Raw genomic sequence first — 226,159 nt, forward strand, 5'->3', positions numbered from 1 at the left:
CGCGCGGCCGGCGCCTGGACGCCTTCGTCGTGCGCAAGGCGGCCAAGGCGCACGGCATGCAGCGGCGCGTCGAGGGCCCCGACATCGCCGGGCGCCGGGTGCTGGTCGTCGAGGACACCTCCACCACCGGAGGCTCCCCGCTCACCGCGGTCGAGGCGGTGCGCGAGGCGGGCGCGGAGGTCGTCGCCGTCGCCACGATCGTGGACCGCGCGACGGGCGCCGCGGAGAAGATCGAACAGGGCGCGGGGGTGCCGTATCTCTTCGCGTACTCGAAGGACGAGCTGGGACTGGCCTGACCAGGGAGTGACCACGGGATGGACCATCCGGCCGAGTCTGGAAAGATGAGGCCGACGATGACGTCGAACCCCCACACAAGGTCTAGGTCAGGGCCGTAAGCACGCAGTACGCCAACCCGCAGATACAAGGAGCGGACACATGCCGATCGCAACCCCCGAGGTCTACAACGAGATGCTGGACCGGGCGAAGGCGGGCAAGTTCGCCTACCCGGCCATCAACGTGACCTCGACCCAGACCCTGCACGCTGCGCTGCGCGGCTTCGCTGAGGCCGAGAGCGACGGCATCATCCAGATCTCGACCGGTGGCGCCGAGTTCCTGGGCGGCCAGTACAGCAAGGAGATGGTCACGGGTTCCGTGGCCCTCGCCGAGTTCGCGCACATCGTCGCCGAGAAGTACCCGGTCACCGTCGCCCTGCACACCGACCACTGCCCCAAGGACAAGCTCGACGGGTACGTACGCCCGCTGCTCGCCGTGTCCGAGGAGCGCGTCAAGGCCGGCGGCAACCCGCTGTTCCAGTCGCACATGTGGGACGGCTCGGCGGAGACCCTCGCCGACAACCTCTCCATCGCCCAGGAGCTCCTGGAGCGCGCCCGCGCCGCCAAGATCATCCTCGAGGTCGAGATCACCCCGACCGGTGGCGAGGAGGACGGCGTCTCGCACGAGATCAACGACTCCCTGTACACGACCGTCGACGACGCCATCCGCACGGCGGAGGCGCTCGGCCTCGGCGAGAAGGGGCGCTACCTGCTGGCCGCCTCCTTCGGCAACGTCCACGGTGTCTACAAGCCGGGCAACGTCGTCCTCCGCCCCGACCTGCTGAAGGAGCTGAACGACGGGGTCGCCGCCAAGTTCGGCAAGCCGGCCGGGTCCCAGCCGTTCGACTTCGTCTTCCACGGCGGCTCCGGCTCCACGGAGGAGGAGATCCGCACCGCGCTGGAGAACGGCGTCGTCAAGATGAACATCGACACCGACACGCAGTACGCCTTCACGCGTCCGGTCGCCGACCACATGTTCCGCAACTACGACGGCGTCCTGAAGGTCGACGGCGAGGTCGGCTCCAAGAAGACCTACGACCCGCGCACCTGGGGCAAGCTGGCCGAGGCGTCGATGGCCGCCCGGGTCGTCGAGGCCACGCAGCACCTGCGCTCGGCGGGCACCCGCATCAAGTAACTCCCGCGTTTCCCGTGAGCCCGGTGCCTTCGTGCCGGGCTCACGGTATATGTGGGCCCATGTCCGACGTCAGGCTGGCCTCCCCGCAGGGCAAGTGGATCCTGCTCACCACCGTCCTCGGCTCCAGCATGGCGATGCTGGACTCGACCGTCGTCAACGTCGCCCTGCCGCGCATCGGCCGTGACCTGGACGCCGACCTCGCCGCCCTCCAGTGGACGGTCAACGCCTACATGCTGACGCTGGCCGGGCTGATCCTGCTCGGCGGCTCGCTCGGGGACCGCTACGGCCGCCGCAAGGTCTTCGTGGTGGGCGTCGTGTGGTTCGCGGCGGCCTCGCTGCTGTGCGGCCTGGCCCCGAACGCCGGGGTCCTCGTCGCCGCCCGCGCCCTCCAGGGAGTCGGCGGCGCCCTGCTCACGCCCGGTTCCCTGGCCCTGATCCAGGCCTCCTTCCATCCCGACGACCGGGGCCGGGCCGTCGGCCTGTGGTCCGGGTTCGGCGGCATCGGAGCGGCCGTCGGCCCCTTCGTGGGCGGCTGGCTGGTGGACGGTCCCGGCTGGCGCTGGGTGTTCCTGCTCAACGTGCCGCTGGCGCTGGTGTGCGCGCCGATCGCGGTACGGCACGTTCCCGAGTCGGCGGACGGACGCGCCGACCACGGACGCTTCGACGTGCTCGGCGCGGTCCTCGGCGCGCTGGCGCTCGCGCTGGTGACGTACGCGCTGATCGAGGCCCGCTCCGGGTCCCTGGTGGTCGCCGTGACGGCGGTTGCCGGAGTGGCCGCCGGGGCGGCCTTCGTGGCGGTGGAGAAGCGGCGGCCCGATCCGATGATGCCCCTCGGGATCTTCGCGTCCCGGCAGTTCACCGCGGTGAACCTGGTGACGCTGTGCGTGTACGCGGCCTTCGGCGGGTTCTTCTTCCTGGCCGCGCTCCAGCTTCAGGTGGCGGTGGGTTACTCGGCCCTCCAGGCCGGTACGGCCCTGCTGCCGACGACCGCCCTCATGCTGCTGTTCTCGGCCCGCTCGGGCGCCCTCGCCGACCGCATCGGACCGCGCATCCCGCTCACCGCCGGCCCGCTGCTGTGCGCGGCGGGGATGCTGCTGATGCTGCGGGTCGGGCCGGGGGCGTCGTACGGGGCGGATGTCCTGCCCGCGCTGCTGGTCCTCGGCACCGGCATGGTCACCCTGGTCGCGCCGCTGACGGCGACCGTGCTGGGGTCGGTGGACGCCTCCCGGGCGGGCCTGGCGAGCGGCATCAACAACGCGGCGGCCCGGGCGGCGGGCCTGATCGCGGTGGCCGCGCTGCCGCTGGTCGCGGGGATGGGGGAGGGGGCCTACCGGTCGCCGGGCGCCTTCGACGACGCCTTCGGGCGGGCGATGGTGGTGTGTGCGGGGGTGCTGGTGGTGGGGTCGGCGGTCGCTTTCGCGACGGTGCGGTCGCTGCCGGCGGGGTGCCGGAAGCCGGAGTGCCGGACCCACGGGGCAGTGCTGGCACCACCGCTGGAGGGGGAGCGGGCCCGGGGGAGGCTGTCGTAGTGCCTCTGCGGTCCGGTGGGGGCTGGTCGCGCAGTTCCCCGCGCCCCTGAGCAGTCGCAGTCACCGGCACCACGACGGACACCCCCCACCCCGGCACCGACCCACCCACCGAACCCAAGGCGCTGCACAAGCCCCCACCGGACAGCGGCAGGCCGCCGCAGGCATCAGGGGCGCGGGGAACTGCGCGACCAGCCACAACGCACCCGCAGACGAAACGCAGCCTTCCGCGAGGGAGACTGGACCCATGTCCATTCACGAGAACCTTCTCGGGGGCCCGCCCCCGACCCACCTCCCCGACGACCCGGAGCCCCGTGAGCTCCTGGCCAACGGCACCGCCCCCGCCGATGTCGCCGCGAAGTACCCGACCTCCTCGCTGGCCTGGGCCCAGCTCGCCGACGAGGCGTTCGAGCGGGGCAGCGTCGTGGAGTCGTACGCCTACGCCCGTACCGGCTACCACCGCGGCCTGGACGCGCTGCGCCGCAACGGCTGGAAGGGCCACGGCCCGGTCCCGTGGGAGCACGAGCCGAACCGCGGCTTCCTGCGCGCGCTGCACGCCCTCGCCCGTGCCGCCGGTGCCATCGGCGAGCAGGAGGAGTACGAGCGCTGCTCGCAGTTCCTGAAGGACTCCTCGCTCACGGCGGCGGAGACGCTGGGCTGATCCGTCACCGTTTTCCGGGCCCGCCCGCGTGACCGGGCGGGCCTTGCCATTTGCGCGGACGATGGAAGAAGATGCCCGGCGGGGACCGGGGCCCCGTGTCGGTAACGGCAGGGCGGACCGCTACCCGGAGTAATAACAGGAGACAGCGATGTCGTCCCATGAGGCTCAGGAAGCGCAGGAGCCCGAGACCCCGCATCTCGACTTCCAAGGCACGACGCCGTACGAGGACTACGTCAAGGCGGACGTGCTCACCCACCTCCAGCACACCCTCTCCGACGATCCCGGAGAGATGGTCTTCCTGGTCACGACCCAGGTCATGGAGCTGTGGTTCACCGTCATCGTGCACGAGTGGGAGACCGCGGCGGCCGCCCTGCGCTCCGACGACGTGCCCACGGCCGTCGCCGCGCTGAAACGATCCGTCCGTGAGCTGGAGGCCCTGAACGCCTCCTGGAAGCCGCTCGGCCAGCTCACGCCCGCGCAGTTCAACTCCTACCGCTCGGCGCTCGGCGAGGGCTCCGGCTTCCAGTCGGCGATGTACCGCCGCATGGAGTTCCTGCTCGGCGACAAGTCGGCGTCCATGCTCGTCCCGCACCGGGGCGCGCCCCGCGTCCACGCCGAGCTGGAGAAGGCGCTGCACGAGCCGAGCCTGTACGACGAGGTACTGCGGCTGCTCGCCCGGCGCGGACACGCCATCCCGGCCGCCGTCCTGGAGCGGGACGTCTCGCGCCGCTACGAGCCCTCGGAGGAGGTCGAGGCCGCCTGGACGGCCCTCTACTCCGGCCCCGAGCACGACGAACTCGCCCGCCTGGGCGAGGCGTTGACCGATGTCGCCGAGCTGGTGTGGCGATGGCGCAACGACCACCTCGTCGCCACCCGCCGCGCGATGGGCGCCAAGGCCGGCACGGGCGGCTCCGCCGGGGTGGCCTGGCTGGAGAAGCGCGCGCGGAAGAACGTGTTCCCGGAGCTGTGGACGGCGCGGTCCCATGTCTGAACTCGACTTCAAAGCACGGGAATTGGACGCCGGTGACGAACTCGCGGGCCTGCGCTCGCGGTTCGTCCTCGACGACGTCGTCTACCTGGACGGGAACTCGCTGGGCGCCCTCCCGGCCGCCGTCCCGGGGCGCGTCGAGGACGTCGTGCGCCGCCAGTGGGGGTCCCTGCGGATCCGGTCCTGGGACGAGAGCGGCTGGTGGACCGCCCCCGAGCGGATCGGCGACCGGATCGCCCCGCTGGTCGGGGCGGCGGCCGGGCAGATCGTGGTCGGCGACTCGACAAGTGTCAACGTGTTCAAAGCACTTGTGGGCGCGGTGCGGCTCGCCGGCGGCCCCGAGGCCGGACGGGACGAGGTGGTCGTCGACGCGACCACCTTCCCCACGGACGGGTACATCGCCGAGTCCGCGGCCCGGATGACGGGCTGCACCCTGCGGGCGGTGACCCCGGCGGAGGTGCCGGGCGCGCTCAGCGGCCGTACGGCGGTTGTGCTGCTCAACCACGTCGACTACCGCACCGGACGCCTGCACGACCTGCCCGGGCTCACGGCCGCCGTGCACGCGGCGGGCGCGGTCGCGGTGTGGGACCTGTGCCACAGCGCGGGCGCCCTGCCGGTCGGCCTCGACGCGCACGGCGTCGACCTCGCGGTCGGCTGCACCTACAAGTACCTGAACGGCGGCCCCGGTTCACCGGCGTACCTCTACGTCCGACGTGAGCACCAGGACCGCTTCGACTCCCCGCTGCCCGGGTGGAACTCCCATGCCGAGCCCTTCGGGATGCGGCCGTCGTACGCACCGGCGCCGGGCGCGCTGCGGGGCCGCGTCGGCACCCCCGACATCCTCTCCATGCTCGCCCTGGAGGCGGCCCTGGAGGTCTGGGACGGGGTGTCGGTCGAGGCGGTGCGCGCCAAGTCCCTCGCCCTGACGGACTTCTTCCTGGAGTGCGTCTCGTCGTACGTCGACGAGGGCCGCGTCGAGTGCGTGACCCCCCTGGCGCACGCCGAGCGCGGCAGCCAGGTCGCGCTGCGCTGCGAGGACGCGGGCGAGGTGATGAAGCGGCTCATCGAGCGGGGCGTGGTGGGCGACTTCCGGCACCCGGACGTGCTGCGATTCGGCTTCACGCCGTTGTACGTCGGGTTCGCGGACGTGGAGCGGGCGGCGCGGGTGCTGGGGGAGACGCTCGGCTGACGGGCTCCGCCGCCCTGCCGGTCCGGTGACCGGTGCCGCCCTGCTGGTCCGCCCTGCCGGTCCGGTGACCGGTCCGCGCTGTCGGTCCGGTTGACCGGCTTCGGCTTCGGCTTCGGCGCCCTCAGTCCTGCACGGCGTACACGCCCGCCTGTGCCGCCGCGACCGCCGCGTCCGCGGCGCGTTCGGCGGCGGCCGGATCGGGGACCGTGCCGGTGGTGAGGAGGCCGTAGTAGAGGGGTGCGGAGACCGCCCGTACGACGGTCGCCGGGTCGGTGCCGGCGGGGAGCTCGCCGCGCGTGACGCCCTCCGTGACACAGGGGGCCCACTCGGCGACCCGTACCGCGTAGAAGTGCCGCAGCGCCTCGGCGGTACGCGGGTCGCAGGCCGCCGCGGCGATGACCGCCCGGAACAGCGCGCCCTGCCGTGGGTCGGCGAGCGTGCGCTGGACCAGCAGGGCGTTGGCCCGCAGGTCGTCGCGGACCGAGCCGGTGCGGGCGCGGGGCAGCGACTGCTCGGCCATGTCGGCGAGCAGGTCGGCGACCAGCGCGGTGACCGTCCCCCACCGCCGGTACACGGTCGTCTTGCCGACCTCCGCGCGCCGGGCGACCTCGGCGAGGTCCAGGCGGTCGAAACCCTGCTCGACGAGCACGTCCCCGGCCGCCCGCAGCACGGCCGCACGGACCCGCGCGGTACGGCCGCCGGGACGGACGGTGCCGGGTTCGGCGGACATGTCGGCCTCCTCGGTGCGCTCACGCGGTGCGCTTCGGCGGTGTGCGTTGTCGGTGTGCTTTGTCGGTGTGCTCCGGATCCGTGGGGCGGACCGCCACCAGCGTAACGAAACGGCAGAACCGTTTAACCCTCACCGAGCGTGACATCCCCGGGTCCGCGCACGTCATGGGCCTGATACCGTCCCGGCCAACGGCCGGATTCCCTTCCAGGATGATTCACGGTCCGTCAGATCCGTTTCGTCGCTGAGAGGTTGGAGCATGCCGGACGACGCCGCAGCCCGTGCCGCCGCAGAAGCCCGTGTCGCGGCCGAGGAGGAGTCGGCCTTCTCGCACCCGGCGGTCGACCCCGACGCCACCGCGGCGTACGGCGACGACCCCGACCAGATGATCGACTTCTACGCCCCGCGCGTGGCGGTGTCCCCCGGGGGCGGCCTCGCGCCGCTGGTCGTCGTCCTGCACGGCGGAGCGTGGCGGGCGCCCTACGACCGGCGGCACGTGACACCGTTCGTGGACTTCCTGGCCCGGCGCGGATTCGCCGTGGCCAACGTGGAGTACCGGCGGGGTGGGGTCTCTCTGCCGGGGGAGGGTGCCGGTGGTGGGGGCGCTGTGGATGGCGTCGGTGCCGGTGGTGTCGGTGCGGGGGGCCTGGGCGCCGGCGGCGTCGGGTCGGTGGCCGGACGTTGGCCCGAGACCTTCGACGACGTGGCCGCCGCGGTGGACGCGCTGCCCGGGCTGGTACGGGAGCACCTCCCGCAGGCCGACCCGCGCCGCATGGTGGTCACCGGTCACTCCGCCGGCGGCCACCTCGCGCTGTGGGCCGCGGCCCGGCACCTGCTGCCGGCCGACGCCGCGTGGCGCATCGACCGTCCGGCGCCCCTGCGCGGGGTCGTCGCCCTCGCCCCGATCGCCGACTTCACGGTCGCCGACAAGCTGGACGTGTGCGGCGGCGCGTGCCGCCAACTCCTGGGCGGCGACGAGGGGTTCGCGGCGCGCGTGCCCTACGCCGACCCCGCGCTGCTGCTGCCCACGGGCATCGCGACCACCCTCGTCCAGGGCCGCACCGACACGGTCGTACCGCAGGCGGTCGCCGAGGCCTACGCGGACGCGGCGGCCAAGGCGGGCGAGGTGGTGGGCCTGACCCTGCTGGAGGACGTCGGCCACTTCCCGCTGATCGACCCGGCGGCGGACGCGTGCGCGGTGGTGGCGGAGGAGATCGCGCAGCTGGCGTGGTGAGGCGGGTCCGGGAGGGTCTTGGGATGCGGTCCGGAGTGCGTCTTGGAAGCGTCTTGGGATGTTTCCTGTGACCTCGTGCGGCCCCTCCCGGTGATACCCGTAATACCTGAGAGCTACGACCGCGAAGAGCTCCCTGGCGGGACGCGGACGACAGCTCCGGCTCCGTAACTTCCTTTCCTGACAAGCCCGATGGCCGGGCGGACGGGGAGGGACGACTGTGGGGACCAGGGGGAGGGGCCCGCGTGAGCGCGGCGGTGACGCGTGGCATCCGTGGGGTGTGGGCGGGACCGAGCCGGCCGACGGCCGCGACGAACCGGGCCGGCTGCGGGGCGTCCGGGACGACCTGTACGTGGGGGACGAGTCAGGCGAGCAGGACGAGCGGGCCGTCCACGGAAGGCCCGGACACCGCCGTGCCCGCGTGCACCGCCGTGTCCGCGCGTGGCGCCGGGCCGTTCTCGCCGCCCTGATCACCGCGGCGGTGGTGGCCCCGCTCTCCGCGGCCGCCCGCCCCGAGATCCCGTCACCGCCCCCCGCCACGCTTCCTCCGCTCACCCCCGCCACCCTCGACGAGATCTACGCGGCCAACAGCAGCAACGCCGCCGAGGCCGCCCGCGCGGCCGAGGACCACGGTTACACCCACCGCGCGGCGGCGGACCGGAGGCTGGCCGCCCCCGCCCGCCACCTCCTCGCCTTCGACGGCCGGGGCCCCGGAAGCGCGACAGAGGTCTTCGGCGACCTCGCCCACGCCGACCACGTGGCCGTCCTCGTCCCCGGCTCCGACACCTCCCTGGACACCTACGACCGCTTCCGGACGACGGCCGCGGCCCTGCACCGACAGCTCACCGCCACCGCCCCGCACGGCACCCGGACCGCGGTGGTCGCCTGGCTCGGCTACCGCACCCCGGACACCGTCAGCACCGCGGTCCTGACCACGGGCAGGGCCGAGGACGCGGCCCCTCACCTGCGTGCCTTCATACGCCGACTCCAGGGCGTCGTCGGCAGCACCGGCACCCTCTCCCTGGTCTGCCACTCCTACGGCTCGGTGGTCTGCGCAAGGGCGGCCGCCCACCTCGACGTCGACGACCTGGCGCTCATCGGCAGCCCCGGCACCGGCGCCGACACCGCCACGGCCCTGGGCACCCCCGCCCGGGTCTGGGCGGCCAGGGGGGAGGACGACTGGGTCGGCGAGGTCCCGCACGTGAGGGCCGGCCTCTTCGGCGTCACCGTCGGATTCGGCACCGACCCGGTCTCCCCGGCCTTCGGCGCCCACGTCTTCGCCGCCGGACGGGGCGGCCACAGCGACTACTTCAGCCCGGGCTCGGTCTCCCTGACCAACCTCGCCCGGATCGTCCTCGGAGACGCCGCGGAGGTGACCCGTGCCTGAGAACCACGACCCCCGGCACGGCTTCGGCATACGCCGGGGCGCGGACGGCATACGCCGGGCCGCCCACCGGATCGACGCGGCGACACCCCACGGCCGGGACCGTGCCGTCGACGCCCTGCGCGCCTTCGCGATCCTCGGCGTCGTCCTCGGCCACTGGCTGGTGACCGCCCTGGTCGCCGACGGAGGCGCCCTGCACACCGCGAGCCCGCTTCAGCACATGCCGTGGCTGGCCCCGATCTCCTGGGCCTTCCAGACCCTGGCCGTGTTCTTCCTGGTCGGCGGCCATGTGGCGACCCGCGGCTACACCTCGGCCCGTGCCCGCGGGACGACGTACCGGCAGTGGCTGACGGGCCGTCTCGCGCGGCTGTTCAAGCCGGTGGCGGCCGTCCTCGCCCTGTGGACGGTCACCGCGACGGCCCTGCTGCTGACCGGCGCCCCGTACGGGACGGTCCGCACCCTGGTCAGGCTCGCCCTGTCCCCGATGTGGTTCCTCCTGGTCTTCGGCGCCCTCACGGCCGCCACCCCGCTCCTGCTGAGGCTGCACCCGCTGTGGCCGCTGGCCGTCGTCCTGCACGTGGACCTCGTGCGCTTCGGGCTGGGCGGCCCGGACTGGCTGGGCTGGGTGAACCTGGCGGCCGGCTGGCTGGTCCCCTACACCCTGGGCGCGGCCTGGACCCGGGGCGAACTGGAGAGGCGGCGCGCGGGGTGGCTCCTGCTCGGGGGCGGTGCGACGGCGACCGCGGTGCTCGTCGTGTGGGCGGGGTATCCGGCGTCGATGGTCGGGGTGCCGGGCGCCCCGGTGTCCAACCTGAACCCGCCGACGCTGGCCGCCGTCGCCTTCGGCCTGGCCCAGTGCGGGCTCGCCCTGCTGCTGCGCGACCGGTTGCGCGCCGGGATGCGACGCCCCCTGGTCTGGGCGGCGGTGGCACTCGTCAACCTCTCCGCCATGACGATCTTCCTGTGGCACCAGACGGCGCTGATGGCCACCACGGCCACCGGCCTCGCGCTCGGCCGGCTGCCCGGTCTGCACACCGTGCCCGACGGCCTGGACTGGGTGGGCGCCCGGCTGGCCTGGCTGCCGGTGTTCGTCCTCGTCCTCGCCGTCTGCCGGTCGGCCTTCCGGTCGTTCGAGCAGGGGCCGCGCCGGGTCGGGGGCCGTCCGTCACGGGTGGTGCGGGTGCACCGCGGGACCGATCCCGCGGCAGCGGAGGAGGCGCGTCGTGCCTAGGGTGGTCGACGTGCGGGAGACGGGGGTCGGACAGGTGGTCAGGGACCGTGTGCTGGGCTGGCTGCGGGTGCTGCGCGCGGACCTGTGCACGCTGCGGGTCGACCCGCTGCCCCCGTCCGTCTGGCTGCGCTGGCTGCCGCACGGCCTGGTCTGCATGGTCGCCCTCGGGGTCACCATCGGCGTTGCGGCCCAGCTCGAGGACAACGGCGGGGTGGGCGTCAGCCTCGCCCTCGCGATCGGTCTCGCCCAGGGCGCCGCCGTCGTGTTCGCGCTGTGGCGGCCCGTCCCTGCGTGGTGGTTCTCGACCGCGGCCATGGTGGTCGGCGCCGTCGAGGTGCGCCGGCACCTGCTGGCCGGCGGCGCGCACGGCTTCACCTGGCCCTGGTCCTCCGGCGGACTCATCGGACACATGGTCGTCCTCCTGCTGCTCGCCCTGCGGGTGCCCACACGCGTGGCCGCCGAGGCGCTGGCGGTGACCCTGCTTCTCACGTACCTCGTGGAGGGCGTGCTGGGGGCGGCCGACTTCCAGCCCACCGGGATTCTCGCGGTCACCCTGTTCACCGTGGTGGTGGTGCTCGGCACCGCCCTGCGGGGCCGCCGGGAGGCCAGCAGGGCGCTCGTCGAGCAGACCACGCTCACCGCCGAGGAGCGGGCCCGCCGCACCCTGCTGGAGGAGCGCAGCCGGATCGCGCGCGAACTCCACGACGTCGTCGCCCACCACATGTCCGTCATCTCGATCCAGGCGCAGGTCGCCCCGCACCTCGTCGAGAACCCCTCCGCGGAACTGCGCGAGAACCTCGACGGCATCCGGCAGAACGCGCTGGAGGCGCTGACCGAGCTGCGCCGGGTCCTGGGCGTGCTGCGGGCCGAACACCCCGACACCGCGCAGGAGTCCGCCGACCCCGTCACCGGCACCGCCCCGCACGCCCCGCAGCCCACCCTGGACCGGCTGGACGCGCTGGTGGAGAACACCCGGGCGGCCGGACTGAGCGTCCAGGTCGACGTGCGGGGCGTCCGGCGGCCCCTGCCGTCCGGCGTGGAGCTGTCGGCGTACCGCATCGTGCAGGAGGCGCTGAGCAACGCCTTGCGCCACGCGCCCGGCGCGACCGCCTCCGTCTCGCTCGTCCACTACCTGCACGGGGTGGACGTGCGGATCGTCAACTCCCGCCCCACCCGGGCCGTGGCCGCGTCACCGGGCGCGGGACACGGGCTGCTCGGCATGCGGGAGCGGGCCGCGATGCTGGGCGGGACACTGCGCGCCGGCCCCCGCCCCGACGGCGGCTACGAGGTGGCCGCGTATCTTCCGACGGCGCCCCCGGGCGCGCCCGAGCAGGCCATCGACTCCGAGGACGGCAGCGCATGACGACCGGCACGAGCGGAGACATCCGCGTACTCATCGCCGACGACCAGCAGATGGTCCGGCAGGGCTTCAGCGTGCTGCTGAGCGCCCAGCCCGGCATCGAGGTGATCGGGCAGGCGGTGGACGGCCTCGACGCCGTCGCCCAGGTCGCCGAACTCGTCCCGGACGTCGTCCTGATGGACATCCGCATGCCCGAGCTGGGCGGCATCGAGGCCACCCGCCGCATCACCGGCGAGCGCCCGGAGATCAGGGTCCTGGTGCTGACCACCTTCGACCTCGACGAGTACGTCTACGAGGCGCTGCGGGCCGGCGCGTCCGGGTTCCTCCTCAAGGACGCCTCCGCGGAGCAGCTCGCCGAGGCGGTGCGCGTGGTGGCGGCCGGGGACGCGCTGCTCGCGCCCGGTATCACCCGGCGGCTGATCGCCGAGTTCTCCCGCCTCGACGAGCGGCCCCGCTCCCCCCTCAAGAGCCGGGTCGGGGAGCTGACCGAGCGGGAGACGGAGGTCCTCGCGCTGATCGCGCAGGGTCTGTCGAACGCCGAGATCGCCGAGCGGCTCGTGGTCGCCGAGCAGACCGTGAAGACGCACGTGGGCCGCATCCTGGTGAAGCTGGGCCTCAGGGACCGCACCCAGGCCGCGGTGTTCGCGTACGAGTCGGGGCTGGTCAGACCGTCCGGCTACTGATCGGCCCGCTCCGGTGCCCGTAGTACCTGAGAGGGACGCCGAAGGACCCGTCTCGCTGGTGACGACGGGGACCCCGGCCCCGGCCTACCGTTCTGAACGTGACCGATACGACCGAGACGCAGATGACACCGCCGCACGGCGGCAGCGGCGGATACCACGCGTACGCGTTCCGCAGCCCCGAGTTCAGAGCCGCCGTGAACGCCCTGCGCGGCCTGCGGCACGACCTGATCAGCGACGTCTTCGCCTACCGTCCGCTGCCTCCGACCCCCGCCGGCAAGGGCCTTCCGCGTCTGCTGCGCGGCCGCCTGCGGGAGTACGCGGTCTGGACGCCGCACGCGCTGATCACCACGGCCGGTCTGTTCGCGATGCTCATCGGGGCGGAGAGCAGCGGCCGCGGTGCGACCACCAGCCTCTTCGTCGGCCTGTGCGCCCTGGTCCCGGTCCTGCTGACCATGGTGCGGCCGGTCATGGCCTTCTGGCTGTCGCTGGCCGCGACCGCGGTCACCTATCCGGTGGCCTTCGTCAACTCCTGGCAGCAGGACTGGCCGTGGCTGCCCGGCGGCTTCGCCTGCCACCTCGTGGTGCTCACCGTGGTGGCGATACGCACCAGGCCGCGCACGGCGGCCTGGATGTGGCTGCTGACCGGGGTCTACGGGGTGCTGTGGCAGGGCGCCCTCGGCGCCGGTCACTACTACCGCTCCAACACCGTGGAGATGCTCTTCGTCTCCGCCCTGTCCCTGCTCGCCGTGACCGTCTGGCACATACGCCGGGACGCCCAGCGGACGGTGACCGCCCAGCAGACGGTGACCGCCCACGAGCGCTCCCGCCGCACCCTCCTTGAGGAGCGCACGACGATCGCCCGCGAGCTGCACGACGTGGTCGCCCACCACATGTCGGTCGTCGCCATCCAGGCGGAGGCGGCCCCCTACCGGGTGGAGAACCCGCCGCCGGAGCTGGAGAAGGCGTTCGCCACCATCCGGGAGAACGCGGTGGCGGCCCTCACCGAGCTGCGCCGGGTCCTGGGCGTGGTCCGCGCCGAGGACTACGAGGCGCCGGACGCCCCGCAGCCCACCCTCGCCGACCTCGACGCCCTCCTCGACAACGTGCGGGGAGCGGGCCTGAGCGTCGACAAGGCGGTCACCGGAGCGGTCCGCGAACTCCCGCAGGGCGTGGAGCTGTCGGCGTACCGGATCGTCCAGGAGGCGCTGAGCAACACCCTGCGGCACGCCCCGGGGGCGAGCGCGCGGGTCGAGATCGGATACGTCCTGGGCGGCCTGGGCCTGCGCGTGGTCAACGGCCCGCGCCCCGAGCTGTCGCTGCTGAAGCCCTCGCCCGGAGCCGGCCACGGCATCACCGGCATGCGGGAGCGGGTCTCCATGCTGAACGGCGAGATGACGGCGGGCGCCACGGACGACGGCGGGTACGAGGTGGCGGTGTTCCTGCCGGTGCCGCTGAAGGACGAGGGTGAGGCATGACGATCCGGGTGCTGGTCGCGGACGACCAGATGATGGTCCGTGAGGGCTTCTCGGTGCTGCTGAACGCGATGCCGGACATCGAGGTGGTCGGCGAGGCCGTCAACGGCCGCGAGGCGGTGGACCGGGTCCGTGAACTCGCCCCGGACGTGGTCCTGATGGACATCCGGATGCCGGAGCTGAACGGCATCGAGGCGACCCGGGAGATCGTCGCGGCCGACGGCACGGCGAAGGTCCTGGTCCTGACGACCTTCGACCTCGACGAGTACGTGTACCAGGCGCTGCGCGCGGGTGCCTCCGGCTTCCTCCTCAAGGACGCCTCCGCCCGTCAGCTCGCCGAGGGGGTGCGGGTGGTGGCGTCCGGCGAGGCACTCCTTGCGCCCTCGGTCACCCGGCGCCTGATCAAGGAGTTCTCCAAGCTGTCCGAGTCCCCGAGGCTCATGGCCTCGGCCCACACGGCCTACGGCGACCTCACCGACCGCGAGACGGAGGTGCTGGTCCTCATCGCCCAGGGCCTGTCCAACTCGGAGATGGCCGAGCGCCTGGTGGTGGCCGAGTCGACGATCAAGACCCACGTCAGCCGCATCCTGGTGAAGCTGGGTCTCAGGGACCGCACCCAGGCGGCGGTCTTCGCGTACGAGGCCCGGCTGGTGACGCCGGGGTAGGGGGCGTACGGTCCACCTGGTCATGCGGTGCAAAGCGGTGTCGTGCCGGGCCACGCGAGAACCCCCCTGGTCAGAAGGTCGCCTCCCGGGCTAGCGTCCCCGCATGGCAGCCTTCGATCCCTGGGACCCGGCGTTTCTCGCCGACCCGTACCCCGCCTACGCCGAGCTCCGCGCCAAGGGCCGTGTGCAGTACTTCGAGCCCACGGACCAGTGGCTCGTCCCGCACCACGCTGACGTCTCCGCGCTGCTCAGGGACCGCAGGCTCGGGCGGACCTACCAGCACCGGTTCACGCACGAGGAGTTCGGGCGGACGGCACCGCCGGCGGAGCACGAGCCGTTCCACACGCTCAACGACCACGGGATGCTCGACCTGGAGCCGCCGGACCACACCCGGATCCGGCGCCTGGTGTCCAAGGCGTTCACCCCGCGTACGGTCGAGCGGCTGAAGCCGTATGTGACCGGTCTGGCCGGTGAGCTGGTGGACCGCCTGGTCGCGGCGGGCGGCGGGGATCTGCTGACCGATGTCGCCGAGCCGCTCCCGGTCGCCGTGATCGCCGAGATGCTGGGCATCCCGGAGGCGGACCGGGCGCCGCTGCGGCCCTGGTCGGCGGACATCTGCGGGATGTACGAGCTGAACCCGTCCGAGGACGTGGCGGCGCGGGCGGTCCGGGCCTCGGTCGAGTTCTCCGACTACCTCCGCGACCTGATCGCCGAGCGCCGCAAGGAGCCCGGGGACGACCTGATCTCGGGGCTCATCGCCGCGCACGACGAGGGCGACCGGCTCACCGAGCAGGAGATGATCTCCACGGCCGTACTGCTGCTCAACGCCGGTCACGAAGCCACCGTGAACTCCACGGTCAACGGCTGGTACGCCCTGTTCCGCAACCCCAGCCAGCTGGAAGCACTGCGCGCCGACCACTCCCTCGTCCCCCGTGCCGTCGAAGAGCTCATGCGCTACGACACCCCGCTCCAGCTCTTCGAACGCTGGGTCCTGGACGACATCGAGATCGACGGCACGACCATCCCGCGCGGCGCCGAGATCGCCCTCCTCTTCGGCTCCGCCAACCACGACCCCGAGGTGTTCCACGACCCCGAGCGCCTCGACCTCACCCGCGCCGACAACCCGCACATCTCCTTCAGCGCCGGCATCCACTACTGCATCGGCGCCCCCCTGGCCCGTATCGAACTGGCCGCCTCCATGACGGCCCTGCTGGAGAAGGCCCCGACACTCGCCCTGGCGGCCGAGCCGGAGCGCAAGCCGAACTTCGTGATCCGAGGGTTGGAGGGGCTGCGCGTCCACGTCCTCCCGTAGGTAGGTGCGAGGACGCAACGGCCGTTACTCAGGCTTCAGTTGAGTACGCGTGCTCATACCCGGCGCTCGCCGCGCGGACAGTATGGACGCACGGCGCCGATGAGAGCGCCGGTGGGATGCAACTGAGCCTTCAGGAGAACCTGTCATGTCGCGTCGTATCGCTGTGTCCGTCGCCGCCGGTGTCGTCGTCCTCGGCGGTGCCGGCGCCTTCGCCCTCGCCTACGCCGGTGACCAGTCGCCGGCGCCGGCGCACAGCACGGCCCGCTACACCGCTCCCGCCGCCGACCGCGACGGCTCGCTGACCTTCACGACCGACGTCACGGCGTCCTCCGACGTCAAGAGCGTGAAGGTGCTGGCCTGGCCGGAGAAGTCGTCCTTCGCCAAGAAGGGGCTGACGGCCAAGGACATGGCCGCCGTCGAGTCGGCCACCTGCAAGCCCTCGGGCGGGGACACCCAGCGGTGCACCTACAAGGTCGCCGTCACCCGCGCCGACGCCGAGGGCTCCCCGCGGGGCCTGTGGCACGTGGCGGTCCTGGTCACCGCCGAGGACGGCGACACGACCCTCGACACCAAGGCGGCCGACTTCACGGTGGCCTGACCCCGCCCGGTCACTCCGGCCGGGGCCGCCGCCGGCCCACCACCCGCATCACCAGAGTGAGGGCCAGGAGGGGCAGCAAAGCTCCTCCCACCACCACCATCGGCAGCTCCGCGAGCAGGACCGTCCAGTCCATGCCCTCGTTCTCGAACCCTCCGCCCAGGTGACGCCGGGTGCGGGGCAGGGACAGCCACAGCGAGTTTGCCCCGATCGCACCCGTCGCGGAGAGCGCACAGCCGCCGCAGGTCACTCCGTCCGCTCTCCGTTTCACGGACACAGGGACGCGCGTGACCGGCCCCCCGGTTCAGGTCGTCAGATCCCGGCGCCGCAGTCCCGCCAGGCCTCCCGCCACCAGCACCCCCGCGAGCGCGAGCAGGACCAGGACCGGCGCCCACTCCATCTGCCCGCCCGGCAGCTTCGGCAGGTGGCCGAAGGGGGAGAGGTCGAGGACGACCTGCGGGACGTCCAGCGCCGGGCCCACCCAGCCGATCAGCAGCACCGCTCCGGCGACTCCCCAGGCCAGGGGAGCAAGGCGCGGGGCGAGCCCGTACAGGAGGACGGTGAGCCCCCCGATCACCCACACCGCCGGGACCTGGACGAGGCACGCGCCCAGGACCGGGCCGGTCTCCTTGCCGTAGCCGACGGCGAGACCGAGGCCGGCGAGCAGCATCACGAGTGCCGAGCCGCCGAAGGCGATCACCAGGTGGCCCGCGGCCCACCGCAGTCGGCCCACCGCGTTCGCCAGCACCGGTTCCGCCCGCATCGAGGTCTCCTCGCCGTGCAGCCGCAGCACCGACGCGACGACGTACAGCGCGGCCACCAGACCGAGCATCCCGGTCATCGAGGCGAGGAACGCGTCCGTGATCCCGGACTGTCCGCCCATCCGCTCGAAGATCTCGCGGGCCTTGGCGTTGTCGCCGACCAGGTCGGCCACGCCGTCGGTCAGACCGCCGTAGACCACCCCGGCGAGGAGGAAGCCGACCGACCAGCCGAGCAGTGCGCCCCGCTGGAGCCGCCAGGCCAGCGCGGCCGCCGTGCCCAGGCGGCCGGACGCGGGGCCGGGGCGCGTCGGCACGAAGCTCATGCCCACGTCCCTGCGGCCCGCCAGGACGTAGGCGAGCGCGCCCTGGCCGGCCACCGCCGCCGCGAACAGCAGCAGCACCCACCAGCGTTCGCCGGCGAAGGGGCGCAGCTGCGACAGCCAGCCGAGCGGCGACAGCCAGGTGAGGACGGAGGACCCGTCGGTGGACACCGAGTCCCCCGACGCCCGCAGCACGAACGCCGCGCCCAGCACCCCCGCCGTCACGCCCCGGGCCAGCCGTGCGCTCTCGGTCACCTGCGCGACGATCGCGGCCGTGGTGGCGAACAGCATGCCGACCGCGCCGAGCCCCAGGCCGAAGGCCAGTGCTCCCGCGACGCCGCGGCCCGCGAGTCCGGCCGTCACCAGCAGGGCCAGCACGCCGTTCGCCACGGCCGCCGCGAGCAGTGCGGCCGTCAGCGAGGCCCGCCGGCCCACCACGCCCGAGGAGAGCATCTCCTGCCGGCCGCTCTCCTCCTCGTCGCGGGTGTGGCGTACGACGACGAGGAGTCCGGTCGCGGCGGCGAGTGCTCCGGCGTAGACGCCGACGCGCCAGGCGGTGAGGGCGCCGAGGGAGTCGTCGAAGACGGGGCCGATCAGCGCGCGGAGGGAGGAGTTGGCGGCCACCTGGTGCAGCAGGTCGGCGCGCTCGGCCGGAGTGCCGTACAGGCTCTCCAGGGTGTTCGGCATGGAGAGGACCATCAGGGCGTTCACCGCCACCCATGCCGGGATCATCAGCCGGTCGCGGCGCAGGTTGAAACGCAGGAGCACGCCGGTGCCCGTCAGGGAGGTCATGAGGCCGCGACCTCGTCCTGGTAGTGCCGCAGGAACAGCTCCTCCAGCGTCGGCGGGGTCGACGTCAGCGAGCGCACGCCCGTCTCGCTCAACTGCCGCAGCACCGCGTCCAGTCGGTCGGTGTCCACCTGGAGCCGCACCCGGCGGCCCTGGACGTCGAGGTCGTGGACGCCGGGCAGGTGGGCCAACCCGTTGGGGGCGCCCGCGAGTTCGGCGGTGACGCTGGTGCGGGTCAGGTGGCGCAGGTCGGCCAGTGAACCCGACTCCACGGTCCGGCCGCGCCGGATGATGCTGACCCGGTCGCAGAGTTCCTCGACCTCGCTGAGGATGTGCGAGGAGAGCAGGACCGTACGGCCGCGCTCGCGTTCCTCCTCGACGCAGCGCTGGAAGACCGCCTCCATCAGCGGGTCCAGTCCGGAGGTCGGCTCGTCCAGGATCAGCAGGTCCACGTCCGAGGCGAACGCGGCGACCAGGGCGACCTTCTGGCGGTTGCCCTTCGAGTAGGTGCGGCCCTTCTTGGTGGGGTCCAGCTCGAAGCGCTCGATGAGCTCGGCACGCCTGGCCGGATCGAGTCCGCCGCGCAGCCGGCCGTAGAGGTCGATGACCTCGCCGCCGGAGAGGTTGCGCCACAGGGTCACGTCGCCGGGGACGTAGGCGATGCGGCGGTGCACCTCGACTGCGTCGGCCCACGGGTCGCGGCCCAGGATCTGGGCGGCGCCGGAGTCGGCGCGCAGCAGGCCGAGCAGGACGCGGATGGCGGTGGACTTGCCGGCGCCGTTGGGGCCGAGGAAGCCGTGCACCTCGCCGGTCTCGACGTCCAGGTCGAGGCCGTCGAGCGCGTGGGTCCTGCCGAACGACTTGTGCAGTCCGGAGACGGTGATGGCCTTGGTCATGCAGAGGAACGTACGCTTCTTTCAGAAATTTGTGAAGTTACAGAAACAGGTGAAGCCCGTTAGGGTGGTGGCATGACGGAGTCGAAGGCGGTGGAGCGGGACCCGGAGGCGGTCTCACGGTTCGTGGAGCGGTTCGCGGCCCAACTGGTCGAGGCGGGGCTCCAGAGGATGCCGGCCCGGGTCTTCTCGGCCCTGCTCGCCTCCGACAGCGGCACCCTGACCTCCGCCGAACTGAGCGAGCAGTTGCAGATCAGCCCGGCGGCCGTCTCCGGGGCCGTGCGCTACCTGGCGCAGGTCCACATGCTGTCGCGCGAGCGGGAGCCCGGCTCGCGGCGGGAGCGCTACCGGGTCCACTCCGACCAGTGGTACCACGCGCTCACCAACCGCGAGACGATCATCAAGCGGTGGGAGGAGGCCCTGCGCGAGGGGGTGGCCAGCCTGGGCGCCGGGACACCGGCCGGGCAACGGCTGGCCGAGACGCTGGCGTTCTTCGAGTTCATCGAGAAGGACGTGGCGCAGATGATGGAGCGCTGGAAGGCCCACCGCGCCAGGCTGTTCGGGGCCTAGCGCTCCCTGGTCTCCACCGGCCCGTCCGGCCGGCAGCGGACACCTGCCGGCCGTACCTCCGGGGCCGCAGGGGCGGCACGGGCGCGGGGGTCACGAGGGGAGCACGAGCCCCACGGCCCGCTCCCGCACCGTCCAGGTCCGTCTGCGCACCGGTCCGGCCACCCCGGCGTCCGCCCGGTAGCGGAAGTCCGCCCCGGTGACGGTCACCGTCCTGCCGGTGGCGAACAGGGGGGAGGCCTCCGCCCCCACCGACAGCGGGCGCACCTCGACCGCGGCCAGGCCGCCGCCCGAGCCCGGGGTCACCGAGACCGCCTCCAGGGGCTGGTCCAGGTCCACCAGGGTCTCCCCGTCGACCTCCACCCGCAGCCGCGTGGGCGCGGGTACGGCGGGCGCGGTCTCCCGCGCGGGGCGGGGCGGCACCAGGGTCCGTACGAGGGACTGGCAGGTCCGCAGCCAGGGCCGCGCCACCTCCGGCGGCTCCGCGCGCGCGGCCGGCGCGGGGATCCGCAGGGCTCCGAGGACCACGCCGTCGCTGTCGTCCACCAGCATGTCCAGGCGCCGCTCGGCCCCCTCCAGGACCGCCCGCGCGGCCGCGACCGCCCCCGAGGGCACCCCCAGCGCGTGGGCGACGCCCAGGACCGGGCCCACCGGCACCACCGACAGCACGCATCCGGCCAGCTCCCGCTGCCGGTGCAGCAGCACCACCGTCCGCATCAGCGCGCGGTCGTCCCCGACCACCACCGGGCGCCGCGAGCCGCGCCGGGCCAGTGCCCGGGCGAACTCCTCGGGCCCGTCCGGCAGGCACACCTTCGTCGCGGCACCCGCGCTGAGCACGTCTTTCACGATCCGTACGGACTCGCCGTCCGTCTGCCGGGCGACCGGGTCGATGACCACCAACAGCTGATCGGACGTCGCGGAAGTCGCCACCTCGGCCATGCCTCGCTTCCTCGGGTAGCATCTTTGTGCAAGAGCCCCTTGCGCTATTGCGCCAGGGGCTTCGTCTATTCCGGGGCATCCGGGTCCGACGGGCAGCGGCCGACGACGGCCGTGGTGCACGCGACGGAGTGAACCGTACGCGTACGCCCCCGACCTTGGACATGCCCCGCCCGGAAGGGGTGTACGCGCGTGCCCGCACTTGTGCTGCTCGGTGCTCAGTGGGGTGACGAAGGCAAGGGAAAGGCGACCGACCTGCTCGGTGGCTCGGTGGACTATGTGGTGCGCTACCAGGGCGGCAACAACGCCGGCCACACGGTAGTCGTGGGCGATCAGAAGTACGCCCTCCACCTCCTCCCTTCCGGAATCCTGTCTCCGGGGTGCACCCCGGTCATCGGCAACGGTGTCGTCGTCGATCCGTCGGTCCTGTTCTCCGAGCTGAACGGACTGAACGACCGCGGCGTCGACACCTCCAAGCTCCTGATCAGCGGCAACGCCCACATCATCACGCCGTACAACGTCACCGTGGACAAGGTGACGGAACGCTTCCTCGGAAAGCGCAAGATCGGCACCACCGGTCGCGGCATCGGACCGACCTACGCGGACAAGATCAACCGCGTGGGCATCCGCATCCAGGACCTGTACGACGAGTCGATCCTGACCCAGAAGGTCGAGGCGGCCCTCGACGGCAAGAACCAGCTCCTCACCAAGGTCTTCAACCGCCGGGCCATCGAGGTCGGCCAGGTCGTCGAGGAACTGCTGGGCTACGCCGACAAGCTGAAGCCCTACGTCGCCGACACGGTCCTCGTCCTCAACCAGGCCCTGGAGCAGGACAAGGTCGTCCTGTTCGAGGGCGGCCAGGGCACCCTCCTGGACATCGACCACGGCACGTACCCCTTCGTCACCTCGTCGAACCCGACCGCGGGCGGCGCCTGCACCGGCGCCGGCGTGGGCCCGACGAAGATCAGCCGGGTCATCGGCATCCTGAAGGCGTACACGACCCGGGTGGGCTCCGGCCCCTTCCCCACCGAACTCTTCGACGAGGACGGCGAGGCGCTGCGCCGCATCGGCGGTGAGCGGGGTGTCACCACCGGCCGTGACCGTCGCTGCGGCTGGTTCGACGCGGTGATCGCCCGTTACGCGACCCGGGTCAACGGCCTCACCGACTTCTTCCTCACCAAGCTCGACGTGCTCACCGGCTGGGAGCAGATCCCGGTCTGTGTCGCGTACGAGATCGACGGTCAGCGGGTCGAGGAACTGCCGTACTCCCAGACCGACTTCCACCACGCGAAGCCCGTCTACGAGTACCTGCCCGGCTGGAGCGAGGACATCACGAAGGCCAAGACCTTCGCGGACCTCCCGAAGAACGCCCAGGGCTACGTGAAGGCGCTGGAGGAGATGTCCGGCGCCCCGATCTCCGCGATCGGCGTGGGCCCGGGCCGGGACGAGACGATCGAGATCAACTCGTTCCTGTAGATCCCTCCTGCTGGACAGCCATCGGGCCGGTCAAGGACTTCCTCGACCGGCCCGATGGCCTTTTCGAGCGCGGATCTCGTCACCGGGGCCGCCGCCGGCCCGTCCGACCGCGGGACCGGCCGCCAGTCGTCGCCGGTTCCTTCGGCCGCGGCCGGTTCAGCAGCCGGTGGCCCAGATGTGGGAGTCCCCGCGGTCGTTGGCCACGCCGTTGTAGCCGGCCTCCTGGCCGGGCGCGAGACAGATGGTCATCGGGCCGGACTGGCCGGCGGAGGCGTACACCTTGACGTGGTCCTTGATGCCGGGGCCCGAGATGCCGTGGTTGGCCCAGGACGAGTCCTGGTCGGCGATGTTGCCCTCCCACCAGCCGTCGTCGCCGGTCCACTCGATCTTCTGGCCCTGGTAGTTCGCGTCCGTCCACGCGCAGAAGTTCCCGCTGCCGCAGGCCGCCGCCTGGGCCGAGGCCGAGGTGGCGAGGACGGCTCCGGTGGCGAGCAGTCCGGCGGACAGGACGGCGATGAAGCGCTTCACTGGTTTCCCTTCGGGTGGGGGGTGCCGCCCTTCAGCAGGGCGGTCGCTGTGGTGAGGGCGTGGGCCCGCAGCCGACGCCACTCCGCGATCTCCGCGCGGTGCGCGGCCCGGACCTCGGAGAGCGGGCGGCCGGTCCGCACGGCCTCGGGCCGGAGGTTGTTGACGACGACCGAGGTGCGGAACCAGCGGACCTGGTCGCCGTAGAGCCGCTCCTGCGCCGCCGCGAGGCAGCCGTCGGTGTGGGAGCGGACCACATGGCCGGTGGACAGCCGGAGCGACAACTCCGCCCGGCCGGTGCCGAACAGTGCGTTGGACACGCGCTGCCGGTCCGACTCCGGGGTGAGGCCCCGCCGGGTCAGACAGGCGTCGGTGAGCGCGCGGGTGGCCGCCTTGATCACGTCGTCGGCTGGGGGCTCCTGCCGGGCGGCCCCCGCCGTGCAGGCGGACGCGGTGAGGAGGGTCAGGAGGGTGAGGACGGCCAGGGCCGTCGCCGTACGGGCACGCATGGGCGGGTCAGCCTGCCTGGCAGCCCAGGGGGGAGTCGCTGACCCCGTCGAACTTCGTGGCCCAGTCCCAGTTGTCGGAGTAGTCGTCCGGCCGGATCGCCCGGTACAGGCAGGCGCCGCCGCCCTGGAAGCTGATCGCGTACACGGTCACCGGCGCGTGCGAGTCGAAGGAGTACGCGTGCCGCTTCACCCGCGGCGCCGCCTCCTTGTACCCCGGAGGCGCGTAGTCCCAGGCGCCGCCCGGCCCCATCTGCCCCGGCTCGGCCCAGAAGTGGACATGCCCCGGCGGTACGGCAGCGGCGGCACGAGCGGGTGCGGCGACGAGGGGCGACAGGGCGGCGAGCAGCACGGACGTGATCAAGGCAGAGCGCATGCGCGCTGCATGCCCAGCCCTTTTTGGGCGTATGCGGACATTCACCCGTTCAGTGGATCATCGTCGGCCGGCGTTCCAGGACGCCCGCCGGAGGAGGGCCGGCGGGGGACGAGAGGTGCGGGCGGCGGACCCGAAGTGGCGCCTGCGCAGGGGCGGTTGGGGGTGACGGCGAGCGCTCAGGCCGTGGGCCGCGGGCGGCGGCCGCCGAGGCCCCGGTACGCCGCCTCCAGCACCGCCGCGTTCACCACGGCACCCGTGACGATCCCGGCCCATGCCGGCACCCCCGGCACCATTACGAACAGCAGCGAGGCCGGGGCCGTGACCGCGAACGCCCAGACCCCGGCGAAGCTCGCGTCGGCGTGCTCGACGAACAGGGCGTCCACGCAGACCCAGCCGAGGACCGCGGTCACGAGGAGCAGGTAGCCGAGCGCGAGCGGGTTGCGGAGGTGGTGCGAGCCGTTCATCGGGATCCCCCAGGAAGTCTTCGCGGAGCTGCGGGCTCCGTCCGTGCCCTCCACGATGCGGGGGCACCGGCGGCTCCCGCCTGAGTAGCGGTACTCAACCTCCCTGAGGGGCCGGGCGGACCCGCGGGCCGGTCCGGCTGCTCCCACCGCAGTCGCCAGGGATAAACGCCCCATTCAGGCATATTCTGGGGTGCACAGAGGCGTGTCGATCCGGAGAAGGTGAGTGCGATGCGCGTACTGCTCAAGGTTTCCATGGACACGGAGAAGGCGAACGAGGCCATCAGCAACGGCACCCTGCCGAAGCTGATCGAGGCGTCGCTGGAACAGATCAAGCCCGAGGCGGCCTACTTCACCTCCGAGAACGGTCAGCGCACCGCTTTCCTGTTCTTCGACATGGAGGACAGCTCACAGATGCCGGTGATCAGTGAGCCGTTCTTCATGCACCTGGGCGCCAAGGTCAGCTACACCCCGGTGATGAACCGCGACGACCTGCAGAAGGGGCTCGCCCAGCTCGGACGCTGAACTCCGGCGGTCCTCAGCTGAAGATGATCATCGAGCCCTGGGCGAGGCTCCGGGTCGCCGCCGCGTGCAGCCCCAGCCAGACATGGCGTTCGCGGGCGAAGGGGCTGGGGTCGTACGGTGCGGCGACGGCCGGCTCCTCCAGCTCGGTGGGGGCGCGCGGCGGCTCCGGGGGCGCCGGCGGGTTGGCCGGATCGATGCCGATCACCGGGGCCACGAACTCCAGTTCCCGCAGCAGGGCCTGCGAGGAGCCCAACGGGCCGCCGCCCGCGAGCAGTTCGTCGTCGGCCAGCGGGTGCGGGAAGTCGACGGGGACGTACGCGCCCGCGTGGTCGTAGTGCCAGACCAGGTGGGACTGCTGGGCCGTCGTCTCGAACATCTCCAGCAACTGCTCGTAGTCGCCGCCGAGTTCGTCCACGGGGGTGACCGGGAGCCCGCAGACCTGGAGCAGGTAGGCGCGGCGCAGGAAGTGCAGGGCGTCGTAGTCGAAACCGGCCACCGGGGCGACCTCGCCGGACAGTCCCGGCATGTACTGGTACACCGGCACCGGCGGCAACCCGGCCTCGGCGAGCACCTTGTTGTATTGCGCGAGTTCCTCGGCGAACGGGTTGTCCGGGGTGTGGCACAACACATCGACGAGCGGGACCAGCCACAGGTCACAGGCCAAAAGACAGCTCCTCGGATACGCGCGGTGCGCGGATGTCGTCACACGGTGGTCAGGGAAGGGTAGTCGCTGGGGTCCCCGGGCGGGGCCCCTTGTACGGGTCGTGGTGGTCCCTTACCCGTGCCGGGGGCCGTCAGTCGGCGGTGAGGCCCTCGATGAGGGTCAAGTAGTGGCCGTTGTAGGCGGCCAGGAGCTCGCGGGCGGTCCCGGTGTCCCGCCGGTACAGGGCGTCGGCGACCTCGGGGTGCCCGGACCACAGGCTGCCGCGCAGATCGGTGAGCCGGCGCAGGTGCTGGACCGTGCACACCCAGGTCTGCACGCGCAGCCGGTGCAGGAAGTCGGCCAGGTAGGGGTTGCCGAACAGGACGCTCAGTTCCCGCCAGAAGCGCAGGTCGTAGCCGATCAGTACGGTCAGGTCGCCCGCGCTGGCGGCCCGCTGGGCCTCCTCACCGCGTCGCCGTACGCCCGCCACGGCCGCGGCGGTACGGGGCTCCTCCAGCTCCTGGAGGACGGGGTGACCGGCGTCGAGCGCCTGGAACATGCCGTCCGTGACCAGGCTGCGGGCCTCGGTCATGCTCCGCAGGTCGTCGAGGGAGTACTCGTGGACATGGAAGCCGCGGTGCTGGTCGGCCTCCAGGAGCCCTTGCGCGGACAGGTCGACGAGGGCCTCGCGGACCGGGGTGGCGGAGACGCCGTACTGCTCGGCGATCTCCTTGACGGTGAACTCCTGCCCCGGCTGGAGCCGTCCGGCCAGTACCTCGTCGCGCAGCGCGTCCGCGATCTGCTGCCGCAGCGTGCTGCGGGTGACGGCACCGTTGCCGCTGCTGCCGGGCATCGTCGGGGCGCCTCCCTCGCGCAGGTGCAGATGGCGTGCTCGTACATATGTCTACGAGCACGCCACCTTACGCGTTCGACGGCGCCGGGGGTTTACTCCGTGTACTCGTCCGCCACGGAGAGCGCGGTGTCCAGAGCGGCGAGCCCTTCCTTGAGTTCGGCCTCGCTGACGTTGCAGGGCGGGACCACGTGCGTCCGGTTCATGTTGACGAACGGCCACAGGCCCCGCTGCTTCGCGGCGGCCGCGAACGCGGCCATCGGGGCGTTCGCCTCGCCCGCCGCGTTGTAGGGCACGAGCGGCTCGCGGGTCTCCTTGTTCCGCACGAGCTCCAGGGCCCAGAACATGCCCGTGCCCCGCACCTCGCCGACGCTCGGGTGCCGCTCGGCGAGCTCCGCGAGCGCCGGCTCCAGGACGGCCGTACCGAGGTGCCTGGCGTTGTCGACGACGCCCTCGTCCGCCATGACATTGATGGTGGCGACGGCGGCGGCGCAGGCGAGCGGGTGCCCGGAGTAGGTGAGCCCGCCGGGGTAGGGCCGCTTGCCGAAGGTCTCGGCGACGGCCCCGGAGATGGCGACCCCGCCGAGCGGCACGTACCCGCTGTTGACGCCCTTGGCGAAGGTCATGAGGTCGGGTACGACCCCGAAGAGATCGGCGGCGAACCACTCACCGGTGCGTCCGAACCCGGCCATGACCTCGTCCAGGACGAAGACGATCCCGTACTTGTCGCAGATCTCGCGGACGCCGGCGAGGTAGCCGGGCGGCGGCACCATGATCCCGGCGGTGCCGGGGACGGTCTCCAGGATGATCGCGGCGACGGTGGCGGGCCCCTCGAAGGCGATCGTCGTCTCCAGGTGCTCAAGGGCGCGCGCGGTCTCCTGCTCCTCCGTCTCGGCGTAGAAGCGGGACCGGTACAGGAAGGGCGCCCAGAAGTGCACGACCCCGGCCGAGCCGCTGTCGGAGGCCCAGCGGCGGGGGTCACCGGTGAGGTTGACGGCCTGCTGCGTACCGCCGTGGTAGGAGCGGTAGGCGGACAGCACCTTGGGCCGCCCGGTGTGCAGCCGGGCCATCCGCACGGCGTGCTCCACCGCGTCCGCGCCGCCGTTGGTGAAGAAGATCTTGTCCAGGTCCCCGGGCGTCCGCTCGGCGATCAGCCGGGCCGCCTCCGAGCGCGCCTCGATCGCGAAGGCGGGCGCGAACGTCGTCATCGTCGCGGCCTGCTCCTGGATCGCGGCGACGACCTTCGGGTGCTGGTACCCGATGTTGGTGTAGACGAGCCCGCTGGTGAAGTCGAGGTAGCGGTTCCCGTCGTAGTCCCAGAAGTACGAGCCCTCCGCACCGGCGACGGCGAGCGGGTCGATGAGCTCCTGTGCGGACCAGGAGTGGAACACATGAGCACGGTCCGCGGCCTTCACGGCGACGCCGACCTCGGGGTGTGGCTGAGGGGTCATGCGAGCGAGCGTAAATGTCCGCGATACGGAAGCGGTATCGGCGTCCTGTCTGTGGACGAGGGCTTTCCGCGACAGGTTGTCCAGGTCCCACGATTGACAGTCTACTGTCCAAATGACAGTATACTGTCATGACTCGGAAGCCTGTGCACCACGCCGTGTACGACACCTACGCCGACTGGGAGACGGGCCACGCCACGGCCTACCTCGCCCGGGCCGGGTACGGGATCCGGACGGTCGGGCCCTCGCGTGAGCCGGTGACGTCCATCGGAGGGCTGCGGGTCCGGCCCGCGTGCGCCCTGGAGGACGTACGGCCCGCCGACAGCTCCCTGCTGATCCTCCCGGGCGCCGATCTCTGGGACGCCGGCGACGACCTCGCCCCCTTCGCCCGCAAGGCGCGCGAGTTCCTCGACGCCGGGGTCCCCGTCGCCGCGATCTGCGGCGCCACCGCCGGACTCGCGCGCGAGGGGCTGCTCGACGAGCGGGAGCACACCAGCGCCGTGTCCTTCTACCTGGCGGCCACGGGCTACGCCGGCGCCGAGCGGTACGTCGACGCGGACGCCGTGACCGACGGCGTCCTGGTCACCGCCGGACCCACCGAGCCCGTCGCGTTCGCCCGGGAGATCTTCCGGCTGCTCGGGGTGTACGAGGGCGAGGTGCTCGACGCCTGGTACCGCCTGTTCCACGACTCCGACCCCGAGGCGTACGCCGTGCTGGAGAGGGCGGCCGCGCAGTGAGCCGGGAGCGGCAGGAGCTGCTCAGCCGCGGCGCGCTCGGGGTGTTCCGGCTCAACGGCCAGTTCCTCGCGGTGGCCGACGAGCTGGCCGGACCCGCCGGGCTCACCGCCGCCTGGTGGCAGGTGCTCGGCGCGGTGCTCCGGCAGCCGCTCCCGGTCGCCGGGATCGCCCGGGAGATGGGCATCACCCGGCAGAGCGTGCAGCGGATCGCCGATCTGCTGGTGGAGCGGGGGCTGGCCGAGTACCGGCCCAACCCCGCCCACCGGCGCGCCAAGCTCCTCGCCCCGACCGAGGAGGGACTGGCCGCCGTGCGCCGGATCGACCCGGGGCACGCGGCCTTCGCCGACCAGCTCGCCGAGGCCTTCGGGGAGGACGAACTCGCCGGGGCCGTGGAGCTGCTGGAACGGCTGTCCAAGGTGCTCGACCAGCTCTCGACGGGCGGCGGACCGGCGTAGACACTGGTCTTCTGTCGCGCAGGTGTGCGGGCGCGCGGTCTCGGGGGAGGGCCTGCGATGGAGGAACACGGCGCCGCCGAACCGGCGGACGGCGAGGGGCGGGGCCATGCCCGGGGGCCGCGTACGCCCGGCGTCTATCTGACGCCGTACCCGCCGGAGCCCGGACCGGCGGCGGTGGAGCGCAGCCGGGCCGTCACGCTGGCACTCCTCGCGGTCGCGCTCGTGGTGGCGCTGGGCGCCGGCGGCACGGTCTACGCCGTCCTGGACGACGAGGGCCCCGCCGCCCCCGGCACCGCACCGACGGCCCCCGCGGTCTCGCCCTGAAACCCCTTTGCCCGTACGGCGGTTGAACGTCCGGCGAACTTCACCCCGCCGGCCCGCCGGGTCCGCTCGCACAGCCGTACGGTGGCCGGACGAGTGGACTGCGGGAGTTGCGGGGGCACCCACAGTGGAGTGGTTGAGCGCGGAGAACTTCGTGGCGGTGGGGACCGCCGTCCTCGGCGTCGTCGCGTCCGGGGTCATGGTCTGGTACGAGCGCCGGGTCCCGCGCCGCAAGCGCATCGGGTACCGGGTCCAGATGGACAACCCGATCGGCGACGACGTCCGAAGAGGCCGGACCAACGTGCGGCTCGGGCTCTTCGACGAGGCCCCGGACATGTCCGACGCCACCCTCGTCCTCCTGCGCATCGAGAACGACGGCTCGCAGGGCATCGACCGGGACGACTACACGGGCCCCGAACGGCACGGCCTGACCGCGGTGTTCAGCGACCGCACGGTCCGCGGGGTCTCGGTCACCCAGCCGATCGACACCGACCACCTCATGGACCACTTCACCCCAGAACGGGGTTTCGGCTACGAGGGCAACCGGCTGCACGTCCCCCGCGTCCCCCTCAACCGCGGCGAGCACTACAAGCTCCTCGTGCTGCTGTCCGGCGGTGACGTGGGCCGTCCGATCCGCATGACCGGCGGCCTCCGGGACGGCGAGGTGCACCCCAACCGCAGCGCCACCCCGGACGAGATCCCGCCCGTTTTCAGTCCGGCGGCACGCGTCTTCACCGGCCTGCTCACCCTCTCCGTCCTGGTCCTCGCCACGATCGTGGTCGCCCGCGACGACACCCCGCCCCCGCTCGGCTGCGAGAGGGGACACCTCACGGTGACCGGCTCCACCGCCTTCGCCCCGGTCATCGAGACGCTCGCGAAGGAGTACGAGAAGGACTGCGAGGGGGCCGACATCACGGTCAAGGCCCGTGGCAGCGAGGCCGGGGTGACCGGGCTCGCCGCCACCGGTGCCCGCTCGGCGAAGGAGGCGCGGTCCGTGATCGCCTTCTCGGACGGCCCGATGGGCGACCGGCTGGGCCTGCACGGCGAGAAGACCGCCCTGTCGGTCTTCACCCTCGTCGTCAACGACGGCATCGATCTCGGCGCGCGCGGGCTGAGCCGGGCCGAGGTGGAGCGCCTGTACCGGGGCGAGGTCAGGCGCTGGAGCGACCTGAACGCCTCCCGCCCCGCCGGACTCCCGCGCCTGCCCGGCCTGCCGGTCGTGCTGGTCAGCCGGGACGCCTACTCGGGGACACGGCAGATCTTCCAGGAACAGGTGCTGGCGGGCGCCTGGGAGATGACCCCCACGACATCCCTGGACTGCGACCCGCTGCGGGACAAGGCGGTGGCCGCGGCCGCCCGCCCGGCCGTCACCCGCTGCGAACTCGCCTCCACCGAGGACGTGCTGGACAAGGTGGCCGTCCAGCCCGGCGCCCTCGGCTACAGCGAACTCACCCTGGCCACCGGCCACAAGGGCGTACGCCGGGTGCCCCTGGACGGACGGCCGGCCTCCACCGACCACCCGGACCGGTACCCCTACCGGGGGGTCGAGTACGCGTACACCTACCGCCCCCCGGCACCCGGCTCCCTCGCCGCGGGCTTCCTGGCCTACCTCGACGAGGGCACGAGCCAGGACGTGATCCGGGAACAGGGGCATCTGCCGTGCGGGCGGGCGGCGGGGCTGTGCGACTGACGGGCCGTCCCGGGGACGGCCCCCAGCCGGGTCACCGGGGCTCCGGCGGACGCTGACGGGGCATGTTCGGGCGGGCCGGCGGTCCCGGCGGGAGCGGGAAGCGGCCCTGGGCGCCGCCGGGATCCTGGCGTCCCCCGGAGGTCACCGCGCCCTGGATGCCCATCGGCGCGGACCCGTTGCGGAACTCCACGATCCAGTCGGCCGTCTCCACCCGGATCAGCTCCGTCACGTCCTCCGAGAAGCGGCGCAGCACGCCCAGGCAGCGCTCCGTGGCCTCGGCGGCCGTGCCCTCCGTGGGGCCGAGCACCTCGCGGACGCTCTCCGAGGCCCAGTCGAACTGGAGGGCCTGGAGGCGGCGCTGCACGGCCTGCGCGGTGGCCACGTCCCTTATCCAGCCGGAGGTCACCCCGAAGTAGCGGTCGACGGCCACGCAGGCCACCGCGAGGAGCAGGGAGAGATAGCCCCAGGGCGCGATCCCGGCCCCCACCACCCCCGTCAGCCCCAGCAACGGCAGCACGGCCCCGGTCACCGCCCCCACCGCGGCCCCGGCCCGCAGCGCCCGGGCGCAGCGCCGCTTCCCCACCCGGTCCGCGAGATACCAGGACGCCGTCGCCAGCGCCCCGTGCTCCACCCACCGGTACAGCTCGTCCAGCCGTACGGCGGGCTCGCCCCAGTCGCCGAGCGGAAACGTCCGCCCGGCCAGATCGGCCCGTCCGTCCTGAGGCGGGCCCTCGGGCTGCATCTCCGGCTGACCCACCCGGCGCTCCCTACTGATCGGTCACCCTGCGTGACGCCTGATGCTGATGTGCGGGGATCCTTCCTACCGCCCAATGGGTGGCGAAGGGGGTGCTTTGGTCGCTTTTCCGCTCGGAAGAGGGCCTTGATCAGGTATAGGACTCCAGGCCGACTCACTCGAAAGAGTGCTGCGGCGACGCCCGTCCCGACCACGTAGGCTCGTGCCAGGGAGGAAAACCTCGCCCACGAAGCTGTACGGACACAGGAGCTGATCGTGATCCCCGGTGGTGGCCAGCCCAACATGCAGCAGTTGCTCCAGCAGGCCCAGAAGATGCAGCAGGACCTGGCGAACGCGCAGGAGGAACTCGCCAGGACCGAGGTCGACGGCCAGGCGGGCGGCGGTCTGGTGAAGGCCACCGTCACCGGCGCCGGCGAGCTGCGCGCGCTGAAGATCGACCCGAAGGCGGTGGACCCGGAGGACACCGAGACTCTCGCCGACCTGATCGTGGCGGCCGTCCAGGCGGCGAACGAGAACGCCCAGACCCTCCAGCAGCAGAAGCTCGGCCCGCTCGCCCAGGGCCTCGGCGGCGGCAGCGGCATCCCCGGCCTGCCCTTCTAGGGGCCCGTCTTCCGGAGTCGGGTGTCGGCCAACTAGCGTACGTATCGCAAGGAACCCCAGGAAGGACGGCAGTCCGTTGTACGAAGGCGTGGTCCAGGACCTCATCGACGAACTGGGGCGGCTGCCCGGCGTCGGTCCCAAGAGCGCCCAGCGGATCGCCTTCCACATCCTGCAGGCGGAGCCGACGGACGTACGGCGGCTCGCGCAGTGCCTGATGGAGGTCAAGGCCAAGGTCCGCTTCTGCGCGACCTGCGGCAACGTCGCGCAGGAAGAGCTGTGCAACATCTGCCGCGACACCCGCCGCGACCCCTCCGTCATCTGTGTGGTCGAGGAGCCGAAGGACGTGGTCGCGATCGAGCGCACCCGGGAGTTCCGTGGCAAGTACCACGTCCTGGGCGGGGCGATCAGCCCGATCGAGGGTGTAGGACCCGATGATCTGCGCATACGAGAACTGTTGGCCCGCCTGGCCGACGGGACGGTCACGGAGCTGATCCTGGCCACCGACCCGAACCTGGAGGGTGAGGCCACGGCGACGTACCTCGCCCGCATGATCAAGCCCATGGGCCTCAAGGTCACCCGCCTGGCCAGCGGCCTCCCTGTGGGTGGCGACCTGGAATACGCGGACGAGGTGACCCTCGGCCGCGCCTTCGAGGGGAGACGACTCCTAGATGTCTGACGCCACGCTGCACGCGACCGCCCCGGACCCCGACGACTTCGCGGTCCAGATCGCCGACCAGGTCGAGAGCTTCCTGGTGGCCGTCATGGAGGTGGCCAAGGGCGACGAACCCGACTCGGCCGTCCCCTTCCTGCTCCTGGAGGTCTCCCAGCTCCTGCTGGCCGGCGGCCGCCTCGGCGCCCACGAGGACATCGTCCCCGACGAGCGCTACGAGCCCGACACGGGCCCGGACGCCGACGTGGACGAACTCCGCGAGAACCTGGCCCGGCTGCTGGACCCGATCGACGTCTACTCCGAGGTCTTCGACCCCTACGAGCCCCGCAAGGCGCCGGTCCCGGCCCGGATCTCCGACGACCTGACCGACGTCATCACCGACCTGCGCCACGGCATGGCCCACTACCGGGCGGGCCGCACCACGGAGGCCCTGTGGTGGTGGCAGTTCTCGTACTTCTCCAACTGGGGCTCCACGGCGTCCGCGACCCTGCGCGCCCTCCAGTCGGTGGTGGCGCACGTGCGCCTGAACCAGCCGCTGGCCGAACTGGACGGCCTCGACACCGACCAGGCGATGGGCGACGAGACGCTGGAGTTCGAGGCGGGCAAGGTGATGGTGGAGGAGATCGCGGGCCCGCTGGGGCTGCGTCCCGCCCCGTGAGCGCTCCTGAGCAGGGGCTTCTCGGCTCCGTGTGACGCGAGTCATACACGGGTCCTTCAAGAACGGCGTAATGCGCGGGCATCCGGGGTGGTCTCACTGCACGACGGCCACACCCGGCCCGTGCCCCCGCCCCCTTGGAGCCCCTCATGCACGTCACCCTCCAGCAGCCGACAGGCGCCCGCCTGATCACGGCCGCGGGCCAGGAGCTCGCGATCCCCGCGACCCTGCGCTACACCTCCGCCGAGCCGCCGGCCGTGCACATCGACTTCCCGCCGCATGTCACCGTCGACGGCGAGGTCACGACGTGGACGTTCGCCCGCGTCCTGCTCGGCGAGGGGCTGCGCACCGCGGCCGGCATCGGCAACGTCCGCGTCCGCCCGGCCGGTCCGGCCCACACGTACGTCGAGTTCCACACCGAGCAGGGCGTCGCCGTCCTCAGCTTCACCACCGCGGACCTGACCCGCTTCCTGGCCCGCACGTACACGGTCGTCGCCCCGGACCAGGAGACGGTGGGCGCGGAACTGGACCAGGGGCTGCTGGTGCTGTTCGGGGGGCGGGTGTGACCGGCACGGCGAAGGGGACCGGGGGCGCCGGGTCGGTGTCCACGGGGGCGCGGTGCCCGCCTGTTCCCGGTCGGGCCGACGGGACGCGGCGACCGCCGGGCGCCGGCCTTGGCGCCGGGGTGCAGGGTCGACGGGCGCCGACCCGCCTGCCCGGGCCGGCCTGTCGGGGGTGCGGTGGCCGCCCGCCGCGGGTCTTGATGCCGGAGCGTGGCGAGGACCACCCCCGCGCCGGGCCGAGGAGGAGCACCAGTGCGGGCACGGAGACCAGGGCGAACCATCCCCGCGAACCACTGCACGCAGGAGCCGAGCAGCACGGTCCCGGCCAGCGGGAGCCCTGGCCCTGCCCTGTACAGCAGAGGGTCTGGAGTCACTCCACCGCACAGCCCAGACGTCCCACAGGGCCATGTGACGCGGTGCACTTTTCCCGAGCTGTGCGGTTGGGCATGCGCTGACCTGGGCGTGCGAATCTCACGATGCGATACCGCGGAGGTGGAATTCGGGCGCTCGGTAAACTGAGCCGACACACACGGACTGAGCGAGGAGCGCACGTGGGCCTTGTCGTGCAGAAGTACGGAGGCTCCTCCGTAGCCGATGCCGAGGGCATCAAGCGCGTCGCCAAGCGAATCGTCGAAGCGAAGAAGAACGGCCACCAGGTCGTCGTCGTCGTTTCCGCGATGGGCGACACGACGGACGAGCTGATCGATCTCGCCGAGCAGGTGTCTCCCATGCCTGCCGGGCGTGAGTTCGACATGCTGCTGACCGCCGGAGAGCGTATCTCCATGGCCCTGCTGGCCATGGCGATCAAAAACCTGGGCCACGAGGCCCAGTCCTTCACCGGCAGCCAGGCCGGCGTCATCACCGACTCGGTCCACAACAAAGCCCGGATCATCGACGTCACGCCGGGCCGTATCCGTACGGCCCTCGACGAGGGCAACATCGCCATCGTCGCCGGCTTCCAGGGCGTCAGCCAGGACAAGAAGGACATCACCACGCTCGGGCGCGGTGGCTCCGACACCACCGCCGTGGCGCTCGCCGCCGCCCTCGACGCCGAGGTCTGCGAGATCTACACCGACGTCGACGGCGTGTTCACCGCCGACCCGCGCGTGGTGAAGAAGGCGAAGAAGATCGACTGGATCTCCTTCGAGGACATGCTGGAGCTCGCCGCCTCCGGTTCGAAGGTGCTGCTCCACCGCTGTGTGGAGTACGCCCGCCGCTACAACATCCCGATCCACGTCCGGTCGTCCTTCAGTGGACTCCAGGGCACGTGGGTCAGCAGTGAGCCGATCGAGCAAGGGGACAAGAAGGTGGAGCAGGCCATCATCTCCGGTGTCGCGCACGACACCTCCGAGGCCAAGATCACGGTCGTCGGCGTGCCGGACAAGCCGGGTGAGGCCGCGGTGATCTTCCGCACGATCGCGGACGCCGAGATCAACATCGACATGATCGTGCAGAACGTCTCCGCCGCCTCCACCGGGCTGACCGACATCTCCTTCACGCTCCCCAAGGCCGAGGGCCGCAAGGCCATCGACGCCCTGGAGAAGAACAAGTCCGGCATCGGCTTCGACTCGCTGCGCTACGACGACCAGATCGGCAAGATCTCGCTCGTGGGCGCGGGCATGAAGACCAACCCGGGCGTCACGGCCGACTTCTTCACCGCCCTGTCCGAAGCCGGCGTGAACATCGAGCTGATCTCGACCTCCGAGATCCGCATCTCGGTCGTCACCCGCGCCGACGACGTGGCCGAGGCCGTCCGCGCCGTGCACAGCGCCTTCGGGCTCGACTCCGACAGCGACGAGGCGGTCGTCTACGGCGGCACCGGCCGATGACTGCCAGGCCGACGCTCGCGGTCGTAGGCGCGACCGGGGCCGTCGGCACGGTCATGCTCCAGATCCTGTCCCAGCACGCGGACATCTGGGGCGAGATCCGACTGATCGCCTCCCCCCGCTCGGCCGGCCGCAAGCTGGCCGTGCGCGGGGAGCAGGTCGAGGTCGTGGCCCTGTCGGAGGAGGCCTTCGACGGGGTCGACGTCGCCATGTTCGACGTGCCGGACGAGGTGGCCGCCCAGTGGGCGCCGGTCGCCGCGGCCCGGGGTGCCGTCGTCGTGGACAACTCCGGCGCCTTCCGGATGGACCCCGACGTGCCCCTCGTCGTCCCCGAGGTCAATCCGCACGCGGCCCGGATGCGGCCGCGCGGGATCATCGCCAACCCCAACTGCACGACCCTGTCCATGATCGTGGCCCTGGGTGCGCTGCACGCCGAGTTCGGGCTGCGCGAGCTGGTGGTGTCGAGCTACCAGGCGGTGAGCGGGGCCGGGCGCGCCGGTGTCGAGACCCTGCGCCAGCAGCTCTCCCTGGTCGCCGGCACCGAGCTCGGCACGCACCCCGGTGACGTGCGGCGGGCCGTCGGCGACAACACCGGGCCGTTCCCGGAGCCGGTCGCGCTGAACGTCGTGCCGTGGGCCGGTTCGCTGCGCGAGGACGGCTGGTCCTCGGAGGAGATGAAGGTACGGGACGAGTCCCGCAAGATCCTCGGCCTGCCCGCGCTGCCGGTCGCCGTGACCTGTGTGCGGGTCCCGGTGGTCACCGTGCACTCCCTCACCGTGCACGCCCGCTTCGAGGGCGAGGTCACCGTCCGCAAGGCGCGCGAGATCCTCGCGACCGCCCCCGGGGTCGTCCTCTTCGACGATCCGGCGGCCGGGGAGTTCCCCACCCCCGCCGACGTCGTGGGCACCGACCCCACCTGGGTCGGGCGGGTCCGGCGGGCCCTCGACGACCCGACCGCGCTCGAGCTCTTCGTGTGCGGCGACAACCTGCGCAAGGGTGCCGCGCTCAACACCGCGCAGATCGCGGAGCTCGTGGCGGCCGACTTCGCGTGATGCCCGAACCGCGGCGGATCTCCCGTACGCAGTTGTGCCTACCGGAAAAGTCCTGGCCATGGCCGGAACCCTTTGTAGGATCTGTGTGCGACATGTGGTGCGACTAATGGTCCGTACCACTTGATCCCGGCGCCCGGGCGTCCGAAGATTTCCTCCCCGCTCTCCGCAACCGCGCGAAGGGCGGGGAGCGTCTTTGCGAACGCCCTTTCAGGGGTGCGGGGATGCTTGCGAGGCGTGGGGACGCCTCGGCCATTCGGGACACAGGGGAAGAGCGGGTAGGCATGAGCGCGTTCGACGCACGGTCAGTTGTGCTGCCTGAGAGAAGATGGACGGCCGCGTACAACCCTCACCGGGGTGAGCGTGTCCAACTGTCGTGGCTCAGGTACTCGACTTCCCTGCCGCGCCGAGCGGCGCGGCCGTCCTCCGGCCCCGCAGGCCCGGGGCGTCCGGTGGCATGCCGGTGATCGCGCCCATGCCCGCAGCGCGGCCCGCCCGCATACCCAGTCAGCGTGACGGAGCCGAGTACGCCGAGGACACGGCGGCAGCCGGTACCACCGTCGACCACCTCACCGAGACCTACCGGGCGCACTACCGCTCCCTGCTGGGTCTCGCCGCCCTCCTGCTCGACGACACCGCCTCCTGCGAGGACGTCGTCCAGGAGGCGTTCATCCGCGTCCACTCGGCGCGCAAACGCGTCCGCGACCCGGAGAAGACCCTCGCGTACCTGCGCCAGACGGTCGTCAACCTGTCCCGCTCGGCCCTGCGCCGGCGCATCCTCGGACTCAAGCTGCTGTCCAAGCCGATGCCCGACATGGCCAGCGCCGAGGAGGGGGCGTACGACCAGCTCGAGCGCGACTCCCTCATCAAGGCCATGAAGGGCCTCCAGCGCCGCCAGCGCGAGGTCCTGGTCCTGCGCTACTTCGCGGACATGACCGAGGCCCAGGTCGCCGATACCCTCGGCATCTCGCTGGGCTCCGTGAAGGCGTACGGCTCGCGGGGGATCGCCGCGCTGCGGGTCGCGATGGAGGAACCGGTGTGAGCGGCGAGGGTGATTCCGATGGACGGCGCCACGAGCCTTACGCGTGGCATGAGCCGACCGGGGAAGGCGAGCACGAGCCGACCCGGACGGCGCGGCAAGAGCACAAGCAATCGCACGCTGGGAACGGAACTGTGAATCAGGGCCCCGATGATCTGAGCTCCACGGGGGAGTTCGACTCGGACGAGCTTGCACTGCGACGAATGCTGCACCAGGCGGTCCAGGAGATGGAACCGCGGGACGGCACCCTCGACCACCTGCGCAAGGCGGTGCCCGCCAGACGGGCGCGCAAGCGGCAGGCCCTCGTCGGCATGGCGGCCGCCGCCCTCTTCTTCGGCACCGCCATCCCCGCCGTCGTGCACGTCTCCTCCACCGGCACCAGCGCCAACACCTCCAACGCCGGGCACACGTCCCAGATGCAGGGCGGCGCGGGCCAGGGCAAGCAGCAGGACGGCGGCGAGTCCACCTCCGGCGGCTCCTCGAGCAAGACCGAGGACAAGGGCAAGGGCCATTCGAAGGGCGACGACAAGGGCAGGACGGCGGGCGCGGGCACCGGAGCCAGCAGCGGCAGCGACCCCTCCGCCACGACCTCCCAGAACGCCCAGGTCTGCACGGCCGCCCAGCTCGGCTCCCCCACGGCGAGCACCGCGGTGCCCGACGCCTCCGGGACGGTCTACGGCACCTTCCGCGTCACCAACAGCTCCTCCGCCGCCTGCACGGTCTCCGGCCCCGGCATCGTGACGCCGAGCGCCCAGGGCGCGGCCGACAGCAGCAAGATCGGGGCGCTGCGGCACACGTCCGGCGACGCGGCCTCCGCCGGGCTGCCCGACCCGTCCCAGGAGGTCGCCCAGCTCACGCTCCAGCCGGGGTCCTCCTACGACGTGAAGTTCGCCTGGGTGCCGTCCGAGACCTGTCCCACCTCGGAACCCTCGACCGACCCCACCCCCGACCCCTCGGCGTCCCCGGACACCTCCACCGGCGAGGGCTCCTCGACCGGCGGTGACACCGGCACCTCCACCCAGCTCCTCACGGAGGACGGCACGGCCGACGGCAGCGTCCTGGTGACGTACACGGCGGAGGGCGGCTCGGCCTCGGTGTCCACGACGGTGACCAACGCGTGCGCGGGCGTCGTGTACTGGACGGGTGTGCTCGCGACGGCGTGACGGCGTGACGGCGTGACGGCGTGGGGCGCCTGGCGGGGCGGGCGGGCGTCGGGGGACGCCCCCGCTCAGGCGGTCGCCTTTTCCTGCGGCTGCTCCGGTGACCGCTGCCCGCCCTCGTCCGGGACGATGCCCAGCTCCGCGTCCCGGACGAACTCCACCTCGCGGCGCAGCAGCCGGAACCACATGAAGACCACGAAGCCGGCGAAGACGAACCACTCGCCGGTGTAGCCGAGGTTCTGGAAGGCCTTCAGGTCCAGCCCGCTGTCGGCGGGCGCGGTCGCCGGCACGGCCTTCATCCCGGAGTCACCGGTGTTGAGGGTGACCCACGCGTCGTACACGTCGTACGGCACGAGGTTGATCAGCGAGGCCGCGCTGATCGCCGCCGTCTGCCCGGCCGGAAGGCCGCCCCGCGCGCTGACGCCGTTGTCCCCGGGGGTCTCCGACGCCTGGAGCGCACCGGTGACGGTGACCTCGCCCTTCGGCGCGGCCGGGACCTTCGCCGGGTCGGGGGTGCCCGGCAGCCAGCCCCGGACGACGGGCAGGGCCCTGCCGCCGTCGACGCGCAGCAGCGTCAGGACGTAGTAACCCTCGCGGTCGTCCAGCTGCCGGTCGGGGACCAGGAGCTGCTTGTCGTAGCGGCCGGTGGCGGTGACCTGCTTGCCGGAGGTCGCCTTGTCCACCGGCAGCAGCTCGGCGAGCGGCCGTGCGGCCTCCCGCCCGTCGGTGACGACCGACTGCTCGGCGTCCCGGCTCTCCGCCATCCGGTCCTCGAACCGGCTGAGCTGCCACGACCCCATGAACAGGCAGAACGGGATGGCGAGCAGCACGAAGACGTTGATGCCGAACCAGCGGGGTGTCAGCAGAAACCGGTACACACCCCCACGGTACGGGGCCGCACCGGGCGGGCGGGGAGCGGGGTCAGTACCGCTCGGTGAGGTGGTCGCGGCCCGCCGGGGGCTCGTACGGCTCCGGCCAGAAGTCGGTGACGGTGGCTATCCGGCCGCTGCCGTCCCCGGTGAAGAACGAGATGCCGTACATCTCCTCCAGGCCCACCGTGAAGTGGACCCAGGTGACGACCTGGTCCGGCTCGGCGACGATCCGCTCGGTCCGCAGGTGCCAGTCGCCCGGGTACTCACGGTTGAACTCGACGTACCGCTCCCGTCCGCTGACGCGCTCGCGGGTCTGCGGCAGGGTGTAGACGACGTCCTCGGCCAGGGTGCCGGCGAACGACGTCCAGTCGCGGGCCTCGGCGAAGGCCCAGAAACGCTCCACGGTCTCGCGCAGATCGGTCATGGGGACGAGTGTGCACCCCGCCACTGACAACGGCCGGGGACGGCCTTCCCGCCCTGGTCGCGGGGGTACGGGTAAGCACCCGGTAGAAGTTGTCCACAGGCTGGGGACCTCGTCTGCGGATTGTCTGTGAGGGCAGGCAGTATGGGGTCATGACTGAGAGCAACGGGTCCGCCGCGGCCGAGCGGAACAACGAGATGCCGGACTGGGAGAAGCGCTTCCGGGCGCCCCGGGTGTCGCTGCCCGACTGGGCGGAGGACGCCCCCGACCGCTCCCTGTTCGTGTCCAACGCCACGGGGACGTACGAGCTGTACGCCTGGGACCGGGCCACCGGCGCCCAGCGGCAGGTCACGGACCGGCCCAACGGCACCACGGACGGCGTGCTCTCCCCGGACGGCGCGTGGATCTGGTGGTTCGACGACAAGGACGGCGACGAGTTCGGCGTCTGGCGCCGCCAGCCCTTCGAGGGCGGCGCCGACGAGCTCGCCGCGCCGGGCCTGGACGCCTCCTACCCGGCGGGCGTGGCCCTGGGCCGGGACGGCAGGACCGCGGTCGTGGGCCGCTCGACCGACGACGAGGGCACCTCGATCCACCTCGTGCGCACCGGCGAGGAACCGGTGGAGATCTACCGGCACCGTGAGTCGGCGGGCGTCGGCGACCTCTCCCACGACGGCTCGCTGATCGCGATCGAGCACACCGAGCACGGCGACGCGATGCACTCGGCGCTGCGCGTGGTGCGCCCCGACGGCAGGGCGGTCGCCGAGCTCGACGACACCCGGGGCGGCACCGAGGAGCTGGGCCTGGAGGTGCTCGGCTTCGCCCCGGTGGACGGTGACACCCGGCTGCTCGTCGGCCACCAGCGGCGGGGCCGCTGGGAGCCGCTGGTGTGGGACGTGGCCACGGGCGAGGAGACCGACCTCGCCCTGGACCTGCCCGGTGACGTGGGCGCCGAGTGGTACCCGGACGGCACCGGACTGCTCATCGTGCACAGCTTCGAGGCCCGCAGCGAGATCTTCCGGTACGACCTGGAGAGCGGAAAGCTGGAGAAGGTCCCGACCCCGCCCGGCTCGGTCTCCGGGGCGACGGCCCGCCCCGACGGCAGCGTGGAGTACCTGTGGTCCTCGGCCGCCGAGCCGTCGGCGGTGCGCTCGACGACCGGCGGGGTCGTCCTGGACCCGCCGGGTCTCAAGTCCCCCGGTTCGGTGCCGGTGGAGGACGTGTGGGTGCAGGGGCCGGGCGGCCGGATCCACGCCCTGGTGCAGAAGCCGGCGGGGGCGACGGGACCGCTGCCGACGGTCTTCGACATCCACGGCGGCCCGACCTGGCACGACAGCGACTCCTTCGCGGCGGGCCCGGCGGCCTGGGTGGACCACGGGTACGCGGTCGTCCGGGTCAACTACCGCGGTTCCACGGGCTACGGCCGCGAGTGGACCGACGCGCTCAAGCACCGGGTCGGCCTGATCGAGCTGGAGGACATCGCGGCGGTCAGGGAGTGGGCGATCGCGTCCGGTCTCGCCGACCCCGGCCGGCTGATCCTCACGGGTGGCTCCTGGGGCGGCTACCTCACCCTGCTCGGCCTGGGCACCCAGCCGGAGGCCTGGGCGCTCGGGATCGCGGCGGTGCCGGTCGCCGACTACGTCACGGCGTATCACGACGAGATGGAGGCGCTGAAGGCGATGGACCGGACGCTGCTGGGCGGCACGCCGGAGGAGGTGCCGGAGCGCTTCGAGGCGTCGTCGCCCCTGACGTACGTCGACGAGGTCAAGGCTCCGGTGTACATCTCGGCGGGTGTCAACGACCCCCGGTGCCCGATCCGTCAGATCGACAACTACGTGAAGCGGCTGGAGTCGAGGGGGGCGGTGCACGAGGTGTACCGGTACGACGCCGGTCACGGCTCGCTGGTGGTGGACGAGCGGATCAAGCAGGTGAAGCTGGAACTGGACTTCGCGGCGAGGCACTTGGGGTAGGCGGGAGCGCAGTTTCCCTCGTCCTCAGGTGGGTGCGGTCGAAGCCGGCCGGGCTGTACCCACCCGAGGGGCGCGGGGAACTGTGCGATCAGCTCCCACCCGCCCGCAGCCGCACCACCACCCGACCCGGCACGACCTGCGCGTACGGCTACGCTGCCGCCCGCCCCCTGCGCCCCAGCAACTCCGCGAGCCCCCGCCGCGTGGCCGCCAGCACCACCCGGTCCGAGGCATGGAGCACATACGTGTCCGGCAGGTCCCACATCAGCCCCGGGGAGTCCCCCGACTCCTCCCGGGCCAGCACCCGCCAGGACCCCGCCCGGAACGCCTCGCCCACCGTCCTCCCCTCCAGTTGGGGATGGCCGGCCACGTCCACCGCCGCGAACAGCAGCACCCGCCGCTCCACCGGGAACGCCCCGAGGATCTGCCGTCCCATCATCGCCCCGGCGAAGGCGGGAGCCGCCAGGTGGGAGACGCTCCGGCTGCGGGTGGAGGCGCGGGGGTGCGCGGCCCTGAGGGTGCGGTACACGGCGGTCGCGAAGTCGTCGTCGTACAGCCGCAGCACCACCCGCAGATCGGGCCGTACGGCCCGTGCGTACAGCACGGCCTCGAGGTTCGTGGTGTCCGCGCTGGTCACCGCGAGCAGGGCGTGCGCGCGGTGGATCTTGGCGGCCTCCAGGACGCCCTCCTGGGTGACGTCCCCGAGCACCACCGGCACCCGCAGCCGCCGCGCGGTGGCCAGTCCGCGTGCCTCGGGGTCGGACTCGACGCACACCACGGGGATGTTCAGCTCCCGCAGCCGGGTGAGCACCCGGGTGCCGATCTTGCCGAGTCCGAGGAGCACGACGTGTCCGCCGAGGCCCCGGGGCGGCTTGCGCAGGGAGGACGCGGTGCGGAAGGTGCCGAGGGCCTCCAGGACCGCCGCGAGGAGCACCGGGAGGAGCAGCAGTCCGGCGAGTCCGGACAGGAGCTGGAGGATCTGCCGTCCGACGGACTCACCGATCGCCGGGTCGTCGATCGCGAACAGGTCGAGCAGGGTCAGGTAGAAGGCGCGCAGCGGATGGATACCGGTCACCAGCCACAGTGCGACGGCGAGCGCGACCACGCACCCCACCATCCCGGCCAGCGACCAGCGCAGCCGCCGCGAGAACAGCGACGCGAACCAGGGCATCACCCCGCGCCCGTCGGGCAGCGGGGGCCCGGCGTACGACACCTGCTCCAGCACGACGGTCGCGCGGGCGCCGCCCTCCCGTACCGCGGCCGCGTCCGGCAGCAGCGTCGGGCCCTGGTCGCCGCCGGGTCCGGAGGCGTCGGTCGGCGAGAGCAGGGCGAGCGTGGCGAGGCTCGGATCGGCGCTCGCCCCGGCCCCGGCGGGCGGGCGTTCGACCGCCCGCAGCAGCAGGCCGCCGGTCTGGAGGACCTTGCTGGTGCCGGTGAGGGCGGTGGCGGCCAGCGCGGGCGCGGCGGTGTCGGCGTCGGAGAGCACGGTCGTGGAGGCGTCGAAGCCGGTCCCGTCGGCCGCAGCGCCGGCGGCCAACGCGGCGGCCTGGTCGAGGAGTTCCTCGATGTGCTGGCCGAGGCGCCGGTTGTAGAGCCGCAGGACGAGCCGCAGCCGGGGGTTGAGGCGGCGGGCGGTGAGGGCGGCGCGGATGTTGGTCTCGTCGTCGTCGTACACGAGGGCGAGCGCGTCCGCCCGTTCCACGCCGGCCCCGGCGAGGGCCGCCTCGTTCGGTTCGGCGGCCTCCATCAGCCGTATGCCGCCCGGGGGTTCGCCGGCCGCGGGGACGGCGGCGGCGCTGTTGCCGTTGCCGGTCAGGCCGGCCGCGGCGGTCACCACCCGGTCGAGCAGTGCGGAGGCGGCGCGGGCCCGTACCACCACCGGTGGCCGCACGGACCGTTCGGAGGCCGGGACGACCAGGGTGACCTGTTCGCCGTAGACGCCTCTGAGCTCGGCCGCCAGCCGGTGCGCGAGCCCGTCGTCCCCGCACACCACCATGTGCGCTGCTGCCGTGTCGCCCGGCAGTCCGGGACCCTGGTTCGGAACGCTCCCCACGAGGGAGAAGACTGCCGCACCGGGACGCATGTCGCCACGTGCGGCAGGTGAGGAACTCCTCTGCCAAGAATTCCCCAAACCGCCGCGCACGCTGAGCAATCGGGCCTTCCCTGTCGTACGCACTGACAGGGAAACCAGCACCCCACCCCGGAGGGACCCCGGCCGTGGCCGTCACCAAAGCACCCCCGCCCACGCGGGAGACCGGCGAGGACCGCCCGCCGGCGGCGCGGGGCGCGGCCGAGCGGCGCCTGAACTCCCCCTTGGTGCTGACCCTGTTGATGCTGCTGGTGGTGCTGTGCCAGGGGCCGATCCGCGGGGTGCTGGGCGCACCGGTCATGCAGAGCTGGATGACGGTGTTCGTCGCTGTGCTCGTGCAGGCGCTGCCCTTCCTGGTGCTCGGGGTGCTGCTGTCGGCGGCGATCGCGGTGTTCGTGCCGCCTTCGTTCTTCGCCCGCGCCCTGCCGAAGAACCCCGCTCTCGCGGTGCCGGTGGCCGGGGTGGCGGGTGCGGTGCTGCCGGGCTGCGAGTGCGCTTCGGTGCCGGTGGCGGGCGCGCTGGTGCGCCGCGGTGTCACCCCGGCCGCGGCCCTGGCCTTCCTGCTGTCCGCCCCGGCGATCAACCCGATCGTGCTGACCGCGACCGCGGTGGCCTTCCCGCGCGACCCCGGGATGGTGGTGGCCCGGCTGGTCGCGAGCCTGCTGGTGGCGTGCGCGATGGGCTGGCTGTGGCTGCGCCTCGGCCGCACGGACCTGCTGAGACCGCCGGCCCGGCACGCGTACGAGGGGCAGGGCAGGGGTGCCGCCTTCTGGGGTTCGGTCCGGCACGACGTGGTGCACGCGGGCGGCTTCCTGGTCGTGGGCGCGATGGCGGCGGCGACCCTGAAGGCGGTCGTGCCGCAGACGTGGCTGCGTACGGCGGCGGAGAACCCGGTGATCGCGGTGCTGGCCCTCGCCGCCCTCGCGGTGGTGCTGTCGATCTGCTCGGAGGCGGACGCGTTCGTGGCCGCCTCGCTGACCCAGTTCTCGCTGACCGCGCGGCTGACCTTCCTGGTCGTCGGCCCGATGATCGACCTGAAGCTGTTCGCGATGCAGACGGGCACCTTCGGGCGCGCCTTCGCCCTGCGCTTCGCGCCCGCGACCCTCGCCCTGGCGATCGTGGTCTCGGTGCTGACCGGGTGGGTGATGCTGTGAACCGGCAGGCTCAGTCGGCGGTCCTGTTCGTCCTCGGCGCGGCCCTTCTGCACGCGGGCCTGACCGACCTCTACCTCCGCTACGTCAAGGCCGGCCTGCGGCCGCTGGTCCTCGCGGCCGGTGCGGTCCTCGTCGTGACGGCGCTCGCGACGGCCTGGTACGAGTGGCGGGCCGGCCCCGAGGAGCAGGAGCACGCCCATCGCGAGCCCCGGGTCTCGTGGCTCCTCGTCCTGCCCCTGTTCGCCCTGATCCTGGTGGCCCCGCCCGCCCTCGGCTCCTACAGCGCGATGCGCACGGGCACGGCCCTGCAACAGTCGTACGGCTATGCGCGGCTGCCGGAGAGCGGGCCGCTGCGGCTGGGCCTCGCCGACTACGCGGGCCGGGCCGTCTACGAGCACGGCCGGGGCCTGTCCGGGCGGCGGATCACCGTCACCGGGTTCGTCGCCCTGGACCGCTCCGGCGCGCCCTACCTGGTCCGGATGGCCCTCAACTGCTGCGCGGCGGACGCCCAGCCGGTCAAGGTCGGGCTGACCGGGCGGATCCCGCCGGTCCTGAAACCGGACGGCTGGCTGCGGGTCACCGGCACGTACACGGCGAAGCGGACCAAGGACGCCGTGAACGGCGGGCCGATCCCGTACCTCGAGGTCACGGAGGCCGAACCGGTCGCGGCGCCGACCGATCCGTACGACGAGACCTGGAACAACTGACGTCCGGCCCTGCGGCCGTGCCGTCCCGACCCGTCCGGCCCTTGCCGATGCCGGTGGCTCCCCCTAGCCTTCGATCTGACGATCCATCAGATACCGGCTAGGGGGCAGGCAATGGCCGTCACCACCGAGAGCGGAACCGGAACGGGACCGGGCGTCAGGGAGATCCCCAGAGTCATCAGCGTCGACGATCACGTGATCGAGCCCGCGCACCTCTTCGAGACCTGGCTTCCGGCGAAGTACCGGGACAGGGGGCCGAAGCCGCTGACCGCCGGCATCGGGGACCTCGCGTACGTCGGCGGCAGGTACCGGTTCACCACCGATCCGGAAGGCCAGCTCACGGACTGGTGGGAGTACGAGGGCGAGCTCTTCCCGTACAAGCGGATCATCGCGGCCGTCGGCTTCTCGCGGGACGAGATGACCCTGGACGGGATCACCCGGGAGCAGATGCGGCGGGGCTGCTGGGACCCCAAGGCCCGGGTGGAGGACATGGAGATGAACCATGTCGAGGCATCCCTGTGCTTCCCCACCTTCCCGCGGTTCTGCGGACAGACCTTCGCCGAGGCCAAGGACAAGGAGGTCGGGCTCGCCTGCGTGCGCGCCTACAACGACTGGATGGTCGAGGAGTGGTGCGGGGACAGCGGCGGCCGGCTGATCCCGCTGTGCCTGATCCCGCTGTGGGACGTCGAGCTGGCGGTCGCGGAGATCCGGCGCAACGCCGAACGGGGCGTCAGGGCCGTCACGTTCAGTGAGATCCCCACCCATCTGGGGCTGCCGTCGATCCACTCCGGCTACTGGGACCCGTTCTTCGCGGCCTGCGAGGACACCGGGACCGTCGTCAACATGCACATCGGCAGCAGCTCCCAGATGCCGGCCGCGTCCCCCGACGCCCCGCCCGCCGTCCAGGCCTCCCTGTCCTTCAACAACGCCATGGCCTCGATGATGGACTTCCTGTTCAGCGGGGTTCTGGTGAGGTTCCCGCGGCTCAGGCTGGCGTACAGCGAGGGCCAGATGGGCTGGATCCCGTACGCCCTGGAACGCGCCGACGACGTGTGGGAGGAGCACCGGGCCTGGGGCGGGGTCAAGGACCTGATCCCGGAGCCGCCGTCGACGTACTACTACCGGCAGATCTTCTGCTGCTTCTTCCGCGACCGGCACGGCATCGAGGCCATCGAGACCGTCGGCGTGGACAACGCGACCTTCGAGACCGACTACCCGCATGTCGACTCGACCTGGCCGCACACCAAGGAGGTCGCCTGGGAGCACGTGGCCGGGCTGTCCGAGGGCGTGACGTACAAGCTGCTGCGGGGGAACGCGATCCGCATGCTGCAACTCGACCTCGACCTCGACCGGTAGGCCGACGGGCCGGGCCGGCCCTGTTCGCACCGGCGGGCGTGGCCGGTCACGGACGAAAAGACCCGACCGCTGGCGACGGGGGATGCACCAGCGGTCGGGCTGTGGCCAACACTAACAAGGCCGCAGGAACAGTGGGAGCGGACTGCTCGGCTGCGAGGAGAAGTTGTGATCGGGATCACGTAATGCGCTTCAGTCGCACGGAGGATCGTACGAGAGCCGCGGCAGGTACTCCTCCCAGGCCTGGCGGGTCAGCACGTTCTCGGTAGTGGCGCAGACGCGGTCGATGGCGTTGTCGACGTCCAGGTCCCACAGCCGGATGGTGTCCGCGCCGCTGGAGACCCCGAGCATGCGCCGGTCCGGGCTGAAGGAGAGGAAGCTGCCGGTCCTGGCGCTGGGGCTCATCGACTGTCCGATGGGGCCGGCCGCGGACGGGTCGGCCACGTCCCAGAGCCGGACCGTGTTGTCGTGGCCGCCGCTGGCCAGCGTGGCGCCGTCACGGCTGTAGGTCAGCGACACGACCGCCTCGCTGTGCCCGGTCAGCGCCGCCCCCGTCCGCTCGGCGCGCCGGGGGTCCGTCACGTCCCACAGCCGGACCGTGTCGTCGTCGCCGCCGCTGGCCAGGGTGTGCCCGTCCGGGCTGAAGACGAGCACGTTGACGGGCCCGGTGTGCCCGGTGAGCGGCTTGCGGAGCGGGGCCGGCCGGGCCGGGTCCGTCACCCTCCACAGCCGGATGGTGCCGTCCGCGCTGCCGCTGGCCAGGGTCCGGCCGTCCGGGCTGAAGACGAGGCTGTCGATGTACCCCCGGTGGCCGGCGATCGGGCCGTGCGAGACCGGGCGGGCCGGGTCGGTGATGTCCCACAGCTGGAGGCTGCGGCTGTCGTAGGCGGTGGCCAGGGTGCGTCCGTCCGGGCTGAACGCCAGGGCGTCCGGACCCATGAACCGGGAGTGCAGGACGAGCGCCGGGCCGTGGGGCACGGGGTGGGCCAGGTCGGTGACGTTCCACAACTGGACCCGGCCGGTGGTGAGCACCGCGAGCGTGCGGCCGTCGGGGGAGAACAGCACCTGGGAGAACGGGTCGCGCACCACGGGGGTGAACGGCCTGCCCAGGGCCACGGGCCGGTCCGGGTCCGTCACGTCCCACAGCCGGATCCGCCCGTCCCGCCCGGCCGTGGCGAGCACGTCGCCGTCCCGTCGGAACGCCCCGCTGCTGCCCACCAGGTCCCCCGCCGGGATCGACCACAGGCGCACCTTGCTGTCACCGCTGCCGGTCGCGAGCGTACGGCCGTCGGGGCTGAACCCCAGCGCGTACATCTCCCCGCTGCTCCCGGCGAGGGGCTCGCCGACCTGTGAGGGGTAGGCGGGGTCGGTCACGTTCCACAGGCTCGCCGTGCTGTCGGCGCTGGCGGCGGCGAGCTTGCTCCCGTCGGGGCTGAAGGCCACGGACCAGATGGGGCCGGTGTGACCGGTGAGCGGCGAGCCGACCGGACCCGGGTCGGCGGGATCGCGCACGTCCCACAGCCGGACGGTGTCGTCCGCGCTGCCGCTGGCCAGCTCGGTCCCGTCCGGGCTGAAGGCGACCGAGTGCACCAGACCGGTGTGCCCCTGGAGCACCCTGTCGTACGCCCGGGGGTGCCGGGGATCGGTGGTGTCCCACAGCCGGACCGTGTTGTCGTCACCCCCGGCGGCGAGCGTGTGCCCGTCGGGGCTCCAGGCCACGGACCGCTCGGCGGCACCGGCCCCGGTCAGGACGACCGGCGGCTCCTGCGCGCCGCTCGTGTTCCACAGCCGTACGGTGCGGTCCTCGCCGGCGGAGGCCAGGGTGCGGCCGTCCGGGCTGAACGCGATCAGGTAGATGGTGCCGTCATGACCGGTCAGGGGAGCGCCCAGCGGTTTCGGGTGACGTGGGTCGGTCAGGTCCCAACGCCGGATCGTCCCGTCGTCGCCGGCACTGGCCAGGGTCCTGCCGTCCGGGCTGAAGACCGCGCTGCTCACCCAGCTCGTGCCGCCCACGAGGGGCTCGCCCAGGGGTCTGGGCCGGCGGCGGTCGCCGACGTCCCACAGCCGGACGGTCCGGTCGTAGCCGGCGGTGGCGAGGAGCTTTCCGTCCGGGCTGAACGAGGTCAGGTACACGGCACCGGTGTGACCGGTCAGCGGGGTGGCCAGCGGTGCGTTGACGATGGAGATCAGGCGGGTGTTGGTGCCCTCGTCGTCGGGCCGCAGACGGTGTGCGACCAGGTCGATGCGGGCGGACAGCGACGGGTCCGTGGACTGGACGCGGTCCGCCTCCGCGACGACCTGCTCGAACACGGCGTCGTTGCGCTGCTGCCAGGCCACCACCGCCGAACCGACGGCCACCAACGCGAGGACGACCAGCGCCGACACCGCGCCCCGGGCGATCAGGACGGTACGCCGGCGCAGCCGGACCGAGGCGGCCAGGAACTCCACCGCGCTGCGGGTCAGATAGGTGTCCCCGGCGGACTTCGCCCAGGCCCGCGCCTGTTCCAGCCGCGAGCCCCGGTACAGCAGTGAGGAGTCCCGGTTCGAGCCCTCCCAGGAGCGGCCGTCCTCCTCGATGCGCTGGCGCAGCAGATGGTCGCTGCGGTCCTCGTCGATCCAGTCGCGCAGCCGCGGCCACGCCGTCAGCAGTGCCTCGTGGGTGATCTCCACGGTCTCCGCGTCCAGCGTCACCAGGCGGGCCCGCACCAGGGCCTCCAGCGACTCCTCCGTCTTCCCGGGGTCGGCCGACTCCGCGGTGAGCCGGCGCCGGGTGCCGCGCCGGCGGGTGGCCTGGGTGTCCTCGCCGAGCCGCACCAGCCGCAGCAGCAGGAGCCGGGCCGCCGTGCGCGCCGCCGGGTCCAGCCGGGACCAGGCCCGCTCGGCGGTGGCCGCGACCGCGCCCTGGATACCGCCGGCCGCCCGGTAGCCGGCCACGGTCAGCCGCCCGGCCTTGCGGCGCTGCCAGGTCGCCAGCAGGGCGTGCGAGAGCAACGGCAGCACGCCCGCGTCGTGCGCCCCGCGCGGACCGTCGGCGCTCACCTCGCGCACGATCAGCTCAGCGAGCCCCGGCTCCAGCTCCAGGCCCACGGCCCGGGCCGGACCCGTCACGGCCTCGCGCAGTTCCCCGCCGGTGAGCGGACCGAGCACCATGTGCCGGTGCTGGAGCGCGTCGGCCAGCTCGGGATGGTCGAGGCAGCGCTCGTAGAAGTCGGCGCGGACACCCAGCAGGACCAGGGCGGGGGCCCGCGCGTCCGGGCCGGCGGGTGTGCACGCGGCGTGCAGCAGGCGGACGAAGGTGCGCCGGACCCATTCGTCGGAGCAGAGCGTGAACGCCTCCTCGAACTGGTCGACGATCACCACGGGCCGGGCGGTGGCGGCCTCGCGCTGAGCCCACGAGGCGACCGCTTCCCGGACGGCGTGCCCGAATTCGGGAGGGTGGTCGATGTCCGGTCCGCCGGTCCGCGCGGCCGAGACGACCGGTGCCAGCTCGGGTATCCGGCCGGTCAGTTCGGTGAGCGGATCGGCGCCCGGCACGAGTTGCAGGACCGGGCGGCCGCCGTCCTCGCCGGAACCGCCGAGCGCGCCCTTCTCCAGGGCGGTCACCAGACCCGCGTTGAGCAGCGAGGACTTGCCCGCGCCCGAGGCGCCCACGAGCATCACCAGGCCGCCGGTGCTCGTCCCGGCCGCCGAGCGGAGCAGCCGGACGAGGGCCTCCGTGCTCCGTTTCCGGCCGAAGAACCAGCGGGCGTCCTCCTGCCGGTAGGAGGCGAGGCCGCGGTACGGGCACACCCCGGCGGGGGGCTCGGGCTGCGGGCTCTCGTCCTCGTCCGGCGCCAGCGCGCGCTCCCACAGCCTCTGCCACTGGCCGAGGTCGTACAGACCGGCCGAGACGGGGGTGGGACTGATCCGCCGGGCCTCGGGAATGAGGATGTGCAGCACGGCCGCGAGGGCGGTGAACTGGGCGGGCACGTTCCGGGCCCGCCGCCAGTCGCTGATCCGCTGCGCGGACACCCGGACCGGGCGCCCGCGCTCGTCCACGCGCTGGAGCCGGGCGACTCCCTCGGACACGCGCTTGAGGGGCGGATTCCCTGCCTCCCTGTACAACAGTGCGAGACGCTCCGCGAAGGCCGTGCGTGCTCCTGAGTCGGAGCTCAAGGTCTTCCACCCCTTACTTGCCTCGCGGTTGAATCCGGACCGGAAAACTCACTTTATACGGCTGACCTGCGGTAACGCACTGTCTCCGGCGCTGGAACCTCCTCTGTCCGCCCCCCGGCTGGCAGGATCACGACCCTGCGGCCCAGCCATCGGGCGACGCCATGACAGGCCACCAGCCCAGCGCCCCGCACGCCACTCAGCGCGCCGCACGTTCTCGGCCACATTCCGCCCACGGTCACCCGCTTCCTCCGGTACCGGTCCCCACGAGGGGAGGGACCGGTACCGGACGAAGCGGGACGATCACTGCGCCGCCCCTACACTTGGTCCGGCGGTTGACCCGAGAGGACGGGCCCGAGAGGACGGGAGAGGGCGGTGGCGAAGATCGTCGGCGGTTTCCAGGACCCGTCGTCGGAGGTGCTCGCCGAGGCGGCGGCCGTGTTCGGACTGCTCGCCTCCTCCGCCCGGCTGCACATCATGTGGGCGCTGTCCCAGGGCGAGAGCGACGTCACCCACCTCGCCGACCGGGTCGGCGGCGCGCTGCCCGCGGTCAGCCAGCACCTCGCGAAACTGAAATTGGCCGGGCTCGTGCGCTCCCGCCGCGACGGCCGCCGGCAGATCTACTACGTCGACGACCCCGACATCGTGACCGTCGTCCGCGTCATGGTCGGCCAGCTGACGGCCCGCGAAACCTCCTCCGCGACCCCGGACCGCCTGCGCGAGGCCGGTGTCTGAGCGGTCGGGGGCGCGGGAGGAGAACGGGAGCGCCCCCTCTGCCGGGCCGGTCGGTCCGGGCGGGGGTGCGTCCGAGCGGGTTGCCGAGGCCGACGCTCCACAAGGGCCGACGGTGGCGGCGGGCCCTGCCGGGTCGGTGCGGTCGGGGTCCGGGGTCCTGGCCGCGGCTGCGTCGGTTCCTCCGGGCGGGGCCGGCGCCCCTTCGCCGCCCTCGCCGGGGACCGAGGCCGACGCCGGCACTCCTGACGGTTCCGGCACTCCTGAAGGGACCCGGCCTGCCGACGGGGCCGGCGCTGCTGACGCTGCCCCCACTCCGGGACCTCCCGTTCTGCGGATCGTTTCTTCCGTCGGCGCCGGAGCCGGGCGGGACGAGGGTCTGGGAGGCGGGTCGGACGGGAGTCTTCTCGAGGTCCTCCGGGGACTCGGGGCCGGACCGCGGGGGCTGACCGAGGCGCAGGCCGAGGAGCGGTCGGCGCGGTTCGGGGCGAACGTGGTGCCGGCCGGCCGCGATCCCTCCTGGCCCCGTCTCTTCGCCCGGAGTCTGCGGGACCCCTTCACCGCGGTGCTGCTGTGTCTGGGACTGGTGTCGGCCGCCGTCCTCGCCTGGGGCACCGCCGCGGTGATCCTCCTGCTGGTCGCCGTGAGCTGCGTGCTTCGGGCCTCCGGCGAACACCGTGCCGGCCGCTCCACGGCAGGGCTGCGCCGCCTGGTGGCGACCACCGCCACGGTCCAGCGCCGGGCCGGCGAGGACAGCGCCCCGGTCACCCGTGAGATCCCGGTGGCGGACCTCGTGCCCGGCGACGTCGTACGGCTCGGCCCCGGCGACCTGGTCCCCGCGGACGTACGACTGCTGCGGTCGACCGGGCTCACCGTCCACCAGGCCGCGCTCACCGGGGAGTCCGCGCCGGTGGAGAAGTCCGCGGACGGGGAGCCGGGGGAGGGCGGTGTCCTCCAGGACCCCCGGCTCTGCTTCCAGGGCAGCAGCGTCGCCTCCGGCAGCGCCACCGCCGTGGTCGTCGCGACCGGCGGCGACACCCGTTCCGGCGCCGCCCACCGCCGTGCCGGGAAACCCCCGGCGACCGCCTTCGAACGGTCCGTCCGGGGCGTCTCCTGGGTCCTGATCCGGTTCGCGCTGCTGACCCCGCCCCTGGTCCTCATGGCCAACGCCGCCCTGCGCGGCCGCGGCCTGGAGACCCTCCCCTTCGCCGTCGCGGTGGCGGTCGGGCTGACCCCGGAGATGCTGCCGGTCCTCGTCACCACCTGCCTCGCCCGCGGCGCCGCCCTGCTGGCCCGCACCCACGGCGTCATCGTGCGACGGCTGCCCGCCCTGCACGACATCGGCGCCATGGACGTCCTGTGCGTCGACAAGACCGGCACCCTCACCCAGGACCGCCCGGTCGTCCACCGCGCGCTGGACGCGGACGGCCACGACGACCCCGAGGTCCTGCGCCGGGCGGCGGCCGCGGCCTGGTGGTCGCTCCAGCTCGCCGAGCTCCCCGCCCCCGACGCCCTGGACGAGGCCCTGCTCGCCGCCGCCGACGAGGACGCCCTCACGGCGTACGACGGCGTCACCGCCCTCCCCTTCGACCCGGCCCGCCGCCTCGCCACCGTGGTCGTCCGCACCCCCGGCCGGCCCGGCACGCACACCCTGATCACCAAGGGCGCCGTGGAGGCCGTACTGGCACGTTGCGCGCTGTCCGGCGACGAGCGCTCCCGCCTGCGCGGGCTGGCCGACGCCCAGGCCGCGGACGGACTGCGCGTCCTCGCGGTCGCCACCGCCGAACGGCCCGCCGGGGACCGCCCCCGCGAACGCGGCCTCACCTTCCGCGGCCTGGTCACCCTCCGGGACGACCTCGCCCCCACCGCCGCCGAGGCCCTCGCCGGACTCGCCGCACGGGGCGTCACCGTCAAGGTCCTCACCGGCGACCACCCGGGCACCGCCGTCCGGGCCTGCCGTGATCTCGGGGTCCCGGTGGCCGGGGTCCTCGGCGCCGACCGCCTCGACACCCTCACCGACGCCGAACTCACCGAACTGGCCCGCCGTACGACCGTCTTCGCCCGCTGCACCCCCGAGCACAAGACCCGTGTCGTCCGGGCCCTGCGGTCCGCCGGCCACACGGTCGGCTTCCTCGGCGACGGCGTCAACGACCTGCCCGCGCTGCGCTCCGCCGACGTGGGCGTCGCCCCCCACGACGCGGCCGGCGTGACCCGCGAGAGCGCGGACCTCGTCCTCGCCGAGAAGGACCTCACCGCGATCGGCCACGCGGTCGCCGCCGGCCGGCACGCGGGCGGCAACATCGCCACGTACCTGCGCATCACGCTCTCCTCCAACCTCGGCAACGTGATCGCGATGCTCTCCGCGGGCCTCCTGCTGCCCTTCCTGCCGATGCTCCCGGCCCAGGTCCTCGTCCAGAACCTGTGCTTCGACGCGGCCCAACTGGCCTTCGCGCACGACCGTCCCGCCCCGTCCGCCCTGCGCCGGCCGAGCGTCCTGGACCCCCGGCGACTGCTGCGGTTCATCGTCGGGTTCGGCGCCCTGAACGCCGTGGCGGACCTGGCGACCTTCGGCGTCCTGGCCCTCGCGCTGCGCGGCCCGGGCGACGACGAGACGCTGTTCCACTCGGGGTGGTTCACGGAGAACCTGCTGACACAGGCCGTGGTGATGGTGCTGCTGTCCCTCGGCCCGGCGGGCCGGGGCGGCCGCCGGCCGGGCCCGGTGACCTGGGCCGCCGCCGCGCTGGCCGCGACCGGTCTGCTCCTGCCCATGTCCCCGCCCGGCGCGGCCCTGGGCATGAGCGCACTGCCCGGCGTGTACTACGGACTGCTCGCGGCCGTCCTCGCCCTGTACGCGCTGGGCCTGCTGGCGGCGAGGCGCCGCACGGACGACCGGTCCGGCGGCTGACCGCTCAGGGGCAGGCGATGTCGAAGCCGTACCGCAGGGGCTCGTCCGTCACCGCGTGGTCGAGCCGGTAGACGTAGACGCCGTCGACCCGCACCCCCGACGGGGCGCCCTCCGCGCGGCAGGGGTACGACACCTGCACGACCCGGGGCCGGTCGGCGACCTTGACCCGCATCCCGTGGGCCGGTCCGCCGTCGAGGACGGCGACCTCCCAGCCGGTCACGCCGGCCGTCTCCACTGTCTCCGCTGCGTCCACGGCGACAGTTTAGAGGTTGCGCAATCGTCCTGGGGGTCGATGTCCTGAGGCCGCTGTCCTGAGGTCGGGGCGGACCGTCGTCCCGGTCGGTGTGCCGGAGTCAGCCCGCGTTGTGCAGGGCCGGGTGACGCGGGGTGGACGGCGGGTCGGCGGGGGCGTGTTCCGCGGTCTCTCGCGCGCCGGTCCGCTCCGGGGCCGTGGCCGCCGTGTCCTCCGGCGTGGCCGCCCCGGCCTTGCGCCTGGTCAGTCCGACGCCCACCAGGACCACGGCCATGCCCAGCACGACCCGGACGCTCAGGCCCTCACCGAGGACGATCGCGCCGAGGAGCACGGAGACCACGGGCAGCAGGTAGCCGACCACGGCGGCGTTGGTGGCGCCCTCGTCGTTGATGATCCGGTAGGTGAGGTGGAAGGTGATCGCGGTGCAGAAGACGCCGAGGACCAGGGCCGCGACCACGACCGCCGGACCGGGGTCGACCGACTCCAGGCCGCCCACCGGCAGCGCCACGGCGGTCATCCCGCTCGCGGCGACGAGCTGCGCGGCGGACAGCGAGATGGTGGGGGTGCCGCGGCGGACCAGGGTGCGGCCCATGTAGGTGAAGGCGACGGCGTAGCTGGCGGCCGCGCCGAGGATGGCGAGGGCTCCCCAGCTCGTGGCCCCGGCCGACTGCCAGGGGGCGAGGATCAGGACCGTGCCGGCGAAGCCGAGGACCAGACCGGCCAGGCGGGCCGGGCACAGCCCGCGTTCGGAGCCCAGGGCCAGGCCGAGGGCGATCGACCACAGGGGGGTCGTGGCGTTCAGGACTCCCGCGAGGCCGGAGCCGACGGTCTGCTGGCCCAGGCTGAACAGGGCGAAGGGCAGCGCGTTGCAGAAGAAGGCCGCGACGGCGATGTGCCGCCAGACGGTCCGGCCGCGGGGCAGGCGCCTGCCCGACGCGTAGCAGGTGACGGTGAGGACGAGCGCCCCGACGAGGCAGCGGACGAACGTGACCTGGAGCGGGGAGAGACCGCGCAGCGCCAGTTCGATCCAGAGGAAGGTCGAGCCCCACAGCAGGGCGAGCACCGCCACTCGTATTCCGCCCCGCAGACTCCGTGCACCGCTGTTCACGATGGCTCCTCCATCCTGTCGGCCCGCTCTCGTCCTTCGACGATGCCCCAGTCGAACTGTGAGGACAAGCAAATGGTTCTACTCATTCTGTTAAGCTGTACTACATGCTCGATGTGAGGCGTCTCCAGGTCCTGCGCGCGGTGGTCACCAGCGGGACGGTCACCGCGGCCGCGGCCCACCTCGGCTACACCCCGTCCGCCGTCAGCCAGCAGGTCGCGGCGCTGGAGAAGCAGGCGGGCACGGCCCTGCTCGAACGGGTGGGGCGGGGGGTGCGGCCCACCCCGGCCGGCCTGCTGCTCACCGAGCACGCGGCACTCATCAGCTCGGCGGTCGCCCAGGCGGAGACCGCCCTCGCCGACCTGCGCGCCGGACGCATCGGCACCCTGTCCGTCCGCTACTTCGCCACGGCGGGCTCCACGCTGGTGGCGCCGGCCCTCGCCCGCCTCCGCGCGGAACACCCGGGCGTACGGGTCGACCTCGAACTGGCCGACCCGGAGGACCCGTTCGAGGAGGTGGCCCGGGGCCGGGCCGACCTGGCCGTCGTCGTGCAGGCCCGGGGCCGGGCGGGGGACGGGTTCCGCCTGGTCCATCTGCTCGACGACCCGTACGCCGCCGTCCTGCCCCTGGGGCATCCGCTGGCGGACCGGGAGGTCGTGGACCTGCACGAGCTGGCCGGGGAGCAGTGGGTCGGCAGCGAACCGCCCGGCCCCTGCCTGGAGCCGGTGATCGACTCCTGCGCGGCGGCCGGTTTCAGCCCCGACTTCGTCATCCGCAGCGAGGACTACGCCACCGCGCAGGGCTTCGTCGCGGCGGGCCTCGGTGTCGGCCTGATGCCGCGCCTGGGCCTGCGCGGCCGTCACCCGGGGGTAGTCGTCCGCCCGGTCCGCAACCCCGAACCGGTCCGCGTGATCTCGGCGGTGGCCCGGGAGACCGCCCTCGACCAGCCGGCCCTCCGCGACCTCCTGACGGCCCTCCGGGACGCGGCGACCAACGACCCCGCGACGCGGTGACCCCCGGCCCGGCCGGGCATGGTGAGGGCGACGCCCGCGCCGGGCGCTGATCCGCACCCGGGGGAGCCCGCAGCCCCACGGCCGCGACAGCCGGGCGGGCGGGGGTCGAGTGCGGCGGCCAAGCGGTGTCCGTCCCGGTCGGACCGACCGGGGGGCGGTGTCGACGGGGCCGGTCCGTGCCTGGTCGGGTTTCATCGCGGACCGGATGCCCTGCATCTACGCACCACCCACCCCGTCCGCACCCGGCCGGGCCCTCGTTCGGGTGGGTCAGGCGGCGAGGTCGCCGGGGGTGGCCGTGGTGGTGGGGGCCGGGGTGAGGGTGACGACGCTGGAGAAGATCTCGCGGTCGTGCTGGCGGGCGCCGACCCGGACGCGGCCGGGTTCCGTGAGGCGCTCGGCGTGGAGGAAGCAGGGGGCGTCCATCTCGGCGTACCGGACGAAGTCGGACTCCATGCCGGTGACGGCCGTCGGGCGGGGGTGCGCGGTGGCCAGCGCGGCCTGGCGGGCGGCCTCCAGGAGCAGCATGCCGGGGGCGTGGTCCACGACGTGGTCGAAGAGCACGGGGTGGGTGGTGTCCACCCTGAGCTGCCAGTGGTCGGGCCGGTCGGTCGCGGCGAGCACGACGTCCTCGAAACGGTCCCGGCCGAAGGGTGACAGACCGGCCGGCGGCGGCAGTGGCACGGCGCGCGCGGTGGCCGCCGCGGCGTCGGCGTACGACCCGCGCAGCCGGTTGTAGACCGTGCGGTCCTGGATGGTGAAGCGGGAGTGGGCGGTGGCCAGCGGACGTCCGCCCCGCTCGACCTCGACACCCAGGGATATCGCGGCGGCCCGGTCGCGCCGGTACGTCACGTCGTGGCACGTGATGTGCAGCTCCAGCTCGGCCGGCCCCCCGCCCCCGTCCACCCGTGCGGCCTCCGGGTCGAGGGTCCAGCCGAAGTCCTTCCACAGCAACTGGTGGCCGAACGGCACCCGGTAGGCGCCGTGGGACAGCAGCGGCAGCGTCTGGCGCACCGTCTCGCTGAGCAGGAGCGGGTCGTGCAGGCCCAGGCGGCTGACGTAGAAGCGGTGGCCGGCGGGCCAGGCGGCCGTCACCGTGAAGGTGTCGGGGCCGGTCCGCCGCCAGTTGCGCAGGAGCACTTCGTCCTGGTTGGTCTTGTGGGTGTAATCGGCTGAAACCATCTCAAAACGATGAGCAAGGCCGTGCTGAGCGAGATCGATGGTCATGGTGGTTCCCCCTGATGCGGTGTCGTCCGAGTTGGGCACGCGCAAGTGAATCGACGCCGCCGACGGTGACAGGGCGGCTTCGACGTGAATAAAATAGAGGTCGTTCTTTTTGTTTGTCTACAGGTACGAGGAGTCTGCCGATGGCACGACAACGGCAGGAGCGCGCGGAGCGCACCCGGGCGGCGCTCATCAGCGCGGCCGCGGAGATGTTCGACCAGGTCGGCTACCACGGAGCGGGTCTCAACGCGATCCTGCGGAAGGCCGGGACCACAACCGGAGCCATGTACTTCCACTTCAAGTCGAAGGAGGAACTGGCCCGGGCGGTCATCGTCGAACAGGCCGCCGAGCTGAAGTGGCCCAGCGGGAAGAAGGGCCTGCAACAGCTCATCGACGTGTGCCAGTACCTGGCTGTGGAGATGCGCTCCAACGTCCTGTTCCGGGCCGGCGTCCGGCTCGCCGTCGAGCAGAGCGAGGTGGACCTGCTCAACTACTCGATCTACGACTGGTGGGCCGAGCAGTTCGGCACCCACCTCGCCGAGGCCCGTGACCTGGGCCAGCTCCGGCCGGAGGTCGACGAGTCCGCGTTCGCCCAGGTGATCGTCGCCGCGTACACCGGCACGCAGATCATGTCGCGGCTCTCCAGCGCCCGCGGCGACCTGCCCGAACGCATAGAGAGCATGCTGCGCTGCCTGCTGCCGGCCCTCGCGCCGCCGGAGGTCGTCGCCACGCTGGAGTTCCCGGAGAACGGCGGTGCCCCCGAGGTGCCGCAGGACGCGGACGAAGCGGGGGAGACCGCTTCATGAGACCGCTGCGGGTCGTACTGACCGGCGCGACGGGCTTCGTGGGCGGGGCGGTGCTCGACCGACTGCTGCGCGACCGGGCGGACGGCCGTGACCTGGAGGTCCGCGCCCTCGTCCGCCGCGTCCCGGCCGAGGGCCGGGAGCAGCCGGGCGTGCAGTGGCGGCGCGCCGACCTGGCGGACCCCGGGTCGTTCGAGGGGGCGGCGAGCGGCGCGGACGTCCTCGTCCACCTCGCCGCCCGCGTCGACGGCACGGAGCAGGAGTGCGAGCGGACCAACATCGGCGGCACCCGTGCGGTCGTCGAGGAGGCCCGGCGGGCGGGCGTGCGACGCATCGTGCACCTGTCCACGGCGGCGGTCTACGGACCCGGCCCGCACCGCGGCATCCCCGTCGACGGGGTCACGCCCGCGCCCGTGTCCGCGGCCAGCCGTACCCGGCTGGCCGCCGAGGGGATCGCGCGCCAGGCGGGCGCCGTCGTCCTGCGCCCCGGACTCGTCCTCGGCGCCGGGGACCGCTGGGTGGTGCCCGGACTGCGCGAACTGCTCCGGCGGGTCCCGGCCCGCTGGGACGGCGGGCGCGGACAGCTCTCCCTGGTGGCCGTAGAGGACCTGGCACGGCTGGTCACGACCCTGGCCACCGCGCCCGACGCCGTGCCGTCCGGCACCTTCCACGCCGGCCACCCGGTGCCGGTGCGCAGCGGCGACCTCCTGGCGAGGCTCGCCGAACTGGACGTACTGCCGCCGGTCACCGGCGAGTTGACCTGGGAGCAGTGCCTGGAGCGGCTCCGGGAGGCGCCCGGCCGGATCAGCGAGCGGCAGTTCGCCCTGCTGGCGCTCGACCACTGGTACGAGAGCGAGGAGATCTGGCGGCTCGCCCGCTGCGCGCCGGGCCCCGGGCCGCTGGAGCGGCTGGCCGGGGCCGCGCCCTGGTACCGGGCCCACCTCGCGGCCGCCTGACCCGGCCTCTGCACCGGCCCGCACCGCTGCCGAAGTCCCGCGCGGACCGGCGCAGTTGTGCGGAAGCCGGGTGGAAACCGGGGAAGTCGCGTCCAACTTGGCCAAGTCGTCGCGGAGCCGGGCACGGGAGGTGTCCGCGCGATGAACCGGCGGTACGTTCGCAGGACCGGGGCCGACGGCCTCCCGTCATCCACAGCGGCGCGAGCGGACGGGAGGCCCCCATGACGGGCCCCCTCCTCCGGCACCTGGCGCGCAGCACCGCTGCCCGGGCGGCCCCTGGAGTCAGTTCCCGTGATGAATACCGAGGTCAGGCCCATGGTCAAGCAGGTGAGAGCGGAGCGCACCCGCCAGGCGCTGATCGCGGCGGCGGCCATAGAGTTCGACCGGCACGGATACGCCGGCACCTCGCTGTCCGCCGTGCACCGGGCCTGCGGGATGACGATGGGCGCGCTCACCTTCCACTTCCGCGCCAAGGCGGACCTGGCGAGCGCGGTGTGCCAGGAGGCCGAGGCCATCACCCGGGGGGCGCTGACCCGGCTCACACCGATGGGCGCCCTGCTGCCGGTCGTGGAGTTCACCCTCGTCGTGGCCCGGCTGCTGGACGAGGAGGTCACCGTCCGCGCGGCGGCCCGGCTGACCCAGGAGCGGGCCGTCCCCTCCCGGTGGCACACCGTCTGGCGAGCCGTCCTGCGCGACCTGGTGGCCCTCGCCCCCGAACCGCCGGGCCCCGGCTGCGGGCCCCGGCCCGAGGAACTGGAGCTGCTGGCCGTCTACCTGACGGCCGGTGCCGAGGCGGCGCTGCGGGAGGGCCGCACCGGCAAGGAGGTGCTCGCCCAACTGGAGTGCCTGTGGGCCCTGGTGCTCGTCACCGGCTCACCGCACGGCACCACCTCACCGCACGGCACCGCCGCCCCGCCCCCGCCGCCCGCCGACGAGTGTCCGGCGGCCGCCTCGCGCTCGCCCCTTCGCGGCCCGGCCTGACCCCGCACCCCCCTCATCCCCCTGTCCCTCCACGAAAAGGCTCGATCCATGACTCGACGCTGTGCGCTCGTCACCGGTGGCTCCCGGGGCATCGGGGCCGCCGTCGCGACCGAACTCGCCGCCGCGGGGCACCGCGTGGCCGTGCACTGCCGTGCCGACTCCGCGGCCGCGAGGGACGTGCTCGACGCCCTCCCCGGCACCGGGCACGTCCTGGTCACCGGTGACATCGGCGCCCCCGGCGCGGCCCGGGAGATCGTCGACGCCGCGGTCACCGGGCTCGGCACGGTCGACGTGCTCGTCAACAACGCGGGCGTGTACGCCGAGCAGCCCGTCGCCACCACCTCGTACGAGGACTGGCAGGCCGACTGGCGGCGCCTGGTCGACGTCAACCTGCTCGGCCCCGCCGACCTGATCTGGTGCCTGGTCGACCATCTGCGGCACCGCCTCCAGGGCCCGCAGGGCGCCTGCATCGTCAACGTCGGCTCGCGCGGCGCCTACCGGGGCGAACCCGACGCCCCCGCCTACGGGGCCACCAAGGCCGCCCTGCACGCGCTGACCCAGTCGCTCGCCCAGTCCCTGGGACCGCTCGGCATCGCGGTGACCGCCGTGGCGCCCGGGTTCGTGCGCACCGACCTCACCGAACCCGTGCTCGTCGGAGCCGTCGAGGAGGAGGTGCGCAGCCAGAGCCCGCTCGGCAGGATCGCCGTGCCCTCGGACATCGCGGCCGCGGTGGCCTGGCTGAGCAGTGCCCGGGCCGAGTGGTGCAGCGGCGCCGTGCTCGACGTCAACGGCGCCTCCCACCTGCGCTGACCCCCGCCCCCGTGCCCTGACGGCCACCCACCACGAAACGGAGATCCCGTGCGCGCCTCAGTCCTCCAGATCGCCGTACGCCCCGACGAACCGGCCGACGAGCGGCGTGCCCGCGTGTCCGGCCTGGTCCGCCGCCAGCACACCAGCGACCTGGTCGTGCTGCCGGAACTGTGGACGGTCGGGGCGTTCGCCTTCGACGCGTTCGCCGAGCACGCCGAGCCGCTGGACGGCCCCACCGCCCGGGAGATGAGCGCGGCCGCGGCCGCGGCACGGGTGTGGCTGCACGCCGGTTCCGTCATCGAACGCGGCCCGGCGGACGAGCTGTACAACACCTCCCTGCTGTTCGGCCCCGACGGCCGGCTCTCCCGTGCGTACCGCAAGATCCACCGCTTCGGCTTCGACCGGGGCGAGGCCGCCCTGCTGGCCCGGGGCGGCGAGACCGTCACCGCCAGGCTCGACGGCGACGCCACCGCGGGACTGACGGCGGGCCTCGCCACCTGCTACGACCTGCGCTTCCCCGAGCAGTTCCGGCTGCTGGTGGACGCCGGCGCCGAACTCCTCCTCGTCCCGGCCGGCTGGCCCGCCGCGCGCCGCGCCCACTGGTCGCTGCTGGCCCGCGCCCGCGCCGTGGAGTCACAGGCGTATGTCGTGGCCTGCGGTACGGCCGGCACGCACGCCGGTGTGGAGCAGGCCGGCCACAGCGTGGTCGTCGACCCGTGGGGCGAGGTCGTGGCCGAGGCTGGGCCCGGCGAGGAGACGCTCGTCGTCGACCTCGATCCGGCGCTCGTCGCGAAGACCCGGGCCGAGTTCCCCGTCCTGCGCGACCGGGTGCTCGGTGTGCCGGCGCCCCGCTGACATGAGCCCCGCGACGGCAGGTGCCGTCCTCGTCCTCCCGCGCCGCATCTCTTCCTCCAGCCCCTTGCGCCCGTCGCAGCAGCCGTGTAACACTCTTTCGCGAGGCAGTCTGCCTTCTTCCAGGAGTCCTCGCAGTGCCGTAGCGCCGCCATCGAGCGGCGCTTTTTTGTTGCCCGGGTTCTCCTGTTCGTCCTGTTTTCCTCCGGCTTCTTCCGGAACTCCCCGAAGGTGAGGCGACCATGGCCGACCCGACGTCCCGACGCTCCCTCCCGGCGCAGTGCGCGTCGAACCGCTGTCACCGCGCGGCCCGCTCCGGGGTCCTGCGGCGCAGGCCCGCCGAACCGGGCGCCCGGCTCTGCGGACCCTGCACGCGCGCCCTGGCCGCCGATCTGGCCGCCCTGCCCGCACTCCACCACGACAGCGAGCAGCACCTGGTGCTCCCCGCCCGGCAGGGCGGCCTCGCCCGGGTCACCGGCCACCGCCCGGACCCGCCGCCCGTGAGCGACGCGGCGCTGGAGGCCCGGCACGACGCCGTCGTACAACTGGCCTCCTGGGCCCGGCTGGTGCTGGACGCGACCGGGGACGGGCAGCCGCCGGAGCGGACCGTGCCCGCGCTGGCCGCCTTCCTCGGCCGGCACGTCGGCCTGCTGGCCGCCCACCCCGCCGCGGGCCCGGCGGCCGACGGGATCGCCCGCGTGGCCACCGCCCTGCGGCTCGTGGTCGCCCCGCCCAGGGCCGGCCTCGTCCCGCTCGGCACCTGCGTCGAACCGGGCTGCGAGGCCGAGGTGACGCTGCCCGAGCGGGGCGGCGAGGACCTGGTGCTGCGCGGCCCGATGTGCGGCGCCGGACACGTCCTGACGCCACGCCAGTGGCTCCTGCTGAACCGCCGCCAGTCGATGTCCGAGGCCAAGGAGACGGCATGAACAGCGCGCACCCCGCCCCCGGCAGACGCGTCCCCACCTCGCTGGCGGCACTCGCCCTCGACGTCCGCGAGGGCACGATCCGCCAGTGGGCCCGCCGCGGCAAGCTCACCCGGTACGGGACACGCCGCCAGGCCCTGTACGACCTGAACGAACTGGCCGCGCTCGTGGCCGGCGAGACCGCACCGGCGCACGACGCCTGACCGGCGGTCCTCCCGCACCAGCACCTCCTTCCACCCATCCGCCACCCCACCGTCCGGCCACCGCCGCGCGGTGCCGACCCATGCCCGGAAACGGGCCGTCGGCACGGTTTTCCGAGGAGAGACAGCAGTGGACACAGCCCAGACCCCCCAGCTCGCGCAGACGTCCCCGTGGCAGCAGCACTGGCAGACCCGGCGCGACCCCTTCGTCGACGAGTGCCTGCGGGCCCGGCAGAACCTGCTCGCCGACCTGAAGGACCCGGCAGGCGCCCAGGCCCGGGTCCTCGACGACCTCATCGACATCGGCGCCGCCTCGCTGCACTGGAAGGAGAAGGGGTACGACGTGATCGCCGCCGACCCGGCCCGCTTCCGGTCGGTCCTGCCGGTCATGCGCTACAACGACTTCGCCGAGGAGATCGACCGCGAGACCCGCACCAAGGGCGGCATCCTCTCGTGCAGCCCCGTGCTGCGCTGGCTGAAGACCAGCGGCACGACCGGCACCCCCAAGCGGGTCCCGTACACGCTGCACTGGCTGCTGACGTACCGGATCCCCGCGATGAAGGCCATGTGGGGCACCTGCCTGGAGCTCCACCCCGAGATCCTCGCGCACCCCTGGGCCACCCTGGACACCCAGACCGTCCGCGAGGACGTCTTCGACTTCGTGCACGGGGTCGAGCACCAGGCCATCAGCAACCGGCACCCGCAGCTCAACAGCCGGGACTGGAACCCGCCGTGGTACGAGTCCCCCTGGTTCGGCCCCGACGCGCCCACCAGTCACGCCGGGCGGATGTACCACCGGGTGCGCAACCTCGTCGGCAAGGACCTGCACTACATCTCGGCCATCAACCCCAGCACCCTGGTCTCGCTGCGCGACCTGATCGCGGAGCACGGCGCCGAGCTGGTGCGCGACCTGCGCGCGGGCACCCTGCACGGCAGGCTCTGGACCGATCCCGACGAGCGGGCCGCCGCCCACCTCGAGGACGTGCTGGCGAAGGACGACTTCAGCCTGGTCGACGTCTGGCCGTCCCTGACCCTGTACAGCTGCTGGCTGTCCGCCTCCGCCGAGCTGTACCGGCCGCGGCTGGACGCCGTCCTGCCCGGCGTCGCGAAGCTGCCGTTCATGAGCTGCGGGACCGAGGGCGTCACCACCGTCCCCGTGGACGACACCCTGGAGAGCCAGCCGCTCGCCGTCAGCCAGGCGTACTTCGAGTTCGTGCCCGCCGACGTGCCGCTGGGCGCCCTCCTGGACGCCGGCGAGAAGGTCGGGACACTGCTGTACGACGAGGTGGAGGCGGGCCGCGACTACCACCTGATCATGTCCCAGGGAAACGGCCTGTACCGCCTGTGGACCGGGGACATCTACCGCGTCGACCGGATCGTGGACGGCACGCCCTGGATCCACTTCACCCACCGCGACGGCGTCTTCCACTCCTTCACCGGCGAGAAGATCACCGAGGGCCAGGTCACCCAGGCCATCCGCCAGGGCCTCGCGGCGAGCGACCTGGAGACCGGCCTGTACATGTGCGGCCCGCGCTGGGACGAACTGCCGTCCTACACCGTCGTCGTCGAAGTACCGGAGCCCGGCGCGGAGCTGGACCGGGAGCTGTCCGGCGCGATCGACCGCGAGCTGTCCGTCATCAACATCGAGTACGCCTCGAAGCGGGACAGCGGACGCCTCGCCGGACTGCGGGTGCGCACCGTGGCGCAGGGCGCAATCGCCGCGTACGTCGAGTCCCGGCGCCAGCAGGGCAACGCCACCCAGTACAAGTACAAGCCCTTCCAGCAGGACGTCGACTTCGTCGGCGCCCTCGTTGACTGAGCCGTCAACCACCCTTCCAGCAAGGAGAGTTCGACCGTGATCGAGACCATCAGGCCCCCGCAGAACATCCGCCGCGAGATCGTCGACGTGCCGTGCGGCGACACCCGGCTCGCCCTGCACGTGTGGCGGCCGGAGCGGATCAAGGGAGCCGTCTTCTACTTCCACGGACTCCAGAGCCACGCCGGGTGGCTGTGGGAAGTGGGCCCGCGCTTCGCCGACAACGACATCGCGTTCTTCGTCCTCGACCGACGCGGCAGCGGCATCAGCCCCGGCCCGCGGGGTGTGATACCCGACGCCGACACCGTTCTCGGCGACTACGCGCAGGCCGTCGCGTCCGTCCGGGCGATGATCGGCGACACCGTACCCCTGTCCCTGTTCGGGCACTGCCTCGGCGGCTCCTTCATGGCGGCCCTGATGTGCCACGAGGGGTTCACCACCCCGTACGACGCGGCCGTGTTCTGCTCCTCCTGGCTCGGCCGGATGCACGCCACCCTCGACGCGGACACCCGGGAGGCGATCGCGGCCGACCGCGGCGAGCAGTTGTGGGACGCGGGGCTGCGGGCCGGGGACTTCACCGACGAGGTCAAGTACCAGCACTTCATCGACCACGACGACCTGGCCGTACGGCAGTTGACGCACCGGTCGCGGGCCGTGCTGCTCGACCTGGAGCGGCGCTACCTGGCCGGCGGGCCCACCACCTCGCCGGTGCCCGCCGCCACCTTCGTCTCCGGGATCACCGACCCGATCGTGGACCTCGACGCCGCCCAGTCCGTCTTCCAGGACCTGGTGGCCGGTCGGGGCGCGCTCATGCGGTTCCCCACCGACCGGCACTACCTCTTCTACACCGACGTCAGCGACGACCTGGTCGACTGGACGTCGACGTACACCCTGCTCCAGGGGGTGAACCGTGGCGTCTGAGGCCGGGCGGGCCCGGCTGTACCACGTCGAACTGCCGATGCGGACGCCGTTCGACCACCCCGCCGCCCGCCGCCGCACCTCCGACAGCCTGGTCCTGAGCCTCACGGCCGGGGGAGTGACGGGCCTCGGGGAGTGCGCGCCGCGCTCCTACGTCACCGGCGAGACCACCGCGAGCGTGCGCGGCGCGCTGGAACAGACCGACCTGGACGCCCTGTTCGCCCGGCTGACCGGTCGTCCGCCCGAGGAGACACTGGAGTTGCTGCACCGGCACGGCTTCGCCCGCACCTTCGGTGTCGACGGGGGCAACAACCTGCTCTGCCTGCTGGAGACCGCGGTCCTGGACTGGCTGGGCCGCAGGCTGGGGGCGGGCGCTCGGGACCTGCTGCCGCCCGGACCCGCCGCCCAAACGGGGTCCCCGTCGAGCCTTCCCGTCTCCCAGGTGCTCGATCTCAGCCTGGACGCCGAGGAGTTCCTCGCCACCCGCGGCCCCTTCCACTTCGTGAAGATCAAGGCCTCGGACGACGTCGAGCACGACGCCCGGACCGTACGCGCCCTGCGCGGCAAGCTCGGCGACGACGTCCCCGTCATGGTCGACGCCAACATGAGCTGGACCCCCGCGAACGCGGTCGGACACGCCCGCCGACTGCGCGAGGCGGGCGTCGACTACGTGGAGGAGCCGCTGCCCAAGGGCTCCTGGGAGGCACTGCGCGTGCTGCGCCGGGACGGCGGGGTGCGGGTCATGCTGGACGAGTCGGTGTGCACGGCCCGGGACGCCCGCAAGGCGGTCGAGTCCGGGGCCTGCGACGCGTTCAACATCCGGGTCTCCAAGAACGGGGGGCCGCTGCCGGCCGCCGGGCTCGTCGCGTACGCCCGGGAGAACGGGATCCGCTTCCAGTTCGGCGTCCAGGTCGCCGAGGTCGGTCCCCTCATCAACGCGGGCCGGGCCCTGGCCTTCGCCCACCCGGACGCGCTCACCGTCGAGGCCGGGCAGTCCGACCGCTTCTTCCCGCGGATGATCGTCGCCCCGCCCCCGGCCGTCGACCGGGACACCAACACCCTTCGCCCCGCGGGCGGCACCGGCTGGGGCATGGACCTCGCCCGGAACGCCGAGCGCTGGGCGGTACGGGACCTCTGACCGCGATCCGTGACCGCTTCCCCGCAGGCCGGAACGCCTCCCCTCATGCCGGAAAGGCAGGAACTCCCATGACCGTACTGTTCGAATGCACCTATCAGGGCCGCCGCCACATCGGGCTCGGCCTGCCCGGCGAGGGCGAGCCGCTGCGCCTCGTGCCGCTCGGCGACCGGAGCCTGGCGGACCTGCTGCTCGCCGGTGACGACCCCGCCGCCGGCGCCGAGGCGGTGACCGTCCCCGCCGGGGAGGTGACCCTCCGGCCGCCGCTGCTGCCCGACCACCCCGGCGGCGCGATGGTCGGCGGCTTCATGCAGACCCACAACGTCAAGGTGGACGCGGACACCCCGGCCCAGCCGAACTGGTTCCTCAAGGGCCTCGGTGACGTGCTGAGACTGCCCGGCCAGGACCTGCGCGCCCCGGACGGGTCCGTCGCGCTGACCGAGGAGGCGGAGGTCGTCCTCGTCCACGTCACCGACGCGGCGGGCCGGCCCCGCTACGTGGGCTACACCTTCGGCAACGACCTCACCGACATCGGCCGCTTCCGGCGCCACCGGGGCCACCTGTCCTACGCCAAGCTCTGCGACGCGGCCGTGGCTCCCTGGCTGTTCCTGGGCGAGCCCCCGCGGCACGTCACCGGGCAGGTGACGATCGAGCGGGACGGCGAGCCGTGCTGGCGGGGCGAGTTCACCACCGGCACCAAGGCCCTGCACTACGGCCTCGACGACATCATGTCCGAGCTGTTCTCCTACGACGCCCTGAGCGTCCCCGGCCGGGTGCACTACGTCTATCTCGGCGCCGACCGCAGCAGCTTCCACGACGGCTTCCGCATCGCCGACCGCGACCGCGTCACCCTGGACTTCGCGAGCCACGGGGTGACCCTGTCCAACACCGTGCGCTGCGAGGGAGCGTGAACGGGGGCGAGGGGGAGCGGCGACTGAGCGCCGCGGAGGCCAGGTTCGCCTACACCCACGCCCTCATGCGCGGGAGTGGGCGGCTCACCACCTCGTTCACCGTGCGGGGCACGTTCGCACCGGAACGGGTGGAGCGGGCCGTGCGGCGGTGGCTCGGCCGGCTGCCGTTGCTGTCGCTGCGGATCGACGGCGCGGACGGGGGGCTGTGCTTCCGGCAGGGAGCGCCGCTGGGCCGGGGCGACGAGGCGGCGGGGGAGCGGCTGTGGCGGCTGCGGGCCGCACCGGGCCCTGCCGGCACGACGCTCTTCCGCCTCACCGTGCACCCCGCGATCTGTGACGGGTACTCCGTCGGCCGTCTCGTACGGCCGCTGCTGGACGCCCTGTTCGACACCCCGGGCCCCGACGCCGCCGACCGCGCGGCGGAGGCGCTGCCGCCCGACACCGACGACCTCACCTACGAGGGCGGCGGCGGGTGTGGGTGCGGGCCGTGCGGGGCCGGGGCGGCGGTGCCGTACCGGGACGGTCGCCGGCACGCGCGCGGTGACGGCCGTACGCCCGGGGCCGTGGCGGCCGGGCCCACGACGCCCGGCGCCGTGGCGGCCGGGCCCACGACGCCCGGCGCCGTGACGCTCGCGCTGACGCCGTACGAGAGCCGTCGGCTGCGCGAGTGGTGCGGGGCGGGGCGGGTGACCGTCGGCGGGTTCCTCACCACCGTCGTGGCGGACGCGCTCGCCCGGGAGACCGGGCGGCCGGAGGTCACCGTGGTCACGGCGATGTCCCTGCGCAGGCGGTACGCCGAGCGGACGCTGATCGCCGAACCGGGCTGTGTGCTGGGGCTGGTGAGGGCCCGGCTGAGCGCCGGGGCGGCCGGTGACCCGCTGGACCGGGCGCGGGCGGACGCGGCGGTGCTCTGCTCGGCCGCGCGGGCCTGGCGGCCGGAGCGGCGGGCGCACACCGGGATCCGCCACGCGGTCGAGCGGGAGGCGAGGGCCCGCGGGCCGGAGGTGCGGGTCGTCGACGCCGGTTCGGTGGACACCGCGCTCGGCCCGCACGCGGCGAGGGTCACCGGGCTCTGTACGGTCGCGGCCCGCGGGGCCGGCGGCGGGCCCGGCGGCTCCCTGTACCTGTCCTCCTTCAAGGGCGCGCTGACCGTGGCCCTGGCCTCCCGGGGGCTGGGTGAGGGCTGGGCGGCGCGGGCGGGGCGGGAGCTGAGCGAGGCCGCACTGCTGCGGCCGGCCTTCGCACCCTTGTGAAACCCGCAGGTGGGAGCGGTGCGGCAGGTCGGACTCGGCAAAGTCGCACTCGGTGGGCCATCCCCGTCTTGAAAACAAAGAGTTCGTTCTCTATTTTTTTGGTGCGGGCTCCGAACCGGCGGAGCCCGCCCAGTCCAGAGAAAGGGGAACGCGACATGGTGAGGGCGTTTTCCACGGTGGCTCCCGGGCCTGCCGTCCCCCGGGTCCGGACCGGCTCCCCGGACCACCCCGCCCACGACGCCTTCGACGCCTTCGTCGCGGAGATCTTCGAGCGGCTGCCCCGCGCCGACCAGCGCCGCTGGGCCCACGTCTACACACGGGGCCTGCTGACGACCCAGGGCCGCAAGACGGTACGGCGGCTCGCGGCCTCCGTCTCCGACTCGGCCACGGCGGCCCAGGCCCTGCACCAGTTCGTCAACGCCAGCCCCTGGGACTGGGAACCGGTCCGCGCCCGGCTGGCCGGCTGGGTGGTCCGCAGGTCCGCCCCCCGCGCCCTGCTGCTCGGCACGGCGGTGCTGCCCAAGCGCGGTGACCGCTCCTGCGGAGTGCACCGCCGGTTCGTCCCGCAGGACGGCCGTACCGTCAACTGCCAGGTCGGCATCGGCGCGTTCCTCGCCGCGGACCGGCCCACGGTCCCCGTGGACTGGCGGCTGCTGCTGCCCGGAGCGTGGTCCGCGGACCCGCGGGTGCGTGACCGGGCCCGCGTCCCCGAGGACGCCGCCGGCACCCAGGACTCGGCCACCGCCCAGGCGCTGGACCTGGTCGACGGGTCCGGCCGGAGCCTGACCGCCGCGGGAGCCGGCCCCGATCGGCTGCCGGTCGTCGCCGACCTGGTCGGGTTCGCGGACACCGTGACGCTGGTGTCCGGGCTCGTGGCCCGACGGCGAGGCTTCGTCGTCGCCGCGCCCGCCGACCTCGCCGTCCACCCGGACCGTGCCGCGTCCGGTGCCCCCGGCGCCGTGCCCACCCTCCCGCGGCAGCGGACCGGCGGCAGCGGCCTGTCCCTCCGGGACCTCCTCGCCTCGCACCCCTGCCGGCCGGCGGCCGCGGTCCCGGTGCGCCTGCCCGGCATCCCCGTCCCCCTCAGGCTGCTGGGGGAACACCGCCCCGACGGGTCCGGCGGCGACCGGTTCTGGCTCACCGACCTCGTGGACCGGCCCGCCCGCGAGGCGCAGGCCCTCGCCGGACTGCACACCGGCGCCGCCGACACCGTGGAGCGGCTGGCCGACGACTTCGGACTGCGCGCCTTCGAGGGGCGCTCCTACCCCGGCTGGCACCACCACATGACCCTGGTCTCCGCCGCCTTCGCCTACGCCACCCTCGGCCGCACCGGCACACCCCCCACCCGCCCGTCCCGCGCCTCGCGCGGACCCCAGCCCGGCCGACCGCCACGCCGGGCGCGGACCCTGACGACTCCGACACGAACGGGATGCTCCTGATGGCCCTCCCCAAGGCGTTCTGGCTGCTGTGGTGCGGCCAGACCGTCAGCCGGCTCGGCACGCTCGCCCCCGCCTTCCTCGTCCTCTACCTGGAGCAGAACGGCCTCGTCGCCTCCGGCACGACCCCGCTCGTCGTCGGCCTCTTCGGCGCCGGAGTGGTGCTGTCCGGGCTGGTGGGGGGCGCGGTCGCCGATCTGATCGGACCGCGCCGGACCATCGTCGCGGCCCAGCCGTTCACCGCCGCGACGGCACTGCTGTTCGCGGTCGCCGACAACGTGGCCGCGCTGTGCGCGCTGTCACTGATCACCGGGTTCCTGTCGGCCGTCGACCGCCCCGCCGGGGCCGGACTGATCTCCGCGATCGTGCCGCCGGAGCAGTTCTCGAAGGCGTACAGCCTCTTCCTGGTCGGCTTCAACATCGGCATGTCGCTCAGCCCCGTGCTCTCCGGCTTCCTGCTCGAAGTCAGCCCCGGGGCCCTCTTCGTCGTCTGGGCGGTCTCCAGCCTGCTGTACGCGGCCCTGGTGTTCGCGGTGCCCGCCGACCCGCTGCCCCGGACCGCCGACCGGCCCGGTGGCCTCTCGGCGGCCCTCGGATCGGCCGCGCGCGGCATCGCCGAACCCTTCCGCACCCCGGTCCTGGTCGCCTTCCTGCTGCTGACCTTCCTGCTGGCCTGCATCTACCTCCAGGTCAACTCCGCGCTCCCGCTCGACATGCGGGACAGCGGACTGACCGCCGGCGGCATCGGGTTCGTCCTCGCCGTCAACGCGGTGCTGTCCGTCCTGCTGCTGCCGCTCGTGCCCCGGCTCGTCGGCGGGCTGCGGCCGCACGTCCCGCTCGTCCTGGCCGCCGCCTTCATGGCCGTCGGCTTCGGCGCCAACGTCCTGGCCGGCGGCATGGTCTCCTTCACCCTCGCCACCGTCGTGTGGACGCTCGGCGAGGTGCTGTGGGCCCCCATGTCCGCGACCTTCATCGCGGACCGGGCGCCCGCCGGACGCAGCGGCTCCTACCAGGGCTCCTACTTCTTCGCCTGGAACGCGGCCTTCGTCGTCGGCAGCCCCGCCGGGCTCGCCCTCGCCCACGCCCACGGCTACGGGGCGCTGTGGCTGTCCGTCCTCGGCCTCGGGTGCGCGGTGACGCTCGGCTTCGCCCTGCTGCCGCGGCTCGCGGGCTTCACGAAGGCTCCGGCTCCCCCGACCGACCGTCCCGACACCGCAGAAGAACTGACCCGAGAGACAAGGTGACCCGGCATGTCCGCACCCACCCCCCGCACCGCCCTGCTGATCGGCGCCGCCGGAGGCATCCTCGCGCAGACCTCCCGCGAACTCGCCGAACAGGGCCACACCCTCGTCCTGTTCGACCGCGACGCGGCGGCCGTGCACCGGCTCGCCGAGGAACTGGGCCGGATCACCAAGGTCGAGGCCGTCGTCGGCGACATCACCGACATCCCGGCAGCGGAACGCCAGTTGACCGACATCGTGGACCGGTTCGCCCCGTCGATCCTGGTCAACGGCGTCGGCGGCGACACCCGCGTGATCGGCTACGCCGCCCTGACCACGGACCACTTCGACCGGACGTTCCTGGAGAACGTCGTCAGCAGCTGGATCGCGGTCAAGGTGTGCGCCCCGCGGATGGCCGCCGACGGCTACGGCCGCATCGTCAACTTCGCCTCGGCGGGCGGCCGTACCTACAGCCACTTCAACAACGCCGCGTACGTCGCCGCCAAGGCCGCCGTGATCGGCATGACCAAGCAGATGGCGTACGAGCTGGCCGGCACCGGAGTGGTGGCCAACGTCGTCGCGCACGGCCCGATCGCGACCGACCGGGTGGCCGGTGCCTTCGAACGCCGTACCGAGGAGTCCAAGAAGGACGTCATGTCCCGGCTGCCCATGGGGCGTTACGGCACCGTCGCCGAGGCCGTCGGCAGCGTGCTGCACCTGTGCTCCGAGAGCGCCGGCTACTCGACCGGCTCCGTCATCGACATCAACGGCGGCCTCTACATGTGAGCTCGGCACGTGTGCGCCCGGCACAGCTGAGCCGGACCCCGATCCCCACCCCGCCCCAGGAGGCACCCATGGCGAAGTTCGTCGTCGAATTCGAGTACAACGTCGACCGCGCGGGCCGGGAGCCCCTGCACCGCGCCCACACCGACTACCTGCGCACCCTCACCGACAGCGGTGTGCTCCTGCTCGCCGGCCCGCTCCAGGACACCAACGGCGGCCTGCTGGTCTACGAGGCCGAGGACCGCGAGCGCCTCCAGGAGATCCTCGCCGCCGAGCCCTACGTCCAGGGCGGCATCGTCTGCCACGTCCGCGTCCGCCAGTGGGCCCCCGGCAAGGGCACCTGGATCGCCGCGCCCGAGCCCTCGGCGGCCTGACCCCACCTCCCGCCCGTGAACCCGGAAGGATCCAACTGACGTGTCCACTACGCCAGTCCGGCAAGCCACCGCCCTGCGCCGCGAAGAACTGCACGCCGGCATCGTCGACCCGGGCATGGACTCCATGCGCCTGCTCAGCGAGACGGCGATGCGGTTCCCCGAGGCCCTGTCGTTCTCCTCGGGAGCCCCCCACGACGGCACCCACGACCTCGCGAAACTCTCGTACTACGTCGACCGCTACATCACCCACCTGCGCCGGCGGGGCGTGCCCGAACAGCGCATCACCCGGCTGCACTTCCAGTACGGACCCGTCAACGGGTTCATCCAGGAAGAGGTCGCCCGCATGCTCGCCCGGGACGAGGACATCGATGTCGCGCCCGAGGCGATCATGATCACGCACGGCTTCCAGGAGGCCGCGCTCGTCGCCCTGCGCGGACTGTTCCGCTCGCCCGACGACGTGCTGCTGTCCGTGTCCCCGGCCTACGTCGGCATCCGGGGCGCCGCCCGCATGCTCGACATCCCGGTCAAGGGCGTCACCGAGGGCCCCGACGGCCTGGAGCCCGAGGCCGTGGCCGCCGCCGTACGGGCCGTGCGGGCCGAGGGCAAACGCCCCGCCGCGCTCTACCTGGTCCCCGACTTCTCCAACCCCTCGGGCACGGTCGTCCCGCTGGAGGCGCGCAGGCGACTGCTCGCGCTGGCCGCCGAGGAGGGCTTCACCATCCTGGAGGACAACCCGTACGGGCTGTTCGCGAGCGACGAGGAGCGGCTGCCGACCCTGAAGTCGCTGGACACCCGCGGCGACGTCGTCTACCTGGGCTCCTTCGCCAAGTCCGCGTTCCCCGGCGCCCGCCTCGGCTACCTGGTCGGCGACCGCGAGGTGGTCGGCGAGGACGGCGTGCGGCGCACCCTCGCCCAGGAACTCTCCAAGGCCAAGGCGATGTTCACGGTCGGCTCGTCCTCGCTGTCCCAGGCGGCGATCGGCGGCATCCTCGTCGACGCCGACCACGACCTGCGCTCCGCCACCCGCGACCTGGCCGCCGTCTACCAGGAACGGCTCGCCGCCACCCTCGACGCCCTCGCCGAGCACTTCCCGCCCGAGCGGTACGCCGAGCACGGGGTGCGCTGGAACCGCCCGCGCGGCGGGTTCTTCCTGGTCGTCGAGGTGCCCTTCGAGGCCGACCTGGTCGCCATGGAACGCTCCGCGCGCGACTACGCGGTCAGCTGGGCGCCGATGAGCATGTTCCACCTGGAGGGCGGCGGCGAACGCGCGCTGCGCCTCGGCTTCAGCAACCTCACCCCGGCCGCGATCCGCGAGGGCATCGCCCGCCTGGCCCGCTTCATCGGGGCCGAGTCCGCCGCCGGCCCGGTACTGGACGTCGAACCCGGCTCCCTCCCCGCGTCCCTGCCCGAGTTCGTGTCCGCATCGGAGGCCCACGCATGAGCACCGCGTCCCCCGCACACGGCCCGCGCCGCGTCGCCGTCGTCGTCGACGGCTACTCCGCCGGCAACTTCTACCCCGCCGCGTTCGCCGCGTACGACACCGCCGTCGTCCACGTCCAGAGCACCCCGGAGCTGATCCCGGCGATGGCCCCGCCGGACCTCACCGCGTACGACGACACCCTCGTCGGCACCGACGAGGCCGCACTCGTCGACGTCCTGCGCGCCCTCGCCCCGGTGTGCGTCATCGCCGGCCAGGAGTCGTCCGTGCCGCTCGCCGACCGGCTGAGCGAGGCGGTCGGCGTCCCGTCCAACGGCTCGGCGCTGTCCCCGGCCCGCCGGGACAAGTACGAGATGACCGAGACGCTGCGGCGGTCCGGGGTGCGCTGCGCCCGGCAGTTCAAGACCGACGACCCGGAAGCCGCCGTGAACTGGGCCGAGGAGCAGGGCAGTTACCCGGTGGTCGTCAAGCCGCTCAGCTCGGCCGCATCCGACGGCGTCGTCGTCTGCGCCGGACCCGACGAGGTCCGCGCCGCCGCCCGCAACATCCTCGACGCCCCGAACATGTTCGGCGTCACCAACACCGAGATCCTCGTGCAGTCCTACCTCAAGGGCACCGAGTACATCGTCGACACCGTCAGCAGTGGCGGCGAGCGCTATGTGTGCGGGGTCTGGGAGTACGAGAAGACGCTGCTGCCGTCCGGCAAGAACATCTACAACCGCGACCTGCTCGCCGACCCGGACTCCGACCCGGTCGTCGCCGAACTCACCGCGTACGTCGACGAGGTCCTCGCCGCTCTCAACGTCGCCTGGGGGCCGGCCCACGCCGAGGTCATCGTCACCGACGAGGGGCCCGTCCTGGTCGAGATCGGCACCCGCCTCAACGGCAACATCAGCGCCCCCTTCCACGACGTGTGCCTGGGCCACAACCAGGCGGCGCTCACCGCGCAGGCGTACACCCGCCCCGAGGAGTTCCGCGCCCGGTACGGCGGCCGGACGTACACCCGGCGCCGGCCGGCCGTCGTCTACAACGCCCCGACCGAGCTCGACGGGATCGTTCAGTCCGTCGACGAGACGGCGGTGGCGGAGATCCGCTCCCTGGAGAGCGTCTTCTCCGCGACGGTCAAACTCGCGCCCGGCTCCCGGATCAGCCCCACCGTCGACCTGCTGACCACTCCGCTGAGGGTCTACCTCACGGCACCGGACGAGACGACCCTCACGGCCGGCTACCAGAAGGTCCGCGCCCTCAAGGACGCGGTGTACCGCGTCGCGTAACGCCCCGCCCCCGCTTTCCCCCCTCTCTCGCTTCGCTCTCAGGAGGCTCATCGTGCACAGCCGTATCGGTCTGTTCCTGTCCCCCGTCCACGAGACCGGTCAGGACCCGAACCTGGCGATACGCCGGAACCTGGACCTCGTCGAGTACGTCGACGACCTCAACTTCGACGAGGCGTGGTTCGGCGAGCACCACACGCTGGGCTGGGGCCTGGTCGGCGCGCCCGAGACCCTGATCGCCGCCGCCTCGCAGCGCACCCGCCAGATCAAGCTGGCCCACGGTGTCGTACCCCTGTCAGGCCACCACCCCTTCCACGTGGCCAGCCGGGCCGTCCACCTCGACCACCTGACCCGCGGCCGGTACATCCTGGGCGTCGGCCCCGGAGTGCCCTTCGACGCGAAGATGTTCGGCCTGGAGCAGCCGGTGCAGCGCCGCCGCCTGGAGGAGGCGCTGCCGACGGTCCTGGAACTCGTCAACGGCGACGAGCGGATCACCCAGCAGACCGACTGGTTCGACCTGCGCGAGGCCAAGCTCCAGCTCCCGCGGTTCTCCCCACAGGGCATCGAGGTGGCCGTGGCGACCTCCGGCACCTCGCAGTCCAGCCCGCGCCTGATCGGCCAGTACGGCCTGAGCATGACCTCCTTCGCCCTCCCCTTCGCCCTGCTGACCCCGGGCGCACCGGCCCACATCAACCTCGCCCACCAGTGGAAGTACGCGGAGGAGGCGGCCGCCGAGCACGGGCAGACCCTGGACCGCGACAAGTGGCGCATCGCCCTGCCGGTGCACGTGGCCGAGACCCGCGAGGAGGCCTACGCGGACGTCCGCGAGGGCTACGACCGCTGGCTGTTCGAGTACTTCGGCAAGGCGGCGGGGCGCGAGGTCCTCAGCCCGGACGTCCCCCGGGAGCGGGCACTGGAGGCCCGGGTGGAGGCCGGGGGCGCGCTCGTCGGCTCCGTGGACGACGTGGTCGCCGGCATCGAGCGGCTGCACGAGATCACCGGCGGCTTCGGCACCCTGCTCGTCTACGTCGCCGACTGGACCTCGTGGGAGAAGACCAACCGCAGCATGGAACTGCTGGCCCGCTACGTCTCACCGCGCCTCACGGGTTCGGCGGCGCGGCCGCAGGAGGCGGTGGACTTCGCGATCGCGAGCCGTAAGGGCTAGGTGGAGGGTGCCGTTCGCGGGCGCGGAACCGGGGCGCCCGCGGGCCGCTCACGCCCCCTGCTCTGCCTGCCCTACCTCTTTCAGGTCTGCCACGCCGGGTCGGTGCGCCGACCCGGCCGGGCGTCCCCTCCGAACGGAAAGAACTCATGCTGGAGCAACGCTCGTTCCGCGACATACTCGGCCGGTTCACCACCGGAGTGGTGCTGATCACGGCCGACACCGCCGACGGTCCCAAGGGCATGGCGGTCAACTCCTTCACCTCCGTCTCCCTGACCCCGCCGCTGGTCGCCCTGTGCGCCGCGGACACCTCCTCCACCTGGCCGGCCATCCGCGAGACCGGACACTTCGCCGTGACGATCCTCGGCGACGGACACGCGGAGCTGTGCAAGCTGTTCAGCACCAAGGGCGCCGACCGCTTCGCAGGCGACGGCTGGTCGACGACCCGGGCCGGGCACCCGATCCCGGCCGACGGACTGGGCTGGCTGGACTGCCGTATCAGCACCCTGCACCGGGCGGGCGACCACGAACTGGTCATCGCCGAGGCGTTGGAGGGAGCCCTGACGGACCAGGCGGGACCGCTGGTCTTCCACGCGGGCCGCTTCACGGCGCTGGCGGCGGCCTGAGGAAGACCGAACGGGACCTCCCGGGTAACGGGACCTTCCAGGTAACGGGACCTCGCAGGCGAGGTGGGGCCGGGCGACGGAGCTCTGACAGACCCGGACCCGCCCGCCCCAGGCGCCCCGCCCCACTTCGCACCGCCCCACCTCGCACCGCCCACCTTCTTCCGCCGGCCGCCCCTCACACCGCCCGTCGCTGCTCGTAGCCGCCCGACGCCACCGGCCCCCGGCCCGCGGACCCGGCCGTCCTCGTCCGGCCCGGTCCGCCCGGCACCCGCACCGGTACCACCGCGCCCTCGCGTCGACGCCCATGAGAAAGGCAACCCGCGTGTCCCCCACCGACCCCGCCCCCATACCCACCCTTCCCCTCCCACCGGACGCCGGCGTCCGTTCCGAACTCGACGACGTGGGCCTGCACTTCGCCCGGACCGCCCCACGCCACCTGGTGGCCCGCAGCGCGGTGGCCGAGGTACTGATCACGGACTGGCGGCAGCTGGGCCCGGACACGTTCCGCCTGGGCGCACAGTGGCCACGCGGCCACCACTTCTACGCACCGGTCGCCGGCACCTGGTACGACCCTCTGCTCGCCGCGGAATCACTGCGCCAGGCGTCGGTCCTGGTGGGTCAGACGTACTACGGAGTCCCGGCGGCCAGCCACCTCACCCTCACCGAACTGGAGTTCGAGGTAGTGCCCGGTGCGCTGCTGCTGGGCGCCCGCCCGGCGGAGATGCGCCTGGAGTTCACGGCCACGGACGTACGGCGCAGGGGCGGCGAGGTCACCGCCCTCACGCTGGAGGCGGACCTGCTGCGCGGAGCGGACTTCGCCGGGGCGGGCCGCCTGACCGTAAGGGTGTCGGACCGCCGCGACCCCGCCGCAGGGGAGGGCGGCGGGTACCCGCCCCTGCCGGACCCCGTCCCGCCGGCGATCGTGGGCCGCCTGGACGAACACGACGTGGTACTCGGCGTCCCCGCCTCCCCGGCCGACCGCCGGGGCCTGAACTGGGACCTGCGGATCGACCCCGGCCACCCGGTGCTCTTCGACCACCCGACGACCGACGTCCCCGCCATGGTCCTCCTGGAGGCGGCCCGCCAGGCCGTCCAGGCGGCCTGCGCCCCCTACCGAGTCCTCCCCGTCGAACTGCGCACGGCCTTCCACCACCCCGTGGCTCTGTCCACCCCCTGCCACATCTCCGCGACCCGCCTCCCCACCCACGACGCGACGGAGGACCCGGCCCTCCGAGTCACAGCCTGGCAATCGGACCGCCTCACCTTCGACAGCCTGGTGGTGGCAACGGTGTGCGGCTGACGCTCCTCATCCACCCTCCAGGGGCCCGATCCCCAGCGGATCAGGCCCCTGAACCGAGCTCGCGCCGCCAATCAGGCGACGACGCCTGCCTTGCCGGCTCAATCCACCGCGTCGAGGGGGCGGTTCATGAACCCTGCTGGGCCCTGGACTTCGTCGAAGAGGTCCAGAAAGCCGAGGAGGAGTCGGAGCCGCCGCCGACCAAAGCGCGTCACATCAGCTTCTGCTGGCAGGCATCGAATACCCGTCAACGTGATCCGCGGCGAGGAGCAGTTCGCCGAGGACGAGGACTGGGGGTACGGGCCCCCGAGGTATTTACGACCTGAGCGGGTCCGGCTCGCGGCGGAAACCCTGAGAACCATCAGCTACGACGAGCTCATCAACAGTGTGGATCCCGCCGAAGGGACCGACGCCGAGGTCTATCCGCTCGGATGGAGCGAGCCCGGCGAACTGGACTGGGTGCGCCCCTGGTACGACGACCTCACCCAGTTCTTCGAGGCGGCTGCCGGGGCGAACGACGCGATGCTCGTCTGGTTGGACTGAACTGCACGACCGCGAGTTGCCGTGCCGCGCGCACGAGCGCGTTCCGCGTCGGCGAACCTCAACGCTTCTGGGCCCTGTAGCGCTTCATCAGCTCAGTGATTCTCGCGTGGTCCGCACAACCGTTGAGTTCGCTCACGAGATCGTCAGGGCACAACTCGCAGGGATAACCCCACCAGCTCCGCCCCCGTTTGTCGGTGCGGCCGGTGATTCCGACGCATGACGGTACTGGTAGATGCCTCACCTGGTCGCTCAAGAGCCGACGGCGGGATGTGCCACAGCGCTACCGCATCGCTTCGCCTGGCTGCCCGAAGGCACCACGCTGCGTCGGTCTAGCGGCCGTCGAAGTAGATCGCCACAGCAGCCAATAGAGGAAAGCCGAGAGTGCAGATCAGCGCGAGAGCCAGCCCCGTCAGACACCCCCACATAGTCAGACGGATGCTGGTTCTCTCGTAGTCCTCGCTCTGCGGCACGGCCTGATCCAACCGCATCCCTCCGACTTCGAACACTCGCCGAGAGCTCCAGCCCGACCCGCGGATGACGCACTTCCCCTGTTCCACTCACCGGTCACGCAGACGGCGGAGCCACGCGATGCAGGCGCACGCGAACTGGTGCCGTGCCTGTGGCGGAAGACCACCTAACCCCTAGCTCTGGGTCGATCGGCCAGGAGGCATGTTCCGTCGGCTCCTTCATCGACCGTGAGTAGCCGCACCTTCGGGTCCATCTGTGGCCCACCGGGCCGTCACCAGATACCCCGCGAAGCGAACGTCCGGCCTGGCCTTCGCCCACCCGTCCGCCTCCTCGGTCGGAACCAGCACGGTCGTGCCCGGAACGGGGTGGTGCACATGATCCGTAGCGCCCGCAGGTACCTCGTAACGACAGTGCACCTCGGCGATCGACACCACCTCAACCGAGGTCGGTACGTGCCCTTCCCCCTGCCCGTGATGCTCCTCACGGAAGTCGATCTCATCGGCACGTTGGCTGCCAACGACGTCACCGTAATCCTCCGGATCGACCTCCAGCAGCGTCCAGGAGACAACATCCCCTGGCGCGAAGCTCTGTCCGCAGCACTGGATCTGCCAGTCATCGACCCAAATCGTCAACGTCATGACCCCATCGTCCGCCGAGCGACCGGAGTTCCACAGGGACCCACGCATGATCTACGACACCCGCCTCCTGAGTGCGATCCGGAGCCGCTCCTGCTGATGCCCCCGCCCAGCGCTGTTGGTGTCAGAAGCCCTTGAGGCGCTCCACTGGAGGAGATCTCCCGACTCGTCGGGCACTCCGGTACGACGGTCACCGAGGAGGTCTACGGGAAGCAGAGAAGGCTCGTGATCCAGACCGGTGCCCTAGTCATGGACGGCATATTCAAGCGGGCCCGGAGCGCTGGTCGCGCAGATGGAGGCGCACGCAGAAACAGGTGAGGCACCTAGGAACGTTCCTAGGTGCCTCACCTGCTGTTTCAACTGTCGGGGTGGCGGGATTTGAACCCACGACCTCTTCGTCCCGAACGAAGCGCGCTGCCAAGCTGCGCTACACCCCGATCGTCGCTGCTCGTCGCGGCGACGTCGTTTACTTTAGCCCACCGGTGGCTGGAGACGAAATCCGGTTTTGGAGCGGTGGCGGGTGGGGTTCGGGCGGGCGTGGTCGAGGGCGACCAGGAGGATCGCGAGGGCGTAGAAGGAGAGGCCGAGGAGAAGGGCGTTTCCGAGGACGTTCTTGTAGCCGTGGAGGTCGACGTCCAGGAAGGGGTACAGGTAGCGGCCCGGTGTGCCCGGCGGGATCAGTTCGCCTCGGGTGAAGGAGAACAGCAGGTAGGCCAGGGGGTACAGGAGCCACGTGGCCGCCTGGCGCAGGTGCAGGCGGCCGGGGGGTGTCAGCAGGAGCCAGTCCGCCAGGGCCGCCGCGGGGATCGCCGTGTGCAGGAGGTGGGCGGTCACTGCGTGCCAGCCCGTCGGGTGCGCCGCCTCGCCCGTCAGGAGGAAGGGGCTCGCCGCGTTGGCCAGCAGTACGTGGTGCACCAGGGCCGTGATCACGACGTAGAGGAGTGCCGCGCCCGTCAGGGCGGACGGCAGGGGGCGGCGGGCCGTCCATGCCCTGCGGGCCGACAGCAGGAGCACCAGCGCCAGCAGGATCGTGCTCTGGACCGAGAAGTGGCTCAGGGTGCGGACCGCGCTGCTCAGGAGCAGTTCGACGGTCACGGTTCCCGCGGCCACCAGCGCCACCAGCACGCGGTAGGCGGCGGCCACGGGGTGGCGTACGGGGGCCACCACCGCCGTGGCGGGGACGGGCGAGGGCAGGAAGGCTGGCATGCCCGGGAGGGCGGGGAGGTCCGGGAGGTCCCTCGGTATCGGCGCGGTCATGCCCTCACGGTAGGCAAAACCGGCAAAAGGGGCGATAGGGGTGCGCTGTGTGGGTTAACGCGTCCCAGCCGCCACCCCGTGAAGGCCCCGTCCGCCCTTCCGCCCCTCCGCCCCTCCGCCCCTCAGTCCCGGGACACCAGCGTCAGCAGCGTCACCTCGGGCGGGCACGCGAACCGCACCGGCGTGTAGCGGTTGGTGCCGCAGCCCGCCGACACGTGCAGGTACGACGTCCTGCCCTCCGAGGTGTGCCGGGATAGGCCCTTGACCCGGTCGGTGTCCAGGTCGCAGTTGGTGACGAAGGCGCCGTAGAAGGGCAGGCAGAGCTGGCCGCCGTGGGTGTGGCCGGCGAGGATCAGCGGGTAGTCGTCGGCCGTGAAGGCGTCCAGGACGCGCAGATAAGGGGCGTGTACGACGCCCATGGCGAAGTCGGCCGCGCCCGACGGCCCCCCGGCCACCTCGGCGTAGCGGTCCCGCTTGATGTGGGGGTCGTCCAGGCCGGTCAGCTCCACCGACACGCCCTCGATCTTCAGCATGCCCCGCGTGTTGGTGAGGTTCTGCCAGCCCGCCGCGTCGAAGCCGTCCCGCAGGTTCTCCCACGGGTTGTGGATGACTCCCACGGCGGGGGCGTTGCCGTTCAGGCCGTGGCGGCCCTGGGCCTTCTCGTACAGGTAGCGGGCGGGGTTGCGGAACTTGGGGCCGTAGTAGTCGTTGGAGCCGAAGACGTACGCGCCCGGGAACTCCATCAGCGGGCCCAGCGCGTCCAGCACCTCCGGCACGCCCTCCGGGTCCGAGAGGTTGTCACCCGTGTTGATCACGAAATCGGGGCGCAGGCCCGCCAGCGAGCGCAGCCACCGCTGCTTCTTGCGCTGGCCGCCGACCATGTGGATGTCGGAGACCTGGAGCACCCGCAGGGGGCGCATGCCGGACGGCAGGACGGGGACCGTCACTCGTCGCAGCCGGAAGGAACGGGCTTCGAAACCCGCCGAGTAGACGAGGCCGGCGGCGCCAACCGCCGCGATTCCCAAGGGAACTCCGTATCGCGCGCGCATGCCTCCATCGTGTCAGATCACGAAGACCTCCTTGACCGGGCGCCCGACGCCACCGTGATTCCGGGGCCCTGCCCACCCGCACGGCCACCCCTCCCGCACGGCCACCCCTCCCGCACGGCCACCCCTCCCGCACGGCCACCCCTCCCACACGGCCACCCCTCCCACAAGGCCACCCCTCCCACAAGGCCACCCGCACAAATACGCGGGCACCCGTCCCCCCACACCTGCGACAATCATTTCCATGACCACGCTCAAGTCGAAGCTGCAGGAAGACCTCAACGCCGCGATCAAGGGGCGCGACGAGCTGCGCTCCTCGACGCTCCGTATGACGCTCGCCGCGATCACCAACGAGGAGGTCGCGGGCAAGGAGAAGCGGGAGCTCTCCGACGCCGAGGTGCTGAAGGTGATCGCCAAGGAGGCGAAGAAGCGCCGTGAGGCCGCGGACGCCTTCGCCCAGGGCGGTCGCGCGGAGTCCGCCGAGCGGGAGAAGGCGGAGGGCGGGGTCCTCGCCGAGTACCTGCCCAAGCAGCTCAGCGACGAGGAGCTGAACGACATCGTGGCGCAGGCCGTCGAGGAGGCCAAGGCGGCCGGTGCCGAGGGACCGCGGGCCATGGGTGCCGTCATGAAGATCGTGAACCCCAAGGTGGCCGGTCTGGCCGAGGGCGGCCGCGTCGCCGCCGCGGTGAAGAAGCGCCTGGCCGGCTGAGCCCGGACCCGTCAGTCGTACGAGAGCCCGGCCCCGCGTGTTCCGCGGGGCCGGGCTCTCCGCACTACGTGGGCCTGCCGGCGTCAGCCGCGCCCGCCGCCGCCTCCGTTGCCGTTCCCGTTGTCGGTGCCCTGGATGAAGCCTTCCGGGATCGAGAAGCTCGGCGCGGGGAAGGTGGTGTTGCCGTCGTCCCCGCCGTTGTTCCCACCGTTGTCGTTGCCGCCGTTGTTGTTGCCGCCGTTGTCGTTCCCGCGGTCGTCCCCGTTGTCGCCGTCGTCGTCGCCCTTGTCGTCGCCGTTCTCCTGCGGCCGGTTCGGGATGTAGACGAGGTTGAACTGGGGGGATTCCCTGCCCTCCAGCGCGCCGGTCATCATGTCGCGCCAGATCGGGCCGGGCACCTTGCCGCCGAAGACCTTCGCGTATCCGACGCCGCCGATGCTGATGTTCTGCATCTTGCGCTTGTGCGCGGGGTCGCCGACCCAGACCGCGCCGGCCATGTTCGGGGTGTAGCCCACGAACCAGGCCGCGTACCGCTCGTCGGTCGTACCCGTCTTGCCGGCGCTGGCCCGGCCGCCGCCGAGGCCCGCCTCCGAGCCCGTGCCGTCCTCGACCACGCCCTTCAGCAGGGTGTTGATGGTGTCCGCGGTGGTCTCCGACATCGCCCGCGAGCAGGTCGACTTCGGCACCCGCAGGGACTTCGACTTCTCACCGACCCGCTGGGTGATCGACTCGATGGCCACCGGGGTGCAGTACATCCCGCGCGAGGCGAAGGTCGCGTACGCGTTCGCCATGGTCAGCGGGGACATCTCCTGGGTGCCCAGGGCGATCGACGGGGCCTGCTGGATCTTGCCGCCGTCCGCGCGCTCTACGCCCATCTTCGCGGCCATCTCCGTCACCGGGCAGATGCCGATGTCGCTGATCAACGACACGTAATAGGTGTTGACCGACTTGGCGGTCGCCTCCCTCATGTCGTACGGGCCGACCTCGGTCTCGTTCTCGTTGGCGACCGGGACGCCCTTCTCGTTCCACACCTTGCCGTTGCAGGCCTGGACCGGAGCCGGGTAGTCCATCTCGTACGGCGAGGGGTACACCTTCGTCGCCGGCATCCCGCCCTCGATGGCGGCCGCGGCCACGATCGGCTTGAACGTCGAACCGGGCTGGTAGCCCGCTCCGCCGCCCATGGACTGGTTGACCGAGAGGTTGATCGTCGTCTCGTTCTTCTTGTTGTTGATGCCGTACGGCCGCGACTGGCCCATCGCCAGGATCTTGCCGGTGCCGGGCTGCACGATGGTGGCCGCGGTGGCCACGTCGTCGTCCTGGTAGACGTGCTCCTTGATGGACCGCTGGGCCGACCTCTGGGCCTGCGGGTCCATCGTGGTGCGGATCGTCAGACCGCCCTGGTTCCAGACCTTGGCCCGGGCCTCCTGGGTCTTGCCGAAGACCGGGTTGGTCAGGAAGACCTCACGGACGTAGTCGCAGAAGAAGCCGGCGCCCTTGACCGCGGTGATGCAGCCGTTCTTCGGCTTGCTGACCTTGAGGCCCAGCGGCTGCTCCTTGGCCTTGTCGGCGTCGGCCTGGGAGACGTCACCGACCTCGGCCATGCGCTGGAGCACGGTGTTGCGCCGCTTGGTCGCCTCGGCCTCGTCGTTGACCGGGTCGTAGCGGCTCGGGGACTGGACGATGCCCGCGAGCAGGGCCGACTGCTCCAGGTTGAGGTCCTTGGCGTGCCGGGAGAAGTAGCGCTGGGCGGCGGCCTCGACGCCGTACGCCTGCTGGCCGAAGAACGTGATGTTCAGGTAGTTCTCGAGGATCTTCTTCTTGCCGAGTTCCTCTTCGAGCTGGATCGCGTACTTCAGCTCGCGGATCTTGCGGCCGATGGTCTGCTGGGTGGCCTCGGCGACCTTCGTCGGGTCGTCACCGGCCTCCTCCACCGCGACGTTCTTCACGAGCTGCTGCGTCAGCGTGGAGGCGCCCTGGGCGACCCCGCCGCTCTGGGCGTTCTTGTTGAGCGCGCGCAGGACGCCCTTCAGGTCGACGGCGCCGTGCTGGTAGAAGCGCGAGTCCTCGATCGCGACGATCGCCTTCTGCATGTACGGCGAGATGTCCTTGAGGTCGACCACCGTACGGTCGCGGGAGTAGACCGTGGCGATGGTGCCGCCCTCGCTGTCGAGGATCGTGGTGCGCTGGCTCAGCGGCGGGGTCTTCAGGTTGGCCGGGAGTTCGTCGAAACTCTCCACCGACCCCTTGGCCGCGAGCCCCAGCGCGCCGGCCGCGGGCAGCGCGATGCCGGCCATCACCGCTCCCGCGAGAACACTGACACCGAGGAACTTGGCGGCCTGCTGCGTGGGCGACAGACCGCCGCCCGAGCGCTTCTTCGACATAGGGGGCAGCCTAATCCGTACTCATGAGCGTTCAGAGGGAGCCCGTGTCACGGCATGGCGACGGAAGGGGGCACGGCCGCGTCGGAGCGGGCATGGCGACAGGAGCGCCCTACCTTCTCATTCGCCGGACACGCGCACAGGCGTTGGCCTAAGCTGCTCTCAACTGTCACAGCAGTAGGGCCACGTATCAATACGTCCGGCGACCCCGAATCGTTCCGGAGGTTCCCCGACTTTTTTGGTGGGGACGTGTCCGAATCCGCCTCGTGTGTCATCAGGTGCCCGTTGTGACGCAAGACAAGTGTCCTGGTTTGCCGGGATAGTCATGTATGTCGCGGGCTCACTCCCCCGGGTGATCTGCCGCTTACGCATAGTCCGTTCGGGCCATTCAAGATTGGGCCCGAAGGGGGTGTTGCGCTGTGCCTGCCTTCCGTAACGTCCTCAACTGGCGGCGGTGAATATGCCGCTGCCGCCGTGGGGGAGCCTCGATTCGGGAGAGGACGGCGCCGGTATGGGCTGGGTAGTCGACTGGAGTGCGCAGGCGGCCTGCCGCACTACCGATCCGGATGAACTGTTCGTTCAGGGAGCAGCGCAGAACCGGGCGAAGGCGGTGTGCACCGGATGTCCGGTGCGCACGGAGTGCCTCGCCGACGCGCTGGACAACCGCGTCGAGTTCGGCGTGTGGGGAGGCATGACAGAGCGCGAGCGCCGCGCCCTGCTGCGCCGGCGGCCGACGGTCACGTCGTGGCGCAGGCTGCTGGAGACGGCGCGCGTCGAGTACGAGCGGGGGGTCGGCATCCTGCCCCTCGAGGACGACGAGATCTACGAGAACTACGCGGCGGTCAGCTGAGGGGACAGCCCTCGGAGCACGGCAGGGATCGGTTCGGCGCGGGTTCGGTCCGCGCCGGTCGTCGTGACGCGACGGCTGCGGCTCACGGTCCGGTCGGATCCACGCTGTGGTCGAGTCCACGGTCTGGTCCGCTCGGGTCCACGGTCTGGCCTGGTCGAATCCACGCTCCGGTCAGTCCACGCTCCGGTTGAGTCCACGGTCTGATCTGGTCGGGACCATGGTCCCGTTGCGTCCACAATCTGGTCAGAACCATGGTCGGGTTGGGTCCACGGTCTGGTCGGGCCGGTCCACGCCCCGGATCAGTCCACGGCAGCCTCGGGCAGCTCCGGCCGACCGGCCGCGAGCCGGTCGCCGATGTCCCGCAACCCCGCGAGGTCGTGAACGTCCCCGGGCAGCGCGGCCACTTCGGCCACCGCCACCTCGGGATGGAGCGCGGTGAAGCGGTCACGCGTGCGCTGCTCACGGGAGAGCAGTTGCATACGGTCGGCGTGCAGCCTCAGCAGGCCCGCGGTGAGCTGCTCGACGGACCGGTCGGCCGGGCGGTCGGACCGTTTCTTCTCCACGTGCTTCGAGTTCTCCGTGCGCTTCGAGCCTGCGTTCTCCGGGTCGGCGGGGGAGCCTTCGTCAGGAGCAGGGGCCTCGGAAGCGGGAGATTCTGAACTGCCGTACGTGTCGGGAGAGTTACGAAGTCCAGCTTTCCCACCCTCCTGATCGACAATGCGGGGCTCTTCAAGATTTTCCGCGGCGGCGAGCGCCCGCTCGGCCGAGAGCTGGTCGGCGCCGCTGCCGTGCACCCGGTTGAGCACCAGACCGGCGAGCGGCATGCGCTCGGCGGCCAGCCGCTCCACGAAGTACGCGGCCTCGCGCAGTGCGTCCCGCTCCGGGGCCGCGACCACCAGGAACGCCGTCCCGGGCGCCTGGAGCAGCTTGTAGGTGGCGTCCGCGCGGGTGCGGAACCCGCCGAAGGTGGTGTCCATCGCGGCCACGAACGTCTGGACGTCCTTGAGGAGTTGGCCGCCCAGCAGCTTGCCGAGGGTGCCGGTCATCATCGACATCCCGACGTTCAGGAACTTCATCCCGGCCCGTCCGCCGAGCTTGGCCGGGGCGGTGAGCAGCCGGATGAGCCGTCCGTCGAGGAAGGAGCCGAGCCGCTTCGGCGCGTCCAGGAAGTCGAGGGCGGAGCGCGAGGGGGGCGTGTCGACGACGATCAGGTCCCACTCGTCCCGGGCCCGCAACTGCCCGAGCTTCTCCATCGCCATGTACTCCTGCGTGCCCGCGAAGCCCGCCGAGAGCGACTGGTAGAAGGGGTTGTTCAGGATCGCGGCGGCCCGCTCGGCGTCCGCGTGCGCCTCGACGATCTCGTCGAAGGTGCGCTTCATGTCGAGCATCATCGCGTGCAGCTCGCCGCTCGCGGAGTCGTCGAGGCCCTTCACCCGGCGCGGGACGTTGTCCAGCGAGTCGATGCCCATGGACTGGGCGAGCCGGCGGGCCGGGTCGATGGTGAGGACGACGACCTTGCGGCCCCGCTCGGCGGCCCGCAGACCCAGGGCCGCCGCGGTCGTGGTCTTGCCGACGCCGCCCGAGCCGCAGCACACCACGATGCGGGTGCCCGGATCGTCGATCAGCGGATCGAGATCGAGCACGGGGGCGGGAGACAACCGGCGGTGCCGGTCCTGCCGGTCGGCGTCCGGGCTCATGACATCCCCTGCTTCCGCAGCTCGGTGGCCAGTTCGTACAGACCCGCCAGGTCCATGCCCTCGGTCAGCAAGGGCAGTTCGTGCAGCGGCAGCCCCAGTTCGCCGAGGACCGAGCGCTGTTCGTGCTCCAGGTCGTACCGCTCGGCGTACTCCTCGGCCTGCTGGATCAGCGGGTCGACCAGCTTCTCGGCGTTGCCCCCGCGGCGGGCGCCGCCGAGTCCGGCCGAGGACAGCGCCTTCGCCACCGCTGAACGCTGTGTGGTCCGTACGAGTTCCAGGTCGGTGCCGTCCAACACCTCCGGGCGCACCATGTTCACCACGATCCGGCCGACCGGGAGGCGGGCGGCCCGCAGTTCGGCGATGCCGTCCGCGGTCTCCTGGACCGGCATCTCCTCCAGGAGCGTCACCAGGTGGACGGCCGTCTCCTTGGACTTCAGCACCCGCATCACGGCCTGCGCCTGATTGTGTATCGGGCCGATCTTGGCGAGTCCCGCGACTTCGTCGTTGACGTTCAGGAAGCGGGTGATACGGCCGGTGGGGGGCGCGTCCATCACGACGTAGTCGTAGACGAAGCGGCCCGACCTGTCCTTGCGGCGGACCGCCTCGCACGCCTTGCCCGTCAGGAGGACGTCCCTGAGGCCGGGCGCGATGGTGGTCGCGAAGTCGATGGCGCCGAGCTTCTTCAGGGCGCGTCCCGCCCCGCCGAGTTTGTAGAACATCTGGAGGTAGTCCAGAAGGGCCAGTTCGGGGTCGATGGCCAGTGCGTACACCTCCCCGCCCCCCGGAGCGACGGCGATCTTCCGCTCCTCGTAGGGCAGCGCCTCCGTTTCGAAGAGCTGCGCGATTCCCTGGCGACCCTCCACCTCGACGAGAAGCGTCCGCTTCCCCTCGGTGGCGAGGGCCAGCGCGAGGGCTGCGGCGACCGTCGTCTTTCCGGTCCCGCCCTTACCGCTGACGACCTGGAGCCTGCTCACGTATTCGAGCGTAACCAGTCGACGGGGAACATAAGCAGGAGGCTGTGGACAACGCGGGCGCCGGCTGTGCGCGCAGCGGCTGAAAAGCCCGCGGTGAGCAGCGGCTAGAGTCGGCCGCATGACCAAGAAGTGGGAATACGCGACCGTGCCGCTGCTCGTCCACGCCACGAAGCAGATTCTGGACACCTGGGGCGAGGACGGCTGGGAGCTCGTGCAGGTCGTGCCCGGGCCGAACAACCCCGAGCAGCTCGTGGCGTACCTGAAGCGGGAGAAGACGGCGTGAGCGGGGCGGTCGAGGCGCGGCTCGCGGAGCTGGGACTGACACTGCCGGAGGTCGTGCCGCCGCTGGCCGCGTACCAGCCGGCCGTGCAGTCGGGGGTGTACGTGTACACCTCGGGGCAGCTCCCCATGGTCGAGGGCAAGCTTCCGGTCACCGGGAAGGTGGGCGCGGAGGTCACCGCCGAGGAGGCGAAGGCGCTGGCCCGCACGTGTGCGCTGAACGCGCTGGCGGCGGTGAAGTCGGTGGCCGGTGACCTGGACCGGATCGCCCGGGTGGTGAAGGTCGTGGGGTTCGTGGCGTCGGCCTCGGACTTCACGGGGCAGCCGGGTGTGATCAACGGCGCGAGCGAACTGCTGGGCGAGGTGCTCGGCGACAAGGGCGTGCACGCGCGCAGCGCGGTGGGCGTGGCGGTACTGCCGCTGGACGCACCGGTCGAGGTCGAGGTCCAGGTGGAGCTGGCTTCGACGTGATGCCTGCGGCGCTCGGACGGGAGGGGTTGTCGTTTGGCTGTGGGTCGGTGGGGGGCGGGCGTTCTGCGCAGTTCCCCGCGCCCCTGATGCCTGCGGCGCAGCTGCGGGCCCGGTGGGGGCTTGTGTAGCGCGTCGGGTGCGGTTTGGGGTCGGGGCCGGGGGGGGGGGTATCCGTCCTCGGTCCGGCGGCTCGGTCCCTTGAGCGGTGCTCTGTTACGGACGCCGGCCGCTGCGGGCGGACGCCCCCCACCCCGCCCCCTTCCCGTCGTACGCGGCTAACGGCCCGTCCTGGTGCGCGATCGGCGGCGAGCGGTCCCTCGTGGCGCGGGTGACTGCAACCCCACAGGGGCGCGGGGAACTGCGCGACCAGCCACAACGGACCCGCACCCGCCCGACGACAGCGCCCGGCACCCCTACAGGCGCCCCTCTCGAACATCCGCCCGCCACGAGTTAGCCTCCGGCCATGGCAAACGGGCAGTGGTACCCAGCGGAATGGCCGGACCGTATCCGCGCGCTCGCGGACGGCGCGCTCGTGCCGGCCGTGCCCAGGCGCGCCGCCACCGTGATGCTGCTGAAGGACGGCCCGGCCGGGACCGTCGTGCACATGTTGCGCAGGCGGGCCTCCATGGCGTTCGCCGGGGGCGCGTACGCCTACCCCGGCGGTGGCGTGGACCCCCGTGACGACGAGCACCAGATCCACTGGGCGGGCCCCACGCGCGCGTGGTGGGCGGCTCGGCTCGGGGTGGACGAGACGACGGCCCAGGCGATCGTCTGCGCGGCCGTGCGGGAGACGTACGAGGAGGCCGGCGTCCTGCTCGCCGGGCCGACGGCCGAGTCGGTGGTCGGTGACACCACGGGCGCGGACTGGGAGGCGGACCGGGCCGCCCTGGTGGCCCGGGAGCTGTCCTTCGCCGAGTTCCTGGAGCGCCGGGGGCTCGTGCTGCGGTCGGACCTCCTCGGGGCCTGGACACGCTGGATCACCCCCGAGTTCGAACCCCGTCGCTACGACACGTGGTTCTTCGTCGCCGCGCTCCCGGAGGGGCAGCGCACCCGCAACGCCTCGACCGAGGCCGACCGTACGGTGTGGATCCGTCCCCAGGACGCGGCCGACGGCTACGACAAGGGCGAGCTGCTGATGATGCCGCCCACCATCGCCACACTGCGGCAGCTCACCGGGTACGGCACCGCCGCCGACGCGCTCGCCGCCGCACCCGGCCGTGACCTGACCCCCGTGCTCGCGCAGGCCCGGCTGGTGGACGGCGAGATCGTGCTCTCGTGGCCGGGCCACGACGAGTTCACCAAGCACATCCCGACCGGTGGAGCCCCCGCATGACCGACGCCGCAGCCCTCCCCGGCCAGCCACGGGGCGGGGTCCTCTCGGGCCCCGCCACGGCACGAGCCGTCAACGTCCTCGCGCCCAACGCCTCCGCGATGACCCTGGACGGCACCAACACCTGGATCCTGTCGGAGCCGGACTCCGAGCTGGCGGTCGTGGTCGATCCCGGTCCCCTCGACGAGGGGCATCTGCGGGCCGTCGTCGGCACCGCCGAGGCCGCCGGCAAGCGCGTCGCGCTCACGCTGCTCACCCACGGCCACCCCGACCACGCCGAGGGCGCCGCCCGTTTCGCCGCCCTGACCGGGACCAAGGTGCGCGCCCTGGACCCGGGGCTGCGGCTGGGGGACGAGGGGCTCGCCGCGGGGGACGTGGTGGTGGTCGGCGGGCTGGAGCTGAGGGTGGTCCGGACGCCCGGGCACACCGCCGACTCGCTGTGCTTCCATCTCCCGGCCGATCAGGCCGTCGTGACCGGTGACACCATCCTGGGGCGCGGTACGACCGTCGTGGCCCACCCCGACGGCCGCCTGGGGGACTATCTGGACTCCCTGCGGCGGCTGAGGTCCCTGACGGTCGACGACGGCGTCCACACGGTCCTGCCGGGCCACGGGCCCGTCCTGGAGGACGCCCAGGGGGCCGTGGAGTTCTACCTCGCCCACCGGGCCCACCGGCTCGCCCAGGTCGAGACGGCCGTCGAGGACGGCTACCGGACGCCCGAAGCCGTCGTGGAGCACGTGTACGCGGACGTGGACCGGTCGCTGTGGCCGGCCGCCGAGCTGTCGGTGCGGGCCCAGCTCGAGTACCTGGAGGAGCACGGGCTCATCTAGGGGCCTTCACGCCGTGCACGCGCGCGTACTCGTCCGCCAGCCAGGGCCCCAGATCGTCGACGTACGCGCGCAGTACGGCCGGGTCGGCGGCCGGGGCACGCCCCAGGACGGCCGCCGCCCGTAGCTGCTCGGCGCGCTCGGGGTAGTACGCGGCGAAGACCTGCGCCATCTCCGCCAGATCGCTCGTCCAGCCGTTCCAGCGGGGCATGACCAGGGTGAACGCGGTGCGGACCAGGTGCCGGGACATGAAACGGACCAGGCGGGTCCGTGTCTCGTCCGAGTCCGCCGCCTCGATCCGTTCGCGCCAGCGGGGGAGCAGGAGGGCGAGGTCGCCGTTGGTCTCGCGGGCCAGCAGGGAGTCGGGGCGGTAGCGGGGGAGGTACTCCGCCAGGTCGTCGCCGAGCAGCGGGGTGCACAGACAGGCCACGAACCAGCCCAGGTCGTGGCGTTCCAGCTCGCTCAGCAGGAGATCCCGGCTGTACAGCAGCGTTCCGACGCCGTCGATCTGCGGGAACTCCGTGTCCAGCGCCCCTCCGAGCTCTCGTACGCCCTCCCGGTCCGCGTCGGTCGGTTCGTCCCGCAGGGCGAGCAGGAGGTCGAGGTCGCTGCGGCCCACGCGCGCGGTGCCGCGCGGAACCGAGCCGTAGAGGTACGCGCTGTGCAGCCTCGGCCCGAACAGGTCCAGCACCCGGTCGCGGGCGGCTGCGACGACCGGACGGAACGGCTCCGGGATCCGCCCGAGGGAGCCCTCGCGCTCGATGCAGCCCTGGGCGTCGAGCCCTTTGGGGGCCGGGGGGAGAACTGTTTCGGCGGCCATGCGATCACTGTGCCCGGTGGCGGGCCCGGGAACAGCTCATTTACGGCCCTGGGCGGCCCGTGTGGGGCCGAACGTGGCTGCCGCCGCGCAGGACGGCCTGGGGCGCAAGGTGCTGCGGGAGCGGCGGCTGTGGCGATCACCCGGCGCCGGTAACCGGTCACATCGGTCGGCACGGCGCCCGGCGACACGAGAAGGGCCCCGCCGTACGGCAGGGCCCTTCGACGTCGTACGGCGATAGGTGCTCAGCGCGAGCGCTTGGCGAGCCTCTCGACGTCCAGGAGGATCACCGCGCGGGCCTCCAGGCGCAGCCAGCCGCGCTGGGCGAAGTCGGCGAGGGCCTTGTTGACCGTCTCGCGGGAGGCGCCGACGAGCTGGGCCAGCTCCTCCTGCGTGAGGTCGTGGACGACGTGGATGCCCTCCTCGGACTGCACGCCGAAGCGGCGGGAGAGGTCGAGCAGCGCGCGGGCCACCCGGCCCGGCACGTCCGAGAACACCAGGTCGGACATCTGGTCGTTGGTCCTGCGCAGACGCCGGGCGATGGCGCGCAGCAGCGCCGAGGCCACCTCGGGGCGCGCGCTCAGCCAGGGCTGGAGGTCGCCGTGGCCGAGGCCGAGCAGCTTGACCTCGGTCAGCGCGGTGGCGGTCGCCGTGCGCGGACCCGGGTCGAAGAGGGACAGCTCGCCGATGAGTTCGCCGGGGCCGAGAACGGCCAGCATGTTCTCGCGGCCGTCGGGGGAGGTGCGGTGGAGCTTCACCTTGCCCTCGGTGACCGCGTAGAGCCGGTCACCCGGGTCGCCCTCATGGAACAGGGAGTCGCCACGCGCGAGAGTCACCTCACTCATGGAGGCGCGCAGTTCCGCGGACTGCTCGTCGTCGAGTGCCGCGAAGAGCGGGTTGCGCCGCAGAACGTCGTCCACGAGTTCTCTCCTTGTCGACCTGCTCAGGGGATCTTGTTCCCCCTTGGTACCAGGGGAACCCGGTGCCCATTTTGCCGGACGGTCCAAACAGTGTGATCTGTCACAAGGATGCCGCACACATGTCCCGGGGTAAGCGGCAGGGGTCCAATTGGGGGCCGGTCTCCTGGGTCCGGGGCGGATGTCAGTGCCGGGCTCTAGGCTGGCCGGGTGTCCAAAACGCCGGTGAGAGCACAGGCCGAGGGGGCTGGGCGGGTGGTTGCACGTCGCGATTCCGCTGTCGGCGAACAGGATGCCGGGGGTGGAAAGAAAACGGCAAAAGCGGCAGGGAAGGCTCCGGTGGAGAAGAGGGCTTCGGCGAAGAAGACGGCCAAGAAGGCCACTCCCGTGCGGAAGGCGGCCCCCGTGAAGGAGGCGGCCGCTGCCCCGAGAAAGGCGGCGGCCGCGGTGAAGAAGGCGTCGGCCACGAAGACGGTCGCCACGAAGCCGCCGGGGAACGAGTCGCGGACCGCCCTCGTCCGCCGCGCCCGGCGCATCAACCGCGAGCTCGCGGAGGTGTTCCCGTACGCCCACCCCGAGTTGGACTTCGAGAACCCCTTCCAGCTGATCGTGGCGACGGTCCTGTCCGCGCAGACCACCGACCTGAGGGTGAATCAGACGACCCCGGCGCTGTTCGCCAGGTACCCCACCCCCGAGGACCTGGCCGCGGCCAACCCCGAGGAGGTCGAGGAGATCCTCCGGCCGACCGGGTTCTTCCGGGCCAAGACCAAGTCGGTGATAGGGCTGTCCAAGGCCCTGGTGGAGAACTTCGGCGGCGAGGTGCCGGGACGGCTCGAGGATCTCGTCACGCTGCCCGGCGTCGGCCGCAAGACCGCCTTCGTCGTCCTGGGGAACGCCTTCGGGCGGCCCGGGATCACCGTCGACACGCACTTCATGCGGCTGGTCAGGCGCTGGCGGTGGACCGACGAGACCGACCCCGACAAGATCGAGGCCGCCGTCTCCGCCCTCTTCCCGAAGAGCGACTGGACGGACCTGTCGCACCACGTCATCTGGCACGGCCGCCGTATCTGCCACGCCCGCAAGCCCGCCTGCGGCGCCTGCCCCATCGCCCCGCTCTGCCCGGCCTACGGCGAGGGCGAGACGGACCCGGAGAAGGCGCGAAAGCTCCTCAAGTACGAGAAGGGCGGCTTCCCGGGCCAGCGGCTGAACCCCCCGCAGGCCTATCTGGACGCGGGCGGCAAGGCCGCGCCGCCCCTGGGGGCCACCGGGTGAGGGAAGGGACGGCGAGCCGGGCCTCGGCGCTGAGCCCCGGTGGCCGTGGTGCCCGGGAGGAACGATCCAGGGCCCGGCAGGCGTTGGGCAGGGCAGGACGACGGGGGTGGCGATGACACGGGCGAGTCATACGGAGGACGTGACGCTCAGCAAGGACGGCCTTCCGGGCTGGCTGGACCCGGTGGTGCACGCGGCGGAGACGGTCGAGCCGCTCCAGCTCAGCCGCTTCCTGCCGCCGGCGAACGGCGCGGGACGGCAGTCGGCCGTGCTGGTCCTGTTCGGCGAGGGCGAGCGCGGGCCCGAGCTGCTGCTCATGGAGCGGGCGAGTTCGCTCAGGTCGCACGCCGGGCAGCCGTCGTTCCCCGGTGGCGCGCTCGACCCGGAGGACGGTGACCCGAAGGGCGACGGGCCCCTCAGGGCCGCCCTGCGCGAGGCCGAGGAGGAGACCGGCCTTGACCCGTCGGGCGTCCAGCTCTTCGGCGTACTGCCCAAGCTGTACATCCCGGTCAGCGGCTTCGTGGTGACCCCGGTGCTGGGCTGGTGGCGCGAGCCGACCCCGGTCGGGGTCGTCGATCCGAACGAGACCGCCCGTGTCTTCACGGTCCCCGTGGCGGATCTCACGGATCCGGACAACCGTGCGACAACCGTCCACCCCAGCGGGCACCGAGGTCCGGCATTCCTGGTCGAATCGGCCCTGGTGTGGGGCTTCACCGCCGGAATCATCGACCGGATCCTGCACTACGCGGGCTGGGAGCGCCCCTGGGACCGCGAGAAGCAGGTCCCGCTCGACTGGCGCGCATGACAGGGTGGCGTCCGTGCTGTGTCTTCCCGGGGACAGCCCCCGGCGGCCGACCTGTGGTGAACGCGAAGTGATGAGGCGAGGCTCGAACCGGTGAACGTGCTGGACATCCTGTTGCTGGTCGCCGCCGTGTGGTTCGCGATCGTCGGCTACCGCCAGGGCTTCGTCGTGGGCATCCTGTCGGTGATCGGTTTCCTGGGCGGCGGCCTGGTCGCCGTCTACGTCCTTCCCGTCGTCTGGGACGCGCTGACCGACCACGCCGAGGTCGGCACGGTCGCCGCCGTCGTCGGCGTGGTCGTCGTCATCGTCTGCGCCTCCGTCGGCCAGGCCTTGACCACCCACCTCGGCAACAAGCTGCGCCGGTACATCACCTGGTCCCCGGCCCGCGCGGTCGACGCCACCGGCGGAGCCCTCGTCAACGTCCTCGCGATGCTCCTGGTCGCCTGGCTGATCGGCGCCATGCTCGCGCAGACCACGATGCCCACGGTCGGCAAGGAGGTCCGCGGCTCCAAGGTGCTCCTCGGCGTGCAGGAGGTGCTGCCCGCGGACGCCGACACCTGGTTCAAGGACTTCACCTCGGTCCTCGCGGACAACGGCTTCCCGCAGGTCTTCAGCCCGTTCTCCGACGAGCCGATCAAGGAGGTCCAGCCGCCCGACCCGAAGCTCGCCAACAGCGCGGTCGCCGTCCGTGCCCAGCGCTCCATCGTCAAGGTCATGGGCACCGCGCAGAGCTGCGGCAAGGTCCTGGAGGGCACCGGCTTCGTCTTCGGCGACCGGCGCGTGATGACCAACGCGCACGTCGTCGGCGGCGTCGACGAGCCCACGGTCCAGATAGGCGGCGAGGGCAGGAAGTACGACGCCACGGTCGTCCTCTACGACTGGCAGCGCGACATCGCCGTCCTGGACGTGCCCGACCTGGACGCGCCGGCCCTCCGGTTCACGTCCGAGGACGCCGGCAGCGGGGACAGCGCGATCGTCGCGGGCTTCCCGGAGAACGGCTCGTACGACGTCCGCTCCGCGCGCGTGCGCGGGCGCATCGACGCCCACGGACCGGACATCTACCACCGCGGCACCGTGAACCGCGACGTCTACTCCCTCTACGCGACCGTCCGCCAGGGCAACTCCGGCGGCCCGCTGCTCACCCCGGAGGGCAAGGTGTACGGCGTGGTCTTCGCGAAGTCGCTCGACGACGCCGACACCGGGTACGCGCTCACCGCGGACGAGATCCAGGAGGACATCGCCAAGGGGCGTACCGCGAACCAGCAGGTGGACAGCGACAGCTGCGCGCTCTGAGGGGCCTGGTGGGACGGGCGCGTCAGCCGCGGGGGTGACGCAGGCGTACCGAGACCCAGCGGGCCCGGCGGCGCAGGATGCGCGGAATGCCCACCCTCAGGTCGGTGCCGCCCGGCAGTTGCGGGGCACCGCCCTGATGATGGGAGCTCAGGGCAGCGCCCGAGCGTCGATTGCGTGCCGCGTCACTGTAGCCGTGCGTCCAGCCCATACCCGGACGTGTGCCCCCGCCCCAAGGTCGATAACCGCCCCCACGCCCCCCAATTGGCCTATGCGCGGGGCAAGTGGCCGTTCGTAGGACAGGCGTTCAGATCCGGATACCGGGCGCGCCCTTTCGGTCACCGATCGGGTTCGGGATCCTTAAGCCAGTTGATCAGTTCTGTCGAGAAGGCGACCGGGTCCTCCTCGTGCGGGAAGTGCCCGAGGCCGTCGAACAACCGCCAGCGGTACGGCGCTTCGACGTACTCCCCGGAGCCCGCCGCGCTCCTGGTCCGCATCACCGGGTCGAGCGAACCGTGCAGATGCAGGGTCGGCACGCGGACGGGCCGCTTCATGCGCCGGTTGAACTGGATCCCGTCGGGCCGCGCCAGTGAGCGCACCATCCAGCGGTACGGCTCGATCGCGCAGTGCGCCGTCGAGGGGATGCACATCGCGGCTCGGTACGTCTCCACCGCCTTGTCGTCCGGCAGCCGCGGGCCGGACCAGTCCCGGATCAGCTCGGCGACCAGCGCGCCGTCGTCCGCGGTGAGCCGCCGCTCCGGGACCCAGGGCCGCTGGAACCCCCAGATGTAGGAACCGGCGCGCGTCTGTCGGAGGTCCGAGAGCATCGCCGAGCGCCAGCGCCGGGGGTGCGGCATCGAGGCGACCGCGAGCCGTCGTACCAGCTTGGGACGCATCGCGGCCGCCGTCCACGCCAGGTAGCCGCCCAGGTCATGGCCGACCAGCGCGGCGTCCGGCTCGCCGAGGGAGCGGATCACGCCGGTGACGTCGAGGGCGAGGTTGGCGGGGTCGTAACCGCGCGGGGTGCGGTCGCTGCCGCCGACGCCGCGCAGGTCCATCGCCACGGCCCGGAAGCCGGCGTCGGCGAGCGCCTCCAGTTGGTGGCGCCAGGTCCACCAGAACTGGGGGAAGCCGTGCAGGAACATCACGAGCGGTCCGTCGCCCAGTTCGGCGATGTGGAAGCGCGCGCCGTTGGCCGCCACGTCCCGGTGCGTCCAGGGACCGTCGGGCCGTACGAGGGAGGCGGGCTGCTGCGCCGAAGGGGTGGCGGGGTCGGTCATGACGACGAGCGTGCCACAGCCTCGATGGCCTTCGTCTCCCGGACCCGCTCCTCCAGGGCCTTGTTGTCGTTGCCGGGACGCGGGTGCGGCTTGGCGTTCTGGAGCACGCCGGCCGTCTCCTTCACCGAGGCGGCGACCTTCTGCGGGCCCTTGCCCTTCTGCGCCTTCTTCGCGAAGACGACACCGATCAGCGCGAGGACCAGCGCGACGAGGACGTTGGCGGCGAAGGACAGCAGGAAGCAGACCGCGAGGTTCCAGTCGCTCCAGGTCCGGATGCCGTACGCCAGCGCGAAGTTGAGCATCGGCAGGGAGAACAGCAGCACCCCGCCGGCCACGCTGAACGCGCCGCCGCTCATCGCGCCCCGCTTGACGTCCTGCTTGAGCTGCGCCTTCGCCAGCGCGATCTCGTCGTGCACCAGCGCCGACATCTCGGTCGTCGCCGAGGCGAACAGTTGGCCGATGCTGCGTTCGGCGCCGACCGGGCTGCCGTCGGGTGCGCTCATCGCGATCTCCCTCTTCACTGACTCGGTGTGGGACGTGGCTCTGCATGTCCGTGTCTTTTGTACCGTCCCGTCAGATCATGCCCGACGGTCGTCCTCCTCGCCTGCCCCGCCCGTCACTTCGGCAAGCCGCTCGGCGGTCTGGCGCTCGGCGATCCGGCGGTGCTCGGCGGCCTTGCGCTCGTGGATCGCCGCCATCCGCAGGTGGTACGCCGGGTCGTCCTCCTCGTAGATGTCCGGAATGCCGTCGAGGTCCTCGTCGCGCTCCTCGGCCTCGTAGAGCCTGCGGTACTTGCTGTTGCGCAGCTTCAGCAGCACGGTCGCGAGAACGGCCGCGGTGAGCGAGCCGAGGAGTACGGCCGCCTTGACCTCGTCGGTGAGCGTCGCGTCGCCGTCGAAGGCGAGCTCGCCGATGAGCAGGGACACCGTGAAGCCGATACCGGCGAGCGTGGCCACCGCGAACACGTCGGCCCACTCGAGGTCGTCGCTGAGCGAGGCCCGGGTGAAGCGGGCCGTCAGCCAGGTCCCGCCGAAGATGCCGAGCGTCTTGCCGAGGACCAGCCCGAGCACCACGCCCAGCGTCTCCGGCCGGGTGAACACGTCGCCGAGCGTGCCGCCCGAGACGGAGACACCGGCGCTGAAGAGGGCGAACAGCGGGACGGCCAGGCCCGCCGACAGCGGCCGTACGAGATGCTCGATGTGCTCGCCGGGGGAGTGCTCCTCGTCCTCCCTCCTGGTGCAGCGCAGCATCAGGCCCATCGCGACGCCCGCGACCGTGGCGTGGATGCCGCTGTTGTACGTCAGCGCCCAGATCACCAGCGCGAGCGGGACGTAGACGTACCACCCGCGCACGCCCTTTCGCAGCAGCGCCCAGAAGACCAGGAGGCCGGCGGCCGCGCCGCCGAGCGCGGCGAAGTCGATGCCGGCGGTGAAGAAGACGGCGATGATCAGGATCGCGCAGAGGTCGTCGACGACGGCGAGGGTGAGCAGGAAGGCGCGCAGCGCGTTCGGCAGCCAGGTGCCGATGACGGCGAGCACGGCGAGCGCGAAGGCGATGTCGGTGGCGGTGGGCACGGCCCAGCCGGACAGGGAGCCGCCGCCGGTGAGGTTGGTGAGGGCGTAGACGAGGGCCGGTACGGCCATGCCGCACAGGGCCGCGACCACGGGCAGCGCGGCCGCCTTCGGGTCCTTCAGGTCACCGGCGACCAGCTCGCGCTTGAGTTCGATGCCGGCCACGAAGAAGAAGACCGCGAGGAGGCCGTCGGCGGCCCAGTGCTCGATCGACAGGTCGAGGCCGAGGGTCGCCGGACCCAGGTGGAAGTGGCTGACGCTCTCGTAACTGTCGTGCAGCGCCGGGATGTTCGCCCAGATCAGGGCGGTGACGGCGGCGACGAGCAGGAGCACACCACCGACCGTCTCGGTGCGCAGCGCGTCCGCGACGAAGGTGCGCTCGGGGAGGGAGAGGCGTCCGAGGACCTTACGAGTGGGCGCGGGCATCAGGGGGACCTCCGGTCGGTGGACAGGGCAGTGCTGCTCGCCGACCAGACTTCCCGGCACACCTTGAGGGTCACGCTCTTTTGTTTAGTTTACCTAAAAGGGGTGCCGGGCGCGCATCCGCGCCCGGCACCCCCGTGATCAAGAGCGCGGTCAGTCCTCGCTGGGCGAGGCCGGCAGCTTGGCCTGGATGAGGTCCATGACCGTGGAGTCGGTCAGCGTGGTGACGTCACCGAGCTGGCGGTTCTCGGCGACGTCCCGCAGCAGACGGCGCATGATCTTGCCGGAGCGGGTCTTGGGCAGCTCCGCCACCGGCAGGATCCGCTTGGGCTTGGCGATCGGGCCGAGGGTGGCGCCGACGTGGTTGCGCAGGTCGTTGACGAGGCCCTCGTCCTCGGCGTTCGCCGTGCCGCGCAGGATCACGAAGGCGACGATGGCCTGCCCGGTCGTCTCGTCGGCGGCACCGACCACGGCCGCCTCGGCGACCGAGGGGTGGGAGACGAGCGCCGACTCGACCTCGGTGGTCGAGATGTTGTGGCCGGAGACCAGCATGACGTCGTCGACCCGGCCCAGCAGCCAGATGTCGCCGTCGTCGTCCTTCTTGGCGCCGTCGCCGGCGAAGTACTTGCCCTCGAAGCGCGACCAGTAGGTGTCGAGGAAGCGCTGGTCGTCGCCCCAGATGGTGCGCAGCATCGACGGCCACGGCTCGGTGAGGACGAGGTAGCCGCCCCCGCCGTTCGGGACCTCGCCCGCCTCGTCGTCGACGACCGTCGCGGAGATGCCGGGCAGCGGGGTCTGCGCGGAACCGGGCTTGGTCGCGGTGACGCCCGGCAGCGGCGAGATCATCATCGCGCCGGTCTCGGTCTGCCACCAGGTGTCCACGATCGGCGTGCGGTCGGCGCCGATGTGCTTGCGGTACCAGATCCACGCCTCGGGGTTGATCGGCTCACCGACCGAGCCCAGCACCCGCAGGCTGCTGAGGTCGAACTTCGCGGGGATGTCGTCGCCCCACTTCATGAACGTACGGATCGCGGTGGGCGCCGTGTACAGGATGGTCACCCCGTACTTCTGGATGATCTCCCAGAAGCGGCCCTGGTGCGGGGTGTCCGGGGTGCCCTCGTACATGACCTGGGTGGCGCCGTTGGCGAGCGGGCCGTAGACGATGTACGAGTGCCCGGTGACCCAGCCGACGTCCGCCGTGCACCAGTAGACGTCGGTCTCCGGCTTGAGGTCGAAGACGGCGTGGTGGGTGTACGCCGTCTGGGTGAGGTAGCCGCCGGAGGTGTGCAGGATGCCCTTGGGCTTACCCGTGGTGCCGGAGGTGTAGAGGATGAACAGCGGCTGCTCGGCGTTGAACGCCTCCGGGGTGTGCTCGGCCGACTGCCGCTCGACGATCTCGTGCCACCACACGTCCCGGCTGTCGTCCCAGGCGACCTCCTGGCCGGTGCGGCGGACGACCAGCACGTGCTCGACGTTGCCGGCCTTGCCGACCGCCTCGTCGACGGCGGGCTTGAGCGCGGACGGCTTGCCGCGCCGGTAGCCGCCGTCGGAGGTGATGACGACCTTGGCGTCGGCGTCCTGGATGCGGGTGGCGAGGGCGTCCGCCGAGAAGCCGCCGAAGACCACGGAGTGCGCGGCGCCGATCCGCGCGCACGCGAGCATCGCGACGGCGGTCTCCGGGATCATCGGCATGTAGACGGCGACCCGGTCGCCCTTCTGGACGCCCAGCTCCAGCAGGGCGTTCGCGGCCCTGGAGACCTCGTCCTTGAGCTCGGCGTAGGTGATCGCGCGGCTGTCGCCCGGCTCGCCCTCGAAGTGGATGGCGACCCGGTCGCCATGACCCGCCTCGACATGCCGGTCGACGCAGTTGTACGCCACGTTGAGCTCGCCGTCCTGGAACCACTTGGCGAACGGCGGGTTCGACCAGTCCAGTGTCTCGGTGGGCTCCTTGGCCCAGCTCAGTCGGCGGGCCTGCGCGGCCCAGAAACCCAGCCGGTCAGCCTTGGCCTGCTCATACGCCTCCGCCGTGACGTTGGCGTTCGCGGCCAGGTCGGCGGGGGGCGCGAACCTGCGCTCTTCCTTGAGCAGGTTGGCCAGGCTTTCGTTGCTCACGGCATCTGCCTTTCCCAGGGTGTCCGTTGTGTCCCAGGCCACAGCTCATCAGACCGCGGATGCGATGACAAGGGTCGACCGACAATTGGTTTAGACCTGTGGACTCGTCGAGTCCGGCGGACCGGGTCATCCGTACCCACGGACGCCGACTGGGCGGAGTTCAGCAGGTGTAACGCCTTTCACACTCCTGCCCGAGTACGGCGGATGCGGCGTCGAGGTCCGACGGCGAGTGTCCGGGAGCCGGGAGCCGGGAGCCGGTAGCCGGTAGCCGGTAGCGGGGAGTCGGGAGTCGGGAGTCGGGAGCCGGGAGCCGGGAGCCGGGAGCCGGGAGCCGCGTGCCCGGACACCGGGCTGGCCGTCGGCCCGGGCTGCTGGCGGAGTCCCGTGGGCGCCGCGCCGCACCCCGCCGTGCGGACGCGGGGGCTTGGCGGGGTGCGGCCCCCTGGAGAGACCGCACCCCGAGGTGCTCACGCCGACAGGTCCGCCGCCTCCACGTGCTCGAACAGCCCGTCCCCGTCCCCGCCGGTGAGCAGATACGACTGCGCCTCGGCCACGTGGAAGTACATCCCGTGCAGCTCCAGCCTCCCCTCCCGCAGGGCCCGGGCGACCGAGTCGTGGGCCCGCAGGTGCTCCAACTGCTGGACCACGTTGGTCAGGCAGAGCTGCTCGACCGCGTCGGCGGGCGCCCGCCCGGCCAGCCTGGCCCAGGGCCGGTCGCCGTCGGCCATCCGCTCCAGGCTGGGCAGTCCGTGCCGCAGCCAGCGCTTCAGCGGGGTCCGGGCACCGCCCGGCTCGGAATTGAGCAGTGCCTGCATGGCCCCGCAGCCGGAGTGCCCGCACACCGTGATGGACCGCACCTTCAGCACGTCCACCGCGTACTCGATCGCGGCCGCCACCGAGTCGTCCCCGCTCTCCTCACCGGGCCGGGGGACGAGGTTGCCCACATTGCGCACCACGAACAGGTCGCCCGGACCGCTGGAGGTGATCATCGAGGTGACGAGCCGCGAGTCGGCGCAGGTGAGGAAGAGCTGGTCCGGCTGCTGGCCCTCGCGCGCCAGCCGGGCCAGCTCACCGCGCACGATCGGCGCGGTGTTGCGCTGGAACGCGCTGATGCCACGCGCCAGGTCGTGCCCGCTCGACTCCCGTGGCCCGCCCGGAGCCTGCGCGGCACCGGGTTCGCCGGACGTGCCGGCGTCCGCGGCGGCCTGCGCGGTGTACGGGCGCTCGCACTGGTGGTTGCGCCATGCCGTCCAGGGGCGGCAGCGGCAGTGGCCGTCGTCGGACGGCTCGGCGATGCGTGTCCCCGGTCTGCGGCCGGTCAGCTCGACGGAACCGCCCTGCGCGGTGTGCGTCTTCTGCCAGTCGTGCAGCGACTCGTACGCCGCGTGGTCCATGAACGACCCGTCCAGCTCCACGACGGCGTCCGCCCCCTGCGGGACCAGATGCAGGGCCCGGCTGAGCCGCGGCACCGCGAGGAACGTCAACTGCCCGCGTACGTGGACGTGATGGACTCCGTCCCTCTCGCAGTGCGTGATCCGGGTGCGGGTGAGACGGTGCAGGGCGACCGCGACGGCGACGGCGATGCCCAGCGTCACTCCCTCCAGGACGCCGAACACGACCACGCCGACGGTGGTGACGGCGTAGACCAGGACCTCCCGGTGCCGGGTCACCGTGCGGATGTGGTGCAGGGACACCATCTGGATGCCGACGGACATCACCAGGGCGGCGAGCGCGGCGAGCGGGATGAACTCGAGGACCGGGGCCATCAGCAGCGCGGCGATCACTACGAGAACGCCGTGCAGCATCGTGGAGTTCCGGCTGACGGCACCCGCCTGGACGTTCGCGGAACTGCGCACCGCCACACCGGCGACGGGCAGTCCGCCGAGGGAGCCGGAGACGATGTTGGCGGCTCCCTGGCCGAGCAGTTCGCGGTCCAGGTCGGAGCGGCCGACGCGGATCCCGCGGCCCGCACCGGTGTTCGCGGCGATCAGGTCGGGGCGTCCGGACGCCAGCTTGTCGACGGCCACCGCGCCCAGCAGTGACTGCACGCTGCACACGAGGGTGGTGGTCAGCACCGCCGCGACGAGCCCCAGCACGGGACCCTCGGGCAGTCCGGCCAGCGCGTGGCTGCTCCAGGAGGGCAGATCGACCTTCGGCACGGCCAGCCCGGCGAGGCAGGCGGCGGTGGTGGCTCCGGCGACGGCGACGAGCGCGGCCGGGATCCTGCGCAGAAGGTGCCCCGCCCGGCCCGGGATGCGCGGCCAGAGGAAGAGCAGCGCCAGGGTCAGCGCGCTCACCGAGACCGAGGCGGGCTGCAACCGCGCCAACTGGGCGGGCAGGGCGCGGAGGTTGTCGAGGACGGAGCTCTGCGGGGTGCCGCCCAGGACGATGTGCAACTGGGCGACGGCGATGGTGACGCCGATGCCGGCGAGCATGCCGTGCACGATCGCGGGGCTGACGGCGAGCGCGGTGCGGGCCACGCGCAGGCAGCCGAGGCCGAGTTGGGCCACTCCGGCCAGGACGGTGATGGCGCAGGTGGTCCGCCAGCCGTAACGGTGGATCAGGTCCGCGGTGACCACGGTGAGGCCGGCGGCGGGCCCGCTGACCTGGAGCGGGGAGCCGCCCAGCTTGCCGGCGACGATCCCTCCGACGGCGGCGGCCACGAGGCCGGCCTGGAGGGGTGCGCCGGTGGCGAGGGCGATGCCCAGGGACAGGGGCAGGGCGATCAGGAAGACCGCGATCGATGCCGACACGTCGGCGCCCGCGATGCGGAACCGGCGGGGCGGGGTCGGCGGGGGGCTGTGGGCGGGGTGGAGGCGCCTCGTGTGGTGCGAGTCGCTCGGGTCGGTGGGGCGAGTGGGAACACAGGCTGACATTTTTCCCGTCTCCTCCGGGGCAGCGCGGTCGCGGAACAGGTGGTCCCCCGCATGGGACGGGGGTCGGGTCGCGGCCGTGGGTCACGGCGTGCAGCGGCGGGATGAATCAACGCTCGGTAAATGGATCGTAATGCAGAGTAAAGGGCAGGCATAGACTTTCCGGGCAAATGGGTTAACTACCCACCTGAATGGGTGAAGTGGCAATTTCATCGGCTTGTCGTACTAATTCCTTCTCGGGCTCGTGCGAACTTGGCGGCGCTGTCGTTGCCCCGAGAGAAGGAAGAAGGTGGGCGGAACATGGCCGCCACCCACAGGATTGCCGCGGGAGCCGTGGTCGCCGCGGTCTGCGCCGCCTCGCTCGCCGGTTGCGCCACCGACGTCTCCGAGGGGGGAGCCGCGGGCCCGCAGAAGGCGAAGCCCGCCCAGGCCCCGCCCAAAAGGGTGTTCCGTCTGATCGGCGACGGCTCCACCGCCTACACCGGAGCGCAGCCGCACCTGCCCAGAGCCCAGCGCCTCAAGCCCGGCGAGAAGCCCCCGCAGTTCGTGGTGTTCTCCTGGGACGGGGCCGGCGAGGACAGCCAGAAGCTGTTCTCCCACTTCCGTGAGGTCGCCAAGGCGAACCACGCGACGATGACGTACTTCCTGAGCGGCGTGTACATGCTGCCGGAGGACAAGCGCGCCGAGTACCGGCCGCCGCAGCACTCCCCGGGCCGCTCCGACATCGGCTTCAACGACGAGCAGGGCATCGCCGACACCGTCAAGCAGCTCCGCCTCGCCTGGCTGGAGGGCAACGAGATCGGCACCCACTTCAACGGCCACTTCTGCGGCAGCGGCGGCGGGGTGGGCCAGTGGTCGGTCGAGGAGTGGAAGGACGAGATCGCCCAGGCGAAGAGGTTCGTGAAGTCCTGGAAGACCAACACCGGGATGACGAAGGCCGCCCCGCTGCCCTTCGACTACGACAAGGAACTCATCGGCGCCCGCACCCCCTGCCTGGAAGGGCAGAAGAACTTCATGCAGGCCGCCCGCGAGCTGGGCTTCCGCTACGACACCAGCGGGGTCAACGAACAGCTCTGGCCCAAGAAGAAGCAGGGCCTGTGGGACCTGTCGATGCAGCTCGTGCCCTTCCCCGGGCACTCCTACGAGCAGCTCACCATGGACTACAACTTCATGGTCAACCAGTCCGGCACCAAAACCCAGGGCGACCCGGGCAAGCACGAGTTCTGGGGCGACCAGATGCGCGACGGCCTCCTCAAGGGCTTCCAGCGGGCCTACGAAGGCAACCGCGCGCCCCTGATCATCGGCAACCACTTCGAGTCCTGGAACGGCGGCACGTACATGCGTGCCGTCGAGGAGACCGTCGAGCAGGTGTGCAACAAGCCCGACGTGCGCTGTGTCTCCTTCCGGCAGCTCGCTGACTGGCTGGACGCCCAGGACCCGAAGACGCTCGAGAGGCTGCGCACCCTGGGGGTCGGCGAGGCGCCCCGGCAGGGCTGGCCGGCCTTCCTGTCGGGGCGGCCGGCCCCGGCACCGAAGGGTGTACCGGGGGCACCGGCGGCCAAGCCGTAGCGGTCGGGCGGGACGGACGCGGTCGTCGGGCGGCGGGGACCGTCAGACGCCCGCGGCCGTCACCGCGTTCTCGCCGAGCACGAACGAGGGGTCGATCTGCGCCGCCAGGTCGACCCCTGTGCGCTCGTTGCCCCAGGACCGGGCGTTCTTCAGATGGAAGTGCACCATCTGCTGGGTGTAGCGCTCCGCGTCACGCAGGCCGTAGGTCGCGTCGACGGCCGTCCGCAGCCGGTGCAGGGCGCGCCGGTTGACGTCCTCCAGGAGCGCGAACCGGGGCGGCCGGCCCTTCTCCAGGGCGCGCACCCAGTCGGAGTGCCCGACGGTCACCAGCAGGTCGTCCCCGACCTCGGCGCGGAGGAAGTCGAGGTCGTCCTGGCCCTGCACCTTGTTGCCGACGACCTTCAGGACGACGCCGAAGTCGCGGGCGTACTCCTTGTACTGGCGATAGACGGAGACCCCCTTCCGGGTCGGCTCGGCGACGAGGAACGTGATGTCGAAGCGGGTGAACATGCCGGAGGCGAAGGAGTCCGAGCCCGCCGTCATGTCCACCACGACGTACTCGTCCGGCCCGTCCACCAGGTGGTTCAGGCACAGCTCCACCGCTCCCGTCTTGGAGTGGTAGCAGGCGACCCCCAGGTCGGCGTCCGTGAAGGGGCCGGTGACCATCAGACGGACGACGTCGCCGTCGAGTTCCACCGGCCGGGCGCAGGCGTCCCAGACCGGGTTGTCCTCGCGCACCCGCAGCAGCCGTGAGCCCTCGCCGGGCGGGGTGGTCTTGATCATCTCCGCGGCCGAGGCGATCCGCGGATTGGTGCCGCGCAGGTACTCCTTGATCAGCGGCAGCCGCTCGCCCAGGGCGGGCAGCGCGGCCGCCTCGCCCTCGTCCAGGCCGAGCGCCGGTCCCAGATGCTGGTTGATGTCGGCGTCGACGGCCATCACCGGTGCTCCGGTGGCCGCGAGATGGCGGATGAACAGGGAGGACAGGGTGGTCTTGCCGCTGCCGCCCTTCCCGACGAAAGCAATTTTCATGTTCACCAAGAGTAGTCGGGTGATAGCTGTACGTGTCAGACGTGCGTGAAGAAGACCACTCCATCGAGGGGCGCGGCTCCCGGTTGCGTAGTGTCGTACTCATGAGTACGACAGGCGCGAACGCCGATCCGCTCGCGGCCCTGGGCTCGCTGCCCGGTGTGGCCGAGTCCGTGGAGTCCGTGCGCAAGTCCGTGGACCGGGTCTACGGACACCGTGTCATGCGGCGCCGCAGCAACGAGATCACCTCCGAGGCCGCCCTGCGCGGGGCCCGTGGCTCGGCCGCGCTGTCCGGCGCGGACTGGGCCCTCGAAGAGGTGCGCCGGCGCTCCGACTTCGGCGTCGACGACGAGGCGCGCGTGATGGGCGCGGCGCTCAGGCTGACCGCCGAGGCCGGCCAACTGCTGTCGATCTGGCGGCAGTCGCCCCTGCGGGTGCTGGCCCGGCTGCACCTGGTCGCCGCGGCCACCGGCGAGGACGAGATCGGGCGCCCACGGCAGGCCGGCGAGAGCGTCGAGGAGCCGCTGATCGAGCTGCCCCTGCCGGACGCGGCCGAGGTCTCGGGCCGGCTGGAGGGCCTGTCCGAGCTGATCATCGCGGGCAGCTCGGCCCCCGCCCTGGTCACGGCCGCGGTCGTCCAGGGGGAGCTCCTCGCCCTCAGGCCCTTCGTCTCCCACAACGGTCTGGTCGCGCGCGCGGCCGCACGGATCGTCCTGGTCGGCAGCGGTCTCGACCCCAAGTCGGTCTGCCCCGCGGAGGTCGGTCACGCGGAACTGGGCCGCGCGGCCTATCTGGCGGCGCTCGACGGCTATGTCTCCGGCACCCCCGAGGGCATGGCCGCCTGGATCGCCCACTGCGGCAGCGCGATCGAACTGGGCGCGCGCGAGTCGACGGCGGTGTGCGAGGCGCTCCAGCGCGGGGCGGCGTAGGACCCCCTGAACAGGGTTGCGGCGGTACGAGGACTCGTACCGCCGCTGGCATGTTCACCGAGTTACCAAGCGTCCTCGATATGTTGCCCATCAGGTCGGGAACTTTGCCCGTCACCTGGTGCGGCTGGCCCGTAATCGACGGGTCGACGTCGCGTGGGTGCCCGGTGTTCATGCTCGGTCCGTGGGGCCATATGCGTTTTTGAGGTGATCCTCGCGGATGTCCTTGGTCTCGCGGGCCGTTAACCCATTTGTACTCCTGGACCGCGGCAAGCGGAACCCCCGGCCGCCGTTCTTTACTTTTGTCCTCAAATAGGTTTCAAGTAGCCGGAATCGCCTCAGGCGACCGTCGACCGCCGTCGATTCGCGTACCAGACGAGACCTGCCGTCGCTGCCGCCGCTCCTATCGCGGCGACCGCGACGAGTGCCGGGCGGGGCGGTACGGCGAATCCGGGCAGCCGCTGCTTGAGCCGGACCGGCCGGTGGAAATCGAGAATCGGCCACCCGCGCGCGAGGGCCTCGCGGCGCAGGGCCCGGTCCGGGTTGACGGCGTGCGGATGGCCCACGGCCCGGAGCATCGGCAGGTCGGTCGCCGAGTCGCTGTAGGCGTAGCAGCGCTCCAGGTCGTACCCCTCGGACTCGGCCAGCTCCTTGACGGCCTCGGCCTTCGTCGGGCCGTACGCGTAGTACTCCACCTCGCCGGTGAAGCAGCCGTCCTCGCCCACGACCATGCGGGTCGCCACCACCCGGTCGGCGCCCAGGAGTTCACCGATGGGCTCGACCACCTCGGCGCCGGACGTGGAGACGATGACGACGTCCCGCCCGGCGGTGTGGTGCTCCTCGATGAGGGAGGCGGCCTCGTCGTAGATGATCGGGTCGATCAGGTCGTGGAGGGTCTCGGCCACGATCTCCTTGACCTGCTGGACGTTCCAGCCGCGTACGAGCGCGGAGAGGTACTCGCGGGTGCGCTCCATCTGGTCGTGGTCCATACCGCCGACGAGGAAGACGAACTGGGCATATGCGGTCCGCAAGGCGGCCCGGCGGTTGATCAGGCCGCCTTGGTAGAACGACTTGCTGAACGTGAGCGTGCTCGACTTCGCAATGACCGTCTTGTCCAGGTCAAAGAAGGCGGCTGTGCGGGGCAAGGAGTGGTTTTCCACGACCCCGAGCATAGGCGCAGCCCATTCGGCGTAAGGTGAGGCGTGTGGGTTTGCCTGAGAGGGCTCTCGGGTACACCATGGAAGTCACGGATCGTTCGCGACCGTGCTAACCCGGTCCGGCTCCTCCCCCCCCGAGTCGGCCGTGGAGACGACCCCCACTCTCCCCCCCGGTGGGGGTCGTCGCATGTCCGGGTGGGTTTTTCTCTTCCGTACGCGGTTCCGCGCCTCCCGCGAGGCGGCTTCGGCCGCCCTTTCGGCATGCTCATGATTCGTCACTGTGTGTAGCCTTCGCGCTGCTCTGCGGAGGTCGTACACAGGCTGCACACCCTCACCGGTATGGGTGACGGCGATATTCACAGGCGTCGGGTTGTCCACAGTTATCCACCAAGATCCACACGATTTCCGGGTTCGCTGCACCGTGATTCCCACACGTCCCGCTCCGGCCGACTTCATGGCCGGTTCTGGTTTGTCGGGTGTGTTTGGCCGGTTCGTATCGGCCGTTCATATGGAGGCCGGTTGCCGGTTCTTCACATGTTTGGGAATCGCGGGGCCGAAGGGGCCCTGTGGGAGAGGCGCCGGGCGGGCCCCATGGAGGGGGCTCGCGCGCCGGGGTGAAGGGGGATGGAGCCGTGACCGCAGCCGTCACACACGAGGGACAGCCCACCGCCGGCGGGCGGCCGGGCCGGCCGTTGATCGTCACGGAGGACGAGGACCTGCTCGACGACCTGCTGCGGCTGTGCGCGGCGGCAGGCGCGACGGCCGAGGTCCATCACGGGATGCCGCAGCCCAGAGGAAGCTGGGAGGCCGCCCCACTCGTCCTGGTCGGCGACGACGCCGCCCGGCGGGTGCGAGGGGCCGCCCGCAGACGCGGAGTCGTGCTCGTCGGCCGGGACCAGGACGACTCCGGGGTGTGGAAGCGGGCCGTCGAGATCGGCGCCGATCACGTCCTGATGCTGCCCGACGGCGAGCAGTGGCTGGTCGACCGGATCGCCGACGTCACCGAGGGCGTCGGCCGTCCCGCCCTCACCGTCGGCGTCATCGGCGGCCGCGGCGGGGCCGGAGCCTCCACGCTCGCGTGCGCCCTGGCCGTCACCTCCGCGCGTGAGGGACTGCGCACGCTCCTCGTGGACGCCGATCCGCTGGGCGGCGGACTCGACGTACTCCTCGGCGGCGAGAGCACCGAGGGGCTGCGCTGGCCGGCGTTCGCCGCCTCGCGGGGGCGGGTCGGCGGCGGCGCCCTTGAGGAGTCGCTGCCGCGACTGCACTCACTGCGGGTCCTGAGCTGGGACCGCGGCGACCGCATCGCCGTCCCGCCGCAGGCCGTTCGGGCGGTGCTCGCCGCGGCCCGGCGCCGGGGCGGCACCGTCGTCGTCGACCTGCCCCGCCGCCTCGACGACGATGTCGCCGAAGCTCTCGCCCAGATCGACCTCGGGGTCCTCGTGGTCCCCGCCGAACTGCGCGCCGTGGCCGCGGCCGGCCGCGTGGCCTCAGGTGTCGGCATGGTCCTGCGCGACCTGCGGGTGGCGGTACGCGGCCCGTACGCACCCGGCCTCGACGACCGCGAGGTGGCCCGTCTGCTGGGCCTGCCCCTGGTGGGCGAGGTCCCGGTCGAGGCGGCGCTTCAGCGGCCCGAGGGGAGCGGATCACCGCCGGGCACGGCCGCGCGGGGGCCGCTGGCGCGGTTCTGCAAGGAGTTCTGGGAGCGCGCGCTGGCCGAGACGGGGACGGGGACGGCATGAGCGGGTTCTCGGGACTGACAGGGGCCGGACGAGCGGAGCCCGCGGCGGGCGGCTCCGCCGAGGGGCAGCGGGCGGTGCGTCCGGTGGCGGGTTCCGCCGGGCGACGGCGGCCGGGTGAGACGCCGGTCGGTGCTCCGGGGCGGCCGCGGACAGCCCCGACAGGTGTCCGCACGGTGCCCTCGGCGGCCGGCGCGGACGCGGCTCCGGGTCTGCTGGACGGTGTACGGCAGTGGCTGGCCGAGAGCGGGGCCGAACCGACGCCCGCCCGCGTGGCCCAGGCACTGCGCGAACAGGGCCGTGTTCTGGGCGACGCCGAAGTACTGGGCGCCGCCGAGCGGTTGCGGTCCGAACTGGTCGGCAGCGGACCGCTGGAACCCTTGCTCGCCGACCCGTCGGTGACGGACGTCCTCGTGTCGGCGCCGGACCGGGTCTGGGTGGACCGGGGCGGCGGACTCGAACTGACCGCCGTCTCCTTCCCCGACGCGGCCGCCGTACGACGGCTCGCGCAGCGGCTCGCCGCCGTCGCGGGACGGCGCCTCGACGACGCGCGGCCCTGGGCCGACGCCCGGCTGCCGGACGGCACGCGGCTGCACGCGGTCCTCCCTCCGGTCGCCGTCGGCTGCACGTGTCTGTCGCTGCGGGTGGTACGGCCGCGCGCGTTCACGCTGGACGAACTGGTCGCGGCCGGCACGGTGCCGCCGGGCGGGGACCGGGTGCTGCGGGCGCTGCTCGACGCACGGCTGTCCTTCCTCATCAGCGGGGGGACGGGCACCGGGAAGACGACGCTGCTGAGCGCACTGCTCGGGCTCGTCGGGCCGGGCGAGCGGATCGTGCTCGCGGAGGACTCGGCGGAGCTCAGGCCGGACCATCCGCACGTCGTCCGGCTGGAGACGAGACCCGCCAACCAGGAGGGCGCCGGACTGGTCACCCTCGAGGACCTGGTGCGCCAGGCCCTGCGGATGCGGCCGGACCGGCTCGTGGTGGGCGAGGTGCGCGGGCCCGAAGTGGTGCATCTGCTGGCCGCGTTGAACACCGGCCACGAGGGCGGCTGCGGGACCGTGCACGCCAACGCGGCGGCCGACGTACCGGCCCGCCTGGAGGCGCTGGGTACCGCCGCCGGGCTGGATCGGGCCGCGCTGCACAGCCAGTTGGCGGCCGCGCTGTCGGTCGTACTGCATCTGGTGCGCGACCGGTCGGGGCGGCGGCGGATCGCCGAGGTGCGGGTGCTGGAGCGGGATCCCACCGGGCTGGTGCGCACGGTGCCGGCGCTGCGCTGGGAAGCGGAGGCGTTCGCGTACGAGCGGGGGTGGGAGCGGTTGCGGGGGCTGCTCGGGGAGGCGATGTGCGGGGCGGGGGAGGGAGGTTGACCCGGATGGGTGCCGCGGTGGGGGACTCGGCGGGTGGCTCGGGTGGGTGGCCAGTGCGCGGACGGCGTCGAGAGGGCTCGGACGGTGAGAGGACGTGGTGATCGGGATGGGGGAGATGTCGGTGGGGTCGGCGGGACTGGCAGCGGGGTGCCTCGGGACGGCCGCGTGGCTGTGGGGCGGGCGGCGCTCCGCGCTGCGGCGGGCGCGGGCGCTGCTGGCCGGCGGCGGGGTGGTGGGAGCCGGGTCACCGCCTTGGCGGCGGCTGACGGGGGTGCTGCGGCGGGTTCGTGGGCGGCTGGGGTTCGAGTGGTGGGCGGTGGCCGCCGGGCTGGTGCTCGGTGTGCTCGGGGCCTCGGTGCTGCCGGTCGTCGCGGGGGTGGCCGGAGTGCCGTTGCTGCGGCGGGTGCGGCTGGCCGGGGAGGAGCGCTGGGTGCGTGAGCGGCGGGCGGGCGCGGTGATCGCGCTGTGCGCGGTGGTCGCCGGGGAGGTGCGTGCCGGGCGGCAGCCGGGGGAGGCGCTGGTGCGGGCGGTGCGGGAGCACCAGGGGCCGGGAGACGGCAGGGCCGGCTCGGGTGGAGCCGGTCCCGGGACACCGGAGTTCGGCGGGCTCGGCCGGACGCGGGCGGCTGTGCTGGCCGCGGCCCGGTTCGGCGGGGATGTGCCCGGGGCGCTCGCGACGGCGGCTCGACAGCCCGGTGCCGAGGGGCTGCTCGGACTTGCCGCGTGCTGGCGGGTGGCGGTGGACCAGGGCGCGGGGCTCGCGGCCGGGCTCGACCGGCTGGAAGGGGCGTTGCGGGCCGAGCGGGACCAACGGGCCGACCTGCGGGCCCAGTTGGCGGGAGCGCGGTCCACGGCCTGGATGCTCGCCGCGTTGCCGGTGCTGGGGCTGGGCCTCGGGGCCGCACTCGGCGCCGATCCCCTGCACGTCCTCCTGCACACCGGGACCGGGCTGGGCTGCCTGCTGGCCGGTGGCCTGCTGGAAGGGGTCGGGATGTGGTGGGCGACGCGGATCGTACGGGGAGCGGAGGAAGCGTGAGCGGGGAAGTCGTCCACAGGCTGTGGGCGGTGCTGGGAACCGCGCTGGTGGCCGCCTGGCTCGTCCGGTGGGCCGTGGCGGTGCGGCGCGAGCGCAGACTGCGGCGGCGGCTCGGAGAGCTGCTGGCCGTCGCCGAGGCCACGGTCGAGGGGCCGCGGCACGAGGGGCGGGAGTTCGCGCGGCGGTGGCTCCCCGTGCTCGGCGTCGGCTGTGCCGGATGGGTGCTGGTGGGTGGAGTCACCGGTGTCGTGGTCGGACTGGTCGTCGCGGCGGGGTTGTGGCGGTGGCGGCAGCGGCAGACGGCCGGCGTGGACGCCGGGGAGGCCGACGCGCGCGAGGCGGCCCGGCAGTTGCCGCTCGCCGCCGATCTGCTGGCCGCCTGTATCGCGGCGGGCGCCGGTCCGGTCATCGCGGCGCAGGCCGTGGGCGAGGCGCTGGGCGGGCCCGTGGGAGAGGGACTCGCGCGCGGGGCGGCGGAGGTACGGCTCGGCGGTGAGCCGGGCGAGGCCTGGCGAAGGCTCGCCTCGACACCGGGCGCCGGGGCGCTGGCCCGGCTGCTGGAACGCGCCGATGTGACCGGGCTGCCCGCGGCCGGGCCGGTGGCCGGGCTCGCCGCGGACGCCCGCGCCGACTGGGGGCGCGCCGCGACGGCCCGGGCACGGAGGGCAGCTGTGCTGGTCACCGCGCCGGTGGGGCTGTGTTTCCTGCCCGCGTTCATCGCCGTCGGCGTGCTGCCGATCGTGATCGGACTCGCGGGAGGAGTGCTGGGAGGAGGAGGTGGGTGATGACGGCCGGCAGCCGGTGAGCAGGCGGACGAGCGGTCGGAACGCGTAGCCGGGCCAGCAGTCGGGCGCGCGGTCGGACCAGCCGTCAGACGATCAATCGGGCGAGCAATCAGACGGTAATCAACAGGACTGAACCTTACGGGGGTTGAGATGTACAAGAAGGTACGGGCGCGGATGTGTGCCCTGGTGTGCAGGACGGTGTGCCGGGTGCGGTCGATGCGCGGGGACGAGGGCATGGTCACCTCCGAGTACGCGATGGGGATCGTGGCGGCGGTGGCGTTCGCGGTGGTGCTCTACAAGGTGGTCACGAGCGGAGCCGTCAGCGCGGAACTGCAGGCCATCGTGAAGCGGGCGCTCGATGCGAAGGCGTGAACGGGCGGGGGACCAGGGGTTCGTGACGGCGGAGTCGGCCATGGTGCTGCCCGTGCTGGTGATGTTCGCGATGGCACTGGTGTGGGGGCTCCTCGTGGTGGCCGCCCAGATCCAGTGCGTGGACGCCGCCAGGACGGGCGCCCGGGCGGCGGCCCGTGAGGACTCCGCCGAGTCGGTCGTCCGGGTCGCCCGGGACACGGCACCGCGCGAGGCGGAGGTGACGGTCTCCCGGGAGGGCGACCGGGTCCGTGTCGTGGTCGTGGCGAAGCCACCCGCACTGCATGGCTTGCCCTTCGAGGTGCGGGAGGAGGCCGTGGCGCTGGTGGAGGCGACGGTGGGGGAAGCGGGATGACCGGGGGAGTTCCGGAGCACGGGGGTGCCGCCGGGTGGTGCGTGGTTGCTCGGTCCGGTGGTGGGCGGTTCGCCGGTGCACGGGTGGCCGCCGTGCGGTTCGCCGACGGGCTGTTGGCCGCCGTGCGGGGCGCAGGCGCCGGGGTCACCGTCGGGCGGTTTGGGCAAGCCCGGTGTGTGAAGGCGCAGGTGGCCTCCGGCTCCCGGTTCGCCGAAGCCGGCCCGGTCCGCGCGCGGTTCCCGGCCACCCGCCTCGGCGACGCGCCGGCCGCCGACGCCTGCCGCCTGGCCGTTCGTTGGGCCCGCGCCCAGCTCTTCGCCGTCCGTTCGGACCGGGGTTCCGCCACTGTCTGGAGTGTCGGGGCCATCGCGGTGCTGTGCGTGGTGTTCGGGGGCGTGCTCGCGCTGGGGCAGGCTGTCGTCGTACGGCACCGGGCGGCCGGTGGGGCGGATCTCGCGGCGCTCGCGGCGGCAGACCACTGGGCGGACGGCCCTGAGACGGCCTGCGCCCGTGCGGAGGACGTGGCGCGGGAACAGGGGGCGCGGCTCGTGCGGTGCGCGATGGCCGGCGAGGTCTCCGACGTGACGGCAGCCTCGGGACGGGGGCCGTTCACGGCACAGGTCAGGGCGCGGGCGGGCCCTGCGGGGCCGGTGCTGCCGCCACCCCGGCAGGCCCCTCCTGCGGCGCCCCCCGGAGCAGCACCGTGAGGAGCCGTACCGCTCCCCTTTTGTGCAGGGGGTCGTTGCCGTTGCCGCACTTGGGGGACTGGATGCAGGACGGGCAGCCGGCGTCGCACTCGCACGAGGCGATGGCCTCACGGGTGGCGGTGAGCCAGGCGCGGGCGGTGTGGAAGGCGCGCTCCGCGAAGCCCGCGCCACCAGGGTGGCCGTCGTAGACGAAGACCGTGGGGAGCAGCGTGTCGGGGTGGAGGGGGATGGAGACCCCGCCGATGTCCCAGCGGTCGCAGGTCGCGAACAGGGGCAGGAGGCCGATGGAGGCGTGTTCGGCGGCGTGCAGGGCGCCGCCGAGGATCTCCGGGTCGATCCGGGCCTCGTCGAGCTGGTCCTCGGTGACCGTCCACCACACCGCGCGTGTGCGGAGCGTACGAGGAGGGAGGTCGAGTTTCGTCTCGCCCAGCACCTCACCGGTGATGAGACGTCGGCGGAGGAAGGAGACGACCTGGTTGGTGACTTCGACGGAGCCGTAGCACAGGCGGCCGTCGCCCCAGGGGATCTCGGTGTCCGTCTCCAGGACGGTGATGGAGGTCGTGTCGCGGGCGACCGTCGAGTAGGGCGGGTTCGCCTCCTGGACCAGGGCGACCGCGTCGTCCAGGTCCAGGGAGCGGACGAGATAGGTGCGGCCCTGGTGGAGGTGGACCGCGCCCTCGTGGACGGCGGTGTGGGCGGAGCCCGCGTCGACCGTGCCGAGGAGGCGGCCTGTGCCGGACTCGACGATCTGGACGGGCCGGCCGCCCTCCCCGCGGATGTCGGCCAGGTCGGCGGCCGACTCGCGGCGGGTCCAGTGCCAGGCCTTGGTGCGCCTGCGCAGCAGCTTCGCGGACTCCAACTGTCCGAGCAGGCTCTCGGTCTCCGGTCCGAACAACTCCATGTCCTCGTCGGTCAACGGCAGTTCGGCCGCCGCAGCACACAGGTGCGGGGCGAGGACGTAGGGGTTGTCGGGGTCGAGGACCGTGGACTCCACGGGCCGGTCGAACAGGGCTTCGGGGTGGTGGACGAGGAAGGTGTCCAGGGGGTCGTCGCGGGCCACCAGGACGGCCAGCGCGCCCTGGCCCGCCCGTCCTGCCCGGCCGGCCTGCTGCCACAGGGACGCGCGCGTGCCGGGGTAGCCGGAGATCAGCACGGCGTCCAGGCCCGACACGTCGATGCCGAGTTCCAGGGCGGTGGTGGCGGCCAGGCCCAGCAGTTCCCCCGAATGGAGGGCCTGTTCCAGGGCGCGGCGCTCCTCGGGGAGGTAGCCCCCGCGGTACGCGGCCACGCGGCGGGCCAGGGTGCGGTCGACCTCGGCCAGCCGCTCCTGGGCGATCACGGAGATCAGTTCGGCGCCGCGCCGGGAGCGGACGAAGGCGACCGAGCGCACACCCTGCACGGCGAGGTCGGTGAGGAGGTCGGCCGTCTCCGCCGTGGCGGTGCGGCGGACCGGGGCGCCCCTTCTCGCCCTGCATCTCGGTGAGCGGGGGCTCCCAGAGGGCGAAGACCAGTTCGCCGCGCGGGGAGGCGTCGTCGGCCACCTCGACCACCGGGAGGCCGGTGAGGCGGCGGGCGGCGACCGACGGCTCGGCGGCGGTCGCGGAGGCGAGCAGGAAGACGGGGGAGGCGCCGTAGCGGGCGCAGAGGCGGCGCAGACGGCGCAGCACCTGGGCGACGTGGGAGCCGAACACGCCCCGGTAGGTGTGGCACTCGTCGATGACGACGTACTTGAGCGCCTTCAGGAAGGAGGACCAGCGGGAGTGGGACGGGAGTATCCCGCGGTGCAGCATGTCCGGGTTGGTCAGCACGTAGTTGGCGTACTGGCGGATCCACTCGCGTTCCTCGAACGGCGTGTCGCCGTCGTAGACCGCGGGGCGCACGGAATTGCCGAGCGGTTGTGAAAGTTCCTTCACCGAACGGCACTGGTCCGCCGCCAGGGCCTTCGTGGGGGACAGGTAGAGCGTGGTGGCGCCGCGGCCGTTCGGGGCCTCGGAGCCCTCCAGGAGCGTGGAGAGGACCGGTACGAGGTACGCCAGGGACTTGCCGGAGGCGGTGCCGGTGGCGACCACGACCGACTCGCCGTCCAGCGCGTGCTCGGCGGCGCATGCCTGGTGGGCCCAGGGGTGCTCGATGCCGCAGGCCTGGACGGCCGCGATGACCTCCGAGCGGATCCGGTCGGGCCAGACTGCATGGCGACCCGCACGTGGGGGCAAGTGCTCCGTATGAGTGATGCGCGCAGCCCGGTTCGGCCCGGCGGCGAGCCGGTCCAGGACCGTGCTCGGCGTGGGGCGGGGACCGGCGTCCGTCGAGGGTCGATCGGATCGGAGATTCTTGGCCATCGGCACCGAGTGTGTCACTGGCGTGACGGACAATGGGACCAAGGCGTCGTGCACGCCTGCCGGTAAGTGATTGAATGCCATCGCGGCTGGCGAACCGTCCCGGGGGCTCTGCCGAGGTGTCCCGAGGGGCGACCGCTCGATAGCAAGGTGCTGGAGGATCCGTGGACCTGTCCCTGTCGACCGAGACCGTCGGCGATCGCACGATCGTCAGGGTCGGTGGCGAAATCGACGTATATACCGCGCCCAAGCTGCGCGAGCAGTTGGTCGAGCTGGTGAACGACGGCAGTTTCCACCTTGTCGTCGACATGGAGGGCGTGGACTTCCTCGACTCCACCGGGCTCGGCGTACTGGTCGGCGGACTGAAGCGGGTGCGCGCCCATGAGGGCTCGCTGCGCCTGGTCTGCAACCAGGAGCGCATTCTCAAGATCTTCCGTATCACCGGCCTCACCAAGGTGTTCCCGATCCACACCTCGGTCGAGGAAGCGGTGGCGGCGACCGACTGACCCGTTCCCGGGCCCGTGCCCGGAGCGCCAGTAGGACGTCGACAGAAGCAATGGAAGGGGTCCGGGCTTTCGGCGGCCCGGTCCCCCGACAGCACGCCCGTAGTTCCGAGGGGGATGCATGGCCACCGTTGAACTCCGTTTCAGCGCGCTGCCCGAGCACGTCAGGACCGCCCGACTGGTGGCGGCAGCGGTGGCGCGCAGGGCCGGAGTGGACGAGGCCGTCCTCGACGAGGTCAGGCTCGCCGTCGGCGAGGCATGCACCCGTGCCGTCGGACTGCACCAGAGCGGCGGCATCACCGCGCCGGTCCAGGTGCTGCTGATCGAGGAGGAGAAGCAGTTCTCCATCGAGGTCGGCGACGAGGCACCGCGTTCGGCACCGGGCCACCGGGCGCCGGGCGCACCGGGCGACGAGCCCGACGCGGAGACCGAGGAGGACGAGATGGGCCTCGCGGTCATCAGCGGCCTCGTCGACGACGTCGAGGTCACCGCAGGGGAGCACGGCGGACAGATCCGTATGACCTGGCCGACCACACCGCCGGCCGCGACGCTTCCCTGACGCGTACCCCGTTTTCCTGCACCGAAGGGCCCTACCCGTTAGGGCCCTTCGGCATGTCACGGGGCCATTTCTGTGTCTACAGTGGTCCATGGGTCCATTTCGTGAAGCAATTCACGATCAAGCGAATGGATCACAATGCCTTCAGGGCATTACTGCTTTCAGGTTCCGTAAAGGCGAATTCCGTTTACCGCGCCCTGTTTTGATCACGGCGGGGTACCTACAATCCGTCCACATCTTGAGCTCAGCCCAAGCGTCAAGGAGGACGAATGGCGGGGCTTTCTACCCCTGATCAGTTGGACCAGCCCACAACCACCCTCGCGGCCGCGGTGCTCACCGACGACAACCGGGTGCTGATCGCGGTCATCGCGGTCGTCGCCCTGGCGGCGCTCGTCGTGGCAGGCGTCCTGGTGCGCCAGGTGCTCGCGGCCGACGAGGGCACCGACAGCATGAAGAAGATCGCGGCGGCGGTCCAGGAAGGCGCGAACGCCTATCTGGCCCGCCAGTTGCGCACGCTCGGCGTATTCGCCGTCGTCGTGTTCTTCCTGCTCATGCTGCTGCCCGCGGACGACTGGAATCAGCGCGCAGGCCGATCCGTGTTCTTCTTGATCGGCGCGGCGTTCTCGGCAGCCACCGGCTATATCGGCATGTGGCTCGCCGTGCGCAGCAATGTGCGTGTGGCCGCGGCGGCGCGAGAAGCCACTCCGGCGGAAGGCGAGCCGGAAAAGGATCTCACCGCCGTCTCGCACAAAGCCATGAAGATCGCTTTCCGTACGGGCGGCGTCGTCGGCATGTTCACGGTGGGGCTCGGTCTGCTGGGAGCCTCCTGCGTGGTGCTGGTGTACGCGGCCGACGCGCCGAAGGTCCTGGAGGGCTTCGGTCTCGGCGCGGCGCTCATCGCGATGTTCATGAGGGTCGGCGGCGGCATCTTCACCAAGGCCGCCGACGTCGGCGCCGACCTGGTCGGCAAGGTCGAGCAGGGCATCCCGGAGGACGACCCGCGCAACGCCGCGACCATCGCCGACAACGTGGGCGACAACGTCGGCGACTGCGCGGGCATGGCGGCCGACCTCTTCGAGTCGTACGCCGTGACGCTGGTCGCCGCGCTGATCCTCGGCAAGGCGGCCTTCGGCGACTCCGGACTCGCCTTCCCGCTGCTCGTCCCGGCGATCGGCGTGATCACCGCGATGATCGGCATCTTCGCGGTGGCCCCGCGCCGCTCCGACCGCAGCGGCATGTCCGCGATCAACCGCGGGTTCTTCATCTCCGCGGTGATCTCGCTCGTGCTGGTGGCGGTCGCCGTCTTCGTCTACCTCCCGGGGAAGTACGCCGACCTCGACGGCGTCACCGACTCGGCGATCAGCGGCAAGGACGGGGACCCGCGGATCCTCGCGCTCGTCGCGGTGGCCATCGGCATCCTGCTCGCCGCCGTCATCCAGCAACTCACCGGCTACTTCACCGAGACCAACCGCCGCCCGGTCAGGGACATCGGCAAGACCTCGCTCACGGGGCCCGCCACCGTCGTCCTCGCCGGTATCTCCGTCGGTCTGGAATCGGCCGTCTACACCGCCCTGCTGATCGGCCTCGGTGTCTACGGGGCCTTCCTGCTCGGCGGCACCTCGATCATGCTGGCGCTGTTCGCGGTGGCGCTGGCCGGCACCGGCCTGCTCACCACGGTGGGTGTGATCGTCGCCATGGACACCTTCGGGCCGGTCTCCGACAACGCCCAGGGCATCGCCGAGATGTCCGGGGACGTCGAGGGCGCGGGCGCGCAGGTGCTCACCAACCTGGACGCCGTCGGCAACACCACCAAGGCCATCACCAAGGGCATCGCCATCGCCACGGCGGTCCTCGCGGCATCGGCGCTCTTCGGGTCGTACCGTGACGCGATCACGACCGGCGCGCAGGACGTCGGCGAGAAACTCAGCGGGGCGGGCGCGCCGATGAGCCTGATGATGGACATCTCGCAGCCCAACAACCTCGTGGGGCTCATCGCCGGCGCGGCGGTCGTCTTCCTCTTCTCGGGGCTGGCGATCAACGCGGTGTCGCGGTCGGCGGGCTCCGTGGTCTACGAGGTGCGGCGGCAGTTCCGCGAGCACCCCGGGATCATGGACTACAGCGAGGAGCCGGAGTACGGCAAGGTCGTCGACATCTGCACCAGGGACGCCCTGCGCGAGCTCGCCACGCCCGGACTGCTCGCCGTGACGGCGCCCATCTTCATCGGGTTCACGCTCGGGGTCGGCGCCCTCGGCGCGTTCCTGGCGGGCGCGATCGGGGCGGGCACCCTCATGGCGGTCTTCCTGGCGAACTCGGGCGGTGCCTGGGACAACGCCAAGAAGCTCGTCGAGGACGGTCATCACGGCGGCAAGGGCAGCGAGGCCCACGCCGCGACCGTGATCGGCGACACCGTCGGCGACCCCTTCAAGGACACCGCGGGCCCCGCGATCAACCCGCTGCTGAAGGTGATGAACCTGGTGGCGCTGCTGATCGCCCCCGCGGTGATCAAGTTCAGTTACGGCGACGACAAGAGCATCGGTGTGCGCATCTTCATCGCCGCGCTCGCGTTCCTCGTGATCGCTGGCGCGGTCTTCGTCTCCAAGCGGCGCGGCATCGCCGTGGGTGACGAAGACAACGAGAAGAAGGTGGCCAAGTCGGCGGACCCCGCGGTGGTTTCGTAGGTCCGGGCACGAGGCCCAGCTCAAGGGGCGGGCGTGCGGCGCGTGTTCTTGCGCCGCCCGCCCGCCCTGCGCGTGCGCGCCGCCCGGCCGTGAGGCTTCTCTCCCCTGGTGCAAAAGCCGCAGAAGTTCCCTATACGGGATTTTCGGTGTGTGAGTGTGGTGCGTGCGCTGTGTAAGGTCCGGGGGCTGAGAGGCCACGGAAGGGACCGATCCGGTGAACAAGAAGCTCGCGGCCGCACTGTCCGGCGGTGCGGTACTGGTACTGGCACTGACGGGATGCGGTGGCAGCGAGGACAACAAGGAACTCGACGCCTGGGCCAAGAAGGTCTGTGACCTGGTGCCGGCCCAGAACAAGAAGATCACGGCGGCCTACGACGCGATCACCAAGGCGGCCGAGGACACCGAGAGCACCCCGGCGGAGCTCCAGAAGGCCGACTCGCAGGCCTTCCAGGACCTGTCCGACGGCTACAAGGCGCGCGCCACGGTCATCAAGAACGCCGGGGCGCCTCCCGGGGCCGAGGACGGCGCGAAGAAGCTCCAGGAGGCCGTCAAGCAGCTCACGGCCCTCTCGGCGTCCTACGCCGACATGAAGACGCAGGTGGACGGGCTCGACACCAAGGACCAGGCGAAGTTCGCGACCGGCCTCAAGGACGTCTCCGCGGAGATGACGAAGGTGGAGACGCAGCGCCAGACCGCGCTCGCCGCGCTGAAGGACCTGGAGTCGGGCGACACCAAGAAGGCACTGTCCGAGCAGTCGGGCTGCAAGCCGGCGTCCACGTCACCGGAGGCGTCCGCTCCGGCGACGGACAGCTAGACGCGGACGGCGGCGGACGGCGGCATACGGCGGCGGACAGTCCGGCGTGTCCGGTGACGGACGGCCGGGCGTGTCCGGCTTCGAACCGGCCGGGCGTGGCCGGGCGGGCCGGTGTCAGGGCGGCTGAGCGCCTGCTCGGCCGCCGGTGGCCGAGTCGTGCCGTGCGGTCGGCGAGTCGCGCCGCGAGTCGCCCGTCGGGGCGTGTCGCGCGGCGGGCGCGGGCCACAATGGGGGCGTGAGTACCTCCAGTCTGCCTACGCTGCCCGCCGCCCCCGCTCCCGGCCGCCCCGATGTCACCGCACGGCTCCGGGACGCCCTGCTCGGGGCCTCCTTCACCGCCGACGGACTGCTGGAGCTGCTCGGCGCGCCCGCCTACGCGGCCCTCGCGCGCAGCGAGACCGTGCCCGCGCTCCGGGCCACCCGCGGGGACACCCCGCTGGAGGTACTCGTACGCCTGTTCCTCCTCCAGCAGCCGGTGCTCCACGCGCGCGTGGCGGACGTCCTGCCCGTCGACGCGTGTCTGGAGAGCGGCTGGCTGGTGCGCTCCGGCCCGGACGAGGTCGCCGCGACGGTGGACGTACGGCCGTACGGCGGACCGGACGGCGAGGACTGGTTCATCGTGTCGGACCTGGGCTGTGCCGTCGGCGGCGCGGGTGGCATCGGCAGCCGTGACGAAGGGGTCGTCCTCGGGGTCGGCGGTGCCTCCACGACCCTCGCCGGCATCACCGTGCGCAGGCCCGTCGGCTCCGCCCTCGACCTCGGCACCGGCTCCGGGATCCAGGCCCTGCACGCCGCGCAGCACGCCACGCGCGTGACGGCGACCGACCTCAACCCCCGCGCGCTGCACATCACCGCACTCACGCTGGCCCTGTCCGGCGCCCCGGCGGCCGACCTGCGGGAGGGCTCGCTGTTCGAGCCCGTAAGGCAGGGGGAGACGTACGACCTCATCGTGTCGAACCCGCCCTTCGTGATCTCGCCCGGCGCGCGGCTGACGTACCGGGACGGCGGGATGGGCGGGGACGATCTGTGCCGCTCGGTCGTCCAGGGGGCGGGTGAGCTGCTGAACGAGGGCGGGTTCGCGCAGTTCCTCGCCAACTGGCAGCACGTCGCGGGGGAGGACTGGCAGGACAGGCTCAGGTCGTGGGTGCCGCGCGGGTGCGACGCGTGGATCGTGCAGCGCGAGGTCCAGGACGTCACGCAGTACGCCGAGCTGTGGCTCAGGGACGCCGGCGACCACCGCGGCGACCCGGCCGAGTACCAGGCGCTGTACGACGCGTGGCTGGACGAGTTCGAGGCGCGCAAGGTGCGGGCCGTGGGCTTCGGCTGGATCACCCTGCGCAGGACCGGCTCGGCCGAGCCCTCGATCACCGTCGAGGAGTGGCCGCACCCGGTCGAGCAGCCGCTCGGGAACACCGTCCGGGCGCACTTCGAGCGCCTCGACTACCTGCGCGCCCACGACGACGCGGCCCTGCTGGAGTCGCACTTCAAGCTCGTGCCCGAGATCGTCCAGGAGCAGGTCGGGCTGCCCGGCGCGGAGGACCCCGAGCACGTGGTGCTGCGCCAGCACCGGGGGATGCGCCGGGCCACCAAGGTGGACACCGTCGGCGCGGGCTTCGCCGGCGTGTGCGACGGCTCGCTGAGCGCGGGCCGCATCCTCGACGCGATCGCCCAGCTCATGGACGAGGACCCGGTCCTGCTGCGCGACCGCACGCCGGCGCAGATCCGGCTGCTGGTGGAGCAGGGGTTCCTGGAACCCGCGTGAACCCGGCGGGGGGTGCCCCCTGGACCCGGCGGGGGTGCCGCCCGGACCCGGTGGGGCGTGCCGCGTGAACCCCGGCGGGGGTGCCGCCCGGACCCGGTGGGGCGTGCCGTTGAGGCGTCCCCGCACCCCTGAGACTCCTGTGCCCGGTCTGGCGGGATTGGCCCCGAAAAGGCCTCCTGTCAGTGGGGCGTGCGAAGCTACCTTCGAGAGACAGACCTGACGCGTTCTCGGGGGAGGCGCGCTGTCTCTGACCCGGTGCCCGGGTCTCGGGGGGAGGCGTGATGGCGGGGGATACGCCGGATCAGGGCGAAGGCAGGACGATCAACGGCCGCTACCGGCTGTCGCGCACACTCGGCGCGGGCGGCATGGGCCGCGTCTGGCTGGCCTACGACCAGGAGCTGGCCTGCGAGATCGCGATCAAGGAGATCGCGCTTGCGGACATGCCGATGGACGAGGGCGAGAGGGCCCGGCGGATCGACCGCGCGCGCGGCGAGGCCCGGCACGCGGCCCGGCTGCGCGGCCATCCGCACGTGGCGACGGTCCACGACGTGGTGGTCCACGAGGGCCTGCCGTGGATCGTCATGGAGTTCGTACCGGACGCGACCGACCTCCAGGCCCTGGTACGACGCTCCGGCCCGCTGTCGCCCGGTCAGACGGCCCGCGTCGGTCTCGCCGTCCTCGACGCCCTCACCGCGGGACATCGCGTCGGCATCCTCCACAGGGATGTGAAACCGGCCAACATCCTTCTGGCGCCGGACGCCTCGGGCGACCCCTACGCACGCGTGCTGCTCACCGACTACGGCATCGCCCTCCAGCCCGAGTCCCGCGAGCCCCGGCTCACCGCCACGGCCGGCATCCTCGGCACCCCGGGCTACCTGGCGCCGGAGCGCGTCCGGGGCGAACCGCCGACCCCGGCCGCCGACCTCTTCTCCCTGGGCGCCACGCTGTACGCCGCCGTCGAGGGGCGCGGCCCCTTCGACCGGCACGGCGAGTACGCCACGCTGACGGCCCTGCTGGGCGAGGAACCCACCCCGCCCGTCCGGGCCGGCGAGCTGACGCCGGTGCTCCAGGGGCTGCTGGTCAAGGACCCTGTGCGCAGGTTCGCCCCGGAGGCGGTGAAGCGGGGGCTGGAGCGGGTCGTGCAAGGGACGGTGGGCGCGGTCGCGTCGGGGCCGGAATACGGGGCTGCCGGTGGGGGGTTCGGGCCGCCGGCCGGGAGCTGGGAATCGGTTGCCGGTGGGCCACGAGCGCCGCGCACTCCGGGGACACCGGCACCGGGTACTCCGGAGGACGCGGCCGGGGCCGGTGCGCGGGGCCCGGTCGGCGGAGGTGCGCCCGACGCCGGCACCGGATCCGGGGGACCGGCCGCACCGGGTGCGAGGCCGGGCTCCGCACCGCCGTACAGCGCGTGGCCGCCTGCCGCCGGACAGGGGCCGGAACCGGGCAACCCGTATGCCCAGGAGGCGAGTTCGCCTTCGCAGGCGCCGCCCTACGGCGGGGGCGCTGCGGCCCCGTACGGGCTTGGAGCGGGCGGGCACGGATACGGCGGCGGGTCCCCGTTCACCCTGCCCGCCTCCCCGCCTCCGACTCCGCACCCGCCGTCACGCCCCACCCCCCGAAAGCGCCTCGCCGTCGTCGCCCTCGTCCTCGGGGTGCTCCTCGTCGCCGCGGGCGGTGTGTGGGGTGTCATCTCGCTGACGGGGGACGACGGCAGGAAGGACACCGCGACCAAGTCCTCGCCGAGCGCCGGCGCGAGTCGGTCGCAGGGGGCGTCGCCGACCGGGTCCGCGCTGCCGTACGGCGATGTGGTCGGGCTCGACGAACCCTTGGAGGCCGGTGACTGCGTGCAGGCGGTGTGGTCGGGGACGCCGTTCGCGTCGGCGCCGAACCTCGGGGTCGTGGACTGCGCGGACGACTGGCCGGACGGCCAGGTCGTGGCCGTCGACACGGCCGCCGACTTCGCCGACGCCCGGGCCCGGGGCGCTAAGCGCTGCGCGGACCTGAGCCGGCCCGTCGTGGACGCGCTGCCGGACGCGGCCGGGTACGCGGTCGTGCCGACCGAGGCGGGCTTCCGCGCGGCCGGCCGCGGTACGGCGTGTCTCGTGCTCGGCCGCCATGCCGCGATAGGCGGTGAGGTGGGCCGGTTCCGGGACCTGGGCACGGACCTGTGGGTCGGTCAGATGAGCGTCGGCGACTGCTGGGTCTACCAGCAGCTCGACGACGGCTACAGGGCTCCGCTGACCGACTGTTCGAAACCGCACACCGACCAGGTGATCGGCACCGTTCAGGCGCCCGCCGGAATGAGCCACAAGAAGGGCACCGACAACGCGACGAAGTTGTGCGGCAACAAATACGAGTCGGCCTGGGCGCCCGACCGGGAACGTCTTGTGTACGGCTGGGTGGCGGACGAGGACGACTGGAAGAAGGGATTCGACAAGATCGTGTGCACGGTCAGCCTGACCGACAACAAGAAGTCGAGCGGGAAGATACCCCCGCCGGGCGCGGTCTGAATCCGGTCGGTTTCCGTACCGAATCCGGTCCGGTCCCGGTCGCGGAAGTGCGGGAACCCGGTGAGAAGCGGGCGAGAACCGGACGGGTCCGTGGGCGTCCGGGACAGCCGCCGGGCCCCTCGGACGACCGGACCGGAGCCGGACGGGAGTCGGACGGGAGTCGGACGGGAGTCGGACGGAACCTTCAGACGGCCGGACGGGAACGTGACGAGAGGCCGGTCCGGGTGGGCACCGCGGCCGTGGCGGGGCGGCGTTCACCCGGGGTTCGTCTGTGCGCCGCCGGGGCGTGCCAGTCTCCACCGAAGGCGCACGCGCGGACGGAGAAAAGGGGCACGGGGAGCCATGGAGAGCGGACCGGCGATCTTCGCGGGAACGGTGTTCGCCCTGTTCGGTGGAGGGCTGCTGGTGTGGACCGCGGCTCGGGTACGGCATGGCGAGCCCGTCGCCCACGGTGTGAGACCCGTCGCATCCGCGACCCTCGCGACCGTCGCCGCGCTCCTCACGCTCGCCCTCGGCGCATGGTGCTTCACCGGCCTCTAGGACGGCACATGGGAGGTTGTCGCGAGCGGGCCGACCAGTAAAGGGGAGATCGCCCTCCGGATGAGCGGGAAAAGGCCGGTGGGTACTCCGGGCGGCAGGAATGGCGGTAGTCGGGTTACCGTTCGAGTGGCCGTTGCGGGCTTTTCCCGTTTGACACGGGGGCGGGATGTACCGTCACACTCCGCAAGCGTCCGTATGACCCGACCCCGGGAACCAGGCCTGGGGAGACCCCAGCGTCGACCGGAGAGAAGAGCGAAGTTGTCCCCGACCAGCGAGACCGCACAGGGCGGCCGCCGACTCGTCATCGTCGAGTCGCCTGCCAAGGCGAAGACGATCAAGGGCTATCTCGGCCCCGGATACGTCGTCGAGGCGAGCGTCGGGCACATCCGCGACCTCCCCAACGGCGCCGCGGAGGTGCCCGAGAAGTACACCGGCGAGGTCCGCCGCCTCGGCGTGGACGTCGAGCACGACTTCGAGCCCATCTATGTCGTCAACGCCGACAAGCGGGCCCAGGTCAAGAAGCTCAAGGACCTGCTGAAGGACTCCGACGAGCTCTTCCTCGCCACCGATGAGGACCGCGAGGGCGAGGCCATCGCGTGGCACCTCCAGGAAGTGCTCAAGCCCAAGGTCCCGGTCAAGCGGATGGTCTTCCACGAGATCACCAAGGCCGCGATCCAGGCCGCCGTCGCCAACCCGCGCGAGCTGAACCAGAAGCTGGTCGACGCCCAGGAGACCCGCCGCATCCTCGACCGCCTCTACGGCTACGAGGTCTCGCCGGTCCTGTGGAAGAAAGTCATGCCGCGCCTGTCGGCCGGCCGTGTCCAGTCGGTCGCGACCCGGCTCGTCGTCGAGCGGGAACGCGAGCGCATCGCGTTCCGTTCCGCCGAGTACTGGGACCTGACGGGCACCTTCGCGACCGGCCGCGCGGGAGACCCGTCGGACCCGTCGTCGCTGGTCGCACGCCTTCAGAGCGTCGACGGCAGGCGGGTCGCGCAGGGCCGCGACTTCGACTCCCTGGGACAGATCAAGAGCGCGAACACCCTCCACCTCGACGAGGCCGACGCCCGCGCGCTGGCCGCAGCCCTGGAGCAGACCCGGTTCGCGGTCCGCTCGGTCGAGTCCAAGCCGTACCGCCGCTCGCCCTACGCCCCGTTCCGTACGACGACCCTCCAGCAGGAGGCCTCGCGCAAGCTCGGCTTCGGCGCGAAGGCGACCATGCAGGTGGCCCAGAAGCTGTACGAGAACGGCTTCATCACCTACATGCGTACGGACTCCACGACCCTCAGCGACACCGCGGTCAACGCGGCCCGCGCCCAGGTCACCCAGCTGTACGGCGCCGACTACCTGCCCTCCGCGCCGCGCACCTACGCCGGGAAGGTCAAGAACGCGCAGGAGGCGCACGAGGCGATCCGTCCCTCGGGTGATCGTTTCCGCACCCCCGCCGAGACCGGTCTGACCGGCGACCAGTTCAAGCTCTACGAGCTGATCTGGAAGCGGACCGTCGCCTCGCAGATGAAGGACGCGACCGGAAACTCCGTCACGGTCAAGATCGGTGGCACCGCCGCCGACGGCAGGGACGTCGAGTTCAGCGCCTCCGGCAAGACGATCACCTTCCACGGCTTCCTCAAGGCCTATGTCGAGGGCGCCGACGACCCGAACGCCGAGCTGGACGACCGCGAGCGCCGGCTGCCCCAGGTCAACGAGGGCGACCCGCTGACTGCCGAGGAGATCACGGTCGACGGGCACGCCACCAAGCCCCCGGCCCGCTACACCGAGGCCAGCCTGGTCAAGGAGCTCGAAGAGCGGGAGATCGGCCGCCCGTCGACGTACGCGTCGATCATCGGCACGATCCTCGACCGCGGCTACGTCTTCAAGAAGGGCACGGCACTCGTGCCGTCCTTCCTGTCCTTCGCCGTGGTCAACCTCCTGGAGAAGCACTTCGGGCGGCTCGTCGACTACGACTTCACCGCCAAGATGGAGGACGACCTCGACCGCATCGCCCGCGGTGAGGCCCAGTCCGTGCCGTGGCTCAAGCGGTTCTACTTCGGCGAGGGCAACGGCATCGGCGGCGCGGCCGAGGCCGGCAACGGCGACGGGGACCACCTCGGCGGCCTCAAGGAGCTGGTGACCGACCTGGGCGCGATCGACGCGCGCGAGGTCTCCTCGTTCCCGGTGGGCAACGACATCGTGCTCAGGGTCGGCCGCTACGGCCCGTACATCGAGCGCGGCGAGAAGGACTCCGAGAACCACCAGCGCGCCGACGTGCCCGAGGACCTGGCACCCGACGAGCTGTCCGTCGAGCTCGCGGAGGAGCTGCTTGCCAAGCCCAGCGGCGACTTCGAGCTCGGGGCCGACCCGGTGACGGGCCACCAGATCATCGCCCGTGACGGCCGCTACGGCCCGTACGTCACCGAGGTGCTCCCCGAGGGCACCCCGAAGACCGGCAAGAACGCCGTGAAGCCGCGCACGGCCTCGCTGTTCAAGTCGATGTCGCTGGACACCGTGACGCTGGAGGACGCCCTCAAGCTGATGTCGCTGCCGCGGGTCGTCGGCGCGGACGCCGAGGGCCAGGAGATCACCGCGCAGAACGGCCGCTACGGCCCGTACCTGAAGAAGGGCACGGACTCGCGCTCGCTCACCTCCGAGGAGCAGCTCTTCACGATCACCCTCGAAGAGGCGCTCCAGATCTACTCGCAGCCCAAGCAGCGAGGCCGCGCGGCCGCCAAGCCGCCGCTGAAGGAGCTCGGCACCGACCCGGTCAGCGAGAAGCCGGTCGTGGTCAAGGACGGCCGCTTCGGACCGTACGTGACCGACGGGGAGACCAACGCGACCCTGCGCTCCGGCGACAGCGTCGAGACGATCACTCCCGAGCGCGGCTTCGAACTGCTCGCCGAGAAGCGGGCCAAGGGCCCCGCCAAGAAGACGGCGAAGAAGGCGCCCGCGAAGAAGGCCCCGGCCAAGAAGGCGACGGCCGCCAAGAAGACCGCGGCGAAGAAGACCACGACGGCCGCGAAGAAGACGACGGCGAAGAAGACCACCGCCACCGCGAAGAAGGCGGCGGCTTCGAAGGCGGCGTCGGAGGACTGAGTCCGGCGCTGCTCCTCCACGGAGGCTTCGCAATGCGAACGTCCCGGCATCACTTTGGTGTCGGGACGTGCGCACGTCAGGACGGGCCCTCCGGGCTGTCGGTGGCTCCCGATAGGCTGAACGCATGACCCGTGCCGAGCAGCCAACGGCCCTTCAGCCGGCCCCCGACGATGCCCTGGTCGCGGACTCCCGCGAGCGCGCCGTCCGCGCCCTGCTGCGCAGGCCCCAGCTCAAACGCCTGTGGAGCGCCCAGCTCGTGGGCGGGATCGGCGACACCCTCGCCCTCCTGGTGCTGGTCCTGCTGGCCCTCCAGGCGGCGATCGCCGAAGGCTCGTTCAGCGGCGGCTACCGCGGGGTGGCGTTCGCAGTGGCGACCGTCTTCGGCACGCGCATCCTGGCGACACTGCTCTTCGGCGCCGTCCTGCTCGGCCCGCTGACCTCGCTCACCGCGCAGGAAGGGCCGCTCGACCGCCGGTGGACCATGGTCGGCGCGGACGGGGTCAGGCTCGCCCTGCTCATCGTCGCGCCGCTGTGGATCGACTGGATGCCGGACGACGCCCTCGCGATGCTCCTGGTGACCGTCTTCGTGACCGGTGTCGCCGAGCGGTTCTGGACCGTGTGCCGCGAGAGCGCGGCGCCCGCCCTGCTGCCGGCCCCGCCGCCGGAGGGCGCGACGGTACGACCGCTGCCGGACCACCTGGACGCGCTGCGCCGCCTGTCGCTGCGGACGACCTTCGTGGCGATCCCCCTCGCCGGCGCCGTACTCGTCGTGGCGGCCCTGCTCAACAACGCGCTGGGCTCCGGCATCGACTGGTTCGGCCAGCACCAGGCGGCCCTCGCGTCGTACGTCGCGGCCGGACTGTTCGCCGCGTCCCTGTCCCTGCTGACCTTCCTGGAGCTGCCCGACACCCGCACCCCGCGCGCGCGTTCACCGCTGGAGGGGCTGCGCCGGCCCAAGACGGGCACCGGCGTCGACAAGGGCCGTACCGGTGCGATCCCGCTGCTGGTGCCGGCCTGCGCCGCCGTCGCAGGGGCGATCGCGGCCGCCGTGGCCGTGTCCGTGCTGCACGCCAAGGACCTGGGCGGCGGCCCGGTGCTGTACGGGCTGATGGTGCTCGCCCTGACCGGCGGTGTCGTCGTCGGTGTCCGTACGGCGCCCCGGGTGCTGGTCTCGCTGTCGCGGCGCCGGCTGCTCGCGCTGGCGATCGCCTTCACCGGTGTCGCCCTGCTGGCCGCCGGACTGGTCCCGGACGTCACCACCGTGCTGCTGATCGACGCGCTGGCCGGTGTCGGCGCGGGTGTCGCCGCCAACACCGGGCACACCCTGCTCGACCAGGAGACCGAGGAGTACCGGCGGGCGCGGACCACCGAGCACCTGCACGCGGTCGTGCGGGTCGGTGTGGCGTTCGGCGCGCTCGTCGCCCCCGTGGTGGCCGCGGCGATCGGACCGCACCGCCTGGAGAACGGCAAGTTCGTGTTCGCGCACGGCGGCGCCGCGTTCACCCTGATGCTGGTCGGCGCGCTGCTGCTGCCGGTGGCCGCGCTGGTGCTCGCCAAGGTCGACGACCGGTCCGGCGTCCCCCTGCGGCACGACCTGCGGGACGCGCTGCTCGGCGGCGACGACCCGGAGACGGTGCCCGCGGCCTCGGGTTTCTTCATCGCCCTGGAAGGCGGTGACGGGGCCGGGAAGTCCACCCAGGCCGAGGCGCTCGCCGAGTGGATACGCGCCAAGGGCCACGAGGTCGTGGTGACGCGCGAGCCGGGCGCGACCCCGGTGGGCAAGCGGCTGCGGTCGATCCTGCTGGACGTGTCGAGCGCCGGGCTCTCGCACCGCGCGGAGGCGCTGCTGTACGCCGCGGACCGCGCGGAGCACGTGGACACCGTGGTCAGGCCCGCCCTGGAGCGCGGCGCGGTCGTCATCTCCGACCGGTACATCGACTCCTCGGTGGCCTACCAGGGCGCCGGGCGCGACCTGTCCCCGACGGAGGTCGCCCGCATCAACCGCTGGGCGACCGACGGACTGGTGCCGCACCTGACCGTCCTGCTGGACGTGTCCCCGGAGATCGCCCGCGAGCGGTTCACCGAGGCGCCGGACCGGCTGGAGTCGGAGCCCGCGGAGTTCCACGCGCGCGTGCGGTCCGGATTCCTCACCCTGGCCGCCGCCGACCCCGGGCGGTACCTGGTCGTGGACGCCGGGCAGGAGCCCGAGGCCGTCACGACCGTCGTCCGCCACCGCCTCGACCAGATGCTCCCGCTGTCCGAGCAGGAGATCCGGGAGCAGGAGGAGGCCCGCCGCAAGGCCGAGGAGGAGCGCCTGGAGCGGGAGCGCCAGGAGCAGCTCGCCCGGCTGAAGGCCGAGGAGGAGGAGCGCAAGCGGCGCGAGCTGGAGGAGGCCCAGCGCCGCGAGGCCGAACGCCAGGCGGAGGAGGCCCGGCTGCGGGCCGAGGAAGCGCGCAGGCGGGCCGAGGAGGAGCGGGCGCGGCTGCTCGCCGAGGAGAAGGCACGCGCGGAGGAAGAGGCGCGGCGCAAGGCCGAGCAGGAGGCCGCCCGCAAGCGGGCCGAGGAGGAGGCGCGTCTGCGTGCCGAGGCCGAGGAGCGGCGGCTGGAGAAGCAGCGCAAGGCCGAGGAGGCGTTGCTGCGCGCCGAGGAGGCCCGGCGGCTCGCCGAGGCCGCTGCCGCGGCGGCGGAGGAGGGGCCCAAGCAGGCCGCCGCTCCCGCGGCGGGCACGGACGCGGCGACCGTGCCCACGCCCGTGGTGACACCGACGAACGCGTCGGGCGGTCCGGCGGACGAGACGGCGGTGCTGCCGCGCGTGTCCATGGAGAAGGAGGACGGGGATTCCTCCGCGAGCCGGAGCGGCAAGGGTGCCGGGGCCTCCGGTGCGTCCGCCTCCGACGCGGAGGTGACGGCCGAGCTGCCGCAGCCGCCGGTTCCTCCGGGTGCGGCGGACGAGACGGCGGTGCTGCCTCCCGTGCCGCCGGGTGCCGCCGACGAGACGGCGGTGCTGCCGCCGGTTCCTCCGGGTGCGGCGGACGAGACGGCCGTGTTGCCGCCCGTGCCTCCGGCGCCGGGGCAGGGGCCCTCGGACCGGGTGCCGCGGGGGTACTTCCGGGACGAGGAGCGCACGCGGGAGCTGCCGCAGGTCGACGCCGAGGGCACACCGCGGCGCAGGGGCCGGTCGGACTGGGCCGAGGAGACTCCGCTGGACGATCTGCCGACGTTGGCGGACGAGTTGCTCGGGCCGCATGACGACGAGTACGGGGACGATCGAGGCGGGCGTCGGGGGCGGTAGCGGTCTGCTTTCCGGTGCGGGTGCGTGGTGGCTGGTCGCGCAGTTCCCCGCGCCCCTGAGTGGGTGCGGCGAAGGCGCGTCGAGCTGCAACCACCTGTCGGTGGGCGCGGGGAACTGCGCGACCAGCCCCCGCCGGCCCGCGGCCGACGACCGTCCGTCGACCCGTTGTCAGTGCCCACCCGCACAATGGACCCGGAGCATTGAGCACAACGAAGGGGCGGCGTGACCCATGACCGTATGGGACGACCTGGTCGGCCAGGAGCGGGTGAGCGAGCAGCTCGCGGCCGCCGCTCGGGACGCCGACGCCCTGGTCACCGCTGTCGCCACCGACGCCCCGCCGCCCGAGGCGTCGAAGATGACGCACGCCTGGCTGTTCACGGGCCCCCCGGGGGCCGGCCGCAACCAGGCGGCGCGGGCCTTCGCCGCCGCCCTGCAATGCGTCAGCCCGGACCGGGCCCTCGGCGGAGCGCCGGGCTGCGGCTTCTGCGAGGGGTGTCACACGGCGCTCATCGGCACCCACGCCGACGTCAGCTCGGTGGCCGCCGTCGGCACCCAGATCCTCGCCGACGACATGCGGGACACCGTCCGCAAGTCCTTCACCTCGCCGGCGAACGGCCGCTGGCAGGTCATCCTCGTCGAGGACGCCGAGCGGCTGAACGAGAAGTCGGCCAACGCGGTCCTCAAGGCCGTCGAGGAGCCCGCCCCCCGCACCGTCTGGCTGCTGTGCGCGCCGTCCGTCGAGGACGTCCTGCCGACGATCCGCTCCCGCTGCCGCCACCTGAACCTGAGCACTCCCTCCGTGGAGGCCGTCGCCGACATGCTGGTGCGCCGGGAGGGCGTCGAGCCGGCCGCCGCGATGGCCGCCGCCCGGGCCACCCAGGGCCATGTCGACCGGGCCCGCCGCCTGGCCACCGACCCGGCCGCCCGCGCGCGCCGGGCCGCCGTGCTGAAGCTGCCCCTGCGGATCGACGACATCGGGGGCTGTCTCAAGGCGGCCCAGGAGCTCGTCGACGCGGCGGCCGACGACGCCAAGCAGCTCGCCGAGGAGACGGACGGCAAGGAGACCGAGGAGCTGAAGGCGGCGATGGGTGCCTCGCAGGGCGGCCGCATGCCCCGCGGCACGGCGGGCGTCATGAAGGACCTGGAGGACCGGCAGAAGCGCCGCCGCACCCGGACCCAGCGCGACAGCCTCGACCTGGCCCTGACCGACCTCACCGCGTTCTACCGGGACGTCCTCGCGATCCAGCTCGGCTCCCGGGTGGCGATCGCCAACGCGGACGCCGAGGACGCCCTGGAGCGGCTCGCCCGCGCCAGCTCCCCGGAGACCACGCTCCGCCGTATCGAGGCCATCGGCGCCTGCCGGGACGCCCTCGACCGCAATGTGGCCCCGCTGCTCGCGGTGGAGGCGATGACGATGGCGCTCCGAGCGGGCTGAGGACCGGGACCGGCGGGTGATCATGCGTTTGACCGGGTCACTCGTACGGGCCGCATTGTTCACTCAGGGCATGCGTGTCGGTGCGGAGAGTTACGCTCGCTCGATGCACATCAGGCGCAATCACCGCCACACCAGCCCGACGCCTCTCCCCGGCCGGGCGCTGACGTCGGCGCGCACGCCCCGCACCGGCGGCGCCCTCCTGGCCGTCGCCGCCCTGCTCGTCTCCGCCTGCTCCGCGGGCGCCTCGACGACCTCGGCCACCTCGGCCGCCGACGTGGCCCTCGGCGCGCTGCCGCGGTCGACACCGGCCGCCCTCGCGCCGTACTACGGACAGAAGGCCCGCTGGCGCGACTGCGGGGTCCCCGGTTTCCAGTGCGCCACGCTGCGGGCGCCGCTCGACTACGACAGGCCGGCCGGCGGGGACGTCCGGCTCGCCGTCACCCGCAAGAAGGCCACCGGGCCGGGCGAGCGCCTGGGGTCGCTGTTCGTGAACCCGGGCGGACCGGGCGGCTCGGCGGTCGGCTACGCCCAGGCGTACGCCGGGATCGGCTACCCGGCGGAGGTGCGGGCCCGTTACGACGTGGTCGCGGTGGACCCGCGTGGGGTCGCCCGCAGCGAGCCTGTCACATGCCTCGACGGGCCGGACATGGACACGTACACCCAGACGGACACCACTCCCGACGACGCGCGCGAGACCGCCGAACTGGTCGACGCCTACAAGGAGTTCGCGGAGGAGTGCGGTGCGCGCTCGGCGCGACTGCTGCGGCACGTGTCGACCGTCGAGACGGCACGGGACATGGACATCGTGCGGGCGGCGCTGGGCGACGCGAAGCTGAACTACGTGGGGGCGTCGTACGGCACGTTCCTCGGGGCGACGTACGCGGGGCTGTTCCCCGGCCGCTCGGGGCGGCTCGTGCTGGACGGCGCGATGGACCCCTCGCTGCCCGCGCGCCGGCTGAACCTCGACCAGACGGCCGGTTTCGAGACGGCGTTCCAGTCGTTCGCGAAGGACTGTGTGCAGCAGCCCGACTGCCCACTCGGGACGAAGGGCACGCCGAGCGCGCGGGTCGGCCGGAACCTCAAGGCGTTCTTCCGCAAGCTCGACGCCCACCCGATCCCCACCGGTGACGCGGCCGGCCGCACCCTCGGCGAGGCCCTCGCCACCACCGGAGTGATCGCGGCGATGTACGACGAGAGCTCCTGGGCGCAACTGCGGGAGGCGCTGGGCTCGGCGATGAAGGACAACGACGGCGCCGGTCTGCTGGTCCTCGCCGACAGCTACTACGAGCGGGACGCCGACGGCGGCTACAGCAACCTGATGTCCGCCAACGCGGCGGTGAACTGCCTCGACCTCCCGCCCGCCTACGACAGCCCGGAGGAGGTCGAGAAGGCCGTCCCCACCTTCGAGAAGGCGTCCCCGGTCTTCGGCAAGGGGCTCGCCTGGGCCTCCCTCGGCTGCGCGTACTGGCCGGTCGCCCCCACGGGCGAGCCGCACCGGATCGAGGCGCGGGGCGCCGGCCCGATCGTCGTGGTCGGCACCACCCGCGACCCCGCCACCCCCTACCGCTGGGCCCGCGCCCTGGCCGGTCAGCTCACCTCGTCCCGCCTGCTCACCTACGAGGGCGACGGCCACACCGCCTACGGCCGCGGCAGCGCCTGCGTCGACTCGGCGATCAACGCCTACCTGCTCCGCGGCACCCCTCCCGCGCCCGGAAAACGCTGCTCCTAGGCCGGCCGCCGGAGCCCTCGGGGGTGCCCCGAGGGCTGGTGCGGAGCACCCCCGGAAACTGTGTAGACTTACCGACGTTGCTGATCGCACCATGGTGCGGACGGCGCGCCGCCTTAGCTCAGATGGCCAGAGCAACGCACTCGTAATGCGTAGGTCTCGGGTTCGAATCCCGAAGGCGGCTCCGGAACAAGGCCAGGTCACACACTCTGTGGCTTGGCCTTTCCCGTTGGCCGGAGCGGTCCCGGCTCTCTCCCGCCACGGCTCGCCGCTTTGCCCGTTACCGCCAATAACCGCCCGCCCGCTTTGGCGGTCCGCCGCCCTGTGGCACCGATCGCGCCGCCGTTAACGTCCCGGCATGAGGCGACGCAAGCGCATCGGAACGAGCCGCGCCACGTCCTTACGGCGGGTGCGGGACAGGACGATCCAGCGCCTGGACGGCGTCCGGGCCGGCGGTCGGCGCAGACGGCTCGGGCGTCGGGTCGAGCAGGCCCGGCCCTGGCTCCAGTTCCTGGCCGACCTCGCCACGCTGCTCGCGCGGGTGGTGCGGTAGCCGGTACGGGGTGCCCGCACGGGAACACCGTGTCCGGACGGACGTCCTCCGCCCGGGCCGTCACGATGGAGTGGACGGACCGGACCAGCGCGCGGAGGTGCCGCATGGCAGGAACCGGGTCGGCGGGCGGCTACTCCGCCACGCCCCTGGCCAGGAAGCTCGGCATCAAGGCGGGACACCGGGTACGGCTGGACGGCGCCCCCGACGGGTGGGACATCCCGGGCCTGCCCGACGGCTGCGAGGTCACCACCGGAGGCTCCCGCGGCGCGGACGTCGTCGTGACCTTCCACCGCGAGTACGCACGGCTCGCCGCGGAGGCTGGGGAACTGGTCACTGGCCTCGCGGACGACGCGGCCCTGTGGATCGCCTGGCCACGCAGGGCCGCCGGGCACGTCAGCGACATCACCGAGAACTCCCTGCGGGAGGTCTTCCTGCCGCTCGGAGTCGTCGACGTGAAGGTCGCGGCGCTGGGGGAGGACTGGTCGGGACTGAAGTTCGTGCGACGGAGGGAGAACCGGCGAGGGTGACACGGAGGCCGGGGGCCGGGGGACCGGAGCCGGAGGAAGGAGGGGGGAGCTCTCTGCCGGAGAATCTTCTTCGCCCGCGAGGAGAGCGACCTGGCCTGGCGGGGCGCCGACCTCGGCTGGCGCATCCTGTACGCGCCCGAACTACCGCTCCAGCACCCGTTGACCGGCACGCCGTCGCGAACCTTCCGACGAGCGAAGGTCGTTGAGGTGGCGCACGGTGTGGCACCTCGGCCGGCTGGGGCGCCTGCCCGTGATCGGAGAGGCCCGGGCTGCGGACAGGACGAGGGTCCCGGTCGTTCACCTCCGCCGACCGGGACCCTCTCGCGTCCCACGGATCCGGCCACGACGGCGACACTCCCCCGAGTTGCGCGTCCTACGCGCGCGCCCTCGGGCCAGATCCGATGATGTGATCACATCAGGTTGCGCCAACAAATCGCTAACATGTGGCCAACACATCTACGTTTTGTCAGCAGCCGGTTGGCGTGAAGCAGACGGCGGTGATGGGGGACCGACGGTGTGCAACCGCGGGGCGACAACGGATTCCGGCAGTGGCCGGTGCCGGACGGCTGGCGGGAAACCGTCGTGAAGAGGGCGGGTTTCCGCCAGAAGTGGGCGGCGTGATGGGGCGCGGATCGCAGTCAGGGCTGCGGTTCGGACTGCTCGGGCCGCCGGTTCTGTACGACGGCCAGGGCGGCGGCGTACGCATGGTCGGCAGCCGCAAGCAGCGGATCCTGCTGGCCGCCCTGCTCCTCGAGGCCGGCCGGGTCGTCTCCACCAAGGCCCTCAAGGAGGCGCTGTGGGGGAGCACGCCGCCCGCCTCGGCGAAGGCCTCGCTGCACAACCACGTCTCGCGGCTGCGGCGGCTGCTCGACGACCCCGAACGACTTCAGGCGGTGGCCCCCGGCTATCTGCTGCGCGTCGCGCCGGGCGAGCTCGACGTCCAGGTCTTCGAGAGCCACGCCGCCCGCGCCCGTGGCGCCCACGCCGACGGGAACTGGACCGAGACCGTCCGGGCCTGTGCGGCCGCGCTCGCGCTGTGGCGCGGCGCGCCGCTGACCGGAGTGCCCTCCGAACTCGCCGGATACGCCCTGGTCCAGCGCCTGGAGGAGGCCCGGCTGCTGCTCCTGGAGTGGCACTACGACGCCGAACTCGCCCTCGCCGACACCCGGCCGGGCGCCCTCGTCCCCGAACTCTCCGCACTGGCCGCCGAACACCCGCTGCGCGAGTCCTACCACCGCCAGCTCATGCTCGCCCTCCACCGCACCGGCCGCCAGGCCGAGGCCCTGGCCGTCCACCGCGACCTGCGCACCCGCCTGATCGAGGAACTCGGCGTGGAACCGGGCCCGGCGGTCCGCGAGGCACATGTGCAGGTGCTGCGCGGGGGAGACGGCGGCGGGTCCGGCGCCGGTACCCGTACCGGCACCGATCAGCCGCCGACGGACCGTCACCGGCACCTCCGGCCGGAATCCTCGGAGATGGGCGAGACGGATCGTACGGTCCCAACTGAGCCTCGGGGCGCAGTGGTTGACGCCGACGAGGCGTCCCGGGGGACCGGGTCGGCCTCCCCCGGCGCACCTCCCGCAGGTGCTACGCGCGAAGACGCCTCACCCGAACTCCCGCGATCGCCCCATGCCCTCCCGCGATCGCCCCATGCCCTCCCGCGGTCACCCCATGCCCTCCCGCCGTCACTCCTCAGCCGCCCTTCGTCCCGCCGGACCTCTCCACCCTCGGCCTCGGCCGCCGATCCGCCATCCCCTGCGGCCGAGGCCGAGGCCGAGACCGACAGCGAGACCACTAACGGGACCGGAACGGGGACCGAGGCCCCCCTCCCCCTGCCCCGCCCCGCCCAACTCCCCCCTCCCCCCGGTCACTTCATCGGGCGGGTCACCACCCGGGAGGACCTCCGCCGTGCCCTCACCCCTGAGGGGGGCCCGGCCGTCGGAGTCGTCAGTGGCATGGCCGGCGTCGGCAAGAGCGCGCTCGCCCTGCATGTCGCCCATGAGCTGCGGGAACGTTTCCCCGACGGTCAGCTCTACGTCAATCTCCAGGGCGCCTCCCCGGGCATGACCCCCCTCACCCCGGCCCAGGCCCTCACCGCCCTGCTCCGCGACCTCGGTGCCGATCCGCGCAGCATCCCCGAACACCCGGACGCGGCAGCCGCGTTGCTGCGCTCGCTGCTCGCGCCCACCCGCACGCTCATGGTGCTGGACGACGCCGCGAGCGCCGCTCAGGTACGGCCGCTGCTGCCGGGCGGCGCCGGCTGTGCGGTGATCGTCACCAGCCGCTCCCCGTTGACCGCCCTCGACGACGCCCACCGCTTCCCGCTCTCCCCGCTCTCGGCCGAGGAGAGCGCGGAGTTGCTGCGCGCTGTCTCGGGTCGGGACGGCAGGGAGGGTCGGGACGGCCGGGAGGGCGCCGGCACCGGTGACGCCCCCGCTGACGGCATCACGGTCCCGGTCTTCGACGCCCCCGCCACCGCCTGTGCCGCCCCCTCCGCCCCCGATGCCGCCACCCCCCTAGACGCCACGCACCCCCTCATAGAACTCACCGGCCGCCTTCCGCTGGCCCTGCGCGTCGTGGCCGCCCGGCTGGCCGCCCGGCACGCCCTCACCCCCGACGTCCTCGCCGACCAACTGGCCGCCGCCGAGGACCGGTTGCGGCACCTGGAGTACGACGACCTGTCCGTCCGCCGGTCCCTGGCCGTCGCCCACGACGCCCTCGCCGCCTCCGGCCGCCGCTCCGACCGCGACGCCGCGCTCGCCCTGTGCCGTATCGGCGCCCTCGACCTGCCCACCTACGGTGTCCCCCTCGTCGCCCGCCTCCTCGGCACCGACGGCACCGACGAGACCCGCGCGGAGGACGCGCTCGACCGCCTCGTCGACGTGGCCCTGCTGGAGGAGAAGGCGTACGGCCGCTACGCCCCGCACGGCCTGGTCCGCGACTTCGCGCGCGAACTCGCGGGCACCGGGCATGCCCCCGACATCGCCCGCACCGCCCTGCGCTGGTACGCGGCCGTCGCCGAACGCGCCCTCGCCGCGATCCTCGAACCCGGTCTCGACCTGGAGGACCGCCGCCGCCCGACCGCCGCGCAGCCACCGGAGCACGCGGCGCACGTCCTGTCCATCCCGCCGTTCCCCTCCTCGGAGAAGGCCTTCGCCTGGGGCGAGTCGGAGCTGGAGAACATCGTCGCCCTGACCGAACGGCACCTGGACACCCCCGACGAACGCACCGCCGCCCACGTCTCCACCCTGCTGCGCCTGCTGTCGCCCCTCCTCCAGCGCAGCGGCCGGGTCGCCGAGACCGAGGTCCTCTGCCGGGCCGCGCTCACCGTGGCGCGACGGCTCGGCGACGAGGAGGCCGAGGCGTGCGCCCTGGGCGACCTGGCCGGACTGCACTTCCTGACCGGACGGCACAGCGAGGCCCTGGCCCTCAACGACCGGGCCCTCGCGATCTGGCGGCGGCTCGGCAGGGACTCCTGGACGCGCCGCTGCCTCAACAACCGGGGCCTGCTGCTCGAAGGTTTGGGCCGGCACGCCGAGGCGGGCGAGGCACTGCGGCAGAGCCTCGCCTACGCACGGCGGCTGAACGACCCTTACGGCGAGGCCGTCACCCACAGCAACCTCGGCAACCTGTTGGAGCACACCGACCCGCGCGCCGCCATCGAACAGCACCGCCGCTCGCTCGCCATCGGTGAGAGGACCGGCAGCGTGGTCGTACGGCACTCCGCGCACTGCAACATCGGCCACGCCCATCTCACCCTCGGCGAACCGGCCGCCGCGGTGGCGCACTTCGAGGAGAGCCTGCGCATCCTCGGCAGCCTCGGCGACTGGCACGGGGAGTCGCAGACGCGACTCGGCCTGGTCCGCGCCCTGCGCCTGATCGGCCACGGCGAACGCGCCGCCGCGGAGTGCGCGGAACTGCTGCGCCGCGCGGACGCCCGCGCCGACCGCTACACCGGCGCCCTCGCCCGCCACCAGCACGGACTCCTGCTGCGCGAGCGGGGCCGGACCGAGGAGGCGCACGAGCAGTGGCGGGCCGCTCTCGACGCGCTGGACGGCACGGACGAGAGGGCGGTGCTCCAGGAACTCATCGCCCTGCTCGACGACTCCGGTTTACGGTGATCACTTCGCGTCCGCGTAGCACTCCACCACCGCCGTCGTGAACGGGAACCGCACCGGTGTCTCACCGAACGTCAGCCGTCCGGCCAGCTCCGACGCCGCTCTGATCGCCGCCACGACCGCCTCGGCCTCCTCCTCGGGGCAGTGCACGATCACCTCGTCGTGCTGGAAGAAGACCAGTTCGGCAGCCATCCCCGCGCAGGCCTGCCGCAGCGCGGCGAGCAGCAGCAGCGCCCAGTCGGCGGCGCTGCCCTGCACCACGAAGTTCCGGGCGAAGCGGCCGCGGGCGCGGGAGTTGGTGGAGGCGTACCCCGGCACCCAGCCGTCCTCGCCGGAAGCGGGCGGCCCGGCCGGGTCGTCCTGGGGGATGCCCGCCTCCTCCGCGTCGCCCGCCCCGGCCGCGGGCGGGCAGGTCCGCCCCAGCCAGGTCCGCACCAGCCGGCCCTCCTCGCCGGCGCGGGCCGCGTCGTCGACGTACGCGACGGCCTTCGGGAAGCGGCGTCTGAGGGCGGCGAGGTTCTTCAGGCCGTCGCCGGAGGTCTGGCCGTAGACCGCGCCGAGCACGGCGAGCTTGGCCTGGGCGCGGTCGCCGGAGAAGGCCCGGTCGGAGACGGACTGGTAGAGGTCGCTGTCGCGCCCCGCCACCTCCATGAGCCCGGGGTCGCGGGAGATGGCGGCGAGCACCCGCGGCTCCATCTGGTCCGCGTCGGCGACGACGAGCCGCCAGCCGGGGTCGGCGACCACCGCGCGCCGGATCACCTTGGGGATCTGAAGGGCGCCCCCGCCGTTGGTGACCCAGCGGCCGGTGACCGTGCCGTGGGCCATGAACTCGGGCCGGAACCGCCCGTCCCGCACCCAGTCCTGGAGCCAGGACCAGCCGTGGGCGACCCAGATGCGGTACAGCTTCTTGTACTCGACCAGCGGCTTCACGGCCGGATGGTCCAGGGACTCGATCTCCCAGCGCCGCGTCGACCTCACCTTGATGCCCGCCTGCGCGAACGCCTTGACGACATCGGCGGGCCGGTCGGGCCGCACCCGGCGCCCGAAGGCCGCGGACACCTCGTCGGCCAGCTCGGCGAGGCGCCGGGGCTCACCGCCACCGGCGTACCGCTCGCCGAGCAGTTCGTGCAGCACCCGGCGGTGGGTCTCGGCGCTCCACGGCAGCCCGGCGCGGTTCATCTCGGCGGCCACCAGCATCCCCGCCGACTCGGCGGCGGTCAGCAGCCGCATCCGGTCGGGGTGCGCGGTGGTGTCGTGCCGCCGCTGCTGGTCGGCGTAGACCTCGGCGAGGTCGGTCAGCGGCACATGGACGCTCTGCGGTTCGAACAGGGAGGACTGCGAGCCCGGTTCGGCGGCGCGCTGGGGCGGGTCGGGCGGTACCGGGCCGCCGCGCAGGCGGGCCAGGGCTGCCGCGGCCGAACGCGGTTCCCCGTACCGCCCCTCGTGGCCGAGCAGGAGGGTCTCGGCGTCCTCGATGTCGTAGCACCGCTCCACCCGCACCCCGGCGGCGAGCAGGCGCGGATAGACCTCGGCGGTGGACCGCCACACCCACCGCGTCACCTCCGGCCGCCCCCGCACGGCCTCGACCAGATCCCGCTCCCGCTGCACCGGTCCCACGGGCAGCCCGTCGGACCCGAGGGCGGCCAGCTCCACACCACCGTCCTCGGCCGGAGCGAGAGCCCAGCGGTCGGTCACACCTGCGAGTCTGCCAGCCACCTCTGACAACGGACCTTCCGGACAGCGCAGGTCGCGGTGCCCGTCCGGGGGGCGGGAGGGCGGACGTACGGGCGCGGAGGGCTGTGCTGGGCCGCGGGGGCGCGGGTCGCGTAGGGCTGGGTAGGGCCGCGGGCGTCCGGGGCGGCGGAAGGGTGAGCCGGACCTCCGGCACTTGGGCCGCGCGAGTGCGAACCGGGTCGAGGGCTTCGGGGCGAGGACGGCTGGGCGAGGACGGCTGGGCGGGGCGCAGGCGTCCGGCGGCGGAGCCGTGAGCCGGACAGCGGAAGCGGACGATCGACCGGGACCGCGGGTGTCCGGACCGCGTACGACTGGGTCGGACCACGTTCGTCCGGATGTCGACGGCTGAGCCGGACCGGAGATCAGCCGCTCAGCCGGGCCCCTCAGCCCTTCTCGGCCTCTTCTGCCTGTGCCTTGACGTACCCCTCCAGCGCCTTCACGAGGGCCCCCTCCACCGGCTCCTTCTCGACGCCCAGTCCCGACAGCACCCCCGTGCCGTGCTCGAACTCCAGCAGGGCCAGCAGGATGTGCTCGGTGCCGATGTAGTTGTGGCCCAGCCGGAGCGCCTCGCGGAAGGTCAGCTCCAGGACCTTCTTGGCGTCGGAGCCGTAGGGGACGAGTTCGGGGACCTCCTCGGCGGCCGGCGGGAGCGCGTCGGTCGCGGCCCGGCGGACGGCGTCGAGCGTGACCCCCTGGGCGACGAGCGCCTTGGCCGCGAGGCCCTCCGGTTCGGCCAGCAGGCCGAGGACGAGGTGCTCGGGACGCCCCTCGGGGTTGCGGGCGGTCAGGGCCGCGTTGTGGGCGGCCATCACCACGTTGCGGGCCCGGGGGGTGTACCGGCTGAAGCCCTGGTCGGCGTTGAGGTCCGCCGACTCCCTCGGCACGAACCGCTTCTGCGCCGCCTGCCGGGTGACCCCCATGCTCCTGCCGATGTCCGTCCAGGAGGCGCCCGAACGCCGTGCCTGGTCCACGAAGTGGCCGATCAGATGGTCGGCCACCTCCCCGAGGTGATCGGCGGCGATCACCGCGTCCTGGAGCTGGTCGAGGGGCTCGTCATGGACCTTCTTGATGGCCGTGATGAGGTCGTCGAGGCGTACGGATGACGTGATGTTGGGGTTCGTCGTCATGCTGTCAACCTTAGGTTGACAGTGCTGGGGTGTCAACCAGAGGTTGCCTCTCCTTCTCCTTTACTTCGGTGAGGCCGCCAGCCGCACCGCGAGCCCCGTGAACACCGTCCCCGACACGATGTTCATCCACCGGTTCACGCGCGCACTGCGCCGAAGGACGTCCCCCAGCCGTCCCGCGAGCAGACCCACACCCCCGTCCCAAAGGAACCCCATGACCACGAGCGTGGTCCCGAGCAGCAGCAACTGACCCGGGACGTGCCCAAGCGACGGGTTCACGAACTGGGGCAGGAACGCCACGTTGAAGAGGATCACCTTCGGGTTGAGCAGATTGGTGACGGCGCCCTGCCAGAAGGCCCGCCGCATCCCCGCCCCGCCGCCGGTGCCCCCGCTCTCACCCGGAACCGACCGGTCCCGGAACGCCTTCACCGCCAGCCAGAGCAGATAGGCCGCACCGACCCAGCGCAGCACGTGGTACAGCGTCGGCAGGGTGTTGAACAACGCCGACAGCCCGAGCGCCGCGGCCACCGTGTGCACGAGCATGGCGCAGGCCACGCCGAACGCCGCCATCACCCCGGCGGCGGGTCCGCCCCGGCCGCCCATCGCCACGATGAACATCATGTCGGGGCCGGGGGTGACGCAGAGCGCGAAGGCGGCGACGAGAAACGCCGCGTACAGAGACATGTCCACCATGCGGCCATGCTCGAAGCGGCACGCGCGCGTGGGCGACCGGTTTTCGGGGAGTGAGACGATCGCCCCGTGAGCAGGAGCAAGGGCAGCCGCACGAACGACGGCAAGGGCAGCGGTACGAACGGCGGCAAAGGCAGGGGTACGAACGAGCGCAAGGGCAGCGGTACGAACGAACGCGAGGGTGGCGGCACGAACAGCGGCCGGAGCGGCGACAAGGGCAGGGGCACGAACGGCAACCCCGCCGCCACCGTCGACCGCGCCTTCCGCACCGCCCTCTACGCCGACGACGACACCGCCCTGGACACCGGCGCCTCCCTCCTCGCCGCCGACCCCGCCACGGACACCGAACTGGCCCGGCGCGGCGCCGAGTTCGTCGCGCAGGCCTGGCGGCGCGGCTGGCAGCCCGCCGACGTCGTACGGATCGTGCGCCGCGAACTGGACGACACCCATGTGCGCCTCGCCGCCGCCCTGATCCGCGCGCAGGCCCCCGACGACGGCCCGCGCGGCCCTCGCTGGACCGCCCAGCTCGCCCAGTTGGAGGAGCCCGGGGACGACACCCCCCGCCCCGACCGCTTCACGCACGCCACCGCCGTACTGGAGCTGTACCGCCTGCTGCTGCGCCTGCCCGCGCTGGAGCCGCTGGAGGACCCCCGGCGGGAGCGCGGGGGGCGCGAGGGCGACGCCCGCATGCTCGGCCGTATCCGCGCCCTGCTCGCCAAGGCGGAGGCGACCGGCTTCCCCGAGGAGGCGGAGGCGCTCACCGCGAAGGCGCAGGAGCTGATGGCCCGGCACAGTGTCGACGAGGCGCTGCTCGACGCCCGGGCGCCCGCGAAGGATGTCCCCGGTGCCTGCCGGATCGGGGTCGAGCCGCCGTACGAGCAGGCGAAGGCGGTGCTCCTCGACGCGGTCGCCACGGCCAACCACTGCCGGGCGGTGTGGAACGAACCGTTCGCCTTCTCCACGGTCGTCGGCTTTGAGGGCGACCTGGCGTCGGTCGAACTCCTCTACACCTCGCTGCTCGTGCAGGCGCAGTCCGCGATGGCGAAGGCGGAGGCGGCGCAGAGGTCGGGCGGCCGCAAGCGCACCAAGACCTTCCGGCAGTCCTTCCTCGCGGCCTACGCCCACCGCGTCGGCGACCGCCTGCGCGCCGCTGCCGAGGCCCCGGTGACCGACGACCTGCTGCCGGTGCTGGCCTCCCGCGAGGTCGCCGTCACCGACCGCGTGGAGCGGATGTTCCCGCGGACCACGACGACCCGGCTGCGCGGTGTCAGCGACGAGGCGGGCTGGACCGAGGGCACCCGGGCGGCCGACCGGGCGCAGGTAGGGAACCGGACGCGGCTCAGTCGCCGGCCTGAGTGAAGGCGCCGACGGAGGCGGTCGGGTCGGCTGCCTTGCCGCCCTTGCCCTGAACCGGCCCGTACGACCACTTGAAGCTCTTGCGGGTGTCCGCTCCCGGCAGACCGATCTCCAGCGTCGTCACGTCGAGGCTCGCCCCGGCGCCGGCCTCACCGCGCGTGTACGTGAGGGTGAAGGTGGCGGCCGTGCCCTTGGCCAGGGTCAGCTTCGTGGCGGTGGCGCCCTGCGCGGGCGCGAGGCTCGCCGACGAGTCCGCGGCCTTCAGATCGACGCCGGGGAAGCCGTCCAGCGTGCAGTCGGCGCTCTGGTTGGTGAGGGTGACGGGGATGTTGCCGGTGTCCCCGGCGGCGGGGGCCACGTTGGCGGGGCCGACCTCCACGTCCATGGCGCTGATCCGGCACGTGGTGCCGTTGTCGGGGCTCGCTGTGGCCTTGTCACCACCGGAGCTGTCGCTGTCGCCGGAGCAGCCGGTCAGGAGCAGGGCGGCGAGGGCGGTGACGGCGAGGGGGGCGGCGCGCATGTGAAGTCCTCTGATGTGAGCGATCCGGTGCATGGATCATCACGCATACCGGAACACCACGGTTGCCCACCCCCCACCGACGCCCCGCGCTGCACCCCGAGGAGCTCCGGAGTTCTCCGGCCCCCCGAGACCCCGCACCGGCGCCCACCGCCGCGCCCCCGGAGTTCTCCGGGCCCCCCCGAGACCCCGCCCCGGCGCTCTCCGCTCTACGCCCCGGAGGCGCCCCAGTGTTCACCGCGACGCCCCGAGACCCCACCCGGCGGCCTCTGCTGGCGCCCCGAGACTCCGCACCGGCGTCCTCCGCCGCGCCCCGAGACCCGACCGGCGGCCTCTGCTCTACGACCCGGAGACGCCCCGAAGTTCTTCGCGATGCCCCGATGCCCCGCCCGGCGTCCTCCGCCGCGCCCCGAGACCCCGCGCTGGCGCTCTCCGCTCCACGACCCGGAGACGCCCCGGAGTTCTTCGCGATGCCCCGATGCCCCGCCCCGGCGTCCTCCGCCGCGCCCCGAGACCCCGCACCCGCGCCCTCCGCTCTACGCCCCGAAGGAGGCGCCCCAGCCTTTACCGCCGCCCCGAGACTCCCACCGGCGCTCACCGCCACGCCCCGGAGACGTCCCCAGCGCCCGCCACCCCACCCCCAGGCGCCCCCGGCGACACCACCGCGTCCACAGGAGCCCCGGCGCCCGCCACCCCACCCCCAGGAGCCCCCGCCGCCCCCGCTCTACGACCCGAGCCCCGCCGTCGGCAGTCCGCTCGGCAGGCGGCCGCCCTCGGCCCTTGTGTAGGTCTCGGTGCCGGCGGCGCCCGACCACTTCACCCTGAGCTCGGTCCTGCCGACCGACTCGACCGTCCCCTCGGCACGGTCCGTGTTGCCGTCCGCGCACTTGAGACGGATCGTCTTCGCGCTCGCGCTGCCGCTGCACACCGTGCCGCCGGTGGCGAACAGCCCGGCCCGGTCGCCGTTGACCAGCAGCGCGACCGCCTTGCCGCCGGTGGTGGTCAGCCAGCTCCCCGCGACCTCGCCGGACGCCGAGGACGACGTACCGGAGGAGGAGGCGGAGGGCGAGGCCGACGGCGGCGCGGACGCGCTGGAGGTGGGCGACGCGTCGTCGTCCGAGCCCCCGCCGCTGCACGCGGTCAGCGCGAGCGCACCCACCAGCCCAGCGGCCGCGAGCCCGGCCCGTCGACCCGACACAGTGCGCGAGAAGATCGCCGAAGTCACTGGAAGCTCCCAAGGTGTAGCGGTCGGCCGGACGACCGCAGCAAGCTACCAGCACCACCCGTGAGGGCTACCAGGACGATTTGCGGACACCTGGCAGATGCCCCGCGTGCGCCTGCTCGCGCAGTCCCACCCGGGACAGCCCGAAGGCCCGGAAGTAGCCGCGCGGCCGCCCGTCCACCTGATCGCGGTTGCGCACGCGCGTGGCGCTCGCGTCCCGCGGCTGCCGCCGCAACTCCTCCTGGCCCGCGAGCCGTTCGGCGTCCGTGGACGACGGCCTGCGGATGATCTCCTTCAGCTCGGCCCGCCGTACGGCGTACCGCGCGACGATCTCCTGGCGCTTCTCGTTCTTCGCGATCTTGCTCTTCTTCGCCATACCGGTTCCCCTCTCGAACCCTCAGACCTCGAACCCTCGAAACCTCGGACCTCGAACCGTCGGCCCTCAGACCCGCACCCCGCGCGCGCGGATCCGCGCCACGGCCGCCTCGACGCCGATCGAGTCGACGGTCCTGATGCCCTTGGTGCTCAGCCGCAGCCGCACGTGGCGGCCCTCGCTCGGCAGCCAGTAGCGCCTGGACTGGATGTTGGGGTCGAAGCGGCGCGAGGTGCGCCGGTGGGAGCGGGAGATCCGGTTGCCGAAGCCGGGCCGGGCGCCGGTCAGCATGCAGTGGGCGGACACGGGTGATGCACCTCTCTCGGAGCAGTTGTGTAAATGGAATTCATTTTCAGTAAGATAGCAGCATGGCACGCAACGAACTCCGCCCGGTCATCAAGCTCCGGTCCACGGCTGGGACCGGCTTCACCTATGTGACCCGCAAGAACCGCCGCAACGACCCGGACCGTATGACCCTGCGGAAGTACGACCCGGTCGTCGGCCGCCACGTCGACTTCCGAGAGGAGCGCTGACCATGCGCGAGGGAATCCACCCGTCGTACGGCCCCGTGGTCTTCCGCGACCGCGCCGCGAACCACGCCTTCCTCACCCGCTCGACGATGACGAGCGAGAAGACGATCGAGTGGGAGGACGGCCGCACCTACCCGGTCGTGGACGTCGAGATCTCGAACGTCAGCCATCCCTTCTACACCGGCACCGCCCGCGTCCTGGACACCGCGGGCCGGGTCGAGCGCTTCGAGCGCCGGTACGGAAAGAAGGGCTGATGCTCTCCGTCGTGATCGTCGGCGGGCTGCACGCCGACGCGCGCAAGGCGGCCGTCCGGCAGTTGCTCGCCGACGTACCCGGCAGTGTCGTCCTCCACCACGACCTGGCGACGGCCGCGGCCGGCACCGTCGTACGCACGATCCGCGACGCCACCGGCGTCCTGTCCGCCGGCGAGGCCCCCCTGGTCAACGACTGCGCCTGCTGCGCGCTCCGGGACGACCTGGTTCCGGAGCTGCGCCGCCTGGACGCGGCCGGGACGCTGCGCCTCGCGGTCGTCGAGCTGTGGGACTCCGTCGAGCCCAAGGCGATGGCCGAGGTGGTCGCGGCCGGCGGCCTCACGGTCACCGGAGTGGTCACCGCGGTCGACCCGGCGCTCGTGCTGCCGTACCTCGGCAACGGCGACGACCTCGCCGAGCGCGGTCTCGCCGCCGCGGCCACCGATCAGCGCACGGTGGCCGACACCTTCGCCCGCCAGCTCGAGTACGCCCCCGTCCTCGCCGTCCTCGACTCCCCGGAGGCCGACGAGGAGGACCGTGAACTCCTCGCCCAGCTCCACCCGACGGCCCGCCAGGTGCCCGTCCGGGACGTCGCACCGACCGACGGGGCGGGCACCCGGTATCCGGTACGGCCTTCTGCCGACTCGCCCCTGGCCCGTGCCGCCCTCGCCGGGTTCGACGTGGAGTCCGCCGCGGCCGCCCAGCATCCCGCCTGTGCCCTGCTGCCCGCCGAGGCCGACGCGCACGGTGTGGCCACGCTCGTCTGGCACCGCCGCCGGCCCTTCCACCCGGAGCGGCTGTACGAGGCGCTGGAGGACATCACCTGCGCCGCAGCCCGCAGCCGGGGCCGGTTCTGGCTCGCCGACAAGCCGGACGTGCTGCTGCACTGGGACGCGGCCGGGGGCGCCCTGTGCGTGGAGAGCGCGGGTCCGTGGCTCGCCTCGCTCCCCGACGCGGCCTGGGACATGGTCCCGCCGGTGCGCCGGGCGGCCGCCGCGCTGGACTGGCACCCGGAGCACGGCGACTGCTGCCAGCATCTCGTCTTCACCTCGCCCGGCCTCGACCGCGACGGACTCGAACGGCTCCTGGAGTCCTGCCTGCTGACCGATGCCGAGTACGCGGCCGGCCGCGACGCCTGGAAACGCCTCCCGCCCGCCTTCGACACCCTCCTGGAGGTCTGATGCCTCGCAACTCCGACCGCAAGCCCGACCGCAAGCTCGCCAAGAACCGCCCCAACCCACTGGACGTGGCCGGGATCACCTACGTCGACTACAAGGACACCGACCTGCTGCGGAAGTTCATCTCCGACCGCGGCAAGATCCGCAGCCGTCGCGTCACCCGCGTGTCGGCCCAGCAGCAGCGACAGCTCGCCCGGGCCATCAAGAACGCCCGCGAGATGGCCCTGCTGCCGTACTCCAGCAGGTGAGGACTCATAGGTAGGAGATTCCCTACGGTTGACGCGTAGGGAATCTCCTACCTATTCTCCTGGGCATGACCATCACGCACGCCTCCTTCGTCACCCTCCCCGTCTCCGACCAGGACCGCGCCCTGCGCTTCTACACCGACGTCCTCGGTCTGACCGTCACCGCCGACCGGGACCTGCCCCAGGGGCGCTGGCTCCAGGTGGCCCCCGAGGGTGCGCAGACCGTCTTCACGCTCTCCGGTCCGGGCATGGGTGGCTTCGAGCCCGGCTCGGCCCGGGGGATCATGTTGGTCACGACCGACGTCGACGCGGACTGTGCGCGCCTCGCGGACGCCGGGACCCCCGTGCAGGGGCCCGACGATCTCCCGTGGGGCCGCATGGCCTCCTTCACGGACCCCGACGGCAACGGTCTGATGCTGCTGACGGAGGCACACCAGTAGGAAGGCCGGCATGACCGCACCGGGAGCCGTCGAGGCGGGGACCACCGAGGCCGACGCGGACCGCGTCTTCGCCGCGCTCGCGAGCGCCGTGCGTCGCGAGGTGCTGCGGCTGCTGCGCGACGGCGGCCCCCAGCCCGTCCAGGCCCTGGCCGACCACTTCGACATGCGGCGCCCGAGTCTGTCCGAGCATCTGAGGGTGCTGCGCGAGGCGGGCCTCGTCTCCGAGCAGCGCTCGGGCCGGCAGCGCATCTACCGGCTGGAGGCGGCCCCGCTGGCCGAGGTGCAGGACTGGCTGCATCCGTACGAGCGGTTCTGGCGCGGCCGGCTCAAGGAGCTGGGCGCCCTGCTCGACCGCATGCCCGACGATGACGTGACATGAGCAACGCACCCGACGACGACCTCACGGTCATCCGCGTCGACCAGTTCTTCCCGCACCCGCCCGCCAAGGTCTGGCGCGCCCTCACCGAGCCCGAGCTGCTCGTGCAGTGGCAGATGCAAGGGGCGGAGGCGTTCCGGCTGGAGGTCGGACACCGGTACACCATGACCTCGGTCCCGCGGCCGAACTCGAACTTCTCGGGCACCGTCGAGGTGGAGGTCCTCGCCTACGAGCCGCAGCGGATGCTCAGACTCCGGTGGACCGACGCCGACCCGGCCAACTCCGCGGACTGGACCGTGACATGGAAGGTGGAACAGGAAGGGCGCGGTACGCGTCTCTTCCTAGTGCACGAGGGATTCGATCCCGGCGACCCCGCTCAGCTCATGGCCCGGACGATCATGGACGGGGGCTGGCGGACGCATGTGATGCGGGCGCTGGGGCAGACGATGGAACGCATCTAGCGACCCGGTCGTCACATCTGTAACCGCAGGAACACCCCTCGTGCACGTGCATCTGCTCATGCATCTGCACGTGAACAGAGCTATGATCCGGACTAGTTGACAGCTGCATCACTGGCCACAAGGCCACCGCACCACCGGGGAGCGACCTGTGGACCTCGACGTGTACAACGGCATGACGGCCACGGATCTGCGCGGGGTGGCCTGGCAGAAGAGCAGGCACAGCAACTCGCAGGGTTCCTGCGTGGAGTTCGCGCGCCTGCCGGACGGGGGAGTCGCGGTGCGCAACTCCCGCTTCCCGGACGGCCCCGCGCTCGTCTACACGCGCGCGGAGATCGAGGCGATGCTTCTGGGCATCAAGGACGGCGAGTTCGACCACCTGATCGCGGGTTGAGTCCGGTCACCCCGGTGACCCGGGGTGACCGGGACCGCGCGCGGAGTGACGCGCGTAGAACCGCGGCGTCGTAAAACGCCGCGGTTCCTCACTCGGTGGACGCCGTGGCAGGACCCGTGTGCGGCCGGAGCCGGAACAGCGCCCAGACCACCTTGCCGCCCAGCGTCCCCGTCATGGGGTGCCACCCCCAGCTGTCGCTGAAGGAGTCGACGAGGAACAGCCCGCGCCCCGACTCCGCCGAGAAGTCCTCGGAGTCGCGTGCGACCGGACTCTCCTGGCTGGGATCGCGTACCGCGCACACCAGTCGCCCGGTCCACCGCATCAGGTGCAGCCGCACGGGCGGATTCTGCTCGGCGCAGTGCGCGCCGTGGGCCGGCATCGCGTGCCGCAGCGCGTTGGTGACCAGTTCGGACACGACGAGGCAGATGTCGTCGAAGTGGTCGCTCAGCTCCCACTGGTCGAGCGTTCTGCGGGTGAACCTCCGCGCGTCGCCCACCGCTTCGTAGCGGGCGGGCAGGGAACAGGAGGCGGCGTCGGACACGGCCGCGGGGTCCAGCGGCGGAAGGCCCTGCCGTAACGGCTCGAGCATGGTCGATCCATTCATCCCCATGCGAGGCACTCCCGGGAACTCGCGGTCGTTGCGATGCAGCGGTTGCGCGGGACCATGGTTTCGGATGAGCGATGCAGATGCAAGGTGCAGATGCACGTGCACGTGACCGAATTGCGCCTACCCGTACCGCTTGTTGGCCATTTTTTCCGCCATCTTCTCCACTGTTTCTTGCCTCTTCCTTCCCACTGTCTGTCCCGGCCCTGTGCAGAAACTTCGGCTTCTTTCCATATCTGTAATCGGACGAGTACTGCTCGGAGTGTTTTAGTGGCAGACTTCGGCCCCTGAAGACGTTGGGGAGGCTGGCGAACGTGAGCGCGGGAGAGCCCGGATCGGTGGTGCGGCGGATGCTGCTCGGCTCGCAACTCAGGCGACTGCGTGAGGCAAAGGGCATCACGCGCGAGGCGGCGGGCTACTCGATCCGCGCGTCGGAGTCGAAGATCAGCCGGATGGAGTTGGGCCGGGTGAGCTTCAAGACGCGTGATGTGGAAGACCTGTTGACGCTGTACGGCATCACGGACGAGCAGGAGCGGGCCTCGCTCCTCTCCCTCGCCCGCGAGGCCAACGTCGCGGGATGGTGGCACAGTTACTCCGACGTCCTGCCGAGCTGGTTCCCCACCTATGTGGGCCTGGAGGGCGCCGCCTCCCTGATCCGCGTGTACGAAGTGCAGTTCATCCACGGCCTGTTGCAGACCGAGGCGTATGCACGTGCAGTGGTACGGCGCGGTATGCAGGGCGCGAGCGAGGCGGACGTCGAGAAGCGCGTCGCGCTGCGCCTGGAGCGGCAGAAGTACCTGGCCGACGACAGCGGCCCCGAGTTCCACGTGGTGCTCGACGAGGCGTCCCTGCGCCGCCCGTACGGCGACCGCCAGGTGATGCGCGGACAGCTCCAGCACCTCATCGACGTCTCCGAACGCCCCAACGTACGGCTCCAGATCATGCCGTTCGGCTTCGGCGGCCACTCCGGGGAGAGCGGCGCCTTCACGATCCTCAGCTTCACCGAGTCCGACCTCACCGACGTCGTCTACCTGGAGCAGCTCACCAGCGCGCTCTATCTGGACAAGCGCGAGGACGTGACGCAGTACGAGAAGGCGATGAAGGAGCTCCAGCAGGACAGTCCGGGCCCGGACGAGAGCCGGGACCTGCTGCGCGGACTCCTCCAGCTCTCCTGAGACGTCCGCGAGATCTCCACCACCCCACCAAGGGTTCTCCCCAGAAGATTGCTCAGCGTGCCCAACTGGCGTGCCGCGCAAGTACGATGACGTGTGATCAGACCGTGACGTTGATCGTGTGTCTGCTAGTGATTTGGGGATCACATGTCGTCGTACTTCACCGACCTGGCCCAGCAGTACATCGACGGTGAGTGGCGCCCGGGTACCGGTTCCTGGGACATCATCGACTTCAACCCGTACGACAACGAGAAGTTGGCGTCGATCACCATAGCCACGGTCGACGAGGTCGACGAGGCGTACCGGGCCGCCGCCCGGGCGCAGAAGGCGTGGGCCGGGACCAACCCCTACGCCCGCCGCGCGGTGTTCGAGAAGGCGCTGCGGGTGATCGAGGAGCGCGAGGAGGAGATCTCCGAGGCGATCATCGCGGAGCTCGGCGGCACCCGTCTGAAGGCCGCCTTCGAACTCCACCTCGCCAAGGAGTTCCTGCGGGAGGCGGTCAACCTCGCGCTGCGCCCCGAGGGCAGGATCATCCCCTCGCCGGTGGACGGCAAGGAGAACCGCGTCTACCGCGTGCCGGTCGGTGTCGTGGGCGTGATCAGCCCCTTCAACTTCCCCTTCCTGCTGTCGATCAAGTCGGTCGCCCCCGCGCTCGCGCTCGGCAACGCCGTCGTGCTCAAGCCGCACCAGAACACGCCGATCGTCGGCGGCTCCCTGGTCGCGAAGATCTTCGAGGACGCGGGGCTGCCCGGCGGTCTGCTCAACGTCGTCATCACCGACATCGCCGAGATCGGGGACGCCTTCCTGGAGCACCCGGTCCCGAAGGTCATCTCCTTCACCGGCTCCGACAAGGTCGGCCGCCACGTGGCGACCGTCTGCGCCGCCAACTTCAAGCGCTCGGTCCTCGAACTGGGCGGCAACAGCGCCCTGGTGGTCCTCGACGACGCCGACCTCGACTACGCGGTCGACGCCGCCGTCTTCAGCCGGTACGTCCACCAGGGCCAGGTCTGCATGGCCGCCAACCGTGTCCTGGTCGACCGTGCGGTGGCCGGGGAGTTCACCGAGAAGTTCGTCGCCAAGGTCAGGAGCCTGAAGACCGGCGACCCCCGCGACCCGGAGACCGTCATCGGCCCGGTCATCAACTCCTCGCAGGCGGACGCCATCACGGGCGCCGTCGAGCAGGCGATCGCCGACGGCGCGACCGCGCTGGTGCACGGCACCGCGACGGACAACCTGGTGGAGCCCTCCGTCCTGACGGACCTCCCCGCGGGCTCGCCGCTCCTCAAGCAGGAACTCTTCGGCCCGGTCGCCCTCCTGGTCACCTTCGACGGCGAGGAGGAGGCCGTCCGCCTGGTCAACGACACCCCGTACGGCCTCAGCGGCGCCGTCCACACCGCCGACATCGAGCGCGGGGTCGCCTTCGCCAAGCAGATCGAGACCGGCATGTTCCACGTCAACGACGGCACCGTCCACGACGAGCCGATCGTCCCCTTCGGCGGCGAGAAGCAGTCCGGCATCGGCCGCCTGAACGGCGACACCATGCTGGACTCCTTCACCACCACCAAGTGGATCTCCGTGCAGCACGGCCGGAGCCGCTTCCCGTTCTGATCTCTCCGGCACGACGTCCGCCACGCGCCCTTCAGGACAGAACCTGTCCTGAAGGGCGCGTAGTTTCGCGGGTGTCGGGGGGAAGCCCCTCCCGAGCCCGACGAAAGGCGGCTGTCATGGTCACTCACGTTCCCGCGGAGGAGTACGGCGACGAGCGCGGCGCGCTCCTGGCCTTCCTGGAGGAGCAGCGCGGCGGCATCCGGCGCGCGGTGCTCGGGCTGACGGAGGAGCAGGCGGCCGCGAAGCCCAGCGCGAGCGAACTCTCCCTGGGCGGGCTGCTCAAGCACGTGGCCGAGGTCGAGCAGAGCTGGATCGCCCGGGCCAGGGGCGAGGAGCCGGCCGTGCACCGGGAGCCGTCCAACTGGCACGAGTGCTTCGCCCTGGTCGGTGACGAGACCGTCGCCTCGCAGCTGGCGTACTGGGAGAAGGTGGCCGCCGCAACGGAGGCGTTCGCCCGCTCGGTGCCGAGCCTGGACGACACCTTCCCGCTCCCGGACCAGCCCTGGTTCCCGCCGGGGGGCCGCGTCTCCGTGCGCTGGGTGCTGCTGCACCTGATTCGGGAGACGGCCCGGCACGCCGGCCACGCCGACATCATCCGCGAGTCCCTGGACGGCAGGACGGCGTTCGAGCTGGTGGCGCTCGCCGCGGAGTGAGGAAGCCATAACCTGGACCGCATGTCAACGATCCGTCTCCTCGTGCTCGGCGCGGTGCGCCAGCACGGGCGGGCCCACGGCTACCAGGTGCGCAACGACCTGGAGTACTGGGGCGCGCACGAGTGGTCCAACGCCAAGCCCGGCTCGATCTACCACGCACTGAAGCAGATGGCGAAGCAGGGGCTGCTGCACGCGCACGAGATCGCGCCGTCCACGGCCGGCGGCCCGCCGCGCACCGAGTACGAGATCACCGACACGGGCACCGAGGAGTACCTGCGGCTGGTGCGGGAGGCGCTGACCTCCTACGACCAGAAGATGGACATGAAGTCCGCGGCCATCGGCTTCATGGTCGACCTGCCGCGCGCGGAGGCGGTCGCGCTGCTCAAGGAGCGCGTCCGGCGCATCGAGGAGTGGCGTTCCGCGGTCACCGAGCACTACGTGCCCGAGGACGGGCCGCAGCAGCTCGGGCACATCGGCGAGATCATGAACCTCTGGATCCACACGGCCGACGCCGAGGCCGAGTGGACCGAAGGACTCATCGCCCGCATCGAGGACGGGGCGTACACCTTCGCGGGGGAGGGCGATCCGTTCGTGGGCGTCCTCGCCGAGGGTGAGGAGAACCCGTACGCGACAGGGGAGCGACACCCCGGGGACGCTGACTAATCAAGTTTGACGAGTTCGATCGGCGGCGTTACCTTGGGCAGGTAGTCAAGTTTGACTACATCTGAAATCCCTGGGAGGGTGCCCGATGACCGACGTGACCGATGTGATCGTCGCGGAAGGCCTGCGGAAGCGGTACGGCGACAAGGCCGCCCTGGACGGACTCGACCTGAGGGTCGCGCGCGGCAGCGTCCACGGCGTCCTCGGCCCCAACGGCGCGGGCAAGACGACCCTGGTCCGCGTCCTGTCCACCCTGCTGCGCCCCGACGAGGGCCGCGCCGAGGTGGCGGGCCACGACGTGGAGCGCGCCGCCTACGACGTACGGCTGCGCATCGGTCTGCTCGGCCAGCACGCGGCGCTCGACGAGGAACTCGGCGGCCGCCAGAACCTGGAGATGTTCGCCCGCCTCTACCACCTGGGCGCCCGCCACGCGCGCGTGCGCGCCGGCGAGCTCCTGGAGCGCTTCGGCCTCGCCGACACCGGCCGCAAACCGGTCCGCGCCTACAGCGGCGGCATGCGGCGCCGCCTGGACCTCGCCGCCTCCCTGATCCGCGACCCGGAAGTGCTGTTCCTGGACGAACCCACGACCGGCCTCGACCCGCGCGGCCGCGCCGAGGTGTGGGCCGCGGTCCGCTCCCTGGTCGGCGGCGGTACGACGGTCCTGCTGACCACGCAGTACCTGGAGGAGGCCGACCAGCTCGCCGACCGGATCTCCCTCGTCGACGGGGGCCGGGTCGTCGCCGACGGCACGCCGGACGAGCTGAAGGCACGCACCGGCGGCGACCGCATCGACGTGGTCCTGCGGGACGCGGGCCGACTGGGCGCGGCCCTCGCCCTGTTGCCGGTGCCCGCGGAGGACGTCTCCGTCGACCCCGACCGCAGACTGCTCAGCGCCCCGGTCACCGACCGGATGGCGGCGCTCTCCGAGGTCGTACGGGCCCTGGGGGCGGCCGGGATCGAGGCGGAGGACGTGGCCCTGCGCCGGCCCACCCTGGACGAGGTGTTCCTGCACCTCACCGGTGACGAGAACCGAGTGAAGGAGACCGTGTGAGCACGTACGCGCTGACCGATTCCTGGACCATGACCCGGCGCGAACTCGCCCACTGGGCACGGCAGCCGGTGCGGGTCGTCATCGGCCTGGTCTTCCCCGTGATGCTGCTGCTGATGTTCGGCTATCTCGTCGGCGGCGGCCGCGGTGTCGACGGGGACTACGTCGACTACCTGGTCCCGGGGATGCTCGCGCTGACCATGGCGTTCGGGCTGGAGGCGACGATGATCGCCGTCACGCAGGATCTCGACAAGGGGGTGATCGACCGCTTCCGGTCCATGCCGATGGCCAACGGGGCGGTCCTGGTGGGCCGTTCGGCGGCCGACATGCTCCAGTCCGCGCTGAGCCTGGCCGTGCTGACCGGTGTCGGCCTCGCGATCGGCTGGCGGGTCCACGGAGGTCCTGCCGGCCTCTTGGCCGCGGTGGGCCTGCTGCTCCTGTTCCGCTTCGCCATGCTCTGGATCGGCATCCACCTCGCTATGGTCGCCGGGAAACCGGAGATGGTGCAGGCCGTGCAGATCCTGGTCTGGCCGGTCGGCTTCCTGTCCAACGCGTTCGCGACCCCCGACTCCATGCCGGGCTGGCTGGGCACGGTCGTCGAGTGGAACCCGATGTCCCGGACGGCGACGGCGGTACGGGACCTGGTGGGCGGTCCCGGCGGCGAACCGGGACACGTGTGGGCGGCGGTGGTGTGGCCGCTGGTGCTGCTGGCGGTGTTCTTCCCGCTGGCGGTCAGGAGGTTCGCCCGGCTGAGCCGCTAGAACGCGGGGCAGCCGGGGGAGGCTTGGACCGGGTGCCGTCGGGCCGGCCGACGGCGTGTCGCCGCCTCGCGCGAAGGGCGCAACCCCCTGAACCGACGGCCACGACCTCCCGTTCCTGCAACCGCCGATGACCTCCCCGGCGGTTCTCCTGTCCCGCGGCGGCACGGCCGGGATGTGTCGCCCTCGCGGAGCCTAGTGATGGAAGCCCGTCGCCGCGTCCCTGTCCCTCGTCAACGGGTGCGGCTGGCGGCGCAGTTCGGGCAGCAGGCGTTCCAGGTCCTCCGCGAACAGGTCGGCCAGGTCGGTCGAGAAGCCGTTGCGGCACACCACCCTCAGCACCGACAGGTCCTCGCGGTTGGGCGGGAAGGTGTACGCCGGCACCAGCCAGCCCCGCTCGCGCAGCCGCCGGGACACGTCGAAGACGTCGTACGCCCGGACCTCGGGGGCCGTCGTGAAGGCGAACACCGGGAGTTCGTCGCCGCGGGTCAGCAAACGGAAGTCGCCGAGCGCCTCCACGCGGTCGGCGACGCGCCGGGCCACGTCCCGGGTGGACTGCTGCACGGCCCGGTAACCCTCGCGGCCCAGCCGCAGGAAGGTGTAGTACTGCGCGACGACCTGCGCCCCGGGCCGGGAGAAGTTCAGCGCGAAGGTGGGCATGTCGCCGCCCAGGTAGTTCACGCGGAACACGAGCTCCTCCGGCAGTGCCTCCTTGTCCCGCCACAGCGCCCAGCCGACACCGGGGTAGACCAGGCCGTACTTGTGCCCCGAGGTGTTGATCGACGCCACGCGCGGCAGCCGGAAGTCCCACACCAGGTCCTCGTCGAGGAAGGGCGCGACCATGGCACCGGACGCCCCGTCGACGTGCACCGGGATGTCCAGGCCGGTGCGCTCCTGGAGGGCGTCCAGGGCGGCGCACAGGTCCGCGATCGGCTCGTAGGAGCCGTCAAAGGTGGAGCCGAGGATGCCCACGACCCCGATGGTGTTCTCGTCGCACAGCTCGGCGGCGGCCTGCGGGTCGAGGTGGAAGCGGTCGCCCTCCATGGGCACCTGACGGGCCTCCACCTCCCAGAAGTTGCAGAACTTGTCCCAGCACACCTGGACGTTGACCCCCATGACCAGGTTGGGCCGCGCCCCCGGGTACCGGCCGGCGTTGCGCTGCGCCCAGCGCCGCTTCAGGGCCATGCCCGCGAGCATGCACGCCTCGCTGGACCCGGTCGTCGAACAGCCCACCGCCGCCGAGGGGTCCGGTGCGTTCCACAGGTCGGCGAGCATCGCCACGCAGCGTCGCTCCAGCTCGGCGGTGCGCGGGTACTCGTCCTTGTCGATCATGTTCTTGTCCCGGCACTCACCCATCAGGACCCCGGCCTGCGGTTCCATCCAGGTCGTGACGAAGGTGGCGAGGTTCAGCCGGGAGTTGCCGTCGAGCATCAGCTCGTCGTGGACCACCTGGTAGGCGGTCGACGGCGGCAGGGGAGCGCCCGGCAGCCGGTGCTTGGGCGGGGCCTCGGTCATCCCGCCGACCGGGTCGGCGGCGCCGTAGAAGGGATTGACGGACAGCGGACGCTCGTCGGGCTTCTCGGGCCCTTTGTGCAGTGGCATGGGCGTGCCTCCTGAAGGGATCAACGTCGGTCAGCGGACCGGGGTTCCGTCCGCGCGCAACTGCATCTGCGGCCGCCCCGTGACCAGCAGCCAGGCCGGCAGCGAGGCGATGCACAGCAGCGCGAGGATCGTGGGCGAGGCCACCAGCACGGCGGCGGTGAACAGACTCACCCAGGCCTGCCGGGTGACGGCGAGCAACACGCCCAGCACCCCGGCGGCCACGCCGAGGGCCGGGTGGACGGCGTCCACGAGCGCGTGGGCGCACAGCCCGAAGGCGACGCCGACGAACACGGCCGGGAAGATCCGGCCGCCCCGGAAACCGCAGGAGGCCGCGACGAGCAGTGCGGCCAGCTTCACCACCGTCATGGTGGCGAACTCCCCGGCGGTCCAGCCCTCCGGGTCGGCCGCCAGCTCGCCGATCTCGTCGAGCCCCTTGAAGAGCGTCAGATGCCCGCCGAGGGCCGCGAGCAGCCCGAGGACGAGCCCGCCGGCGGGCAGGGCCAGCATCGGGTGCCGCAGCCGCGCGAACGCGCCGTGGAGGTAGGGGAAGGCCAGCACGGCCGCCATGCCGAGCAGCGCGGCGGCCGAGGCGATCACCAGCACCGCCAGCAGATCGCCCCAGCCGGGCTCCCCGAACGGGGGCAGATGCAGGTCGAAGCTGGGGTGGGCCAGCAGGGTGGTCGTCAGCGCGCCGGTCGCGGCCGCCAGCAGCGGCCCGAAGACGCTGTCCCACAGCGCGCCCCTGAGCTGCCGTCCTGCGAGCGCCTCGGAGATCACCAGGGCCGCGGCCACCGGCGTGCCGAACAGCGCGCCGATCGTCGCCGCCTCCGCCAGCGCCGGCCAGAGCCCGCCCGGCATCCGCGGGATGAACCGGCGCCCCAGCCAGAAGGCGAGCCCCACGTTCACCGCGATGATCGGGTTCTCGGGCCCCAGGCTCGGCCCGCCCGCGAGCATCAGCGCGGTCGCCAGGAGCAGCCCCGGCAGCACGGCGGGCGGCAGCACGGGAGCGTCCAGACCGGTGGTCGCCGGATCGGGACCGGCGTGCCCGGGCACCTTCCACACCACCAGCCCCACGGCGACCCCGGTCGCGGTGAGCACGACCAGCATCCACAGCACGGAGTACCGGCCCACCCCCAGCGCGTCCGGCAGGTTCCGCCACAGCACGTGCTGCAACTCCTCGGCCGCGGCGCTCACCCCGAGCAACAGCAGGCTCGCGCCCACCCCGACGAGGAGAGCGGGGAGGATCAACGGCAGCAGGGCGCGCGCCGGGGTCGCCGGGGCGGATGCCTGCTGCACGGTGTCCTGGGCCACGGGCTCACGATATGCGGACATAACGGACGGGACATCCGGAGGTGTCCGTGCCGGGCTTGCACCTCACGCGACGTGAGGAGCCACCGTGGAGCGCGTACCGAGAAGGGAGCGGACGAAGTGAGCTACTCCGTGGGACAGGTCGCGGGCTTCGCCGGTGTGACGGTGCGCACACTGCACCACTACGACGACATCGGCCTGCTCGTGCCCAGCGAGCGCAGCCACGCGGGCCACCGGCGCTACGGCGACGAGGACCTCGACCGGTTGCAGCAGATCCTGTTCTACCGCGAGCTCGGCTTCCCGCTCGACGAGGTCGCCGCCCTGCTCGACGACCCGGATGCGGACCCGCGCGCGCACCTGCGCCGCCAGCACGAGCTGCTGACCGCCCGGATCGAGAAGCTCCAGAAGATGGCGACGGCCGTGGAGCACGCCATGGAGGCACGCACGATGGGCATCGATCTGACACCTGAGGAGAGGTTCGAGGTGTTCGGGGACAAGGACCCGGAGCAGTACGCGCAGGAGGCGGAGGAGCGCTGGGGCGGCACGGAGGCTTACGCCGAGTCGCAGCGCCGCGCCGCCCGGTACACCAAGGAGGACTGGAAGCGCATGCAGGCCGAGGTGGCCGACTGGGGCGAGCGCTACGACGCCCTGATGGCCGCCGGTGACACGCCGGACTCCGATGCGGCCATGGACATGGCGGAGGAGCACCGGCAGCACATCTGCGGCTGGTTCTACGACTGCCCGTACGAGATGCACCAGGGCCTGGGCGAGATGTACGTGTCGGACGAGCGCTTCAAGGCGTTCTACGACTCCATGCGCCCCGGTCTCGCCGAGCACCTCAGGGACGCCATCAGGGCGAACGCGGCCCGGCACACCGCCTAGAGCGCCTGACCCGGGGGCCGGGGTCCTACTCCCGGGTCAGCACCACCGCCGTGCCGTAGGCGCACACCTCCGTGCCGACGTCCGCCGCCTCGGTCACGTCGAAGCGGAACATCAGCACGGCGTTCGCCCCACGCGCGCGTGCCTGCTCGACGAGGCGTTCCATGGCCTGGTTGCGGGTCTGCACCAGCGTCTTCGTGAGTCCCCTGAGCTCACCGCCGATCATCGACTTCAGGCCCGCACCGATCTGGCTGCCGAGGTGCCGGGAGCGCACGGTCAGCCCGAAGACCTCGCCCAGCACCTCCTGCACCCGGTGACCGGGTACGTCGTTCGTGGTCACCACGAGCACGTCCGGCCGGGGCCCCTGGCCGCCGCCGTATTCGTCAATACCCATGGCTCCCAGCTTTGTCCCGGAGGGCGCACGGTGCATCCTGGGGACCCCCATGGAACCTGGGCCACCGTGGCTGCGTTGATACTTGAGGGCAGCCAGTCCCAGCCCCGTCCCCACACGCAGGAGCCACAATCCCGTGACCATGCTCGCGCTCGGCCCCGAGTGGCTCAGCCCCGACTATCTGATCGAGACCTTCAGCCTCCCCGGAATCCTGCTGATCGTCTTCGCCGAGTCGGGTCTCTTCGCGTTCCTGCCGGGTGACTCCCTGCTGTTCACGGCGGGTCTCTTCGTGGCCGAGGGAAACTTCATCAGCCAGCCCCTGTGGCTGGTGTGCGCGCTCATCGTGCTGGCCGCCGTCCTCGGCGACCAGGTCGGCTACATGATCGGTAAGTTCTTCGGGCCGAGGCTCTTCAGCCGCCCCAACTCCAGGCTCTTCAAGCAGGAGAACCTGGAGAAGGCCCACGAGTTCATGGAGAAGTTCGGCCCCAAGGCCATCGTCCTGGCCCGCTTCGTGCCGATCGTGCGGACCTTCGCCCCCATCGTGGCCGGCGCCGGCCGGATGAAGTACCGCACCTTCCTGACGTACAACGTCATCGGCGGTGTGGCCTGGGGCACCGGCGTCACCCTGGCCGGCTACTGGCTCGGCCAGATCGACGTCATCAAGAAGAACGTCGAGGCGATCCTCGTCCTGATCGTCCTGGTCTCGGTCGTCCCGATCATCATCGAGTACCTGCGCGAGCGCTCCAAGAAGAAGCGGGCGGCGGCGCAGACCCCGCCCCAGCAGCAGTACCAGCCGATGGACGACGCGACGACCCAGCTCCGCCGCGTCCCGTCCCACGACGAGCGCCAGCAGCCCCCTCAGCCGCACCACGGCTACGACCAGTACTACGGCCAGCAGCAACAGCAGCCGCAGCAGCCGCAGCAACAGCAGCCCTACGCCCAGCAGTACCCGCAGGGCTACGGCAACCAGCAGTACGGCGGGCAGAACGAGCAGTACGGGCAGCAGAACCAGCAGAACCCGTACAACCAGGGGTACTGAGAGCCGGCGGCCGGACGCGCCTCAGAAGCCGCGGGTCCTCTTGGCGGCCCGCCGCTTCCCGGCCGAGCCGACCCTGAGGAACAGCCGGGAGATCTCGGACCCCAGGTTGACCCCGATGGCGATGGCCATCGCCAGGGCCGCCGCCTTCGACAGGGACACCAGCCCCTCGACGACGTCGCTCCCGGCGATCGCCAACAACCCGAAGTACGTGGCCGAACCCGGCAGCAGGGGGCCGATCGCCGCGGTCGTGTAGGGCAGCGCGGAGGCGAACCGGTACCGGGACAGCAACTGCCCGAACAGCCCGACCAGCCCCGCCGCGACGGCCGTGGAGGCGACCGGGGAGAACTCGCCGGTGTAGTGCATCGCGCCGTACACGCACCAGGCGACCCCGCCGTTCAGGGTGACGGCCAGCACGGTGGACCGTTCCTGCTGCAACAGCACGGCGAAGGTCAGCGACAGCAGCATCGACGCCGCGATCTGCCACAGCGGCCGCGACTGCGTCGACAGCGCCTCGTCGGGGTTGAGGTGCGCCCCGAGCTGCACCCCGACGTAGAGCATCACCAGGACGCCCACCACGATGCCCACGAAGAAGTACATGACCTCCAGGAGCCGGGCCGACGCGGTGATGTAGAACCCCGTCAGGCCGTCCTGCACGCCCGCCACCAGCGCCCGCCCGGGCAGCAGCGCGAACAGCCCACCGGTGATGACCGCCGACGCCTTCACGTCCACATGGGCCAGGGTGAGCGCGATCCCGATCCCGGCGGGCGGCATCGCGGCGACCGCGAACTGGTAGAACTCCGGCAGCCCGCGCCCCGCGCACAGCCAGGCCAGCCGGTCGCCGAGCATCGCGCCCACCATGGCCGCGACGAACACCAGCGGGCCACCGCCGACCAGCACGGAGGCGGCGCCCGCCAGCAGTCCGCTCGCCGAGGTGAGCACCCAGGTCGGGTACGGGTGCCGGTTGCGCCGGATCTCCGCGAGCCGCCGGTAGGCCTCCTCCAGGGAGATCGCCGTCTCGGGGTCGCTGAGGTCGTCCACGAGCTGGAAGACGGCCGCGAGACGGGTGTAGTCGGTACCGCGCCGCCGCACGGTCCTGGAGGCCGTCACGGGGTCGTCCACGAGCGACGGCTGGTAGGAGATCGACAGGAGCGTGAAGGTGACGTTCGGCTCGCAGCGGTCCAGGCCGTAGGACCGGCAGACCGCGAACATCGCCGCCTCCACGTCCTCGGCGCCCTCACCGCCCGCGAGCAGCAACTCGCCGATGCGCAGGGTCAGGTCGAGCACGCGCGGGACGGCAGGACCGGTGTCGTCGTCGGACTTCTGCACCGGTTCCGGCGCGGGCCGCTCGGCCACCGGCATCCGCAGCATCGTGCGCATCCGGTCCTGCCAGGGCAGGTCCTTGGTGAGACTGACCACCGGTATGCCGGTCGCCGGGGTGAACGCGGGCGGGGCGTCCTTCGCGCTGTACGTGCGGGGCGTACTGAACGCCGACCCCTCCGGCTCGGCGGCCGACGGCTGCGGGACCTCCAGCCCCTGCGGGACCGCGAACTCGGACGTGGTCTCCGACTCGCCGCCGACGGATCTCGGCACCGCGAGCCCGTCGGGAACGGCGAACTCGGACGTGATCTCGGAGTCGTAGAAACTCCTGGCCTCGTCCGACTGCGGCTTGCGGTGCTCCGCCTCCGTCACTCCGTAACGCTCCCTGAACGACACATTCCGTAAGCCTCAGTATGCGCGGGCACACGAACGGGCCGCACGCGTGCGCGTGCGGCCCGTCCGTGACACGGGGCTCAGTGGCCGCCCTGGTCCTTGAAGCGCTTGTAGGACCGCTCGATCTCGGCCTCGGCGTCGACACGGCCGACCCAGTCGGCGCCCTCGACGGACTTGCCGGGCTCCAGGTCCTTGTAGACCTCGAAGAAGTGCTGGATCTCCAGGCGGTCGAACTCGGACACGTGGTGGATGTCGCGCAGGTGCTCCACGCGCGGGTCCGTCGCCGGGACGCACAGCAGCTTGTCGTCGCCGCCGGCCTCGTCCGTCATGCGGAACATGCCGATCGCACGGCACTTGATGAGGCAGCCCGGGAACGTCGGCTCGTCAAGGATGACCAGCGCGTCCAGCGGGTCGCCGTCCTCGCCGAGGGTGTTCTCGACGAAGCCGTAGTCGGTCGGGTAGGCGGTCGAGGTGAAGAGTCGACGGTCCAGGCGGATCCGACCGGTCTCGTGGTCCACCTCGTACTTGTTCCGCGAACCCTTCGGGATCTCGATCGTGACGTCGAACTCCACCGGTGACTCCTCCATGATCAACACATAGTTCTGGTGGTTAAGTGTCCCTCACGCAGGTGTGTGATCGCGAAAGGGGCTGGTGGTCGTGCCTGAACTGAGGCCTTGGCGGGCCGCGAGACCGCATGCGGTGCGGGTCGCGAACGCCGTACGACCGCGTCTGGCACGCGCCGCGGACGCCGTCCGTCCAGCACTGACCCGGGCCACGGACACCGTACGGCCGTATCTCGCACGGACCGCCGCCGCTGTGAAACCGCAGGTCACGCGGGTTGCCGGGATGGGCCGGCCGAAGACCGTCAAGACCTGGCAGTACACCGCCGGTGCCGCCGGCGCGGGTCTCGCGCTGGCCGCCACCGTGGCGACCGCCGCCGGTCCGTGGGACTCCTCGGGTCAGCGTACGGCCGAGCGGGACCGTGCGGTCGCCCTCGAACGGACGGGTGGCACAGATCACCAAGGCGGCTCCGGTTCGCCCGCCGCCGGACCCCGCCCCGCCCCGAGCGCCCCCTCCGTGCTCGCCGCACTGGGCGGCTCCGCCCCCGCCGTGAAGTCCGCCCCCACCGCCGAGGCCCTGGCCGCCGTCCTGCGCCCGCTGCTGGGCAGCACCGCCCTCGGCACCCGCCACACGGCGGCCGTCGTGGACGTCGCCAGCGGCAGACGCCTCTACGGCACGGGCGCCGGCACCGCCCTGACCCCCGCCTCCACCACCAAGATCGCCACCGCCGTCGCCGCCCTGTCCGCCCTCGGCGCCGACCACCGCCTCACCACGCGCACCGCCCTGGAACCCGACACCAGGGAGCTCGTCCTGGTCGGCGGCGGCGACCCCACACTCACCGCCCGCAAGGACGCCGACGAATGGGCGAGCCTGCGCGAACTGGCGGCGAAGACCGCCGCCGCCCTCAAGAAACGCGACCTCACCACCGTCACGCTCTCCTACGACAAGACCCTCTACGCGGGCCCCGAGAACCACCCGATCGGGGTCAACGAGAACCTGGCCCCCGTCACCGCCCTGATGGCGGACGAGGCCCGCACCGACGACTCGACCAGCGGACCCGCCGCGCGCGTGAGCGACCCGGCGGCGGAGGCGACCCGCACCTTCGCGCGGTTCCTCGCCGGCCACGGCATCAGGACGACCTCCCCCGGCCCCTCCAAGGCGACCGGCCGCGCCGAGGACCTCGCCGAGGTCTCCTCCCCGCCCCTGTCCACCCTGGTCGAACGCATGCTGACCAACAGCGACAACGACATCGCCGAGGCCCTCGCCCGCCAGACCGCGGTCGCGGACGAGAAGCGCGCCGACTTCGACGGCGGCGGCGACGCCATCCGCGACCGACTGGCGAAACTCGGACTCCCGCTCGCCGGCGCCGACTTCCACGACGGCAGCGGACTCGACCGCGCCGACCGGCTCACCGCGAACCTCCTGACGTCCCTGCTGGTGAAGGCGGGCGACCCCCACCACCCGGAGCTGCGCCCCGTCCTCACCGGCCTCCCGGTGGCCGGCTTCACCGGAACCCTGTCCAGCCGTTACACCGACGGCGCGGCAGGCGTCGTACGGGCCAAGACCGGGACCCTGACCGGGGTCAACACCCTGGCCGGGACGGTCGTCGACCGGGACGGGCGGCTGCTGGCCTTCGCGTTCCTGGCCGCGGACACCACGGACCCGGCGGCGGCCCAGGGCGCGCTCGACCGGACGGCCTCGGCGCTGGCCGCCTGCGGCTGCGGCTGACCCGGCGTCCGCGTTGCCCTCCCGCGCGGCCTGCCCCAAGCGGGAGGGCTCACGTACGGTTGACGCATGACGAGCATCGGTGGTGCTGCTTCTTCTCAGATGGTCGACTGGAACCTCGCGGTGGCGACGGCGACCCGTCTCGTACGGCCGGGCCCGGAGGTGAGCCGCGACGAGGCCCGGGCCGTCGTCGCGGAACTGCGCCGGCACGCCAAGGCCTCGGAGGAACACGTCCGCGGCTTCACCCGACTGGGGACGGAAGGCGTCCACGACACTCCCGTGCTCGTCGTCGACCGCCCCGGCTGGGTCCGGGCGAACGTCGCCGGGTTCCGGGAGCTGCTCAAACCCCTCCTGGAGAAGATGCAGGAGCGGCGCGGCAACACCCCCGGCGGCGCGGTCCTCGGCGCCGTCGGCGGCAAGGTCACCGGCGTCGAACTGGGCATGCTCCTGTCGTTCCTGTCGTCCCGCGTCCTCGGCCAGTACGAGACCTTCGCCCCGGCCACCCGCGAACTCCCCGCCGGGGAGAACGGCGGCGGCCGGCTCCTCCTCGTCGCCCCCAACATCGTCCACGTCGAACGCGAACTCGACGTCCAGCCGCACGACTTCCGCCTCTGGGTCTGCCTGCACGAGGAGACCCACCGCACCCAGTTCACGGCCGTGCCCTGGCTGCGCGACCACCTGGAGGGCGAGATCCAGTCGTTCCTGGGGGAGACCGAGGTCGACCCCATGACCGTCCTGGAACGCATCCGCGAGGCCGCCCAGTCGCTGGCCGGCGGCCGGCCCGAGGGCGAGGAGGACGACGACGGCGGGCGCTCGCTCGTCGAGATCGTGCAGACCCCGGCCCAGCGGGAGATCCTCGGCCGCCTCACCGCCGTGATGTCCCTCCTGGAGGGCCACGCCGACTTCGTCATGGACGGAGTGGGCCCGGCCGTCGTGCCGAGCGTCGCCGAGATCCGCGAGAAGTTCCAGCAACGGCGGGCCAAGGGCGCCTCCCGCCTGGACATGGCCCTGCGCAAGCTCCTCGGCCTGGACGCCAAGCTCCGCCAGTACCGCGACGGCGAGCGCTTCGTGCGGGCCGTCGTCGACGAGGTCGGCATGGACGGCTTCAACCGCGTGTGGACCTCCCCGAACACCCTCCCCACCAAGTCGGAGATCGCCAAACCGGCGGACTGGGTCGCGCGGGTGCACCGCAAGGCCGAGTCGTGAACCCCGTGCGAATGTCGTGAGAGGAATCCGGCCGACGGCAGGCGAACGCCCCTGCAATCACCCGTCCGAGGGACCGTGAGCCATGGGTAGGCGTGCAATGCTCGGGGAACGCCCCGGTTCTGTCACCATCTACACACTCTGAGTGACCGGACCTCGGGGCTCACCCCCCGAAAACTTCATGAAGGGAACCGGACATGGGTCCCCATCCTGCGGTCGCGGCGATACGCCTGGCGGTCCGCCGCGTCCTCCACGACCTCCTCACCGACCACCACGCCTCCGCCGACCGGCCCCCGCACGAGCGACCCCCCTCACCGCTCGTCCTCGTGGCCTGCTCCGGCGGCGCCGACTCCATGGCCCTCGCCTCCGCCCTCGCCTTCGAGGCCCCCAGGCTCGGCCTCCGCGCCGGCGGCGTCACCGTCGACCACGGCCTCCAGCCCGGCTCCGACCTGCGCGCCGAGGAAGTCGTCCTCAGGCTCCGCGAACTCGGCCTGGACCCCGTCGAGTCCACCGCCGTGACCGTCGGCCGCGAAGGCGGACCCGAGGCCGCCGCGCGCGACGCCCGCTACGCCGCCCTCGACGCCGCCGCCGAACGCCACGGCGCGCTCGCCGTCCTGCTCGGCCACACCCGCGACGACCAGGCCGAGACCGTCCTGCTCGGCCTCGCCCGCGGCTCCGGCATCCGCTCCCTGTCCGGCATGGCCGCGGTCTCGGGGGCCGACGGCCGTTACCGGCGCCCCTTCCTAGGGCTCGACCGGCAGACCGCCCGCAAGGCCTGCATGGTCCAGTCCCTGCCCGTCTGGGACGACCCGCACAACGCCGACCCCGCCTACACGCGCTCCCGGCTGCGCCACGAAGGCCTGCCCGCCCTGGAGAAGGCCCTGGGCAAAGGAGTCGTCGAGGCCCTCGCCCGCACGGCCCAGCTCTCCCGCGACGACGCCGACGCCCTCGACACCTGGGCCCGCCAGGCCGAGGCCTCCGTCCGCGACGCGGCCGGCCTCCTGGAGTGCGCCAAGCTCTACGCGCTGCCGCCCGCCGTGCGCCGCCGCGTCCTGCGCCAGGCGGCCATCGAGGCCGGCGCCCCGGCCGGATCGCTCTTCGCCCGCCACATCGAGGAAGTCGACCGGCTGATCACCGGCTGGCGCGGCCAGGGGGCCATCAATCTCCCCGGCAAGGTCGTCGCCCAGCGGCAGGGTGGCAGACTGGTGATTCGGCAAGGCTGAATCCCCGCCCCCTCCGGGGGGCGACGGACGGCTGGTGTGACGACCGAAAGTGATGCGGGTGGACGCGAAAGACATGGGTGCCGACCTCAAAGAGGTACTCATCACCAAGGAAGAGATCGACGCGAAGCTCGTGGAGCTCGCCGCGAAGATCGACGCGGAGTACGCGGGCAAGGAACTGCTGATCGTCGGCGTCCTCAAGGGCGCGGTGATGGTCATGGCCGACCTCGCCCGGGCGCTGTCCACCCCCGTCACGATGGACTGGATGGCCGTGTCCTCCTACGGCGCGGGCACCCAGTCCTCCGGCGTGGTGCGGATCCTCAAGGACCTCGACACCGACATCAAGGGCCGGCACGTCCTGATCGTCGAGGACATCATCGACTCCGGCCTGACCCTGTCCTGGCTGCTGTCCAACCTCGGCTCACGCGAGCCGGAGTCGCTCAAGGTGTGCACCCTGCTGCGCAAGCCGGACGCCGCCAAGGTCGCCATCGACGTCGAGTGGGTCGGCTTCGACATCCCCAACGAGTTCGTCGTCGGCTACGGTCTCGACTACGCCGAGAAGTACCGCAACCTCCCGTTCGTCGGTACGCTCGCGCCCCACGTCTACGGCGGCTGAGCCAGATGGCCCCAGCTCCGTAAGACGATCGGGAACCCCAGCCGGTTTCGCGCCGTTGGAGCATGCAGACGGTTCGTGAAGCCCTCCTGTGCGGCTTCGGCCCACAATGCTGGGGTACCGTCAGAAGAACTGTCTTATCAAACTCACTATGGCAGGAGGGACGGGGCGGCACCGCTCCGTATGGATGGACGTGAAGCGATACTTCCGTGGGCCGGTCATGTGGATCGTGCTGGCCGTCCTTGCCGTGGTCGTGTTGATGCAGGTCGTCGGCTCGTCCGGCGGCTACAAGACGGTGGACACCGGCCAGGTCGTCCAGGCGATCAATGACAACAAGGTCGAACAAGCCAAGCTGACCACCGGTGACGAGAACACCATCAAGGTGCAGCTCAAGGACGGCGAAAAGGTCGAGGGCAGCTCGAAGATCCAGGCGAGCTACATCGGCGACCAGGGCGTGACCATCGCCAACACGCTGCAGACCAAATTCCAGGACAAGCAGATCCCCGACGGGTACACCGTCTCGCCGACGAAGCAGAACGCCTTCGTCGGGATCCTGCTCTCCCTGCTCCCCTTCGTCCTCATCGTGGTCGTCTTCCTGTTCCTGATGAACCAGATGCAGGGCGGCGGCTCCCGGGTCATGAACTTCGGGAAGTCCAAGGCGAAGCTCATCACCAAGGACACCCCGAAGACGACGTTCTCGGACGTCGCCGGCTCGGACGAGGCCGTCGAGGAGCTCCAGGAGATCAAGGAGTTCCTCCAGGAACCGGCGAAGTTCCAGGCGGTCGGGGCCAAGATCCCCAAGGGCGTACTGCTGTACGGCCCCCCCGGCACCGGCAAGACCCTGCTCGCGCGCGCCGTCGCGGGCGAGGCCGGCGTGCCGTTCTACTCGATCTCCGGTTCCGACTTCGTCGAGATGTTCGTCGGTGTCGGTGCCTCCCGAGTCCGTGACCTGTTCGAGCAGGCCAAGGCGAACGCCCCGGCGATCGTCTTCGTCGACGAGATCGACGCGGTCGGCCGCCACCGCGGCGCCGGCCTCGGCGGCGGTCACGACGAGCGCGAGCAGACGCTGAACCAGCTCCTCGTCGAGATGGACGGCTTCGACGTCAAGGGCGGCGTGATCCTCATCGCCGCGACGAACCGGCCCGACATCCTCGACCCGGCACTCCTGCGCCCCGGCCGCTTCGACCGCCAGATCGCGGTCGACCGCCCGGACATGCAGGGCCGTCTGGAGATCCTCAAGGTCCACCAGAAGGGCAAGCCGGTCGCGCCCGACGTCGACCTGTCGGCCGTCGCGCGTCGCACGCCGGGCTTCACCGGCGCGGACCTGAGCAACGTCCTCAACGAGGCCGCCCTGCTCACCGCCCGCAGCGACAAGAAGCTGATCGACAACTCCATGCTGGACGAGGCGATCGACCGTGTGGTGGCGGGCCCGCAGAAGCGGACCCGGATCATGTCGGACAAGGAGAAGAAGATCACCGCGTACCACGAGGGCGGACACGCCCTGGTCGCGGCGGCCTCCCCGAACTCCGACCCGGTCCACAAGATCACGATCCTCTCCCGAGGCCGTGCCCTTGGCTACACCATGGTCCTGCCGGACGAGGACAAGTACTCGACCACCCGCAACGAGATGCTCGACCAGCTCGCCTACATGCTGGGCGGTCGCGCCGCCGAGGAACTGGTCTTCCACGACCCGACCACCGGCGCCGCGAACGACATCGAGAAGGCCACGGCGACGGCCCGCGCGATGGTCACGCAGTACGGCATGACCGAGCGCCTCGGCGCCATCAAGTTCGGTGGCGACAACACCGAGCCGTTCCTCGGACGTGAGATGGCTCACCAGCGCGACTACTCGGAAGAGGTCGCCGCGCTGGTCGACGAAGAGGTCAAGAAGCTCATCGAGAACGCGCACAACGAGGCCTGGGAGATCCTGGTCGAGAACCGCGACGTCCTCGACAACCTGGTGCTCAAGCTCCTGGAGAAGGAGACGCTGGGCAAGGAGGAGATCGCCGAGATCTTCGCCCCCATCGTCAAGCGTCCGCCGCGGCCGGCCTGGACCGGTTCCTCCCGGCGTACGCCCTCCACCCGTCCGCCGGTGCTCTCCCCCAAGGAGCTCGCACTGACGAACGGCGCCAACGGCGCGACCCCGGCGATCACCACCGCCAAGGCCACCGCGTCGGAGCAGGCAACGGACGCGGTTCCCGAGGAGCGCCCCGAGAGCTGACGCTCACCCGTCCCGCGCCGGTGACCTCACCGGGCCCGGAATGGATGCCGCGCCCCCCAGGTTTTAGCCTGGGGGGTCGCGGCGTTTTTCGGCCGCGAAAACTCTAGGAACGAGGCACCAGATGACCGACCCCGTGACGCTGGACGGCGAGGGCTCCATCGGCGAGTTCGACGAGAAGCGCGCCGAGAACGCCGTACGCGAACTCCTGATCGCGGTCGGCGAGGACCCGGACCGCGAGGGCCTCCGGGAGACGCCGGGACGGGTGGCGCGGGCGTACAAGGAGATATTCGCGGGGCTGTGGCAGAAGCCCGAGGACGTGCTGACCACGACGTTCGACCTGGGGCACGACGAGATGGTGCTCGTGAAGGACATCGAGGTGTACTCGACCTGTGAGCACCATCTGGTGCCGTTCCGTGGTGTCGCCCATGTCGGGTACATTCCGGCCACCAGCGGCAAGATCACGGGGCTGTCCAAGCTGGCCCGGCTCGTGGATGTCTACGCCCGTCGGCCGCAGGTGCAGGAACGTCTCACCACGCAGATCGCTGACTCCCTGATGGAGATCCTGGAGCCACGCGGCGTGATCGTCGTCGTGGAATGCGAGCACATGTGCATGTCCATGCGGGGGATCCGCAAGCCCGGCGCCAAGACGCTCACCTCGGCCGTGCGAGGCCAGCTCCGGGACGCGGCGACGCGGAACGAGGCGATGAGCCTCATCATGGCCCGCTGACGCGTCACGCCGACGGCATCGTCCGTCACGCGGTGGACGGAGCCCCCGTGTTGTGGTCGTCGTCCTCCGGGAGTCTGCAGACACGCTCCAGGAAGATCGCCGCCGCTATCACGGCGATGCCCGCGAGGACCGAGAAGCCGGCGTAGATGGCCTGGTCGCGGCGGGCGGGGATGTCGAGGGACTCCAGGAGGAAGACGCCGGTGCCGCCGTACATGCCGGAGACCAGGGCGGCGACCAGGGCGCTGGCCTGGCCGAAGACGACCGCGCGGGCCGCCATCAGGGGGTCGACGCCCTTCGCGTCGGGGACGCGCTCGCGCTGGGCCTTGAGGCGGGCGCGGAGGGAGAGCGCCGTGGCCACGAGGACCACGGCGATCAGGGCGAGGACGATGGGGGCGGCCAGCGGGACGCTGGGCAGGGTCCCGATCGAGTTCCACAGGCGGGCGCCCGCCCAGGACAGGATCCCGGCCACGGCGAACACGCCGGCCAGCAACCTGATGCGCAGCTCTCTCACGGTGCCCCTTCAGCTCCCCCGAGGTCCCTGGGCGGTCCCACGGACGGTGGTCGTGTTGACCTTAACGGCTATTCGGGCAGCCGGAGTTCCAGGTCCTTGCGGGCTTCCACGCCGGTTCGCGCGACGGTGTCGAGGAGGGCGGCGACCGGGCCGTGACCCGGGAGCCGGGCCTCGGGGTCCACGTCGTGCCAGGGGACGAGCACGAACGCGCGCTCGTGGGCGCGGGGGTGGGGCAGGGTGAGGGCCGGGTCGTCGGAGACCACCTCGGCGTACGTGACGATGTCGACGTCGAGGGTGCGCGGGCCCCAGCGCTCGTCCCGCACCCGGTTGAAGGCCTCCTCGACCGCGTGGGCCCGCTCCAGCAGGGAGGACGGGGGGAGCGTGGTCTTCACCACGACGACGGCGTTGAAGTACGACGGCTGGCTGTCGGCGGCCACGCCCCACGGCTCCGTCTCGTAGACCGGCGAGACGGCCTTCACGCGGACGCCCGGCGTGTCCTCCAGAGCGTCGACGGCCCCCTGGAGGGTCTCCAGGCGGTTGCCGAGGTTGGAGCCGAGGGAGAGCACGGCGCGCCGGGGGTTGTGGAGGGTGGTGTCGGCGGCGTCCACCCGCTGCACGACGGAGGCGGGCACCGGCTGTACGGTCGGGTCGCTGTGACCCGCGGCGAAGGACGCGGTCATACTCGGCTCCGGGTGATGGTGACGGTCACGTCGTCGAAGGGCACGGTGATCGGTGCTTCGGGTTTGTGGACCCTGACCTCGACCTCCTCTACCCGTTCGTGCTTCAGACAGGCCTGGGCGATGCGCTCGGCGAGGGTCTCGATGAGGTCGACGGGCTCGCCCTCGACGACGGCCACGACCTCCTCCGCCACGATGCCGTAGTGCACGGTCTTGGTCAGGTCGTCGTCGGCGGCGGCCGGCCGCGTGTCCAGACCGAGGACGAGGTCCACGACGAAGGTCTGGCCCTCCCGCCGTTCCTCGGGGAACACACCGTGGTGCCCGCGGGCCCTCAGGCCGCGCAGCGCGACACGATCCACGCGAATCACTCCTGCAATCGTCGGTGACGGCCGGTGCGTACCGTGTGCGGGCGGTACCCCGGCCTCGAACGAATCTACCTGCGAGCACGGACACGGCCGGGCCACGGGGGCGCGGGCCGGTGCCGGTCCGGGAGGTTTCACCGGGTGTTTCCCCGGGGGAACCCGGCGGCTCACGGGCTGGTAGCCGCCCATACCCAGGGGTTCGTGATTCCAACCACTTCTTGGTCCCGTCGGGTCAGGACGGGGTTTCCTCGTCGTCGTCCTCGCCGTTCTCGGCCAGCACCGGGGAGGCGTGGTGGGACCACAGCTTCCAGCCCTCGGAGGTGCGGCGGAACACGTTCGTGGCGACCACGAGCTGCCCGACGAGCGGGCCGAGCTCCTCGCCGCCCTCGGGTGCCGGGCCGCCGCTGAGGATGTTCTCGGTGCAGGTGACCAGGGCGGTGTCGCCGGTGACGGAGACGTGCACGTCGGTGAGGAAGAACTGGATGTAGTCCGTGTTCGCCATGATCAGCGCGTACGACCGCAGGACCTCGCCGCGGCCGGTCAGCACGGGCCAGCCGGGGTGCACGCAGGAGACCACGCCGACGTCCGCCGGGTCGTGGTAGGTCTCGTCGACGCCGAGGTCGGCGGGGGTGAGCCAGAGCGAGGAGAGCTCCTCGAAGTCGCCGCGCTCCAGTGCCTCGTAGAAGGCGGTGTTGGCGGCTTCCACCTGCTCCACGTCGGTGTGGGGGGCGCTCACCGGGCTCCTTCCGCGCTGTTGTCCGCCGTGCGCGCCTCCGCGGTGCGCGCTCCTTCCACGGCGCGGGCGACCCGTACCGCGTCGGCGGTGGCGCGCACCTCGTGCACGCGCACCGCCCATGCGCCGGCGTGCGCGGCGAGGGCGGAGACGGCGGCGGTGGCGGCGTCGCGTTCGCGGGCGGGCGGCGGGGCGCCCTCCGGGCCGGCGAGGACCCGGCCGAGGAAGCGTTTGCGGGAGGCTGCGACGAGGAGGGGGTGGCCGAAGCCGAGGAGGCGGTCGAGGTGGGCGAGGAGGACCAGGTCGTGCTCGGCGTCCTTGGAGAAGCCGAGGCCCGGGTCGACGACGACGCGGTCGGGGGAGATGCCGCCCGCGAGGACGGCGTCCACGCGCGCGTGGAGTTCGTCGACGACCTCGGCGACGACGTCGGCGTAGACGCCCCGGACGTTGCCGCCCTCCAGGAAGCCGCGCCAGTGCATGACGACGAAGGGGGCGCCCGCGTCGGCGACGACCGGGATCATCGCGGGGTCGGCGAGGCCGCCGCTGACGTCGTTGACGAGGGCCGCGCCGGCGGCGAGGGCCTGTTCGGCGACGGAGGCGCGCATGGTGTCGACGGAGACGGTGACGCCCTCGGCGGCGAGGCCGCGGACGACGGGGATGACGCGCCGGAGTTCCTCGGCCTCGTCGACGCGGGTGGCGCCGGGGCGGGTGGACTCGCCGCCGACGTCGACGAGGTCGGCGCCCTCCTCGACGAGGGCGAGGCCGTGCTTGACGGCGGCCGTCGTGTCGAACCAGCGGCCGCCGTCGGAGAAGGAGTCGGGGGTGACGTTCACGACTCCCATGACCGCGCAGCGGTCCCATTCCGGAAGACCGGCGACGCGCCCGCGTCCGCTCTGCTTGCTCATGCGTTCAGCCTAGGCCCCGCACGGAGCCGGAGAAGCGTGTGGCCCGGACGGAAGCCCCCGGGCTGGAGGAGGGGCGGGGCTTCCGTCCGGGCCGGTCCCGGAGCGAGCGGTCACGCGGCTCTTACGTCCCGCTCTCCGACGACGTGGGCACACGCGCGTGCGGTGTGCGAGCGGCGGCGCAGGAAGCGCGGCAGCGGCAGGGCGAGGTTGACGAAGCCCTCGGCCTGCATGGCGGCGAAGCCGATGCGCGGGAGGTCGCCGGAGGCCCGGTAGACGACGAAGCGGGGCTCCCAGCGGGGCTGGAACTTCGCGTTGAACTTGTACAGGGACTCGATCTGGAACCAGCGGGACAGGAAGACCAGCAGCCCCCGCCAGGCGCGCAGCACCGGGCCTGCGCCGATCTTCTCGCCGCGCGCGAGGGCGGAGCGGAACATCGCGAAGTTCAGCGACACGCGCGTGATGCCGAACCTGGGGGCGGCCTGGAGGGCGGCGACGATCAGCAGTTCGTTCATGCCGGGGTCGGCGGCGCGGTCCCGTCGCATGAGGTCGAGGGAGGCGCCGTCGGTGCCCCAGGGCACGAAGTGCAGGATCGCCTTGAGGTCGCCGTACGGGCCGGGCTGGTCGTCCGCCTTGTGGGCGGTGGCGATGAGGCAGTCGCCGTCGGCGAGATCGCCGATGCGGCCCAGGGCCATCGAGAAGCCGCGCTCGGTGTCGGTGCCCCGCCAGTCGTCGGCGGCCTGCCGGATGCGCTCCAGCTCGGTCTCCCCGAGGTCACGGACGCGCCGCACCCGGGTCTCGTAACCGGCCCGCTCGATGCGCTTGACCATCTGGCGGACGTTGCGCATCGCGCGGCCGGCGAGCGAGAAATCCGCGACGTCCACCACCGCCTCGTCGCCCAGTTCGAGGGCGTCCAGGCCCGTCTCGCGGGTCCAGACCTCGCCGCCGGTCTCCGAGCAGCCCATGACGGCGGGTGTCCAGGAGTGCGCCTTGGCCTCGTCCATGAAGCGCTCGATGGCGCCGGGCCAGGCCTCCACGTCGCCGATCGGGTCGCCGCTGGCGAGCATCACGCCGGAGACGACGCGGTAGGTCACGGCGGCCTTGCCGCTGGGGGAGAAGACGACGGCCTTGTCGCGGCGCAGCGCGAAGTGGCCGAGGGAGTCGCGGCCGCCGTGCTTGGCCAGCAACGCCCGGAGGCGGGCCTCGTCCTCCTCGGTGAGGTGCGCGGCGGGGTGCTCGGGACGGAAGGCGAGGTAGATCGTGGTGATCGCGGTGAGCAGGCCCAGGGCGCCCAGGGAGGCGCCGACGGTCCACGAGGTGTCGCCCTGGTAGTCGACGGGGCCCTCGAAGCCGAAGAGGCCGTACAGGACGTGCGTGATGCGGTCGGCGAGGCTCGGGTCGCCGACCAGGCGGTTCGGGTGGACGCTGACGATGATCAGGCCGAGCACGAGGGAACCGGCGCCCATGAGGACGAAGTTGGCGAGCGCGCGCCAGCGGCTGCGCGGGTCGGGCAGTGCCCGGAACTGGTCGCGGTGGCGCAGCAGCGGTGCGAGCAGGGCGAGGGAGATGGCCGCGCCGACGAGGGAGTGGCGGTAGGTGAACTGTGCCAGCGCGCCCGCGGGCAGCAGTGCCACGGCCGCCCGCCAGGCCCGGCGCTTGTGGCGCCTGAGGCCGTGGGCGAGCAGCAGCAACAGCACTCCGGCGCTGAGCGAGAGCGCGGCCGCGAACGGGCCGAGCGCGCCGGGCAGTACCTCGGCCAGGGTGTGCATGCGGCTGTGCCGGAAGCGCGGGAAGACGCCGGCGGCGATGTCCAGAAGGCCTACGAGCGCGCAGGCTCTGGCGACGAGGACGGGGACGGCCTCGGGGCGCGGTCCGTGCAGTGCACGCCGCAGCCGTGTTGATCGGATCGGAACCCCGCCCGACATTTCCTCATCTGTCCTGACAGACATCGCATCCCGTGGTTCTGCGAGTGACTTTGGATCCGGAGCCCTGATTCGGGCATCCGGCGACATTGCGCCCTCTAGGACGGTGTCTCGTGAGGAGAGGTTCACTCAGCTCCTCAAAGCCGTTTCAAAGGCCGAGGAAAGCGAAAGCAAGCAATGGGTCTCACGAGCAACAACACGCTGGTGCTGGCGGTCCTGGCCGCCGTGGCCGTGTTCACCGGCACGGTGTGGCTCTGGCCACGGCTGGCGCGCCGGAGCTGGCGGTCCGTCAGCGGCCGTGTAGGGCTGTTGCTCTCGACCCAGTTGCTGGTCTTCGTGTCGGTGGGGCTGGCCGCCAACCAGGCTTTCGGGTTCTACGCCTCCTGGGCCGACCTGTTCGGGCGGGAGACCGACATGGGCGTGGTGGTCGACCACACCCCGGGCGAGCGGTCGAGCGGCCCGCTGCGGGTGACCGAGGTCGGGGACGTGCCCGGCAGGAGCGGCTTCCGGCCGTCGTCGGTCGGGCAGGTCCAGAAGGTCGAGATCGTCGGCCCCACGAGCCGCATCGCGAGTCCCGCGTACATCTATCTGCCGCCGGAGTATTTCCAGGCGCGCTATCGGGCGCGCACCTTCCCGGCGGCCGTCGTGCTCACCGGTTATCCGGGCACCGCGAGAGCGCTGGTGGACAAACTCCACTATCCGCGCACGGCTCTGGAACTCACCGGGGACGGCCGTATGCAGCCGATGATCCTGGTGATGCTGCGGCCGACGGTGGCGCCGCCGCGCGACACCGAGTGCGCGGACGTTCCGGACGGCCCGCAGACCGAGTCGTTCTTCGCGAAGGATCTTCCGGAAGCGGTGACCGAGCACTACAGGGTGGGCAGGAAACCGGGGAGCTGGGGGATCATCGGGGACTCCACGGGCGGTTACTGCGCGCTGAAACTCGCCATGCACCACCCGGCGGTCTACGCCGCGGGGGCGGGCCTGTCGCCGTACTACAAAGCGCCCGTGGACGCGACCACGGGCGATCTCTTCCATGGCGACAAGGCGCTGCGCGACCGCGCCGACCTGTGGTGGTGCCTCAAGCACCTGCCCGGACCGGACACCTCACTGCTCGTCAGCAGCAGCAAGGTGGGCGAGTCGAACTACAAGGACACCCTGAAGTTCATCGAGCGGGTGAAGGCGACGGGAACGACACGGATCTCGTCGATCATCCTCGAAAGCGGCGGCCACAACTTCAACACCTGGCGGCGGGAGATCCCGGCGACCCTGGAGTGGGTGAGCGGGCGGCTCGGCGGCGATCAGCGAGCGGTGAGCGGTCGTTGAGTGATCAATACGCCGAATTCGGCGGGAGTGCCGATTCCTGATGTCGTGTGAACACTGCGGGGTGGCTGTGTTTTTACGGGGCGGGGCACCACGGTTCGCCTACGCGCGGTAAGTTTCTGGCCATGCCACGTGGACGTCACCGCCATTCCCCGCCTTTGCACAGACTGCTTCCTCCGTCGGCGATCGCAGGCGTGTCCCTCGTCTGCGCCTTCGGCCCCTGGGTGTTCTCGCAGCAGGCCGTGCTGCGCGTGATAGCCGCGTTCGCCGCGGCGGTCGCGGTGGTCGGGGCGGCCGTCATGCGCCGTTGGGACGCACAGGCGGGCAAGCAGGTCGCCGACCTCACGCGCGCGCGTGCGAGCGACGAGTGGCGGCACGAGGAGCGGGTCGCCGAACTCGAGACCGACCTCGAGGAGTCGCGGGAGCTGCGCGTCAAGCTGGAGCAGCGGCTGCGGGCAAAGCGCGCGGAGCTGGCGGGCCTGCGCAACGAACACGCGGCGCTGCTGCGGCGGTACGCCACGGCGGAGACCGAGCGGGCGAGCGCGCTGGAGGGCCGCCGGCTGCTGGAGATAGAGGCCGCCCCCGCGCGTGCGCTGCCGCCGGGGGAGCCGGTCGACGGGCAGGCCGAGGCGGTGGCCGCCGAGGACGGTCCCGGGAACGGGACCGCGGCTGGGCAGGAGGCCGAGGGGTCCGCGAAGGGTGCCGGGTCTGCGGAGGGTGCCGGGTCCGCGGAGGGTGCGGACGCGTCCGAGAAGGACCCGGAGCGGCCCGCGATCTTCTCCCCGGAGGGTTCCCGGCTGTTCCTGCGGGCGAACGCGGCACTGAAGCGGCTCGACGAGGGCGGCGACGGGGCCGTCAGGACGAAGCCCGGGACGAAGGCCGTGACGAAGCCCGAGGCCGACCCCGTGGCGGAGGCGGGCCCCCAGGACGAGTCGGACGCCAAGGGGCGGTCGGCGAAGGCCGGTTCCGCCGCGGCGGACACCGCCGGTACCCGGGCGGAGGCCGCGCAGGAGGACGAGGTGCGGGGGAAGCCCGAGGCGGCCGACGGGCATGAGCACGCGGCCGCCTCCACCACGGCGACAGCCACCTCATCGCAGCAGCCCGCCGGGCACTTCATCGCGCCGACCGCGGTGGCGGTCGTGCCATCCGCTCCCGTGCGCCGCCCGCGGGTCGAGGGCGGGTTCGACTTCTTCGGCACGAAGTCGGGGGCCTCGCGCGACGCGCTGGAGGCCGTGCAGAACGAGGACCTCGCCGACGTCGTCGGCCAGGAGGCGCTCGCCCTGCACAAGGCCGAGTCGGAGGCGGAGTTCAAGCCGGCCGACGAGGAGTCGCGGGGCATCGGCCAGGTCATCGACCTGACGGCCCACGACGAGACGGAGCAGATCGACCTGCAGGGGCTGCGCAGCGCGGTCTCCTGACGGACGTACGGCTCGCGAGGGGCACGGTCAGACCATCCAGCGGTCGGGCCGTGCCCCTTTCCGTCCCGTCCGCGACCTCTCCGCCTGCGCCCCGAGCAGTTCCGCGGCCTCCTGAGCGTCCCTGAGACGGGCCGTGACGGTCTTGTTCGCCCCCGTGTCCACGTGCACGTCGGCGACCCGCCACAGCCGCTCCCAGGGCCCCTGGGTGAGCCGTACGCTCTGGACCTTCGCGTGCGGGACGAGGGCCAGGCTGCGGCGCAGCAGCCCCTGTCGCGAGGCGAACACCGCGTCGGTGACGGCGAGTCCGTGGCCGCGCCACCACAGGGGCACGCACCGCCCGGCCCGCCGCGGGGGTCGTGACAGCGCCGACGGAGGCGGTACGACGACTCCGGGCAGGACGCGCGCGACGACCGCCTCGGCGACCTCGCGCGGGGCGACGGGCACCAGCACGGAGTTGGACGAGCCGGCGACGTCCAGCTCGACCCGCACCCAGTTGCGCCGCCGCCACAGCAGGGGCTCCACGATCCGCACGGTCTGCACCCGCCCCGGCGGCACCGTCTCGTGGGTGCGGTCCAGGAGCCCGTGGTCGATGCGCAGCCCGTCCGGGGACTCGCCCACCGTCCAGTCGTACTCGGTGACGAACCGCCCCACGCTGCTCGCCCCCGCCGCGCCCAGCAGCGGTACGGCGGTCGCGAAAACCGTCCACAGGCTGTGGGTGGCCCACCACAGCAGCGACGGCACGACGACGGCGGCGACCAGACTGAGCCAGGTGGCGCCCGTCAGCACGAGGGAGAGGGCGAGATCGCGCGGAGGCGTGCGCAGCAGCTCGCGCGACGGGGCCTCGCCGACCTCGTGGGCGGTCTCCGGGGCGAAGCCGGCGGCGCGGGCGAGGAGTTCCGCGCGCAGGGCCCGCGCCTCCCGCTCCCCGAGGAAGGCCAGTTCGTCCTTCTTGTCGGTGCCGACGACGTCCAGGCGGAGCTTCGCGACGCCCGCCACGCGCGCGAGGAGCGGCTGGGTGACGTCGACCGCCTGGATCCGCTCCAGCCGGATGTGCGCGGTGCGCCGGAACAACAGACCGGTCCGGATGCGCAGTTCGGTGTCGGTCACCGCGAAGTGGGTGAACCACCAGGTCAGGAAGCCGTAGAGGGCGGCGGCCGGGACGATGACGGCGAGGGCGAGCAGCAGCGTGGTGGTCGTGAGCCGGGTCAACTGGCGCTGCGCCTGGTCGGGGTCGTGCACCGCCCACCCGATGACGACGGCGACCGGCGCCCACGCCCGCCTGAGGGGCGTTATGGGATGCAGCCGCCGCTCGGCGAGGCGTTCCCCGCCGGGTTTCTCCTGTACGGCGTCGTCCACGCCCGGCGCTGTCACAGGCCCGCCGATCGGGCCTCGCCGAGCTCGGTGAGCCGGTCGCGCAGCCGCTCCGCCTCGGCCGGGTCGAGGCCCGGGATGGTCGCGTCGGTCGCCGCGGCGGCGGTGTGGAGCTGGACGCTGGCCAGCCCGAAGTGCCGCTCCACGGGCCCGGAGGTGACCTCCACGAGCTGCATCCGGCCGTACGGCACGACGGTCTCCTCGCGCCACAGCACGCCCCGGCTGATCAGCAGGTCGTCGGCGCGCTCGGCGTAGCGCCAGGAGCGCCAGTTGCGGCCGAGCAGCACCCAGCCCCAGCCGGCCAGGGCGAGCGGCAGCACCGCGAACGCGGCCCAGGGCGCCCCGCACAGCAGCCCGAGCAGCAGCCCCAGGCCCACCGCGAGCAGTCCCAGCCACACCACCAGCAACAGCCGCCGCATCCGCAGCAGCCCCCGCGGCAGCCCGGTCCACACCGGTTCGGCCCCGGTGACTTCCGTGTCCCGCCCGCTCCCCGTCTCCATAGGGCCAGCGTACGTAGGACAGACTGTGTCCATGACTCCTACGACGGAGACCACGGTCGGCATCGGCGGCGCCGCGGAGAGCACCGACATGGTGCTCAACATCGGACCGCAGCACCCGTCCACGCACGGCGTGCTGCGCCTGCGGCTGGTCCTGGACGGCGAGCGCATCATGAGCGCCGAGCCGGTGATCGGCTACATGCACCGGGGCGCCGAGAAGCTCTTCGAGGCGCGTGACTACCGCCAGATCATCATGCTGGCCAACCGCCACGACTGGCTGTCGGCCTTCTCCAACGAGCTGGGCGTGGTCCTCGCCGTGGAGCGCATGCTCGGCATGGAGGTCCCGCAGCGGGCCGTGTGGACGCGCACCCTGCTCGCCGAGCTCAACCGGGTGCTGAACCACCTGATGTTCCTCGGCTCGTACCCCCTGGAGCTGGGCGGCATCACCCCGGTCTTCTACGCGTTCCGCGAGCGGGAGGTCCTCCAGAACGTCATGGAGGAGGTCTCCGGCGGCCGGATGCACTACATGTTCAACCGCGTCGGCGGCCTCAAGGAGGACCTGCCGGCCGGCTGGGCCACGCGCGCGCGTGCCGCCGTCTCCGCCGTGCGCTCGCGCATGGACCGCTTCGACGACCTGGTGCTCGGCAACGAGATCTTCCGCGGGCGCACCAGGGACGTGGGCGTCCTCGCCCCGGGGACCGTCCACGCGTACGGCGTCAGCGGGCCCGTCGCGCGCGCCTCGGGCGTCGACTTCGACCTGCGCCGCGACGAGCCGTACCTCGCCTACGGGGAGCTCCAGGACACCCTGAAGGTGGTCACGCGGCAGGAGGGCGACTGCCTGGCCCGCTTCGAGGTCCTCCTGGAGCAGACCCACAACGCCCTCGACCTCGCCGACGCCTGCCTGGACCGGCTCGCCGAGCTGCCGCCCGGGCCGATCAACCAGCGCCTGCCCAAGGTCCTCAAGGCCCCCGAGGGGCACACGTACGCGTGGACCGAGAATCCGCTCGGCATCAACGGCTACTACCTCGTCAGCAAGGGCGAGAAGACCCCGTACCGGCTCAAGCTGCGCTCGGCCTCGTACAACAACATCCAGGCGCTGGTGGAACTGCTGCCGGGCACGCTGGTCGCCGACATGGTGGCGATCCTGGGGTCACTGTTCTTCGTGGTCGGGGACATCGACAAGTAGGCCCTCGACCAGTACGCCGTCGACGCCGACGGGCTGGAGGAGCCAGCCGAAGTCGCCGAGTCCGCCCGCCGCGGTGAGCTCGGCGGCCTCTCCGGCGCGCGCGAGGGCGCGTACGTACTCTGCGGGGTGCGTGGACGCCAGGGAGAGCGGGGGGCGCGCGCCCGCGATGCCCAGGGTGCGCAGGGCCTCGCGCTGGGTCAGGAACCGCCCTCCGGGGAGTGCGCACGCGTCCAGCGCCACATGGGCCGTGAGGTCGCAGGAGCCGTCCGGTACGGGTGCGCACTCGCGGCCCTCGCGGAAGCCGGTGAGCGTGCCGAAGAGGGGGCGCGTGGATGCCGTGTGGGCGTAGTCGACGGCCACCGCGAGCCCCCGCGCGACCGTCGCGACCGCGGCGGCCCACGCCTCGTCGCGGGGCAGGCCGATCTCGGCGCGCAGTCCTTCCCCGGCCGGCAGCGGCCACCACCGCTCCAGCCACCCGGCCTCCGCGCCCGCGACCGGCTCCCCGAGACGTTCGCGGCCGTCGCGGCGTACGAGGACCCGCCGCGGGACGCCCGAGGAGTCCGTCTCGGCGATCTCCACGGGTACGTTGTCCAGCCATTCGTTGGCGAACAGCAGCCCGGTGACGTCCTGCGGCGGCTCGGACCGCCACTCGATCCGGTCATCGAGGGCGGCGGGGCGGCCGGTGACCTCGACGGCGTGCACACGCGTGCGTGCGGTCACCTTGGCCGGCAGGGCGGCGAGGACACCGGCAGCCAGCTCGCCCCGCCCAGCGGCCATGTCGACGAAGTCGAGCCGGGCGGGCCGGCCGAGCGCCTCGTCGAGGCGGCACAGCAGCCGGGCCACGGCCTCCGCGAACATCGGGGAGGCGTGCACGGACGTACGGAAGTGTCCGGCGGGCCCCTCCGGCCTGCGGTAGAAGCCGTCCGGGCCGTAGAGGGCGGCCTCGGTGGCGGCCCGCCAGCCGGTCCAGCCGCCCGTCGTGTCATTGGTCACGCGGTCAGGCTAGGCGCACCGGGGAACAGGGCCTCCACCTTGGGGAGTACGCGCGGGCGGTACGGATCGGTCCTCCGGTTGACCCCTGCACACATCACGCTTCCCTACGCTGGGTTACGTGCAGCGCCTCTATGACTTCCTCCGCAGGCACCCGACCGGGGTCGACGTCTTCTGGGCCGTCTTCCTGCTCGGGATCTCGCTCGCGAGCGAAACCGCCCGTGGGGAGTCCCGGGGGACCCGCTCGCCGATGGCGATCATCCCGGTGGTCCTGCTGCTGTGCGTGGTGATCGCGCTGCGCCGGCGCATGCCGGAGCGCATGCTGCTGCTGGCCATCGGGCTCGGCGTGGCGCAGGTCGTGCTGGACGTGGAGACCAGCCCCGCCGACTTCGCCTTCCTGGTGATCGTCTACACCGTGGCCGCCACGGGCACCCGCTGGGCGTCCCGGCTGGCGCTGACGATCGGCCTGTGCGCCGCCCCCGTCGCGCAGTTGCGCTGGCCGAACGAGAACTCCGGCGCGCTCGGCAACGTCGCGATCATGATCTTCCAGACGGTGCCGTTCGCCCTGGCCTGGGTGCTCGGCGACTCGATCCGCACCCGCCGCGCCTACTTCGCGCAGCTGGAGGAGCGCAACGCCCGCCTGGAGAAGGAGCGCGAGGCGCAGGCCAAGGTCGCCGTCGCCGCCGAGCGCGCCCGTATCGCCCGCGAACTGCACGACGTCGTCGCGCACAACGTCTCCGTCATGGTCGTCCAGGCCGACGGCGCCGCCTATGTCCTCGACGCCGCGCCCGACCAGGCCAAGAAGGCCCTGGAGACCATCTCCTCCACCGGCCGCCAGGCCCTCGCCGAGATGCGCCGCCTGCTGGGCGTGCTGCGCACCGGCGAGCACCAGGAGGGCGGCGAGTACGTCCCGCAGCCCGACGTCGAGCAGATCGAGGACCTCGTCCAGCAGTGCCGCGGCTCCGGGCTCCCCGTCGACTTCAAGATCGAGGGCACCCCGCGCCCGCTGCCCAGCGGCGTCGAGCTCACCGCGTACCGCATCGTGCAGGAGGCGCTCACCAACACGCGCAAGCACGGCGGACCGAACGCGGGTGCGAGCGTGCGCCTGGTCTACTTCGACGACGGCCTCGGCCTGCTCGTCGAGGACGACGGCAAGGGCGCCCCGCACGAGCTGTACGAGGAGGGCGGCGCCGACGGAGCGGGCCACGGCCTGATCGGCATGCGCGAGCGGGTGGGCATGGTCGGCGGCACCCTGGACGCGGGCCCCCGCCCCGGCGGAGGATTCCGCATCAGCGCACTGCTCCCGCTCAAACCAGCGCATTGACGCCGACACGCGCCCCCTGTTGACACCTGTCACGCCCCCCCGGCGACCTGCGTACGACCCCGAGGAAACGGAAGAGGCCCCATGACGATCCGCGTGATGCTCGTCGACGACCAGGTGCTGCTGCGCACCGGGTTCCGGATGGTGCTCGCAGCCCAGCCGGACATGGAGGTCGTCGCGGAGGCGGGGGACGGCGTGGAGGCCCTCCAGGTGCTGCGCTCGACCGCCGTGGACGTGGTCCTGATGGACGTCCGCATGCCGAAGCTCGACGGCGTGGAGACCACCCGCCGCATCTGCTCGGAGCCCGACCCGCCGAAGGTGCTGATCCTGACCACCTTCGACCTCGACGAGTACGCCTTCTCCGGGCTGAAGGCGGGCGCCTCCGGCTTCATGCTCAAGGACGTGCCCCCCGGCGAACTGCTCACCGCGATCCGCTCGGTGCACAGCGGTGACGCCGTGGTCGCCCCCTCCACGACGCGGCGCCTGCTCGACCGGTTCGCCCCCATGCTGCCCACCACCGGCAAGGAGCCCCAGCACGCGGAGCTGGAGCGGCTCACCGGCCGTGAGCGCGAGGTCATGGTGCTGGTCGCGCAGGGGCTGTCCAACGGCGAGATCGCGGCCCGGCTGGTGCTGTCCGAGGCGACGGTGAAGACCCACGTCGGACGCATCCTGACCAAGCTGGGCCTCAGGGACCGGGTGCAGGTGGTGGTCCTCGCCTACGAGACGGGGCTGGTGCGCGCGGGCGGGCAGGGCTGAGACACGGCCCGGGACGGGCCGCGCCGACCGGGCCCCCGGGCTACCTCAATATCCCTTCCAGGAAGTCGCTGCCCAGCCGTGCCACCACGGTGACGTCGAGCTGGTGCAGGACGTACCGGCCGCGGCGGCGGGTGGTGATGAGGCCCGCCTTCTTGAGGACGCCCAGGTGCCGGGATATCTCCGGGGCGGTCATGCCGTGCACCTGGGCGAGCTCGCTGGTGGTGTAGGCGCTGCGGGCCAGATGCCGGCACAGGCGCATCCGGACCGGGTGGGAGAGCGCGCCCAGCCGCAGGGCCAACTGATCGACCGAGGGCGGGGAGGCGAGCTCGGGGGAGCCGACCGGGTAGTGCAGGGCGGGCTGCCAGCCGTACCGGTGCAGCACGCTCAGGTGCGGCCAGCCCAGGCTCGTCGGGACCAGCAGCAGACCGCCCTCGGCCGTGGCGCTGTGACCGGTGCCCAGCTTGTCGACGGTGATGCGGCCCGCCGCCTCGTCGAGCGTGACGGCGGGCGACACCGCGGTCAGCGCCTCCGCGAGGCCCTTGCGGCGCAGCAGGTCCGTCTTGTGGCGGGCGTCCGCCGCGAGCTGGTGGCGCAGCCGCGACCAGGTGTCCGCGAAGAACGCCTCGTCGCAGTCCTCCACGAACTGCCGGAACCAGGCCCGGATCCGCGGCGGGTCGGCCAGCAGCCGCTCGGCGAACCGCACCTGCCGCGGCCCGCGCGAGGCGGCCAGCTCCAGGGCACGCCGGTGCAGCGCGCTGTCGGAGAGCACGCTCGGGCCGTGCGAGCAGTACGGCAGCGCGCAGGTGAACTCCAGGGCCGCGTCCACGAACTGCTCGTCCGTCAGCTTGTCGAGCAGGTCCAGGTCCTCGGCGATGCAGGCTCCGGGGAGCGTGGTCCGGCCCGTGACGCCGGCGAACGGCATGAACAGGTCCGAGAACGTCGTCCGCCACAGGAAGTCCGCCTCGCACATCCGGTCGGCGAGGTGCGGGTCGAGCCGCGCGGTCACGCCCGTCACCCAGGCCTGGAGTCCCGGATGGTGCCCCGGTTCGGCCAGCGCGTGCAGCGCCATGCCGAGCTCGGCCAGGGGCGAGGGCACGACGGCGACCCTCTCCGGCCGCAGCCCCGCGATGTCGATGCGCACGCTCATGACCTCATGTTGCACCCCGCCACCGACAACGCCGTCCTCGATTGACAGGGGCCGTCAATCGACGCGACGAGGCCGCCGCGGCGACGCAGCCTGGGGCCATGAGCATCACCCGGCAGCACCTTGTCGACACCTACCGCGCCCGGCACCTCGGCACCCCCGTGCCGCCCGCTCCCGGCACCCACGACGTGCGGGCCGTGCGCGAACTGCGCGAGTACCGGCGCTTCCTGGCGGCCCTCGCGGGACGGCCCGCCCGAGGCCGGGTACGGCACGCGCTGCGCCGATGGCCGCAACGGCGGACCGGCCCCGGTTGCCGACCCACCGGCTGACGCCCTTTAGGCGCCGGAGCTGCCGGTCTCCCGCAGCCTGGCGGCGAAGTCGGCGGCCGCCGCCCGCACGTCGGCCGCCGTCCACTCCAGGGCGGCGGCGCGGACGTAGACCTCGGTCATCGACAGGCCCGGGCCCTTCTCGTCCCAGGCGTTGCCGAACAGGGCCGTGCCCGTCTCCTCCGCCTGCCGGATCGCCGCCTCGGAGCACTCGTCGACGCCGTACGGCAGCCAGACCTGGAAGTCGCAGGTGTGCGGCACCCCGGGGTGGACCCGCGCCCACGGCAGCCCCGCCCTGGCGAACCCCTCGCGCAGCGCGGCGGCCACCACGCGCGCGTGGGTGACGTACTCGGGCAGCCTGGGCAGCTCGTGCTCCAGTCCGGCGAGGGCCGACAGGGCGGTCGGGAACTGCTGGAAGACCGCGCCCCCGTACCGGTGCCGCCAGGTCTTCGCCTCCTCGATGAGGCTCCTCGGTCCGGCCAGCGCGGCCCCGCCGAAGCCCTGGAGGGACTTGTAGAACGACACGTAGACGCTGTCCGCGAGGTCCGCGATCTCGGGCAGCGACCGGCCGAAGTGGACGGTGGTCTCCCACAGGCGTGCCCCGTCGAAGTGCACGACCGCGTCCCGCTCGCGCGCCGCCTCCACGAGCTCGGTGAGCTCCTCCCAGGTGGGCAGCAGGTAACCGGCGTCCCTCAGGGGCAGTTCCAGCATCAGCGCCCCGAAGGGCTCCTCGAAACCGCGTATCTCGTCGGCCGTGGGCTGCCGCGGTTCGCTCGTCACATGGACCGGGCGCAAGCCGGAGACCTGCCGGAAGGCGTCGCGTTCGTGCACCTCGGGGTGGGCCATGGCGTGCAGGGCGACGGTGGGGTTGCCGGTGCGGCCCGCCCAGCAGCGCAGCGCCACCTGCTGGGCCATCGTGCCCGTCGGGAAGAAGGCGGCGGCCTCCTTGCCGAGCAGACCCGCGACCTTCTCCTCCAGGGCCGCGACGACGCCGGTGCCGTAGAGGTCGCCCGGCTCGTCCAGGTCGTAGAGCGTGTCCGCCCCGTCGAGCAGTGCCAGGCGCTCGCGCAGGGGTGCGAGCATGTCCAGGCGGGCCAGCGTGCGCTCCGCGCTCCGGCCGGCGCTGATGCGCCGCGCGCGGCGGCGCAGGAGCCGTTCCTCCTCCGTGCCGCGCTCCGCCGGCTCCTCCGGCGTGACCTGCTCCGGTCGTCCCCCGGCGGCCGTCCGCCCGGCCCCTTGCTCCGCTGTGTCACTCATGCGCGGATCATCTCGTGCGCCCCCGGCCCCGGGCACGCCCATTTCCGCACACCCGGCCCGCGGAAACCCACAGCCTGTGGACAACCGGACGTCCCCGGAACCGATCGCGTTAACATGACGAGAAATCGTCCGGTACCCAGATGCGGACTGGAACGGGAAGGCCGCCGTCGCGTGACTACAGTCCAACAGCCAGACAGCAAGGACCGCCCCGCGCGGCTCACCGTCGGCGTCGTCGGCGCCGGCCGGGTCGGGCCGGCGCTCGCCGCGTCCCTCCAGTTGGCCGGACACCGTCCGGTCGCCGTCTCCGGAGTCTCCGACGCCTCCCGGCGGCGCGCCGAGCTGATGCTCCCGGACGTCCCCCTGGTCACCCCCGCGGACGTCCTCCAGCGCGCCGACCTGGTGCTGCTGACCGTCCCCGACGACACCCTGCCCGGTCTCGTCGAGGGCCTCGCCGAGACCGGTGCGGTGCGGCCGGGCCAGCTCCTCGTGCACACCTCCGGGCGGTACGGCGCGAGGGTCCTGGACCCCGCCCTGCGCGCGGGCGCCCTGCCGCTGGCCCTGCACCCGGCGATGACCTTCACGGGCACCCCCGTGGACGTCCAGCGCCTCGCGGGCTGCTCGTTCGGCGTCACCGCCCCCGATGAGCTGCGGCTGGCCGCCGAGGCCCTGGTCATCGAGATGGGCGGCGAGCCCGAGTGGATCGACGAGGAGAAGCGCCCGCTGTACCACGCGGCCCTCGCCCTCGGCGCCAACCACCTGGTCACCCTGGTCGCCCAGGCCATGGAACTGCTGCGCTCGGCCGGCGTGACGGCCCCCGACCGGATGCTCGGCCCGCTGCTCGGCGCCGCCCTCGACAACGCCCTGCGCTCCGGCGACGCGGCCCTCACCGGCCCGGTCGCGCGCGGGGACGCCGGCACCGTCGCCGCGCACGTCACGGAGCTGCGCAAGCACGCCCCGCAGACCGTCTCCGGCTATCTGGCGATGGCCCGCGCGACCGCCGACCGGGCGCTCGCCCACGGACTGCTCAAGCCGGAACTCGCCGAGGACCTCCTCGGGGTACTCGCCACCGGGACCGACGGCGCCGAGGGAGACGCCCGATGACCACGACCCTGCTGCGCACCGCCGGCGAACTGCACGCACGCACGCGTGCGGGCCGCCGGGCCGTCGTGATGACCATGGGCGCCCTGCACGAGGGCCACGCCACCCTGATCCGCACCGCGCGCGAGATCGCCGGACCGGACGGCGAGGTCGTTGTCACCGTCTTCGTGAACCCCCTCCAGTTCGGCGCAGGCGAGGACCTCGACCGCTACCCGCGCACCCTGGACGCCGACCTCAAGATCGCCCAGGACTCCGGCGCGGACGCCGTCTTCGCGCCCGCCGTCGACGAGGTCTACCCCGGCGGCGAGCCCCAGGTGCGCATCAGCGCCGGCCCGATGGGGGAGCGCCTGGAGGGCGCCTCGCGCCCCGGCCACTTCGACGGCATGCTCACCGTCGTCGCCAAGCTGCTCCACCTCACCCGCCCCGACATCGCCCTCTACGGCCAGAAGGACGCCCAGCAGCTCGCGCTCATCCGCCGCATGGTGCGCGACCTGAACTTCGGCGTGGAGATCGTCGGCGTGCCCACCGTGCGCGAGGACGACGGCCTGGCCCTCTCCAGCCGCAACCGCTACCTGTCGGCGAAGGAACGGCGCACGGCACTCGCGCTCTCCGGCGCGCTGTTCGCGGGCCGCGACCGGCACGCGGCACAGGAGGCGCTGCGCGCCCGGGCCCGCGAGGTGCCCGCCACGCACGCGCGTGCCGAGGCCCTGAGCGCCCTCGGGGAGTCCCGTGCGGCCGCCGACGCGCACGCCGTCGCGAAGGCCCTGCCGGGAGCCCCCTCGGCGGTCCGCGCGGCCGCCCGTCTCGTCCTGGACGACGCCGCGCGCCTGGACCCGCCGCTCGTCCTCGACTACCTCGCCCTCGTCGACCCGTCGGACTTCACCGAGATCGAGGACGACTTCACCGGCGAGGCCGTCCTCGCCGTCGCCGCCCGGGTGGGGACGACCCGGCTGATCGACAACATCCCGCTGACCTTCGGAGCCGCCTCGTGACCAGCACAGGCATACGACTGCACGCACCCGCGCCCGGGTGGTCCATCGACGCGGACGTCGTGGTCGTCGGCTCCGGCGTCGCCGGTCTCACCGCGGCCCTGCGCTGCGAGGCCGAGGGCCTGAGGACCGTCGTCGTCACCAAGGCCCGCCTCGACGACGGCTCCACCCGCTGGGCGCAGGGCGGCATCGCCGCGGCCCTCGGCGAGGGCGACACCCCCGAGCAGCACCTGGACGACACCCTGGTCGCGGGCGCGGGCCTGTGCGACGAGGAGGCCGTGCGCATCCTCGTCACCGAGGGACCCGACGCCGTACGCCGCCTGATCGCGACCGGCGCGCACTTCGACGAGTCCGAGGCGGGCGACCTGGAGCTCACCCGCGAGGGCGGCCACCACCGGCGCCGGATCGCCCACGCGGGCGGCGACGCGACCGGCGCCGAGATCTCCCGGGCGCTCGTCGAGGCCGTCCGCGCGCGGGGACTGCGCACGATCGAGAACGCGCTCGTGCTGGACCTGCTCACCGACGCCGAGGGCCGGACCGCGGGCGTCACCCTGCACGTCATGGGCGAGGGCCAGCACGACGGCGTGGGCGCCGTGCACGCCCCCGCCGTCGTCCTCGCGACCGGCGGCATGGGCCAGGTGTTCTCCGCGACCACCAACCCGTCCGTGTCGACCGGCGACGGCGTGGCGCTCGCCCTGCGCGCCGGAGCCGAGGTCAGCGACCTGGAGTTCGTGCAGTTCCACCCCACCGTGCTGTTCCTCGGCACGGACGCCGAGGGCCAGCAGCCGCTCGTCTCCGAGGCCGTGCGGGGCGAGGGCGCCCACCTGGTCGACGCCGACGGCGTGCGCTTCATGGTCGGCCGGCACGAACTGGCCGAGCTGGCGCCCCGCGACATCGTCGCCAAGGGCATCACGCGCCGCATGCAGGAGCGGGACGCCGACCACATGTTCCTCGACGCCCGGCACTTCGGCGCCGAGATGTGGGAGCACCGCTTCCCGACCATCCTCGCCGCCTGCCGCGCCCACGGCATCGACCCGGTCCACGAACCCATCCCGATCGCCCCGGCCGCCCACTACGCCTCCGGCGGCGTGCGCACCGACCCCCGGGGCCGTACGACCGTCCCGGGCCTGTACGCGTGCGGCGAGGTCGCCTGCACCGGGGTGCACGGCGCGAACCGGCTCGCCTCCAACTCGCTGCTGGAGGGCCTGGTCTACGCCGAGCGCATCGTGGCCGACATCGCGGCGAGCCGCGACGGCCTCCGCGCGCGCGTGCCCGCCCCCGTCGAACAGCCCGAGCGGCCAGCCCACCCGCTGCTCGGCCCCGAGGCCCGGTTCGCGATCCAGCGGATCATGACGCAGGGAGCGGGCGTGCTGCGCTCCGCCGAGTCCCTGACCAAGGCCGCCGACCTGCTCCAGCAACTGCACACCGACGCCCGCGACGCACTCACCGAGAACGGCAAGACGGCCGAGCCCGGCGTCGACACCTGGGAGGCCACCAACCTCCTGTGCGTGGCCCGCGTCCTGGTCGCCGCGGCCCTGCTGCGCGAGGAGACGCGCGGCTGCCACTGGCGCGAGGACGAGCCCGACCGGGACGACACGGCATGGCGCCGCCACATCGTCGTACGGCTGAATCCGGACCGGACCCTCGCCGTGCACACCACCGATACCGCAGACTTCCCCCCGACCCGGCAGCACCCTCAGGAGCAGTGACACCAGTGAGCACCGACGACCTTCCCCTCGTCCCGTCCGGCGGCTGCGGCGACGGCTGCGCCTGTGGCGCCGCCTCCGACGGTCCCGGCGAGGAGTACCTGGAGTGCGGCCTCGACCCCGCGCTCGCGCAGCTCCTGGCCGACGCAGGGCTCGACCCAGTGGAGGTCGAGGACATCGCCAATGTCGCCATCCAGGAGGACCTCGCCCACGGCGTGGACGTGACGACCGTCGCGACCATCCCCGAGGACGCCGTCGCCACCGCCGACTTCGTCGCGCGCGAGGCAGGCGTCGTGGCCGGTCTCAGGGTCGCCGAGGTGGTTGTCTCGGTGGTCTGCGAGGACGAGTTCGAGGTCGAGCGGCACGTCGAGGACGGCGACCGGGTGGAGGCCGGGCAGAAGCTCCTGTCGGTCACCACACGCACGCGTGACCTGCTCACCGCCGAGCGCAGCGCGCTGAACCTGCTGTGCCGGCTGTCCGGCATCGCGACCGCCACGCGCGCGTGGGCGGACGCGCTGGAGGGCACCGACGCGCGCGTGCGGGACACGCGGAAGACCACTCCGGGGCTCAGGTCGCTGGAGAAGTTCGCGGTGCGCTGCGGGGGCGGGGTCAACCACCGGATGTCGCTGTCCGACGCGGCGCTGGTCAAGGACAACCACGTGGTCGCCGCAGGTGGCGTGGCCCAGGCGTTCAAGGCCGTCCGCGAGGCCTTCCCGGACGTGCCGATCGAGGTCGAGGTCGACACCCTGCACCAGTTGCGGGAGGTCGTGGACGCGGGCGCCGACCTGATCCTGCTGGACAACTTCACCCCCGGCGAGTGCGAGGAGGCGGTCGCGCTCGTGCACGGACGGGCCGCGCTGGAGGCCTCCGGGCGGCTGACGCTGGACAACGCGCGCGCGTACGCCGACACCGGCGTCGACTACCTCGCCGTGGGTGCCCTCACCCACTCCTCGCCGATCCTCGACATCGGCCTCGACCTGCGCGAGGCGGAGTAGTCGCGATGCTCCTCACGATCGACGTAGGCAACACGCACACCGTCCTCGGCCTGTTCGACGGCGAGGACATCGTCGAGCACTGGCGCATCTCCACGGACGCGCGCCGGACCGCGGACGAGCTGGCCGTACTGCTCCAGGGTCTGATGGGCATGCACCCGCTCCTCGGGGACGAACTGGGCGACGGCATCGACGGCATCGCGATCTGCGCCACCGTGCCGTCCGTGCTGCACGAGCTGCGCGAGGTGACGCGGCGCTACTACGGCGACGTGCCGGCCGTGCTGGTCGAGCCCGGAGTGAAGACGGGGGTGCCGATCCTCACCGACAACCCCAAGGAGGTCGGCGCCGACCGGATCATCAACGCGGTGGCGGCCGTCGAGCTCTTCGGCGGTCCCGCGATCGTCGTGGACTTCGGCACGGCGACGACGTTCGACGCGGTGTCCGCGCGCGGGGAGTACGTCGGCGGGGTCATCGCGCCCGGTATCGAGATCTCCGTGGAGGCGCTCGGCGTGAAGGGGGCGCAACTGCGGAAGATCGAGGTGGCCCGGCCGCGGAGCGTGATCGGCAAGAACACGGTGGAGGCGATGCAGGCCGGGATCGTCTACGGGTTCGCCGGGCAGGTCGACGGCGTGGTGAGCCGGATGGCCCGGGAACTCGCGGAGGACCCGGAGGACGTGACGGTGATCGCCACCGGCGGGCTCGCGCCGATGGTGCTCGGGGAGTCCTCGGTGATCGACGAGCACGAGCCCTGGCTGACGCTGGTGGGCCTGCGACTGGTGTACGAGCGGAACGTCTCGCGGATGTGACCTGCCGGGCCGGGACGCCCGGACCGGCATTGGGGTGGCCCGGTCACGCCACACCCGTCCCTTATGTCAAATTTGTCTGATTAGCGCGTACTGTCGCCGCATGCCCACGCCATACGGATCCCGCGGCGGCATGGCGTTCGGCGTGGAGGAGCTGCGTGTGCTCCGCCGCGCTCTCGCCCTCGCCCTTCACCCCGCCCCTGCCTCGGCCGAGGACATCAAGGACTGCCACCGCCTCGCCGAGTCCCTCGACGAGGCGGTGCGTGAGGGTGCCCGGCTGCGCGCCTTCCTGGTGGCCGACCTCGCCCGGTACCGCGCCGCACTGCCCGGCACCGCCGCCGGCTACCTCACGCTGCTGGAGGAGGCGCTGGGCGCCGGGTACCGGCCCGAGCCCGACGATCTCGCCGCGCTCCGGGCCCTGCGCGGCAGCCCCGCCGCCGCGGCGCTGCTGATCCGCTGCCAGATGCTGGCCGAACGGGACGTGAGAGCCCGCCTCGCGGCCGCCACGGGCGCCCGGCACACCCAGTCGGCGCCAGCGGTCCCGGCGTCCCGCACACGCCTCCTGGCGCTGCCCGGAGGGCTTGCCCGGGGCCGCACCGGAGGACTCGGCGAGGGGTGGTCCGGGGCCGTCGGGGGCGGTCCGGCGGTGCAGGACGCCAAGGAGCCGGCGAAGCGCCCGGAGAAGGCCCCGGCCAAGCCCGCGGAGAAGCCCGCTCCCGCGGCCCCGAAGCCCTCGCGGCCCATCCCCACCCCGGGTGAGGTCTTCCCCCGCCGCAAGCCGGCCCCGCCGCCGGCGAACCCGCCCCAGCAGCTCGCCGCGGGCTGAACGCGGGTCGGCCGCACCCCGCCCGAGTTGTCCCGGTGCGGCTGGCTACCCTGGAGGCATGGACTACGTCTCCGCGCTCGTGCCCCCGGTCGTCATGGCCGTGTTCTTCATCGGTGTGATCCGGGTCATCGTGAAGACCCAGGGCGGGGCCAACAAGGCCAAGGAGGACGCGGCCGTCGACGCCGCCCTCGCGCGCGCGGAGGCGACCAAGCAGGCCGACTGACCGGCCCTTCCCCCGTCGGCGTACGACTCCCCGAGCCACCGTGCTTTCGGAGTCGTACGCCCTTTTTGTTGCTGTTTGACGTCGAAAGAGCACGTCCGTCACGCCGATAGCCGGATCTCCCACTATTGTGCTGAGGTGTGCCTCGCCCATTGGGAGAACTCGAAGACGCGGTCATGACGCGGGTGTGGAAGTGGAACCGCCCGGTCACCGTTCGAGAAGTCCTGGAAGACCTTCAGCAGGAACGGTCCATCGCGTACACCACGGTGATGACCGTTTTGGACAATCTCCATCAGAAGGGCTGGGTGCGCCGTGAGGCGGAAGGCCGGGCCTATCGATATGAGGCGGTCTCCACACGGGCCGCCTACGCCGCCGCACTGATGAACGAGGCCTGGTCGCAGAGTGACAACCCCGCCGCCGCTCTCGTCGCCTTCTTCGGGATGATGAGCGAGGAACAGCGACAGGCACTCCAGGACGCCGTACGGATCGTCGGGGGACCGACCGTGGAGAACCCCGACTCGGCAACGCGGGACGGCGGGCGATAGCGTCCGCTCATGTCCGCGAAGAGCCCCTCCGCCGAGAACCCCGAAGTCACCGCAAAAGCCATCACCGTCCGGCGGGCCCGCACCAGCGATGTCGCCGGCATCCGACGGCTCCTCGACTCCTACGTCCGCGACCGCATCCTGCTCGACAAAGCGACGGTGACGCTTTACGAGGACATCCAGGAGTTCTGGGTCGCCGAGCGCGACGACAACGCCGAGCTGGTCGGCTTCGGCGCCCTGCACGTCATGTGGGAAGACCTCGCGGAAGTACGCACTCTCGCCGTGAAGCCCGGACTGAAGGGTGCCGGGGTCGGGCATCAGTTGCTGGAGAAGTTGTTGGAGACGGCCCGCTGGCTCGGTGTTCGCCGCGTTTTCTGTCTCACCTTCGAAGTGGACTTCTTCGGCAAGCACGGCTTCGTCGAGATCGGTGAGACACCCGTTGACACCGATGTCTACGCAGAGCTACTGCGTTCCTATGACGAAGGCGTGGCAGAGTTCCTCGGTCTCGAACGAGTGAAACCGAACACCTTGGGCAACAGCCGGATGCTTCTGCATCTGTGATCGCCAAGGATTCCGGGGCTTCCGGGCCCGCCCGTGCCCAGGTTCCCTATGTCCGAAACGCGCATGTTTCCGGACGGGGAGGCCCCTGTCGGTCTCTCCCGGGGGTTTGTGTTTTTCCAGCAAAAGCGGTTTGCTTTCCGACGTACTGCAGTACTGCATATAACAGGGGACGGCGAAACGGCGGACGCCGCAGACCCCCGGCCCTCAAGTATTGGATGAAAGGAAATCCGGTGGCACAGAAGGTTCAGGTCCTTCTTGTCGACGACATCGACGGCGGCGAGGCGGACGAGACCGTCACGTTCGCGTTGGACGGCAAGACGTACGAGATCGATCTCACGACCGCCAATGCGGACAAGCTTCGTGGCCTTCTCGAGCCCTACGTGAAGGGCGGTCGCCGCACCGGAGGCCGTGCTTCGGGCGGGCGCGGAAAGACGCGGGCCGCTTCCGGTGGCAGCCAGGACACCGCTCAGATCCGTGCCTGGGCCAAGGAGAACGGTTACGAGGTCAATGACCGCGGCCGTGTTCCGGCGAGCATTCGCGAGGCTTACGAGAAGGCCAACGCCTGATCGAGAGGTGCACGAAGGCCGGGGTCCGCGAAGGCCTGTGCCCGAGCGCCCCGCAGCCGCAGCCGGTGGCAGTGCGTCGCCACCGTGTTCACGACGCGTACGAGATCGGGGGCGCCCCCACCGCCCCCCAGTGCCGACACCGTCGGCAGCGAGGCCTCGACCTCGCACCCAGGCTCGGGGGGCCGCAGCCACACGGCGGCCCCCTGCAGGGCGCCGGGAGCCGCATGCTCCCCTCCGGGAGGCGCCGCCGCGACGGGGCCGCCCGTCCCCGGCGCGGCTGACCGGCCCGCAGATCCGGCCGGCACCCGGCCCGGTGCCGCTCCGGTGAGCCCGGTCGTCTCCGCCCTGGGCGAGCGCCACGCGCCCGTGCCAGGCTGCCGCGTCGCCCCGGCGAGGCCACCCGGCATCCGGCCCCACGCTGCGCCCGCGGGCCCGCCCGGCACCGCCCCGGGGAGTGCCGGTGCCGTCATGGAGCCGTCCGCGCCGATCGCCCGCAGGTCCAGCGGGAGCGAGCCCCACTCCAGCCACTCCAGGATTCCGGGCAGCTCCTCCGCGCTGCCCGCCGCCACCAGGAGCCGCACGCGGTCGCCCCGCAGCGCCACCGGAGACGCCCCGGCGAGGTGGCGCAGGGCCGCGCGGCCCGCCTCGGCCGGGACGTCCAGGACGTCGAAGCGCGGGCCCACCCGCAGACGTACGGGAGATTCGGGGGTGCTCGCGGGCACCGTGGGCCAGCCCAGTTCGTTCTCGTACCAGCGGCGGACCTGATCGTCGCCGGCGGCGGCCCGGTCGGGCGGCCGCCGGGGGAGCGGGACCGCGGTGCGTTCCGAGGTGCGAGGGAGGTGGCCGGCAACCATGCCGAGTGCAACCGCCGGAAGGGCGCGAGAGTTACGCTGGGTGCGCCGACGTGTGCGAAGAGTGTTTGAGGAGGGGGCGTGCGGAGGTGCGGGGTGGCACAAGGTTGTTCGCCCGTAGCGGAGGGACGGGGGGCGTACGGCATGGAGTGTCGGTCGGAGCGGGTAAGACATCCCTAGTGGGAGGGGGCGACACGCAGGAAAGGACGTCTCACGTTCGCCATCGGCGTACTGGCGACTGGGGTAACTGCCTGGCCTGCGGGAACATCGTCTCGCACCATCGGGTTGGAGCAGATGTCGGCGTTCGGGGTCAGGAGGCCATCGACGGTGTCGGCAGTTGGAATGAGCGGTCCCCGCTTGCGGGACTAAGCTGCGGAAGGACAGGGAGGGGAAGTTCCCCCCACTGCCTGACCGCTCTGAGGAGCGATTAACGATGTTCGAGAGGTTCACCGACCGCGCGCGGCGGGTTGTCGTCCTGGCTCAGGAAGAAGCCCGGATGCTCAACCACAACTACATCGGCACCGAGCACATCCTCCTGGGCCTGATCCACGAGGGTGAGGGTGTCGCCGCCAAGGCCCTTGAGAGCCTCGGGATTTCGCTCGAGGCGGTCCGCCAGCAGGTGGAGGAGATCATCGGGCAGGGGCAGCAGGCCCCGTCCGGGCACATCCCCTTCACCCCCCGTGCCAAGAAGGTCCTGGAGCTGTCGCTCCGCGAGGCCCTTCAGCTGGGCCACAACTACATCGGCACGGAGCACATCCTGCTCGGCCTGATCCGTGAGGGCGAGGGCGTCGCCGCCCAGGTCCTGGTCAAGCTGGGCGCAGATCTCAACCGGGTGCGGCAGCAGGTCATCCAGCTGCTCTCCGGTTACCAGGGCAAGGAGACCGCCACCGCCGGCGGGCCTGCCGAGGGCACCCCCTCGACGTCCCTGGTCCTCGACCAGTTCGGCCGGAACCTCACCCAGGCCGCTCGTGAGTCCAAGCTCGACCCGGTCATCGGGCGCGAGAAGGAGATCGAGCGGGTCATGCAGGTGCTGTCCCGCCGTACCAAGAACAACCCGGTGCTGATCGGTGAGCCCGGCGTCGGCAAGACCGCCGTCGTCGAGGGCCTCGCCCAGGCCATCGTCAAGGGCGAGGTGCCCGAGACCCTCAAGGACAAGCACCTCTACACCCTGGACCTCGGCGCGCTGGTCGCCGGCTCCCGCTACCGCGGTGACTTCGAGGAGCGCCTGAAGAAGGTCCTCAAGGAGATCCGCACCCGCGGCGACATCATCCTGTTCATCGACGAGCTGCACACGCTGGTCGGTGCGGGTGCCGCCGAGGGCGCCATCGACGCCGCTTCGATCCTGAAGCCGATGCTGGCCCGCGGTGAGCTCCAGACCATCGGCGCCACCACGCTGGACGAGTACCGCAAGCACCTGGAGAAGGACGCGGCCCTCGAGCGCCGCTTCCAGCCCATCCAGGTCGCCGAGCCCTCGCTCCCGCACACGATCGAGATCCTCAAGGGTCTGCGCGACCGCTACGAGGCCCACCACCGTGTCTCCATCACGGACGAGGCCCTCGTCCAGGCCGCGACCCTGGCCGACCGGTACATCTCGGACCGCTTCCTGCCGGACAAGGCGATCGACCTGATCGACGAGGCCGGTTCCCGGATGCGCATCCGCCGGATGACCGCGCCGCCGGACCTCCGCGAGTTCGACGAGAAGATCGCCGGTGTCCGCCGGGACAAGGAGTCCGCGATCGACTCGCAGGACTTCGAGAAGGCCGCCTCCCTCCGCGACAAGGAGAAGCAGCTCCTGGCCGCCAAGGCCAAGCGGGAGAAGGAGTGGAAGGCCGGCGACATGGACGTCGTCGCCGAGGTCGACGGCGAGCTGATCGCCGAGGTCCTCGCGACCGCCACCGGCATCCCGGTCTTCAAGCTGACCGAGGAGGAGTCCTCGCGTCTGCTGCGCATGGAGGACGAGCTCCACAAGCGGGTCATCGGCCAGGTCGACGCCGTCAAGGCGCTGTCGAAGGCGATCCGTCGTACGCGTGCGGGCCTCAAGGACCCGAAGCGTCCCGGTGGTTCGTTCATCTTCGCCGGCCCGTCCGGTGTCGGTAAGACCGAGCTGTCCAAGGCGCTCGCCGAGTTCCTCTTCGGTGACGAGGACGCGCTGATCTCCCTCGACATGTCGGAGTTCAGCGAGAAGCACACGGTCTCGCGGCTCTTCGGTTCGCCCCCCGGATACGTGGGCTACGAAGAGGGCGGCCAGCTCACCGAGAAGGTCCGCCGCAAGCCGTTCTCCGTCGTCCTCTTCGACGAGGTCGAGAAGGCCCACCCGGACATCTTCAACTCGCTGCTGCAGATCCTGGAGGACGGTCGCCTGACCGACTCCCAGGGCCGGGTCGTGGACTTCAAGAACACGGTCATCATCATGACGACCAACCTCGGCACCCGGGACATCTCCAAGGGCTTCAACCTGGGCTTCGCGGCCTCGGGTGACAAGAAGACCAACTACGAGCGCATGAAGAACAAGGTCTCGGACGAGCTCAAGCAGCACTTCCGGCCCGAGTTCCTCAACCGCGTCGACGACGTGGTCGTCTTCCCGCAGCTCACCCAGGACGACATCCTCAAGATCGTCGACCTGATGGTGGGCAAGGTGGACGAGCGCCTCAAGGACCGGGACATGGGCATCGAGCTCTCCCAGTCCGCCAAGGAGCTGCTGTCCAAGAAGGGTTACGACCCGGTGCTGGGTGCGCGTCCGCTGCGTCGCACCATCCAGCGCGAGGTCGAGGACACGCTGTCGGAGAAGATCCTCTTCGGCGAGCTGCGTCCCGGCCACATCGTGGTCGTCGACACGGAGGGCGAGGGCGAGACCCAGACCTTCACCTTCCGCGGCGAGGAGAAGTCGGCGCTGCCCGACGTCCCGCCGATCGAGCAGGCGGCCGGCGGTGCCGGGCCGAACCTGAGCAAGGAGGCGTAAGCCTCAGGGCGACGCGTTGAAGGGGCCGGTGCCTTCGGGTGCCGGCCCCTTCAGCGTTGCTCCACCACCTGCCGGGCGTACGGCTTCTCCTTGTCCACGGCCGGCGGCACGACCTCCAGGAGTCCGAGGGGCCCGCAGGGCCTCCGGGGGCCTCCTGTGCCGTCGGAACGCGAAGGGCCGGTACCCGAAGGCACCGGCCCCGGAGTCGAGTGGTTCAGGACAACTGGCCGTCGTAGTCCGGCAGTTTGAAGGTCTTCTCGGCGTGGCCGCCCGACAGGTCGGTGGCGCTGTTGCCGATGTTCGCGATGATCGTGTAGCCCTTGTTCTCGATGTCGACGCGCTGGGCGGTCTTGTAGGTGGCGACGTTCTTGAACAGGTCGACGAAGCCGCGGACGTAGAGGCCGTTGACCTGGTAGCCGACGTGCTTGAGGTTGTAGTCGGTCACCGAGGCGATGATGCCGGGGCGGGCGGTCACGAAGAACAGGGAAACACCGTGCTCCTGGGCGTACTTCGCGACCTCGAGGACGGGCTTGTTGGCCGGCTGGGGGTAGCTGAAGCCGAAGTCGGTCTCCAGGGTCGTGTTGTCGATGTCGAGGACGATCGCCTGCTTCTCGCCGGGCCCGGGGGCGGCGATGCGCGTCTTCAGGTAGGGGAGGGCCTGGTTCATCACGGCCTGGCAGTCGGACTGCCAGGTGGCGTAGTCGACGTCCGCGGCGGCGGCCGAGGCGGTCGTGGAGCTGCTCGCGGTGCTCACGGTGGTCGTCGCGGCCTCGGCGGGAACGGCCAGGGCGACCAGTGCGGCGGCGGAGACGGTGCTTACGGCTGTGCGGCGCGCCCAGGGGCGTCGGTTTCTCATATGCGTGGGGGTCCTCTCACGTCCGTATGCCGTTGTCTGGTGCATGTTCGGGGGCGAGGGTGGCGCGAGGGGAACCGTAGGGTTACTGGCTGGTAAGTGGCCAGAGACGTGCGTCACATGACGGGACTTTTGCTTTTGGGTCGCCGGTGACTTGCCGCACAGGTGATTTGTCCATTACTAGCGGGAATAGTGAACAAATTTACCGAGCGTGCCTTACCTGGCGTACGTACCTTCTCGGCCCATTACTACATTCCGTCGTAGATGGGCCATTTGGGCCTGTTCGGCCACTGGGGTTACCAAGGGATGCGCCATCCGGTCGTCTTCATGTGCCGGGTGGTTTCTCCTGTCCCCTGCTTCATGAGGTTCCGAATGTTCCAGCGCGTCTCCCACCGCTCCTCCCGTACGTCCCTGCTCCGCACCCGTGTGGCCGTCATGGCCGCGTCCGTCGGGGCCACGGCTGTGCTGGGGGCCGGAGTCGCCTCGGCCGCGTCCTCCTCGGCCTCCTGGGTCGACCCGGTCAAGAAGTACACGCTCAGCGCGAGCTACGCGCAGGCCGGTGGCATGTGGCAGTCCACCCACAGCGGGCAGGACTTCGCCGTGCCGAGCGGCACGACCGTCGTCGCCGCGCACGGCGGGACCGTCGTCAAGGCGGGTCCGGGGGGTGCCGGTGACGGTGCCGCCTACGGCAACGCCATCGTGATCAAGCACGGCAACCGGACGTACTCGCAGTACGCCCACCTCTCCCGGATCAAGGTCAAGGTCGGCCAGGTCGTCAAGACCGGCCAGCGCATCGCCCTGTCCGGCAACACCGGCAACTCCAGCGGCCCGCACCTGCACTTCGAGATCCGCACGACCGCCAACTACGGCTCGGCCATCGACCCGGTCGCGTTCCTGCGGGCCAAGGGTGTGAAGGTCTGACCGGGGTCAGGCGCCCGAGCCGCCCCGATGGGCCTGCGTGATCAGGTCCGTCGCGACCTCCAGGACCGCCTGGCGCTTGGCCTCCGGGTCCGCGGTGATGTCCTGGAGGAAGAACATCCCGGCGTGCAGGGTGAAGAGCGCGCTGACGCAGCGGACCTGGTCGGTCAGGTCCGCCTCGGGGTCGACGATGATCTCGCGCAGCCCCTGCATGCGCTCCTTGAAGGTCTCGCCGACGCGCAGTTCACGGACCGTCGCCTGGTTCTCCTGCATGAAGCGGAACAGCGGTGTCGCACCCGTCAGGGTCTCGCTGTAGCGCCGTACGATCTCCTGCTTCGTCTCCAGCGTGTGAGGCTGCTTGCGGCCCCACTCGATGAGGTCGAGGATCGGCTGCGTCAGATCGTCGAAGATGCTGACGAGGATCTCTTCCTTGGTCTTGAAGTGGTAGTAGAGCGCCGCCTTGGTGACGTCCAGGTGCTCGGCGATCTCCCGCAGTGACGTCTTCTCGTACCCCTGCTCCGCGAAAAGTTCGAGGGCCACGTCCTGGATTCGCTGGCGTGTGTTGCCGCGGCGCTGCTGCTTCGTGACGTCCATGGTGCCGCCCATCCTCGTGCTCCTCGGCTTTCCATAAAACTTACTTGACGCCCGGCTAGTTACGCGTCTACCTTCCCCAGTGTAGACAACTAGCCGGGCGGCAAGTAAGTGCCCCGGCGAGGCAGTACCGCAGGACCTCAGGGGAGTGGGAACGATGGCGGACACACAGACGGTCGAGACGGAGCCGGACAAGAAACAGCGCAGCGTGCGGGTCGTCCTGCTCGCGCTGATGATCACCATGATGCTCGCGATGCTCGACAACATGATCGTGGGCACCGCGATGCCGACGATCGTCGGCGAGCTCGGCGGACTCGAGCACCTGTCGTGGGTCGTGACGGCCTACACGCTGGCCACCGCCGCCGCGACCCCGCTCTGGGGCAAGCTCGGCGACATGTACGGCCGCAAGGGCGTCTTCATGAGCTCGATCGTGCTCTTCCTGGTCGGCTCCGCGCTCAGCGGCATGGCCCAGGACATGGGCCAGCTCATCGGCTTCCGGGCCGTGCAGGGTCTCGGCGCCGGCGGTCTGATGGTCGGTGTCATGGCGATCATCGGCGACCTGATCCCGCCCCGGGAGCGCGGCAAGTACCAGGGCATGATGGCCGGCGTCATGGCGCTCGCGATGATCGGCGGTCCGCTGGTCGGCGGCACCATCACCGACAACTGGGGCTGGCGCTGGTCCTTCTACATCAACCTGCCGCTCGGTGTCGTCTCGCTCGCCCTGATCAGCGCGGTGCTGCACCTGCCGAAGAAGCGCGCACAGGCCCGTATCGACTACCTGGGCGCCGCCCTGCTGACCGTCGGCATCACCGCCATCGTGCTGGTGACCACCTGGGGCGGCACGGAGTACGCCTGGAGCTCCGCGCGGATCATGGAGCTGATCGGCATCGGTGTCGCCGCGCTCGTCGGGTTCGTGTTCTGGCAGACCAAGGCGGCCGAGCCGGTCGTACCGCTGCACATCTTCCGCAGCCGCAACTTCACGCTGATGTCGGTCATCGGCTTCATCACCGGCTTCGTGATGTTCGGCGCCACCCTCTTCCTGCCGCTGTACCAGCAGTCCGTGCAGGGCGCCTCCGCCACCAACTCCGGGCTGCTGCTCCTGCCGATGCTCGGCGCGATGCTGGTGACCTCGATGGTCGCGGGCCGGATCACCACCAACAGCGGGCGCTACTACGTCTTCCCGGTCCTCGGCAGCGTCCTGATGGTGATCGGGCTGTACCTGCTGTCGACCATGGACACCGGGACCTCGCGGTTCACCTCGGGTGTCTTCATGGCCGTCGTCGGTCTCGGCATGGGCTGCCTGATGCAGATCACCATGCTGGTCGCGCAGAACAGCGTCGAGATGAAGGACATGGGCGTCGCGTCCTCCTCCACCACCCTGTTCCGTACCCTCGGCTCCTCCTTCGGTGTCGCCATCATGGGTGCGCTGTTCAACCACCGCGTCCAGGACACCATGGCCGAGCGGGGCGGCACGCTGGGCTCCAAGGTGACCGAGCAGTCCGCCCAGTTGGACGCGAAGAGCCTGGAGAAGCTGCCGGACGCGGTGCGCGAGGCGTACCAGTTCGCGGTGTCGGCGGGCACGCACTCGGCGTTCCTGCTCGGCTCGATCGTCGCCGTGGTCTCGCTGGTGGCGGCGGTGTTCGTCAAGGAGGTGCCGCTGAAGGGAGCGGGACCCCAGAAGGCGGCGGAGGACGCGGCGCCGGCCCCGCTGGTCGAGGTCTGACCCGCCCCTGAACCCCGAACCGAAGGCCCCCCGGACGGTGTCCGCCCCGGGGGGCCTTCTTCGTGCGCGCACGAGGGCGATGTCAGTGGCGCGTGTCACCATCGGCCCATGGACAAAGTGCGGCAGATCAGGCTCGCCAAGGACGCCATGGACCGGGACTGGGCCGATCCGGAGCTCGACCTGGACGCCGTCGCCGCGCACGCCGGGTACTCGCGCTACCACTTCATCCGGGTGTTCCGGGAGACGTACGGCGAGACCCCCGGGCAGTACCTCACGCACCGGCGGATCGAGCGGGCCGAGGAGATGCTGAGGGGCGCCGACCTGAGCGTGACCGAGATCTGCCATCTGGTCGGGTTCAGCAGCCTCGGCACCTTCTCCGCCCGCTTCAAGGCGCGGACCGGCCTCGCCCCGAGCGAGTACCGCACCGAGCACGTGGGCCGCGGAGCCGCCCTGATCCCCGGCTGCTACGCCATGCTCTGGGCCGGCGGCTTCCCCACCGCGAGAGGCACCGCGGGAGGCACCGCGAGGACCGCAACTTCGAAGAAGCGGCCCGGCCCCGCCGCTGCCTACGGTGACGAGGAGGAACCCCCCGACGACAGGAGAGCGGAGCCATGATCCAGGGTCTGGGCATCACCACCGTGTGGACCTTCGACCAGCAGCGCACCAAGGCCTTCTTCACCGAGAAGCTGGACTTCGAGGTGCGCAGCGAGGTCTCGATGGGCGACATGACATGGGTCACCGTCGGCGCGAAGGAGCAGCAGGGCGTCGAGCTGGCGCTGATGAGCCTCGACGGCCCGGGTCTCGACCCCGAGTCCGCCGAGGCGCTGAAGAAGCTCGTCGGCAAGGGCGTGATGGGCGCGGGCGCGTTCCGCACCGACGACTGCCGAGGGGACTACGAGACGTTCCGGGCGCGCGGGGTGGAGTTCGTCCAGGAGCCCCAGGAGCGGCCGTACGGCATCGAGGCGATCTTCCGCGACGACAACGGCAACTGGTACTCGCTGACCCAGCGCAGTGACGAGCTGGACTTCTCCAAGGACTGGGCGTGACGGAGGTCGTGGCCGAGGCCGATCACACCGCCGTCCGGGTCGCCCTCTGGCGGGCGCTGCACGTGTGCGCCGATCCGCCGCCGCACGTGCTGGAGGACGAGATCGGACTGCGGCTCGCGGACCCGGACGAGGGGTGGCGGGACCGGCCGGACATGGACGTGCACGCCACCCGCCGCACCCGGGCCTCGATCGTGGCGCGGACCCGGTTCGTGGAGGACCTCGTCGTCGAGCGGGACGTCGGGCAGTACGTCGTCCTCGGCGCCGGCCTCGACACGTTCGCCCAGCGCAGACCGGAGATCGCCGCCGAGCGCGGGTTGCGGGTCTTCGAGGTGGACCGGCCGGGACCGCAGTCCTGGAAGCGCCGGAGGCTGGAGCAGCTCGGTCTCGGCGTCCCCGAGTGGCTGCGGCTCGTACCGGTCGACTTCGAGGGGGACTGGTGGGGGACCCTGGCCGCGGCCGGCTTCGATCCCGGGCGCCCCGCGGTGGTGGCCTCCACGGGCGTCACGATGTACCTCACCCGGGAGGCGAACGACGCCACCTTCCGCGCGGTCGCCGGGCTCGCCCAGGGTTCCACGCTGGTCACGACCTTCCTGCGGCCGCCGGAGGATGTCGAGCCGGACCAGCGGGCACAGATGGAAGCGGCGGTGCGGGGAGCGCGGGCGGCGGGGACACCCTTCCTCAGCTTCTTCAGGCCCGCCGAGATCCTGACCCTGGCGCGCGAGTGCGGTTTCCCGGACGTCCGGCACGTCCCGGTGGAGGAACTGGACCGGCGGTACTTCCGGGGCAGGACGGACGGCGTACGGCCGTCCAGGGGGGAGGAGCTGGTGGTGGCGACCACCTGAGAGTTCCGGCCGCAGCTCACGGCAGCAGCGGGTAGCTCCCCGTCGCCGTGGGCGCGTGTTCCGGCAGCCACAGCACCGCCACCGCGCCCTCCGCCGGAACCCCGTCGGCGGCTCCCGCCGGGCGGACGTTGCGGAAGGTCAGCCGGGCTCCCATGACCCGTGCCTGGCCGGCCGCGATGGTCAGCCCCAGACCGTGCCCGTGCCCCGCGCGGTCCGCGCTGCCCGTGCGGAAGCGGCTCGGGCCGTCGGCGAGGAGGTCCTCGGGGAAACCGGGACCGTGGTCGCGGACGCGGATGACGCGGCCCTCCACGGTGACCTCGATGGGCGGGCTGCCGTGCCGGGCGGCGTTGGCGAGGAGGTTGAACAGGACGCGTTCCAGGCGGCGCGGATCGGTGGTGACCTCCGACTCGTGCACCACACGGACCTCGATCCCGGGGTCCTTGGCGGCCACCCGGCGGGTGACGAACTCGCCGAGCAGGATGTCCTGGAGCTCGGCCCGCTCCGAGGCGCCGTCCAGCCGGGCCACCTCCAGGACGTCCTCGACGAGGGTGCGCATGGCCTTCGCCCGGTCCAGGACCAATTCCGTGGGCCGCCCCGGAGGCAGCAGTTCCGCAGCCGTCAGCAGGCCCGTCACCGGGGTCCGCAGTTCGTGCGCGATGTCGGCGGTGACCCGCCGCTCGGCCTCCAGCCGCTGCTGGAGCGCGTCCGCCATGGCGTCCACGGCGCTCGCGAGGTCGTCGGTCTCGTCCCGAACGACCCCGCCGATCGCGTCCCTGACCCGGACGTCCGTCTCGCCCTTGGCCATCTGGTTCGCCGCGGTCGCCGCCTTGCGCAGCCGCCGCGACAACTGCCCGCCGATGAGCACGCCGAGCGCGCTGCCGCCCAGGACCACCGCGATGGAGCCGATCACCAGGGCCTGGTCGAGATCCTTGAGGATGTCCGTGCTGCGGTCCGTGAACCCGGTGTGCAGCGACAGCACGTGCCCGCCCTTGACCGGGACCGCGGCCCAGATGTCCGGCCCCCGGTCGGGCCGGTCGGAGACGTACGTCGCCCGGCGGCCCTCCTCGACCTTCTCGCGCAGCGCGGGCGGCAGACGGCGGTCGTCGACCGCGATGCTGGGGAAGTTCGGCTTGCCCGTCAGCTCGTAGTTGCGCTGGGCGATCTGGATGCGCTCGTCGGCGAGGTCGCGCGCGTTGTCCAGCATCGAGACGCGGGCCGCGTTGTGCACGACCAGGCTGAGCGCGACCGCCACGAGCGCGCCGACCAGCGCGATGGCCGCGCTGAGCTTCCATCTCAGCCCCGTCCGCATCACCACGCGCTCCGTCACCGGGCCCCGAAGGATCCCCCGCATGCCCCAGGCCCCCGCTCAGGCCTTCAACTTGTAGCCGAAGCCGCGGACCGTCTCGATCCGGTCCTGGCCGATCTTCGTCCGCAGCCGCTGCACATGGACGTCGACGACCCGGGTGTCACCGCCCCAGCCGTAGTCCCACACCCGTTCCAGGAGCTTGTCCCGGGACAGGACCGTGCCCGGCGCGGAGGAGAACTCGAGCAGCAGCCGCATCTCGGTCGGGGTGAGCGCCACCGGCTGCCCGCCCTTGCGCACCTCCATGCCCTCGGTGTCGACCTCCAGCTCCCCGAAGGTCAGCACACCCCCGGCGGCCGCGTCGGCGCCCACGTCGCCCTTGTCGGTCCCGCCCGCGTGCCCGAAGCGGCGCAGCACCGCGCGGATCCGGGCGACCAGCACCGCCCCGTCGAAGGGCTTGGTCACGTAGTCGTCGGCGCCGGCCTCCAGACCGAGCACCACGTCGATCGAGTCGGCCCGCGCCGACAGCATGATCACCGGCACGGTGGACTCGTCGCGGATACGGCGGCACAGGCTGACCCCGTCCAGGCCCGGGACCATGACGTCCAGCAGGGCGATGTCGGGGCGGTCCGCCCGGAACGCCTCCAGGCCCGACAGGCCGTCGGGCATGGCCGTGACCGCGAAGCCGTCCCGCTCCAGGGCGAGTTGGGTGGCCTCGCGGATGACGTCGTCGTCCTCGACGAACAGCACGTGGGTCTGGTCTGCCATCCGGTGCTCTCACTCTTCGGGGTCGTTGCGGTCACTGCGGGATCGTTGCGGGCGGCCCGATCGGTTCAGCTGTCGGGCACCGGCGTCGGATCCGTGCCGACGACGTTGCTGTAGTCGCTGTGGGTCCGGTACACCGCGGCGAACCGCCCCGAGGCCCAGCGGTACGTGATCACGTTCTCGCCGGACGGGTCCGACACCGGGTCGCCCTTCTCGTACACCTGCTTGGTCACCACCAGGTCGCCGCGGTCTATCTCGGCGTAGACCGGAGGTTCCTCGGTCTGGAAGACATTCTGGTAGGAACCGTCCTCCTCGCGGTACACGTACGAGCCGACGCCCACCAGATCGGCACAGGTCACGACGTTGACGACGACGTCGTCGGCCGGGCCGCCGGTCAGGTCGCCGTAGAAGAGGTCGACCGGGTACTGGTCGGTGCCGCAGGGTTCGAGATCGCGCTTGACCGCCTCGGAGACCTTCGGGTCGGACCGGAGCAGGGCGATCGCGCCCTTGCGGTCCAGGCGCGGGGAGGCCATGGCGGACGGCATGGCGGAGGGGGAGACGCCGGTCCCCGCGACCGCGTGCGCCGGACCCTCGTCACGGGTGCCGGTGCCGCCGGTGGCGCAGCCGGAGACGAAAAGGGCGAGGGCGGCCAGCACGGCCACCGCCGTGCTCGCCGCCTGGAAGATCCCCCGGACCGGAGCGAGGTCCGGCCGGGTGGGCCCGGGTTCGGTCAGGCCGCCGCGCAACGCTCCCGCTCCTCACGCTCCAGCGCGCGTGCGTCCAGGTCGCGGGCCTCCAGCTCCTCGCGGAGCCGGGCGAGCGCCCGGTGCAGCGTGCTCTTGACCGTACCGGCCGACATGCCGAGGGCGGCGGCCGTCTCCTCCGTGGACATCTGCTCCCAGTGTCGCAGCACCACGACGCTGCGCTGCTTGGGGGCCAGCACCTTCATGACGTCCATCAGCAGGGCGCGGTCCGCGTGCTGCTCGGTGGAGTCGTCGACCGAGGCGTCCGGGAGCTGCTCGGTCGGCACCTCCTCCAGCTTCCGCGCCCGCCACCACTCCGTACGGGTGTTGATCATCACCCGGCGCAGGTAGGCGTCCGCGAGCCGCTTGTCCTCGATGGTCTCCCAGCGGCCGTACGTCCGCACGAGCGCCGTCTGGAGCAGGTCCTGCGCGTCGACCGGGTCCGGGACCAGGCGGCGTGCGCTGCGCAGCAGCGCGTCCTGCCGGGTGCGGACGTACTCCTCGAACTCGAGCACCTCGCCCTGCGCCATGTCGACCGCCTCCTGATCCCCGTTCCGGCAGTCCCTGCCGGTTGTCTTCACGTCTGCTGCCGCCTGGTGTGCGGCATGGCAACGAAGCTACGGAGCGGTTGTCACGGGGCTGTGCGGAGCAGCGCGCGGCTGGCAATCGGCTGTCCGTCGGTTGTGTAACGGAAGCCGAAAAGGGGTAAACCGGCGCGGGTTTTCGCGCCGGTTCAGGGGCATTTGCCGGTTTGCTTGTGCCGGGCTATGTCAACGGCAGCCGATACAAACCACCCGGGAGGGGTTCGACGAGCCCGTCCGCGACCAGACCGTCCAGGGCCCGCGCCCGCTGCACCGGCTCGTGCCACACCCGGTCGAGGGCCGCCTGCGGGACGGGCGTGTGGGCCTCCCGCAGCACGGCGAGCAGCTTGCCGCGCACCTGGCGGTCGGTACCGGCGTACGTCTGTCCGCGCCGCGCCGGCCCGTCGTGCTCGGGCTTGCCGGCGAGCCGCCAGGCGCACTGGGCGGCGATGGGACAGCGCTGGCACGTCTCGTTCTTGGCCGTGCAGACGAGCGCGCCGAGCTCCATGGAGGCGGCGGCCCAGCGCGCGGCGGTCCTCTCGTCCTCCGGCAGCAGCGCGCGGGCGAGCTTGCGCTCGGCGGCGGTGGTGGCGTTCGGCGGGTACTGCACACCGGTCACCGCCCGGGCGAGCACCCGCCGCACGTTGGTGTCCAGCACCGCGTGCCGCTGCCCGTACGCGAAGGAGGCGACGGCGGCCGCCGTGTACTCGCCGATCCCGGGCAGCGCGAGCAGTTGCGCGTGGTCCGTCGGTACGTCACCGCCGTGCCGTTCCGTTATGGCGACCGCGGCACCGTGCAGCCGCAGCGCCCGGCGCGGATAGCCGAGCCGGCCCCAGGCGCGCACGGCCTCACCGGGCGCCTCCGCGGCCAGGTCGGCGGGGCGCGGCCACCGCGCGAGCCACTGCTCGTAGACCGGGAGGACCCGGCTGACGGGCGTCTGCTGGAGCATGAACTCGCTGACCATCACCCCCCACGGCCCGGCCTCGGGCCGCCGCCACGGCAGATCCCGGGCGTGCTCGTCGAACCAGTCGATGACGGGGGAGTGCAGGCCCGCTCCGGGCGGAGCGTCGGTGCTGCCGTCGGCGGGGCTGCTGTGCGGGGGCTTCGTGGGCGCAGTCATGGCCTTCCGATCCTGCCATGGCCGGGGGCCCGCGCGGACGGACCGCCACCCCGGGGGGCGCCTGCACCTGATGACCGAAGGCGGTGCGGGCCGTACCGGCACCGCAAGGGGCGGCGCCGGGAGCGGCGGGCAACTCACGGCGCGCGGGGCGGAGTCGGTGGCCGGCCCTGGCCAGAGCTGCAAGGGACGCGATCGCGAATGCGTGGGCGGCGGGGGTGAACAGCGCGCCGGGGAGCGGGAGTCCGCTCTCCGTCCACGTCCGGGCGCCGTGTCGTACCCACGTGCGGGTGTCATCGGTGACGTCGGCGACGGGCCGGTGGGCATCGGCCTCCTCGAAATCCACGGTCACGGACCGTAGGCGGCAGGCGGATACGGTCACACCCCGCGATCGTCACGTGTCAGTTCCGGAATGATGATCCTGAAAAGTTGTGGCGCCGGACGGCGGGTGAGGACGGTGAACTCGCCGATCTCTCGTACAGTTTGCGCCGTGGGATCTCTGCGCAATCCGGTCGGGCCGCTTCCCTCCTCCATCTACTGGCGACGGAGGGCCGTCATGCTGTCCGTCCTAGCCGTGCTGGCGTTGCTGATCGCGTGGATCGTCACCTCCGGCGGCGGAGGCGGCAAGAACGGCGCGGACGGGCCCAACGACAAGAATCCCTCCCCCTCCACGATCACCCCCGGCCCCTCCGGTTCCGGGCCGGCGATCAGCCAAGCCCCGGGCGGCCGCGACGAGTCGACGACCGGCGGCGACACCGGCGGGGGTTCGGGCTCGGGCTCCGGTTCCGCCGGCGGCGCGGGTGCGGCCGCGGGGGGCGGCTCGGGGGCCGGCGGCGAGACCGGCACGGGCGGCTCCGCGGGTGCGGGCGGCTCGGGCGCCGGGGGCGTCGGCGTCGGCGGCAGCGGTACGGGCATCGGGGTCGGGCAGAGCGACACCCTCCCGGCCGGTTCCGCGCTGCCCAACTGCACGGCGGGCGCGGTGAGGTTGAGCGTGCGCAGCCTGCACAACGCCTACGAGCCCGGCGAGACGCCGACGCTGCTGCTGACCGCGACGAACACCTCCGGCAGTGACTGCAAGGTCGATCTCGGGCCCAGGAACGCGGTGTTGACGATCACTCAGGCCGACGAGGACGACCCGTACTGGTCGTCCGCCGACTGCCCCAGGACCGCGGGCCACCTGGTCTACCGGGCTCCGGCCGGAAGCAGCATCACGTACACCGTGAAGTGGGACCGCAAGCCGAGCGCTCCGCAGTGCGCGACGCCTCCCGCGGGGTCGGCGGGGGCCGGTACCTACCTGGTGGAGGTCAAGGCGCCCGGGTATGCCACGGCTCAGGCCTCGTTCGTGCTGGAGAACGACTGAGACGACCAAGGGGGTGCCGCGGATGGTTGTTCGTCGTCCGCGGCCCGGTGGGGGCCTGTCGCGCCGTCTCCCGCGCCCCTGAAGGCTCTAGACGTAGCGTTCCAGGATCGAGCTCTCCGCCAGCCTCGACAGGCCCTCCCGGACGCTCCTCGCCCTCGCCTCGCCGACGCCGTCCACCGTCTGGAGGTCGTCGACGCTGGCCGCCAGCAGCTTCTGGAGGCCGCCGAAGTGCTCCACCAGGCGGTCGATGATCGCGCCCGGCAGCCGGGGGACCTTGGCCAGGAGGCGGAAGCCGCGGGGGGAGACGCCCGAGTCGATCGCCTCGGGGGAGCCGGTGTAGCCCAGGGCGCGAGCCACGGTGGGGAGTTCGAGGAGCTCGGCGTGGGTCAGCGCGTCCAGCTCCGACAGCGCCTCGTCGACCGTGCGGGAGCGCTTCGCGGTGGGCTCGGGGACGTAGTCCCGGACCACCAGTTCGCGTTCCGGCTCCACGCCCGCGATCAACTCGTCGAGCTGGAGGGCGAGCAGGCGTCCGTCCGTGCCGAGTTCGACCACGTACTCGGCGATCTCCGTGGCGATACGGCGGACCATCTCCAGGCGCTGGGCCACGGCCGACACGTCCCGGACGGTGACCAGGTCCTCGATCTCCAGCGCGGAGAGCGTGCCCGCGACCTCGTCCAGGCGCAGCTTGTAGCGCTCCAGGGTCGCCAGGGCCTGGTTGGCGCGGGACAGGATCGCCGCGGAGTCCTCCAGGACGCGGCGCTGCCCGTCGACGTACAGGGCGATCAGGCGCATCGACTGGGAGACCGAGACCACCGGGAAGCCGACCTGCTTGCTCACCCGGTCCGCGGTGCGGTGCCGGGTGCCCGTCTCCTCCGTCGGGATCGTCGCGTCGGGCACGAACTGCACGCCCGCCCGCAGGATCTTCGACAGGTCGGACGAGAGCACGATGCCGCCGTCCAGCTTGCACAGCTCACGCAGACGCGTGGCCGCGAACTCGACGTCCAGGACGAAACCGCCCGTGCACATCGTCTCCACCGTCTTGTCGAAGCCGAGCACGATGAGTCCGCCGGTGTTGCCGCGCAGCACCCGCTCGAGGCCGTCGCGCAGGGGGGTGCCGGGGGCCACGGCGCTCAGGGAGGCGCGCATCAGGCCATCGGAACCGGCACTCCCACCGGACTTTCCGGGAGCTGCTGCCCGGTCGTTGGCTGCCACTGCTCTCCTCCGGTCGCGGGGTCTTGGGCGCTCCCGTGTCGCACATTCGGTTCGTACGGACGGGCGAGACCAGGGCAAAGTCTACCGGCGGTCCTCCGCGTCCCGCGGGGCCTCTCGCCGACGCGAGCGCGGAAGGACCCTCAGGGCGTCCCCTATGTCCGCGACTTCCAGGACCTTCATACCGGCCGGGACCTTGCCGGGATCGCCCGGAACGAGCGCGTGAGTGAACCCCAGACGGTGGGCCTCGGAGAGCCTGCGCTGGACGCCCGTGACCCGTCTGACCTCGCCCGCGAGCCCCACCTCGCCGATCGCGACGAGGTTCTTGGGCAGCGGGGTGTCGCTCGCCGCCGACGCCAGGGCGAGCGCGACCGCGAGGTCCGCGGCAGGTTCCGAAAGCTTTACCCCGCCGACCGTCGCGGAGTAGATGTCCCGCTTGCCGAGCGCGCTGATCCGGCCGCGCTGCTCCAGGACGGCGAGCATCATCGAGACACGGGAGGTCTCCAGGCCCGAGGTGGTGCGCCGGGGCGAGGGGATCTGCGAGTCGACGGTGAGCGCCTGGACCTCGGCCACCAGGGGGCGGCGGCCCTCCAGGGTGACGGTGAGACAGGTACCGGGGACCGGTTCGTCACGACGTGTCAGGAAAAGTCCGCTCGGGTCCGCGAGGCCCGTGATGCCCTCGTCGTGCAGCTCGAAGCAGCCGACCTCGTCGGTGGCGCCGTAGCGGTTCTTGACGCCCCGTACGAGCCTGAGGCGGGCGTGCCGGTCGCCCTCGAAGCTCAGCACCACGTCCACCAGGTGCTCCAGCAGGCGCGGGCCGGCGATCGCGCCGTCCTTGGTGACATGGCCCACCAGGAGCGTGGACATGCCGCGCTCCTTGGAGGCCCGGATCAGCGCCCCGGCCACCTCGCGCACCTGGGCCATGCCGCCGGGGGCGCCGTCGATCTCCGGGGAGGCCACCGTCTGCACCGAGTCGAGGATCAGCAGCGACGGCTTCACCGCGTCCAGGTGCCCGAGCACCGCCGACAGGTCGGTCTCGGCGGCGAGATACAGGTGGTCGTCGATCGCGCCGATGCGGTCGGCGCGCAGCCGGACCTGGCTCGCGGACTCCTCGCCGGTCACGTAGAGCGTGCGGTGCTCGTCGCTCGCCGCCTTGGCCGCCACGTCCAGCAGCAGCGTGGACTTGCCGACGCCGGGCTCGCCCGCGAGGAGCACCACCGCGCCGGGAACGAGACCGCCGCCGAGCACCCGGTCCAGCTCCGGCACACCGGTGGAGCGGGCGGTGGCCTGGCGGCCGTCGACCTGGCCGATGGGCACGGCGGAGGTGGTGACGCGGCCGGGTGTCGTCGTACGCACCGCGGGGGCGCCGTACTCCTCGATCGTCCCCCAGGCCTGGCACTCGGGGCAGCGGCCGAGCCACTTGGCCGTCTGCCAGCCGCACTCGGTGCAGCGGTAGGACGGGCGCTCCTTGGCGGACTTCGTACGGGTGGCCATGCACGAACCGTAACCGCCGCCACTGACAACGCCGTCGCCGCCCGCCGGACGGCACGCGGTCCGGCACGGGGAAGCGCCGCCCGCCCGACAGGTGAATCGGCCACGGCACGGTGGGAACGAGCCATGGAATCGCGGGTTCCCGTCCCCTATTGAGGGATCGTTTCACCCGTACGGAGTAAAAGTGCTCAAGGCGCAGGAAGGGGCCATGTTTCGCCCCCTACGGTCCACGGATGATGAGCAGCAGTCCGGAGACCTCGACCCGCACCACCGGCGCGCACCGGGCGCAACGGCAGGAGCGCGACCGCGGCGCGGCGCGCACCCTGGCGCAGCGGCCGCCCGCGCGCTGTGAGCCGTACCTCGACGGCCTGTTCACCTACTGCATGTCCGTGCTGTGCGACCACGACGCGGCGACCGCCGCCCTCGCCGACGTCCTCGCGCTCGCCGAGCGGCGCGGCGGCCCGGACGCGGCCGGCGACCGCAGGGCCTGGCTGTACGCCTTGGCCCGCTGGGCCTGTCTGCGCAAGCTCGCCGAGGCCAAGCAGAAACGTCAGGCCACGCACGCGGCGGGCCGCCACGGCGCGTCCCGGCAGCCCGCCGAACCCCCGCCCGCCGAGGACGTGCTGGAGGCGCGGCGCCGCGAACTCGCCCTGCTGGCCTGGCCGGAGGCGGCCGGTACCACCCCCGAGCAGCGCGAGGCGCTCGAACTCGCCGTGCGCCACCACCTCGCCGCCCACGAGGTCGCCGCCGTCCTCGGCATGGACCTCGCCGGCGCCCGTGAACTGCTCGCCTCCGCCGCCTGCGAGGTCGAGCGCACACGCGCGGCCCTCGCCGTCGTCGAGACCGGCGACTGCCCGAGCGTGGCGCGGCTGACCGGCGACAGCCAGTTCGTGCTCAGCTCCGCCCTGCGCCGCGAACTCGTGCGCCACGTCGACGACTGTCCGCGTTGCCGCCGCAGTGCCGAGCGCGCGATCCCCGGCCGCTGGCCCGGCGCCATGATCACGCCCGCCGAGCTGCCCGTGCTGGAGGCACCCCGCGCGGCCCTGCACAAGGCGTCGGCGCACCCGCCACGCGCGCGTGGCGTCGCCGTGCCCCGCTTCGACTGGCGCGGCTTCCCGATGGACCCCAAGGACCGGGCCGCCCGCCGCGACCGCCTCCGCGCGCGTGCCGTCACCACGACCGTCGTCGCCACCGTCGTCGCCGCCCCCGTGCTGGCCCTGTGGGCCGCCTACCGGGGTGGCCCCGGCGAGGAGGCCGACGGCCACTCCACCAGCGCCAGCGAGGCGCACGGCCCCGACAGCCTGGACGGCGTGGCGGCCAGCGGCGGCTACCAGAACGCCGGCAACGCCAGCGCGAAACCCGGCAACCGCTTCGCCAAGGACGGCCGTCCCGACGTCTCGGTGGAGGTGGTGAGCGTCGCCGGGGCCGGCCGGAAGGGCGCCGGACACCTGGAGGTCCGCGCCGGCAACAGCGGCGACACCACGCTGGTCACCCTCACCGCCACCGGCGACGCCCCGGTCCGCTGGTCGGCCACCACGGGCGCCCCCTGGCTCTACCTGAGCCAGTCCTCGGGAACCCTGAAACCCGGCGAGTCGTTGACGATCAAGGTGTACGTCGACCATCTGCGCGAGCCGTCCGGCCCCTGGAGCGCGCGCGTGGCCATCGCACCGGCAGGCGCCGTCGTCACCATCGAGGGCTACGGCACGGCGCCCGCCCCGTCCGACCCCGGCGAGCCGACGACACCGCCGTCCAGCCCCGGCCCCACGGCCTCGACCCCCTCGGACCCCACACCCAGCGACCCGCCGACCTCGTCCCCCTCCCCGACCCCGGCGGACCCCACCCCGTCCGGCCCGCCGAGCCCGACGGCCTCACCGACGGACGGCGACGGACCGAGTCCGTCGGCGTCGTGATGAGTGCCGGGGGTGCCGTGAGGGGTGCCCGGGGGTGCCGTCAGGGGTGCCCGGGGAGCCGTCAGAGGTGCCGGGGGAGGCCGCCACCGCAGGCGAGCCCCCGGCACCCCCGCCTTCACCGCTCAGCCGGTCGGGTCCGCCGGATGCGGGGCCACCAGGGGCAGTTGGGAGGCCAGGCGTTGCTCGCACAGCTCGACCAGGCGGTCGTAGCCCGCCTTGCCCATCAGCTCGATCAGTTCGGGGCGGTAGGAGACGTAGACCGGGTCGCCGGCGCCGTGTGCCGAGGTCGCCGACGTGCACCACCAGTGCAGGTCGTGGCCGCCCGGGCCCCAGCCGCGCCGGTCGTACTCCCCGATGGACACCTGGAGGACGCGGGTGTCGTCGGGCCGGTCGATCCACTCGTACGTCCGCCGCACCGGGAGCTGCCAGCAGACGTCCGGCTTGGTCTCCAGCGGCTCGCGGCCCTCCCGCAGCGCCAGGATGTGCAGCGAGCAGCCCTGGCCGCCCGGGAAGCCGGGCCGGTTCTGGAAGATGCAGGAGCCCTCGAAGGGGCGGGTCTGCCGGTCGCCGTCCTCGTCCTCCGAGACCCAGCCGCCCCGGGTGCCCTCGGCGTGGTGCTGCCAGATGTCCGGCGTGAGCCGCGCCACGTGCTCCGCGACCCGCTGCTCGTCCTCCTCGTCGGAGAAGTGGGCGCCCAGGGTGCAGCAGCCGTCGTCCGCCCGGCCCGCCCGGATGCCCTGGCAGCCGCTGCCGAAGATGCAGTTCCACCGGGAGGTCAGCCATGTCAGATCGCAGCGGAAGACCTGCTCGTCGTCCGCCGGATCCGGGAACTCCACCCACGCGCGCGCGAAGTCGAGGCCCTTCTCGTCCTCCTTCAGAGCCTTCATGGCCTTCCGCGACTGCTTCGGCGGCTTCACCCGCGAAGGACCGTCGGCAGAAACGGCCGTTTTGTCGTCCTTCACCTTTTTCGTCTTTGGCACGCGTCCAGGGTAAGTCGCCCGAGGCCCCTCCGGAGACAGTCGAACGCCCTGCTGGCAGTAGCGTTCCCTACATGAGACTCGGTGTCCTCGACGTGGGATCGAACACGGTGCACCTGCTGGTGGTGGACGCGCACCCCGGCGCACGCCCTCTGCCCGCGCACTCGCACAAGGCGGAACTGCGTCTTGCCCAACTCCTCGACGAGGCCGGGGCGATCGGTCCCGAGGGCGTCGAGAAACTCGTCTCGGTCGTCAAGGACGCGCTCCAGGCCGCCGAGGACAAGGGCGTCGAGAACCTGCTGCCGTTCGCCACCTCCGCCGTCCGCGAGGCCGGCAACGCCGACGACGTCCTCGCGCGCGTGCGGGCCGAGACCGGCGTCGAGCTCCAGGTCCTCACCGGCGCCGAGGAGGCACGTCTCACCTTCCTCGCCGCCCGCCGCTGGTTCGGCTGGTCGGCGGGCAAGCTCCTGGTCCTCGACATCGGCGGCGGCTCCCTGGAGATCGCCTACGGCATCGACGAGGAACCGGACGCGGCGGTCTCCCTGCCGCTGGGCGCGGGCCGCCTCACGGCGGGCTGGCTCCCCGGCGACCCCCCGGCCCCCGATGACGTCCGGGCCCTGCGACGGCACGTGCGCGCCCAGATAGCGCGTACGGTCGGCGAGTTCGCCCGCTTCGGCGCCCCCGACCACGTGGTCGCCACCTCCAAGACCTTCAAGCAGCTCGCCCGGCTGGCCGGCGCGGCCCGTTCCGCCGAGGGCCTCTACGTCCAGCGCGAGCTCAAGCGCGAGTCCCTGGAGGCGTGGGTCCCGAGGCTTGCCGGGATGACGACGGAGCAGCGGGCGGAACTCCCGGGCGTCTCGGAGGGCAGGGCGAACCAGCTCCTGGCGGGCGCCCTGGTGGCCGAGGGCGCGATGGATCTGTTCGGCGTGGAAACGGTCGAGATCTGTCCGTGGGCGCTGAGGGAAGGCGTGATCCTGCGCAGACTCGACCACATGGGTTCCGCGCAGGGGATCTAGGGGCGCGGGCAGACGTGCGTGCGACCACAGCGCACCCGCACCCGCCCAGTGGCAAGCGCCACAACGGCGAGCGGGCGTTCCGTCCCACCCCGGCGGACGCCGTAGGCTGACGACCGTGGCAGAACCAGTCGTACGGATCCCGGATGCGAAGGTCGCCCTCTCGACGGCCTCCGTCTACCCGGAGTCGACGGCGACGGCCTTCGAGATCGCCGCGCGTCTCGGGTACGACGGCGTCGAGGTCATGGTGTGGACCGACCCGGTCAGCCAGGACATCGAGGCCCTGCGCCGCCTCTCCGACTATCACGGCATCCCCATACTCGCCGTGCACGCCCCCTGCCTGCTCATCACGCAGCGGGTGTGGTCCACCGACCCCTGGGTCAAGCTCCAGCGGGCCCGGGCGGCCGCCGAGAAACTGGGCGCGAGCACGGTCGTCGTGCACCCGCCGTTCCGCTGGCAGCGCCAGTACGCCCGTGACTTCGTCAGCGGCATCTGGCGCATGGCGAACGAGACGGACGTACGGTTCGCCGTCGAGAACATGTACCCCTGGCGCTACCGCGACCGCGAGATGCTCGCCTACGCCCCCGACTGGGACGTCACCAAGGACGACTACCGGCACTTCACGATCGACCTCAGCCACGCGGCCACCTCCCGGACCGACGCGATGCAGATGGTCGACCGGATGGGGGACCGGCTCGGCCACGTCCACCTCGCCGACGGCAAGGGCTCCGCGAAGGACGAGCACCTCGTGCCGGGGCGCGGCGACCAGCCCTGCGCCGAGCTCCTGGAGCGCCTCGCGCTGACCGGCTTCGACGGCCATGTCGTCATCGAGGTCAACACCCGCCGCGCGATGTCCGGCGCCGAACGCGAGGCCGACCTCGCCGAGGCCCTTGCCTTCGCCCGCCTCCACCTGGCCTCACCGGTGAAGGTGCCGCGGCGGTGAGGGGGAGGGCGGGCGTGCGGGTGGCTGCGGGGGCCGGGAGCGGATCCGGTGCGCGGGTGGCTGCGGGGGCGGGCAGTGGGCCTGGTGTGCGGGTGGCTTTGGTGACCGGTAGCGGGCCTGGCGTGCGGTCGGCTTTGGTGGCCGGCACCGGGCCCGGCGGGCGGATGTCCCGCGTGCCCGGGAGCCGGACAGCGGCGCAGGTGTCTCCCGCCCTCGAGAACCGGCCGCCGGCCACCGCACCCCACGCCACCGCACCCCGCACCGCCCTCGAGAACCGGCCGCCGGCCACCGCGCCCCGCGCCTCGGCACCCCGCACCGCCCACAAGGTGCCGCGCCCATGAACGACGTCACCGCGCGGAAACGTGGTCGGCCCCGGCGTACCGAGTCCGACGGGGCCGGTACCCGTGACCGGATCCTGCTCGCCGCCCGGGAGGAGTTCTCCGAGCGGGGCTACGAGAAGACGTCCGTGCGCGGGATCGCCAAGGCCGCGGGCGTGGACTCGGCCCTGGTCCACCACTACTTCGGCACCAAGGAGCAGGTCTTCGAGGCGGCCGTGGAGGTCGCCGCCGCGCCCGCCCTGAGCGCGCCCGACGCGGTCGCCGAGGGGCCCGTGGAGGACGTCGGGGAGCGCCTGACCCGGTTCATCTTCGGCGTCTGGGAGAACCCCGCGACGCGCATGCCGCTGCTGGCGATCGTCCGCTCCGCCGTGACCAACGAGACCGCGGCCACCGTCTTCCGCCGCCTCGTCGCCTCCCAGCTGCTGCGCCGCATCGCCGACCAGCTGGACCTGCCGGACGCCGAGCTGCGGGCGGAACTCGCGGCCGCGCAGCTCGTCGGGACGGCCATGCTGCGGTACGTGATCAAGGCGGAGCCACTGGCGTCCACGGACATC

The 226,159-nt window shown here is 72.2% G+C and carries 213 protein-coding genes, 2 tRNA genes and 2 pseudogenes (2 of these 217 cut by a window edge); 143 read left to right on the plus strand and 74 right to left on the minus strand.

Translation table 11 applies throughout. The features are described from left to right. The 6 genes from pyrE to kynU form a co-directional block, all read left to right on the plus strand. Window positions 1-296, plus strand: partial view of an orotate phosphoribosyltransferase gene (gene pyrE, locus ACIQJT_RS17845; protein ID WP_053852712.1) — the 3' portion only. Its footprint begins 253 nt before the window's first position; only the last 296 of its 549 coding nucleotides appear in the window; its start codon lies off the left edge, out of view; it ends in the stop codon at window positions 294-296. 139 nt (window positions 297-435) lie between these two features. After that, window positions 436-1,467: a class II fructose-bisphosphate aldolase gene (fbaA, locus tag ACIQJT_RS17850; RefSeq protein WP_365453581.1), complete on the plus strand. Its 1,032-nt coding sequence runs from the start codon at window positions 436-438 to the stop codon at window positions 1,465-1,467. A 59-nt stretch (window positions 1,468-1,526) separates the two neighbouring features. After that, on the plus strand, window positions 1,527-2,996 hold the full coding sequence (locus ACIQJT_RS17855; RefSeq protein ID WP_402644416.1) for an MFS transporter: 1,470 nt from the start codon (window positions 1,527-1,529) through the stop codon (window positions 2,994-2,996). 244 nt (window positions 2,997-3,240) lie between these two features. Next, on the plus strand, window positions 3,241-3,654 hold the full coding sequence (locus tag ACIQJT_RS17860) for a DUF3151 domain-containing protein (RefSeq protein ID WP_365453587.1): 414 nt from the start codon (window positions 3,241-3,243) through the stop codon (window positions 3,652-3,654). Between the two features lie 148 nt (window positions 3,655-3,802). Beyond that, window positions 3,803-4,645, plus strand: a complete 843-nt coding sequence (locus ACIQJT_RS17865) for a tryptophan 2,3-dioxygenase family protein (protein ID WP_402644420.1) — start codon at window positions 3,803-3,805, stop codon at window positions 4,643-4,645. Further along, window positions 4,638-5,831: a kynureninase gene (kynU, locus tag ACIQJT_RS17870; RefSeq protein ID WP_402644423.1), complete on the plus strand. Its 1,194-nt coding sequence runs from the start codon at window positions 4,638-4,640 to the stop codon at window positions 5,829-5,831. The genes ACIQJT_RS17865 and kynU overlap by 8 nt, the downstream gene beginning before the upstream one ends. 121 nt (window positions 5,832-5,952) lie before the next feature. On the opposite strand, the gene ACIQJT_RS17875 is transcribed toward kynU, so the two are convergent. Beyond that, window positions 5,953-6,561, minus strand: a complete 609-nt coding sequence (locus ACIQJT_RS17875; RefSeq protein WP_402644425.1) for a TetR/AcrR family transcriptional regulator — start codon at window positions 6,559-6,561, stop codon at window positions 5,953-5,955. A gap of 256 nt (window positions 6,562-6,817) precedes the next feature. Between ACIQJT_RS17875 and ACIQJT_RS17880 the strand changes: the two genes are divergently transcribed. The 9 genes from ACIQJT_RS17880 (at window position 6,818) to ACIQJT_RS17920 (ending at window position 16,494) form a co-directional block, all read left to right on the plus strand. Beyond that, entirely contained in the window at window positions 6,818-7,792 is a 975-nt protein-coding gene (locus ACIQJT_RS17880; RefSeq protein WP_402644428.1) for an alpha/beta hydrolase, read from the plus strand. Window positions 7,793-8,141: 349 nt separating this feature from the next. Then, window positions 8,142-9,176, plus strand: a complete 1,035-nt coding sequence (locus ACIQJT_RS17885; RefSeq protein ID WP_402644789.1) for an alpha/beta hydrolase — start codon at window positions 8,142-8,144, stop codon at window positions 9,174-9,176. Beyond that, window positions 9,169-10,404: an acyltransferase gene (locus ACIQJT_RS17890; protein WP_402644430.1), complete on the plus strand. Its 1,236-nt coding sequence runs from the start codon at window positions 9,169-9,171 to the stop codon at window positions 10,402-10,404. The genes ACIQJT_RS17885 and ACIQJT_RS17890 overlap by 8 nt, the downstream gene beginning before the upstream one ends. Next, window positions 10,397-11,767, plus strand: a complete 1,371-nt coding sequence (locus ACIQJT_RS17895) for a sensor histidine kinase (RefSeq protein ID WP_402644433.1) — start codon at window positions 10,397-10,399, stop codon at window positions 11,765-11,767. The genes ACIQJT_RS17890 and ACIQJT_RS17895 overlap by 8 nt, the downstream gene beginning before the upstream one ends. Further along, window positions 11,764-12,447, plus strand: coding sequence for a response regulator transcription factor (locus tag ACIQJT_RS17900; RefSeq protein ID WP_365453605.1), 684 nt, complete (start codon window positions 11,764-11,766; stop codon window positions 12,445-12,447). Before ACIQJT_RS17895 ends, ACIQJT_RS17900 begins: the two co-directional genes overlap by 4 nt. 98 nt (window positions 12,448-12,545) lie before the next feature. Further along, on the plus strand, window positions 12,546-13,922 hold the full coding sequence (locus tag ACIQJT_RS17905; RefSeq protein ID WP_402644436.1) for a histidine kinase: 1,377 nt from the start codon (window positions 12,546-12,548) through the stop codon (window positions 13,920-13,922). Further along, window positions 13,919-14,584 carry a response regulator transcription factor gene (locus ACIQJT_RS17910; RefSeq protein ID WP_365453611.1) on the plus strand — a complete coding sequence of 222 codons (666 nt, stop codon included), beginning with the start codon at window positions 13,919-13,921 and terminating at the stop codon, window positions 14,582-14,584. Before ACIQJT_RS17905 ends, ACIQJT_RS17910 begins: the two co-directional genes overlap by 4 nt. Before the next feature lie 103 nt (window positions 14,585-14,687). Continuing rightward, window positions 14,688-15,896, plus strand: a complete 1,209-nt coding sequence (locus ACIQJT_RS17915) for a cytochrome P450 (protein ID WP_402644440.1) — start codon at window positions 14,688-14,690, stop codon at window positions 15,894-15,896. 145 nt (window positions 15,897-16,041) lie between these two features. Further along, on the plus strand, window positions 16,042-16,494 hold the full coding sequence (locus ACIQJT_RS17920) for a DUF5707 domain-containing protein (protein WP_365453617.1): 453 nt from the start codon (window positions 16,042-16,044) through the stop codon (window positions 16,492-16,494). Between the two features lie 10 nt (window positions 16,495-16,504). Here ACIQJT_RS17920 and ACIQJT_RS17925 read toward each other — a convergent pair whose 3' ends face one another. Genes ACIQJT_RS17925 through ACIQJT_RS17935 form a run of 3 tightly spaced genes read right to left on the minus strand, consistent with a single transcriptional unit; the run spans window position 16,505 to window position 19,257 of the window. Next, window positions 16,505-16,762, minus strand: a complete 258-nt coding sequence (locus ACIQJT_RS17925) for a hypothetical protein (RefSeq protein ID WP_402644443.1) — start codon at window positions 16,760-16,762, stop codon at window positions 16,505-16,507. 33 nt (window positions 16,763-16,795) lie between these two features. Next, a complete protein-coding gene (locus ACIQJT_RS17930) occupies window positions 16,796-18,364 on the minus strand; it encodes an ABC transporter permease (protein ID WP_402644445.1) in 1,569 nt (522 codons plus the stop codon). Beyond that, a complete protein-coding gene (locus ACIQJT_RS17935; protein WP_365453625.1) occupies window positions 18,361-19,257 on the minus strand; it encodes an ABC transporter ATP-binding protein in 897 nt (298 codons plus the stop codon). The genes ACIQJT_RS17930 and ACIQJT_RS17935 overlap by 4 nt, the downstream gene beginning before the upstream one ends. A 72-nt stretch (window positions 19,258-19,329) precedes the next feature. Between ACIQJT_RS17935 and ACIQJT_RS17940 the strand changes: the two genes are divergently transcribed. Beyond that, window positions 19,330-19,824: a MarR family transcriptional regulator gene (locus tag ACIQJT_RS17940; protein WP_365453628.1), complete on the plus strand. Its 495-nt coding sequence runs from the start codon at window positions 19,330-19,332 to the stop codon at window positions 19,822-19,824. A gap of 90 nt (window positions 19,825-19,914) precedes the next feature. Here ACIQJT_RS17940 and ACIQJT_RS17945 read toward each other — a convergent pair whose 3' ends face one another. Next, window positions 19,915-20,760: a diacylglycerol kinase gene (locus tag ACIQJT_RS17945; protein WP_402644450.1), complete on the minus strand. Its 846-nt coding sequence runs from the start codon at window positions 20,758-20,760 to the stop codon at window positions 19,915-19,917. 189 nt (window positions 20,761-20,949) lie between these two features. Here ACIQJT_RS17945 and ACIQJT_RS17950 point away from each other — a divergent pair, with 189 nt between their 5' ends. After that, entirely contained in the window at window positions 20,950-22,233 is a 1,284-nt protein-coding gene (locus ACIQJT_RS17950; RefSeq protein ID WP_365453634.1) for an adenylosuccinate synthase, read from the plus strand. Window positions 22,234-22,389: 156 nt separating this feature from the next. On the opposite strand, the gene ACIQJT_RS17955 is transcribed toward ACIQJT_RS17950, so the two are convergent. From ACIQJT_RS17955 to ACIQJT_RS17970, 4 genes are all read right to left on the minus strand, one after another. After that, window positions 22,390-22,761, minus strand: coding sequence for a peptidase inhibitor family I36 protein (locus tag ACIQJT_RS17955; RefSeq protein ID WP_402644453.1), 372 nt, complete (start codon window positions 22,759-22,761; stop codon window positions 22,390-22,392). After that, the gene (locus ACIQJT_RS17960; protein ID WP_402644455.1) at window positions 22,758-23,267 is read right to left on the minus strand and encodes a hypothetical protein; all 510 of its coding nucleotides are present in this window, start codon (window positions 23,265-23,267) and stop codon (window positions 22,758-22,760) included. The genes ACIQJT_RS17955 and ACIQJT_RS17960 overlap by 4 nt, the downstream gene beginning before the upstream one ends. 7 nt (window positions 23,268-23,274) lie before the next feature. After that, the gene (locus tag ACIQJT_RS17965) at window positions 23,275-23,640 is read right to left on the minus strand and encodes a hypothetical protein (RefSeq protein ID WP_402644458.1); all 366 of its coding nucleotides are present in this window, start codon (window positions 23,638-23,640) and stop codon (window positions 23,275-23,277) included. Window positions 23,641-23,816: 176 nt separating this feature from the next. Further along, window positions 23,817-24,104, minus strand: a complete 288-nt coding sequence (locus ACIQJT_RS17970) for an SCO4225 family membrane protein (RefSeq protein WP_365453637.1) — start codon at window positions 24,102-24,104, stop codon at window positions 23,817-23,819. 228 nt (window positions 24,105-24,332) lie between these two features. Between ACIQJT_RS17970 and ACIQJT_RS17975 the strand changes: the two genes are divergently transcribed. Then, window positions 24,333-24,626 carry a hypothetical protein gene (locus ACIQJT_RS17975; RefSeq protein ID WP_365453640.1) on the plus strand — a complete coding sequence of 98 codons (294 nt, stop codon included), beginning with the start codon at window positions 24,333-24,335 and terminating at the stop codon, window positions 24,624-24,626. Between the two features lie 13 nt (window positions 24,627-24,639). Here ACIQJT_RS17975 and ACIQJT_RS17980 read toward each other — a convergent pair whose 3' ends face one another. The 3 genes from ACIQJT_RS17980 to ACIQJT_RS17990 form a co-directional block, all read right to left on the minus strand. After that, window positions 24,640-25,290 carry a hypothetical protein gene (locus ACIQJT_RS17980; protein ID WP_365453643.1) on the minus strand — a complete coding sequence of 217 codons (651 nt, stop codon included), beginning with the start codon at window positions 25,288-25,290 and terminating at the stop codon, window positions 24,640-24,642. Between the two features lie 130 nt (window positions 25,291-25,420). Then, window positions 25,421-26,122, minus strand: a complete 702-nt coding sequence (locus tag ACIQJT_RS17985) for a GntR family transcriptional regulator (protein WP_365453646.1) — start codon at window positions 26,120-26,122, stop codon at window positions 25,421-25,423. Window positions 26,123-26,214: 92 nt separating this feature from the next. Beyond that, complete coding sequence (locus tag ACIQJT_RS17990; RefSeq protein WP_402644464.1) at window positions 26,215-27,570, minus strand: aspartate aminotransferase family protein; 1,356 nt, start codon at window positions 27,568-27,570, stop codon at window positions 26,215-26,217. A gap of 128 nt (window positions 27,571-27,698) precedes the next feature. On the opposite strand from ACIQJT_RS17990, the gene ACIQJT_RS17995 reads away from it, so the two are divergent. From ACIQJT_RS17995 to ACIQJT_RS18010, 4 genes are all read left to right on the plus strand, one after another. Beyond that, window positions 27,699-28,304 carry a type 1 glutamine amidotransferase family protein gene (locus ACIQJT_RS17995; RefSeq protein ID WP_402644467.1) on the plus strand — a complete coding sequence of 202 codons (606 nt, stop codon included), beginning with the start codon at window positions 27,699-27,701 and terminating at the stop codon, window positions 28,302-28,304. Continuing rightward, window positions 28,301-28,759 (plus strand): helix-turn-helix domain-containing protein, encoded by a 459-nt coding sequence (locus tag ACIQJT_RS18000; protein ID WP_365453655.1) that lies wholly within the window; start codon window positions 28,301-28,303, stop codon window positions 28,757-28,759. The genes ACIQJT_RS17995 and ACIQJT_RS18000 overlap by 4 nt, the downstream gene beginning before the upstream one ends. Window positions 28,760-28,816: 57 nt before the next feature. Further along, window positions 28,817-29,083, plus strand: coding sequence for a hypothetical protein (locus ACIQJT_RS18005; RefSeq protein WP_365453658.1), 267 nt, complete (start codon window positions 28,817-28,819; stop codon window positions 29,081-29,083). A gap of 124 nt (window positions 29,084-29,207) precedes the next feature. Further along, a complete protein-coding gene (locus tag ACIQJT_RS18010) occupies window positions 29,208-30,770 on the plus strand; it encodes a substrate-binding domain-containing protein (protein WP_402644469.1) in 1,563 nt (520 codons plus the stop codon). Window positions 30,771-30,801: 31 nt separating this feature from the next. On the opposite strand, the gene ACIQJT_RS18015 is transcribed toward ACIQJT_RS18010, so the two are convergent. Beyond that, complete coding sequence (locus ACIQJT_RS18015; protein WP_365453664.1) at window positions 30,802-31,527, minus strand: SLATT domain-containing protein; 726 nt, start codon at window positions 31,525-31,527, stop codon at window positions 30,802-30,804. 252 nt (window positions 31,528-31,779) lie between these two features. Between ACIQJT_RS18015 and ACIQJT_RS18020 the strand changes: the two genes are divergently transcribed. The 8 genes from ACIQJT_RS18020 to ACIQJT_RS18055 all read left to right on the plus strand — a co-directional run bounded on the left by ACIQJT_RS18020 (window position 31,780) and on the right by ACIQJT_RS18055 (window position 39,089). Next, a complete protein-coding gene (locus tag ACIQJT_RS18020; RefSeq protein WP_059209072.1) occupies window positions 31,780-32,124 on the plus strand; it encodes a YbaB/EbfC family nucleoid-associated protein in 345 nt (114 codons plus the stop codon). Between the two features lie 76 nt (window positions 32,125-32,200). Beyond that, entirely contained in the window at window positions 32,201-32,800 is a 600-nt protein-coding gene (gene recR, locus ACIQJT_RS18025) for a recombination mediator RecR (RefSeq protein WP_053850475.1), read from the plus strand. Next, the gene (locus tag ACIQJT_RS18030) at window positions 32,793-33,452 is read left to right on the plus strand and encodes a DUF5063 domain-containing protein (RefSeq protein ID WP_365453669.1); all 660 of its coding nucleotides are present in this window, start codon (window positions 32,793-32,795) and stop codon (window positions 33,450-33,452) included. The genes recR and ACIQJT_RS18030 overlap by 8 nt, the downstream gene beginning before the upstream one ends. Before the next feature lie 146 nt (window positions 33,453-33,598). Then, complete coding sequence (locus tag ACIQJT_RS18035; RefSeq protein WP_402644474.1) at window positions 33,599-34,015, plus strand: SsgA family sporulation/cell division regulator; 417 nt, start codon at window positions 33,599-33,601, stop codon at window positions 34,013-34,015. A gap of 548 nt (window positions 34,016-34,563) precedes the next feature. After that, window positions 34,564-35,841, plus strand: coding sequence for an aspartate kinase (locus tag ACIQJT_RS18040; protein WP_365453675.1), 1,278 nt, complete (start codon window positions 34,564-34,566; stop codon window positions 35,839-35,841). Then, the gene (locus tag ACIQJT_RS18045) at window positions 35,838-36,890 is read left to right on the plus strand and encodes an aspartate-semialdehyde dehydrogenase (protein ID WP_365453678.1); all 1,053 of its coding nucleotides are present in this window, start codon (window positions 35,838-35,840) and stop codon (window positions 36,888-36,890) included. The genes ACIQJT_RS18040 and ACIQJT_RS18045 overlap by 4 nt, the downstream gene beginning before the upstream one ends. A 373-nt stretch (window positions 36,891-37,263) precedes the next feature. Beyond that, the gene (locus ACIQJT_RS18050) at window positions 37,264-37,929 is read left to right on the plus strand and encodes a SigE family RNA polymerase sigma factor (RefSeq protein ID WP_365453681.1); all 666 of its coding nucleotides are present in this window, start codon (window positions 37,264-37,266) and stop codon (window positions 37,927-37,929) included. Between the two features lie 131 nt (window positions 37,930-38,060). Then, a complete protein-coding gene (locus ACIQJT_RS18055; RefSeq protein WP_402644478.1) occupies window positions 38,061-39,089 on the plus strand; it encodes a hypothetical protein in 1,029 nt (342 codons plus the stop codon). 65 nt (window positions 39,090-39,154) lie between these two features. Here the strand turns inward: ACIQJT_RS18055 and ACIQJT_RS18060 are convergent, their stop codons facing one another. Both ACIQJT_RS18060 and ACIQJT_RS18065 read right to left on the minus strand, forming a co-directional pair. After that, window positions 39,155-39,964: an SURF1 family protein gene (locus ACIQJT_RS18060; protein ID WP_402644480.1), complete on the minus strand. Its 810-nt coding sequence runs from the start codon at window positions 39,962-39,964 to the stop codon at window positions 39,155-39,157. Between the two features lie 43 nt (window positions 39,965-40,007). Continuing rightward, window positions 40,008-40,382: a nuclear transport factor 2 family protein gene (locus tag ACIQJT_RS18065; RefSeq protein ID WP_365453690.1), complete on the minus strand. Its 375-nt coding sequence runs from the start codon at window positions 40,380-40,382 to the stop codon at window positions 40,008-40,010. 149 nt (window positions 40,383-40,531) lie between these two features. Between ACIQJT_RS18065 and ACIQJT_RS18070 the strand changes: the two genes are divergently transcribed. Beyond that, window positions 40,532-42,346, plus strand: coding sequence for a prolyl oligopeptidase family serine peptidase (locus ACIQJT_RS18070; protein WP_402644483.1), 1,815 nt, complete (start codon window positions 40,532-40,534; stop codon window positions 42,344-42,346). A gap of 148 nt (window positions 42,347-42,494) precedes the next feature. On the opposite strand, the gene ACIQJT_RS18075 is transcribed toward ACIQJT_RS18070, so the two are convergent. Then, complete coding sequence (locus tag ACIQJT_RS18075; RefSeq protein ID WP_402644791.1) at window positions 42,495-44,339, minus strand: NAD-binding protein; 1,845 nt, start codon at window positions 44,337-44,339, stop codon at window positions 42,495-42,497. 221 nt (window positions 44,340-44,560) lie between these two features. Between ACIQJT_RS18075 and ACIQJT_RS18080 the strand changes: the two genes are divergently transcribed. The 3 genes from ACIQJT_RS18080 (at window position 44,561) to ACIQJT_RS18090 (ending at window position 47,646) form a co-directional block, all read left to right on the plus strand. After that, on the plus strand, window positions 44,561-45,586 hold the full coding sequence (locus ACIQJT_RS18080; RefSeq protein WP_365453696.1) for a permease: 1,026 nt from the start codon (window positions 44,561-44,563) through the stop codon (window positions 45,584-45,586). Then, on the plus strand, window positions 45,583-46,293 hold the full coding sequence (locus ACIQJT_RS18085; RefSeq protein ID WP_365453699.1) for a TIGR03943 family putative permease subunit: 711 nt from the start codon (window positions 45,583-45,585) through the stop codon (window positions 46,291-46,293). Before ACIQJT_RS18080 ends, ACIQJT_RS18085 begins: the two co-directional genes overlap by 4 nt. 111 nt (window positions 46,294-46,404) lie before the next feature. Further along, complete coding sequence (locus ACIQJT_RS18090) at window positions 46,405-47,646, plus strand: amidohydrolase family protein (RefSeq protein ID WP_402644486.1); 1,242 nt, start codon at window positions 46,405-46,407, stop codon at window positions 47,644-47,646. Window positions 47,647-47,835: 189 nt separating this feature from the next. On the opposite strand, the gene ACIQJT_RS18095 is transcribed toward ACIQJT_RS18090, so the two are convergent. Then, the gene (locus tag ACIQJT_RS18095; protein WP_402644489.1) at window positions 47,836-51,798 is read right to left on the minus strand and encodes an AAA family ATPase; all 3,963 of its coding nucleotides are present in this window, start codon (window positions 51,796-51,798) and stop codon (window positions 47,836-47,838) included. A 372-nt stretch (window positions 51,799-52,170) separates the two neighbouring features. Here ACIQJT_RS18095 and ACIQJT_RS18100 point away from each other — a divergent pair, with 372 nt between their 5' ends. Continuing rightward, window positions 52,171-52,530 carry an ArsR/SmtB family transcription factor gene (locus ACIQJT_RS18100; RefSeq protein ID WP_402644492.1) on the plus strand — a complete coding sequence of 120 codons (360 nt, stop codon included), beginning with the start codon at window positions 52,171-52,173 and terminating at the stop codon, window positions 52,528-52,530. 376 nt (window positions 52,531-52,906) lie between these two features. Further along, a complete protein-coding gene (gene mgtA / locus ACIQJT_RS18105; RefSeq protein WP_402644794.1) occupies window positions 52,907-55,432 on the plus strand; it encodes a magnesium-translocating P-type ATPase in 2,526 nt (841 codons plus the stop codon). 4 nt (window positions 55,433-55,436) lie between these two features. On the opposite strand, the gene ACIQJT_RS18110 is transcribed toward mgtA, so the two are convergent. After that, window positions 55,437-55,667 (minus strand): hypothetical protein, encoded by a 231-nt coding sequence (locus tag ACIQJT_RS18110; RefSeq protein WP_402644796.1) that lies wholly within the window; start codon window positions 55,665-55,667, stop codon window positions 55,437-55,439. A gap of 118 nt (window positions 55,668-55,785) precedes the next feature. Next, complete coding sequence (locus ACIQJT_RS18115) at window positions 55,786-56,796, minus strand: DMT family transporter (RefSeq protein ID WP_402644798.1); 1,011 nt, start codon at window positions 56,794-56,796, stop codon at window positions 55,786-55,788. 101 nt (window positions 56,797-56,897) lie between these two features. Here ACIQJT_RS18115 and ACIQJT_RS18120 point away from each other — a divergent pair, with 101 nt between their 5' ends. After that, window positions 56,898-57,803 carry a LysR family transcriptional regulator gene (locus ACIQJT_RS18120; RefSeq protein WP_365453714.1) on the plus strand — a complete coding sequence of 302 codons (906 nt, stop codon included), beginning with the start codon at window positions 56,898-56,900 and terminating at the stop codon, window positions 57,801-57,803. Window positions 57,804-58,070: 267 nt separating this feature from the next. Here ACIQJT_RS18120 and ACIQJT_RS18125 read toward each other — a convergent pair whose 3' ends face one another. Then, window positions 58,071-58,982 (minus strand): ScbA/BarX family gamma-butyrolactone biosynthesis protein, encoded by a 912-nt coding sequence (locus tag ACIQJT_RS18125; protein WP_402644495.1) that lies wholly within the window; start codon window positions 58,980-58,982, stop codon window positions 58,071-58,073. Window positions 58,983-59,167: 185 nt separating this feature from the next. Here ACIQJT_RS18125 and ACIQJT_RS18130 point away from each other — a divergent pair, with 185 nt between their 5' ends. The 22 genes from ACIQJT_RS18130 to ACIQJT_RS18235 all read left to right on the plus strand — a co-directional run bounded on the left by ACIQJT_RS18130 (window position 59,168) and on the right by ACIQJT_RS18235 (window position 80,732). Beyond that, window positions 59,168-59,830, plus strand: coding sequence for a ScbR family autoregulator-binding transcription factor (locus ACIQJT_RS18130; RefSeq protein ID WP_365453720.1), 663 nt, complete (start codon window positions 59,168-59,170; stop codon window positions 59,828-59,830). Continuing rightward, window positions 59,827-60,783: an NAD-dependent epimerase/dehydratase family protein gene (locus tag ACIQJT_RS18135; RefSeq protein ID WP_402644499.1), complete on the plus strand. Its 957-nt coding sequence runs from the start codon at window positions 59,827-59,829 to the stop codon at window positions 60,781-60,783. Before ACIQJT_RS18130 ends, ACIQJT_RS18135 begins: the two co-directional genes overlap by 4 nt. A gap of 315 nt (window positions 60,784-61,098) precedes the next feature. Continuing rightward, on the plus strand, window positions 61,099-61,764 hold the full coding sequence (locus tag ACIQJT_RS18140) for a TetR family transcriptional regulator (RefSeq protein WP_402644501.1): 666 nt from the start codon (window positions 61,099-61,101) through the stop codon (window positions 61,762-61,764). A 48-nt stretch (window positions 61,765-61,812) separates the two neighbouring features. After that, window positions 61,813-62,574 carry an SDR family NAD(P)-dependent oxidoreductase gene (locus tag ACIQJT_RS18145; protein WP_402644504.1) on the plus strand — a complete coding sequence of 254 codons (762 nt, stop codon included), beginning with the start codon at window positions 61,813-61,815 and terminating at the stop codon, window positions 62,572-62,574. A 48-nt stretch (window positions 62,575-62,622) separates the two neighbouring features. Beyond that, a complete protein-coding gene (locus ACIQJT_RS18150; RefSeq protein ID WP_365453732.1) occupies window positions 62,623-63,429 on the plus strand; it encodes a carbon-nitrogen family hydrolase in 807 nt (268 codons plus the stop codon). A gap of 239 nt (window positions 63,430-63,668) precedes the next feature. Next, window positions 63,669-64,352 (plus strand): hypothetical protein, encoded by a 684-nt coding sequence (locus ACIQJT_RS18155; protein ID WP_402644508.1) that lies wholly within the window; start codon window positions 63,669-63,671, stop codon window positions 64,350-64,352. Beyond that, window positions 64,349-64,552: a hypothetical protein gene (locus ACIQJT_RS18160; RefSeq protein WP_053852328.1), complete on the plus strand. Its 204-nt coding sequence runs from the start codon at window positions 64,349-64,351 to the stop codon at window positions 64,550-64,552. The genes ACIQJT_RS18155 and ACIQJT_RS18160 overlap by 4 nt, the downstream gene beginning before the upstream one ends. A gap of 127 nt (window positions 64,553-64,679) precedes the next feature. Beyond that, window positions 64,680-66,368: a GH3 auxin-responsive promoter family protein gene (locus tag ACIQJT_RS18165; protein WP_402644511.1), complete on the plus strand. Its 1,689-nt coding sequence runs from the start codon at window positions 64,680-64,682 to the stop codon at window positions 66,366-66,368. A gap of 36 nt (window positions 66,369-66,404) precedes the next feature. Further along, window positions 66,405-67,286: an alpha/beta hydrolase gene (locus ACIQJT_RS18170; RefSeq protein ID WP_402644514.1), complete on the plus strand. Its 882-nt coding sequence runs from the start codon at window positions 66,405-66,407 to the stop codon at window positions 67,284-67,286. Then, window positions 67,276-68,421 (plus strand): enolase C-terminal domain-like protein, encoded by a 1,146-nt coding sequence (locus tag ACIQJT_RS18175; RefSeq protein ID WP_402644516.1) that lies wholly within the window; start codon window positions 67,276-67,278, stop codon window positions 68,419-68,421. Before ACIQJT_RS18170 ends, ACIQJT_RS18175 begins: the two co-directional genes overlap by 11 nt. A 68-nt stretch (window positions 68,422-68,489) precedes the next feature. Continuing rightward, entirely contained in the window at window positions 68,490-69,329 is an 840-nt protein-coding gene (locus ACIQJT_RS18180) for an FAH family protein (protein WP_402644519.1), read from the plus strand. Then, window positions 69,326-70,582 carry a hypothetical protein gene (locus ACIQJT_RS18185; RefSeq protein ID WP_402644522.1) on the plus strand — a complete coding sequence of 419 codons (1,257 nt, stop codon included), beginning with the start codon at window positions 69,326-69,328 and terminating at the stop codon, window positions 70,580-70,582. Before ACIQJT_RS18180 ends, ACIQJT_RS18185 begins: the two co-directional genes overlap by 4 nt. Window positions 70,583-70,737: 155 nt before the next feature. Then, a complete protein-coding gene (locus tag ACIQJT_RS18190; protein WP_402644525.1) occupies window positions 70,738-72,021 on the plus strand; it encodes an IS701 family transposase in 1,284 nt (427 codons plus the stop codon). Continuing rightward, window positions 72,021-73,262 carry an MFS transporter gene (locus tag ACIQJT_RS18195; RefSeq protein WP_402644527.1) on the plus strand — a complete coding sequence of 414 codons (1,242 nt, stop codon included), beginning with the start codon at window positions 72,021-72,023 and terminating at the stop codon, window positions 73,260-73,262. Before ACIQJT_RS18190 ends, ACIQJT_RS18195 begins: the two co-directional genes overlap by 1 nt. 6 nt (window positions 73,263-73,268) lie before the next feature. After that, window positions 73,269-74,024, plus strand: a complete 756-nt coding sequence (locus ACIQJT_RS18200) for an SDR family NAD(P)-dependent oxidoreductase (RefSeq protein WP_402644530.1) — start codon at window positions 73,269-73,271, stop codon at window positions 74,022-74,024. A gap of 68 nt (window positions 74,025-74,092) precedes the next feature. Continuing rightward, window positions 74,093-74,395 (plus strand): YciI family protein, encoded by a 303-nt coding sequence (locus ACIQJT_RS18205; protein WP_053851596.1) that lies wholly within the window; start codon window positions 74,093-74,095, stop codon window positions 74,393-74,395. 40 nt (window positions 74,396-74,435) lie between these two features. Beyond that, window positions 74,436-75,836, plus strand: coding sequence for a PLP-dependent aminotransferase family protein (locus ACIQJT_RS18210; RefSeq protein WP_402644534.1), 1,401 nt, complete (start codon window positions 74,436-74,438; stop codon window positions 75,834-75,836). Next, entirely contained in the window at window positions 75,833-77,107 is a 1,275-nt protein-coding gene (locus tag ACIQJT_RS18215) for an ATP-grasp domain-containing protein (protein ID WP_402644536.1), read from the plus strand. The genes ACIQJT_RS18210 and ACIQJT_RS18215 overlap by 4 nt, the downstream gene beginning before the upstream one ends. Window positions 77,108-77,159: 52 nt before the next feature. After that, complete coding sequence (locus tag ACIQJT_RS18220; RefSeq protein WP_365453769.1) at window positions 77,160-78,269, plus strand: LLM class flavin-dependent oxidoreductase; 1,110 nt, start codon at window positions 77,160-77,162, stop codon at window positions 78,267-78,269. Window positions 78,270-78,415: 146 nt separating this feature from the next. After that, window positions 78,416-78,892 (plus strand): flavin reductase family protein, encoded by a 477-nt coding sequence (locus ACIQJT_RS18225; RefSeq protein WP_053851593.1) that lies wholly within the window; start codon window positions 78,416-78,418, stop codon window positions 78,890-78,892. 322 nt (window positions 78,893-79,214) lie between these two features. Then, a complete protein-coding gene (locus tag ACIQJT_RS18230) occupies window positions 79,215-80,192 on the plus strand; it encodes a ScbA/BarX family gamma-butyrolactone biosynthesis protein (protein WP_365453775.1) in 978 nt (325 codons plus the stop codon). Between the two features lie 249 nt (window positions 80,193-80,441). After that, on the plus strand, window positions 80,442-80,732 hold the full coding sequence (locus ACIQJT_RS18235; RefSeq protein WP_402644541.1) for a DUF1877 family protein: 291 nt from the start codon (window positions 80,442-80,444) through the stop codon (window positions 80,730-80,732). 58 nt (window positions 80,733-80,790) lie between these two features. On the opposite strand, the gene ACIQJT_RS18240 is transcribed toward ACIQJT_RS18235, so the two are convergent. From ACIQJT_RS18240 to ACIQJT_RS18260, 5 genes are all read right to left on the minus strand, one after another. Further along, a complete protein-coding gene (locus ACIQJT_RS18240) occupies window positions 80,791-80,973 on the minus strand; it encodes a hypothetical protein (RefSeq protein WP_365453830.1) in 183 nt (60 codons plus the stop codon). A gap of 445 nt (window positions 80,974-81,418) precedes the next feature. After that, window positions 81,419-81,838 carry a DUF6578 domain-containing protein gene (locus ACIQJT_RS18245; RefSeq protein ID WP_402644543.1) on the minus strand — a complete coding sequence of 140 codons (420 nt, stop codon included), beginning with the start codon at window positions 81,836-81,838 and terminating at the stop codon, window positions 81,419-81,421. A 360-nt stretch (window positions 81,839-82,198) separates the two neighbouring features. Next, a tRNA-Pro gene (locus ACIQJT_RS18250) sits at window positions 82,199-82,272 on the minus strand. 34 nt (window positions 82,273-82,306) lie between these two features. Continuing rightward, on the minus strand, window positions 82,307-83,092 hold the full coding sequence (locus tag ACIQJT_RS18255; RefSeq protein WP_365460999.1) for a Pr6Pr family membrane protein: 786 nt from the start codon (window positions 83,090-83,092) through the stop codon (window positions 82,307-82,309). Between the two features lie 122 nt (window positions 83,093-83,214). Beyond that, complete coding sequence (locus ACIQJT_RS18260; RefSeq protein ID WP_365461001.1) at window positions 83,215-84,141, minus strand: metallophosphoesterase; 927 nt, start codon at window positions 84,139-84,141, stop codon at window positions 83,215-83,217. Window positions 84,142-84,382: 241 nt separating this feature from the next. Here ACIQJT_RS18260 and ACIQJT_RS18265 point away from each other — a divergent pair, with 241 nt between their 5' ends. Beyond that, window positions 84,383-84,847, plus strand: coding sequence for a GatB/YqeY domain-containing protein (locus tag ACIQJT_RS18265; protein ID WP_365461003.1), 465 nt, complete (start codon window positions 84,383-84,385; stop codon window positions 84,845-84,847). 83 nt (window positions 84,848-84,930) lie between these two features. Here the strand turns inward: ACIQJT_RS18265 and ACIQJT_RS18270 are convergent, their stop codons facing one another. Then, window positions 84,931-87,228 (minus strand): transglycosylase domain-containing protein, encoded by a 2,298-nt coding sequence (locus ACIQJT_RS18270; protein ID WP_402644547.1) that lies wholly within the window; start codon window positions 87,226-87,228, stop codon window positions 84,931-84,933. 508 nt (window positions 87,229-87,736) lie between these two features. Between ACIQJT_RS18270 and wblA the strand changes: the two genes are divergently transcribed. Next, complete coding sequence (gene wblA / locus ACIQJT_RS18275) at window positions 87,737-88,075, plus strand: transcriptional regulator WblA (protein ID WP_030324083.1); 339 nt, start codon at window positions 87,737-87,739, stop codon at window positions 88,073-88,075. A 299-nt stretch (window positions 88,076-88,374) separates the two neighbouring features. Here wblA and ACIQJT_RS18280 read toward each other — a convergent pair whose 3' ends face one another. Both ACIQJT_RS18280 and ACIQJT_RS18285 read right to left on the minus strand, forming a co-directional pair. Then, window positions 88,375-89,772, minus strand: coding sequence for an ArsA family ATPase (locus ACIQJT_RS18280; protein WP_402644550.1), 1,398 nt, complete (start codon window positions 89,770-89,772; stop codon window positions 88,375-88,377). Continuing rightward, window positions 89,769-90,746 (minus strand): ArsA-related P-loop ATPase, encoded by a 978-nt coding sequence (locus tag ACIQJT_RS18285; protein WP_365461010.1) that lies wholly within the window; start codon window positions 90,744-90,746, stop codon window positions 89,769-89,771. Before ACIQJT_RS18285 ends, ACIQJT_RS18280 begins: the two co-directional genes overlap by 4 nt. A gap of 118 nt (window positions 90,747-90,864) precedes the next feature. Here ACIQJT_RS18285 and ACIQJT_RS18290 point away from each other — a divergent pair, with 118 nt between their 5' ends. The 4 genes from ACIQJT_RS18290 to ACIQJT_RS18305 all read left to right on the plus strand — a co-directional run bounded on the left by ACIQJT_RS18290 (window position 90,865) and on the right by ACIQJT_RS18305 (window position 93,656). Then, a complete protein-coding gene (locus ACIQJT_RS18290; protein ID WP_086724107.1) occupies window positions 90,865-91,029 on the plus strand; it encodes a DUF4177 domain-containing protein in 165 nt (54 codons plus the stop codon). Then, complete coding sequence (locus ACIQJT_RS18295; protein ID WP_365461012.1) at window positions 91,026-91,496, plus strand: RidA family protein; 471 nt, start codon at window positions 91,026-91,028, stop codon at window positions 91,494-91,496. The genes ACIQJT_RS18290 and ACIQJT_RS18295 overlap by 4 nt, the downstream gene beginning before the upstream one ends. A gap of 463 nt (window positions 91,497-91,959) precedes the next feature. Further along, on the plus strand, window positions 91,960-92,829 hold the full coding sequence (locus tag ACIQJT_RS18300; protein WP_365461014.1) for an NUDIX hydrolase: 870 nt from the start codon (window positions 91,960-91,962) through the stop codon (window positions 92,827-92,829). Then, window positions 92,826-93,656 (plus strand): MBL fold metallo-hydrolase, encoded by an 831-nt coding sequence (locus ACIQJT_RS18305; protein ID WP_402644555.1) that lies wholly within the window; start codon window positions 92,826-92,828, stop codon window positions 93,654-93,656. The genes ACIQJT_RS18300 and ACIQJT_RS18305 overlap by 4 nt, the downstream gene beginning before the upstream one ends. Here the strand turns inward: ACIQJT_RS18305 and ACIQJT_RS18310 are convergent. Both ACIQJT_RS18310 and ACIQJT_RS18315 read right to left on the minus strand, forming a co-directional pair. Continuing rightward, window positions 93,649-94,473: a nucleotidyltransferase gene (locus ACIQJT_RS18310; protein ID WP_402644558.1), complete on the minus strand. Its 825-nt coding sequence runs from the start codon at window positions 94,471-94,473 to the stop codon at window positions 93,649-93,651. The genes ACIQJT_RS18305 and ACIQJT_RS18310 overlap by 8 nt on opposite strands. A gap of 242 nt (window positions 94,474-94,715) precedes the next feature. Continuing rightward, window positions 94,716-95,390: a Crp/Fnr family transcriptional regulator gene (locus ACIQJT_RS18315; RefSeq protein ID WP_007383667.1), complete on the minus strand. Its 675-nt coding sequence runs from the start codon at window positions 95,388-95,390 to the stop codon at window positions 94,716-94,718. A gap of 336 nt (window positions 95,391-95,726) precedes the next feature. Between ACIQJT_RS18315 and nth the strand changes: the two genes are divergently transcribed. The 3 genes from nth to ACIQJT_RS18330 all read left to right on the plus strand — a co-directional run bounded on the left by nth (window position 95,727) and on the right by ACIQJT_RS18330 (window position 98,751). After that, window positions 95,727-96,659, plus strand: coding sequence for an endonuclease III (gene nth, locus ACIQJT_RS18320; protein WP_402644560.1), 933 nt, complete (start codon window positions 95,727-95,729; stop codon window positions 96,657-96,659). Between the two features lie 112 nt (window positions 96,660-96,771). After that, entirely contained in the window at window positions 96,772-97,461 is a 690-nt protein-coding gene (locus ACIQJT_RS18325; RefSeq protein WP_053848764.1) for a CoA pyrophosphatase, read from the plus strand. A gap of 90 nt (window positions 97,462-97,551) precedes the next feature. Next, window positions 97,552-98,751 (plus strand): MarP family serine protease, encoded by a 1,200-nt coding sequence (locus ACIQJT_RS18330; RefSeq protein WP_402644563.1) that lies wholly within the window; start codon window positions 97,552-97,554, stop codon window positions 98,749-98,751. Between the two features lie 22 nt (window positions 98,752-98,773). Here ACIQJT_RS18330 and ACIQJT_RS18335 read toward each other — a convergent pair whose 3' ends face one another. The 6 genes from ACIQJT_RS18335 to ACIQJT_RS18360 all read right to left on the minus strand — a co-directional run bounded on the left by ACIQJT_RS18335 (window position 98,774) and on the right by ACIQJT_RS18360 (window position 107,010). After that, complete coding sequence (locus tag ACIQJT_RS18335; RefSeq protein ID WP_402644566.1) at window positions 98,774-98,959, minus strand: hypothetical protein; 186 nt, start codon at window positions 98,957-98,959, stop codon at window positions 98,774-98,776. 127 nt (window positions 98,960-99,086) lie between these two features. Beyond that, window positions 99,087-100,028: an alpha/beta hydrolase gene (locus tag ACIQJT_RS18340; RefSeq protein WP_365461024.1), complete on the minus strand. Its 942-nt coding sequence runs from the start codon at window positions 100,026-100,028 to the stop codon at window positions 99,087-99,089. Further along, window positions 100,025-100,531, minus strand: a complete 507-nt coding sequence (locus tag ACIQJT_RS18345) for a phage holin family protein (protein WP_365461026.1) — start codon at window positions 100,529-100,531, stop codon at window positions 100,025-100,027. Before ACIQJT_RS18345 ends, ACIQJT_RS18340 begins: the two co-directional genes overlap by 4 nt. A gap of 75 nt (window positions 100,532-100,606) precedes the next feature. Further along, window positions 100,607-102,025: a Na+/H+ antiporter NhaA gene (gene nhaA / locus ACIQJT_RS18350; RefSeq protein ID WP_402644569.1), complete on the minus strand. Its 1,419-nt coding sequence runs from the start codon at window positions 102,023-102,025 to the stop codon at window positions 100,607-100,609. 150 nt (window positions 102,026-102,175) lie between these two features. After that, on the minus strand, window positions 102,176-104,134 hold the full coding sequence (gene acs / locus ACIQJT_RS18355) for an acetate--CoA ligase (RefSeq protein ID WP_402644572.1): 1,959 nt from the start codon (window positions 104,132-104,134) through the stop codon (window positions 102,176-102,178). Window positions 104,135-104,601: 467 nt separating this feature from the next. Next, a complete protein-coding gene (locus ACIQJT_RS18360; RefSeq protein ID WP_365461032.1) occupies window positions 104,602-107,010 on the minus strand; it encodes a SulP family inorganic anion transporter in 2,409 nt (802 codons plus the stop codon). 297 nt (window positions 107,011-107,307) lie between these two features. On the opposite strand from ACIQJT_RS18360, the gene ACIQJT_RS18365 reads away from it, so the two are divergent. Beyond that, window positions 107,308-108,576: a hypothetical protein gene (locus tag ACIQJT_RS18365; RefSeq protein ID WP_365461034.1), complete on the plus strand. Its 1,269-nt coding sequence runs from the start codon at window positions 107,308-107,310 to the stop codon at window positions 108,574-108,576. Between the two features lie 42 nt (window positions 108,577-108,618). Here ACIQJT_RS18365 and ACIQJT_RS18370 read toward each other — a convergent pair whose 3' ends face one another. After that, a complete protein-coding gene (locus ACIQJT_RS18370) occupies window positions 108,619-109,605 on the minus strand; it encodes an ATP-binding protein (RefSeq protein WP_402644576.1) in 987 nt (328 codons plus the stop codon). Between the two features lie 101 nt (window positions 109,606-109,706). On the opposite strand from ACIQJT_RS18370, the gene ACIQJT_RS18375 reads away from it, so the two are divergent. After that, the gene (locus tag ACIQJT_RS18375; protein ID WP_402644579.1) at window positions 109,707-110,531 is read left to right on the plus strand and encodes an oxidoreductase; all 825 of its coding nucleotides are present in this window, start codon (window positions 109,707-109,709) and stop codon (window positions 110,529-110,531) included. A 335-nt stretch (window positions 110,532-110,866) separates the two neighbouring features. Here ACIQJT_RS18375 and ACIQJT_RS18380 read toward each other — a convergent pair whose 3' ends face one another. After that, entirely contained in the window at window positions 110,867-111,700 is an 834-nt protein-coding gene (locus ACIQJT_RS18380; RefSeq protein WP_053848156.1) for an HAD family phosphatase, read from the minus strand. Between the two features lie 617 nt (window positions 111,701-112,317). Between ACIQJT_RS18380 and ssd the strand changes: the two genes are divergently transcribed. The 7 genes from ssd (at window position 112,318) to ACIQJT_RS18415 (ending at window position 118,046) form a co-directional block, all read left to right on the plus strand. Next, a complete protein-coding gene (ssd, locus tag ACIQJT_RS18385) occupies window positions 112,318-113,427 on the plus strand; it encodes a septum site-determining protein Ssd (RefSeq protein ID WP_402644581.1) in 1,110 nt (369 codons plus the stop codon). A gap of 173 nt (window positions 113,428-113,600) precedes the next feature. After that, a complete protein-coding gene (locus ACIQJT_RS18390) occupies window positions 113,601-114,794 on the plus strand; it encodes a TadA family conjugal transfer-associated ATPase (protein ID WP_402644584.1) in 1,194 nt (397 codons plus the stop codon). 106 nt (window positions 114,795-114,900) lie between these two features. Further along, window positions 114,901-115,830, plus strand: a complete 930-nt coding sequence (locus ACIQJT_RS18395) for a type II secretion system F family protein (RefSeq protein WP_402644800.1) — start codon at window positions 114,901-114,903, stop codon at window positions 115,828-115,830. After that, window positions 115,827-116,615: a type II secretion system F family protein gene (locus ACIQJT_RS18400; RefSeq protein ID WP_402644587.1), complete on the plus strand. Its 789-nt coding sequence runs from the start codon at window positions 115,827-115,829 to the stop codon at window positions 116,613-116,615. The genes ACIQJT_RS18395 and ACIQJT_RS18400 overlap by 4 nt, the downstream gene beginning before the upstream one ends. 150 nt (window positions 116,616-116,765) lie before the next feature. Continuing rightward, window positions 116,766-116,987 (plus strand): DUF4244 domain-containing protein, encoded by a 222-nt coding sequence (locus tag ACIQJT_RS18405; protein WP_365461046.1) that lies wholly within the window; start codon window positions 116,766-116,768, stop codon window positions 116,985-116,987. Continuing rightward, window positions 116,974-117,339, plus strand: coding sequence for a TadE family type IV pilus minor pilin (locus ACIQJT_RS18410; RefSeq protein ID WP_402644590.1), 366 nt, complete (start codon window positions 116,974-116,976; stop codon window positions 117,337-117,339). The genes ACIQJT_RS18405 and ACIQJT_RS18410 overlap by 14 nt, the downstream gene beginning before the upstream one ends. Before the next feature lie 284 nt (window positions 117,340-117,623). Next, the gene (locus tag ACIQJT_RS18415) at window positions 117,624-118,046 is read left to right on the plus strand and encodes an Rv3654c family TadE-like protein (RefSeq protein ID WP_402644802.1); all 423 of its coding nucleotides are present in this window, start codon (window positions 117,624-117,626) and stop codon (window positions 118,044-118,046) included. On the opposite strand, the pseudogene ACIQJT_RS18420 reads toward ACIQJT_RS18415, so the two are convergent. Continuing rightward, window positions 117,961-120,466, minus strand: a pseudogene (locus tag ACIQJT_RS18420) (DEAD/DEAH box helicase). The gene ACIQJT_RS18415 and the pseudogene ACIQJT_RS18420 overlap by 86 nt on opposite strands. Before the next feature lie 80 nt (window positions 120,467-120,546). Between ACIQJT_RS18420 and bldG the strand changes: the two are divergent. From bldG to ACIQJT_RS18500, 16 genes and pseudogenes are all read left to right on the plus strand, one after another. Beyond that, the gene (gene bldG, locus ACIQJT_RS18425; RefSeq protein WP_006132569.1) at window positions 120,547-120,888 is read left to right on the plus strand and encodes an anti-sigma factor antagonist BldG; all 342 of its coding nucleotides are present in this window, start codon (window positions 120,547-120,549) and stop codon (window positions 120,886-120,888) included. Window positions 120,889-121,006: 118 nt separating this feature from the next. Next, window positions 121,007-121,444: an ATP-binding protein gene (locus ACIQJT_RS18430; protein ID WP_365461052.1), complete on the plus strand. Its 438-nt coding sequence runs from the start codon at window positions 121,007-121,009 to the stop codon at window positions 121,442-121,444. 266 nt (window positions 121,445-121,710) lie between these two features. Then, complete coding sequence (locus ACIQJT_RS18435) at window positions 121,711-124,119, plus strand: sodium-translocating pyrophosphatase (RefSeq protein WP_402644594.1); 2,409 nt, start codon at window positions 121,711-121,713, stop codon at window positions 124,117-124,119. Window positions 124,120-124,333: 214 nt separating this feature from the next. After that, window positions 124,334-124,933, plus strand: coding sequence for a hypothetical protein (locus ACIQJT_RS18440; protein WP_053851578.1), 600 nt, complete (start codon window positions 124,334-124,336; stop codon window positions 124,931-124,933). A 235-nt stretch (window positions 124,934-125,168) separates the two neighbouring features. Then, window positions 125,169-126,695, plus strand: coding sequence for a methyltransferase (locus ACIQJT_RS18445; protein WP_402644597.1), 1,527 nt, complete (start codon window positions 125,169-125,171; stop codon window positions 126,693-126,695). Between the two features lie 281 nt (window positions 126,696-126,976). Beyond that, the gene (locus tag ACIQJT_RS18450) at window positions 126,977-129,205 is read left to right on the plus strand and encodes a protein kinase (protein ID WP_402644601.1); all 2,229 of its coding nucleotides are present in this window, start codon (window positions 126,977-126,979) and stop codon (window positions 129,203-129,205) included. A gap of 342 nt (window positions 129,206-129,547) precedes the next feature. Next, on the plus strand, window positions 129,548-129,745 hold the full coding sequence (locus ACIQJT_RS18455) for a hypothetical protein (RefSeq protein ID WP_402644604.1): 198 nt from the start codon (window positions 129,548-129,550) through the stop codon (window positions 129,743-129,745). 258 nt (window positions 129,746-130,003) lie between these two features. Continuing rightward, the gene (gene topA, locus ACIQJT_RS18460) at window positions 130,004-132,832 is read left to right on the plus strand and encodes a type I DNA topoisomerase (RefSeq protein WP_402644606.1); all 2,829 of its coding nucleotides are present in this window, start codon (window positions 130,004-130,006) and stop codon (window positions 132,830-132,832) included. 124 nt (window positions 132,833-132,956) lie between these two features. Beyond that, entirely contained in the window at window positions 132,957-136,124 is a 3,168-nt protein-coding gene (tmk, locus tag ACIQJT_RS18465; RefSeq protein ID WP_402644609.1) for a dTMP kinase, read from the plus strand. Between the two features lie 229 nt (window positions 136,125-136,353). Next, entirely contained in the window at window positions 136,354-137,559 is a 1,206-nt protein-coding gene (locus ACIQJT_RS18470; RefSeq protein ID WP_365461068.1) for a DNA polymerase III subunit delta', read from the plus strand. A gap of 103 nt (window positions 137,560-137,662) precedes the next feature. Further along, a complete protein-coding gene (locus tag ACIQJT_RS18475; protein WP_402644612.1) occupies window positions 137,663-139,288 on the plus strand; it encodes an alpha/beta hydrolase in 1,626 nt (541 codons plus the stop codon). A 107-nt stretch (window positions 139,289-139,395) separates the two neighbouring features. Further along, a tRNA-Thr gene (locus ACIQJT_RS18480) sits at window positions 139,396-139,469 on the plus strand. A 174-nt stretch (window positions 139,470-139,643) separates the two neighbouring features. After that, a complete protein-coding gene (locus ACIQJT_RS18485; RefSeq protein ID WP_402644614.1) occupies window positions 139,644-139,838 on the plus strand; it encodes a hypothetical protein in 195 nt (64 codons plus the stop codon). Between the two features lie 104 nt (window positions 139,839-139,942). Next, window positions 139,943-140,365 (plus strand): DUF3052 domain-containing protein, encoded by a 423-nt coding sequence (locus ACIQJT_RS18490; protein WP_365461074.1) that lies wholly within the window; start codon window positions 139,943-139,945, stop codon window positions 140,363-140,365. A gap of 39 nt (window positions 140,366-140,404) precedes the next feature. After that, a pseudogene (locus tag ACIQJT_RS18495) lies at window positions 140,405-140,621 on the plus strand (glycosyltransferase family 2 protein); the annotation flags it as partial. A gap of 364 nt (window positions 140,622-140,985) precedes the next feature. Next, window positions 140,986-144,486: a BTAD domain-containing putative transcriptional regulator gene (locus ACIQJT_RS18500; RefSeq protein ID WP_402644617.1), complete on the plus strand. Its 3,501-nt coding sequence runs from the start codon at window positions 140,986-140,988 to the stop codon at window positions 144,484-144,486. On the opposite strand, the gene ACIQJT_RS18505 is transcribed toward ACIQJT_RS18500, so the two are convergent. The 3 genes from ACIQJT_RS18505 to ACIQJT_RS18515 form a co-directional block, all read right to left on the minus strand. Beyond that, a complete protein-coding gene (locus tag ACIQJT_RS18505) occupies window positions 144,487-146,178 on the minus strand; it encodes a bifunctional 3'-5' exonuclease/DNA polymerase (protein ID WP_402644619.1) in 1,692 nt (563 codons plus the stop codon). It lies immediately after the preceding gene. Between the two features lie 422 nt (window positions 146,179-146,600). Then, a complete protein-coding gene (locus tag ACIQJT_RS18510; protein ID WP_365461078.1) occupies window positions 146,601-147,344 on the minus strand; it encodes a Clp protease N-terminal domain-containing protein in 744 nt (247 codons plus the stop codon). A gap of 60 nt (window positions 147,345-147,404) precedes the next feature. After that, window positions 147,405-148,034 carry a LysE family translocator gene (locus ACIQJT_RS18515; protein WP_402644622.1) on the minus strand — a complete coding sequence of 210 codons (630 nt, stop codon included), beginning with the start codon at window positions 148,032-148,034 and terminating at the stop codon, window positions 147,405-147,407. 294 nt (window positions 148,035-148,328) lie between these two features. Here ACIQJT_RS18515 and ACIQJT_RS18520 point away from each other — a divergent pair, with 294 nt between their 5' ends. Continuing rightward, complete coding sequence (locus ACIQJT_RS18520; RefSeq protein WP_402644805.1) at window positions 148,329-149,390, plus strand: DUF2786 domain-containing protein; 1,062 nt, start codon at window positions 148,329-148,331, stop codon at window positions 149,388-149,390. On the opposite strand, the gene ACIQJT_RS18525 is transcribed toward ACIQJT_RS18520, so the two are convergent. The 4 genes from ACIQJT_RS18525 to rpmB form a co-directional block, all read right to left on the minus strand. Then, window positions 149,371-149,907, minus strand: coding sequence for a DUF4232 domain-containing protein (locus tag ACIQJT_RS18525; protein ID WP_402644624.1), 537 nt, complete (start codon window positions 149,905-149,907; stop codon window positions 149,371-149,373). The two genes, ACIQJT_RS18520 and ACIQJT_RS18525, sit on opposite strands and share 20 nt — an antisense overlap. 721 nt (window positions 149,908-150,628) lie before the next feature. Further along, window positions 150,629-151,129, minus strand: a complete 501-nt coding sequence (locus ACIQJT_RS18530; protein ID WP_365461084.1) for a hypothetical protein — start codon at window positions 151,127-151,129, stop codon at window positions 150,629-150,631. 67 nt (window positions 151,130-151,196) lie between these two features. After that, a complete protein-coding gene (gene rpsN / locus ACIQJT_RS18535) occupies window positions 151,197-151,502 on the minus strand; it encodes a 30S ribosomal protein S14 (protein ID WP_402644626.1) in 306 nt (101 codons plus the stop codon). Between the two features lie 66 nt (window positions 151,503-151,568). After that, window positions 151,569-151,805 (minus strand): 50S ribosomal protein L28, encoded by a 237-nt coding sequence (rpmB, locus tag ACIQJT_RS18540; protein ID WP_402644629.1) that lies wholly within the window; start codon window positions 151,803-151,805, stop codon window positions 151,569-151,571. Between the two features lie 62 nt (window positions 151,806-151,867). Here rpmB and rpmG point away from each other — a divergent pair, with 62 nt between their 5' ends. The 8 genes from rpmG to ACIQJT_RS18580 all read left to right on the plus strand — a co-directional run bounded on the left by rpmG (window position 151,868) and on the right by ACIQJT_RS18580 (window position 155,371). Further along, on the plus strand, window positions 151,868-152,032 hold the full coding sequence (gene rpmG / locus ACIQJT_RS18545) for a 50S ribosomal protein L33 (RefSeq protein ID WP_019753828.1): 165 nt from the start codon (window positions 151,868-151,870) through the stop codon (window positions 152,030-152,032). 2 nt (window positions 152,033-152,034) lie between these two features. Beyond that, window positions 152,035-152,283, plus strand: a complete 249-nt coding sequence (locus ACIQJT_RS18550) for a type B 50S ribosomal protein L31 (protein ID WP_053850664.1) — start codon at window positions 152,035-152,037, stop codon at window positions 152,281-152,283. Continuing rightward, on the plus strand, window positions 152,283-153,461 hold the full coding sequence (locus ACIQJT_RS18555) for a CobW family GTP-binding protein (RefSeq protein WP_402644633.1): 1,179 nt from the start codon (window positions 152,283-152,285) through the stop codon (window positions 153,459-153,461). Before ACIQJT_RS18550 ends, ACIQJT_RS18555 begins: the two co-directional genes overlap by 1 nt. Further along, window positions 153,461-153,706, plus strand: a complete 246-nt coding sequence (rpsR, locus tag ACIQJT_RS18560; protein ID WP_402644635.1) for a 30S ribosomal protein S18 — start codon at window positions 153,461-153,463, stop codon at window positions 153,704-153,706. Before ACIQJT_RS18555 ends, rpsR begins: the two co-directional genes overlap by 1 nt. A 65-nt stretch (window positions 153,707-153,771) precedes the next feature. Next, a complete protein-coding gene (locus ACIQJT_RS18565; protein ID WP_402644637.1) occupies window positions 153,772-154,143 on the plus strand; it encodes a VOC family protein in 372 nt (123 codons plus the stop codon). 10 nt (window positions 154,144-154,153) lie between these two features. After that, a complete protein-coding gene (locus ACIQJT_RS18570) occupies window positions 154,154-154,522 on the plus strand; it encodes a helix-turn-helix transcriptional regulator (protein WP_053850660.1) in 369 nt (122 codons plus the stop codon). Then, complete coding sequence (locus tag ACIQJT_RS18575; protein WP_365461098.1) at window positions 154,519-154,980, plus strand: SRPBCC domain-containing protein; 462 nt, start codon at window positions 154,519-154,521, stop codon at window positions 154,978-154,980. The genes ACIQJT_RS18570 and ACIQJT_RS18575 overlap by 4 nt, the downstream gene beginning before the upstream one ends. 148 nt (window positions 154,981-155,128) lie before the next feature. Then, a complete protein-coding gene (locus tag ACIQJT_RS18580) occupies window positions 155,129-155,371 on the plus strand; it encodes a DUF397 domain-containing protein (RefSeq protein WP_031042736.1) in 243 nt (80 codons plus the stop codon). 88 nt (window positions 155,372-155,459) lie between these two features. Here ACIQJT_RS18580 and ACIQJT_RS18585 read toward each other — a convergent pair whose 3' ends face one another. Beyond that, complete coding sequence (locus ACIQJT_RS18585) at window positions 155,460-155,960, minus strand: ATP-binding protein (RefSeq protein WP_365461100.1); 501 nt, start codon at window positions 155,958-155,960, stop codon at window positions 155,460-155,462. Window positions 155,961-156,325: 365 nt separating this feature from the next. Between ACIQJT_RS18585 and ACIQJT_RS18590 the strand changes: the two genes are divergently transcribed. The 6 genes from ACIQJT_RS18590 (at window position 156,326) to ACIQJT_RS18615 (ending at window position 161,877) form a co-directional block, all read left to right on the plus strand. Continuing rightward, window positions 156,326-157,150 carry a helix-turn-helix transcriptional regulator gene (locus tag ACIQJT_RS18590; RefSeq protein WP_365461229.1) on the plus strand — a complete coding sequence of 275 codons (825 nt, stop codon included), beginning with the start codon at window positions 156,326-156,328 and terminating at the stop codon, window positions 157,148-157,150. A 144-nt stretch (window positions 157,151-157,294) separates the two neighbouring features. Further along, entirely contained in the window at window positions 157,295-158,755 is a 1,461-nt protein-coding gene (locus tag ACIQJT_RS18595) for an aldehyde dehydrogenase family protein (RefSeq protein ID WP_402644641.1), read from the plus strand. Window positions 158,756-158,871: 116 nt separating this feature from the next. Beyond that, window positions 158,872-159,408, plus strand: a complete 537-nt coding sequence (locus ACIQJT_RS18600) for a DinB family protein (protein ID WP_365461104.1) — start codon at window positions 158,872-158,874, stop codon at window positions 159,406-159,408. Between the two features lie 21 nt (window positions 159,409-159,429). Next, window positions 159,430-160,071 (plus strand): PadR family transcriptional regulator, encoded by a 642-nt coding sequence (locus ACIQJT_RS18605; RefSeq protein WP_365461106.1) that lies wholly within the window; start codon window positions 159,430-159,432, stop codon window positions 160,069-160,071. 85 nt (window positions 160,072-160,156) lie between these two features. Then, window positions 160,157-161,119, plus strand: a complete 963-nt coding sequence (locus tag ACIQJT_RS18610; RefSeq protein WP_402644644.1) for an ATP-binding cassette domain-containing protein — start codon at window positions 160,157-160,159, stop codon at window positions 161,117-161,119. Further along, window positions 161,116-161,877, plus strand: a complete 762-nt coding sequence (locus ACIQJT_RS18615) for an ABC transporter permease (protein WP_402644646.1) — start codon at window positions 161,116-161,118, stop codon at window positions 161,875-161,877. The genes ACIQJT_RS18610 and ACIQJT_RS18615 overlap by 4 nt, the downstream gene beginning before the upstream one ends. 192 nt (window positions 161,878-162,069) lie before the next feature. Here the strand turns inward: ACIQJT_RS18615 and ACIQJT_RS18620 are convergent, their stop codons facing one another. Continuing rightward, a complete protein-coding gene (locus ACIQJT_RS18620; RefSeq protein WP_365461112.1) occupies window positions 162,070-163,476 on the minus strand; it encodes a glutamate decarboxylase in 1,407 nt (468 codons plus the stop codon). A gap of 30 nt (window positions 163,477-163,506) precedes the next feature. Next, a complete protein-coding gene (locus ACIQJT_RS18625; RefSeq protein ID WP_365461114.1) occupies window positions 163,507-164,787 on the minus strand; it encodes an ion channel protein in 1,281 nt (426 codons plus the stop codon). A gap of 117 nt (window positions 164,788-164,904) precedes the next feature. Here ACIQJT_RS18625 and ACIQJT_RS18630 point away from each other — a divergent pair, with 117 nt between their 5' ends. After that, complete coding sequence (locus tag ACIQJT_RS18630) at window positions 164,905-165,666, plus strand: MerR family transcriptional regulator (protein ID WP_365461116.1); 762 nt, start codon at window positions 164,905-164,907, stop codon at window positions 165,664-165,666. A gap of 25 nt (window positions 165,667-165,691) precedes the next feature. Here ACIQJT_RS18630 and ACIQJT_RS18635 read toward each other — a convergent pair whose 3' ends face one another. Continuing rightward, window positions 165,692-166,057, minus strand: coding sequence for a YbjQ family protein (locus tag ACIQJT_RS18635; protein WP_355750649.1), 366 nt, complete (start codon window positions 166,055-166,057; stop codon window positions 165,692-165,694). 133 nt (window positions 166,058-166,190) lie between these two features. On the opposite strand from ACIQJT_RS18635, the gene ACIQJT_RS18640 reads away from it, so the two are divergent. After that, complete coding sequence (locus tag ACIQJT_RS18640; RefSeq protein WP_402644649.1) at window positions 166,191-167,093, plus strand: DedA family protein; 903 nt, start codon at window positions 166,191-166,193, stop codon at window positions 167,091-167,093. Window positions 167,094-167,114: 21 nt separating this feature from the next. On the opposite strand, the gene ACIQJT_RS18645 is transcribed toward ACIQJT_RS18640, so the two are convergent. Together ACIQJT_RS18645 and ACIQJT_RS18650 are read right to left on the minus strand one after the other, a co-directional pair. After that, complete coding sequence (locus ACIQJT_RS18645) at window positions 167,115-168,782, minus strand: threonine/serine exporter family protein (RefSeq protein WP_365461120.1); 1,668 nt, start codon at window positions 168,780-168,782, stop codon at window positions 167,115-167,117. Between the two features lie 101 nt (window positions 168,783-168,883). Next, entirely contained in the window at window positions 168,884-169,375 is a 492-nt protein-coding gene (locus ACIQJT_RS18650) for an inorganic diphosphatase (protein ID WP_007383738.1), read from the minus strand. 79 nt (window positions 169,376-169,454) lie between these two features. Between ACIQJT_RS18650 and dacB the strand changes: the two genes are divergently transcribed. From dacB to folE, 6 genes are all read left to right on the plus strand, one after another. Further along, a complete protein-coding gene (gene dacB / locus ACIQJT_RS18655) occupies window positions 169,455-171,092 on the plus strand; it encodes a D-alanyl-D-alanine carboxypeptidase/D-alanyl-D-alanine-endopeptidase (RefSeq protein WP_402644651.1) in 1,638 nt (545 codons plus the stop codon). A gap of 66 nt (window positions 171,093-171,158) precedes the next feature. Continuing rightward, window positions 171,159-172,295 carry a zinc-dependent metalloprotease gene (locus tag ACIQJT_RS18660; protein ID WP_365461124.1) on the plus strand — a complete coding sequence of 379 codons (1,137 nt, stop codon included), beginning with the start codon at window positions 171,159-171,161 and terminating at the stop codon, window positions 172,293-172,295. Between the two features lie 194 nt (window positions 172,296-172,489). Next, window positions 172,490-173,515, plus strand: coding sequence for a tRNA lysidine(34) synthetase TilS (gene tilS / locus ACIQJT_RS18665; protein ID WP_402644654.1), 1,026 nt, complete (start codon window positions 172,490-172,492; stop codon window positions 173,513-173,515). 52 nt (window positions 173,516-173,567) lie between these two features. Continuing rightward, on the plus strand, window positions 173,568-174,128 hold the full coding sequence (gene hpt / locus ACIQJT_RS18670; protein ID WP_365461128.1) for a hypoxanthine phosphoribosyltransferase: 561 nt from the start codon (window positions 173,568-173,570) through the stop codon (window positions 174,126-174,128). A gap of 184 nt (window positions 174,129-174,312) precedes the next feature. Then, window positions 174,313-176,346 (plus strand): ATP-dependent zinc metalloprotease FtsH, encoded by a 2,034-nt coding sequence (ftsH, locus tag ACIQJT_RS18675; protein WP_365461130.1) that lies wholly within the window; start codon window positions 174,313-174,315, stop codon window positions 176,344-176,346. 121 nt (window positions 176,347-176,467) lie between these two features. Next, the gene (folE, locus tag ACIQJT_RS18680; protein WP_365461132.1) at window positions 176,468-177,073 is read left to right on the plus strand and encodes a GTP cyclohydrolase I FolE; all 606 of its coding nucleotides are present in this window, start codon (window positions 176,468-176,470) and stop codon (window positions 177,071-177,073) included. 25 nt (window positions 177,074-177,098) lie between these two features. On the opposite strand, the gene ACIQJT_RS18685 is transcribed toward folE, so the two are convergent. From ACIQJT_RS18685 to ACIQJT_RS18710, 6 genes are all read right to left on the minus strand, one after another. Then, entirely contained in the window at window positions 177,099-177,584 is a 486-nt protein-coding gene (locus tag ACIQJT_RS18685; protein ID WP_402644659.1) for a DUF3180 domain-containing protein, read from the minus strand. A gap of 68 nt (window positions 177,585-177,652) precedes the next feature. After that, the gene (gene folK / locus ACIQJT_RS18690) at window positions 177,653-178,264 is read right to left on the minus strand and encodes a 2-amino-4-hydroxy-6-hydroxymethyldihydropteridine diphosphokinase (RefSeq protein WP_365461136.1); all 612 of its coding nucleotides are present in this window, start codon (window positions 178,262-178,264) and stop codon (window positions 177,653-177,655) included. Next, complete coding sequence (folB, locus tag ACIQJT_RS18695; protein ID WP_402644662.1) at window positions 178,261-178,620, minus strand: dihydroneopterin aldolase; 360 nt, start codon at window positions 178,618-178,620, stop codon at window positions 178,261-178,263. Before folB ends, folK begins: the two co-directional genes overlap by 4 nt. Window positions 178,621-178,855: 235 nt before the next feature. Then, entirely contained in the window at window positions 178,856-179,359 is a 504-nt protein-coding gene (locus ACIQJT_RS18700) for a nuclear transport factor 2 family protein (protein WP_365461138.1), read from the minus strand. Then, window positions 179,356-180,261, minus strand: a complete 906-nt coding sequence (gene folP, locus ACIQJT_RS18705) for a dihydropteroate synthase (RefSeq protein ID WP_365461140.1) — start codon at window positions 180,259-180,261, stop codon at window positions 179,356-179,358. The genes ACIQJT_RS18700 and folP overlap by 4 nt, the downstream gene beginning before the upstream one ends. Window positions 180,262-180,371: 110 nt before the next feature. Beyond that, entirely contained in the window at window positions 180,372-182,183 is a 1,812-nt protein-coding gene (locus tag ACIQJT_RS18710; protein WP_365461142.1) for a phosphatidylglycerol lysyltransferase domain-containing protein, read from the minus strand. A gap of 174 nt (window positions 182,184-182,357) precedes the next feature. Here ACIQJT_RS18710 and ACIQJT_RS18715 point away from each other — a divergent pair, with 174 nt between their 5' ends. Beyond that, window positions 182,358-183,506, plus strand: coding sequence for an alpha/beta hydrolase (locus tag ACIQJT_RS18715; protein WP_402644666.1), 1,149 nt, complete (start codon window positions 182,358-182,360; stop codon window positions 183,504-183,506). A gap of 122 nt (window positions 183,507-183,628) precedes the next feature. Next, window positions 183,629-184,921: a hypothetical protein gene (locus ACIQJT_RS18720; protein WP_402644669.1), complete on the plus strand. Its 1,293-nt coding sequence runs from the start codon at window positions 183,629-183,631 to the stop codon at window positions 184,919-184,921. Between the two features lie 27 nt (window positions 184,922-184,948). Here the strand turns inward: ACIQJT_RS18720 and ACIQJT_RS18725 are convergent, their stop codons facing one another. After that, complete coding sequence (locus ACIQJT_RS18725) at window positions 184,949-186,292, minus strand: PH domain-containing protein (protein WP_402644672.1); 1,344 nt, start codon at window positions 186,290-186,292, stop codon at window positions 184,949-184,951. Next, a complete protein-coding gene (locus ACIQJT_RS18730; RefSeq protein ID WP_402644674.1) occupies window positions 186,289-186,792 on the minus strand; it encodes a PH domain-containing protein in 504 nt (167 codons plus the stop codon). The genes ACIQJT_RS18725 and ACIQJT_RS18730 overlap by 4 nt, the downstream gene beginning before the upstream one ends. A 31-nt stretch (window positions 186,793-186,823) precedes the next feature. Between ACIQJT_RS18730 and ACIQJT_RS18735 the strand changes: the two genes are divergently transcribed. Then, window positions 186,824-187,975 carry an NADH-quinone oxidoreductase subunit D gene (locus ACIQJT_RS18735; RefSeq protein WP_402644677.1) on the plus strand — a complete coding sequence of 384 codons (1,152 nt, stop codon included), beginning with the start codon at window positions 186,824-186,826 and terminating at the stop codon, window positions 187,973-187,975. Here ACIQJT_RS18735 and ACIQJT_RS18740 read toward each other — a convergent pair. After that, window positions 187,940-188,968, minus strand: a complete 1,029-nt coding sequence (locus ACIQJT_RS18740; protein ID WP_402644680.1) for an SAM-dependent methyltransferase — start codon at window positions 188,966-188,968, stop codon at window positions 187,940-187,942. The two genes, ACIQJT_RS18735 and ACIQJT_RS18740, sit on opposite strands and share 36 nt — an antisense overlap. Window positions 188,969-189,086: 118 nt before the next feature. Here ACIQJT_RS18740 and ACIQJT_RS18745 point away from each other — a divergent pair, with 118 nt between their 5' ends. Both ACIQJT_RS18745 and ACIQJT_RS18750 read left to right on the plus strand, forming a co-directional pair. Next, window positions 189,087-190,289 (plus strand): sensor histidine kinase, encoded by a 1,203-nt coding sequence (locus ACIQJT_RS18745; protein ID WP_402644683.1) that lies wholly within the window; start codon window positions 189,087-189,089, stop codon window positions 190,287-190,289. 81 nt (window positions 190,290-190,370) lie between these two features. After that, window positions 190,371-191,042, plus strand: coding sequence for a response regulator transcription factor (locus ACIQJT_RS18750; RefSeq protein ID WP_053846701.1), 672 nt, complete (start codon window positions 190,371-190,373; stop codon window positions 191,040-191,042). Window positions 191,043-191,082: 40 nt separating this feature from the next. Here ACIQJT_RS18750 and ACIQJT_RS18755 read toward each other — a convergent pair whose 3' ends face one another. Continuing rightward, window positions 191,083-192,189, minus strand: coding sequence for a DUF5937 family protein (locus ACIQJT_RS18755; RefSeq protein ID WP_402644686.1), 1,107 nt, complete (start codon window positions 192,187-192,189; stop codon window positions 191,083-191,085). A 98-nt stretch (window positions 192,190-192,287) separates the two neighbouring features. Between ACIQJT_RS18755 and ACIQJT_RS18760 the strand changes: the two genes are divergently transcribed. Further along, window positions 192,288-192,515 (plus strand): hypothetical protein, encoded by a 228-nt coding sequence (locus ACIQJT_RS18760; RefSeq protein WP_402644689.1) that lies wholly within the window; start codon window positions 192,288-192,290, stop codon window positions 192,513-192,515. A gap of 6 nt (window positions 192,516-192,521) precedes the next feature. Here the strand turns inward: ACIQJT_RS18760 and ACIQJT_RS18765 are convergent, their stop codons facing one another. Next, on the minus strand, window positions 192,522-193,769 hold the full coding sequence (locus ACIQJT_RS18765) for a threonine aldolase family protein (protein ID WP_402644691.1): 1,248 nt from the start codon (window positions 193,767-193,769) through the stop codon (window positions 192,522-192,524). Window positions 193,770-193,940: 171 nt separating this feature from the next. Here ACIQJT_RS18765 and ACIQJT_RS18770 point away from each other — a divergent pair, with 171 nt between their 5' ends. From ACIQJT_RS18770 to ACIQJT_RS18815, 10 genes are all read left to right on the plus strand, one after another. Continuing rightward, window positions 193,941-194,870 carry a DUF2520 domain-containing protein gene (locus ACIQJT_RS18770; protein ID WP_365461162.1) on the plus strand — a complete coding sequence of 310 codons (930 nt, stop codon included), beginning with the start codon at window positions 193,941-193,943 and terminating at the stop codon, window positions 194,868-194,870. Beyond that, window positions 194,867-195,859, plus strand: a complete 993-nt coding sequence (gene panC, locus ACIQJT_RS18775; protein ID WP_402644693.1) for a pantoate--beta-alanine ligase — start codon at window positions 194,867-194,869, stop codon at window positions 195,857-195,859. Before ACIQJT_RS18770 ends, panC begins: the two co-directional genes overlap by 4 nt. Beyond that, window positions 195,856-197,565: an L-aspartate oxidase gene (locus ACIQJT_RS18780; RefSeq protein WP_402644696.1), complete on the plus strand. Its 1,710-nt coding sequence runs from the start codon at window positions 195,856-195,858 to the stop codon at window positions 197,563-197,565. Before panC ends, ACIQJT_RS18780 begins: the two co-directional genes overlap by 4 nt. A gap of 5 nt (window positions 197,566-197,570) precedes the next feature. After that, window positions 197,571-198,557: a carboxylating nicotinate-nucleotide diphosphorylase gene (gene nadC / locus ACIQJT_RS18785; protein WP_402644698.1), complete on the plus strand. Its 987-nt coding sequence runs from the start codon at window positions 197,571-197,573 to the stop codon at window positions 198,555-198,557. Between the two features lie 5 nt (window positions 198,558-198,562). Continuing rightward, window positions 198,563-199,360, plus strand: coding sequence for a type III pantothenate kinase (locus ACIQJT_RS18790; RefSeq protein WP_365461170.1), 798 nt, complete (start codon window positions 198,563-198,565; stop codon window positions 199,358-199,360). A 130-nt stretch (window positions 199,361-199,490) separates the two neighbouring features. Then, the gene (locus ACIQJT_RS18795; RefSeq protein ID WP_365461231.1) at window positions 199,491-200,183 is read left to right on the plus strand and encodes a hypothetical protein; all 693 of its coding nucleotides are present in this window, start codon (window positions 199,491-199,493) and stop codon (window positions 200,181-200,183) included. Between the two features lie 58 nt (window positions 200,184-200,241). Further along, window positions 200,242-200,406, plus strand: coding sequence for a hypothetical protein (locus ACIQJT_RS18800; protein ID WP_037717523.1), 165 nt, complete (start codon window positions 200,242-200,244; stop codon window positions 200,404-200,406). 149 nt (window positions 200,407-200,555) lie between these two features. Beyond that, window positions 200,556-200,948 (plus strand): BlaI/MecI/CopY family transcriptional regulator, encoded by a 393-nt coding sequence (locus tag ACIQJT_RS18805; RefSeq protein WP_365461172.1) that lies wholly within the window; start codon window positions 200,556-200,558, stop codon window positions 200,946-200,948. 9 nt (window positions 200,949-200,957) lie between these two features. After that, window positions 200,958-201,506, plus strand: coding sequence for an amino-acid N-acetyltransferase (locus tag ACIQJT_RS18810; RefSeq protein ID WP_053851121.1), 549 nt, complete (start codon window positions 200,958-200,960; stop codon window positions 201,504-201,506). Between the two features lie 230 nt (window positions 201,507-201,736). Beyond that, a complete protein-coding gene (locus ACIQJT_RS18815) occupies window positions 201,737-202,072 on the plus strand; it encodes an Lsr2 family protein (protein ID WP_031044473.1) in 336 nt (111 codons plus the stop codon). Here ACIQJT_RS18815 and ACIQJT_RS18820 read toward each other — a convergent pair. Continuing rightward, window positions 202,051-202,926, minus strand: coding sequence for an SCO3374 family protein (locus ACIQJT_RS18820; protein WP_402644703.1), 876 nt, complete (start codon window positions 202,924-202,926; stop codon window positions 202,051-202,053). The genes ACIQJT_RS18815 and ACIQJT_RS18820 overlap by 22 nt on opposite strands. Before the next feature lie 430 nt (window positions 202,927-203,356). On the opposite strand from ACIQJT_RS18820, the gene ACIQJT_RS18825 reads away from it, so the two are divergent. After that, window positions 203,357-205,882 (plus strand): ATP-dependent Clp protease ATP-binding subunit, encoded by a 2,526-nt coding sequence (locus tag ACIQJT_RS18825; protein WP_053851123.1) that lies wholly within the window; start codon window positions 203,357-203,359, stop codon window positions 205,880-205,882. A 214-nt stretch (window positions 205,883-206,096) separates the two neighbouring features. Here ACIQJT_RS18825 and ACIQJT_RS18830 read toward each other — a convergent pair whose 3' ends face one another. Next, complete coding sequence (locus ACIQJT_RS18830; protein ID WP_402644705.1) at window positions 206,097-206,738, minus strand: HAD family acid phosphatase; 642 nt, start codon at window positions 206,736-206,738, stop codon at window positions 206,097-206,099. 369 nt (window positions 206,739-207,107) lie between these two features. Between ACIQJT_RS18830 and ACIQJT_RS18835 the strand changes: the two genes are divergently transcribed. Beyond that, window positions 207,108-207,656, plus strand: coding sequence for a M23 family metallopeptidase (locus ACIQJT_RS18835; RefSeq protein WP_365461233.1), 549 nt, complete (start codon window positions 207,108-207,110; stop codon window positions 207,654-207,656). Window positions 207,657-207,662: 6 nt separating this feature from the next. On the opposite strand, the gene ACIQJT_RS18840 is transcribed toward ACIQJT_RS18835, so the two are convergent. Beyond that, window positions 207,663-208,259 carry a TetR/AcrR family transcriptional regulator gene (locus ACIQJT_RS18840; protein ID WP_402644707.1) on the minus strand — a complete coding sequence of 199 codons (597 nt, stop codon included), beginning with the start codon at window positions 208,257-208,259 and terminating at the stop codon, window positions 207,663-207,665. Window positions 208,260-208,401: 142 nt separating this feature from the next. Here ACIQJT_RS18840 and ACIQJT_RS18845 point away from each other — a divergent pair, with 142 nt between their 5' ends. From ACIQJT_RS18845 to ACIQJT_RS18860, 4 genes are all read left to right on the plus strand, one after another. Next, a complete protein-coding gene (locus ACIQJT_RS18845) occupies window positions 208,402-209,967 on the plus strand; it encodes an MDR family MFS transporter (RefSeq protein WP_402644709.1) in 1,566 nt (521 codons plus the stop codon). Window positions 209,968-210,075: 108 nt separating this feature from the next. Beyond that, window positions 210,076-210,582, plus strand: a complete 507-nt coding sequence (locus tag ACIQJT_RS18850) for a helix-turn-helix transcriptional regulator (protein ID WP_402644712.1) — start codon at window positions 210,076-210,078, stop codon at window positions 210,580-210,582. Beyond that, complete coding sequence (locus tag ACIQJT_RS18855; protein ID WP_053851128.1) at window positions 210,579-211,013, plus strand: VOC family protein; 435 nt, start codon at window positions 210,579-210,581, stop codon at window positions 211,011-211,013. Before ACIQJT_RS18850 ends, ACIQJT_RS18855 begins: the two co-directional genes overlap by 4 nt. Next, window positions 211,004-211,855, plus strand: a complete 852-nt coding sequence (locus tag ACIQJT_RS18860) for a class I SAM-dependent methyltransferase (protein WP_402644809.1) — start codon at window positions 211,004-211,006, stop codon at window positions 211,853-211,855. The genes ACIQJT_RS18855 and ACIQJT_RS18860 overlap by 10 nt, the downstream gene beginning before the upstream one ends. A 16-nt stretch (window positions 211,856-211,871) precedes the next feature. Here the strand turns inward: ACIQJT_RS18860 and cseC are convergent, their stop codons facing one another. The 5 genes from cseC to ACIQJT_RS18885 form a co-directional block, all read right to left on the minus strand. Next, the gene (gene cseC / locus ACIQJT_RS18865) at window positions 211,872-213,206 is read right to left on the minus strand and encodes a two-component system sensor histidine kinase CseC (RefSeq protein ID WP_365461186.1); all 1,335 of its coding nucleotides are present in this window, start codon (window positions 213,204-213,206) and stop codon (window positions 211,872-211,874) included. A gap of 15 nt (window positions 213,207-213,221) precedes the next feature. Further along, entirely contained in the window at window positions 213,222-213,926 is a 705-nt protein-coding gene (gene cseB / locus ACIQJT_RS18870; protein ID WP_402644716.1) for a two-component system response regulator CseB, read from the minus strand. 65 nt (window positions 213,927-213,991) lie between these two features. Beyond that, window positions 213,992-214,669, minus strand: coding sequence for a hypothetical protein (locus ACIQJT_RS18875; RefSeq protein ID WP_365461190.1), 678 nt, complete (start codon window positions 214,667-214,669; stop codon window positions 213,992-213,994). Next, window positions 214,654-215,196 carry a SigE family RNA polymerase sigma factor gene (locus ACIQJT_RS18880; RefSeq protein ID WP_020122536.1) on the minus strand — a complete coding sequence of 181 codons (543 nt, stop codon included), beginning with the start codon at window positions 215,194-215,196 and terminating at the stop codon, window positions 214,654-214,656. The genes ACIQJT_RS18875 and ACIQJT_RS18880 overlap by 16 nt, the downstream gene beginning before the upstream one ends. 235 nt (window positions 215,197-215,431) lie before the next feature. Continuing rightward, window positions 215,432-216,367 (minus strand): A/G-specific adenine glycosylase, encoded by a 936-nt coding sequence (locus tag ACIQJT_RS18885; protein WP_402644720.1) that lies wholly within the window; start codon window positions 216,365-216,367, stop codon window positions 215,432-215,434. A 487-nt stretch (window positions 216,368-216,854) separates the two neighbouring features. On the opposite strand from ACIQJT_RS18885, the gene ACIQJT_RS18890 reads away from it, so the two are divergent. Further along, window positions 216,855-217,724: a hypothetical protein gene (locus tag ACIQJT_RS18890; RefSeq protein WP_402644723.1), complete on the plus strand. Its 870-nt coding sequence runs from the start codon at window positions 216,855-216,857 to the stop codon at window positions 217,722-217,724. Between the two features lie 87 nt (window positions 217,725-217,811). Here ACIQJT_RS18890 and disA read toward each other — a convergent pair whose 3' ends face one another. Together disA and radA are read right to left on the minus strand one after the other, a co-directional pair. Then, entirely contained in the window at window positions 217,812-218,936 is a 1,125-nt protein-coding gene (gene disA, locus ACIQJT_RS18895) for a DNA integrity scanning diadenylate cyclase DisA (protein WP_365461196.1), read from the minus strand. 81 nt (window positions 218,937-219,017) lie between these two features. Continuing rightward, the gene (gene radA, locus ACIQJT_RS18900) at window positions 219,018-220,427 is read right to left on the minus strand and encodes a DNA repair protein RadA (protein WP_020141097.1); all 1,410 of its coding nucleotides are present in this window, start codon (window positions 220,425-220,427) and stop codon (window positions 219,018-219,020) included. 230 nt (window positions 220,428-220,657) lie between these two features. On the opposite strand from radA, the gene ACIQJT_RS18905 reads away from it, so the two are divergent. Beyond that, a complete protein-coding gene (locus ACIQJT_RS18905; protein WP_402644728.1) occupies window positions 220,658-222,334 on the plus strand; it encodes a hypothetical protein in 1,677 nt (558 codons plus the stop codon). Between the two features lie 122 nt (window positions 222,335-222,456). Here the strand turns inward: ACIQJT_RS18905 and ACIQJT_RS18910 are convergent, their stop codons facing one another. Continuing rightward, a complete protein-coding gene (locus tag ACIQJT_RS18910) occupies window positions 222,457-223,314 on the minus strand; it encodes a hypothetical protein (protein ID WP_402644730.1) in 858 nt (285 codons plus the stop codon). A gap of 71 nt (window positions 223,315-223,385) precedes the next feature. On the opposite strand from ACIQJT_RS18910, the gene ACIQJT_RS18915 reads away from it, so the two are divergent. The 3 genes from ACIQJT_RS18915 to ACIQJT_RS18925 all read left to right on the plus strand — a co-directional run. Next, complete coding sequence (locus tag ACIQJT_RS18915; RefSeq protein ID WP_365461202.1) at window positions 223,386-224,327, plus strand: Ppx/GppA phosphatase family protein; 942 nt, start codon at window positions 223,386-223,388, stop codon at window positions 224,325-224,327. 115 nt (window positions 224,328-224,442) lie between these two features. After that, window positions 224,443-225,267, plus strand: coding sequence for a sugar phosphate isomerase/epimerase (locus tag ACIQJT_RS18920; RefSeq protein WP_365461204.1), 825 nt, complete (start codon window positions 224,443-224,445; stop codon window positions 225,265-225,267). Window positions 225,268-225,604: 337 nt separating this feature from the next. Beyond that, on the plus strand, window positions 225,605-226,159 hold the 5' portion of the coding sequence (locus ACIQJT_RS18925; RefSeq protein ID WP_402644734.1) for a TetR family transcriptional regulator. The gene runs 57 nt beyond the window's last position; 555 of the gene's 612 nt are visible here — the first part of the coding sequence; it begins with the start codon at window positions 225,605-225,607; its stop codon lies beyond the right edge, outside the window.

It is taken from the genome of Streptomyces sp. NPDC091972, from assembly GCF_044756385.1.
Taxonomy (GTDB): Bacteria; Actinomycetota; Actinomycetes; order Streptomycetales; family Streptomycetaceae; genus Streptomyces.

Excerpts from the sequence above, each read along its gene's own strand:
- ACIQJT_RS18600 (WP_365461104.1), top strand. The coding sequence starts at position 158,872 with ATGGTCACTCACGTTCCCGCGGAGGAGTACGGCGACGAGCGCGGCGCG.
- ACIQJT_RS18340 (WP_365461024.1), bottom strand. The coding sequence starts at position 100,028 with ATGACCGACCCCGCCACCCCTTCGGCGCAGCAGCCCGCCTCCCTCGTA.
- ACIQJT_RS18265 (WP_365461003.1), top strand. The coding sequence starts at position 84,383 with ATGACCACGCTCAAGTCGAAGCTGCAGGAAGACCTCAACGCCGCGATC.
- ACIQJT_RS18585 (WP_365461100.1), bottom strand. The coding sequence starts at position 155,960 with ATGCTCGAGCCGTTACGGCAGGGCCTTCCGCCGCTGGACCCCGCGGCC.
- ACIQJT_RS18125 (WP_402644495.1), bottom strand. The coding sequence starts at position 58,982 with ATGGTTTCAGCCGATTACACCCACAAGACCAACCAGGACGAAGTGCTC.
- ACIQJT_RS18500 (WP_402644617.1), top strand. The coding sequence starts at position 140,986 with ATGGGGCGCGGATCGCAGTCAGGGCTGCGGTTCGGACTGCTCGGGCCG.
- ACIQJT_RS18820 (WP_402644703.1), bottom strand. The coding sequence starts at position 202,926 with ATGGTTGCCGGCCACCTCCCTCGCACCTCGGAACGCACCGCGGTCCCG.
- ACIQJT_RS18485 (WP_402644614.1), top strand. The coding sequence starts at position 139,644 with ATGAGGCGACGCAAGCGCATCGGAACGAGCCGCGCCACGTCCTTACGG.
- ACIQJT_RS18305 (WP_402644555.1), top strand. The coding sequence starts at position 92,826 with ATGACCGACGCCGCAGCCCTCCCCGGCCAGCCACGGGGCGGGGTCCTC.
- ACIQJT_RS18755 (WP_402644686.1), bottom strand. The coding sequence starts at position 192,189 with ATGAGCGTGCGCATCGACATCGCGGGGCTGCGGCCGGAGAGGGTCGCC.
- ACIQJT_RS18045 (WP_365453678.1), top strand. The coding sequence starts at position 35,838 with ATGACTGCCAGGCCGACGCTCGCGGTCGTAGGCGCGACCGGGGCCGTC.
- ACIQJT_RS18855 (WP_053851128.1), top strand. The coding sequence starts at position 210,579 with ATGATCCAGGGTCTGGGCATCACCACCGTGTGGACCTTCGACCAGCAG.
- fbaA (WP_365453581.1), top strand. The coding sequence starts at position 436 with ATGCCGATCGCAACCCCCGAGGTCTACAACGAGATGCTGGACCGGGCG.
- ACIQJT_RS18575 (WP_365461098.1), top strand. The coding sequence starts at position 154,519 with ATGAGCAACGCACCCGACGACGACCTCACGGTCATCCGCGTCGACCAG.
- ACIQJT_RS17915 (WP_402644440.1), top strand. The coding sequence starts at position 14,688 with ATGGCAGCCTTCGATCCCTGGGACCCGGCGTTTCTCGCCGACCCGTAC.
- ACIQJT_RS18130 (WP_365453720.1), top strand. The coding sequence starts at position 59,168 with ATGGCACGACAACGGCAGGAGCGCGCGGAGCGCACCCGGGCGGCGCTC.
- cseC (WP_365461186.1), bottom strand. The coding sequence starts at position 213,206 with ATGCGGGGGATCCTTCGGGGCCCGGTGACGGAGCGCGTGGTGATGCGG.
- ACIQJT_RS18800 (WP_037717523.1), top strand. The coding sequence starts at position 200,242 with ATGGACTACGTCTCCGCGCTCGTGCCCCCGGTCGTCATGGCCGTGTTC.
- tmk (WP_402644609.1), top strand. The coding sequence starts at position 132,957 with ATGACCCGTGCCGAGCAGCCAACGGCCCTTCAGCCGGCCCCCGACGAT.
- ACIQJT_RS18135 (WP_402644499.1), top strand. The coding sequence starts at position 59,827 with ATGAGACCGCTGCGGGTCGTACTGACCGGCGCGACGGGCTTCGTGGGC.
- ACIQJT_RS17875 (WP_402644425.1), bottom strand. The coding sequence starts at position 6,561 with ATGTCCGCCGAACCCGGCACCGTCCGTCCCGGCGGCCGTACCGCGCGG.
- ACIQJT_RS17940 (WP_365453628.1), top strand. The coding sequence starts at position 19,330 with ATGACGGAGTCGAAGGCGGTGGAGCGGGACCCGGAGGCGGTCTCACGG.
- ACIQJT_RS18915 (WP_365461202.1), top strand. The coding sequence starts at position 223,386 with ATGAGACTCGGTGTCCTCGACGTGGGATCGAACACGGTGCACCTGCTG.
- ACIQJT_RS18205 (WP_053851596.1), top strand. The coding sequence starts at position 74,093 with ATGGCGAAGTTCGTCGTCGAATTCGAGTACAACGTCGACCGCGCGGGC.
- ACIQJT_RS18200 (WP_402644530.1), top strand. The coding sequence starts at position 73,269 with ATGTCCGCACCCACCCCCCGCACCGCCCTGCTGATCGGCGCCGCCGGA.
- ACIQJT_RS17865 (WP_402644420.1), top strand. The coding sequence starts at position 3,803 with ATGTCGTCCCATGAGGCTCAGGAAGCGCAGGAGCCCGAGACCCCGCAT.
- ACIQJT_RS17990 (WP_402644464.1), bottom strand. The coding sequence starts at position 27,570 with ATGACCCCTCAGCCACACCCCGAGGTCGGCGTCGCCGTGAAGGCCGCG.
- ACIQJT_RS18290 (WP_086724107.1), top strand. The coding sequence starts at position 90,865 with ATGACCAAGAAGTGGGAATACGCGACCGTGCCGCTGCTCGTCCACGCC.
- ACIQJT_RS18345 (WP_365461026.1), bottom strand. The coding sequence starts at position 100,531 with ATGAGCGCACCCGACGGCAGCCCGGTCGGCGCCGAACGCAGCATCGGC.
- ACIQJT_RS18120 (WP_365453714.1), top strand. The coding sequence starts at position 56,898 with ATGCTCGATGTGAGGCGTCTCCAGGTCCTGCGCGCGGTGGTCACCAGC.
- ACIQJT_RS18490 (WP_365461074.1), top strand. The coding sequence starts at position 139,943 with ATGGCAGGAACCGGGTCGGCGGGCGGCTACTCCGCCACGCCCCTGGCC.
- cseB (WP_402644716.1), bottom strand. The coding sequence starts at position 213,926 with ATGGCAGACCAGACCCACGTGCTGTTCGTCGAGGACGACGACGTCATC.
- ACIQJT_RS18825 (WP_053851123.1), top strand. The coding sequence starts at position 203,357 with ATGTTCGAGAGGTTCACCGACCGCGCGCGGCGGGTTGTCGTCCTGGCT.
- ACIQJT_RS18065 (WP_365453690.1), bottom strand. The coding sequence starts at position 40,382 with ATGACCGATCTGCGCGAGACCGTGGAGCGTTTCTGGGCCTTCGCCGAG.
- ACIQJT_RS18790 (WP_365461170.1), top strand. The coding sequence starts at position 198,563 with ATGCTCCTCACGATCGACGTAGGCAACACGCACACCGTCCTCGGCCTG.
- ACIQJT_RS18005 (WP_365453658.1), top strand. The coding sequence starts at position 28,817 with ATGGAGGAACACGGCGCCGCCGAACCGGCGGACGGCGAGGGGCGGGGC.
- ACIQJT_RS18255 (WP_365460999.1), bottom strand. The coding sequence starts at position 83,092 with ATGACCGCGCCGATACCGAGGGACCTCCCGGACCTCCCCGCCCTCCCG.
- ACIQJT_RS18715 (WP_402644666.1), top strand. The coding sequence starts at position 182,358 with ATGGGTCTCACGAGCAACAACACGCTGGTGCTGGCGGTCCTGGCCGCC.
- ACIQJT_RS18730 (WP_402644674.1), bottom strand. The coding sequence starts at position 186,792 with ATGGAGACGGGGAGCGGGCGGGACACGGAAGTCACCGGGGCCGAACCG.
- folP (WP_365461140.1), bottom strand. The coding sequence starts at position 180,261 with ATGAGCAAGCAGAGCGGACGCGGGCGCGTCGCCGGTCTTCCGGAATGG.
- ACIQJT_RS18410 (WP_402644590.1), top strand. The coding sequence starts at position 116,974 with ATGCGAAGGCGTGAACGGGCGGGGGACCAGGGGTTCGTGACGGCGGAG.
- ACIQJT_RS18395 (WP_402644800.1), top strand. The coding sequence starts at position 114,901 with ATGGGGGAGATGTCGGTGGGGTCGGCGGGACTGGCAGCGGGGTGCCTC.
- ACIQJT_RS18215 (WP_402644536.1), top strand. The coding sequence starts at position 75,833 with ATGAGCACCGCGTCCCCCGCACACGGCCCGCGCCGCGTCGCCGTCGTC.
- ACIQJT_RS18070 (WP_402644483.1), top strand. The coding sequence starts at position 40,532 with ATGACTGAGAGCAACGGGTCCGCCGCGGCCGAGCGGAACAACGAGATG.
- ACIQJT_RS18605 (WP_365461106.1), top strand. The coding sequence starts at position 159,430 with ATGTCAACGATCCGTCTCCTCGTGCTCGGCGCGGTGCGCCAGCACGGG.
- ACIQJT_RS18550 (WP_053850664.1), top strand. The coding sequence starts at position 152,035 with ATGCGCGAGGGAATCCACCCGTCGTACGGCCCCGTGGTCTTCCGCGAC.
- ACIQJT_RS18840 (WP_402644707.1), bottom strand. The coding sequence starts at position 208,259 with ATGGGCGGCACCATGGACGTCACGAAGCAGCAGCGCCGCGGCAACACA.
- hpt (WP_365461128.1), top strand. The coding sequence starts at position 173,568 with ATGCGGGTGGACGCGAAAGACATGGGTGCCGACCTCAAAGAGGTACTC.
- ftsH (WP_365461130.1), top strand. The coding sequence starts at position 174,313 with ATGGACGTGAAGCGATACTTCCGTGGGCCGGTCATGTGGATCGTGCTG.
- rpsN (WP_402644626.1), bottom strand. The coding sequence starts at position 151,502 with ATGGCGAAGAAGAGCAAGATCGCGAAGAACGAGAAGCGCCAGGAGATC.
- ACIQJT_RS17860 (WP_365453587.1), top strand. The coding sequence starts at position 3,241 with ATGTCCATTCACGAGAACCTTCTCGGGGGCCCGCCCCCGACCCACCTC.
- ACIQJT_RS18270 (WP_402644547.1), bottom strand. The coding sequence starts at position 87,228 with ATGTCGAAGAAGCGCTCGGGCGGCGGTCTGTCGCCCACGCAGCAGGCC.
- ACIQJT_RS18160 (WP_053852328.1), top strand. The coding sequence starts at position 64,349 with ATGAACAGCGCGCACCCCGCCCCCGGCAGACGCGTCCCCACCTCGCTG.
- ACIQJT_RS18885 (WP_402644720.1), bottom strand. The coding sequence starts at position 216,367 with ATGACTGCGCCCACGAAGCCCCCGCACAGCAGCCCCGCCGACGGCAGC.
- ACIQJT_RS18850 (WP_402644712.1), top strand. The coding sequence starts at position 210,076 with ATGGACAAAGTGCGGCAGATCAGGCTCGCCAAGGACGCCATGGACCGG.
- ACIQJT_RS18300 (WP_365461014.1), top strand. The coding sequence starts at position 91,960 with ATGGCAAACGGGCAGTGGTACCCAGCGGAATGGCCGGACCGTATCCGC.
- ACIQJT_RS18470 (WP_365461068.1), top strand. The coding sequence starts at position 136,354 with ATGACCGTATGGGACGACCTGGTCGGCCAGGAGCGGGTGAGCGAGCAG.
- ACIQJT_RS18430 (WP_365461052.1), top strand. The coding sequence starts at position 121,007 with ATGGCCACCGTTGAACTCCGTTTCAGCGCGCTGCCCGAGCACGTCAGG.
- panC (WP_402644693.1), top strand. The coding sequence starts at position 194,867 with ATGACCACGACCCTGCTGCGCACCGCCGGCGAACTGCACGCACGCACG.
- ACIQJT_RS18075 (WP_402644791.1), bottom strand. The coding sequence starts at position 44,339 with ATGGTGGTGTGCGGGGACGACGGGCTCGCGCACCGGCTGGCGGCCGAG.
- ACIQJT_RS18365 (WP_365461034.1), top strand. The coding sequence starts at position 107,308 with ATGGCCGCCACCCACAGGATTGCCGCGGGAGCCGTGGTCGCCGCGGTC.
- ACIQJT_RS18660 (WP_365461124.1), top strand. The coding sequence starts at position 171,159 with ATGACGAGCATCGGTGGTGCTGCTTCTTCTCAGATGGTCGACTGGAAC.
- ACIQJT_RS18225 (WP_053851593.1), top strand. The coding sequence starts at position 78,416 with ATGCTGGAGCAACGCTCGTTCCGCGACATACTCGGCCGGTTCACCACC.
- ACIQJT_RS17935 (WP_365453625.1), bottom strand. The coding sequence starts at position 19,257 with ATGACCAAGGCCATCACCGTCTCCGGACTGCACAAGTCGTTCGGCAGG.
- ACIQJT_RS18830 (WP_402644705.1), bottom strand. The coding sequence starts at position 206,738 with ATGAGAAACCGACGCCCCTGGGCGCGCCGCACAGCCGTAAGCACCGTC.
- ACIQJT_RS17985 (WP_365453646.1), bottom strand. The coding sequence starts at position 26,122 with ATGCCCGGCAGCAGCGGCAACGGTGCCGTCACCCGCAGCACGCTGCGG.
- ACIQJT_RS17995 (WP_402644467.1), top strand. The coding sequence starts at position 27,699 with ATGACTCGGAAGCCTGTGCACCACGCCGTGTACGACACCTACGCCGAC.
- ACIQJT_RS18190 (WP_402644525.1), top strand. The coding sequence starts at position 70,738 with ATGGTGAGGGCGTTTTCCACGGTGGCTCCCGGGCCTGCCGTCCCCCGG.
- ACIQJT_RS18435 (WP_402644594.1), top strand. The coding sequence starts at position 121,711 with ATGGCGGGGCTTTCTACCCCTGATCAGTTGGACCAGCCCACAACCACC.
- ACIQJT_RS18760 (WP_402644689.1), top strand. The coding sequence starts at position 192,288 with ATGAGCATCACCCGGCAGCACCTTGTCGACACCTACCGCGCCCGGCAC.
- ACIQJT_RS18280 (WP_402644550.1), bottom strand. The coding sequence starts at position 89,772 with ATGAGCCCGGACGCCGACCGGCAGGACCGGCACCGCCGGTTGTCTCCC.
- ACIQJT_RS18455 (WP_402644604.1), top strand. The coding sequence starts at position 129,548 with ATGGAGAGCGGACCGGCGATCTTCGCGGGAACGGTGTTCGCCCTGTTC.
- ACIQJT_RS18905 (WP_402644728.1), top strand. The coding sequence starts at position 220,658 with ATGATGAGCAGCAGTCCGGAGACCTCGACCCGCACCACCGGCGCGCAC.
- rpsR (WP_402644635.1), top strand. The coding sequence starts at position 153,461 with ATGCCTCGCAACTCCGACCGCAAGCCCGACCGCAAGCTCGCCAAGAAC.
- ACIQJT_RS18590 (WP_365461229.1), top strand. The coding sequence starts at position 156,326 with ATGCTGCTCGGCTCGCAACTCAGGCGACTGCGTGAGGCAAAGGGCATC.
- rpmG (WP_019753828.1), top strand. The coding sequence starts at position 151,868 with ATGGCACGCAACGAACTCCGCCCGGTCATCAAGCTCCGGTCCACGGCT.
- ACIQJT_RS18515 (WP_402644622.1), bottom strand. The coding sequence starts at position 148,034 with ATGGTGGACATGTCTCTGTACGCGGCGTTTCTCGTCGCCGCCTTCGCG.
- ACIQJT_RS17900 (WP_365453605.1), top strand. The coding sequence starts at position 11,764 with ATGACGACCGGCACGAGCGGAGACATCCGCGTACTCATCGCCGACGAC.
- ACIQJT_RS18325 (WP_053848764.1), top strand. The coding sequence starts at position 96,772 with ATGACACGGGCGAGTCATACGGAGGACGTGACGCTCAGCAAGGACGGC.
- ACIQJT_RS18360 (WP_365461032.1), bottom strand. The coding sequence starts at position 107,010 with ATGTCAGCCTGTGTTCCCACTCGCCCCACCGACCCGAGCGACTCGCAC.
- ACIQJT_RS18090 (WP_402644486.1), top strand. The coding sequence starts at position 46,405 with ATGGCCGTCACCACCGAGAGCGGAACCGGAACGGGACCGGGCGTCAGG.
- ACIQJT_RS17910 (WP_365453611.1), top strand. The coding sequence starts at position 13,919 with ATGACGATCCGGGTGCTGGTCGCGGACGACCAGATGATGGTCCGTGAG.
- ACIQJT_RS17855 (WP_402644416.1), top strand. The coding sequence starts at position 1,527 with ATGTCCGACGTCAGGCTGGCCTCCCCGCAGGGCAAGTGGATCCTGCTC.
- folE (WP_365461132.1), top strand. The coding sequence starts at position 176,468 with ATGACCGACCCCGTGACGCTGGACGGCGAGGGCTCCATCGGCGAGTTC.
- ACIQJT_RS17960 (WP_402644455.1), bottom strand. The coding sequence starts at position 23,267 with ATGCGTGCCCGTACGGCGACGGCCCTGGCCGTCCTCACCCTCCTGACC.
- nhaA (WP_402644569.1), bottom strand. The coding sequence starts at position 102,025 with ATGCCCGCGCCCACTCGTAAGGTCCTCGGACGCCTCTCCCTCCCCGAG.
- ACIQJT_RS18555 (WP_402644633.1), top strand. The coding sequence starts at position 152,283 with ATGCTCTCCGTCGTGATCGTCGGCGGGCTGCACGCCGACGCGCGCAAG.
- ACIQJT_RS18565 (WP_402644637.1), top strand. The coding sequence starts at position 153,772 with ATGACCATCACGCACGCCTCCTTCGTCACCCTCCCCGTCTCCGACCAG.
- ACIQJT_RS18510 (WP_365461078.1), bottom strand. The coding sequence starts at position 147,344 with ATGACGACGAACCCCAACATCACGTCATCCGTACGCCTCGACGACCTC.
- ACIQJT_RS18380 (WP_053848156.1), bottom strand. The coding sequence starts at position 111,700 with ATGCTCGGGGTCGTGGAAAACCACTCCTTGCCCCGCACAGCCGCCTTC.
- ACIQJT_RS18735 (WP_402644677.1), top strand. The coding sequence starts at position 186,824 with ATGACTCCTACGACGGAGACCACGGTCGGCATCGGCGGCGCCGCGGAG.
- ACIQJT_RS18145 (WP_402644504.1), top strand. The coding sequence starts at position 61,813 with ATGACTCGACGCTGTGCGCTCGTCACCGGTGGCTCCCGGGGCATCGGG.
- ACIQJT_RS18795 (WP_365461231.1), top strand. The coding sequence starts at position 199,491 with ATGGCGTTCGGCGTGGAGGAGCTGCGTGTGCTCCGCCGCGCTCTCGCC.
- ACIQJT_RS18335 (WP_402644566.1), bottom strand. The coding sequence starts at position 98,959 with ATGGGCTGGACGCACGGCTACAGTGACGCGGCACGCAATCGACGCTCG.
- ACIQJT_RS18260 (WP_365461001.1), bottom strand. The coding sequence starts at position 84,141 with ATGCGCGCGCGATACGGAGTTCCCTTGGGAATCGCGGCGGTTGGCGCC.
- folK (WP_365461136.1), bottom strand. The coding sequence starts at position 178,264 with ATGACCGCGTCCTTCGCCGCGGGTCACAGCGACCCGACCGTACAGCCG.
- ACIQJT_RS18180 (WP_402644519.1), top strand. The coding sequence starts at position 68,490 with ATGACCGTACTGTTCGAATGCACCTATCAGGGCCGCCGCCACATCGGG.
- ACIQJT_RS18880 (WP_020122536.1), bottom strand. The coding sequence starts at position 215,196 with ATGGCGCAGGGCGAGGTGCTCGAGTTCGAGGAGTACGTCCGCACCCGG.
- ACIQJT_RS18155 (WP_402644508.1), top strand. The coding sequence starts at position 63,669 with ATGGCCGACCCGACGTCCCGACGCTCCCTCCCGGCGCAGTGCGCGTCG.
- ACIQJT_RS18525 (WP_402644624.1), bottom strand. The coding sequence starts at position 149,907 with ATGCGCGCCGCCCCCCTCGCCGTCACCGCCCTCGCCGCCCTGCTCCTG.
- ACIQJT_RS18030 (WP_365453669.1), top strand. The coding sequence starts at position 32,793 with ATGTCTGACGCCACGCTGCACGCGACCGCCCCGGACCCCGACGACTTC.
- wblA (WP_030324083.1), top strand. The coding sequence starts at position 87,737 with ATGGGCTGGGTAGTCGACTGGAGTGCGCAGGCGGCCTGCCGCACTACC.
- ACIQJT_RS17930 (WP_402644445.1), bottom strand. The coding sequence starts at position 18,364 with ATGACCTCCCTGACGGGCACCGGCGTGCTCCTGCGTTTCAACCTGCGC.
- ACIQJT_RS18765 (WP_402644691.1), bottom strand. The coding sequence starts at position 193,769 with ATGAGTGACACAGCGGAGCAAGGGGCCGGGCGGACGGCCGCCGGGGGA.
- ACIQJT_RS18310 (WP_402644558.1), bottom strand. The coding sequence starts at position 94,473 with ATGGCCGCCGAAACAGTTCTCCCCCCGGCCCCCAAAGGGCTCGACGCC.
- ACIQJT_RS18035 (WP_402644474.1), top strand. The coding sequence starts at position 33,599 with ATGCACGTCACCCTCCAGCAGCCGACAGGCGCCCGCCTGATCACGGCC.
- ACIQJT_RS17970 (WP_365453637.1), bottom strand. The coding sequence starts at position 24,104 with ATGAACGGCTCGCACCACCTCCGCAACCCGCTCGCGCTCGGCTACCTG.
- ACIQJT_RS18835 (WP_365461233.1), top strand. The coding sequence starts at position 207,108 with ATGTTCCAGCGCGTCTCCCACCGCTCCTCCCGTACGTCCCTGCTCCGC.
- ACIQJT_RS18635 (WP_355750649.1), bottom strand. The coding sequence starts at position 166,057 with ATGGGTATTGACGAATACGGCGGCGGCCAGGGGCCCCGGCCGGACGTG.
- ACIQJT_RS18720 (WP_402644669.1), top strand. The coding sequence starts at position 183,629 with ATGCCACGTGGACGTCACCGCCATTCCCCGCCTTTGCACAGACTGCTT.
- ACIQJT_RS18375 (WP_402644579.1), top strand. The coding sequence starts at position 109,707 with ATGAGTACGACAGGCGCGAACGCCGATCCGCTCGCGGCCCTGGGCTCG.
- ACIQJT_RS18370 (WP_402644576.1), bottom strand. The coding sequence starts at position 109,605 with ATGAAAATTGCTTTCGTCGGGAAGGGCGGCAGCGGCAAGACCACCCTG.
- tilS (WP_402644654.1), top strand. The coding sequence starts at position 172,490 with ATGGGTCCCCATCCTGCGGTCGCGGCGATACGCCTGGCGGTCCGCCGC.
- ACIQJT_RS18140 (WP_402644501.1), top strand. The coding sequence starts at position 61,099 with ATGGTCAAGCAGGTGAGAGCGGAGCGCACCCGCCAGGCGCTGATCGCG.
- radA (WP_020141097.1), bottom strand. The coding sequence starts at position 220,427 with ATGGCCACCCGTACGAAGTCCGCCAAGGAGCGCCCGTCCTACCGCTGC.
- ACIQJT_RS17880 (WP_402644428.1), top strand. The coding sequence starts at position 6,818 with ATGCCGGACGACGCCGCAGCCCGTGCCGCCGCAGAAGCCCGTGTCGCG.
- ACIQJT_RS18610 (WP_402644644.1), top strand. The coding sequence starts at position 160,157 with ATGACCGACGTGACCGATGTGATCGTCGCGGAAGGCCTGCGGAAGCGG.
- ACIQJT_RS17975 (WP_365453640.1), top strand. The coding sequence starts at position 24,333 with ATGCGCGTACTGCTCAAGGTTTCCATGGACACGGAGAAGGCGAACGAG.
- ACIQJT_RS18810 (WP_053851121.1), top strand. The coding sequence starts at position 200,958 with ATGTCCGCGAAGAGCCCCTCCGCCGAGAACCCCGAAGTCACCGCAAAA.
- ACIQJT_RS17965 (WP_402644458.1), bottom strand. The coding sequence starts at position 23,640 with ATGCGCTCTGCCTTGATCACGTCCGTGCTGCTCGCCGCCCTGTCGCCC.
- ACIQJT_RS18620 (WP_365461112.1), bottom strand. The coding sequence starts at position 163,476 with ATGCCACTGCACAAAGGGCCCGAGAAGCCCGACGAGCGTCCGCTGTCC.
- ACIQJT_RS18750 (WP_053846701.1), top strand. The coding sequence starts at position 190,371 with ATGACGATCCGCGTGATGCTCGTCGACGACCAGGTGCTGCTGCGCACC.
- ACIQJT_RS18245 (WP_402644543.1), bottom strand. The coding sequence starts at position 81,838 with ATGACGTTGACGATTTGGGTCGATGACTGGCAGATCCAGTGCTGCGGA.
- kynU (WP_402644423.1), top strand. The coding sequence starts at position 4,638 with ATGTCTGAACTCGACTTCAAAGCACGGGAATTGGACGCCGGTGACGAA.
- ACIQJT_RS18405 (WP_365461046.1), top strand. The coding sequence starts at position 116,766 with ATGTACAAGAAGGTACGGGCGCGGATGTGTGCCCTGGTGTGCAGGACG.
- ACIQJT_RS18195 (WP_402644527.1), top strand. The coding sequence starts at position 72,021 with ATGGCCCTCCCCAAGGCGTTCTGGCTGCTGTGGTGCGGCCAGACCGTC.
- ACIQJT_RS17920 (WP_365453617.1), top strand. The coding sequence starts at position 16,042 with ATGTCGCGTCGTATCGCTGTGTCCGTCGCCGCCGGTGTCGTCGTCCTC.
- ACIQJT_RS18710 (WP_365461142.1), bottom strand. The coding sequence starts at position 182,183 with ATGTCGGGCGGGGTTCCGATCCGATCAACACGGCTGCGGCGTGCACTG.
- ACIQJT_RS18570 (WP_053850660.1), top strand. The coding sequence starts at position 154,154 with ATGACCGCACCGGGAGCCGTCGAGGCGGGGACCACCGAGGCCGACGCG.
- ACIQJT_RS18450 (WP_402644601.1), top strand. The coding sequence starts at position 126,977 with ATGGCGGGGGATACGCCGGATCAGGGCGAAGGCAGGACGATCAACGGC.
- ACIQJT_RS18845 (WP_402644709.1), top strand. The coding sequence starts at position 208,402 with ATGGCGGACACACAGACGGTCGAGACGGAGCCGGACAAGAAACAGCGC.
- ACIQJT_RS17945 (WP_402644450.1), bottom strand. The coding sequence starts at position 20,760 with ATGGCCGAGGTGGCGACTTCCGCGACGTCCGATCAGCTGTTGGTGGTC.
- ACIQJT_RS18595 (WP_402644641.1), top strand. The coding sequence starts at position 157,295 with ATGTCGTCGTACTTCACCGACCTGGCCCAGCAGTACATCGACGGTGAG.
- ACIQJT_RS18475 (WP_402644612.1), top strand. The coding sequence starts at position 137,663 with ATGCACATCAGGCGCAATCACCGCCACACCAGCCCGACGCCTCTCCCC.